Below are 230,686 nucleotides of genomic sequence, written 5' to 3' on the forward strand. Positions count from 1 at the left end.
CCCACCTTCAAACGATGGATAACACCATTGGCCCGCAACAAGGCGTTGGCGCCCAGCTCATTGGACAGGGTGCCGACCATCTCCATTTGCTCAAGGTCCAAGCTCTCCAGATACTGCCTGGCCCGGTTAGCGTCCTGCCCGTCACCTGCAAGGCTTGCCTGCCAACTACCAGCCCGCCCTCCCGGTACAACCTGAAAAGGGCTGCGCAACGTCATCGCGTCATACGTGAATAGACGAGGAGCCGTAACAGTCGGGGCAAGAGGAATGGTGTTGCCCGGGCGCGCCCGGGTGGCCTGCAAGTAGCTGTGAAGCTCTGCCGTACTCTGTGCGCTGTCGCACCCGGCCAACCCTGCCAGCAATCCAATACCCAATAGTCGAAAGCCAACACTCATGGGATCAATCCTTGATCGTGGGTGCGGTAGGTTCTGGCCAGCAACGTCATGCGTAATTGGCCGCCATCTGCGCCGTTGAGCGGCGCCAGTGAGAAATCATGCAGGGTGACAATACGCGGCAAACTCGCCAGGGCGCTGACGAAAAGCCCCAGGTCGTGATACCCCCCGGCAAGGGTCATCTGCAGTGGCAATTCGCTATAAAACGGCTGAAGGACTTCAGGCAACCACTGGATATGCTCAATCACCAGACCAGTGGCCATACCCAACCGCGAAACTTCATCAAGCAGACCGGGGACCTCTGCCTGAGCAGGCAGTTGCTTGAGCAGCGCGCTGAACGTGGCTTGCAGTTCGCGCATCTGCGCCTCCTCGGCATCCAGATTTGCAACCTGGGCGGCCCTGGACTCAAATCCGGTTTTCAGGGCGACTTGAGCATCCTGCTCCTGTTGCAGCCGGGCCACCTGCGGCTCAAGGAGCAGTGAGTACCCCAGCACCAGCACCAGGCCCAACCAGGCCGATGCCACGGCTATTTTGCGCCTTGGCGACCACGTCCCCGGGCTCCCGAAGTCCAGCTCCCGCAGGTCGACACTGCGCAAGCTCGCCAGCCAGTTTGCGGCCATCACAGCTGGCCGCCAGCAGGCGCATGCCGGGCTTCGCGCACTGTCATCTGAAACTGCCGTTCATGCCCTCCGTCGTGGGCAGAAGCAGCTTTGACTTCGTTCAGTTCAGGCGTTTCCAGCCAGTGTGAAGCATCCAGATTGCGCATCAGTTGCGAGACCAGATTGCCGGCCTGGGCAACGCCCGTGATCACGATGGTGCCTTCCGTCATTTTCACGTCGGTGAAATACACGCCATCCGGCAAGCTGCGCGCCAATTGCTCCAGAATGATCCCGCTGCTCGAACGGCTGCTCTGCAACATATCTATCGTTTGCATGCGCTCAAGCAATTGCTCCCGGCTCACTTTCAACTGGTCGATTTGCTCGGCACGACCATCCAGCTGAAACGTGGCACTTCTGATCAGGTCGTTGCGCTCCAGCTGACGCTCTACCAGGGTGTCGATAAATTGGTCAGCGGCAATCAGCCCGCAAGCTGCCACTGCAGACAGAACGGCCAGCGCAATCAAAAAACGTTTGCGCCGCTTTTCACGCAACAACGCGCGCCAGGGCAACAAATTGATTCTCGCCATTAATCACTCCCCCTCAAGGCCAGACCGCAGGCAGTCAACAGCATGGGTGCATCGCAAAGCAAGGTTTCAAGGTCGAGTGCGGGGTTAAGGTCCATGGCTGAAAAGGGATTGGCGACGCGCACTGACGTGCCGAGCCGGGCTTCAAACCTCTGGCTCAACCCCGGGGTCGTTGCTCCCGCGCCGGCCAATACGATCATCCTGACCGCCCCTGCTGCGCCGGCTTCGAAAAACTGCTCAAGCCCCTGGACGACGCTCTCCTCGAAGCCCTGCTCCCCTGCCGTCCCTTGCCCGAACAGCAGCTCGCGGGAGTAGATCACCTGACCCTGGTGCACAATGCTCAGCAAGGTCATATGACTCCCGAGATCGACCACGGCCACTGCCTCTTGCTGCGAAAGATCAGGGACCAATGCCTCAACCCCGCGCGCCAGAGCGTGGGCCTGCACCTCCACCACTCGCGGGATCAGGCCGGCACCGGTCAAGACCGAGCAATACCACTCAAGCGCCTCCTGGCGGCACGCCACCATTTGCACTGCAACCTGCCCGGCATGGTTCGATGAGTAGCCCTGAACCTCGAAATCCAGCGCCACGTCTTCAAGCGCATAAGGGACGTACTGCTCTGCTTCAAGCCGTACATGCAACTCAAGATCGGCTTCGCTCAGGCCCGTCTCCACCTCGAGGATTTTACTGATGAGCAGTTCATCGGGCATCGCTACCACGGCATCGCGTGCCATCACGCCCGCTTTGTCCAGCGCCTTGAGCAATACCCGTATGACACTTTCAGCCCCGGAGCAGGTCAGATCATTCATAAGCCCTGCCGGCAGCGGCTCGATGGCGTAAGCCTGCAGCCTGAACTCACGCTGCGAGCGGCTCAATTCGACGATTTTTATTGCTTGAGCAGTGATATCGACACCTGCACATCGATGGCGAGTTTTGCTGAATAATCCGGGCACCGTAGATTTCCCTAATGCTATCCGTGACTTACGGAGGGTAAAAAATGACTTCCGTTCAAAACCTGTTCTGACATGCGGCCCATGACGCCCATGTGCGAAAAATGCTTATAATGCCGGGCGTTTTTTTCCGTATCGTCGACCCGGCGCAACTGCGCACTACCCTGACGTGCAAACCATTTCTTAATCTGGAAATCCAAAAGCCTTGATTCGTCTGCTGAAGTTTTTCGGGTGGTCATTCGTTGCTGTGTTCTGCGGGCTATTGCTCGTGTTGAGTGGCGCGTTTCTCTATCTTAGTCCTGGCTTGCCGTCCGTAGAGTCGTTGAGAAGCATCCAGTTGCAGATTCCTTTGCGGGTCTACACCAGCGACGGCAAGTTGATCGCAGAGTTCGGCGAAATGCGCCGTTCACCGATCAAGTTCGCCGACATTCCCCCCGATTTCATTAATGCCCTGCTCTCTGCAGAAGATGACAATTTCGCCAATCATTACGGGGTCGACCCCAGTAGCCTGATGCGCGCAGCTACCCAGCTGGTAAAAAGCGGACACATACAATCAGGGGGTAGCACCATCACCATGCAGGTGGCGAAGAACTATTTCCTATCCAGTGAGCGGAGCTTTTCCCGCAAAACCAACGAAATCCTGTTGGCCCTGGAGATTGAGCGCGAGCTGACCAAGGACGAAATCCTTGAGCTGTATGTGAACAAGATCTACTTGGGCAACCGCGCTTACGGCATTGAGGCCGCCGCGCAGGTTTACTACGGCAAGTCGATCCGCGACCTCAGCCTGGCGCAGATGGCAATGATCGCTGGCCTGCCCAAGGCACCTTCGCGCTTTAACCCGCTGGCCAACGCAGTGCGCAGCAAAGAGCGTCGCGACTGGATCCTGGGCCGTATGTACAAGCTGGGCAAAATCGATCAGGCCAGCTATGAAACGGCCATCGCAGAGCCCGTCAACGCCAGCTACCACGTGCCCACTCCGGAAGTGAGCGCGCCTTATATCGCTGAAATGGCCCGCGCCGAAATGGTCGGGCGCTACGGCAGTGAGGCTTACACCGAAGGTTTCCGCGTCACCACCACGGTGCCAAGCAACCTCCAGGAACTGGCCAACACCGCCGTGCATGAAGGTCTGATTGCTTACGATCAGCGCCATGGCTATCGTGGCCCCGAGTCGCGCTTCCCGGGCAAGACCCTGGCCGTGTGGACTCAAGAACTCGCCAAGCAGCGCCCGATCAGCGGCCTCGAGCCCGCCATCGTGACCCAGGTGGAAAACGACGGCATCAACGTACTGACCCGCACCGGCGAGGCTCACGTTTCTTGGAACACCATGAAATGGGCGCGCAAGTTCCTTAACACCAACAGCATGGGCCCGATGCCCAAGCAGCCTTCCGATGTCGCACAGGTCGGTGATCTGATTCGCGTACAGCCGCAGACAGATGGCAGCTACAAGTTCAGCCAGGTGCCTACGGTGCAAGGTGCACTGGTATCGCTGGACCCGGACAACGGCGCCATTCGTTCGCTGGTAGGGGGCTTCGCATTCGAGCAGAGCAACTACAACCGTGCGATGCAGGCCAAACGCCAACCCGGCTCGAGCTTCAAGCCTTTCGTTTACAGCGCTGCGCTGGATAACGGCTACACGGCCGCCACCCTGGTGAACGACGCTCCGATCGTGTTTGTCGACGAGTATCTGGACAAGGTCTGGCGCCCGAAGAACGACACCAACACCTTCCTCGGCCCAATCCGTGTACGTGAAGCGCTCTACAAGTCGCGCAACCTGGTGTCGATCCGTCTGCTGCAAAGCCTGGGCGTGGACCGCACCATCGACTACATCAGCAAGTTCGGCTTCAACAAGGACGACCTGCCGCGCAACCTGTCGCTGGCCCTGGGTACTGCGACCCTGACCCCGATGGAGATTGCCACCGGCTGGAGCGTATTCGCCAACGGCGGTTACAAAATCACACCTTATTTGATCGACAAGATCGAAAGCCGCAACGGCGACACCCTGTTCGTGGCCAATCCGCCAAGCGTGCCTAAAAATGCCGCCAAGGACGTGCCACCCGAAGCCGCAGCACTGACTATCGACACCATCAACGCCGCGCCCGGCCTGCCTACCGTCGAGACGCAAGCGGTGGCCGAACGCATCGTCGATGGACGCACTGCTTATATCCTGACCAGCATGCTGCAGGACGTGATCAAGCTGGGTACCGGGCGCCGCGCACTGGCGCTGGGCCGTACCGATCTGGCAGGTAAAACCGGTACGACCAACGAATCCAAAGACGCGTGGTTCTCCGGCTACAACGCCGATTACGTGACCACCGTATGGACCGGCTTCGACCAACCCGAAAGCCTTGGCCGTCGCGAATATGGCGGCACAGTCGCCCTGCCGATCTGGATGACCTACATGGGCGGCGCCCTCAAAGGCAAACCTGCTCATACCCAGGCAGAGCCCGAAGGCATACTCAGCCTGCGCATCGACCCCCTGAGCGGCCGTATCGCCTCACCGGGTACGCCTGGCGCCTACTTCGAGCTGTTCAAAAGCGAAGACACGCCACCGACCAGCAGCGAACTGGGCAACAGCGTCGCCCCGGGCAGCCCGCTGCCGGCCGACGACGGCGCGCCAATCGATCTGTTCTAGTGCGCAGAGCGGCAAGCAGCTCTTGCCGCTCGAGGGTCTGTTCCCGTTTCATTGCGGCCGCGCCGATAGCCCATGTGGTGCAGGGCAAGGCGCGAGCAGCGTGGTTGGGTTGTTCCAGATAAGCTGCGAGCAACGACGCCCTGCGCCACATGGGCTATCGGCCCTTCAGGGCGCGTGTCAAATTTAGCCAGGCTGCGTTGCAGGGCTTGAGAAGGGAACAACCATTCTCGGCGCCCTGCGCCTTGCCTGGCTAAATTTGACCCAGCGACGCGGCTCGCAATGAAACGGGAACAGACCCTAGGCACCATACACATCGACTTCGCTCAGTTTTTTAGATCTCAGGCAGTACAAATGCTCGCGGGTCCGTTGGACCTTGGCAAGCTCGCGCATCAACTGGTTGATGGTCTGGGCAACCGGCTTGCCTGGTCGGGTCACGGCCTCGCGATACCGGGTGCGCAACTGCTGGCATATCTGCTCAAACGCCAGATCCACACACATCACCTCACGTTCGGTCACCCGCGAAGAGCTGGCCTCAAACGCCTCCCGATAGCGCCGCAGAACCTCCCGGCAACCTGAGATATACCGCACTTGCGGCGAGTGGCCGGCCGCCTCGAGCAATTGCCCGGGCTGCTCGATTGCGAGCCTGCACAGCGCATGCTGGGTAACGGTTTCGCACACCGGCTCCCACAGGATATGCGACTGCTCCCGCGGACCGGACTCCACCGGCATCAAGTAGTGCAGCGTGCCGTGATGCTGATAGGGCTCGCCTGTCAGACGGGTCATGCCCGCAACAAAAAGCGCCAGCCCGGCTGGCACATTAACGAAGGCCGGGGCCACCCCCAGGCCAAATTCAGAAGCCCTGACGTCCATCCAGCTGCCCGGCATGCTGGGCACCGGATCGTTGTGATCAACCACACGGTGATGCACCAGCGACCCGGCCGCCTTGATAAAGCCCGCATCCGCAGCGCGAGGGGCGCCATAGGTGTAAAGCACGATGTCGTGATTGAAACCCTGCCTGCAACGAAGCATTTGCGCGAGCAGCAAAGCGATTGCCCCGCCCGGACCATGGCCGCTTATCAGCAGTTTTTGCCCCGCGTAAAACTTGCCCAGATAGCCCGTTACAAAACCATAAACCTGCCTGGCAGCCCGGTAAAAGCCGCGATGCACTCTGCCCTCACCTTCCTCGAAAGGTACCTGCTGCATATCGCTTGGCTGCATGGCATCAAGCATTGTGCGGGTGCTGCGCACGGTGATCAGGGTGACTTCATGGTTATGGGTAACAAAGGCCTGGGTACCCAACCCGGCATCGTCGAAAAAATGAATATCACCCGGGTGCTCTTGGTCCAGGCCGCAGGGCACGACTTCCAGTCGCCGGGAGTACGCCACGTCTTTAACCAGCAGAACATCGCAGTGATCAGTTTTTTGAATGAAGGGACAATCGTTGAAGTCAGCCAGCAACGCCAGTTGGTACAGGTTGAGCGCGCAAAACTGCGGGGCTGTTGAAAAGGTGGGCTGCAAGGCCCTCAGAGGGCGAACCTCCAGCACCGTATGACGGCCAGCGGCCAGACCAACCCCAAACCCCATTGACCGCCCAGGCTCGATATCCGGCGGGTAATGGCTATCGACCCCTGAAGGCAAATGCCCCGCATGCTCGACCAGATGCCTGACCTCAACCTGGTAGTAGTCAATGTCGGCACCGGCGCAAGCCGGTTTGGTCCGAGTACGGGCGCCATCGTCATGCAGGCGGCGGGTTTGTTCGGCCCTGACCTGCAACTCAGTGATCTCCAGGGGCCGGTACTGCCTGTCCATTAATCGCGCATAGACCGCATCACTACGGTCATGTGGCTGCCTGAACATGACGACAACCGGCCCCGAAACATGACTGCCCGGCCTGCCGACCCCGGCAGCATCCAGATAACCGCCGCAGGTTCTCCCCTCCAGATCGACCATTTCATAGGCCAACCCTGCGTAGGGCTCGCCTGCGCCATGCTCGTCAATCAATTGAAAACTGGTCTGGCTACAGCGGTTATGGCGGGGAGGTTTGGACATCCGTGATTCCTGATAGACGCACAGGGCACACGTCTTAACGCAGTGCCCCTGGGAAAGGACAGACGCTAACGGAAAGTGTCAGGAGCAGATGTAGGACAAGTCCTATAATACTCGATGAATTATCTTGAGCCGATATAGAGCTATTTCGCCCCCTTGCCCAGAAACCAAAAAGCCCCGGCGCTTTTCAGCGCCGGGGCTCGGTATGACGCTAAACGGGTTTAGCCGTTAAACACGTCATCCACGCTTTTGAGCGGGTAGTTCTTCGGGTATGGCAGGGTTGCAACACCGGTCTCGATGGCAGCTTTGGCCACTGCATCGGAGATCAGGGTGATCAGGCGCACGTCCATTGGTTTCGGGATGATGTATTCACGACCGAATTCCAGCTTGATGCCGCCGTAAGCGTCGCACACTTCTTGTGGCACTGGCAGTTTGGCCAGTTCACGCAAGGCGTTGGCCGCTGCGATTTTCATCTCTTCGTTGATGCGCTTGGCGCGAACGTCCAGAGCACCGCGGAAGATGAACGGGAAGCCCAGTACGTTGTTGACCTGGTTCGGGTAGTCCGAACGGCCAGTGGCCATGATCACGTCGTTACGGGTGGCGTGAGCCAGTTCCGGGGAGATTTCCGGGTCCGGGTTGGAGCACGCGAACACGATCGGGTTAGGAGCCATGCGCAGCAGGTTCTCAGCGCTCAGCAGGTTCGGACCCGACAGGCCAACGAACACGTCTGCGCCTTCCATGGCGTCAGCCAGGGTGCGCTTCTCGGTTGCGTGGGCGAAGACCGCCTTGTACTGGTTCAGGTCGTCACGGCCGGAGTGGATAACACCGGTACGGTCGACCATGAAAATGTTTTCGATGGTTGCGCCCATGCTCACCAGCAATTTCATGCAGGAGATGGCTGCAGCACCGGCGCCCAGGCAAACGATCTTGGCATCGGCCAGGGTTTTGCCGGCGATTTCCAGGGCGTTGATCATGCCGGCCGCGGTCACGATAGCGGTGCCGTGCTGGTCATCGTGGAAAACAGGAATGTCGCACTGCTCGATCAGAGCACGTTCGATCTCAAAGCACTCAGGTGCCTTGATGTCTTCGAGGTTGATGCCGCCGAAGGTAATAGAGATGCGTTTTACGGTGTCGATGAAAGCCTGTGGGCTCTCGGAGTCAACTTCGATGTCGAAAACATCGATACCGGCAAAGCGCTTGAACAACACGCCTTTACCTTCCATTACAGGCTTGGAGGCCAATGGGCCGAGGTTACCCAGGCCCAGAATAGCGGTGCCATCGGAGATCACGGCTACCAGGTTGCCCTTGCCAGTGTATTTGTAGGCAAGTTCAGGGTCGCGGGCGATTTCGCGTACTGGTTCGGCTACACCCGGGCTGTAAGCCAGCGCTAGATCGCGGGCTGTAGCGGTAGGTTTGGTGAGCTCGACACTCAGTTTCCCTGGACGGGGCTGGGCATGGTATTCGAGAGCGGCGGTTTTCAAATCAGACATGTGGGCATTCCGCTTTTTTGCTGTTGGACAGACGAATCGCCGAGCATACGCGTGTCGCAAAGTCCCGACAAGACTGACCAGTCAGCAGTGTCAAGGGCTTTGCCTTACGACTTTGGGCCAAGAGCCGCGCCCCATAAGGGTTATAGTGTTCACAATTTACATTTAAAATTGTCTACACTTTTTAATGCGGCGCGACTTTTAGCATCCCCGGATGAGTCAAAGACAACATCCAGCGTGCCTGGCCTGCCTTCAACCCCCCTCGTTTTGAGCGGTCCAGCACCCAGCCTCTGGCCTCGACCTGCGCGCCGTGCAGATTTTCGAGGGCTTTTTGATCGAAGTTGGCCAGTTGATTGGGTGCAATGTGCAACACCAAACCACCCTGCAGATCGATCCAGAGGCCGCCGCGATTACGTTGTACCTGGCTGACCTTGCCGCCTATCAGGGCAAAGCCTGAACGGGTAATTTGCTGCGGCGCCAGCACAGGTGATTGCCGCCAAAGCCCCAGGCCGGCCACCCGGGCGTTGTGCTCGGCAGCTTGCTGACAGTCGAGCAGTTCGACATTCGGTGCTATCGCAACCTGATACCCCAGTCCGTCTGCCAGCAAGCGGGCTTCAAGATTGCTGCCATCGGCGCCAAACACATGGGCCAGGGTGCGGCCGTAACGGTCCTGTGGCTGCTTGCCCACAAGCAAGCCGACACGGCCATCACTGCGCGTCACCAGTTCTTGCAGGCGTTTGCGCGCCGCATCGGCAAAGGGCTCGGCGGACTGGCCTTTTTTGCCCGTCTCCGGCGCGTTGAGGCCGATCAGGCGCACGCTGCGTCCATCCTTGAGTCGTAGCGTGTCGCCATCGGACACACGCTCCACCCAAGCGTACGTCAGCGCACCCGGCGCACCCGGCGCAGGGCAAAGCGGCGCGGCCGACGCGCTTGCCAGCCAAATCGCAGGCATAAAAAAGGCGCCCGCAAGGGACGCCTTTTTCAATAACCTGACCAGACCAAAAAGGCTGCTCAAGGTCATCAGCCTTACTCGGCTGCTTTTTCTGCTTCTGCTTCTGCTGCTGGAGCTGCTGCTTTAGCGCCGAAAGCACCAAAACGAGTCTTGAAGCGATCAACACGACCGCCAATGTCCAGAGTCTTCTGCTTACCGGTGTAGAACGGGTGGCACTCGTTGCATACGTCAGTGCCCAGTGGCTTGCACAGGTTCGAACGAGTTTCGAACTTGTTGCCGCAGCTGCAAGTTACCAGGATTGTTTCGTACGCTGGATGGATATCGGCTTTCATGGGGTATTCCTCGGGCTAGCGTGCCGCCACTCAACACCATTGTTGAATACCGCACGTAAAATTAGGGCGCCGATAATACCAGACCTTTGCATTGACGCAAGCGGCCAAGCATGCTCCACCCTATTTCTTTCACTATTCATTGACCTGCCTTTTAGTCCCGGGCCACGTTGTCTGCTAGGCTCCGGGCCATCTTTGCCGTTCATCACTTGAGAGCCCCGCGTGCCCGACGCCATTTTGCGCCTTGCCCTGCCTTCCCCCCTGCGCCGCCTGTTCGATTACCGGGCGCCTGCTGGCGTGCTGCGCAGTCAGCTACAGCCTGGCATGCGCTTGCGGGTGCCGTTTGGCCGACGCGAAATGATCGGCATATTGGTAGAAGTGGTCGATCACAGCGAAGTGCCTGCCGACAAGCTCAAGCCGGGCATCGCGCTACTCGACGCCACCCCACCGCTGCCGCCTTCCTTATTCAAGCTGTGCCTGTGGACCTCGCAGTATTACCAGCACAGCCTGGGCGACACGCTGAGCTGGGCGCTGCCCGTCTTGCTGCGCCAGGGCGAACTGGCCGAAACCCGCCAGGAACGGTTCTGGCAGATTGCCCCCGGCGCCAGGCTGGACGACCCGCGCATCGCCCGCGCGCCTCGTCAGCGTGAAGCGCTGGCCACCCTCGCCCAGCACCCCCACGGTGTGGCGCATCAACTGTTAAGCAAATTGATGCTGAGCAAAGACAGCCTCGACCTGCTGCTGGCCAAAGAGCTGGTCACCGTCGAGATCCGCCGTCACGCACCGAGTGAGCGCCACGAGCATTGGCTGGCCCAACCCGAGTTGCCGCTCAACAGCGAGCAACGGGCCGCCTACGAAGCCATTCGCGCAGGCTTCGATCACTTCCATGCCTTTTTATTGGCAGGCGTGACGGGCAGCGGCAAGACCGAAGTGTATTTACAGCTGATCCGTGAAACCCTTCAAGCGGGCAAGCAGGCGCTGGTGCTGATCCCCGAGATCAACCTGGGCCCGCAAACCCTGGCCCGTTTCGAACAGCGCTTCAACGCCCGCATCGCCCTGGTGCATTCGGCGGTCAACGACCGCGAACGGCTCGAAAGCTGGCTGGCGGCCCGCGACGGCGAAGCCGACATTATTATTGGTACGCGCTCGGCGCTGTTCACCCCGATGAAAAACCCGGGGCTGATCATCATCGACGAAGAACACGACGGCTCCTATAAACAGCAGGAAGGTCTGCGCTATCACGCCCGTGATCTGGCGCTGGTGCGGGCACGGCAGGAAAACATCCCGATCGTGCTCGGCTCCGCGACACCGTCCCTCGAAAGCCTGCATAACGCCTACACCGGCCGCTACGGCTTGCTGCGCCTGAATGAGCGCGCCGGCGGAGCCAAACAACCGCGTTTCCTGCGCCTGGATGTTAAAAGCCGCCCCCTGGACAGCGGGATTTCCGGGCCGATGCAACAGGCCATCGGCCAGACCCTCGCTGCGGGCCAACAGGTTCTGGTATTTCTGAACCGTCGCGGCTTTGCGCCCACCCTGTTGTGCCACGACTGTGGCTGGATGTCCGAGTGCCAGCGCTGCGATGCGCGCATGACCGTCCATCAGCGTTCAGGCGAATTGCGCTGCCATCACTGCGGCTACGTCGAACGCGTACCGCGCAATTGCCCGCAATGCGGCAAAGTTGATTTACGCCCGGTCGGCGCCGGCACTGAGCGCGCCGAAGAGCGTTTGGGGATTTTGTTCCCTGACTACCCTGTGCTGCGGGTCGACCGCGACAGCACTTCACGCAAAGATGCGATGAACCAGCTGTTTGCCACGATTCAAAAGGGCCAGCCGTGCATTTTGATCGGCACGCAAATGCTCGCCAAAGGCCATCACTTCCCCCGGGTGACGCTGGTATCGATCCTGGACGCCGATGGCGGCCTGTTCTCCGGCGACTTCCGCGCCAGCGAGCGCATGGCCCAGCTGATCGTTCAGGTCGCTGGCCGCGCTGGCCGGGCCGAAGAACCGGGCAAGGTGATTATCCAGACCCATCTGGCCGACCATCCATTGCTGATTCAACTGACCGAGCAAGGTTACTTTGCCTTCGCCGAACAGGCCTTGAGCGAGCGCCGGGCTGCGGGGTTGCCGCCTTTCTCGCATCTGGCGCTGCTGCGCGCCGAGGCCCACAAACCCGGCCAGGCGGAAGGTTTTCTGGATGAGGCCTGCAGCGAGGCTGAGCGCCTGCTGGGCGAATTGAACCTGGGCGGCATCGAGCTGCTTGGCCCGGTGCCCGCGCCGATGGAACGCCGCGCGGGACGTTACCGCGCTCAGCTGCTGCTGCAAGCCAACGCCCGCGCGCCACTGCATCGATTGCTCAGCCAATGGTTGCTGGTCCTTGAACAAATGCCCAGCGGTCGCCAGGTACGTTGGTCGCTGGACGTTGACCCGGTAGACCTTTATTAAGGCACCAAATATCCCCTGTGGGAGCGGGCTTGCTCGCGATGCAGAAGACGCGCTGTCTCTGGAAGACCGCGATGATGCTATCGCGAGCAAGCCCGCTCCCACAGATTTGGAGAATATTAGGGAATAACCGTACACCACATATCCATAACCCGCCTGCTAAGGTTGGCAAGGCCCGCCCGGCAACGGATAATACCCAGTTTTTCCACCTGCGCACTGAAGCGCTACCGCGCTTGCGGTCGAAAGAGAAGACCATGAAAGACACCATTCGCCAGCTGATTCAACAAGCCCTAGCTCAACTCGTCACAGAAGGTGTGTTGCCTGAAGGCCTGACGCCAGCGATTCAGGTGGAAAACGCCCGTGACAAAACCCACGGCGACTTCGCCAGCAACATCGCCATGATGCTGGCCAAGCCTGCCGGCATGAAGCCACGGGATCTGGCTGAAAAGATCATCGCTGCCCTGCCGGCCGATGAGCAAATCAGCAAGACTGAAATCGCCGGCCCCGGCTTCCTGAACTTTTTCCAGAACACCAAGGCCCTGGCCTCGCGTCTGGACGCCGCACTGGCCGATCCAAAAATCGGCGTGCGCAAGGCCACCCCGGCCATGCGTACCGTGATCGACATGTCCGCGCCCAACCTGGCCAAAGAGATGCACGTAGGCCACTTGCGCTCCACCATCATTGGCGATGGCGTGGCCCGAGTGCTGGAGTTCCTGGGTGACGACGTGATTCGTCAAAACCACGTAGGCGACTGGGGTACCCAGTTCGGCATGCTGATGGCCTACCTGGAAGAAAACCCGATCACCAGCGACGAGCTGTCTGACCTCGAGAACTTCTACCGCGCGGCCAAAAAACGCTTTGACGAGTCACCGGAATTCGCCGATCGCGCCCGTAGCCTGGTGGTCAAGTTGCAAGCCGGCGACCCGGACTGCCTGGCGCTGTGGACCAAGTTCAAGGACATCTCGCTGTCGCACTGCCAGAAAATCTACGAACAGTTGAACGTCAAACTGACCATGGCCGACGTAATGGGTGAAAGCGCCTACAACGACGACCTGATCAATGTGGTTAACGACCTCAAGGCCAAAGGCATGCTGGTCGAGAGCAATGGCGCCCAGTGCGTATTCCTCGACGAGTTCAAAAATGCCGACGGCGAGCCGCTGCCGGTCATCATCGTTAAGGCCGACGGCGGCTATCTGTACGCCACCACCGACCTGGCAGCCATCCGCTATCGCAGCGGCGTGCTGAAAGCCGATCGCGCCCTTTACTTCGTCGACCAGCGCCAGGCCCTGCACTTCCAGCAAGTGTTTGCCGTGGCCCGCAAGGCCGGTTTCATCACCCATCCGATGGAAATGGAACACATGGGCTTCGGCACCATGAACGGCGCCGATGGCCGTCCATTCAAGACCCGTGATGGCGGTACGGTAAAACTGATCGACTTGCTCAACGAAGCCAAAGAGCGTGCCTACACGCTGGTTAAAGAGAAAAACCCGGAGCTGGCGGAAGACGAACTGCGTGCCATCGCCAAAGTCGTCGGGATTGGCGCCGTGAAATACGCGGACCTGTCCAAGCACCGCACCAGCGACTACAGCTTCAACTTCGACCTGATGCTGAACTTCGAAGGCAATACCGCACCGTACCTGCTGTATGCCTACACCCGTGTGGCGGGCGTGTTCCGCAAACTGGGCAAGGGCTTCGAAGAAGTGCAGGGCCAGATCGTGCTTGAGGCACCGCAAGAGCAAGAACTGGCGGCCAAGCTGGCGCAGTTCGGCGAAGTGCTGAACAACGTTGCTGAAAAAGGCACCCCGCACACCCTCTGCACCTACCTGTACGAAGTGGCCGGCCTGTTCTCCAGTTTCTACGAGAACTGCCCGATCCTGAACGCAGAAGACGAAGCTCAAAAACAAAGCCGCCTGCGCCTGGCTGCTCTGGCAGGCCGCACCCTCAAGCAAGGCCTGGAACTGCTGGGTCTGGAAACTCTGGAGCGCATGTAAGTTGGCTGCCAAGAAAAAGCCTGCACCCAAGCGCGGCGCCAGCCGGTATCAGGCGCCCGCTAAAAAGCCGATTCCGGGCTGGCTATGGATGGCCATTGGCTTGACCGTGGGCGCGTTCATCGTGTTCCTGATGAAGCTCGAACCTGGCCAGGGCGATGACGTCAAACGGGTCAAACAAGAGCAGCTCAAAGCCACGAAAGCGGCTGAAGCCAATAAAACAGCACCGAGCCCGACTCAGCCGGTCAAACCCAAGTACGACTTCTACACGTTGCTGCCCGAATCTGAAGTGATCGTGCCGCCAGAAGCCGTACCTGAAAAGACCCTGCCAACGCCGCAAACCGCGCCGCTGACGCCGGTGACGCCGGCCGAAGCTGCGAAAATCGACACCGTGCGCGCCCAGGCCGCCCTGAACGGCCTGACCCCTCCACCTGCGCCGCCGATTGTCAAAGCAGCGCCGGTGACCAAGTTCTTCCTGCAAGCGGGCTCGTTCCGCAAACAGGCGGATGCGGAAAAAGTGCGGGCGCAAATCATCCTGCTGGGCCAGACCGCTACGGTTGAAGCCGGTACGGTAAAAGACGAAACCTGGTACCGGGTGCTGGTCGGCCCGTTCAGCAATCGCGACCAATTGACCGTGGCCCAAAAGCAATTGGCGGGCGGCGGCTTCAATAACTTGTTGTTGCAACAGCGTCGCTGACACCAGCCGCTCCCACAGAGAAACCCAATCTCTGTGGGAGCGAGCCTGCTCGCGATGGAATCACCGCGACTCACCAATAAAGCCGCAGCGCCTGCATCGCGAGCAGGCTCGCTCCCACAACACCCTCGCCAAATTCTGCCTCCCCGTTCATCCCCATTCCCTCCTCGCTGTTGAAAAATCCGCTACAACCCCCATATGTATTTCCATCAGGCATTTTCGCCCCGCTGCGTGGAGACTCTCCCTTGACCACCATCGTTTCAGTACGCCGTCACGGCAAAGTCGTTATGGCTGGCGACGGCCAGGTTTCTCTTGGCAACACCGTGATGAAAGGCAACGCGAAAAAAGTCCGCCGTCTCTATCACGGCCAGGTAATCGCCGGTTTCGCCGGTGCTACCGCTGATGCATTTACCCTGTTCGAACGTTTTGAAGGCCAGCTTGAAAAGCATCAAGGCCATCTGGTTCGCGCCGCTGTCGAGTTGGCCAAAGAATGGCGTACCGACCGCTCGCTGAGCCGCCTGGAAGCCATGCTGGCAGTTGCCAACAAAGACGCATCCTTGATCATCACCGGTAACGGTGACGTGGTTGAGCCGGAGGACGGCTTGATCGCAATGGGTTCGGGCGGTGCATTTGCCCAGGCCGCGGCCCGTGCCCTGCTGATGAAAACCGATCTGTCGGCCCGCGAGATCGCAGAGACAGCACTCGGCATTGCTGGCGATATCTGCGTGTTCACCAACCACAACATCACTATTGAGGAGCAGGACCTCGCTGAATAAGACGCCTGTCGGGCCGGCCAGCCAGCCCGTTTGTGAACCTTACTTTAGCTAGAGGAACGCCAAATACCATGTCCATGACTCCCCGCGAAATTGTCCACGAACTCAATCGCCACATCATCGGCCAGGACGACGCCAAGCGCGCCGTTGCCATCGCACTGCGCAACCGCTGGCGCCGGATGCAACTGCCCGAAGAACTGCGCGTTGAAGTGACGCCTAAAAACATTCTGATGATCGGCCCAACGGGTGTCGGTAAAACCGAAATCGCCCGTCGTCTGGCCAAGCTGGCCAACGCTCCGTTCATCAAGGTTGAAGCCACCAAGTTCACCGAAGTCGGCTATGTAGGCCGCGACGTCGAATCGATCATTCGTGATCTGGCTGATGCAGCGATCAAACTGCTGCGCGAACAGGAAATCGTCAAGGTTCGCCACCGTGCCGAAGATGCCGCCGAAGAGCGCATCCTCGACGCACTGCTGCCACCTGCCCGCACGTTCGGCGAAGAAGCTGCCGTACCGCAGGACTCCAACACCCGCCAGCTTTTCCGCAAGCGTCTGCGTGAAGGTCAGCTGGACGACAAAGAGATCGAAATCGAAGTTGCCGACATTGCCGGCGTCGATATTTCCGCGCCGCCAGGCATGGAAGAAATGACCAACCAGCTGCAAAGCCTGTTTGCCAACATGGGCAAAGGCAAGCGCAAGAACCGCAAGCTGAAAGTCAAAGAAGCACTGAAAATGGTGCGTGACGAAGAAGCCGGCCGTCTGGTCAATGACGAAGAACTCAAGGCCAAGGCGCTTGAAGCTGTCGAGCAGCACGGCATTGTGTTTATCGACGAGATCGACAAGGTTGCCAAGCGCGGCAATGTCGGCGGCGCCGATGTGTCCCGCGAAGGTGTTCAGCGCGACCTGCTGCCACTGATCGAAGGTTGCACCGTCAATACCAAGCTGGGCATGGTCAAAACCGACCACATCCTGTTTATCGCTTCTGGCGCGTTCCACCTGAGCAAGCCGAGCGATCTGGTACCTGAGCTGCAAGGCCGCCTGCCGATCCGTGTCGAACTCAAGGCACTGACACCAGAAGACTTCGAGCGCATCCTCAGCGAGCCACACGCTTCGTTGACCGAGCAATATCGCGAATTGCTGAAAACCGAAGGCCTGAACATCGAGTTCCTGCCCGAAGGCATCAAGCGTCTGGCGGAAATCGCCTGGCAGGTAAACGAGAAAACCGAAAACATCGGTGCTCGTCGCTTGCATACACTGCTTGAGCGCTTGCTGGAAGAGGTGTCTTTCAGTGCCGGTGATATCGCCAGTGCACAAAACGACGAGCCTATACGCATCGACGCTGAATACGTGAACAGCCATCTGGGCGAACTGGCCGAGAACGAAGACCTCTCGCGCTACATCTTGTAAGCCCTCAGCACCTGTAGCCGCGGCCGAAGGCTGCGATAAGGCCACACGCCTTCAGTGATCCCGGGATCCTGCGCCAACTCAGTTGGCGATCGCAGCCTGCGGCAGCGGCTACACTGTTTGTGCAATGACCGAAGGTTAGGACCATGATCCCCAGCGCCATCAACCTGCACAAAGCTTCAAAAACCCTCACCCTGAAATACCCGTCTGGCGAAGAGCATCATCTGCCTGCCGAATTTCTGCGCGTGCACTCCCCTTCTGCCGAGGTTCAAGGCCACGGCAACCCGATACTGCAATTTGGCAAAATCAACGTGGGCCTGAGCAAAATCGAGCCCGCCGGCCAGTACGCGCTAAAACTGACCTTCGATGACGGACACGACAGCGGCCTGTTCACCTGGGAGTACCTCTATCAACTGGGGGTTCGCCAGGAAGAACTGTGGGCTGATTACCTGCAAGAACTGAAAAAAGCCGGCAAGTCTCGCGATCCGTCGGTATCGGTAGTCAAGTTGATGCTTTGATCCAATTGCACATGCCCCTGTAGCAGCCTCGTTCCTGCGGCAGCTACAGGGTTTTGTGTACCTGCAATCAAGCTGTCGTTGTGGGTGGCGTTGCTGGCGGCTCAACCGCAGGCGTTTTAGCAGCCGCTGCGGGCTTCTTGGCCGCTGGCTTTTTGGCGACGGTTTTGGCCGCTGCCGGTTTGGCTGCTGCGGCTTTGGCAGGTGCCGGCTTGCTGGCCGACGCAGGTGCCTTGACGGTGGGCTTGGCAGCCACTTTTGCCGCGGGTTTTGCAGCGGGTTTTGCAGCAGGTTTAGCCGCAGATTTCGCAACCGCCGGTTTTGCCGCAGCCTTTACCGCAGGTTTTGCCGCTACAGGTTTACTCGCAGCCGGGGCCTTGGTGGCCGTGACTTTGGCTGCTGCCGCGGTGAGCTTCTCTATATGTTTGGTCAGGGTCTCGACCTTGGCATGCAGCGCTTTGACTTCTTCACGGCTGGGCACACCCAAACGGGTGATTGCACTGTTAAGACGCTTATCGAAAGCCTCTTCAAACTCGCCCCATTTCTCCAAGGCCAAATCTTTAACATCTTCAACCCGGGAACGAGCGGATGACGTCGACGCCTTTACGCCCTCAGCCACTTTATGACCCGCATTCTTGGCCAGTTTTTCGGCTTTTTCGCCATCCTTGACCAAGCTGTCGAACAGCTTGCTGCCGTCTGCATCGATCTTCGAATACACCCCCAAACCTGCCAGCCAGATTTTGCGTGAATACTCTTCAACCTTCCCGGCCCATGAATGACTATCTTTTGCGGTCGTTTTTTTAACAGCCATCGTGTTCCCCTTAATGTTAAGTCGCGACGTCAGTGAGCAGGATCGTCGAATCATCAAGATGAACAAAGGTGCTCACCTGCATCAGGTTTAGACGCTAAACAGCCTTGTTTCAAGGTGAGCACCACGGTTTAGCGCCTTAGTAACCGAGCTTGATCGAGCCAGCCTGGATTTCAGACAAATCCATTTTAAGCAGTGCTTCGTCGATGTTAGGAAACTCGATATCTTTCACGATTCTGAGTGGCTTTAGCAGCGTGCCCGGGATCGGCTCCGAGTCGTCGAACTCTGCCTGCATTAACACCTTCATCTCAGCCTCTACAACATGGGCTTGAGCCAACGTTTCCTGCTCGCCAAACACATAGACAAAGAACTGGACCAGTCCGGGGCTGACCGTCGCAAAACCCATTCGTTGCGAACACGCTGTTTGCAATACATAGCGTTCGCCCTCTCCCCCAGCGACAACTTGATAATCGCGCGAAGAGGCAAAAGATTGTGCAACACGCCTGACTCTGTCTGCCATTACGGCCTCAGGCAGTGTTGTTTTATAAGAGATGGAACACACGTGATAATTCATATTTGGGCACCTTGTTGTTTAAGTTTGCAAAAACAACAATAGGTAGATCCCCCTATAAATCAAAAACAGCAAAAACCACTCAGCAAATAAAAAAATCTTCTATATCAACTACTAAAATATATTCGCTTATGCAAAGTTTAATATTACAGCGCGCTGTATAGAACATTCTCACACAAGAAATTCTTGTGCCTGCATAACTCGGCACACACCCGCCGCCATTCATCACGACGGGCTGGCGGTTGCGATCACGACAGCGCTTTGTCCAGCGACCGTTCGATTTCTGACTGGATCATGCCGCTCATCGCTGACATCAGCAGGCCCAGCTCCACATCGACCTTGACGGTTTTTTCGCTGATCTGGAGGGTGCCATTCACGCCGGAGCGTTTCAGTTTTACGGTGTCGCCGGCCCAGGTAGGGGTCAGGCCATACTGGCTGGCCAGTTTCTCGACCAGAGGCTGGGCTTTTTCGCGTGCGGCCTCAAGGCCCAGACTGTGGGTACGTTCAACGCTGATACGCGCCATGGCGTCACTCCTGATAAATAAAGCCGCCACTATACATTCACCCTCGCCAAGACAAAGCCGGCCACCGGGATTAGAATGGCCAGCATTCTCTTTTGGTGACAGCGATATGACTGATCAGCGCAAAGGCAGCGATGCCGAACCCACCACTCACTTCGGCTTCAAAAACGTACCCGAAAGCCAAAAGGCCGAAAAAGTCGCCGAGGTTTTCCACTCCGTAGCCGGTAAATATGACCTGATGAACGACGTTCTGTCGGGCGGCATGCACCGTCTGTGGAAGCGTTTCACCATCGAGCTGTCGGGCGTGCGCCCAGGCAACAAGGTGCTGGACATCGCCGGCGGTACAGGTGATCTGGCCCGCAAGTTTTCGCACCTGGTTGGCCCGACCGGCCAAGTGGTGCTGGCCGACATTAACGCCTCCATGCTCAAGGTCGGCCGTGACCGCCTGCTGGACAAGGGTGTGGCCGGCAATATCGAGTTCGTTCAGGCCGATGCTGAAAAGCTGCCGTTCCCGGACAACTACTTCGATTGCGTAACCATCGCTTTCGGCCTGCGCAACGTGACCCACAAGGAAGACGCCCTGCGTTCCATGCTGCGCGTGCTCAAACCGGGTGGCCGCCTGTTGGTGCTGGAGTTCTCCAAGCCGACCAACGCGTTGATGTCCAAGGTCTACGACGCTTACTCGTTCGCCTTCATGCCGATGGTGGGCAAGCTGATCCTCAACGACCCGGAAAGCTATCGCTACCTGGCCGAATCGATCCGCATGCACCCCAACCAGGAGACGCTGAAGTCGATGATGGTCGAGGCCGGCTTTGACCGCGTGACTTATCACAACATGACCTCCGGCATCGTCGCCCTGCATCGCGGCATCAAGCCCTGATGTTGCTGCGCGGCCTTCTCGCCAGCGTCGAAAACGGCATCAACCGCGTTTTGCGGCTGGACAGCACGGCCCTGGCGCGCTTGCGCCCCCTGACCGGCAAGTTGATTGCCGTCGAATGCGCAAGCCCCTCGCTGAACCTGTTTATCCTGCCCAGCGATGAAGGCCTGCTGCTGGCTACCCAGTGGGCAGCCGATCCCGACTGCACCCTGCGTGCGCCCGCCACAAGCCTGCTGCGCCTTGCGCTGAGCAAGGACAAAAGCGCCATCCTGCACGGCCCTGACGTCGAGCTCGAAGGCGACAGCGCGGTGCTGATGGAACTGGCGGCAGTGCTGCAAGACCTGGAGCTGGATTGGGAGTACGAACTCTCGAACTGGATCGGGCCGGTGGCCACGGCATTGATCGGTGGTCACCTGCGCAGCCGCGCCAACTGGTATCAGCAAGGGTTCGCCAGCCTCAATCAGAACCTTGCCGAATACCTGAGCGAAGAAGCCCGCACCTTGGTCGGCGAACGTGAAGCGCAAGCGCGCTTTGACGAACTCGACCAACTCAAACTCGACCTGGATCGCCTTGAGGCGCGCTTTGAGCGCCTTTCCCGATCCCACAATTCCAGCGATAACGCATGAAGCTGCTTGCCATACGCCGTTTGTTTCGTATCCAGCGCGTCGTCATTCGCTACCGACTGGATGACCTGCTGTTCGCCCTGCCTTTGCCGTGGTGGATGCTGTCACTGCGCTACGCACTGCCGTGGCGCTGGTTCCCGCGCAAAAAGCTGGAGCTGAGCCGGGGTGCAGCCCTGCGTCTGGCCTTACAGGATTTGGGCCCGATCTTTATCAAGTTCGGCCAGATTCTCTCGACTCGCCGCGATCTGCTGCCCGCCGACATCGCCGATGAGCTGATGCTGCTGCAAGACCGGGTGCCGCCGTTCGACCCGCAAGTGGCGGTCAAGCTGATTGAAGAGCAGCTTGGTGCCAAGATCAGCGAAGTCTTCAGCCGTTTCGACATCGAACCGCTGGCCTCGGCCTCGGTGGCCCAGGTGCATTCGGCCAAGCTCAAGACGGGCGAAGAGGTGGTGGTCAAGGTTGTGCGCCCCGGCCTCAAGCCGATCATCGGTTCTGACCTGGCCTGGCTGTACATCCTGGCCAAAACCGCCGAACGCCTGAGCGCCGACGCCCGCCTGTTGCACCCGGTGGACGTGGTCACGGACTACGAAAAAACCATTTACGACGAACTCGACCTGCTGCGCGAGGCGGCCAACGCCAGCCAGCTCAAGCGCAACTTCGAAGGCTCGCCGCTGATGTACGTCCCGCAGATCTACTGGGACTGGTGTCGCCCCAAAGTGCTGGTGATGGAGCGTATCTACGGGATTCAGGTCACCGACCTGCAAGCGCTTGCCGATCAGCGCACCGACATGAAGATGCTGGCCGAGCGCGGGGTCGAGATTTTCTTCACCCAAGTGTTCCGCGACAGCTTCTTCCACGCCGACATGCACCCCGGCAACATCTTTGTCAGCACCGTCAACCCGTGGGCCCCGCAATACATCGCCATCGACTGCGGTATCGTCGGCAGCCTGACCCCCGAGGACCAGGACTACCTGGCGCGCAACCTGTTCGCCTTCTTCAAGCGCGACTATCGCCGCGTGGCACAGTTGCACATTGATTCGGGCTGGGTACCGGCGCACACCAAACTCAACGAGTTTGAAGCGGCGATCCGTACCGTGTGCGAGCCGATCTTCGAAAAACCGCTCAAGGAGATTTCCTTTGGCCAGGTGCTGATGCGCCTGTTCCAGACGGCTCGACGCTTCAATATGGAAGTCCAGCCGCAGTTGGTGTTGCTGCAAAAAACCCTGCTCAATATCGAAGGCCTGGGGCGTCAGCTGTACCCCGACCTCGATCTGTGGAACACCGCCCAGCCGTTCCTGGAACGCTGGATGCGTGAGCGCGTCAGCCCCAAGACCTTGCTGCGCAACCTGCACAGCCAGGTCGAGCAGATCCCGCATCTGGCCGGAATGACCCGCGACCTGCTGGAGCGCATGTCGCAGCCCCATGCCAATAATCCGCCATTGATCGTGCGCGAATCCCGCGACGGCTGGTTCCTGCGTCTGATCGGTGCCGGGCATTTGGCCGCAGGTGCCTTGCTGGCCAGTATCGGGCCACTGCACACTGCGGGCTATTGGCCTGCCGGAATCATGCTGGCCGTAGGCTTGTATCTGATCGTGCGCCGATAGCCAGCCCCGGGCGAGGCTGGCAAACTGTGAATTCACCAGGCCTTGACCACAGGGTTGAGGCCGGTTGTCGGAGTCGAACATGAAAGACTGGCTGGACGAGATCAAATGGGACAGCGACGGCCTGGTGCCGGCGATTGCCCAGGACCACAAAACCGGGCGCGTGCTGATGATGGCCTGGATGAACCGCGAGGCGCTGAGCCTGACCGCGGCCGAAAACCGTGCCATTTACTGGTCACGTTCCCGTGGCAAGCTGTGGCGCAAGGGCGAAGAGTCCGGTCACGTGCAAAAGCTGCATGAAATGCGCCTGGACTGTGATGCCGATGTAATCATCCTGATGGTTGAGCAAATCGGTGACATCGCCTGCCATACCGGCCGCCAGAGCTGCTTCTACCGCGTATACGAAAATGCCGAGTGGAAGACCGTCGACCCGGTGCTCAAAGACCCCCACGCCATTTACCACGCAGGGCACTCCCATGACTGACACCTTGAGCCGCGTTGCCCAGGTGCTTGAAGCACGCAAAGGCGCAACGCCCGACAGCTCCTATGTCGCCAGCCTGTACCACAAGGGTCTGAACAAGATTCTGGAAAAAGTCGGCGAAGAGTCGATTGAAACCATCATCGCCGCCAAAGATGCCGCCATCAGCGGTGATTGCAGCGATGTGATCTACGAAACGGCCGACCTCTGGTTCCACAGCATGATCATGCTGGCCCAGCTGGGGCAGCATCCTCAGGCCGTACTGGATGAACTGGAACGTCGCATCGGCACCTCCGGCCACGTAGAAAAAGCCTCGCGGCCGTCCGCCTAAATCACTTTGCAAAGGAACACATCATGGGCATTTTTGACTGGAAACACTGGATCGTCATTCTGGTAGTCGTAGTCCTCGTCTTCGGCACCAAAAAACTCAAAAACCTGGGCACCGATGTCGGCGAATCGATCAAGGGCTTTCGCAAAGCCATGAACGACGACGAAAAACCTGCCGAGCCTGTGGTTCCTCCTGCACAGCCAACTGCCGCGCCGCAGCCACACACCACTTCGACCCTGAACGAGCCGCACACCATTGACGTGCAGGCGCAGAAAGTCGAAGAGCCGACCCGCAAAGACGTGTGAGCCAAAACTAATGTTCGGTATCAGCTTCAGTGAACTGCTGCTCGTTGGCCTGGTGGCCCTGCTGGTGCTCGGCCCCGAGCGGCTGCCGGGTGCAGCGCGCACGGCGGGCCTGTGGATCGGGCGCCTGAAACGCAGTTTCAATGCGATCAAACAGGAAGTTGAACGTGAAATCGGCGCCGACGAAATTCGTCGGCAGCTGCACAACGAACACATTCTGTCGATGGAAGAGGAAGCCAAGAAGATTCTGGCGCCCCTGCAGGACGCCGTGAAGCCCCTGACGCCGACCGAGCCCCCTGTGACCGCAGCAACTGTCGAGCCTGCGAGCCCCGCGCCCGTGAGCCTGAGCAAAACCGCGTCCGACCCTGCGCCTCAACCGGCAACGCCACACGACCCTACCCTGCCACCGCGAGCCCCTTAAGCGCATGAGCGATAAGCCTGAACACGACCAGCCAATGCCGCTGGTTTCGCACCTGACCGAGCTGCGCACCCGCCTGCTGCGCTGCATCGCGGCGATTTTCATCATCTTTGCCGGGTTGTTCGCCTTCACGCAGCAGATCTACACCCTGGTCTCCACGCCATTGCGTGAATACCTGCCGGTGGGCGCGACAATGATCGCCACTGACGTGGCCTCGCCGTTCCTCACGCCGCTCAAGCTGACCATGATGGTCTCGCTGTTTATTGCGATACCGGTGATCCTGCACCAGATCTGGGGCTTTATCGCACCCGGTCTGTACAAGCACGAAAAGCGCATCGCCGTACCGCTGCTGGTCTCCAGCATCTTCCTGTTTTATGCCGGCATGGCGTTCGCCTACTTCCTGGTGTTCCCGCTGGTGTTCAAGTTCTTCGCCGCCGCCACCCCCGAAGGCGTAGCGATGATGACCGACATCAGCAGCTACCTAGATTTCGTCATGACGCTGTTCTTTGCCTTTGGCGTGGCCTTTGAAATCCCGGTGGCCGTGGTGCTGCTGGTATGGATCGGCATCGTCGACGTCAAATACCTGCGCAGGATCCGCCCGTACGTAATCATCGGCTGCTTCGTGGTCGGCATGATCCTGACCCCGCCGGACATCTTCTCGCAAACCTTGCTGGCGATCCCGATGTGGATGCTGTTTGAAATCGGCATTCTGTTTGGCAGCCTGATCAGCAAGAACAAGCGCGGTGAAGACCCGGACGAACAACCGGCGGACAACGACGCCCAGCCGCCAGCGCCACAAGCGTGAACCTGCTGCTCCTCGAAGAGGCTGATTTCATTGCCGCCGACCGTGTGATCCTGCGCGATCGGCGCCTGACTCACATGCAGGAAGTTCACCGTGCCGCTGTCGGCGACAGCCTGCGCGTCGGGCGGATTGGCGGATTGATGGGCAGCGCCGAGCTGGTGCGCCTTGAAGCCAAGGAAGCCGAACTGGTTATCCACAGCCTCGACCTGCCGCCCCCGGCCAAACTGCCGCTGACCCTGTTGCTGGCCCTGCCACGCCCGAAAATGCTGCGCCGGGTGCTGCAAACCGTGGCCTCGATGGGCGTGCCCACAGTAGTTCTGGTCAACAGTTACCGGGTTGAAAAAAGCTTCTGGCAGACCCCGTTTCTGGAGCCCGAAGCGATTCGTGAGCAACTGATTCTTGGCCTTGAGCAATCACGCGACAGCGTCTTGCCCGAAATCATTATCGAAAAGCGCTTCAAGCCCTTCGTCGAAGACCGCCTGCCGGCACTGGTCGAAGGCACCCTGGGCCTGGTTGGCCATCCGGGTGATTACCCGGCCTGCCCGCGCGGGCTGGATGAGCCGGTCACACTGGCCATCGGCCCGGAAGGTGGCTGGATCCCTTACGAAATCGACTTGCTGGCCAAGGCCGGCCTGCAACCGGTACAACTGGGAGCACGCATCCTGCGGGTCGAAACCGCCGTTACCGCCCTGCTCGCCCGGTTGTTCTGACCTCCAGCTTGTGGGTGCGGGCTTGCTCGCGATGGCATCAACGGGGTAGCTCACACATACCGCGCAGTTTGCATCGCGAGCAAGCCCGCTCCCACAGGGGTAGCACCTGCGACGTTCGTCACACATCCAACCTCTGCCCTTCAGTTCTCCACCCGCGCGCCGATGCCCTTACAACCCGCAAAGACCTCCACGAGTCTCGGTCAGTAAAGGAGTATCACCATGTACCATCGGCTGGCCCAACTGCTCGGCAACATAAGCGTCAAACGTAAACTCAGCCTGGGCTTCGGTCTGGTACTGGTGTTGACCTTGTTGATTGCCGCTACCGGCTGGAATGGCCTGGTGTCCGTGATTGACCGGGGCGACAAGCTGGCCAACATCTCGAAAATTATCGGGCTGACCAAAGACCTGCGTATTGCACGCCTTGAATATGAGCGCCACCCCGGGGAAAGCACCCTTGCCGGCGTCACCCGCCAGCTGACCGAACTGGACAACGCGCTGGAGCTGTCCCGCGCACAGCTGGTATCTCCAGATGACCTTATTCTGGTCGAGCAGCAACTCAACGCCGTGACCGAGTACAAACGCGCCTTCGCCGACCTCATTCAGGGCTCACAACCCGCAGACCAGGCCATTGAGCGCATGCACCAGCAGGGCAATACCCTGATCGAACAGAGCCAGAAGCTTTCGGCACTGCAGGCGGCCAAACGCGACGCCGAAAGCCGCAAGGCCACAAGCCTGCTGATCGGTTGTGCACTGCTGGCCCTGGTGCTGGGGTTCATTGCCGCCTGGGTCATTACCCGCCAGATTGTTATCCCGCTGCAGCGCACACTAAGAACCGTTGAGCAGATCGCGTCCGGCGACCTGACCCATGACCACGTGACCAACCGCCGCGACGAACTGGGCCAGCTACAGCAAGCCATTCAACGCATGACCACAGGTCTGCGCGAGTTGATTGGCGGCATCAGCGACGGTGTGACGCAAATCGCCAGCGCGGCCGAAGAACTCTCGGCGGTAACAGAGCAGACCAGCGCCGGGGTCAACAGCCAGAAAGTCGAAACCGATCAGGTCGCCACCGCCATGCATGAAATGGCAGCAACAGTTCAGGAAGTGGCACGCAATGCCGAAGAAGCCAGTGAAGCTGCGGTTGCTGCCGACCAGCAGGCCCGCGAAGGCGACAAAGTGGTCGCGCAAGCCCTCGCCCAGATAGAGAAGCTCGCGATCGAGGTCGGTCACTCCACCGAGGCCATGGGCCATCTCAAGCGCGAGAGTGACAAGATCGGCAGCGTGCTGGACGTGATCAAGTCGGTCGCCCAGCAAACCAACCTGCTGGCCCTCAACGCCGCCATCGAGGCAGCACGGGCCGGTGAGGCCGGTCGCGGGTTTGCGGTGGTCGCGGACGAGGTGCGCAGCCTGGCGCAGCGCACGCAAAAATCCACCGAGGAGATCGAAGAACTGATTGAGGGCCTGCAAAGCGGTACCCAGCAAGTGTCCAGCAGCATGGACAGCAGCCGCGCCCTGACCGACAACAGCGTTGAGCTGACCCGTCGCGCAGGCGAGTCACTGGGCAATATCACCCGCACGGTGTCGACGATTCAGGGCATGAACCAGCAGATCGCGGCCGCGGCCGAGCAGCAAAGCGCTGTGGCCGATGAGATCAACCGCAGCGTGTTGAATGTGCGTGATGTGTCAGAGCAGACCGCTGCCGCGAGCGAAGAGACTGCAGCGTCCAGCGTTGAACTGGCGCGACTGGGTACGCATCTGCAGACATTGGTGGGGCGATTCAAGGTCTGACAGCCCCCACACCCTCTGCGGGAGCGGGCTTGCCCGCGATTGGATCGCTGCGGTTTTACAGTTACACCGCGTCGCCTGTATCGCGAGCAAGCTCGCTCCCACAAGAGCAGCAGAGGGCTGCTTTTAAAGCACCTGCCGCAAAAACGCCTGGGCGCGCAGGTCTTTGGGCGAATTGAAGAAGTCTTGCGGGTTGGAGTCTTCCAGCAACTTGCCATGGTCAAAGAACAACACGCGGTTGGCCACTTCGCGGGCAAAGCCCATTTCGTGGGTCACGCAGACCATGGTCATGCCTTCGCGGGCCAGGGTCTTCATGACATCCAGCACTTCGCCGACCATCTCCGGGTCCAGCGCCGAGGTGGGTTCGTCAAACAACATCACCTTGGGTTCCATCGCCAGCGCACGGGCAATCGCCACGCGCTGTTGCTGGCCGCCTGAAAGGCGTGACGGGAACTCATTGGCCTTCTGCCCGATACCGACCTTCTCCAACAGCGCACGGGCCTTGGCTTCGCGCTCGGCCTTGCCACGCTTGCGCACGACCTTCTGCGCCAGGCACAGATTTTCGAGCACGGTCATGTGCGGGAACAGGTTGAAATGCTGGAACACCATGCCGACTTCACGCCGGTAGGCATTGACATCGGTTTTGGGGTTGGCCAGGTCCAGACCGTCAATGCTGACGGAACCGGAGTCGAAGTCTTCCAGGCCATTGAGGCAGCGCAGAAAGGTCGACTTGCCAGAACCCGACGGACCGATCACCACCAGTACTTCGCCCTGGGCGACGGTGGTGCTGACGTTGTCTACCGCGCGAACAATGTGCCCGCGGGTGTCGAAGACTTTTACCAGTTCGCGAACTTCAATCACTTTGCGCGAGCCTCCGCTCAAGCCGGCTGGCGAAATGCGACAGCGGCAGGTTGATCAACAGGTACAGGCCCGCAACGCAGAACAGGATTTCGAACGGCGAAAACGAGGTGGTGATGACTTCACGGCCGCTTTTGAGCAGCTCGGTAATGGCGATCACCGATACCAGCGAGGTGTCTTTGACCAGGCTGATAAATTGCCCGGCAAGCGGCGGCAGCACACGCTTGAACGCTTGTGGCAACACGACGTAGCGCATCGACTGGCTGCTGTTGAGCCCCAGCGAGCGGGCGGCTTCGTTTTGCCCGCGGGCGATGGACTGCACACCCGAACGCACGATTTCAGCCACGTAAGCGCCGGTGAACAACGATAGCGCGGCAATACCGGCAAACTCGCGGGACAGATTGAGTACGGTGCCAATAAAGAAGTAGAAGATAAAAATCTGTACCAGCAGCGGCGTGCCGCGCACCAGTTCGACGTACAGCGTCGAGAGGTCGCGCAGGGTCGGGTTATTCGACAAACGGCACAGGCCGGTGGCCAGCCCGATGATCAAACCCAATACACCAGACACCAGCGACAACCAGACCGTGGTCCACAGGCCCCAGAGCAGCGGCCCTGCAGCCCAATGGCGGTTAACGCCAATCACGTCGCCTTCGGCCACATCGTCGCCCTCAGCCACTTGCAGGCTGTTGTCGGCAACGGTTACACGCTGTTCTTTGCCATCGTCGCCACGCAACACCACTTCGGCAGCATCGCCTTTGCGCACCAGTTCGATAACGGTCGAGGTTTCAGCGGCCCGCTGGGCTTCTTCGGCCTGATAGGCGAAGTACTGCGGCACCCGGTTCCAGCGCCACTCGTAGGACATCAATGAGGTGGCGTAATACAACGCACCCGCCAGACCGATGAGCACCAGCACGGTCAATACGTGCCAGGGCCACTGGGCTTTTTTTTGTTTGATCACTTTCAGGTTCCACGTTTTGTGTCGCTAGGGAGGCCATCATCGCAGGCAAGCCCGCTCCCGCAAACGGTGCGGGAGCGGGCTTGCCCGCGATTGATCAATCAGCCTTATTCCATGTCTTTGAGCCAGGCGGTGTCTTTGAACCACTTGTCATGGATGCGATCGTAGGTGCCGTCTTCGTGGATCTGGTGCAGGAAGTTGTTGATGTAGTTGATGCTGTCGTAGTCGCCTTTCTTCAGGCCGAAAGCCAGAGGCTCATAGGTGAATGGCTTGTCGAGGAACACCAGCTTGCCGTTACCGAACTTGTTAACCGCTACAACGTTGTACGGCGCGTCGTAGATGAAGGCATCAGCCTTGCCGTTAACCACGTCCAGAACACCTTCGGGCTCATTGTCGTAGCCGTGGTACTGGGCTTTGGAGATCAGCTTGCGAGCCACGATTTCACCCGTGGTACCGATCTTGGACGTCAGGCGGTATTGCGGGTCGTTGAGGTCTTTGTAGGATTTGATCTTGTCTTCAAGCTCTTTGCGAATGAGCAGGGTCTGGCCCACAACGATAAAGGGTTCGCTGAAGTTCAGGCGCAGGTTGCGCTCCTGGGTCAGGGTCATGCCGCTGCCGATCATGTCGAACTTGTTGGTCATCAGGGCCGGGATGATGCCGTCGTAACCGGTGGAAACCAGCTCCAGCTTGACGCCCATGGACTTGGCCATGGCTTTGAGCAGGTCAACTTCGAAACCAATGATCTGGCCGCGCTTGTTGGTCATTTCGAACGGCATGTAGGTCGGGTCCATGCCCACCTTCAAGGTGCCGCGCTTGACCGCGTCATCTATGGCGCCTGCATGGGCTGCGCTGACCGCCAGTAGTGCAGTGACACCGAACATCAGTTTCGACAGAAACTTCTTCATCATCAACTCCCCCTCACCTGCTCAATTAAGGTGTTGGCCTGCGGCAGGCTCGATTCAAAAAGCCAATAAAGCCGGGCACTCACCGATTCGGGGACGGATGCTAACTCACGCAAGGGGGATGAGACGAGTTCTGAGAGAGAAAAGGACGACAGGCAGGACTGAGGAAATCCTGTGGGAGCGGGCTTGCTCGCGATACGAGCAACGCGGTGTAACAGGGCTTGCGGGGTGATGCAATCGCGGGCAAGCCCGCTCCCACTAGGGGTAACGGGTTGCTCGCGAGGGATCAGGCAGCAGGTTGCAACGGCAACAACGGTGCGTGAGGGTCGCCAGTTACCGATTCACGCCAGGCGTTCAGCCAGCCTTCATGACCTTCGTTCCACACCAGTGCATGCAGGCGGGCAAGGGCCACAGGGTCGCTCAACAGCTCCATGCGCTCCTTGTTGGTCACGCCCTGCGGGCCAACCTTGAGGGCGTGGCGCACACGTTCGATACGCAGCCACTCAATCGGCTCGGCTTCACGGTGACGCGACGTCGCCAGGGCACAAGCCAGGGCGTTCTGTTGCGGATCAACCACCGCTCGCACAAAACCATCGTGCAGTGCGTGGTAGCGGTTCTCGTGGGTGTATTCGGCAGTGGCCGACAATTCACGCGGCGGCGCGTATTCCTCAGGAATCAGGAACAGGCTTTCGTCACGCGTCTTGAGGCCCAGCTTGACCCGGCTGGAGATCACCGAAACCGGGATCGACAGCATCAGCGAACCGACAATCGGCACCAGCCACCACAAGAAGCTCGGGTTCAACCACAACACCAGCCCGGCCCAGGCCGCACCCAGCAGGGTTTGCGGACCATGACGGCGTACGGCTTCACCCCACGGCGTGGAGTCGTCGTCACGCTGTGGCGAGTTCCAGGTCGCTTCCCAGCCCAGGAACGCGGCCAGAACAAAGCGGGTGTGGAAGATCATGCGTACCGGTGCCAGCAGCATCGAGAACAGCATTTCCAGCAACATCGACAGCGTAACCTTGAACCTGCCGCCGAATGCTTTGGCGCCCTTGGCCCAGATCAGGATGATGCTCAGCAGCTTGGGCAGGAACAACAGCACGATCGTGGTCGAGAACAGTGCCACGGCTTTATCAGGGTGCCATTGCGGCCACAGTGGATACAACTGGCGCGGTTCCATGAAGTACTGCGGCTCCATCAGCGTGTTGACCGCCAGCAAGGCCGTCGACAGCAACAGGAAGAAGAACCACAAAGGTGCTGACAGGTACGACATCACGCCCGTGAGGAACACCGCACGGTGAACCGGGTGCATGCCTTTAACCAGAAACAGGCGGAAGTTCATCAAGTTGCCGTGGCACCAGCGACGGTCACGCTTGAGTTCGTCCAGCAGGTTGGGCGGCAGTTCTTCGTAGCTGCCCGGCAAGTCGTAGGCAATCCATACGCCCCAACCGGCACGGCGCATCAGCGCGGCTTCAACGAAGTCGTGAGACAGGATCGCGCCCGCAAAAGCGCCTTTGCCCGGCAACGGCGCCAAGGCGCAGTGCTCGATAAACGGCTTCATGCGGATGATTGCGTTGTGACCCCAGTAGTGGGATTCACCCAGCTGCCAGAAGTGCAGACCGGCGGTGAACAGCGGCCCGTATACCCGCGTCGCAAATTGCTGCATGCGTGCATACAGCGTGTCCATGCCCGATGCACGCGGCGCAGTCTGGATGATGCCCGCATCTGGCGTGGCTTCCATCAGGCGCACCAGGCTGGTCAGGCATTCACCGCTCATGACGCTGTCCGCGTCCAAAACCACCATGTAGGTGTAATCGCCGCCCCAGCGACGGCAAAAGTCGTCGAGGTTGCCACTTTTACGTTTCACACGACGGCGGCGACGGCGATAGAAAATCCGCCCGAAGCCTTCTGTTTCGCGGCACACATCCAGCCAGGCCTGTTGCTCGGCGACGCAGATATCAGGGTCGTTACTGTCGCTGAGGACGAAGAAATCGAAGCGGTCCAGATCACCTGTGGCCGCCACCGACTCGTACGTTGCCCGCAAACCGGCAAATACGCGGGTCACGTCTTCGTTACAGATCGGCATTACCAGTGCAGTACGCGCCTGCTCCGGGATCGGCTCATTGCCGGCGCTGGCGCCGGAAATGCGGTATTTGTCGTGCCCGGTCAGCAGTTCCAGAAAGCCCATCAAGGCCGTCCAGAAACCCGCCGACACCCAGCAAAACAGAATCCCGAACAGGATCAGGATGCTGGTCTGCAAGGCATACGGCAGCACTTGCTGGGCCGTTTGCATCAACGGCTGGTGCAGCACTTCTTCAAGGTCGACGAACGCCCAGCCCTGGTACGGCATGATGCCTTTCATGTACCAGCCGGCCACGATGGTCTGGCCAAGCATCAACACCAGCAGGATGTAACGGCGGATAGAACCCACCGTGCGCCATCGCGCATGGGGCAATACGCGCTCATCGATCTTCGGTGCGGGCGGGTTGCTGCGCCCGGTCAGGCGCCGCCAGCCGCGAACCAGAATGTTGGTGCGCCATGGCTCTGGCACCACCTTGGTGCGGCGAATCGGCGGCGTAGCCTTGAGCATCACCCGGCCGCTGGCGTCGAGGGCGAGCATTTCTGCTTCCTCGAGTTCAGCGGCCGACGTCAGGTTAAGACGCGTACCCACCGAGGCCTGCGCGGCCTCGACAGGTTCTACGTCAGCCTGCGCCGACAAGCGCGCATGCAACTCGGCGAACGAGGTGCAGCTTGCCAGTTCGGCGCGCTGCTCATCGCTCAGAGGCAAATGCGCCAGGTACTCGCTGAGCGAGGCCGGTTGGGGCTGGGCATTACTCATCGGCTGGCAACTGGTAGCTCCAGGTCTCGGTCAGTACTTTTTCAGTCTTCACCGGCTCTGGAGTGGCTGGGGTAGCGTCGGCCGAAGGGGTCTTGGCGTCCTTGGCTGCTGCGTGTTCTTTCTTCTCTTGCGCCTTGGCCGCCGCTTTTTCAGCTTTGGTCACAGGCGCTGCCGGCTTGGCCGCAGGTGCTTGCTCGACGTCCTGGACCAGCGCTGCACGCATTTCCGTGGACTTGCTCGGATCCTTGATTTTCATCCGCAGGGTCAAGCGCCAGCCCTTGGTTTCAGGGTTGTAACGCACGTTGTTCTCAACCAGTTCGGCGTTGTCACCGACACTGACCTGGCTGCGTACAGCGGCATCTTCCGCCAGGCCCTTGAGCGACGGGCCTTCAAAATCAACCAGGTAAGCCACGCTGCCGTCTGGCTGGCGGATCAGGTTGGATTGCTTGACGTCACCGGTCGAACGCAGGGTTTGCTTGACCCAGGCGCTGTCACCCGGGTGCAGGGCTGCTTCGTCCAGGGTCCAGTGCATGCGGTAAGCGAAATCGAACGGTTTGAGAGGCTCAGGCAGAGTGTCCGGGCTCCAGAACGCAACGATGTTGTCGTTGGTTTCGTCAGCCGTCGGGATTTCTACCAGGTCAACGGAGCCTTTGCCCCAGTCGCCCTGCGGTTCGATCCAGGCGCTTGGGCGCTTGTCGTAGCGGTCATCGAGGTCTTCGTAGTGGCTGAAGTCACGGCCACGTTGCAGCAAACCAAAGCCACGCGGGTTTTCAACCGAGAAGTTGCTCACGGACAAGTGTTTCGGGTTGTTCAGCGGGCGCCAGATCCACTCGCCGTTGCCGGCATGAATGGCCAGACCCGACGAATCGTGCAGCTCGCGACGGTAGTTGAGCACTTTGGACGGCTGGTTGGCGCCGAACAGGAACATGCTGGTCAACGGAGCGATGCCCAGCTTGCCTACCTTGTCACGCAGGAACATTTGCGCTTTGACGTCCACCACCGTGTCTACGCCCGGGCGCAGGGTAAAGCGGTAAGCACCGGTAGCCCGTGGCGAGTCCAGCAAGGCGAAGATCACCAGGTGCTTGTCGTTGGGCTTGGGTTTTTCGATCCAGAATTCGGTGAAGCGCGGGAACTCTTCGCCCGACGGCAATGCGGTGTCGATCGCCATGCCACGGGCCGACAGGCCGTAGATCTGGCCTTTGCCCACAACGCGGAAGTAACTCGCGCCGAGCATGGTCATGATTTCGTCCTGCTTATCCCCCTTGTTGATCGGGTACAGCACGCGGAAACCCGCCCAACCGAGGTTTTCGGTCGCTTTAGGGTCAAACGTGACGTCGCCGAAATCGAAACGACTGGAGTCGTACTTGATTTCTTCGACGGTGGTGGCGGTCACTTCGTTGATTTTCACCGGCGTGTCGAAATGCATGCCCTGGTGATAGAAGGACAATTTGAACGGGGTTTTATCGCCCGCCCACTGCGCCTTTTCACGATTGAACTGAATTTTCTGGTAGTCCGCGAACTTCATGTCGCGGAACTCTTTTGGCAAATTGCTGCGTGGCGCTTGGTATTTCTGTTCGGCGAGGGTTTTAGCCTCAGCCGCCACGTCATCCAGACTGAATGCCCACAGTTGACCCGCACCGAACAAGCAAAAGAGCGCAGAGCCCGTCACCAGTGCGTTGCGTAACCGCTTGGCAGACATTTTTGGTGCATTTAATGGACTAACAATCACGAGCAAACCTCGCCGAATACAGATGATGAAACCAACCACCAGCGATCTAAATGCCAGGTTGGCGAGCACTGTTCCGACAATTGGTAGAGGTATTAATTCCCCTGCTGTGTCGGATTAGCCTCTGTGTAGCGCGGGATTATCTAGTAGCCCGCGTTACAACGCATCTACTGTCAGCAAGTATTTCTCGCTAAAACCCCCTGTTTTCGGACGAAAACACCGATTTTCAGGGTTTTAGATTTGTAACAGAAATGTCACAGGGCCATCATTGATCAAATGCACCTGCATATCGGCCCCAAAACGCCCTGACTCCACCGTCGGGTGAAGACGTTTTGCCTCGCTCAGCAGGTGAGTGAACAACTCCTCGGCCAACGCAGGGGGAGCTGCCGTGGAAAAACTCGGGCGCAGGCCATTTTTGGTGTCGGCCGCCAGGGTAAATTGCGAAACCAGCAACAAGCCGCCACCGATATCGGCCAGTGACAGGTTCATTTTGCCTTCGGCATCGCTGAACACCCGGTAGTTGAGCAACTTGTGCAATAACTTGGTGACGCTCGCCTCGGTATCGCCGGGCTCGACGGCGACAAGCACCAGCAAGCCCTGATCGATTGAACCGACAATCTCCCCTGCCACTTCTACCCGCGCACCCCTGACGCGCTGCAGCAGGCCCTTCATGCTTCGTCCGGCTGCAATTTGAGCAGCAGGCGGGCCATTTGCTCGGTGGCACGCACCAGGGCATCGGTGATTCCGGGCTCGGAGGCCACATGGCCAGCTTCGCGAATCACTTGCAGCTCGCTGCCGGGCCAGGCCTGATGCAGCTCCCAGGCGTTGTCCAGCGGGCAAATCATGTCGTAGCGACCATGGACGATCACGCACGGCAGGTGAGCGATCTTGTACATGTCGCGCAACAACTGGTTGGGCTCCAGGAACGCGTTGTTCATGAAGTAATGGCATTCGATACGGGCGATGGATAACGCCCGATGCGGTTCGCAGAAGCGTTCAACTACTTGCGGGTTGGGCCGCAGGGTCGCGGCACGTCCTTCCCAGGTCGACCAGGCCTTGGCCGCGTGCATTTGGGCAATCTGATCATTGCCTGTCAGACGCCTGTGGAAAGCCCCCATCAGATCGTGTCGTTCTTCCTGTGGGATTGGCGCCACGTATTCTTGCCAATAGTCCGGGAAGATCCGGCTGGCACCTTTCTGATAGAACCATTCGATTTCTTGAGGACGGGCCAGGAAGATCCCGCGCAGGATCAGGCCGTGTACCCGCTCCGGGTGGCTTTGTGCGTACGCCAGTGACAGGGTCGAACCCCACGAACCGCCGAACACCACCCACTTGTCGATGCCGAGGAACAGACGAATCCGTTCCATGTCAGCGACCAGATCCCACGTGGTGTTGCTGTCCAGGCTGGCATGTGGCGTCGAACGCCCACAACCGCGCTGATCGAAGGTGATGATCCGGTACAGGCCCGGATCAAAATAACAGCGACTGTTGGCGTCGCAGCCCGAACCCGGCCCGCCGTGGACAAACACCACGGGCAGGCCGTCTGGTGAACCGCTCTCGTCAACGTAAAGTACATGCGGCCCGTCAACCGCCAGTTCATGCCTGGCGTAGGGTTTGATCTGCGGGAACAAGGTCTGCATTACGCACTCCGAGGGGGGGCTGGAAAATGTTGCCGTCTGGCATCATAAACCCGATTGAGTGCAATGAGCATGTCCTTACACGCAACCCTTTAAGAGCCGGCTTGCCAGCTCCCAAAAGGTGGAGAACTCAGGAAAGCTCGGGAGCCACTTCAACCGCCCGACCTGCTGCCGGCTTTACCCACAGCAGGTAAGCCACCACCAGGAATGCAATCCAGACCCCGCCGACCATCAGCGCCGCTTGAGTCTCGGGGAAGTAACCCAGTACGCCGAAGATGAACACCATGAACGCAATGGCGGCCATCGGTGCATACGGCCAGAACGGCACCGGGAACTTGAGCTCGGCCACTTGCTCGCGGGTCATGGAGCGACGCATGGCAACCTGGGTCACCAGAATCATCAACCACACCCACACCGTGGCAAAGGTGGCAATCGAGGCGATCACCAGGAAGATGTTTTCCGGGATCAGGTAGTTAAGCACCACACCGCCCAACAACGTAGCGCCCATCACCAGGACGGTCATCCACGGCACGCCATGGCGGGAGATTTTGGCGAAGCCTTTAGGCGCCTGCCCTTGCTGTGCCAGACCGTACATCATGCGGCCTGCGCCGAAGATGTCGCTGTTGATGGCCGACACCGCCGCCGAGATCACCACGATGTTCAGAATGGTGGCCGCCGAGCTGATACCCAGGCTGTCAAAAATCTGCACGAACGGGCTGCCCTGGCTGCCGATCTGGGTCCACGGGTAAATAGCCATCAGCACAAACAGGGTCAGCACATAGAACAGCAGAATGCGCAACGGCACCGCGTTGATCGCTTTAGGGATAACGCGCTGCGGGTCTTTGGCTTCACCGGCAGTGATGCCGATGATTTCAATGCCGCCAAAGGCAAACATCACTACCGCAAACGAAGCGATCAAGCCGCCCACGCCATTAGGCATAAACCCGCCGAACGACCACAGGTTGCTGATGCCGGTAGCGACAGCGTCAGAGCTGCCAGAAGTACCGATGCCGAACAGCATGATGCCGAAACCGGCCAGAATCATGGCCACGATGGCGGCAACCTTAAGCAGCGACAGCCAGAACTCCATTTCACCGAAGACTTTGACGCTGCACAGGTTAAGCCCGCCTATCAGCAGCACGATGCCCAAAACCCAGATCCAGCGCGCCACTTCAGGGAACCAGAAGCCCATGTAGATACCGAAGGCGGTGACATCGGCCAGGCACACGATGATCATCTCGAAGGCATAGGTCCAGCCCAGGATAAAGCCCGACATCGGGCCCAGGTAGGTACTGGCGTAGTGGCCGAACGAGCCGGACACCGGGTTGTGCACGGCCATTTCGCCCAGTGCGCGCATCACCATGAACACCGCAGCGCCACCAATCAGGTACGCCAGCAACACAGCAGGCCCAGCCATTTGGATGGCAGCGGCTGAACCATAAAAAAGACCCGTTCCGATCGCTGAACCCAGCGCCATAAAACGGATGTGACGGGCCGATAGCCCGCGTTTCAAACCTTGAGTCTGGTTTTGCATTTCGCGTCCTTGATTATTATTGTCGGCGAAAACAGAGACGCAGAGAGCCCGGAAGGCTCTCTGCGTTTTTTTGGGGTTACAGGCTTGGCAGAACGTGAGCAGGCAGCAGATCGTTCAGGCAACGGGTTGCCAACAGCTTCATGGCAATTTCGATGTCCGGAGCGAAGAAGCGGTCTTTTTCATAGTGAGCGACCTTGCTACGCAGGGTCGTACGAGCGATTTCAAGCTTGGGTGAGGTTTTCAGGCCATCACGCAAATCCAGCCCCTGGCACGCGGCCAGCCACTCAATCGCCAATACGCCACGTACGTTTTCAGCCATTTCCCACAGACGCTTGCCAGCAGAAGGCGCCATCGACACGTGGTCTTCCTGGTTGGCCGAGGTTGGGATGCTGTCGACGCTGTGCGGGTGCGACAAAGCCTTGTTCTCGCTGGCGAGGGCCGCAGCCGTCACCTGAGCGATCATAAAGCCGGAGTTCACGCCGCCATTGGCCACCAGGAACGGCGGCAATTGCGACATGTGCTTGTCCATCATCAACGAAATGCGGCGTTCGCTCAGCGAGCCGATTTCGGCAATTGCCAAGGCCATGTTGTCTGCGGCCATCGCAACCGGCTCGGCGTGGAAGTTGCCGCCGGAGATCACGTCGCCCTGCTCGGCAAATACCAGCGGGTTATCCGATACCGCGTTGGCTTCAATGCCCAGCACTTCGGCGGCCTGACGGAACTGGGTCAGGCAGGCGCCCATCACTTGTGGCTGGCAACGCAGGGAGTACGGGTCTTGTACCTTGTCGCAGTTTTTGTGCGACTCGCTGACGGCACTGCTCGCGCCCAGCAGGTCGCGATAAATCGCGGCGGCATCGATCTGCCCGCGTTGACCGCGTGCTGCATGGATACGTGGATCAAACGGTGAGCGCGAACCCAGCACGGCTTCAACCGTCAGGCCGCCACACGCCATGGCAGCAGCGAACAGGTCTTCGCCTTCGAACAGACCGCGCAAGGCGTAGGCCGTCGACACCTGAGTACCGTTGAGCAGCGCCAGGCCTTCTTTCGCGGCCAGGGTCAGCGGTTCAAGACCGGCTTGTTTCAAGGCGCTTACGGCGTCCAGCCACTCGCCTTTGTAACGTGCCTTGCCTTCGCCCAGCAGCACCAGTGACATATGCGCCAACGGCGCCAGGTCGCCCGATGCGCCCACCGAACCTTTAAGCGGGATGTGCGGGTAAACCTCGGCATTGATCAGCGCGATCAATGCGTCGATAACCACACGCCGAATCCCGGAGAAACCGCGGCTCAGGCTGTTGACCTTAAGCACCATGATCAGGCGTACCAGATCATCGCTGATCGGCTCGCCGATACCGGCTGCGTGGGACAGCACCAGGGAACGCTGAAGGTTTTCCAGGTCTTCGCTGGCGATTTTGGTCGAAGCCAACAAACCGAAACCTGTGTTGATGCCGTAGGTGGTGCGATTTTCGGCAAGGATCTGCTCAACGCACGCCACACTGGCATCGATCTGCGCCGAGGCGCTCTCGTCCAGGCTGAGAGTTACCGGCTGCTGATAAATGTCACGCAGCTGGGCAAGGCTCAGTTGGCCGGGGATCAGGTTTAGCTCAAGCACGTTAATACTCCTTCACACGTGTAACCAAAATTATAGAAATCTGTAGCAACCTTGTGGGAGCCGGGCTTGCCCGCGATTGCATCACCTCGTACTGCCTGAAGCACCGAGGCGTCTGCATCGCGAGCAAGCCCGCTCCCACAGGATTCGTGCCCGTGGGTCAGCCGTTGATCATCGGCAGGTTCAGGCCCTGCTCGTTGGCGCAATCGATAGCGATGTCGTAACCGGCATCGGCATGGCGCATCACGCCGGTAGCCGGGTCGTTGTGCAGTACGCGGGCAATGCGCTCTGCCGCTTCGTCGGTACCGTCACACACAATCACCATGCCCGAGTGTTGCGAGAAGCCCATGCCAACGCCGCCGCCGTGGTGCAACGAGACCCAGGTCGCGCCGCTCGCGGTGTTGAGCAAGGCGTTGAGCAGTGGCCAGTCGGACACGGCGTCGGATCCGTCTTTCATCGATTCGGTTTCGCGGTTCGGGCTGGATACCGAACCGGAGTCCAGGTGGTCACGGCCGATCACGATCGGGGCTTTGAGCTCGCCGCTGCGCACCATTTCGTTGAACGCCAGGCCCAGCTTGGCGCGCTGGCCCAGACCCACCCAGCAAATACGGGCCGGCAAGCCCTGGAAGCTGATGCGCTCGCGAGCCATGTCCAGCCAGTTGTGCAGGTGGGCGTCGTCAGCGATCAGTTCTTTGACCTTGGCGTCGGTTTTGTAGATGTCTTCCGGATCGCCCGACAGCGCGACCCAACGGAATGGACCTACACCGCGGCAGAACAACGGGCGGATGTAAGCCGGAACGAAACCCGGGAAGTCGAATGCGTTTTCAACGCCAACTTCTTTGGCCATCTGACGAATGTTGTTGCCGTAGTCGAAAGTCGGAACGCCAGCCTTCTGGAACGCCAGCATGGCTTCAACGTGTTCGCCCATCGAGGCTTTGGCGGCTTTGACCACGGCCGCGGGATCGGTCACGGCACGGTCGCGGTACTGCTCCCAGGTCCAGCCTTTTGGCAGATAGCCATTCAGTGGGTCGTGGGCGCTGGTCTGGTCGGTAACCATGTCCGGGCGCACGCCACGACGAACCATTTCTGGCAGCAATTCAGCAGCGTTGCCACACAGGGCGATGGAAATTGCTTTGCCTTCGGCGGTGTATTTGGCGATACGGGCCAGCGCGTCATCCAGATCCACGGCTTGCTCGTCGACATAACGAGTGGCCAGGCGGAAATCGATACGGCTTTGCTGACACTCAATGTTCAGCGAGCAGGCACCGGCCAGGGTAGCGGCCAGCGGTTGTGCACCGCCCATGCCGCCCAAACCTGCAGTCAGTACCCATTTTCCGACCAGGCTACCGTTGTAATGCTGGCGACCGGCTTCAACGAAGGTTTCGTAGGTGCCCTGAACGATGCCCTGGCTGCCGATATAGATCCAGCTGCCGGCGGTCATCTGGCCGTACATGGCCAGGCCTTTGGCGTCGAGTTCGTTGAAGTGTTCCCACGTGGCCCAATGCGGAACCAGGTTGGAGTTGGCGATCAGTACCCGCGGCGCGTTGCTGTGGGTTTTGAACACGCCAACCGGCTTGCCCGATTGCACCAGCAGGGTTTCGTCATCGTTGAGGTTGGTCAGGCTTTCGACGATTTTGTCGTAGCACTCCCAGTTACGCGCTGCCCGGCCAATACCGCCATACACCACCAGCTCGGTAGGGTTCTCGGCCACTTGCGGGTCGAGGTTGTTCATCAGCATCCGCAGCGGGGCTTCTGTCATCCAGCTTTTAGCCGTGAGCTGGGTGCCACGGGCGGCGCGAATTTCACCATCACGGTGACGGGTGAACGAAGCAGGCGATTTAGGGGTAGTTGAAGTCACGGGTAACTCCTCAGCGATGGGCAGATGCGTCGGGTGTGAGAAGAGGATCGACGCACACTTATGTACTTGTACATACAAGCATATGCAAGTAAGCGGCCAAAGTCATATTTCAGCAGATGAAATTGTTTAAACGCCGCTACAGGCCCCGTAAATAAAGGCTTAAATCTACGCAGGTAGTCTCTTTGACAGATGAAGGGCAAAGCGCGGGAATGTTACTGGGAGGGGGTTTTGCGTCTTTTTGGGGCGTTCGGTAACAGGAAGGGGGCTGATCGCGTCACCCCGTGGCCGCTGCCCCCAGCGCCCACGGGGTGTATTGAGCCATTACTTTGCGTAACGCTGTTGCCCCCACTCAATAATCCGCGCCAGCAATTGCTTGAGCACCACTTGGGTCGGTGCCGCCAGGTCCTGGCGATAGTTGAACGGTTCGAACTCTTCCATATAGGTGCACTGCGCCAGCTCCAGTTGCACCGCATGGATGTTGTCGGCCGGGCTGCCGTAATGGCGGGTGATATGGCCGCCCTTGAAGCGCCCGTTCAGCACGTGGCTGTACGCCGGGTGCTCGGCGCAAATGGCTTCCAGATCGCGGGCAAGTGCCGGGTCGCAGCTGGCGCCATTGAACGTGCCCAGGTTGAAGTCCGGCAAACGCCCGTCAAACAGGTGCGGCACGCAAGAACGGATGGAGTGCGCATCGAACAGCAAGGCATAGCCAAACTCGTCCTTGAGGCGCTTGAGCTCCTGCTGCAAGGTCTGGTGGTAGGGTTTCCAGATCTGCTCCAGGTACGTCGCACGCTCTTGCGCCGAAGGCACTTGCCCTTCGCGGAACAGGGGCACGCCATCAAACAGCGTGGCCGGGAACAGCCCCGTGGTCGCGCCCACGTACATCGGTGCGTCGTCTTCGGGGCGATTGAGGTCAATCACGAAGCGCGAGTACTCGCCAGCCAGGGTGCTGGCACCCAGTTCAGCAGCAAAATCGTAAAGCTGCGGGATGTGCCAGTCGGTGTCCGGCAGGCTTTGTGCCTCGGGGATCAGGCCGGCCTTGACCGCCGGCGTCAGTTTCAAGCCTGCGTGGGGCATGCTGATCAGCAATGGCACACGGCCTTGTTTGAATGTCAGAACCTTATCCACAAACTTTTCTCCTAGGGTCTGTTGCCATTTCATTACGAGCCGCGTCGCTGGGTCAAATTTTGCCAGGCAAGGCGCAGGGCGCCGGAAATGGTTGTTCCCTTCCCAAGCCCTGCAACGCAGCCTGGCGAAATGTGACACGCGACCCGGAGGGACGATAGCTCACGTGACGCAGGGCGGCGTTGCTCGCAGCTTATTGGGAACAACCAAACTACGCTGCTCGCGCCTTACCCTGCGTCACGTGAACTATCGTCGCGGCCGCAATGAAACGGCAACAGACCCTAGCGCTACGTCAACGCCATTGCGCACGACGCGTTTATCCAGATCACCGCCCAGCCAATAGGCCAGGTCTGCCGGGCGATCAATATTCCAGGCCACGAAGTCGGCCACTTTGCCAGGTTCCAGCGAGCCATGGGTCTCACCCATGCCCAGCGCCGTGGCGGCATGCTGGGTAACACCGGCCAAGGCTTCTTCGGGGGTCATGCGGAACAGGGTACAGGCCATGTTCAGCATCAGGCGCAGCGACAGGCCCGGCGAAGTGCCCGGGTTGAGGTCGCTGGCGATGGCGATTTTCACCCCGTGCTTGCGCAGGGCCTCCATCGGCGGCAGCTGGGTTTCACGCAAAAAGTAAAACGCACCGGGCAACAGCACGGCCACGGTACCGGATCGGGCCATGGCGATGGCGTCTTCTTCGGTCATGAATTCCAGGTGGTCGGCCGACAACGCCTGATAACGCGCCGCCAGGCTTGAACCATGCAGGGAGGACAGCTGCTCGGCGTGCAGTTTGACCGGCAGGCCCAGTTGCTGCGCCACTTTGAATACGCGCTCAACCTGGGCCGGCGAGAAGGCCAGGTATTCGCAGAAGGCATCCACTGCGTCTACCAGCCCTTCGTCCGCCAGCGCGGGCAGCATCTCGTTGCAGATGTGGTCGATGTAGTCGTCGGCGCGATCCTTGTACTCCGGTGGCAAGGCGTGGGCCGCCAGGCAGGTGCTGCGCACCGTGACTGGCAACTCCTGGCCAAGGCGACGAATCACCCGCAGGATTTTGCGTTCGCTCTCAAGGCTCAGGCCATAGCCGGACTTGATCTCGACGCTGGTAACGCCATCGCGCAGCAAGCAGATCAAACGCTGACGGGCACTGGCGAACAATTCCTCTTCGCTGGCAGCACGGGTCGCACGCACAGTGCTGGCAATGCCGCCACCGGCGGCAGCGATTTCGGCATAGCTCACGCCCTGCAAGCGCTGCTCGAACTCACCGCTGCGATTACCGCCAAACACCGTGTGGGTGTGGCAATCGATCAGTCCCGGCGTAACCCACGCGCCTTCCAGGCCGTGGGTTTGGCCGTACTCGCCGGCAGGCAACTGCTGACGCGGGCCAATCCACTCAATGAAGCCGTCACGGGTAACAAGGGCGGCATCCTCGATAATCGAGTACGTGCCATTGGCCATGGTTGCGACATTGCAGTGCTGCCAAAGGGTTTTCATTCAGTCACTCCATCATTGATTCAAGCCAGATGCGGCAACAACTCACGTAACACGCGTTGATCCTTGAGGATCGCAGCGCTGCTGGCAATGTCCGGCGCCAGCCAGCGATCCTGATCATACGGGGCCACGCGCTCACGCAGCAGGTTCAAGGCTTTTTGGGTACCGCTGCCAAAACGCTGCGGTTTGAGAAACTCAAACGCCTGGGCCGCCAACAGGTATTCGATGGCCAGAATCTGCGTACAGTTTTCGAGTAATTGCAGCAGTTTGAGCGCCGAGTTGGTGCCCAGGCTCAGGTGATCTTCCTGCAGCCCTGAAGTCACGTAGTTATCCAGTACTGCCGGTTGGGCCAACTGGCGATTTTGCGCACAGAGGGACGCCGCGACGTATTGCACGATCATCATTCCCGAGTTGACCCCGGGCTGGCTGACCAGAAACGCGGGCAGACCGCTCACATGCGGGTTGATCAGACGATCCAGACGGCGTTCGGCGATCGAGCCGATCTCGGCCATCGCAATGGCCAGCATATCGGCAGCCAGGGCCACCGACTGACCATGGGGGTTGGCCTGGCTCACCACGCGATAGGCTTCAGGCGTGCCCAGGACCATCGGGTTGTCATTGACCGAATTGAGCTCGGTTTCGATTTGCAGCGCGCCATGGTGCAACTGGTCACGCGCGGCGCCATGTACCTGCGGGATCGAGCGCAAGCTCAGTGCATCCTGGGTACGCACCCCTTTGCTGCTGGCAATGACTTCGCTGTCTGCCAGCAAGTCCCGCAGGTTCGCACCCACACGCTGCATGCCGGAATGAGGCTTGAGTGCCAGGATTTCGGGGTCAAAAGCATCCAGCTGACCGCGCAACGCTTCAAAACTCATGGCCCCCGTCACGTCAGCCCACTGCAACAAATGCGTGGCATCGGCCAGGGCCAGGCAGCTCAGGCCGGTCATGCACGGCGTGCCGTTGACCAGGCACAAGCCATCCTTGGCACCCAGTACCACCGGGCTCAGGCCTTCGGCTGCCAGTGCCTGCTGCGCAGGGACAACCTGCCCGCGATAGCTGACGTCGCCAACGCCCAGAAGGGTGATGCCGATATGCGCCATGTGGGTCAAATAACCCACAGAGCCCTGGGAAGGCACTTGCGGAGTGATCTGGTGATTGAGCAAAGCCAGCAGCCCTTCAACCACTTGGCGGTGCAAACCCGACTTGCCCTGGCTGTACTGGATAACGGCTGCGCAAATGATGGCCCGGGTTTGCTCATTGCTGAGTACAGGACCCACGCCGCAGGCATGGCTGAGCAGGGTGTTGCGTGACAGCGCGCTCAGCTGCTCGTCCTGTAACGAGACGTTGCTCAACCCGCCCAGACCGGTATTGATGCCATACGCACGCTCACCACTGCGCACAATGCGCTGCACGATGGCCTGCGCATTGTCGATCCGGGCCCAGGCCTGATCCGACAACGTCAGCAGTGCACCATGCCGGGCGACAGCCACGACGTCCATCCAACCCATGCGGGTGTTGTCTATAACCACTGCTTCAATCTGCACGTTATTCACATTCGACCTCAATCTGTCTAAATCTAAACCGTCACAGCACGGCGCTGAACAAAGCGATCCACGTAATCGTCAGCCGGCGAGTGAAGAATGTCCTTGGGGGTGCCCACTTGAATCAACCGGCCATCCTTGAGGATCGCAATCCGGTTGCCGATGCGCACCGCTTCATCAAGGTCATGGGTAATGAAGACAATGGTTTTATGCAGGGTCTTTTGCAGTTCAAGCAGTTGATCCTGCATCTCGGCGCGGATCAGCGGATCCAGGGCGCTGAAGGCCTCATCCATCAGGATGATGTCGGTGTCGCTGGCCAGGGCCCGCGCCAGACCCACACGCTGGCGCATGCCGCCAGACAGCTGGTGCGGGTATTTGTTTTCGTACCCTTTGAGGCCCACGGTATTGATCCAGTGCATGGCACGCTCGGCGCACAAGGCTTTGCTTTCGCCACGCACTTTCAGACCGTAGGCCACGTTGTCGATCACGGTTCTGTGGGGCAAAAGACCGAAACTCTGGAACACCATGCTGATCTTGTGCCGGCGGAATTGGCGCAAGGCTTCCATGTCGTATTGCAGGATGTCTTCACCGTCTACCAGGATCGCTCCGCTGGTGGGGTCGATCAGGCGATTGAAGTGGCGTACCAGCGTCGATTTGCCCGACCCGGACAAACCCATGATGACGAAGATTTCACCGGTGCCGATACTCAATGACAAGTCATTGACCCCGACGACACAGCCGGTCTGGGACAAGACCTGATCCTTGGTTTTCTCTTGCTGGATCATGGCCAGCGCTTCCTTGGCACGGCTGCCAAAGATCTTGAACACGTTCTTTACTTCGATTTTAGGGGGCATGCTCATTTGCTCACCTCGTGCCGTGGGCGGCCATAGGCCTGGGTGATGCGGTCGATAACCACTGCCAGAATCACAATCGCCAGACCGGCCTCAAGCCCGCGACCGACGTTCAGCGTCTGGATACCCACCAGTACGTCCTCACCCAGACCCCGCGCACCAATCATCGAGGCGATCACCACCATCGACAGCGCCATCATGGTGGTTTGGTTGATCCCTGCCATGATGCTCGGCATCGCCAGCGGCAACTGCACACCAAACAGCTGTTGCCAGCGGTTGGCACCAAAGGCGTTGATGGCTTCCATCACTTCTGCGTTGACCTGCCGAATGCCCAGATCGGTCAAGCGAATCAGCGGTGGCGCAGAGTAGATAACCGTGGCGAAGATCGCCGGGACTTTGCCCAGGCCAAACAGCATCAACACCGGAATCAGGTACACGAAGCTGGGCATGGTTTGCATGATGTCCAGCATCGGCATCAACACGGCGCGCAAGCGATCGCTGCGGGCCGCGAGAATCCCCAGCGGGATGCCGATCAGCACCGAAATCACCGTGGCGACCATCATCAAGGCCAGCGTTTGCATCAGCTTGTCCCACAAGCCAACAGCCCCCACCAGAAACAACAAGCCGACGATAACTGCCGTGGTCACCAGCTTGCGGGTGGCGTGCCAGGTGACACCTGCAACGATGGCCAGCACCAGCCACCAGGGAGCCATGCGCAGCACGGTCTCAAGATTGACGATGGCCCACAGCATGGTGTCGGAAATATGCCGGAAAATATCGCCATAGTTGGTCACCAGCGCGTCGACCCAACTGTTGACCCAGTCGGCAATTGAGAATGTAAAACGGTCGGGAAACATAAGAACTCTCGATCAAATGAAAGGGACGTACGCGACAGGCAGAGCGTCCGTATTCAGAGTGCAGCCTCAATTTTCTTCGCGCCAGCTTCGTCTACCCATGCGTGCCAGACCTCTGGATGCTCCTTGAGGAACAACACGGCCAGTTGCGGCGACTTGATATTTTCATGGGTCATGCGGGCCAGGTTCTGATTGAGCAGATCGATCGGCAGGTTGACCTTTTCCAGGACGCTGATCAGCTCTGGCGCTTGCTCGTTGAAGACGCTCGACACGCCCACTTTGATCGTCAGGCTCTTGTCGACACCGGGCTTCTCTTCCAGTTTGACCAGATCAAGCTTGCCCATCAGCGGGGTCGGCGACCAGTAATAGAACAGAATCGGCTCGCCGCGCTTGTAGCTCGACAACACGGCGATATCCAGTGCCGGACCGGTACCCGGGCGGAAGTTGGTAAAGCTGTTTTCCAGCCCGTAGCTCTTGAGCATTTCGCTGTTTTCAAGCTCGCAGGTCCAGCCGGCCGGGCAGTTGTAGAAACGCCCCTTGGACGGTTCTTCCTGATCCTTGAACAATGCGGTGTACTGCGCCAGGTCGGCGATGGATTTGAGGTTCGGCGCCTTGGCTTCAATATTGCGGCTGGCATCGCCTTCAATCACGTAACGTGGCACATACCAGCCTTCAACGGCACCCACCACCGGAGCCCCGATGCCTACCACCTTGCCCGCTGCCTCAGCCTTGGACCACACTTTGCTGCGCCCCACCCACTCCTCGGCAAACACCTGAATATCGTTGCTGCCCAGCGCGTTCTCCATGGAAATGGAGTTGCCCGGCAAAGCATCAACCTTACAGTCGTAGCCCTTTGCCAGAACGAACTGCATCAGGTCTGTGAGCAACATCGCGCTTTCCCAGTTAAGCCCGGCGAATTTCACCGGCTTGCCTGACTCGCACCATGTGGCCGCCTGAGCAGTACCGGCACCAAGTAACAGGCTGATGGACAGTAAAGGGGTCAGCAGAGTCTTGTGGATGTTCATTGAGTGACGCTCCTAATCATTAAAAGGCTAAGGCTGGCTACGGCATACGGTTTCCAGGAGCTTTCAGCGGGTCCCTGCGCAGTGGGTCAATCAGCTCAGTAATGCTCCCTCTCGATGTGGCTAAAGGCGTGGCAAATCAGGGGGTGTACGTCAGTACTCGATGTACAGTCATGTACTTGTACATACAAGCATATGCAAGTAAGCGGCCAAGATGAGATTTCAGCGGGCGAAATTGTTCAAACGCCGCTGAAAGTCCCGAAAATAAGGACGATGAAGGAGGTAGGAATTGTCTTTAAATGATGAAAGATAAGACGAAGGGATGTTACTGAATCGGGGTTTTGCTTCTTTCTGGGGCGTTAAGTAACAAGCTGGGGCACTGCTTACTGTTCAAGGGTGGAAGCTGGCTGACCAGCTTCCACGGGCGCAACCTTTGCTTCAGACCGCACTCAACTCAATCACGCAGCAACGGCCTGTGACCGTGACTTCCAGCAACTCGCGATTGGCGCTCAGTTGCAGGCAATCGTAACGTCCCAAGTGTTCGTGGCAGGTTTTACCCAAGCCCACATGCACGTGTTCACCAGCGCTGAAAATCACCAGGGTGTGTGCCGAACTGAACAACCGCTGCGGGGTTGTCGCGTCCAGCCATTGCAGCCGGGCGGTGTAGCGTTGCGGGGCGTAGATCAGGTTGAAGTCGCGGATCGGCCCATCAATCAGGGTGCAGCTGACGGTGCTTTCGCCTTTAAACGCGAACGCATCGAACGGCAGCAAGGCCCGGGTACTCAGGCCGTCGACTTGCAGGTTCATGCCCGCGCCTTGCAGCACGCTGATAATCCGCTGATAGCCGTCGAAGCGCGAAAAACCGCCTGACTCGCCAATGTCGGCAATCGACAGGCGCCAGCCAAAGCCTTCCAGGCCCTCGCCAGCGTCGCGGGTAATTTCTTCGGTGCTGCCCCCGCCGTTTTTCCATGGCATGCGCGGGTAATCGGCGGCGCGTAAAACTCTCAGCTCATTCATTTACTGAAACGTCCTTCGAGGCGGTGACGGGAACCGGGGTGAATCAAACGAGCAGCGGTAACGGGCTGACGCCCCGACCAGGTGCGGCGGCGAATCAGAAGGCACGGCTCGCCGGGCTCGATTTGCAGCAACTTGCACTCTTTGGGGTCAGCCAGAATCGCTTCGACCACGTGCTCGCCTTCGGTCAGCGGAGCGACCTGAGACAAATAGGCGTAGGGCGTTTGCAGGGTGAAGTCTTGCTTGAGGTAGTCCGGCGCCACCTGGGCATTTACGAAACGGTCCTCAATTTGCACGGCAATTCCGTTCTCGTAGTGCACGATCAGTGAATGAAAGACTTTCTGCCCTTCACGCATGTCGAGCACGGCGGCGCGTTCGGAGCCGGCCATTTCTTCACCCAGACTGATCACTTTGCAGGTGTGCTTATGCCCACGCGCGGCGATTTCATCGGCGATGTTGTTGACTTGAAACAGCGCAGACTGGGTCTTGGGCTCAGCCACAAAGGTGCCGACGCCCTGCATGCGCACCAGTAAACCGTCGGCGGTCATTTCACGCAGCGCACGGTTGATGGTCATGCGGCTGAAGCCCAACTGGCTGACCAGTTCGCTTTCAGAAGGCACACGGTAATGCGGCGGCCAGTTCCCGCTCTGGATTTGCGCAGTGATCATCTGCTTTACACGGGCATATAGCGGGGCCGGACTGTCGCCCATGTGGGCGGCCAGCGGGGACACGACAGGCGGAGTCGACACAGGCAATCCTTGTTCATGAGTTAAGGGGCGTAGCTTGCCGGAGTTTACCGAGCAGGCAAACGTCTGTATATGTATATACAAATAACAAACCATGGGGTGCCTAACCGATGTCCGTCTTCTTTGCCGAGCGCGCGCTGTTACCTACAGGCTGGGCGACCAATGTCCGAATCGAGGTCGGCGCCGATGGCTGCCTGACCCGAATTCAAGCCAATGCCGACGCGCACGGCGCCGAACGCCTGAGCGGTCCCCTGCTGCCGGGCATGCCCAACCTGCACTCCCACGCGTTCCAGCGGGCCATGGCCGGTTTGGCCGAAGTGGCGGGCAACCCCAACGACAGCTTCTGGACCTGGCGCGACTTGATGTATCGGCTGGTCGGAAAAATCAGCCCGGAACAGCTCGGCATCATCGCCCGCCAGCTGTACATCGAAATGCTCAAGGCCGGTTACACCTCGGTGGCCGAATTCCATTACGTGCACCACGACCTGTCGGGCCAGCCCTATGCCAACCCGGCAGAGCTGGCGTTGCGCATCAGCGAGGCGGCCCGCTCGACCGGTATTGGCCTGACCCTGCTGCCAGTGCTGTACAGCCACGCAGGTTTTGGCGGCCAGACACCCAATGAAGGCCAGCGACGCTTTATCAACAGCACCGAGCAATACCTGAAATTGCAGCAACAGTTGCAGCCGCTGCTGGCTCAACAACCCGCACAAGCGCTGGGCTTGTGCTTCCACTCGTTGCGCGCCGTCACCCCCGAGCAAATCCACGAAGTCATGCAGCCCAGTGACAAGGCTTGCCCGGTGCATATCCATATCGCCGAGCAGCAAAAGGAAGTCGACGACTGCCTGAGCTGGAGCGGTAAACGTCCGATCCAGTGGCTGTATGACAACGTTGAGGTAGACCAGCGCTGGTGCCTGGTGCACGCGACCCACGCCAATGCAGACGAAGTGCGGCTTATGGCGCAAAGCCAGGCCGTGGCCGGGTTGTGCCTGACCACTGAAGCCAACCTGGGCGACGGTATCTTCCCGGCCGTGGACTATCTGGCCCAGGGCGGGCGCATGGGCATCGGTTCAGACAGCCATGTGTCACTGAGTGTGGTTGAGGAACTGCGCTGGCTGGAATACGGCCAGCGCTTGCGCGATCAGCGCCGCAACCGGATGTACCGCAGCGATCAGCCGATGGTCGGCCGCACGCTGTACGACGCAGCCCTCGCAGGCGGCGCACAGGCGATGGGGCAACCCGTGGCCGGACTGGCCGTGGGCCAGCGCGCCGACTGGCTGGTACTGGACGGCAACGACCCGTACCTGGCCACCGCCCGGGACGATGCCATTCTCAACCGGTGGTTGTTTGCCGGCGGCGACCGCCAGGTACGCGATGTGCTGGTCAATGGCCAGTGGGTAGTACGCGATGGTCATCACGCTGATGAGGAAGCCAGTTGCCGCGACTTCACCCGTGTGCTGCGCGAGTTGCTGGGGTAATTTTTAACCGCAGCCTGCGGCTGCAGGAAAACTTCATCAGTGGGAGCGAGCCTGCTCGCGAAGGCCGTTCGCGAGCAGGCTCGCTCCCACAGGGGGGCTTGATCGGGCGCAGAGTATCTACAAGGAAAGCAGATGTTTCGCCGCCCATTCCCGGACCTCGGCATAGGGGTAGTACTCCAATGCCGCAAAACCCGGAATGGCCCGCGCTTTCATCTTGGTGAACATCGGCACGCTGATCCCGCATAAAAATCGGGTCAGACGTTCTGCCGGGGGATAACTGCCCGTGTACTCCTGATGCCTGTGGATAAAAGCACCGCACAGTGCTTCAAAGTTTTTATCCACAAGCGGCGCCAGCGCGGGAGGCTCCGGCAAGTGAGCGACCTGCCCTGCACATACCGAACAATGCCCGCACTGCTGCGGGGCCTGCCCGTCGCCAAAGTACTGCGCCAGTCGATGGCTCAGGCAAGTGTCACTGGCAAACAACGCCAGCATCGCGTGAATGCGCACAATCTCGCCGCGCTCATGGGCCGTAAAGTAAGCATGCAGTTCCTGACTTAAAGCCCGGGCATCAAAATCGCTCACCAACAGGCTGTAGACCTCGGTCATCTGTTTGCTTTCCAGCTCGATCCAGCCCTTCTCCTGAAAGTAATCCAGCGCTTTGACCACACGATTGCGGTCAGCCTGATGCTGGCTGTACAACGCGTCGAAATTCACCGTGGCCCAGGTTCTGGCGCGCGTGGAGGTCTGAATGATGGCCGAGACAAACTGCTGCCGCTCGCCTTCGAACCTTGCCAGCAGCACCTCGGGCTCGATCAGGAACTTGAACCGGTATTCGGCAAAATAGGCGTAACGCGGGGCAATCAGGCCGCGCAGTTCCAGCTGAACCAACAAGGTCTTGAGCGGTAGCTGACGAATATTGCTCTGATCGGACAACGGCAGGAGCATGAACTCCCACTGCCCTTCAGGTATTGCCCCACGCAACTCATCCAGCACACAGCGAATACCCTGCAGCTCAGGCGTGTCGCCGTAGACAAAGTTTTCCAGCACGTTGAGGCTGTCGCGGTTGGCCAGCACCAAACACTCCGACGGCTGGCCATCACGCCCGGCCCGACCGATCTCCTGGCTGTAGTTTTCAATCGACTTGGGCAAGTCGAAATGCACCACATTGCGGATGTCACTTTTATCGATCCCCATCCCAAAGGCGATGGTGGCGACAATGCAGTTCAACTGGCCGCCCATGAACTGGCGCTGAATGCCCTCACGCTGCTCATGGGGCAAACCGGCGTGATAGGCGTTGGCGCTGATACCGTGCTGACTGAGATGCTGAGCGATCTGTTCGGCGGTCTTTTGCAGCGTGACGTAGACAATGCTCGGCTGGCCGATGCGCTCGCCCATCCACTGCACCAGACGCTGACGCTTGGCCGCACCGCTGACCGGCTCGACCCATAAATTGAGGTTGGCACGATAGAAACCGGTCGTGATGACGTCCGATTCGGCAATCGCGAATTTGGTCTGCATGTCCGCGATAACATTCGGCGTAGCCGTCGCCGTCAACAGCAAGGCTTGAGGGATATTGAACTGGCGCTGGTAGTCCGGGAGCTTCAAGTAGTCCGGGCGAAAGTTATGCCCCCACTCGGAAATACAGTGCGCCTCGTCTACCACCAGCAGCGAAATCGGTACCTGCTGCAAAAAATTACGGAAGCGCTCGTTCTTCAGGCGCTCGACCGAAATCATCAGAATCTTCAATTCGCCAGACCTGGCCCGGGCCATGACTGCGCTGGCGTCCTCACGGCTTTGCGCCGAATCAATGCTGGCAGCCGCAATCCCGTGGCGCTGCAAAAACGCCAACTGATCCTGCATCAGGGCCAGCAAGGGGGACACCACCAACGTCAGGTGAGGCAACAGCAAAGCCGGCAATTGGTAGCACAACGACTTGCCCGACCCCGTCGGAAAAATCGCCGCCGCCGACCGACCGGCCAATACAGCACTGATGGCTGCCTCCTGGCCTGCTCGAAATTGTGGATAACCGAAAACCTGTTCCAGGGTGTTGTGCATTACTGTCACTCCATTGACCGCTGCAAAGCGCAAAACTTTATCGCGAGAAATACAGCCGATCGAGAAAAGGTCGGAGGCAAATTGAGAAGGGATGATACAGGGTCGGGCTTGTAGTGGCTGTCGAGTACCCTGCCATCAGAAACAACGTTAAAGTTCAGGCCCAAAGAGCTGGACCTCCATGATGAAACTCGCCACCGATCTGCCTGACACCCACACCTTGCGCGAGCTGATGCAATTGCTGCATGAAGAAATCGGCCTGCCGGACCACAAGACCATCAGCCTGAAAACGTCGATCAATATCGACCTGGGTTGCAACGGCACGGATGCCCAGCATCTGATGGAAGCCCTTGAAGAACGTTTCGGCCTGGAGTTGGCGGACTATGATGCCTATCGCTACTTCCAGCCAGCAGGCAACGACCCGCACTTCAAGCGCAACGCCAAAGGCCGGGGCAGCAAGGTGCCGCTGACCATTGGCATGTTGTATGAGGCCATCAAGGCCGGCCATTGGGATACGCAAGCGCTGGAAGGTTAAATTTCAGGCACAAAAAAGCCGCCCTCTCAGGCGGCTTTTTTGTGGATCAACACACTGACCGAATGCTTACGCCTTCGGGCCAGCAGCCTTGATCGCGTCGCTGACGTCGAACTTCTTGAAGTTCTCTACGAACAGGCCGGCCAATGCCTTGGCAGCTTCGTCATAGGCAGCTTTATCAGCCCAGGTGTTGCGCGGGTTGAGCAGAACAGTGTCAACGCCCGGCACGCTCAATGGCACGTCGAGGTTGATGGTGTCCAGGTGCTCGGTTTCTGCGCCGATCAGAGCACCGCTCTGGATCGCTGCAATCACGCCACGAGTAGTCGGGATGTTGAAACGCTTGCCAACGCCGTAGCCACCGCCGGTCCAGCCGGTGTTAACCAGGTACACCTTGGAGCCGAAGCCGCGGATGCGCTTGATCAGCAGCTCTGCGTATTCGCCAGCAGGACGCGGGAAGAACGGTGCGCCGAAGCAGGTGGAGAAGGTCGACTTGATGCCGCTGCCCGAACCCATTTCAGTCGAGCCCACCAGAGCGGTGTAGCCAGACAGGAAGTGGTAGGCCGCTTGTTCTTCGCTGAGGATCGACACAGGTGGCAGCACGCCAGTCAGATCGCAGGTCAGGAAGATCACAGCGTTTGGCTCGCCGCCCAGGTTCAACGGTGCGCGTTTTTCGATCAGTTCACGCGGGTAAGCCGCACGGCTGTTCTGGGTCAGGCTGTCGTCTGCGTAATCCGGTTTTTTGGTAACCGGGTCCAGTACGACGTTTTCCAGTACTGCGCCATGTTGGATGGCTTTCCAGATTACCGGCTCGTTCTTCTCGGACAAGTCGATGCACTTGGCATAGCAACCGCCTTCGATGTTGAACACCACGCCCACGCCCCAGCCGTGTTCGTCGTCACCGATCAGGTAACGGCTTTCATCAGCCGACAGAGTGGTTTTACCGGTGCCGGACAGGCCGAAGAACAGGGTCACATCGCCCTCTTCGCCCATGTTGGCTGCACAGTGCATCGGCAGAACGTCAACTGCTGGCAGCAGAAAGTTCTGTACCGAGAACAGAGCTTTTTTCATCTCGCCGGCGTAACGCATGCCAGCGATCAGGACTTTTTTGGCTGCAAAGTTGATGATCACGCAACCGTCGGAGTTGGTGCCATCACGCTCTGGCTCGCACACGAAGTTCGGTGCGTTGATCACTTGCCACTCGTCTTTGCCCGCCGGGTTGTACTGTTCAGGGTTGATGAACAGGCAACGGCCAAACAGGTTGTGCCACGCAGTTTCGGTGGTCATTTTGACTGGCAGGTAGTGCGCCGGATCAGAACCTACATGTACGTGGGAAACGAAACGCTCACGCTCGCCCAGGTAAGCTGCAACGCGGTCCCACAAGGCGTCGAACTTGTCAGCCGGGAACTTGCGGTTGATCGGGCCCCAGGCAATGGCTGCCTGAGTGGACGGTTCTTCAACAATGAAGCGGTCAGCCGGCGAACGGCCTGTACGGTGGCCAGTTTTGACAACCAGTGCGCCATTGTCGGCAAGCTCGCCTTCACCACGGCTCAGGGCTTCTTTGACCAGATCGTCGATGCTCAGATCGGTGTACACGGCGTTATTAGCTTGCGTCATGAGGTTCCCCGTCGGCCATTGGCCGAGTGCGCCAAACGTTTTGTAGTAGAAAAGTTTGCACTACTACCGCGAAAAAAGTGGGCCGGATTATGCCAGAAAACCCCAAAAAGAGTAGGGCCCACCTGTCAGAACCGCGCAAGAACGGGCTTTGACAGGTGTTTTACCTAGGCTGAAACGTTTTAGTGATGAGTGTCAGAAGGGGATTCAACACCCGCACCAGCGAACAATTGATCGACATCCGCCGCATCGAACAGGTAGCGCTCGTTACAAAATTGGCAGTCAATTTCGATATGGCCGCCATGTTCGGTCACCAGCGTCAGCGCGTCTTCATGGCCCAGGCTGGTCAAGGCATTACCCGAACGCTCACGCGAGCAGCTGCATTTGAATTCAATGGCCTGGTTGTCAAACAAACGCACTGTTTCTTCGTGATACAGGCGATGCAGGATGGTTTCGTTGTCCAGGCCCAGCAGCTCTTCAGCCTTGAGCGTATCGCCCAGCATCAGCAACCGGTCCCAGCTGTCCACACGCTCGTCTTCATCCTTGACCACGTCGGCAGGCAATTGCTGCAAGAACATGCCGCGCGCGCGCTGGCCGTCAGCCACAAGCCAGAAACGGGTCGGCACTTGCTCGGACATGACGAAGTAGTTGGTGAAACAGTCAGCCAGTGTCTCGCCGTTCAGATCCACAATGCCCTGGTAGCGTTTGCCAACCGTAGGATCGATTGTAATGGCCAGTACGCCGTTAGGCAGCAGGTCCGCCAGAGTGGCATCCGCAGCAATCTTGTCGGCGTCAAAACGTGCCAGGCCGCGTATTTCACGGTCGCTGGTGCATTCGATCATCAGCAGCGGCACCGGGCCTTCGGAACGCGCCTGCAGGCTCAGCAAACCATCGATTTTCTGGTTGCCCACCAGCAACGCCGCCGCTGCCATCAGCTCGCCCAGCAACTGCTGAACCGGCTGCGGGTAGGCATGCTTGGCCAACACATCAGCGTAGCTGTGCTCCAGCGAAGCCAGCTCGCCGCGCGCATCGCTGGTGTCGAACATAAAGCGTTGTGTGGCATCTGTTTTGAGTAAGTCGGACATAAGAATAGAGTTCTGAATTGGTGACAAAATGTGTTCGAGTCTTTAAATATCGTACAAATCTAATGAGCTTATATGGCGTCATGATTCAACGATTACAAGCTATGTGCCCACAGACTCGACGTACGGTTTACGCGAATCAGCCTGATCACTCCCCGCCACTGGCGTCATGGAACTGATGCAGTTGGCGTCGTTGTTTCTTGGTTGGCTTGCCATCGGTGCTGATGCCCATGGCTCCGGACTTGCGCATGGCCGCCGCATTTTCGCGCTTGGCGATGCTTTGTTCGGTTTCGGCGTACAGCAACTGGGCTTGCGGGGCGCCACGGCGCACCACAGACAGCGCTTTAACTTCTACCGTACGCTCTTCAAGGCCCACACGAATTTGCAGCTCGTCGCCCAGACGCGGCTCTTTGCTCGGCTTACAACGCTCGCCACGGCAATGCACCTTGCCGCTTTCAATCGCGGCTTTCGCCAGTGCACGGGTTTTGTAAAAACGCGCGGCCCAGAGCCACTTGTCCAGGCGAACCTTGTCGTCCTCTTCGTGCTTTTGCGCCACTGGAATTCCTCTTCACTTAAATAGTCAGAACAGTACTACTACTAGCGATGAACAACTGAAGCAATTGGCCCGATAGAATGCCCGCCTGCCAAATAGCGTACACACAGATAACTGTCGCCATTTGCCGGATATTCTGCGTGAATGCCCACAGGTCTGTTGACGACGCGGCTCACAACGAAACGTCAACAGCCCCCAGTACGCTGTCACATCGGCTTCGCCGATTGCTTTACCTGCAGGGTTCCTCCTGCGGCCTGAATACGTTAATCGCTGGTTACTTATATTGAAGACTTTTGATCACTTGGCCGTTGTCGGTCTGCGCGAGTGGGTGGCGCTTCCCGATTTGGGAGTCGCGGGCCTGCGGGCGAAAATCGACACCGGCGCCAGTACTTCCAGCCTGCACGCCACCGAAATCGAGCCGTTTGAGCGCGATGGTGTCGAGTGGGTACGTTTCAATGCCCATCTGGGCACGTTGGTGCAACTGCGTCATCGTCGCTGTGAAGCCCCTTTGGTGGCAATTAAAACCATCAAAAGCTCCAACGGCCACACGCAGGTTCGTTATGTGATCCGCACCGGCCTGGCGCTGGGTGATCGGGTATGGCAGGTCGAGTTCACGCTTGCTTGCCGAAAATCGATGCGTTATCGCCTGTTGCTGGGTTCAAAAGCCCTGGTTCACGGCCAGCTGGTCGTCAATCCGGCACTAAAATATATACAAGACAAGCCGGTTTTTCCGGTCACTACTACCTCTGCCACAGGTGTTGCATGAAGATCGCTGTGCTGTCGCGTAACCCGCGTCTGTATTCCACTCGTCGTCTGGTTGAAGCCGGTACTGAGCGTGGCCATGAAATGGTAGTGATCGATACCCTGCGCGCCTATATGAACATTGCCAGTCATAAGCCGCAGATTCACTACCGCGGCAAGCCGCTCGAAGGTTTCGACGCCGTGATCCCGCGTATTGGAGCCTCGGTCACTTTCTACGGCTGTGCGGTGTTGCGCCAGTTCGAAATGATGGGGGTTTTCCCGCTCAACGAATCGGTGGCAATTGCCCGCTCACGGGACAAGCTGCGCTCGCTGCAGCTGTTGTCGCGACGGGGCCTGGGTTTGCCCGTAACGGGTTTTGCCCATTCGCCGGATGACATCCCCGACCTGATCGAGATGGTCAACGGTGCCCCGCTGGTGATCAAGGTGCTGGAAGGTACGCAAGGTATCGGCGTGGTGCTGTGTGAAACCGCCACCGCCGCCGAGTCGGTGATCGAGGCCTTTATGGGGCTCAAGCAAAACATCATGGTGCAGGAGTACATCAAGGAAGCCGGCGGGGCCGATATTCGCTGCTTCGTGGTCGGGGACAAGGTTATCGCGGCCATGAAGCGTCAGGCCAAACCGGGAGAGTTCCGCTCCAACCTGCATCGGGGCGGCAGCGCCAGCCTGATCAAGATCACCCCCGAAGAACGCATGACCGCCATTCGCGCGGCCAAAGTCATGGGGTTGAGCGTGGCGGGTGTCGATATCCTGCGCTCCAACCACGGCCCGCTGGTGCTGGAGGTCAACTCGTCACCAGGGCTGGAAGGCATTGAAACCACCACAGGCAAGGACGTGGCCGGGATCATCATTCAGCATCTGGAGAAAAACAGCAGCCCGCATATGACGCGGACCAAAGGCAAAGGCTAAAAACCTGTGTAGCCGCTGCCCGGCAGCGGCTACAGGGGTTTGCTACACCGCCCCTCTTGGTAGCATCAACCCCAGCGGCAGGCGTACACGGGCTTCCAGGCCGCCACCGCTGCGGTTACGCAACTCGACATTGCCGCCATGCATGGAGGCAATTCGCTTGACGATCGCAAGACCCAATCCCGTCCCTTTGCCGCCGCGGGCGCGGTCACCGCGTATGAACGGATTGAAGATGTCTTCAAGCTCCGAAGGGTCAATCCCTGCTCCCCTGTCCATCACACTCAGCACCACGTACGGCGCACTGACATCTCCAGACACGTAGGCCGCGACTTCCACGTCTTCACCCGCATGGTGCAAAGCATTGCCGATCAGGTTATTGAGCAGGCGCTTCATCGACACCCGACGCAACGCAAACGGCTGGATCGGCTGCAAGCGCAAGCGCACCTGCTCCCCGTTCTGGTTATAGGGCGCCACCACTTCGCGGATCAGATCACACAGATCAACTTCTTCGACCGGCTCATCGCGACCGTCACGAATAAAGGCCAGGAACTGATCGAGGATCGCGTCCATGTCTTCAATGTCACGCACCATATCGTCCGTAAGGTCGGTGTGGTTGCCCATGAGCTCCAGAGAGAGGCGCAACCGGGTCAGCGGTGTTCGCAGGTCATGGGACACGCCCGCGAGCATCAGCTCACGCTCACGGCCTGCCTGCTCCACGTCTTCAGCCATCTGATTGAACGCGCTGTATACCTCGGTCATCTCGCTGGGCGTGTCGCTGATCGGCAAGCGCACGCTGCGCCCCTGCCCCAGCTGGCGCGCCGCATACACCAGACGCTTGAGCGGCTGATTGAGCTGACTGACGAAAATCCACGCAGACGCGGTCGATAGCAACCCGATAGCCAGGAACCAGCCCAGTACGTTCCAGATTTTCTGCCCGCGAAGCGGGTGCGGATACAGTGGCACTTTCAGCCAGCCATCGCCCAGGCTCGGGGCACGCACCCAGAGCGCAGGGGAAGTATGCATGCGCAAGCGGACTTCAGTGTCAGGACCAAGTTCGGCCTGCATCTGGCGCTGATAAATTTCGCTGTAAGGCCAGTGTTGCTCACCCTCGGGCACACCGCCGCCCACTACGCGTACCAGGTCGACAGCGTCGATAATTTTATTGCGATTTTCTTCATCCACCGCCCAGTAAGCGCGCAGGGTCAGTGCCACACCGTGGCTGTATTGGCGGTCGACCAACACGTCCTCGTTCATTAGCAGATAGACCAGCGTCAGCGCCTTTGAAAACAGAACGACAATCAGGACAAGCCAGAGCGTGCGGGAGAAGAAACTTTGGGGAAACCAGAGAGGGGTTTTCATAGGTAGCCGCTTTAACACTTTGCAGGAGCGAGCCCTGAGGCCCGCACAAAAATGAATCGCGAGCCATTCAGGTACCGGAAGGCACCCGCATGGCTCGCTCCTACAAGTGATCTGTTACTTGGTGGCGTTACCATCTGGCACGAACACATAACCTACGCCCCAGACGGTCTGGATATAACGCGGCTTGGACGGGTCAGGCTCAATCATGCGGCGCAAACGCGAGATCTGGACGTCAATGGAACGCTCCAGAGCATCCCACTCGCGACCACGGGCCAGGTTCATCAGCTTGTCGCGGGTCAACGGCTCGCGCGCATGCATCACCAGGGCTTTAAGCACCGCAAACTCACCCGTGGTGAGCATGTGGACTTCATCGCCACGCTTCAGCTCGCGAGTCGCCAGGCTCAGTTCGTAATCACCGAACGTCACGCTTTCATCTTCACTGCCCGGCGCACCCGGTACCGGAGCCGACTGGCGGCGCAGCACGGCGCGTACTCGCGCCATCAACTCATCCGGGTTGAACGGCTTGGCCAGGTAGTCGTCAGCGCCCAGTTCCAGGCCCTTGATACGGCTCAGCTCATCGCCCTTGGCGGTGAGCATGATGATTGGTACCCGATTGCCCGCTGCACGCAAACGGCGGCAGGCGGACAAGCCGTCTTCGCCGGGCAGCATCAAGTCCAGTACCACCAGATTGAATACCTCACGAGCCAGCAAACGATCCATTTGCTCGACGTTCGGCACAGCGCGGGCCCGATAGCCCTTGCTGACGAAGAAACGTTCCAGCAGGCTGCTCAGCCCCGGGTCGTCATCAACGATAAGAATTTTTTCGCCTTCAGCCGTTTGTGCAATGCTGCTCATTAGATGCTCCTGTGATCTCGGCGCGCATTATGGCTTAGCTGCTGTCATACGCATGGTGTGCATTGTTAGCAGATTTTTCCTCTACAAACAGCAGACCAATCAATGAGGCCGCAGCCTGCAGTCCCCTGAATCCGGGAACGCTGGTTATAATGCGCCGCCTTTTGTGTCAGGCAACCTCGAATTTTCAATGATTGCGCCAGGATTTATTTTTTCAACGCCCGGCGTAATCAGCTGACTTCACGGGTCAACAGGCTGCCCTTTTGGCCCAGGTAGCGGCGCCCTCCAGGCCGCTCAACCAGCCTCGCAAGCCTTCAAGCCCGGGCATGCGAGCCTGCATCACAATTTGTCAGGTGGTTTTATGGACAGCATCAACAGCCGCATCGCCGAAGAACTCGGCGTGCGCCCGCAGCAGGTCGAAGCGGCCGTCGCTCTTCTGGATGAAGGCTCCACCGTACCCTTCATCTCTCGCTACCGTAAGGAAGTGACCGGCAGCCTGGATGACACCCAGTTACGTCATCTGGAAGAACGCCTGCGCTATCTGCGTGAACTCGACGAACGGCGCCTGAGCATCCTCGCCAGCATCGAAGAGCAAGGCAAGCTGACCCCGGAGCTGGCTCGCGACATCAAACTCGCCGAGACCAAAACCCGCCTCGAAGACTTGTACCTGCCGTACAAACAAAAGCGCCGCACCAAGGGTCAGATCGCCCTGGAAGCCGGCCTCGGCGAACTGGCTGACGGCCTGTTCAACGACCCGACACTCAATCCTGAAACCGAAGCTGCCCGTTTTGTCGACGCCGAAAAAGGCGTGGCCGACGTCAAGGCTGCCCTCGATGGCGCCAAGTACATCCTCATGGAGCGCTTCGCCGAAGACGCCAGCCTGCTGGATAAACTGCGCAGTTTCCTCAAGCAGGAAGCCATCCTCAGCGCCCGCGTAATTCCTGGCAAAGAAGAGGAAGGCTCGAAGTTTCGCGACTATTTCGAGCACGATGAACCGCTCAAGAGCATGCCGTCACACCGTGCGCTGGCGATTTTCCGTGGCCGCAACGAGGGCATTCTCAGCTCTTCGCTCAAGGTCGGTGAAGAATTGCCCGGCACCATGCACCCCGGCGAGATGATGATTGCCGAGCGTTTCGGCCTGCAAAACCAGAACCGCCCGGCCGACAAGTGGCTGAGCGAAGTGGTGCGCTGGACCTGGAAGGTCAAGCTCTATACCCACCTCGAAACCGACTTGCTGGGTGAGTTGCGCGACGGCGCCGAGACCGAAGCGATCAACGTATTCGCCCACAACCTGCATGACCTGCTGCTGGCTGCACCTGCCGGTCCGCGGGCCACACTGGGCCTGGACCCGGGCCTGCGTACCGGCTGCAAACTTGCCGTGGTTGATGCCACCGGCAAAATGCTGGAATACGCCACCGTTTACCCGCACGTGCCGCACAACAAGTGGGATCAGACCATCGCCGTCATGGCCGCCCTGTGCGCCAAGCACTCGGTCGAGCTGATTGCCATCGGTAACGGTACTGCCAGCCGCGAAAGCGACAAGCTGGTCGCCGACCTGATCAAGAAATACCCGGCGCTGAAAGTCACCAAGGTGATGGTGTCCGAAGCAGGTGCTTCGGTGTATTCGGCCTCGGAACTGGCCGCCAAGGAATTCCCGGATCTGGATGTATCGATCCGTGGCGCAGTATCGATCGCCCGCCGCCTGCAAGACCCGCTGGCCGAGCTGGTGAAAATCGACCCTAAATCCATCGGTGTCGGCCAGTACCAGCACGACGTGTCCCAGCTCAAGCTGGCACGCGGCCTGGACGCGGTGGTGGAAGACTGCGTAAACGCCGTGGGCGTGGACGTAAACACCGCGTCCGTAGCCCTGCTGGCCCGCATCTCGGGCCTCAATGCCACGCTGGCGCAAAACATCGTGAACCATCGCGATGAAAACGGCGCTTTCAAAACCCGTGCTGCACTGAAAAAAGTCAGCCGCCTGGGCGAAAAAACCTTTGAACAGGCCGCCGGCTTTTTGCGCGTCATGAATGGCGACAACCCGCTGGACAGCTCGGCGGTTCACCCCGAAGCCTACCCGCTGGTCAAGCGTATTGCGGCAGACACCGACCGCGACATTCGTTCGCTGATCGGCGACGCAAGCTTCCTCAAACGTCTTGACCCAAAGAAATTCACCGACGAAACCTTCGGCCTGCCGACCGTCACCGACATTCTGCAAGAGCTGGAAAAACCTGGCCGCGACCCGCGTCCCGAGTTCAAGACCGCCGAGTTCCAGGAAGGCGTTGAAGACCTCAAGGACTTGCAACTGGGCATGATTCTGGAAGGTGTTGTCACTAACGTGACCAACTTCGGTGCTTTCGTCGATATCGGCGTGCATCAGGACGGTCTGGTGCATATTTCGGCATTGTCCGAGAAGTTCATCAAGGACCCGCGTGAAGCGGTGAAAGCCGGAGACGTGGTCAAGGTCAAGGTCATGGAAATCGACATCCCGCGCAAACGCGTAGGCCTGTCGATGCGCATGAGCGATACCCCCGGCGAGAAAATCGACGGCGCTCGCGGTGCCCGTCCGGGCTCGGCACCGCGCCAGCAAAGCACTGCACCACGCAAGGAAAGCGTGGCCGCAGCGCCGAGCAATAATGCGATGGCCTCGCTGTTCGCCAACGCCAAACAGCTGAAGAAACGCTAATGGCGCTCCCGGACGGCCTGACCCAAAGCGCTTTCAGCGAGTTGATCGGTTGCCGCGTGCAGTCGGTGGAAGACGGCGTGGCGCACGTAGCGCTCAGCCTGGAACCCCAACTGCGCAACCGGGGTGGCAAGCTGCATGGTGGCGTGCTGTTCAGCCTGGTGGATATCAGCATGGGGCTGGCGTGCTCCAGCGCTCATGGTTTCGATCAACAGAGCGTGACCATCGAGTGCAAAATCAACTACATCCGGGCGGTGTCGGAGGGCGAGGTGCTGTGCATCGCCAAAGTCATCCACCCCGGGCGACGCACACTGGTCGTCGAAGCGGATGTATTCCAGGGCGACAAACTGGTCGCAAAAGCACAAGGCACCTTCGCTGTCCTGTAGCCGACACCGGGCATTTTGAGTTAATTTCGGCACGCTAATACGGTGCCGAAATGCGCTTGGAGCGCTCAAGGGCCAAAACAGGGACGGGGCCAAAGCGGTATCAACAAAAGCCAGGCGACCACGCCGGTTTCAACTTCACCCTTGTAGACCGTCCTGACCACCCCCATATTGGGGCGACTGACGCGTGAAGGAATCCAACTTGAGCCAACTTCTCAACCGCCGCCTGGCTCTGCTCAGCGAGCGCACTAACCTCACTCTGCTTGAGCAGTGCCTGCACGGCATCGAGCGCGAATGCCTGCGCGTCACGGCCGATGCTCGCCTGGCGCAGACTCCGCACCCCGAAGAACTGGGCTCGGCCCTCACCAACGATCAAATCACCACCGACTATTCCGAGTCGCTGCTGGAGTTCATCACCCCGGCCCTGCCCGACCCGGCAGAGACGCTGGCCAGCCTCGACAAGATTCACCGCTTTGCCTACAGCAAGCTCGGCAACGAGTTCCTGTGGAGCCCTTCGATGCCGTGTCCGCTGCCGGCCGAAGAAGACATCCCGATTGCCTACTACGGCACGTCCAACATCGGGCAGCTCAAGTACGTGTATCGCAAGGGCCTGGCCCTGCGTTACGGCAAGACCATGCAGTGCATCGCCGGTATCCACTACAACTTCTCACTGCCCGAGGCCCTGTGGCCTGTGCTGATGCAGGCTGAAGGCTTTGTCGGTACCGAACGCGACTATCAATCGAACGCCTACATCGCCCTGATTCGTAACTTCCGTCGTTACAGCTGGCTGCTGATGTACCTGTTCGGCGCTTCGCCCGCGCTGGATGCAGGTTTCCTGCGCGGCCGTTCGCACCAGTTGGAGCAACTGGACGCCGACACGCTCTACCTGCCGTACGCCACCAGCCTGCGCATGAGCGACCTGGGTTACCAGAGCAACGCCCAGGCCGGCCTGACGCCGTGCTACAACAACCTCGACAGCTACACCGACAGCCTGCGCAAGGCAGTGGCCACGCCTTACGCGCCCTATGTCGAAATCGGTACGCACAAAGATGGCGAATGGGTGCAACTGAACACCAACATTCTGCAAATCGAAAACGAGTACTACTCCAACATCCGCCCCAAGCGCGTGACCTACACCGGCGAACGGCCGATTCAGGCGCTGGTGTCCCGTGGCGTGCAGTACGTTGAAGTGCGCTTGCTCGACATCAACCCGTTCCTGCCAGTGGGCATCGACCTGCCGGAGGCCCGTTTCCTGGATGCCTTCCTGCTCTATTGCGCGCTGCAAGAGAGCCCGGAATTCGATAGCCCGGAATGCGGCAGCTGCACATCGAACTTCCTGAGCGTGGTCAAGGAAGGTCGCCGTCCGGGCCTGCAATTGCAGCGTGATGGCGCTGCAGTCGACATGAAAGAATGGGCGGCAGAGCTGCTGGAGCAGATCGCCCCGCTGGCGGCCCTGCTCGACCAGAGCCATGGCGGCGACAGCCACAGCAAAGCGCTCGACGACCAGTTGGCCAAAATCAGGGACGCTTCACTGACGCCGTCGGCCAAAGTGTTGGCCAGCATGGTTGAGCACAAGGAAAGTTTCGCCCAGTTCTCGATGCGTCAAAGCCAGGCCCATGCCGAGTTCTTCCGCAGCGAGCCCTTGAGCCCTGAAGACCAGGCTGCATTCGAAGAGAAAGCCCGCAAGTCACTGCTCGAGCAAGCCGAGACAGAGAAGATTGAAGAGGGCGATTTCGATTTATTCGTGGCCTCGTATCAGGCAAGTATTCTGGCGATCAGTAACTAAATAAACCCTCACCCTAGCCCTCTCCCGGAGGGCGAGGGGACTGATCGGTGGTGTTCGTGCGAGCGCGGGCGGTCAGTTCCTACGCCCACTGAGGCAATGGACGGCTTCCGCGTTTTGAAGCGAAGCGTACTGTGCACCGTCACTGAAAAAAACAGTGACCGGGCATGAGAATCCGATGAACAATATCGAACTGAACGCCATCGCAAGATGGCATTCATTGTGTACAGTCCAACGTGTTATGGCGGCTGTGCGCGGGAGGCCTTTGTGCCTGCCGGGGTTCCTATTGTCCCGATTCTCAGCCCGCGCACGGCTGCCACCATTTGCCTGAGAACAAAAAGTGGCAGCTCTTAGTCCCATAGGAGCGCACTCAATGACTGATCGTCCCCCAATCAAAACCCTCGGCCCCTGCGGCCAGGACAACCACGAGCTGTTCCGCGTTAACCCCGACATACCGTTGCGCCAGGCGCTGGAGCAGGTGTCGGCCTTGCTGTATTGCGCAAAAAAACTGGCGCTGGATGCCGCGCTGGACAAGAACTGTCAGCACCATGCCTGGGCTTCGCATTACTTGTGCGACATGGGCAAGGCGGTGATTGATGATGTGTGTTTGCGGGAGTTTTGACGGGGTTTGTTGAGCCCTGCTCGCGAAAGTCATCGCGAGCAGGCTCGCTCCCACAGTTGAATGGTTCCTCGTCAGCGGTTACAGCGTCTTCTCGAAGATCTTGGAGTTACGCTGATAGTTGTACAGCGACGCTCGCGCCGCAGGCAGACGCTCAACACCACTAGGTACAAACCCGCGCTCGCGGAACCAGTGCGCAGTGCGCGTAGTTAAGACGAACAGCGTTTTCAACCCCTGGGCCCGGGCACGGTTTTCGATGCGTTCCAGCAGCTCATCCCCACGACGACCATGACGGTACTCCGGGTTCACCGCCAGACACGCCAGCTCCCCCGCATCCGAATCTGCAATCTGGTACAGCGCCGCACAGGCGATGATCATGCCTTCGCGCTCAACCACACTGAACTGCTCGATCTCGCGCTCCAGCACTTCGCGCGAGCGTCGTACCAGAATGCCCTGCTCTTCCAGCGGGCTGATCAGGTCCAGCAAGCCGCCGACGTCTTCAATCGCCGCTTCGCGGATCAGTTCGAATTGCTCCTGGGCCACCAGCGTACCGCCACCATGACGGGTGAACAGCTCCGTCAGCAAAGCGCCATCTTCGGCATAGCTCACGATATGGCTACGAGCCACACCGCCACTACAGGCCTCGGCAGCAGCTTCCAGCAGTTCGGCCTGATAGTCGCTGCCCAGGCGCTTCATGTGCGCAGGTACTTGCTGTGGGCGCAGTTCGCGGACCAATCGCCCTTCTGCGTCGAGCAAGCCCGACTCGGCGCCGAACAGCAGCAGCTTGTCAGCAGCCAGATCGATAGCCGCACGGGTGGCGACGTCCTCACAGGCCAGGTTGAAAATCTCACCGGTCGGCGAGTAGCCCAAAGGCGACAACAGCACAATCGAGCGCTCATCGAGCAGACGGTTGATACCCTTGCGGTCGACCCGACGGACTTCGCCGGTGTGGTGGAAGTCCACGCCGTCGAGCACGCCAATCGGCCGTGCGGTGACCAGGTTGCCGCTTGCCACCCGCAGGCGCGAGCCCTGCATGGGTGAAGACGCCATGTCCATGGACAAGCGCGCCTCAATCGCAATGCGCAACTGCCCTACGGCGTCGATCACGCACTCCAGGGTAGATGCGTCGGTGACGCGCATGCCGTTGTGGTAATACGGCACCAGACCGCGGGACTCAAGGCGACTGTCGATTTGCGGACGCGAGCCGTGAACCAGCACCAGGCGTACCCCCAGGCTGTGCAACAGCACCAGGTCGTGGACGATATTGCCAAAATTGGGATGTGCCACACCGTCGCCGGGGAGCATGACGACGAATGTGCAATCGCGGTGGGCATTGATGTAAGGGGACGCGTGACGCAGCCAGTTAACGTAATCGTGCATAACCAAAGCCTGTAAAAAATAAGTCGCCTAAAAAGGGCTGAAACAGCAAGCGCACAACGGGCTGATGGTTATCGTCGAAACAGGGTTGGCAACACGCGTGATCTCCTTGTGTGTAATGCATGGGGGGGGCTTCACTATTTCAGGCAATAGTGTTCGATCAATTGAGTCAGTAGACGCACTGTCGGCTGCAAACGTGACATTTCCAGGTATTCCCCCGGCTGATGCGCACAGGCGATGTCTCCCGGGCCCAGCACCAGCGTTTCGCAGCCAAGTTGCTGAAGATAAGGCGCTTCTGTGCCAAACGCTACTGCTTGGGCACGATGCCCGGTGAGTCGCTCGGCAACCTGCACCAGCTCGGCATCGGCCGCTTGTTCAAATGGCGGTACACCGGCGGCAATGGGCGCGAAATCAATCTTCACCTGATGCCGCTCGGCCAAGGGCTGCAGCTTGCCGCGAATGATTGATCGCAGCTCGTTGGGATCCATGCCCGGCAGCGGTCGCAGATCAAACTCCAGTGAGCACTGGCCACAAATCCGGTTCGGGTTGTCGCCCCCATGAATACAGCCAAAGTTCAGGGTCGGCTGCGGCACGCTGAACTGCGGGTTGCGGTATTCGTTGAGCCACTGCTGGCGCAGGCCTTTAAGCTCGCTGATCGCGTCGTGCATGGCCTCCAGCGCGCTGTGGCCCAGGCTTGGGTCGGATGAATGGCCGCTGCGCCCCAGAATATCGATGCGCTCCATCATCACGCCTTTGTGCATGCGGATCGGCTTGAGCCCGGTGGGTTCGCCAATCACGGCAGCGCGGCCCAGCGGCCGCCCGGCTTCCACCAACGCGCGGGCACCTGCCATTGAGGTTTCTTCGTCGCACGTGGCCAAAATCAGCAGCGGCTGCTTGAACGGTTGATCGAGCAGTGGCCGGACAGCTTCGATGACCAGCGCGAAAAAACCCTTCATGTCGCAGCTGCCCAGGCCAACCCAGCGGTTATCGACCTCGGTGAGCTTGAGCGGGTCGGTCTGCCATAGCGCCTCGTCGTAGGGCACCGTGTCGCTGTGCCCCGCCAGCACCAGCCCTCCGGGGCCGCTGCCGAAGCTCGCGAGCAAGTTGAATTTGCCGGGGTTGACCTGCTGGATATCGCAGCTGAAACCCAGCTCGGCAAGCCAGGTGGCCAGCAAATCGATCACGCCGCGGTTGGTTTGATCCAAAGAAGGCTGGGTACAACTGACCGACGGTGTGGCGATCAAAGCCGCGAATTGCTCTTTCATGGAAGGTAAAGGCATGCGCTGACTTCCTGTTGGCTGGGCGAGGCCCATCATAGAGCCATCTGAACTGCAGAATAAACCCGCGCGACGCGCCAGGGCGGCTTGTCCTGTACACTGCACGGCCTTGGCAGCCACACTTTTTCCCGGCTGCGCAACCGTTCCTGGATTTTCCGGCCATGCAAAAAGAAACCGAAATTAAACTGCGCGTCAGCCGCGAAACCCTCGCCGCCTTGCGCGAGCACCCTTTGCTGAAAAAGCGCAACAAAAGTGGCTGGGAAAGCCGTGAGTTGTTGAACCAGTATTTCGACACGCCTGAGCGCGACCTGGCCAAGGCCAAGGTTGCCCTGCGCCTGCGCCGCGACGGCGAAGAAGTGATCCAGACCCTCAAGACCCGCGGTCAAAGCATTGCCGGGCTGTCGGTGCGTAACGAGTACGACTGGAACCTGCCGAAAGCCAAGCTCGACATCAAAAAACTCGACGGCGAATGCTGGCCTGAAGAGTTGGCCGAGCTGGACAAGAAAACCCTGAAACCGATCTTCACCACGGATTTCGTGCGCGAACGCGCTGAAATCTCCTGGGGTCGCGGCAAGGCCAAAGTCGTGATCGAAGCGGCGCTGGATCTGGGCCACGTCATCGCTGGCAAGCAGAAAGAAGAAATCTGCGAACTGGAACTCGAACTGCGCGAAGGCGAGCCGTCTGCCTTGCTGGAACTGGCCGCTGAACTGGCCGAGAAGCTGGCCCTGATGCCGTGTGACATCAGCAAGGCCGAGCGTGGCTATCGCCTGTTCGATGCCAACAGCTACGCCGTGAGCCTGCCTGCGCCGGTATTGACCCCTGAGACGCCACTGGATGATGCCTTTGCCGCATTGGCCTGGCATTTGTTGGGCAGCAGCCAGCGTCTGGCCGAGCAGTACCGTTTCAATGGCCACTGGCGTTTGCTGCAAGACTGGGTACAGCAGTTGATCGACTTGCGTGCTTTGGTCAGCAGCCTTGGCCAAGCCGCTCCACGCCCATCGACGCAATCCTTGCGTGCCTCTCTGGACGCCCTGCTTGAAGACTGGCGCCCGCTGGTGCAAATCGGTCAGGACGACGAAGACGTCCGTAAAGCCGCACCTGAGCAGTTCCTTGAAGAGCTGGAAGACCCGCGCTGGGGCCAGTTCTCGCTGAGCACTTCGCGCTGGTTGATGGATCGCAGCTGGACTGTTGATCGTGGCACCACCCGTGGCAATCGTCAGGGCGCTGCACAGCTGCACAGCTGGTTGCCGCGCTTGCTGTCGGATGAAGCCATTGCCCTGCGCTTGAACCGCTACCAGCAGCAACCCGAAGATCTGGCCGAGCAACTGCCGCGCATTGAGCGCATTCAGGCATGGTTGCGCCTGGCGCGTAACGTGCTGGAAATTCCGGAACTGGACCGTTTGTACGGGGAGATGAACAAGCTGCAGGAATTGGCCAACTTGCCAATCACTGACGACGCCGAGCACAACGACGAACTGCTCAACGCCCGCAAGCAGCAAGCAATCGCCGTGTACCAGAACCGCGCCTGGAAGACCCTGCTGCGCGCTTAAGCGTACAGCCAACGCCCCCTGGTGCTTGCCAGGGGGCGTTTTTTTATTTCGTGGCTTTGGGCATCTTCGCATCCGGCGTTCGCCAGATCAGGCGCGTGGTGTCATAGCCCTGTTGCTGAGCCTTGCTGAGCAGCTCCTCACGGGTTTGCTGATCGAGCTGCGGCTTGCGTGACAACAGCCACAAATAGCGGCGGTCGGGGTTACCCACCAACGCCGTGCTGTAGTCGTCCCCTAGGTACAACACCCAATAATCGCCCTTGGTCACACCCGGCAGCACTGCCGAGACCCAATTGTCGAACTCGACCCACAGCTTGTCGGTTTTACCCTCTATCTGCGGGGTCGCAGTGCCCTTGGCCTCTTCCCACTTGCCCTCTGCGGTCCGGCAGCGGTTCAGTACCGCCACGTCGCCGTCAGGCTTGAGGCGGTAATGGGCTTCGGATTGCGCACAGTTGCGCTGGAAGAACATCGGCAAGCGCGCCTGTTCGTACCATGTGCCCTGGTAGCGCTTGAGGTCGACATGCTCGACCGTTTTCGGTGCCAGCGAATCGATGCCGGAACTGGCGCATCCGGCCAAACACAGGGCGGCCCCAAGGCCGATTAAAAGACGTTTCATTGCAAACGCTCCTGATCCGTATTACTTCAGGCCCTGTCCGGAAAACATCAGCACTTTGTCGCCGGCATATTGCACGCTGATAAAGCTGTTCTTATCGCCCCACGTGCAACTCGACATCCCCAGCGCGCCCGAGCAATCGGTTGGGCTGCCCAGCAGTTTTTCAACCTCGGCCTTGGGCATCCCCGTCGACAGTTTCGAGAAGTTTTGCTGGTTGATCTTGCTGCAAGCCGCCAGCAACACACAGAACGACAACAACGCCAAAGTACGCAATTTCATGGAAAGCTCCTGCATGGGAAAGTCGGCATGACTGCCTGATGCAAGCTTAGAAGAGAAAAGCGCGGGGTGGTTCCCGCAGGGCGCAGGGATTTGTTTGGTGGGGGGATAAGTCAGGTAAAGACAGTTATCTGAAACAGCTGTGGGAGCGAGCTTGCTCGCGATGCATGCACCCCGGTTCAACTGATTGACCGTATCGATGCTATCGCGAGCAAGCCCGCTCCCACAGGAGGGGGCAGTGAGGCGTGCTTAGGCTTTGTGGTACGAGGTGACGCGCGCTACTTCTTCTTTCGAACCCAGGTACACGGCTACACGCTGGTGCAGGCCTTCTGGCTGGATGTCAAGAATGCGCTGGTGGCCGTCGGTGGATGCACCGCCAGCCTGCTCCACGAGGAACGACATCGGGTTGGCTTCGTACATCAGGCGCAGCTTGCCCGGCTTGGACGGCTCGCGGCTGTCACGTGGGTACATGAACAGACCACCACGGGTCAGGATGCGGTGTACATCAGCAACCATCGCTGCAACCCAACGCATGTTGTAGTTCTTTTTCAGCGGGCCTTCTTCGCCAGCCAGCAATTCACCCACGTAGCGTTGTACCGGAGCTTCCCAGTGACGCTGGTTGGACATGTTGATGGCGAACTCCTGAGTGGTTTCAGGAATGGTGATGTCTTCGTGGGTCAGTACGAAGCTGCCCATTTCACGATCCAGGGTGAAGCCCTTGACGCCGTCGCCCAGGGTCAGCACCAGCATGGTCTGAGGGCCGTAGATCGCATAACCGGCAGCTACCTGCTGGGTACCTGGCTGCATGAAGGCCTTTTCATTCAAAGGCTCGTTCTGGGTCAGGTACTCATTCGGGCAACGCAGCACCGAGAAGATCGTGCCGACCGGCGCGTTGATATCGATGTTCGACGAACCGTCCAGCGGGTCAAACACCAGCAGGTAGGCACCTTTCGGGTATTTGCCCGGGATCTGGTAGGCGTTGTCCATTTCTTCGGACGCCATACCGGCCAGGTGACCACCCCATTCGTTGGCTTCGAGCAGGATCTCGTTGGAAATTACATCCAGCTTCTTCTGCACTTCACCTTGCACGTTTTCGGTGCCCATGCTGCCCAGAACACCACCCAGGGCGCCTTTGGACACGGCGTGGCTGATCTCTTTGCAAGCACGCGCCACCACTTCGATGAGGAAACGCAAATCAGCAGGCGTGTTGTTGCTGCGGGTCTGCTCGATCAAATAGCGACTCAGGGTAACGCGGGACATGTAAGGCTCCGAACAAGGGGGAGGGGGCGAAAAACCCGCGCAGTTTAACGCGTGTTGCCGTGCAAATCTTCTAATCAGACTCAGAACCGGCCAAGCGGGTTCAGCTGAATCCTTAAATCAACTGCGCAGTGCCCGTGGGCGCGGGCTTGCTCGCGATTGCAGCAACACGGTTTTAACTTCAGACCACGTCGTCTGCATCGCGAGCAAGCCCGCGCCCACAGAGCTGATATGTCCTACAGCGCTTTCCAGATATCAGTGGCGTATTCGCGAATGGTCCGGTCTGACGAGAACCACCCCATGCGCGCAGTGTTGAGTACCGCCGCGCGCCACCAGGCGTCCTTGTCGTGCCACAAATGCTCGACCCGCATCTGCGCATCCCAATACGCATCGAAGTCGGCACAGACCAAAAACCGGTCGTATTCGATCAGTGAATCCACCATCCCGGTGTAACGCGCCGGGTCATCGTGGGAGAAAACCCCGCCGCGAATCGCCTGCAATACATCATTGAGCCGATCGGAAGCCGCCACATCCGGTGCGGCATGGAACTCGCCATTGCGCTTGCGCGCCTCAACCTGTTGCGAGCTGAGGCCGAAGATAAACATGTTGTCGGCGCCCACCCGCTCGCACATCTCGACGTTGGCCCCGTCCATCGTGCCGATGGTCAGGGCGCCGTTAAGGCCAAACTTCATGTTGCTGGTGCCGGACGCTTCGTAGCCGGCGGTGGATATCTGCTCGGACAAGTCCGCCGCCGGAATGATGCTTTCGGCCAGGCTGACGTTGTAGTTGGGGATAAACACCACTTTGAGCAGGCCACGAACGGTCGGGTCGTTGTTGATGGTACGGGCAATGTCATTGGCCAGTTTGATGATGAGCTTGGCCTGTTCATAACTGGCCGCCGACTTGCCGGCAAAAATCTTCACCCGCGGCACCCATGGGCTGCCCGGCTCGGCACGAATGGCCTGGTACAACGCCACGGTGTGCATCAGGTTGAGCAACTGGCGCTTGTACTCGTGAATCCGTTTGACCTGCACGTCGAACATGGCTTCAGGATTGACCACGATGCCCAGGCGCTCATAAATCAGCGCGGCCAGGGTGCATTTGCTTTGCAGGCGCTGCTCGGCGAAACGCATGCGAAAATCGGCGCGCTCGGCAAAAGGCTCCAGCTTGATCAGTTTGTGTTCAGTCTCATCAAGAATATCGGCCCCCAGCACATCCTCCAGCATTGCGGTCAGCGGCGGGTTGGCCTGGAACAGCCAGCGGCGGAAGGTAACGCCGTTGGTCTTGTTGTTGATCCGGTCCGGGTAAAGCTTGTGCAGCTCGGCAAACACGGTGCTGCGCATCAACTGCGTGTGCAACCCGGAAACCCCGTTCACGCTGTGGGAGCCCAAAAATGCCAGGTTACCCATGCGCACGTGGCGGCCGTGGTCCTCCTCAATCAGCGATACCGCACGCAGCACGTCAAAATCGTGAATACCCTTGGCTCGCAGCGCATCGATATGGTGCGAGTTGATCAGATAAATAATCTGCATATGGCGCGGCAACATGCGCTCCATCAAGCCAACGGGCCATGTTTCGAGCGCTTCGGGCAGCAGCGTGTGGTTGGTGTAAGACAGGGTAGCGACGGTGACTTGCCACGCGGTAGGCCACTCGATGCAGTGCTCGTCGACCAGGATGCGCATCAACTCCGCAACGGCAATCGAGGGGTGGGTGTCATTGAGCTGGATCGACACATGATCGGCCAGGTTCAGCAGCGTATCGTGGACATGCAGGTGACGGCGCAGCAGGTCCTGCAGCGAAGCCGACACAAAGAAGTACTCCTGACGCAGGCGCAATTCCTGCCCGGCTTCATTGCTGTCCGCCGGGTACAGCACCCGGGAGATGCTTTCAGCACGCACCACTTCGGCCACCGCACCCAGATGGTCACCCGCGTTGAAACGCCCCAGGTTCAGATCATGCAACGCCCTCGCCCGCCACAGGCGCAAGGTGTTGACACTGGCGCCGCGCCAACCCACGACGGGCGTGTCATAAGCAATGGCGCGTACTGTCTCGCCAGGCCACCAGACTTGCCGTATCAGGCCCTGTTCGTTCTGCTTGGTTTCAACCGAGCCACCAAACCCGACCGAATACAGCACTTCGGCACGCTCGAACTCCCAGGGGTTGCCGAAGTCCAGCCAGTTCTCGGTCTGCTCCTGTTGCCAGCCGTCGACAATGCTCTGGCGGAACAACCCGTGTTCATAGCGAATGCCGTAACCATGGGCCGCAATGCCCAGGGTCGACATGCTTTCCATGAAGCACGCCGCCAAACGCCCCAGCCCGCCGTTGCCAAGCGCCGCATCAGGCTCAAGCAGGCGGATGCGCTCCAGATCGACCCCAAGGCCGGTCAGTGCCTCACGCGCCACCTCCAGCAGCCCCAGGTTGCTCAGGCTGTCGTACAACAAGCGCCCGATCAGAAATTCCAGCGAGAGGTAGTACACCCGCTTCTGGTCCTTGCGATAAATCTGCCGTGTGCTGTCCATCCAGTGCTCGACCATATGGTCGCGGGCGGCCAGAGCAATAGCCTCAAACCAGTCATGGTCAAACGCGTGTTCCGGGTCCTTACCCACCGCGTAAGTCAGTTTGGCTACTACAGCGGCACGAAAAGCCGCCACCTGTGCGTCACGAACAAGCGGTTCCTGGGGCATCGATACAACCTCAATCGAGATGGGGCGATTTGAAGAACGAATGGTGTCAGCCTAGACGCTTGAACAGAAACAAAGTGCATTGATTCGGGCTCATTTGGGCGGTTTCTTGAAAAAACCTGACGAAATGAGCGCTGCCCCAAAACGAGGCGCATACGCAGCCAAATGCTTTAAAACATGGCCCTGATCGAAAAACCGGCAAATGGTTGTTCACACATTCACCAACACCGGTATGATCGCGCGCCCTGATGCACGCTGGAATACAAGTCTGATGAAGTCCAACCTGATCGCCGCCGCGGAAATCGACCGTCTCGATACCTGGGCCAAATACTCCGCGCCCATGTGCGGCTCCTGTGTTTCCAGCTGCTGCACGCTGCCGGTCGAGGTCAAGATCAAAGACCTGATCCGCATCGGCATTGTCGATGAGTTCGAGATGGGCGACCCGCCGAAGAACATCGCCAAGCGCCTGCAAAAAGAAGGGATCGTGGAGCGCTTCAACCAGAAGTCCGGCATCTTCACCCTGCAGCGCATGAGCAATAACGACTGCCTGTACCTGGATCGCAAGTCGCGCATGTGCACCATCTACGACATACGCCCGGACACCTGCCGCAACCACCCGCGAGTGGGCCCGCGCCCCGGTTATTGCGCATACGTACCCAAAGCCGTCGAGCGCAAGAACAGCAGCGAGAAGTTGATGGTGTTCTAAGACACCACCTGTAGATCCTCTGTTGTAGGTCAGGCCGTATTGTGGGAGCGAGCCTGCTCGCGAACGACCTTCGCGAGCAGGCTCGCTCCCACAGCTGCCGTTTTCCTGTAAATACTCTGTTGCCGGTCAAGCTTTCGACAGGTGTTTTTCATCAAAAACCCGGACACAAAAAAACGCCCCCGGCCGCAAGGCCGGGGGCGTTTTTTATTCAGCAGCTAAATCAATTACTTGCTGCTTTTTTTGCTAGCGCGGGTACGCTCGCTTTCGCCCAGGATCTTCTTACGAAGACGGATGGACTTAGGCGTTACTTCGCACAGTTCATCTTCTTGTACGAATTCCAGAGCTTGCTCCAGAGTGAAGCGGATAGGCGGAACCAAAGCGATGGTTTCGTCTTTACCCGAAGCACGCATGTTGTCGAGCTTCTTGCCTTTGGTTGGGTTAACGCCCAGATCGTTGTCGCGGCTGTTGATGCCGACGATTTGACCTTCGTACACGTCTTCACCGTGACCCAGGAACAGTTTGCCGCGAGCCTGCAGGGTTTCCAGCGAGTAAGTCAGAGCCTTACCGGTAGCAACCGAAACCAGAACGCCGTTCTGACGGCCGGACATGTCGCCCGACTTCATCACGTCGTAACGGTCGAAGATCGAGGTCAGGATGCCAGCGCCCGAAGTCAGAGTCAGGAACTCGTTACGGAAACCGATCAAGCCACGTGCCGGGATGTTGTACTCAAGGCGAACACGGCCTTTGCCATCCGGAACCATGTTGGTCAGATCGCCTTTACGGATACCGATCTGTTCCATGATTGCGCCCTGCGATTCTTCTGGCAGGTCGATGGTTACGTTTTCGTACGGTTCGTGCTTAACGCCGTCAACCATGCGGATGATCACTTCCGGACGACCAACACCCATTTCGAAGCCTTCGCGACGCATGGTTTCGATCAGTACCGACAAGTGCAGCTCACCACGGCCAGACACTTTGAACTTGTCAGCGGTGTCGCCTTCTTCAACGCGCAGAGCAACGTTGTACAGCAGTTCTTTGTCCAGACGCTCTTTGATGTTACGGCTGGTTACGAACTTGCCTTCACGGCCGCAGAACGGCGAGTCGTTAACCTGGAAGGTCATCGAAACGGTTGGTTCGTCAACGGTCAGCGGCTTCATCGCTTCAACATTCAGTGGGTCGCACAGAGTGTCGGAGATGAACAGCGAATCCATACCGCTGATGCAAACGATGTCGCCTGCCGAAGCTTCTTCAACGTCGATACGGTGCAGACCGTGGTGACCCATCAGCTTCAGGATACGACCGGTGCGGCGCTTGCCGTCGGCATCGATAGCCACAACCTGGGTGTTCGGCTTGACGCGACCGCGAGCAATACGGCCAACGCCGATGATGCCCAGGAAGCTGTTGTAGTCCAGTGCCGAGATTTGCATCTGGAACGGGCCGTCACGGTCAACTTGTGGAGCAGGAACGTGGTCAACAATCGCCTGGTACAGCGGGGTCATGTCTTCAGCCATGTCGGTGTGATCCAGACCGGCAATACCGTTCAGGGCCGAGGCGTAAACCACTTTGAAGTCCAGCTGTTCTTCGGTAGCACCCAGGTTGTCGAACAGGTCGAAGATCTGATCCAGAACCCAGTCCGGACGCGCGCCTGGACGGTCAACCTTGTTGATAACCACGATTGGACGCAGGCCGGCTTCGAAAGCCTTCTTGGTCACAAAGCGGGTTTGCGGCATAGGGCCGTCTTGAGCGTCAACCAGCAGCAGAACGGAGTCGACCATCGACATTACGCGTTCTACTTCGCCGCCGAAGTCGGCGTGGCCCGGGGTATCCACGATGTTGATGTGGTAGCCGTTCCAGTTGATGGCAGTGTTCTTCGCCAGAATGGTAATACCGCGCTCTTTCTCCTGGTCGTTGGAGTCCATCACGCGCTCGTCGTTGAGCTCGCCGCGCTCCAGAGTGCCGGATTGACGCAAGAGTTTGTCTACCAGGGTGGTTTTACCGTGGTCAACGTGAGCAATGATGGCGATGTTACGTAGATTTTCGATCACTTGTGTATCTCGATCAGAGGATTCGGTGTGCTGACTGAGTCCAGGCAGCGATTAACAGTAGAGTCCGTGCAAGCCGTTACAGCTTGACGGCGGCGTCGGGGGGCCGGTGACGCAGGCCACAGGCATACAGCCCCGGGCTCTTAGCTCGGTCGATAAACGCGCACATTGGCATGTCCCTCACTGAGCAAATGGTGAGCATGCAGGCGACTCATCACGCCTTTGTCGCAATACAACAGGTACTGACGGGTGTCATCCAGTTCCTTGAAGCGGCTGTTCAGTGCATAGAACGGCATCGCTTGTACTTCGATGCCAGCCAGTTCCAGCGGTTGATCTTCCTGAGCATCCGGGTGACGGATGTCTATCACGATCTGGCCCGCCAGCACTTCGCTGACTTCTTCGACTTGCAAGTCCTGGCCCAATTCATCGATCACCCGATCAATCGGCACCAGTTTGGCCCGCTCAAGCGCTCGCTCAAGCACGGCCATATCGAACTGTTGTTCTTCGTACTCCACGCGGTTGCGTTTGGCGTGGGTCTTGGGGTTGACCGAAATCACCCCGCAATATTCAGGCATGTGCTTGGCAAAATCGGCCGTACCGATTTCAACCGCCTGATCAATGATGTCCTGCTTGTGGCTCGCGATCAGCGGACGCAATACCAGCTTGTCAGTAGCCGAGTCGATCAGCGACAAGTTGGGCAGCGTCTGGCTCGAGACCTGGGAAATCGCTTCTCCGGTCACCAGCACTTCGATGTCGAGCCGTTCAGCGATACGGGTTGCAGCGCGCAACATCATACGCTTCAAAATGACGCCCATATGACTGTTATCGACTTTGCCGAGAATTTCGCCCAAAACTTCTTCGAACGGAACGCTGACAAACAGCACGCGCTGCGAGCTGCCGTACTTCTTCCATATATAGTGCGCGACTTCCATCACGCCCAGCTCGTGGGCACGCCCGCCGAGGTTGAAGAAGCAGAAATGGCTCATCAGGCCGCGTCGCATGATCTGGTAAGCCGCGACCGTGGAGTCGAAACCACCGGACATCAACACCAGGGTCTGTTCCAGCGAGCCCAGCGGGAAGCCGCCTATGCTGTTGTGCTGGCTGTGAATCACAAACAACCGTTGGTCGCGTATTTCGAAACGCACTTCAATTTCCGGCTTTTTCAGATCAATTCCAGCCGCCCCGCACTCACGACGCAGCTTGCTGCCGACGTATTTTTCGATTTCCATCGAGGTAAATGAGTGCTTGCCACCGCGCTTGCAACGCACGGAAAAGATCTTGCCCGCCAACGCATCACCGAAGTGCAATTTGCACTTCTCGGTCACGTCATCAAAGTCACCCAACGGGTACTCGTCAACCTGCAGAAAATGCGCGATGCCCGGCATGCAACTCAGGCGCTCGGTCATTTCCTTCAAGGCTTTGGGGTCACTTACGCGCGTTTGCAGCTCGATGTTGTCCCACACGCCCGTCACCACCACAGCAGGGTCCAGATCGCGGAGCACAGTGCGGATGTTTTTGGCCAATTGACGGACGAAACGCATCCGAACCGGACGGCTCTTGATAGTGATTTCTGGGAAGACTTTAACGATTAGTTTCATGAAAACAGCGCGCGAGCAGCCTGCCAAAAAAGGGGGGCGCGGATTATAGCGGAAATTGCTCAAGGTTTAACCAGTTATCGTACAAACGGTTTTCATCGCACCAAAATGGAACACAAACGCCAGATTTCGCTTCATTTGGGTGCGATAAATGCCGCCAGTCGGTAGTCTGCGCCTCTTAAATGCTTAAGATTGGCGCATTACACCCAAGTCAGGGCACTGGCATGCAATTTGCTCCCTTGTGAGGCAGGTTGCCTTGGCAGAGTATTCGCGCCGGCATCAACCACTTATTAAGGGCACGTAACCAACAGCCCTAAGCCACCCCGGAGGACACTATGTCGAAGTCGGTTCAACTCATCAAAGATCATGACGTCAAGTGGATTGATCTGCGCTTCACTGACACCAAAGGCACTCAGCACCACGTGACCATGCCGGCCCGTGATGCGCTGGATGAAAACTTCTTCATCGACGGCAAAATGTTCGACGGCTCCTCCATTGCCGGCTGGAAAGGCATCGAAGCATCCGACATGATCCTGCTGCCAGACGACAGCACTGCCGTTCTGGACCCGTTCACCGAGCAGCCTACGCTGATCCTGGTGTGCGACATCATCGAACCTTCGACCATGCAAGGCTATGACCGCGACCCGCGCGCCATCGCTACCCGTGCCGAGGAATACCTGAAGTCCACCGGTATCGGTGACACCGTTTTCGTCGGCCCTGAGCCTGAGTTCTTCATCTTCGACCAAGTGAAGTTCAAGTCCGATATCTCCGGTTCCATGTTCAAGATCTACTCCGAACAAGGTTCGTGGATGTCCGACCAGGACGTGGAAGGCGGCAACAAAGGCCACCGTCCAGGCGTCAAAGGCGGCTATTTCCCGGTTCCGCCGTTCGACCATGACCACGAAATCCGTACCTCCATGTGCAACGCCATGGAAGAGATGGGCCTGGTTATCGAAGTGCACCACCACGAAGTGGCAACTGCCGGCCAGAACGAAATCGGCGTGCAGTTCAACACCCTGGTGAAAAAGGCTGACGAAGTTCAGACCCTGAAGTACTGCGTACACAACGTGGCAGACGCCTACGGCCGTACCGCTACTTTCATGCCCAAGCCTCTGTACGGCGACAACGGCTCGGGTATGCACGTTCACATGTCCATCTCCAAAGATGGCAAGAACACCTTCGCAGGCGAAGGCTATGCCGGCCTGTCCGATACTGCCCTGTACTTCATCGGCGGCATCATCAAGCACGGTAAGGCGCTGAACGGCTTCACCAACCCGGCTACCAACTCCTACAAGCGTCTGGTACCAGGTTTCGAAGCCCCGGTAATGCTGGCCTACTCGGCTCGTAACCGCTCCGCATCGATCCGTATTCCTTACGTGTCCAGCCCTAAGGCTCGCCGTATCGAAGCACGCTTCCCGGACCCGGCAGCCAACCCGTACCTGTGCTTCGCAGCACTGATGATGGCTGGCCTGGACGGTATCCAGAACAAGATCCACCCTGGCGACGCAGCTGACAAAAACCTGTATGACCTGCCGCCTGAAGAGGCCAAAGAGATCCCACAAGTTTGCGGCAGCCTGAAGGAAGCCCTGGAAGAGCTGGACAAAGGTCGTGCGTTCCTGACCAAAGGCGGCGTTTTCAGCGACGACTTCATCGACGCTTACATCGCCCTGAAAAGCGAAGAAGAAATCCAGGTTCGTACCTTTGTACACCCACTGGAATACGAGCTGTACTACAGCTGCTAATCCAGAGTCACCCGCGCAAGCGGCGTGATTTAAAAAGGCCTCCTTCGGGAGGCCTTTTTTATGCGCGACGTCTTACCCCCCTCGGCAATTCCCGGCCAATTAATCTCCCCAACCCCACATCCCTCCTAAAGTGTGATCTGTAGCTTGAGCCGACTCATTAAACGGACGTTGCCATGACACTTTCAAATACCATCAAAGCCCCTCTCCTGCCGCTTGCCTGCCCCACATTGCCCGGATGCAGCAACAACCCTCCCGGCGTACGGGTCGAACAACTGCTCAAGGCCGACAAAACCTGGGATGGCGCAACTTACGCCCCATACCCGGCCGGCCAACCTGAATTAACCGTACTCAAAATCACCATCCCCGCCAAAACCGCACTCAACTGGCACAGCCACCCCATGCCCAATATCGTCTATGTAGTGTCGGGAGAGCTGCGGATCGAAACCCGGGACGGCAAGCACACCACCACCGTACAGGCAGGCCAGGTATTGCCCGAAGTGATCAACACCGTTCACCGCGGCGTAAGCACCGACAAACCCGTGGAGCTGATTGTGTTCTACGCAGGCAGCCCTGGCATGCCCCTCTCCCAGTAAGCACCTCGCGCACGCTTTTCTGAGCGACCTGCTACCCGAAAGCAGACCGCTCAGCTCATATTTGAGAACAACTGAAACCATTCACCTGATATGCACTATATTGGTGCATTGATACATGATCTGCGCATTAATCAGCCCAAATTGGGTCAAAAAGCCCCTGCCGCCGGGCCGCTGTGCTGTTCAAACGCGTTCCAAAGCCTTATTTCAGGCAATTAGCGCTTCTTTTCGGAGCCTTGGTTTGGTTTTTGCATTTTCCTTGCACCAGCGCCTCACCCGCGCACGCAATCCGGGATCGGCCCATGACCATCAGTGACGCCCTGCACCGACTGTTACTCGATAACCTGACCACCGCCACGCTTTTACTCAATGCGGATTTACGCCTTGAGTACATGAACCCGGCGGCGGAAATGCTGCTGGCAATCAGCGGTCAACGCAGTCATGGCCAATTCATCAGCGAGCTGTTCACCGAATCCACCGAAGCCCTGCACTCGTTGCGCCAGGCCGTCGAGCAGGCCCACCCGTTCACCAAGCGCGAAGCAATGCTGACCTCGCTGACGGGCCAGACCCTGACGGTGGATTACGCCGTGACGCCCATTTTGAGCAACAGCGGCACGATGCTGCTGCTTGAGGTGCACCCCCGCGACCGTTTGCTGCGCATCACCAAAGAAGAAGCCCAGCTGTCAAAACAGGAAACCAGCAAGATGCTGGTGCGCGGCCTGGCCCACGAAATCAAGAACCCGCTGGGCGGGATTCGCGGCGCGGCCCAGTTATTGGCCCGCCAGCTGCCCGACGAAAGCCTTCGCGACTACACCAATGTCATCATCGAAGAAGCCGACCGCCTGCGTAATCTGGTCGACCGCATGCTGGGCTCCAACAAACTCCCCTCGCTGGCCATGACCAATGTCCACGAAGTCCTCGAACGCGTATGCAACCTGGTGGAGGCCGAAACACAGGGCAGCATCACATTGGTGCGCGACTACGACCCAAGCCTGCCCGACCTGCTGATCGATCGCGAACAAATGATCCAGGCCGTACTCAATATCGTACGCAACGCGATGCAGGCCATCGGCAGCCAGAACGAGCTGCGCTTGGGCCGCATCAGCCTGCGCACCCGCGCCATGCGCCAGTTCACCATTGGTCATGTGCGCCATCGGCTGGTCACCAAAATCGAAATTATCGATAACGGCCCGGGCATCCCGGCCGAGCTGCAAGACACCCTGTTTTTCCCGATGGTCAGCGGCCGCCCTGACGGCACCGGGCTAGGCCTGGCCATTACGCAGAACATCATCAGTCAGCACCAAGGGTTGATCGAGTGTGAAAGCCACCCCGGCCACACCCTTTTCTCGATCTTCCTACCCCTGGAACAAGGAGCCGCATCGACATGAGCCGAAGTGAAACCGTGTGGATCGTCGACGACGACCGTTCTATCCGCTGGGTCCTGGAAAAAGCCTTGCAACAGGAAGGCATGACCACACAAAGTTTCGACAGCGCCGATGGGGTGATGAGCCGCCTGGCTCGCCAGCAGCCTGATGTAATCATTTCCGATATCCGCATGCCCGGCTCCAGTGGCCTGGACTTGCTGGCCAAGATTCGCGAACAGCACCCGCGCCTGCCCGTGATCATCATGACCGCCCACTCGGACCTGGACAGTGCGGTGGCCTCCTATCAAGGGGGGGCTTTCGAATACCTGCCCAAGCCATTTGACGTCGATGAAGCCGTGTCACTGGTCAAGCGCGCCAATCAGCACGCCCAGGAGCAACAAGGCCTGGCCGTAACCCCTACCCTGGCCAGAACCCCGGAAATCATCGGCGAAGCGCCGGCGATGCAAGAGGTGTTTCGCGCCATTGGCCGCCTGAGCCACTCCAACATCACGGTGCTGATCAACGGCGAGTCGGGCACGGGCAAAGAGCTGGTAGCCCACGCCCTGCACCGCCACAGCCCACGAGCTGCATCTCCGTTTATCGCACTGAACATGGCCGCGATCCCCAAGGACTTGATGGAGTCCGAGTTGTTCGGCCACGAAAAGGGCGCCTTTACCGGCGCGGCGAACCTGCGCCGGGGCCGCTTTGAGCAGGCAGATGGCGGGACCCTGTTCCTGGACGAAATCGGCGACATGCCCGCCGACACCCAAACCCGTCTGTTGCGTGTCCTGGCCGATGGAGAGTTCTACCGTGTTGGCGGGCATACGCCGGTCAAAGTCGACGTGCGCATCATCGCGGCCACCCACCAGAACCTCGAAACCCTGGTCCAGGCCGGCAAGTTTCGCGAAGACCTGTTCCACCGCCTGAACGTGATCCGCATTCACATCCCGCGCCTGTCGGACCGTCGTGAAGACATCCCGACCCTGACGCGGCACTTCCTAAGCAGCGCTGCGCAAGAGCTGTCGGTGGAGCCCAAGCTGCTGAAGGCCGAAACCGAGCAGTACCTGAAAAACCTGCCGTGGCCGGGCAACGTGCGCCAGCTTGAAAACACCTGCCGCTGGATCACGGTTATGGCTTCGGGCCGTGAAGTGCATATCACCGACTTGCCGCCCGAACTGCTGAACCTGCAGCAGGACGCGTCCCCGGTTACCAACTGGGAACAAGCCTTGCGCCAATGGGCCGACCAGGCCCTGGGCCGTGGCCAGTCCAACTTGCTGGACAGTGCGGTGCCCACCTTTGAGCGGATCATGATCGAGACTGCGCTCAAGCACACCGCTGGCCGGCGCCGTGACGCCGCCGTGCTGCTGGGCTGGGGCCGCAACACCTTGACCCGCAAGATCAAGGAACTGGGCATGAAGATCGATGGCGACGAGGATGACAGCGACGAGGCTTAAAGCAGATCAAAGCCCCCTCTCCCTTCGAGAGAGGGGGCTTTCAGGCAAGATCGCACCACCCTCAAGCAACGCGCACCATTAACGTGCACCGCTCTAAATCAATGGTTACAGCCACTCCACCCGAGAAACCAGCCACACCAAACGCCAAAGCCCCGAATCCCGGGGCTTTGGCGTTTGTATCAAGCATTTTTTACAAAAAATAGAAAACTGGCACGCGCCCTGCAATACCTACAACACGCAACAACGCTTTAGGGGACCTTGATACAGGCAGGTCAAGACTCCCCACTTTTACACCCGCAGCCTTGATGTCTTTTGCATCAGCGCGCACACCGCTTTTGGGGAACCCGGTACAGGCAGGCTGGAATTCCCTCTTTTATTACTCCCGCAGGTTCACCTGCAATCGCCAGCGCCCATCCTGCGGCGCACCGGCCCAGTCGCCCTGCAGGGCACGGGCCGCCACCAGCGTCAGCAGCAAACCACCGTCAGTCGCACGTACCCGCCAGTTCACATTCTTGCCGTTGAGCTTTAACTGGCCGCTCTGCGCCTTGCCCTTGGCATCAAACAGCAAGCCCAGCGTGCCGTCGACCAACTCGCCATGCAGCTTGGGTTCATCGTTGAACCACACCACCAGGCCATCCTCCAGCACATCCACCTGTTGCAGCTCAATCGGCTCTGGCGCCGTCAAACGCCCGATCATCATCCCCACCATCACACCGACTATCGCCAAAGAACCTAAAACCCGTGGCCATAGTTTCGGTCGCGGGTCCTCTTCAGGCGTAGAATGCTGCCCATCTTTAAGTTCGGAGCCGTGCATGTTTCACGTCATCCTTTTTCAACCAGAAATTCCGCCGAATACCGGCAACATTATCAGGCTGTGCGCCAACAGCGGCTGCCACCTGCATTTGATCGAGCCTATCGGTTTTGAGCTGGACGACAAGCGCCTGCGCCGCGCAGGGCTCGATTACCACGAGTACGCACCGCTCAAGCGCCATGCCGACCTGGCCAGTTGCCTTGAGAGCCTGGGCCACCCCCGGCTCTTCGCCTTCACCACCAAAGGCTCGCGGCCGTTTCACGACGCGCAATTTGCCGAAGGTGATGCATTTATCTTCGGCCCTGAAAGCCGTGGCCTGCCGCCGGAGGTGCTCGACGCTCTGGACGGCGACCATCGCCTGCGCCTGCCAATGCGCGAAGGCTGCCGCAGCCTGAACCTGTCCAACACCGTCGCCGTGGCGGTATACGAAGCCTGGCGGCAACTGGGTTTCAAGTAAACACACACCCTGTGGGAGCGGGCTTGCCCGCGATGAAAGCTACGCGGTGTACCTGTTGCACCGCAGCGATTCAATCGCGAGCAAGCCCGCTCCCACACACAAAAAAAGCGCCCTCAGGCGCTTTTTTTATGCAGCAACGACTGTTTATTGAACAGTCGGGGGGCCTTCTTCCTGCATGCGCTGCAATTCTTGCGCGTACAGGGCATCGAAGTTCACCGGAGCCAGCATCAACGCAGGGAACGAGCCACGGGTAACCAGGCTGTCCAGGGTTTCACGGGCATACGGGAACAGGATGTTCGGGCAGAACGCGCCCAGGGTGTGGTTCATCGACGCTGGATCAAGGTTTTTGATCAGGAAGATGCCAGCCTGTTGAACTTCAGCAATAAACGCCACTTCATCACCGTTTTTCACGGTAACCGACAGGGTCAGAACCACTTCGTGGAAGTCGCCTTCCAGCGGCTTTTGACGGGTGTTCAGGTCCAGGCCAACGCTCGGTTCCCACTGCTGGCGGAAGATCGCCGGGCTTTTTGGGGCCTCGAACGACAGGTCACGCACGTAGATGCGTTGCAGGGAGAATTGTGGAGCGGTGTCTTCATCGCTAACAGCAGCGGTGTTCTGTTGGTCAGTCATCACAGATCCTTGTTGATCTTGGGGCTTATAGAGAATGAGAGTCAGACGTTCAGCAGCGCATCCAATTTACCTGCGCGTTCCAAAGCAAACAGGTCATCGCACCCGCCAACATGGGTTTCGCCAATCCAGATTTGCGGGACCGACGTACGACCTGCCTTTTGAGCCATCTCGGCCCGTACCTGAGGCTTGCCGTCGACCTTGATTTCGTCAAAGGCAACCCCCTTCTTCTCAAGCAGAGCCTTGGCCCGCATGCAGTAAGGGCAGTAGTCGCTGGAGTAAACGATGACCTTGGACATACTTACTTCACCACTGGCAGGTTGTCTGCGCGCCAGCTGGAGATGCCGCCAGACAGCTTCGCCGCATTGTAACCGGCCTTGAGCAGTTCACGGGCGTGGGAGCCCGAATGCTGGCCCTGAGCGTCAACCAGAATAATGGTTTTGCCCTTGTGCTTGTCCAGCTCGGCAATGCGCGCCATCAGCTTGTCTTGCGGGATGTTCAGTGCACCCACGATGTGGCCGGCAGCAAAGTCCTTGGCCGGGCGAATATCAATCACCACACCTTCGTCGCGGTTGACCAGGCCGGTCAGTTCGCCCGTGCTGATGCTGCGACCGCCACGGCTTATTTCGTGGGTGATCAACAACGCCAGCAGGATGACAAACGCGCCTACAAGCAGGTAGTGAGAAGTCGCAAATGCAATCAGGTGCTCAACCATCAGAAGGTTCCAGGGTCGTAAAATGTGGGCCAGTATACACAGCCACCTTGGTCGGCCAAACCCCGCCCGGCGGTGACGCCACATGAACTTCGCTTTAAACTGCGCGTCCTCATTAAACCAGCCGCGAGTGGGATCTATGACTACCACGCCTAAACCTTTGGTCCTGATCATCCTGGATGGCTTCGGTCACAGTGAAAGCCACGAATACAACGCCGTCTACTCGGCCAAGAAACCGGTGCTAGATCGTCTTTGCGCGAGCATGCCAAACGGCCTGATCTCAGGCTCGGGCATGGACGTCGGTCTGCCTGACGGCCAGATGGGCAACTCCGAGGTCGGCCACATGAACCTTGGCGCCGGCCGCGTGGTGTATCAGGATTTCACCCGCGTCACCAAGTCGATCCGCGATGGCGAGTTCTTCGAGAACCCGACCATTTGTGCCGCTGTCGACAAGGCGGTGAGTGCAGGCAAGGCCGTGCATATCCTGGGCCTGCTGTCTGACGGCGGTGTTCACAGCCACCAGGACCACCTGATCGCGATGGCCGAACTGGCATTCAAACGCGGCGCGGAAAAAATCTACCTGCACGCCTTCCTGGATGGCCGCGATACACCGCCGAAAAGCGCTGCATCCTCCATTGAGCTGCTGGACGAAGCGTTCAAGGACCTCGGCAAGGGCCGTATCGCCAGCCTGATTGGCCGGTACTTCGCCATGGACCGCGACAACCGCTGGGACCGTGTGGAGCAAGCCTATAACCTGATCGTCGACGGCAAGGGCCAGTTCAACGCCGCCACCGCCCAGGAGGGTCTGGACGCCGCTTACGCCCGCGGTGAAAGCGACGAGTTCGTCAAAGCCACCACCCTCGGCGAGCCGGTCAAGGTTGAAGACGGCGACGCCGTGGTGTTTATGAACTTCCGTGCCGACCGTGCCCGCGAGCTGACCCGCGTGTTCGTTGAAGACGACTTCAACGCGTTCGAACGCGCCCGCCAGCCAAAACTGGCCGGTTTTGTGATGCTGACCCAATACGCGGCCAGCATCCCGGCTCCTAGCGCATTTGCACCAGGCAGCCTGGAAAACGTGCTCGGTGACTACCTCGCCAAAAACGGCAAAACCCAGCTGCGCATCGCCGAGACCGAAAAATACGCTCACGTGACCTTCTTCTTCTCGGGCGGACGCGAAGAACCGTTCCCGGGTGAAGAGCGCATCCTGGTGCCCTCGCCGAAGGTCGCCACCTACGACCTGCAGCCTGAAATGAGCGCCCCCGAAGTCACCGACCACATCGTCGATGCCATCGAAAACCAGCGTTACGACGTGATTGTCGTCAACTACGCCAACGGCGACATGGTCGGCCACAGCGGCGTGTTCGACGCTGCCGTCAAAGCGGTTGAATGCCTGGACGCTTGCGTGGGCCGTATTGTTCAAGCGCTGGATAAAGTCGGCGGCGAAGCCCTGATCACGGCCGACCACGGCAACGTTGAGCAGATGTCCGACGACACCACAGGTCAAGCCCATACCGCCCACACCTGCGAGCCCGTGCCGTTCATCTATGTGGGCAAGCGCCCGCTCAAGGTCCGCGAAGGCGGTGTGCTGGCCGATGTGGCGCCGACCATGCTCAAGCTGCTGGGGCTGCCACAGCCTGAAGAAATGACCGGCAAATCGATCCTGGTCGACGCTTAAAACAACGCAATGCCTGTGGGAGCGGGCTTGCTCGCGATACAGGCGACGTGGTGCATCAGGCAGTGCGTGGTGATGCTATCGCGAGCAAGCCCGCTCCCACAGGATCAACGGCTACAATTTCACCTTCATCCATTTCTTATAGGTAACGATGGCGGGCATACTAGGCCGTCCCGTTCCCCAGGTGTCGCCCGCCCCATGCTTCGCGCCCTTATAGCCCTGACCCTCGCATGCCTGCTCCAACCGGCGTTTGCCGACGAGCGCGCGCAAACCCAACAGCAGCTGGAGGCTACGCGCCAGGATATCGGCGAGCTGAAAAAGCTCCTCGGCAAGCTCCAGGAAGAAAAATCCGGCGTGCAGAAAGACCTGCGCGGTACCGAAACCGAAATCGGCAAACTGGAGAAGCAGGTAGAAACCCTGCAACAAGAACTAAAAAAGAGTGAAGGCGAGCTGCTGCGCCTAGATAGCGAGAAAAAAGATCTCCACAGCGCAAAACTTGAACAGCAACGCCTGATCGCCATTCAGGCCCGTGCCGCCTATCAGGGCGGACGTCAGGAATACCTGAAGATGCTGCTCAACCAGCAAAACCCCGAGAAGTTCGCCCGAACTCTCACCTATTATGATTACCTGAGCCAGGCCCGCCTGGCGCAGCTCAAGGGTTTCAATGAAACCCTGCGCCAACTGGCCAATGTCGAAGCAGACATCAACCTGCAACAGGCTCAGCTGCTGACACAAAAAAGCAGCCTGGACACCCAGCGCGCCGAACTCGACAAGGTACGTGCGCAGCGCCAGCAAGTTCTGGCCAAACTCAATACCGACGTAAAGGATCGCGATCAAAAGCTGCAAGCTCGCGAGCAGGATCAGGCTGATCTGGCCAAAGTCCTCAAGACCATTGAAGAAACCCTGGCCCGCCAGGCCCGCGAAGCCGAACAGGCGCGCCAAAAAGCTCTGATCGCGCAGCAGGAAGCCGAGAAAAAACGCCAGCGCGAGGCTGAAGCGGTCGCCACCGACGCCCCCCGCAAAGCGGTCAAGTCAACACCGGGCGCACTGGTCTCCAGTGCGGGCGCTTCCTACGGCGGCGTTTTTTCTCAGGCCCGGGGAAAACTTCCATGGCCGGTTGATGGTCGATTGCTTGCGCGCTTCGGTGAAACCCGTGGCGATGATTCGCGCACCAAGTGGGACGGCGTGATGATCAGCGCCGCCGCCGGTAGCCAGGTACACGCTGTTCACGGTGGCCGCGTGGTGTTTGCCGACTGGTTGCGCGGCGCAGGCCAACTTGTGATCCTGGATCACGGTAATGGTTACTTAAGCTTGTATGGCCACAACCAGACGTTGCTCAAGTCTGCCGGAGACATCGTTAAAGCCGGCGAGGTGATTTCCACCGTAGGCAACAGCGGTGGCCAAGCCACGCCAGCACTGTATTTCGCTATTCGTCAGCAGGGCCGCCCGAGCGACCCTGCACAATGGTGTCGCACTCAGGGATGAGTCCATCACCTTTAATACGTAGGAGTTCGCTCAACATGCCGCACTTGCCCCGCCTCAACTCGCTGGCCCTGACGATCGCCCTGGTGATCGGCTCGCCGATGGCATTTGCTGCCGAGCCGGCCATTGCGCCGGCAGGTGCTGCTTCCAGTGCAAAAGCCCCGCTGCCACTGGAAGAGTTGCGCACATTTGCCGAGGTCATGGACCGGATCAAGGCCGCGTATGTTGAACCCGTGGACGACAAAACCCTGCTGGAGAATGCCATCAAAGGCATGCTCAGCAACCTCGACCCGCACTCCGCCTATCTGGGCCCCGAAGATTTCGCCGAGCTGCAAGAAAGCACCAGCGGCGAGTTTGGCGGGCTGGGCATCGAAGTCGGCGCCGAAGACGGCAATATCAAGATCGTCTCACCGATCGACGACACCCCTGCCAGCAAGGCCGGGATCCAGGCGGGCGACTTTATCGTCAAGATCAACGGGCAGCCCACCCGCGGCCTGAGCATGACCGAAGCCGTGGACAAAATGCGCGGCAAGATCGGCCAGAAAATCACCCTGACCCTGGTACGCAACGGCGGTGCTCCGTTTGACGTGACCCTGACCCGCGCCAATATCCAGGTCAAAAGCGTCAAGGCCCAGCTGCTTGAAGACGGCTACGGCTACATCCGCATTACCCAGTTCCAGGTCAAGACCGGCGAAGAAGTGGCCGCCGCCCTGTCCAAGCTGCGCAGAGAAAACGGCAACAAAAGGCTCAAGGGCATCATCCTCGACCTGCGTAACAACCCGGGTGGCGTGCTGCAATCGGCCGTTGAAGTGGTCGATCACTTCATCACCAAAGGCCTGATCGTCTACACCAAGGGCCGCATCGCCAACTCCGAACTGCGCTTCTCGGCCACAGGCAAGGACCTGAGCGAAAACGTCCCGCTGGTGGTACTGATCAACGGCGGCAGCGCTTCGGCCTCGGAAATCGTCGCCGGTGCCTTGCAGGATCAAAAACGCGGCGTCGTGATGGGCACCACCAGCTTCGGCAAGGGCTCGGTGCAAACCGTGCTGCCACTGAACAATGACCGCGCGCTGAAAATCACCACTGCGCTGTACTTCACACCGAACGGGCGCTCGATTCAGGCCCAGGGCATCGTGCCGGACATCGAAGTCAACCGCGCCAAGATCACCCGCGAGCAAGACACCGAGTACTACAAAGAGGCCGACCTGCAAGGTCACCTTGGCAATGGCAACGGCGGTGCCGACAAACCGACCGGTTCCAACCCTAAAGCCAAACCGATGCCTCAGGACGATGACTTCCAGCTGAGCCAGGCTCTGAGCCTGCTCAAAGGCTTGAGCATTACGCGCGGTAACTGAGGTGCGCTTTACTCTGGCCTTGGCCCTGCTCTGCTGCCTGACCGGTGTCGCCCATGCGACACCGGTCAGCCACCCGGCTACTGCGCACAAGGCTTACCTGAGCCTGATCATCGATGACCTTGGGCAAAACCTGCCCCGGGACCGCCGCGTGCTGGCCTTGCCCGGGCCGGTCACTGCCGCCGTGATGCCCGACACCCCTCACGCCGCCGAGTTTGCCCGCGAAGCCCACAAGGCCGGCAAAATCGTCATTTTGCACATGCCAATGGACCCGGCCACCGGCCCCTTTGCCTGGCACCCGGAACTGCCCGTCGACGAACTTGAAAAACGCCTCAACGCCGCGTTCAAGGCCGTGCCCTACACCAGTGGCATCAACAACCACATGGGCAGCCGCATGACCTCACAGCCACAAGCAATGGCCTGGCTGATGGGCACCTTGCAGCAGCGCCACAAATTCTTTGTCGACAGTCGCACCAGCGCACAGACCGTTGCTGCAGCCCAGGCGCAAAAAATCGGGCTGGCCAGCGTCTCTCGGGATGTGTTCCTCGATGATGTGCGCACCGAACAAGCTATCGCCACGCAACTCGAAACCGCCATCAAGCTGGCCCACAAGCAAGGCTCGGCGGTGATGATCGGCCACCCTTATCCGCAAACCCTCGCCGTGCTTGAACGTGAATTACCCAAGCTCAAGGCGCAGGGGATCGAATGGATCGATATCAAACAAATGATCGGCGTGCGCGGTAACAAGGCCATGGCCGGGCACGGGAAGGATGGGGTTTATCGCTAGCCCATACGGGCTCCGCTCTTGTGGGAGCGGGCCTGCTCGCGATGCAGTCGGCGCGGTCTGTCTGGCAAACCACGGTGATGCCTTCGCGAGCAGGCTCGCTCCCACAGGTTTTGCGCCACCCACAAAACTCACAACGCGGTATTTGCGCAGCTACGCGGTGATGCTATCGCGAGCAAGCTCGCCCCCACATCCGCAGATTGTGGTTAGAGATATCTTGCTCTGATCTTGTCCACCACGCCTTCAGCCCGCAGCTCGTCCAGCGCCTTCTGCAACTTGTTCACCACCTCATCCGGCACTTCTTTATTCAACGCCAAATACAACTCGGCCTGATTAAAGCGCAACACCGTCTTGAACCCGGAAATCCCCACCTGGCGTGCTAAAAATTGCCCCGCAGGATCGCCTGTGGCCCAGAGGTCGATTTGCCCCGCCAGCAGCTTTCTGGCGTTGTCCTGATCGCGCAACACAATCACCGGCGCCAGCCCCTGTTTTTCGAGGGCCAGGGCAATCGCATCGCCCTTATAAGCGCCTATGCGGTATGAACGGGCTTGCTCAAGGGATGTCAGGACAATCGGGCTATTGGCCCGCGCAAGGAGCACCCAGTCATCCGGACCAATCGGGCCAACCCACTTGAACAGCTTTTCACGCTCGGGCACACGGGCAGTCACAAACACGCCGTATCCGGGATTTTCGAGGGCAAGGTGATAGATACGCTCCCAAGGGAAGCGCAAGGTCATGCTGTAAGAGATACCGGCACGTTTAAAGGTTTCACGCAGAATATCGACGGCGATACCTTCAATGTTCTCGTTTTGCGCAAAGTTTTTGCCGTTTTTCGCCATGTTGTACGGCGGGAAATTTTCAGTCAGCAATACCATCGAGGGGTGAGAGGCATCGGCCGCAAAAGCGGCACTCGCCAGCCACATCGTGGAACCGGCGAGAACAGGCAAAAAGCGTTTAAACATGACAGGCGACCTAAATCCATGGCGTGCTCAAGAGTGCCGTGGGCACGCCATGCTGTCCAGTAGCCTTTGGGTTTAGCGGACCACGATTCCACGCTCTGCCATGTACGCCTTGGCCTCTGGCACGGAGTACTCGCCAAAGTGGAAAATGCTCGCAGCCAGTACCGCACTGGCGTGACCTTCCAGAATGCCGTCGGCCAGATGCTGCAGGTTGCCGACGCCGCCCGAGGCGATCACCGGAATGCCCAGCGCATCGCTGATGGCACGGGTCACACCCAGGTCAAAGCCGTTTTTCATGCCGTCCTGATCCATGCTGGTCAGCAAAATTTCGCCGGCCCCCAGGCCTTCCATCTTCATGGCCCACTCGACAGCATCGAGCCCGGTAGGCTTGCGCCCGCCGTGGGTGAAGATCTCCCAGCGCGGAGTCTCGCCCGGCAGTGAGACCTTTTTTGCATCAATCGCTACCACGATGCACTGCGAACCAAAATGCTGCGCCGCTTCACCCACAAACTCCGGGTTGAACACCGCTGCCGTATTGATCGACACCTTGTCCGCGCCGGCATTGAGCAGGTTGCGAATGTCCTGGATGCAACGCACCCCGCCGCCCACGGTCAGCGGGATAAACACCTGGCTGGCCATGCGCTCGACGGTATGCAACGTAGTGTCGCGGCCATCGACGCTGGCGGTGATGTCGAGAAACGTAATCTCGTCAGCACCCTGCTCGTCGTAACGACGGGCGATTTCTACCGGGTCGCCAGCATCGCGAATGTTCTCGAACTTGACGCCCTTTACAACCCGGCCGTTATCCACGTCCAGGCAAGGGATGATGCGTTTGGCCAGCGCCATGGGTTTCTCCTCAGGCCTTGTAGCTGTCGCAGAAGGCTTGCGCCTCGGCTACATCCAGCGTGCCCTCATAGATTGCACGGCCGGTGATGGCGCCCACGATGCCCGGAGCCCTGGCGTCCATCAGGGCCTTGATGTCACCCAGGTTGTGGATGCCGCCCGAAGCGATCACCGGAATGCTGGTCGCAGCGGCCAGCGCGGCGGTGTAGCTCACGTTGCAGCCCTGCATCATGCCGTCTTTGGCGATGTCGGTATAAACGATGGCCGACACGCCGTCCGCTTCAAAGCGCTTGGCCAGGTCGATGACCTGTACGGTGCTGACTTCAGCCCAGCCATCGGTGGCCACGAAGCCGTCTTTGGCGTCCATGCCGACAATGATCTTGCCAGGAAAAGCACGGCACGCCTCGGCCACGAACTCAGGGTTTTTCACCGCTTTGGTGCCTAGAATCACGTAGCTCACGCCCGCCTTGACGTAGTGCTCGATGGTTTCCAGCGAGCGAATCCCGCCGCCGATCTGGATCGGCAGATGCGGATAGCGTCTGGCGATGGCCGTCACTACTTCACCGTTGACCGGCTGGCCTTCGAAGGCGCCGTTCAGGTCAACCAGGTGCAGACGGCGGCAACCGCCCTCTACCCATTTGGCGGCCATGGCCACCGGGTCATCGGAGAACACCGTGGAGTCTTCCATACGGCCCTGGCGCAGACGTACACAGGCACCGTCTTTAAGATCGATAGCGGGGATAATCAGCATCTGGCAAACCTTCAAATTCGGGAGTCAGCGACTCGGAAATCAGTTCTTTTCAAGCGCCCACACATCACTTTCGATGCTTTCGAACCTCTCTTTGAGGTGCGCCTGCACATCGAAAATCGCGCGATTGTAGTAATGCGGCGCGATTTCGCGGGTGAACAGCTCAAGGATCTCGGCCGCTTCAAACGAACCGAGGTCCAGTTCGAAGCGGTCTTGCATAAAGCGTTTGATCTTGCTGTTGGCTTCGTTCTCTTGCTCGGGGGTGAGCGTGAGAATCGGCGGCTTCTTGCGAGGCGCCATTACCAGCGACCGTCCCAGGCCACGAAGTTTTCCAGCAGCTGCAAGCCGTGGGTATGGCTTTTTTCGGGGTGGAACTGCACTGCGAAGCGCGACCCTTCGGCCAGCGCGGCCGCGAAGTCGACACCGTAATGCCCGCCCCCCACTACCTGGCGAGGATTGCCCGCCGCAATGTAGTAGCTGTGTACAAAGTAGAAGCGCGCCAGGTCCGGGATACCGTGCCACAGCGGGTGATCCACCTTTTGCTGCACCTGGTTCCAGCCCATGTGCGGCACCTTGAGGTGCTCGCCGTCTTCGTGCAGATCCTTGCCGAAAAACTTCACCTGGCCCGGGAACAGGCCGATGCAATCAACGCCGCCGTTCTCTTCACTGTGGTCGAGCAACGCTTGCATCCCGACGCAGATACCGAGAAACGGACGATCCTGACTGACTTCGCGTACCAGCGAATCAAAACCCAGGCGACGGATCTCCGCCATGCAGTCGCGAATCGCACCCACACCCGGGAACACCACGCGATCAGCTTCGCGAATCACGTCGGCGTCGCTGGTAATCAGCACCCGACCGGCGCCAACGTGCTCCAGCGCCTTGGCCACCGAGTGCAAGTTACCCATGCCGTAATCGATAACCGCCACTGTCTGCATCAGAGCACGCCCTTGGTCGATGGCATTTGCCCGGCCATGCGCTCATCAAGCGCGACAGCCATACGCAACGCGCGGCCGAAGGCCTTGAACACGGTTTCGATCTGGTGGTGGGTGTTGGTGCCGCGCAAGTTGTCGATGTGCAGGCTGACGTTGGCGTGGTTCACGAAGCCCTGGAAGAACTCCTGAAACAGGTCGACATCGAAGCCGCCCACAGTGGCGCGGGTGTATGGCACGTGCATTTGCAGGCCTGGACGGCCCGAAAAGTCGATGACCACACGCGACAGCGCTTCATCCAGCGGGACGTAGGCGTGACCGTAGCGGGTCATGCCTTTTTTATCACCAACCGCCTGGCTGAAGGCCTTGCCGAGGGTAATGCCGACATCCTCGACGGTATGGTGGTCGTCGATATGCAGGTCGCCTTTGCACTCGATGTCCAGGTCGATCAGCCCATGTCGGGCGATCTGGTCGAGCATGTGCTCAAGAAAAGGAACACCGATATCAAATCGGGCCTTACCGGTACCATCCAAGTTGATCGAGGCTTTAATCTGGGTTTCCAGAGTATCGCGCTCGACTGACGCCTTACGTTCGGCCATCACCAGCTCCGCAAAATCATTGGGCGAAAAAGGTGGCCATTATAGGCACGGGTCTGGCAAACAGAAACATTTTGGGGTGAGAGGCTGACGTAATGCGCGCTGACTCACAGCCCGCGCTGCCTGAATCGCGAGCAAGCCCGCTCCCACACAACCGTAATCAGTCTGTGGGAGCGGGCTTGCTCGCGATGGCGTCAGCGCAGATTCAACACATCAATCAGTTAAACAACACCGCCGTCTTCTGCACCGTCACCCACACACCCCACAGCAGCGGAATACCCACCGCCAGCCAGGCGGCAATGACCAAAGGCTGGCTACCCGGAGCGGCTTTCCACTCCAGCGAAGTGCTGGCATCCGCCCCCTTGTCATGGCCCAGCGCCTGTTCGGCCGCCAGTTCAGCGTCGGTCATGAAGTATTTGTCGGCCACCGGACGCACCAGCAAATTGCAGACAAAACCCAGTACCAACAGGCCTGCGAGGATATACAGCGTGATGTCATACGCCGCCGCACGCTCAACGCCGATGCTCAGCTGATACTCGCGCAAGTAGTTGACCAGTACCGGCCCCAGCACACCCGCCGCCGCCCATGCTGTCAGCAGGCGGCCGTGAATCGCGCCTACCATCTGTGTACCGAACAGGTCCGCCAGATACGCCGGCACCGTGGCAAAGCCGCCGCCGTACATCGACAGGATGATGCAAAACGCAGCCACAAACAGCGACACGTTACCCAGATGGCCGAGGTTTGGAATCATCGCGTACAACGCAAAACCCAGGGCAAAGAACACAAAGTAGGTGTTTTTACGGCCCAGATAATCCGAGAACGACGCCCAGAAAAACCGCCCGCCAATGTTGAACAGGCTCAGCAAACCGGTGAAGCCGGCAGCAATGGCCGCGATTTGCGCCAGTTGCGCAGCATCCAGCTGGCTGAATGTCAGGTCATTGCCCAGCAATTTTCCTGCGAACACTTCCTGCAACAACGGCGAAGCCATGCCCAGAATGCCGATACCGGCCGATACGTTCAGGCACAACACCAGCCACACCAGTGCGAACTGCGGCGTTTTCCAGGCCACGCTCACATGTACATGGCGCTGAGTAATCATCGCGTTGGCCGCTTTTTTCGCCGGCGCCGTCCAGCCTTCAGGCTTCCAGCCGGTCGGTGGCACACGGTACGACAATGCGCCGCCGATCATGAACACGAAGTAAATCGCCGCCATCGCCACAAAGCTCTGCCACACGCCCACACCGTCCGGCCCGGCAAAATGGTTCATCAGCGCCGCAGCCAGTGGTGCACCCACCATTGCCCCGCCGCCAAAACCCATGATCGCCATGCCCGTGGCCATGCCGCGCTTGTCCGGGAACCACTTGATCAGCGTCGACACCGGCGAGATATAACCCAGACCCAGCCCGATACCGCCAATCACCCCCGAACCCAGCCACATCAGCCAGATTTGATGGGTATAAATGCCTAGCGCCGAGATCAGCAGGCCACCGCACCAGCACAGCGCCGACACCACACCGGCCTTGCGCGGCCCGGCATGTTCAAGCCAGCCACCCCACACGGCTGCCGAGCAGCCCAGGAAGATGAAAAACAAGGTGTAGATCCAGCCGAGCATCGAAATCGGCCAGTCGCATTGCGACGAAAACACCTGGGCCATAAAGCTCATGTCCGGCGCGCAAGCCACGGGGGCTGTGACGCCCAGGGCCTTGGACAGCGGCAGCCAGAACACCGAAAAGCCATAGGCCATGCCAATGCACAGGTGAATGGCCAGGGCGGCTGGCGGAACCAGCCAGCGGTTGAAGCCGGGTTTGGCGATGATGCGTTCCTTGGACAGGAACGCAGGCTGTGAGGCAGGGCTGCCCGCAGCGATGCTGATACTCATTGGTGTTTCCCCCAGGTAATGAAGTAATTCTCCAGATGCGCTCAACCCCCCGACTTTGGCACCTTGCGGCACACAGTCGTTTTTGTCGGAGCAAGTTCGTGGCGCGACAATGCGCCGCAGAAGACCTGAAAAACAGTCGCAGATTACCATTGGGGAGTAGGTAAAAGCCTAAGCTGATGTGGTCTTTGAGCAGCAAACTGATCCGGCACTATCCGCCCCCAGTCAGCCAGCGCGTGGGGCTATACTCTGCGGCTAAATTTAAAACTCCCTTTCACTCAGACTTACAAGGACTCGCCCATGAAAGCGTTCGGCAAAATCCTGGGTCTGGTGCTTCTCGGATTGTTGCTGATCATCGTGGCCCTGGGCTTTGCCCTGAGCCATCTGTTCGATCCCAACGACTATAAAGACGAGATCCGCCAGATAGCCCGTGACAAAGCCCACATTGAGTTGACCCTCAATGGCGACATCGGCTGGAGCCTCTTCCCCTGGCTCGGCCTGGAGCTGCACGACGCCAGCGTCGCAACCCTCGCCGCGCCGACCCAGCCTTTCGCCGACCTGCAAATGCTCGGTCTGTCCGTACGCGTACTGCCGCTGCTGCGCAAAGAAGTGCAAATGAGCGATGTCCGTGTCGAAGGCCTGAACCTGCGCCTGACCCGCGACAAGAACGGTCACGGTAACTGGGAAGACATCGGCAAGCCGGCCACGGTGGACGCGAGCACCGCCACCAGCACCAGCACCAGCACCGATCCCGTGCCGACTGCCAAGCCGGACAACGCCAGCCAGCCGCTCAAGCTCGATATCGACAGCCTGACCGTGAACAACGCGCGGGTTGAGTACAACGACGAGCAAAGTGGCAAGCAATTCAGCGCCGAGAGCATCCAGCTGAGCACCGGCCCTGTACACGAAGCCACCAGCATCCCGGTCAAGTTAACGGCCTTTTTGGGCACCAACCAGCCCGTAATGCGGGTCAAGACCGAAGTCGACGGCAAGCTGCGATTTGACCGTGTGCTCAAGCGCTACCAGCTCGAAGACATGAAAGTCACGGGCGAAGCATCGGGCGAACCGCTGCAAGGCAAAACCATGACCTTCGCTGCGCAAGGGCAAATCCTGGTTGATCTGGCTGCCAACGTTGCCGAATGGAGCAGTTTGAAAATCTCCGCCAACCAGCTGCGGGCCCTGGGTGAACTCAAGGCCAACAACCTCAACGACAACCCACAAATCAGCGGCGGCCTGTCGATTGCCCAGCTAGACCTGGCCAGGTTCCTCGACAGCATCGGCCACCCGCTGCCAGCGATGGCACCGGACAGCCTGAGCAAAGTAGAGCTGGTCAGTCGCCTGTCGGGTACCCCCACCAGCGTGACCTTTGACGACCTCAACCTTAAAGTCGATGCCAGCACCTTTACCGGGCGCATTGCTATTGAGGACTTCGCCAAGCAAGCCGTGCGTATCCAGCTTAAAGGCGACACGTTCGATGCTGATCGCTACCTGCCGCCAAAATCGGCCGAAGCCAACAGCGCCAGCGTTGCCCGCAAGGCCGAAGTACAGGGCACCGAAGCCAACGCACTGGCTGCATCGGGCGATACGCCGCTGCCGGACGCACCGACCAAAAGCGGCTGGAGCACAGCCAAAATCATTCCAGTGACTCGCCTCAAGACGCTGGACCTGACTGCCGACATCAGCTTTGGCCAACTGACCCTCAGCCAGCTGCCGATCCAGAATGCTGCGCTCAAGGCCAACAGCAAGGCAGGCCTGCTGACCCTCGAAAACCTGAGCGGCGACCTCTACAAAGGCAACTTTGCGGCCAACGGCAGCCTGGACGTGCAACCCATGTTCCCGGTGGTCAAATTGCAAACCCGCATCACGAACGTCCCGGTCGAAAAAATCCTGCAAAGCCAGGGTCAAAAACCTCCGGTAACCGGCCTGCTGACCCTCAACAGCAACGTCACGGGCAGCGGCAATAGCCAAAGCGCGCTGATTTCCAGCCTCAACGGCACCGCCAGCTTTGCGCTCACCAACGGCGTACTGCTCAATGCCAACCTGGAACAGCAGCTGTGCAAGGGCATCTCCACCCTCAATCGCAAAACCCTGAGCGGCGCCCCGCTGGCCAAAGACACTCCGTTCAAGGAGCTCAAGGGCAGCCTGGTGTTTCGCAACGGCGTGGCCAGCAATCCGGACATGATCGTGCGCATGCCTGGCCTGAGCGTAAAAGGTGATGGCGACATCGACCTGCGTGTACTGGGCATGGACTACCGTATCGGCATCGTCGTCGAAGGCGACACCCGTGCCATGCCGGACCCGGCGTGTCAGGTCGGCAAGAACTTTGTCGGCGTCGAACTGCCGTTGCGCTGCCGTGGCCCGCTTGAACTGGGTGCCAAGGCCTGCCGTCTGGACAAGGAAGGGCTGGGCAAAGTTGCCGCCAAGGTGGCGGGCAACAAGCTCACTGACAAGCTTGAAGAAAAACTCGGAGACAAGGTCAGCCCGGAACTCAAAAACGCCCTCAAGGGGCTGTTCAACCGATGAGAGACGAGCAATTTTCAGCGGCGGTCCTCAACTGGTATGACCGCCACGGCCGCCATGACCTGCCCTGGCAACAGGGCATCACCCCGTACCGGGTGTGGGTTTCAGAAATCATGCTGCAGCAAACCCAGGTCAGCACCGTGCTGAACTACTTCGACCGCTTCATGGCATCCCTGCCAACGGTCCAGGCCCTGGCCGCAGCACCGGAAGACGAAGTGCTGCACCTGTGGACAGGTCTGGGCTACTACACCCGTGCACGCAATTTGCAGAAGACCGCGAAAATCGTCGTTGCCGAACATGGCGGCGAATTTCCGCGCAATGTAGAACAACTGGTCGAGCTGCCCGGCATCGGTTTATCCACCGCAGGTGCGATTGCCAGCCTGAGCATGGGCCTGCGTGCACCCATCCTGGACGGCAACGTCAAACGGGTACTGGCACGCTATACCGCGCAAGAGGGCTACCCCGGCGAACCCAAGGTCGCCAAAGAACTGTGGGCCACCGCAGAGCGCTTCACCCCCCACGACCGCGTCAACGCCTACACCCAGGCGATGATGGACATGGGCGCCACGCTCTGCACCCGCAGCAAACCCAGTTGCCTGCTATGCCCGCTCGAAAGCGGCTGTGAAGCGCACCTGCTCGGCCTTGAGACGCGCTACCCGATCCCCAAGCCGCGCAAGACCATCCCGCAAAGGCGCACGCTGATGCCAATGCTGGCCAATGCCGACGGTGCGATCCTGCTTTACCGCCGTCCGTCGACCGGTTTGTGGGGCGGACTGTGGAGCCTGCCCGAACTCGATGACCTCAAAGACATCGAGCACCTGGCGCTGCAACACTCGCTGGCCCTGGGCGCGCAGCACGAACTGAGCGGCCTGACCCACACCTTTAGCCACTTCCAACTGGCCATCGAACCCTGGCTGATCCACGTCAAGGAGTCCGGCCATCACGTGGCCGAGGCCGACTGGCTCTGGTATAACCTCGCCACCCCGCCGCGCCTGGGCCTTGCTGCCCCGGTCAAGAAGCTGCTCAAACGCGCAGCCGACCTATTGAACGCTGGAGAGTCCTCATGACCCGCACCATCATCTGCCGCAAGTACAAAGAAGAATTGCCCGCCCTTGAACGCGCTCCGTTTCCGGGTGCCAAAGGTCAGGATATTTTTGATCATGTTTCGGCCAAAGCCTGGGCTGACTGGCAAAAACACCAGACCTTGCTGATCAACGAGAAGCGTTTGAACATGATGAACGCCGAAGATCGAAAATATTTGCAGGGCGAAATGGATAAATTCTTCAGCGGCGAAGAATACGCACAAGCTGAAGGCTACGTTCCGCCAACCGAATAAATCCCGGTTTTAAAGGCTTTGGTCCGTAAGCGACGGTAATAATTAAATATTTTTCAAAAAAGTGTTTGACGGGTAATCGAAAAAGGCTTCTAATGCGCCCCGTTGCCCAGATAGCTCAGTCGGTAGAGCAGGGGATTGAAAATCCCCGTGTCGGCGGTTCGATTCCGTCTCTGGGCACCACATTCAGCTTTGATGTGGTGTACACATCACCTCAAAGCAAAGAAAAACCCGCCTAGTGCGGGTTTTTTTTTGGCCGTGATTTATACCCGGCGACGCCACCTCTCTTGGCGATTGCAAAGAGATGGGGTTCAATCCTCTCCTCAGCCTGCAAAGGACACACGTTCATGGCAACGCCAAAGAAACAGCAGAAGCACGCGCAACGGGCCAAAGACAAAGCCAGACAGAACCGCGTCGGCAAACCGGCCAAAGCGTCGGCCGGTGCACTGATCGACAACCCGTTCGATGACGTGAAGATCGACCTGAGCACGTTCAACTTCCAGGACATCCTCGACAACGGCTTTGACCCGGCCGATTACGACGATCTGTTCCAGGCCATGAAAGTCGCCGAAGCCGTCAACCTGCAAACCCTGTGCACGGTGTTCCTGCAATATCCGGTACTGGAGCTGGTGATCTCGGAAGAGGAAGAAGAGCCTGCTACCGACTTCCTGATGGGCCTGCTGATCGAATACCGCATCGCCATCCATGGCGACGATGAAGACAGCGCCGTGGCCTGGATCGAGACCCCGGCCTTCCAGAAAGCCTACGTCGAAGCTTCGCGCCTGCTGATGGAGCGCAACGCCCGGAGCACGCACTGACAGCACAGGTGCTCGACCCTGTCAGCCGGGCGTTCACCGAGCCCGCTGCTGACGGTTACCTGCTGGGCGGTTTTGAATGGCGCCAACGCACGCCGGACACCACCCGCGCCGTGGTCATCATCAACGCCGCCACCTCGGTGCGCTGCCAGTACTACTCCCGTTTTGCCCAATACCTGTTCAGCCATGGCCTGGACGTGATGCTGTTCGACTATCGCGGCATCGGCGCCTCACGGGCCGGCTCGCTGCGCAGTTTGGAGGCCACATGGTCGGATTGGGGCGCGCTGGACTTTGAAGCGCTCCTCAAGCGCGCACAGCGCGAATACCCCGGCCAGCCGGTCGACGTGGTCGGCCACAGCTTCGGTGGCTGTGCCGCAGGGCTGGCGGCCTCTGGCGCGGCCATTCGCCACCTGGTGACCGTGGGCGCGCAATTTGCCCACTGGCGCGACTACGCGCCTGAACAGCGCTGGCAGATGCTTGCAAAATGGCACGGGGTCATGCCCCTGCTCACACGCCTGTGCGGTTACTTTCCGGGCAAACGCCTGGGCTGGCTCGAAGACACCCCCGCAGGCGTGGTCAAGGACTGGGGGGCTTCCAGTACGCGCTACGAGAAGCTCCCCAGCGCACGCCACCTTGCGGCCCCGCCCTTTTCATCCGTGACCGCCAAAATCCTCGCTATCAGCCTTAGCGATGATCCTTTCGGCACCGTGGCCGCCATCGAGCGCCTGCTAAGCCACTTCAACACCAGCGCGCGTACGCATCTACGGATAAAACCTGAAGAAATTGGCGAAACATCGATCGGCCATTTCGCTTTTTTCCATAGTCGCTTTCAAACCACCTTGTGGCCGATTGCTTTGCAATGGTTGCTAGCAGGGGAATTGGCGGCGGATGTGCCGGGGCAGACAGTCTCTTTCAAAGCGCCCTGAGGGGAGTTTGATTCTGTTGCCAAGTCATCGCGTGAGCGCTAGAGTCCGCAACGTCGCGGTCAATCCCGTGGCCGGGCTTGGAAACCCGAATCGTAAACGGTGCCACAGCGCCAAAGTCAGTTTTTCAGGCGTTTTTTTATGCCTGAAAGATAACTTTATGGCGGCTGTGCGCGGGAGGCTTCGTGCCTGCCGGGTTCCGTTTACCCCGGTTTTCCAACCTGCGTACAGCTGCCACCCACTCGCTTGGAAACGAACGTGGCAGCTCCAACTCGTAAACGGAGCGTCAATCATGCCTCACCTCACAACTCCCCTCGCCGTCCACGAAACCGGCCCCGCCCAGCACAACCATCTGCTGTTCAGTGTCACGCCCAACATCCCCGCTACAAACGCCCTGCACAGCGCCTCGGAACTCTTGTCGGCCGTCGCCTGCACACTGGACGCCGCCGCAACCGGCACCACCTGCATCGACGCCCACCAAGCCTTCCTGCTATGCCACGCCCTGCGCGCGGCCAAAGCCACGGTTGACGCCCTGAACCAAAACCTCGAACCCACTGGCTGAGCACACAACAGCATGCTGACGACGCGGTAGACCTAGCGATGCCGCGTACCTAAACAGATCAGCAAGCGCCCTACAGTCACCAGAGCCCAGCCACACCTCCAGGGCTGATCCGTTCACTTATCACATCGTCGCTTTTAAGATAATGTCTTCCTGAAAAAACCATGAAAGCCTTTATTTACTAATACTTCAGCTATGTTTTTTATAAATAACAAAAAACTCTCACGCCCAGGTTTGAACACCATGCACTTGAGCTGCTGAATCCAGCATTTGAGTCGAGCTTGGTCGATGTGCTGAGCGCACTGGAGCATCTGCGTCGGCTAAAGATCGCAGGCGATACGCCCGCACCTGTATTTCTCCAACTCAAAGCCATTTTTCACATGCTTGAGAGCTTGGGGTCGGCGCGCATCGAGCATGGGCACCTCACCATAAACGGGTAGTTTTCATCATGCCATCCAAGACACTTCCCACGATAAAACCACCAGCAAATACAAAATGGCAGTGACATTCTCATTGGCCCCTCTGGCCAATGCGCGGCACTCACCATGACCCCATCGCTCCCTGCACCTTCCGATTCCGACCTGGCGCCCTTGCTGGGCTCCTTGAGTGAACTGATCCGTACCGCCCGACAAAAAACCCTGCGCGCGGTCGACACACTGCAAGTGCAAACCTGCTGGAACATGGGCCGGCACATCATCGAATACGAGCAGGCCGGCGCCGCACGAGCCGCCTACGGCAAACAGCTATTGCCGACACTGGCCAAAGCCCTGACGGCTGAATTCGGGAAAGGGTTTGATGAGCGCAACCTGCGGCACATGCGTAGTTTTTATCAGGCATTCCCAATTTGGAACGCAGTGCGTACCGAATTGAGCTGGACCCATTACCGCACTCTGCTACGGGTCGAAAGCAACAGCGCACGCCAGTGGTACATGGACGAAGCCGCTACGCTGAACTGGTCAACCCGGGCACTGGAACGGCAAATCGGCACGCTGTATTACGAGCGTTTACTGGTCAGCCAAGACCGCCCGGCCATCAAACAAGAAGCCGCAACCAACCTCGCCTCCCTGAACAAGAGCCCACGGGAATTCGTACGCGATCCGGTGTTGCTGGAGTTTTTGGGCATGCCGACCGCCGCCGGGCTTTTCGAGACAGGGCTGGAACAGGCGTTGATTGATCATCTGCACGGGTTCCTGCTGGAGCTGGGCAAAGGCTTCGCCTTCGTCGCCCGACAGCAGCGCATCAGCACCGAAAGCAAAGATTTTTACGTCGACCTCGTGTTCTACAACTACCTGCTCAAGTGCTTTGTCATTTTCGATCTGAAACGAGGTGAGCTGACCCACCAGGACATCGGCCAGATGGACATGTATGTGCGTCTGTACGACGACCTCAAGCGCGGCCCCGAAGACAACCCCACTGTGGGCATCATTCTGTGCGCACAAAAAGATGCCTCGGTGGTGCGTTACTCAGTGCTCAATGGCAATGAGCAGCTGTTTGCCAGCAAATACACGCTCATTTTGCCCACCGAGGACGAGTTACGGGCCGAACTCGACCGCGAGCAAGCGCTGGTCGAGGCTTGCACAGGCTAAGCCTGCCGCCGGGCACGTCAGCGGACAGTACAGCCCTCAGGCTTGTACACCCGCGCACGCGACGGCGGGTTATTCGCCAGTTTGTTCACCGGCCGACGCGGGCGCGCCAGCAGTTCTCCGCCGCAGTTAGGGCAAAGCCCTCCCAGCTTCTGCTCCACGCACGTCGCGCAAAAGGTGCACTCAAACGAGCAGATCCGGGCCTGAGAGGTGTCTGGTGGCAGGTCGCAATCACAACATTCACAGTTGGGGCGTAATTCGAGCATGGGCACCTCATTGGCAACAGGAAAACTTTCCTTCATTGCATTTAAGCCGCTTCCCACAAAAAACCAACCGCTAATTTACTGACTGCGATGCTGCGGCCTTGGGAGAGCTCAAAATCCCACGACCAATTTGAATGCGCACAAACGCCATCGCCGACAAGCTGGCCCCCACAGTGCAGGAACCGGCTTGCCGGCGATGGCGTCAAAGCGATTGGGCAGAAAAAACGCCAGGTGATCATTAGCTGAATGCGTTGATAAACCAGGTGATCATCGGGATGGCCACAATGTCGATCAGCACGGCGCCGCACAGCGGCACGATGATGAAGGCTTTGTACGAGAACACTTTGTAATGGTCACAAATGGCGCCCATGTTGGCCACGGCATTGGGCGTCGCGCCCAGCCCGTGACCCATGAAGCCCGCGCACAAGACTGCCGCGTCGTAGTTGCGGCCAAACAGGCGGAACAGGACGAACACGCACAGCAAAATCATGATCACTACCTGCACCACCAGAATCACCAGCAGCGGCAAGCCGAGCTTCTCCAGCTCCCAAAACTTCAGACTCATCATTGCCATGGTCAGGAACATGCCCAGGCATACATCGCCGATAGTGCTGACGGCATGGTCGGGCATCTCGATAACCTGAGCACGGTCATTGAGGTTGCGCAGGATGATCGCGACGAACATGGCGCCCACATAGCTCGGCAATACGATACCCAGATGCTGTTGCAAGCTGGAGCCCAGCCAGAACCCCAGAACCATGATCACCACAATGCAGGTCAACAAGCGCAACAAGGTGGCGGCATCCAGCGCGGACGGCGGGGTGTGGACCACTTCTTCGAACGCCTTGAGGTTGCCAACGGCTTCGGCCTTGACCACGAGTTTGTTGCGCTCGATCAACCAGCGCGCCAGCGGGCTACCCAGCAAGCCGCCTGCCACCATGCCAAAGGTTGCAGCTGCCAGCGCTGCAGTGGTCGCACCGACCGCACCGAGGTTTTCAGCAATCGGCCCGAAAGCTGCCGCCGCACCAAAACCGCCTTCCAGTGACACCGCGCCGGCCATGATCCCCAGCAACGGGTCGATGCCCAGCAGCTTGGCGACACTGACACCCACCACGTTTTGCACCAGCGCCAGGCCCCAGCACGCACCCAGGTAGATAAACAGCAATTTGCCGCCCTTGCGCAGCAAACCCAGGCTACCGCCCAGACCGACAGTGGTGAAAAACGCCACCATCAGTGGGGTTTGCAGGCTGGTGTCGAGGGTCAGGTTGAGCAGTTGCTGATCACGTAACAGCCAGATCACCAAGGCAAAACCAAAACCACCAATCACCGGTGCAGGAACACACAGTTGACGCAGCCAGTAGCTACGTTTTTTCAGTTGGGCACCCAGGCCCAGCAGGAGCAGCGCGAGAGCGAGGGTGCTCAGCGCATCCAGTTCGAATGTCAGCATGGCGAATTTCTCTTTTTCTTATGATTCAACAAGCGGTTTCAGGGATTTACGGAAAAACTCAATCAATCAGGCTGGCGAGCAGACGCGCGCCAATGCGGGCGGTTCGGTTGTCGATATCCAGGCCGGGGTTGAGCTCGGCGATGTCGGCCATGCGCAATTTGCCGCTGGCCTTGGCATGGCGTATCAGGTGCTCGACGATCTGCATGTCCACGCCATGGGCAGACGGCGCACTGACACCGGGCGCCTGGCTGGCGGGCAGGACATCAAGGCAGATGGTCATGTAGAGGTGATCGACGTCTTGCAAAAACTCATCGATCAGCGCTTCGCAGGCGGGTATGTCCCAGCTGTTCATTTGCCGGTCGAGGCGGTAACGCACATTCAGTCGCTGCGCCTGCTCAAACAGCGCCTGGGTGTTGTTCAGCTGGCTGACACCCAGGCAGCAATAGGTGAACGGCATCTGTGCACGCTGGCAGTACTCGGCTATCTGGCGAAAAGGGGTGCCCGAACTGCTTTGTTCGCCCTGGCGCAGATCAAAGTGGGCATCAAAGTTGAGAACACCGATCCGCGTATGCGGGGTGGCCTTGCGCAAGTGATCGGCCAGGCCGCTAAAGCTGGCAAAGGCGATTTCATGGCCGCCACCCAACCCCAACGGCAAATGCCCCTGGTCGAGCAGATAGCTGACGTGGTGAGCGTAAATCTGCTGCGCGCCTTCGAGGTTGCTGTCGGTGCAGCTCACATCGCCCGCGTCATACAGCGGCGCACGGCCGTGCCACGCCAGGTTGGCCAGCGCCTTGCGCAGTGCTGACGGCCCAAGGCGGGCGCCGGTGCGTCCTTGATTACGTTTGACCCCTTCATCACAGGCCAGTCCAATCAGTGCTGCGCCAGCAGACTGACCCTCGCAGAAGGGCTTGACCCATTGATGCCAGCGCAGCGCACCCTGCCCTTCGCCAGCGTCGATACGACCTGTCCACAGGGGCATGTCAGAAACAGCAGTCATGCTTGAAACTCCAGTCAAATTCAGTCGAGCCGGGCGCTCAGGCGCAGGGCCACGTCCTGGGTCCAGCGGATCAGGCGTTCACTGCGGGTGTGCGCCCGGGAGGCAGGAGCCATGAGGCTGATGGCGCCTTGCAGGCGATTGCGGCTGTCGAGCAACGGCGCGCTGATACCCCAAATGCCGTCGTCGATTTCACTCACACTCACGGCATAACCGGCAGCGCGGATCTCGGCAAAACTGCGTTGGTACGTGGCGACTTCCTCGCTTTCGACGCCTTGCGCCAAAAGAGCCGACAGGCTTTGCGCCTCATCCATATAGGCCAACAGCACTCTCGCAGACGCACCGACCAATAGCGGCTGGGCCAGCCCTTTTTGGTAGCAGCAACGCAGCGGTTGCGGGCTGTCGACCAGCTCGATGCAAATCGCCTGACCATTGCTGGGCACCATCAACGCCACGCTTTCCTGGCTTTGCTCGGCCAGGCGCTTGAGTTCCGGCTTGGCGAGGGTCACCAGCACGGCTTCGCGGTCGAATTTCTTGGCCAGTTGCAAACAGGTTGGCCCCGGCAAATAGCGACCCTGACCGTTCTCTTCGGCAAGCCCCCAGCGCAGCAGGGTCTTGAGATGGCGATAGGTGCTGCTGAGCGGCTGTGCCAGTTGCTCGGACAGTTCTTTGGCGGAGATCGCCTCGCCGGATTGCCCCAGGGTGACGAGGATTTGCAGCAAGCGATCAGTGGGCGTGTTGTAGTTCATATCGGCCTCATGCTCTTGCGGGCATGGTGCACCGAGTTTCCCATTAGCTGAAACTCGATTCCCACTGAGTGGGAAAAAATACGCAGATAACGATCAGCGGTCACTTGTTCGCGTTCTTTGCCCCACAAAAAAGGCCGCCATCCCTGAGGATGGCGGCCTTGATTGTGGACTCAACAGTGAAAGCCTTCCTGGCCTCAGTTGAGTACCGTTGCCCCCAACTTCTCAATACGTCGACGGCGAGCCACAAGCAGGCCAGCCGACACCACCAGAATGCTCAGCAAACCGGTGGTCATGATTTCAACGCGGTGCGCTTCCTGGAACAGCATGAGCGTCAAAATGGCCACGATGAATACGATCACCGCCCAGGTCAGGCCCGGGAACAGCCACATTTTGAACGAGATTTCCTCACCCAGCGCCGTACGTTTTTGACGCATGCGCAGTTGCGATATGGCAATCACCAGGTACACCAGCAACGCAATGGCGCCAGAGCTGGCCAGCAGGAATTCGAACACCGCAGCCGGGGCCACGTAGTTGGCAAATACAGCCACAAAGGCTGCGCCGGTGGACATCATCACTGCCCAGTAAGGCGTGCCCGCTGCGTTGGTGCGCTTGGCCGCAGCCGGTGCGTCACCGCGCTTGCTCAACGAGTACAGCATCCGCGAGGAGGTGTAGAGCGCCGAGTTCAGGCAGCTGGTTACCGCGATCAATACCACGATATCCACGATCAGCTTGGCATTCGGGATGCCCATGCGATCAAGTACGGTCTGGTAGGAGCCGAACTGGGCCAGGCCCGGATCGTTCCACGGCACCAGGGCCACAACGATGAAGATCGATACCAGGTAGAACAAGCCAATCCGCCAGATCACCGAGTTGGTGGCCTTGGTGATCTGTTTGCTTGGGTCTTTGGACTCCGCCGCCGCGATGGTGACGATTTCAGTACCCATAAACGAGAACATGGTGGTCAGCATGGCGGCCAGTACGGCGCCCATGCCGTTCGGCATAAAGCCGATGGTGTCGACCAGATGCGAGACGCCGCTGACCTGGCTGGTAGGCAGCAAGCCGAAAATCGCCAGCATGCCCAGGATAATGAAGCCAATGATCGCCAGTACCTTGACCAGCGCAAACCAGAACTCGAACTCGCCGTAGTTCTTGACGCTGAACAGGTTGGTGGCCGTCAGCAACAGGGTGATGACCAGGGTGAACACCCAGATCGCCGTGCCGGGGAACCAGGCATGCAGGATGGTGCCGGCCGCGACAGCTTCCAGCGGGATAACCAGCACCCAGAACCACCAGTACAGCCAGCCAATGGTAAAACCGGCCCAATGCCCGATGGCACGGTCGGCGTAGGTGGAGAACGAACCGGTGTCTGGGGATGCGACGGCCATTTCGGCCAGCATGCGCATCACCAACACCACCAGCGTACCGGCTGCCGCGTAAGCCAGCAGTACCGCAGGACCCGCTTGGGCAATCGCGTGTCCGGAGCCGACAAACAAGCCGGCACCGATGACCCCGGCAATCGACAGCATGGTCACGTGCCGTGGCTTGAGCCCTTGTTCCAGGCCGTTAGAGGATTGCGTATTGCTCATTGGGACTACCTTTCATTGAAGCCATTCCGAGCACCCGCGTTGACTTTCGTAAAAAGTAACCAACGGGGCGTTTAGAATCTTTGACGCAATAACTGAGCCAGAATGTGACAAAGGCACGGTTTGCGCGGGCTGCAACGATTTGCAACAGACATTGCAACCCATTGAGCGCAATGGCTTTTTGCCAATTCGTTACCGTAACACTCAGTTACACGGCCCACGACGCACCAATAATACCCAAAACTGCCCATATGGCCCAAAAGCGGTGCGCATCTTTGACCTTTAGTAGGTTCGCGCTTCCAACACCGGGCCAAAACTGGCACCATCGCGACCTTTTTTACGCGACACCTGTCTGGCCAAACGGCGAAACAAGGGGTCGGTTGTTGTCGGCGCGACAGTCTGCTGTAGCGATGCGACACATGACCACCCCCTCGCTTTTTTGTGCCGTCAGGGCGGTTGGTTGCCACTGCGACCCTATGCTAGCTTGGCCATCGCCAGGAAGGCCGCCCAACAGCAGGGTCGCACCCGAACACAATGAGGAACGCACATGGCTTTGGCCACGCCCGCGCTTGAAATCCGCAACTTGCACAAACGCTACGGCGAGCTTGAGGTACTTAAAGGTATCTCGCTGACCGCACGCGACGGCGACGTGATCTCGATCCTGGGTTCTTCCGGTTCCGGCAAGTCCACCCTGTTGCGCTGCATCAACCTGCTGGAAAACCCCCACGAAGGCCAGATCGTGGTCGCCGGGGAAGAGCTCAAACTCAAGAAAGCCAAAAATGGCGAACTGGTCGCGGCCGATGGCAAGCAGATCAATCGCATGCGCAGTGAACTGGGTTTTGTGTTTCAAAACTTTAACCTGTGGCCGCACATGACCATCCTCGACAACATTATCGAGGCACCACGTCGGGTACTGGGGCAAAGCAAGGCCGAGGCGATCGAAGTGGCCGAAGCATTGCTGGCCAAGGTTGGCATTGCCGAAAAGCGCCATGCCTACCCGTCCGAGTTGTCTGGCGGTCAGCAACAGCGTGCAGCGATTGCCCGCACCCTGGCCATGCAACCCAAAGTCATTCTGTTCGACGAGCCGACATCGGCACTTGACCCGGAAATGGTTCAAGAAGTACTTAGTGTGATCCGCGCACTCGCCGAAGAAGGTCGCACTATGCTGCTGGTCACCCATGAGATGGGCTTTGCCCGTCAGGTGTCCACCGAAGTAGTGTTTTTGCACCAAGGCCTGATCGAAGAGCAAGGGTCGCCAGAACAGGTGTTCGACAACCCGGTTTCGGCGCGTTGTAAACAATTCATGTCCAGCAACCGCTAACGGAGCAATACGAATGCAGAACTATAAAAAGCTTCTCCTGGCCGCTGCCGCCACACTGGTTTTCAGCGCCAATGCCTTGGCTGTGGATAAGTACAAAGTGGGGATTGAAGGTGCTTACCCACCGTTCAATAACAAAAACGCCAGTGGTGAAGTCGTCGGCTTCGACCCGGACATCGCCATGGCCCTGTGCGCCAAGATGAAGGCCGAGTGCGAGATCGTGACCTCCGACTGGGACGGCATCATCCCGGCGCTTAACGCCAAAAAGTACGATTTCATTGTGTCGTCGCTGTCGATCACTGACGAGCGCAAGCAAGCGGTCGATTTCACCGACCCGTACTATTCCAACAAGCAGCAGTTCATTGCTCCGAAAAAAGTCGATTTCAAAACCGACCTCGCTTCGCTCAAGGGCAAGGCCCTGGGCACCCAGCGTTCAACCCAGGCCGCTACCTGGCTGGATGACAACCTGGGCACAGACGCGACCATCTCCTTGTATGACACCCAGGAAAACGCCTACCTCGACTTGACTTCGGGCCGTGTTGACGCGCTGCTGGCTGACAAGTACGCCAACTACGACTGGCTCAAAAGCCCGGCGGGCCAGGCTTACGAGTTCAAGGGTGAACCGGTCAACGAGGACGACAAGGTCGGCATCGCTCTGCGTAAAGGCGACAACGAACTGCGCGCCAAGCTGAACCTGGCCCTCAAGGAAATCGTTGAAGACGGCACCTACAAGAAGATCAACGACAAGTACTTCCCGTTCAGCATCTACTGACCTGCCTGACCGGTGCGCCTGCGGGCGCGCCGGTCCCTAGCAAAGCCTGCCTACCCCATGACTATCGATCTATACGGATTCGGCCCGGCGCTTGCCGCTGGCGCGCTGATGACCGTCAAACTGGCACTCACTGCGCTGTGTCTGGGCCTGGTGCTCGGATTGCTCGGTGCCTTGGCCAAAACATCCCCCTACAAACCGCTTAGATGGTTGGGCGGCGCCTATTCGACCCTGGTTCGCGGCGTTCCCGAACTGCTCTGGGTGTTGCTGATTTACTTCGGCAGCGTGAATCTGGTGCGCGCCATCGGCGAATACATCGGCATGCCCGAACTCACCCTCAGCGCATTCGCCGCGGGTGTGATCGCTTTGGGCCTGTGCTTTGGTGCTTATGCCACTGAGGTTTTTCGTGGCGCCATCCTGGCCATCCCCAAAGGTCACCGCGAAGCGGGCATGGCGCTGGGTTTGTCCAAGCCACGGATCTTCACCCGGCTGATCCTGCCGCAAATGTGGCGTATTGCACTGCCCGGCCTGGGCAACCTGTTCATGATCCTGATGAAAGACACCGCACTGGTGTCAGTCATCGGCCTGGAAGAAATCATGCGTCAGGCGCAAAACGCTGTGACCTTCGCCAAACACCCGTTCACCTTCTACATGGTGGCTGCCGTGATGTACCTGGGCCTGACCGTACTGGCCATGGGCACCATGCACGTGCTTGAAAAACGCGCAGCGCGCGGCTTCGTGAGGAGGACGTAATGGAGTGGGAAGTAATCCTCAAGTGGCTGCCCAAGCTGATGCAGGGCGCGACCCTTACCCTGGAGCTGACCGCCATTTCGGTCATCGCCGGTCTGATCGTGGCCATCCCGCTGGGCATCGCCCGCTCATCCAAACTTTGGTATGTGCGCTCGCTGCCTTATGCCTACATCTTTTTCTTCCGTGGTACGCCGCTGCTGATCCAGCTGTTTCTGGTCTATTACGGCCTGGCCCAGTTCGATGTGGTGCGTGAAAGCGCGTTGTGGCCTTACCTGCGCAGCCCGTTCTGGTGCGCGATCATCACCATGACCCTGCACACCGCCGCCTACATCGCCGAGATCCTGCGTGGCGCGATACAGGCCATACCACCGGGTGAAATCGAAGCGGCGCGGGCCCTGGGCATGTCGCGCTTCAAAACCCTGGTGCACATCGTCATGCCCCGCGCCACGCGCATCGGCCTCCCGGCGTACAGCAACGAAGTGATCCTGATGCTCAAGGCCAGCTCGCTGGCGAGTACCGTGACCCTGCTGGAACTGACCGGCATGACCCGCACCATCATTGCTCGCAACTACCTGACGGTGGACATGTTCCTGACCGCAGGCGCGATTTATCTGGTGATGTCGTTCGTGCTGATCCAGGGGTTCAAGCTGCTGGAGCGCTGGTTGCGCGTCGATGCCTGCCAAGGCCGTTGACCATGGGGGCGAGCCGCTGCTCGCCCGCTTTGAAGCGCTGGACAGGTTTTTGCGTGACCACCAGCACTTGTGGCGCCCACGGCCTTTCACTCACCTGAACATGCCGTGGGAAGCGCAACACCCCGAACTGGCGCAGTGGTTGCGCCAGCGTTCGCTGCAAGATGCCGAAGCCAGCCACAACCATCCCCAACACCTGCCCGCCCCCGCGCCGTTCCCTGAACTGGCGGCGACTTCCCTCGCCCTGAGCACGGTTGAACGGCTGCCGACACAGGCCCTTGCGCCTGCGAACCCGCGCTTGAAAGTGGACGTACCAGGGCGCAAATGGCAACAGATTGAAGCCTTCGCCCAAAGCCTCAACTTCAGGCACCCCCCCACCCACTGGCTGGACTGGTGTGCGGGCAAAGGCCACCTGGGGCGTCGACTGTCGGGCCACGAGCAGCAACTCACGTGCCTGGAATATGACCCGGCATTGATCGCATCCGGGCAGCAATTGAGCCTGCGCAATAACGTGCCCGCCCGTCATATTCAGCAAGATGTGCTCGCCCCCGAAGCCGCCTTGCAGCTCACCCCCCGGATGACACCCGTGGCGCTACACGCCTGCGGCGATTTGCACGTGCGCCTGCTGCAACTGGCAAGCGCGGCGGGCTGTGGACAACTTGCCGTGTCGCCCTGCTGCTACAACCGCATCAGCACGCCGCACTATCAGCCGTTATCCACAGCGGCCAAGGCATCCCCCTTGCAGTTGTCGCTGGAAGACCTGAGCTTGCCCATGAGCGAAACCGTGACCGCCGGCAACCGTGTACGGCGCCAGCGCGACGAATCCATGGCACGCCGTTTGGGTTTCGATGTGTGGCAACGCCAGCGCCGTCAGTGCGATGAGTACTTATCCACACCCTCGCTGCCCGGAACCTGGCTGAACAAGCCATTTGCCGAGTACTGCGCGGATCTGGCAACGCTGAAGAACTTATCCACAAGCGGCGACGAAGACTGGCCCGCGCTTGAGGCCGCAGGCTGGGAACGGCTGGCGCAAGTGCGCAATCTGGAACTGGTGCGAGGTCTGTTCCGTCGTCCGCTGGAGGTGTGGCTGGTGCTGGATCGCGCGCTGTACCTGAAGGAAAACGGCTACGAAGTGCAGGTCGGCGAGTTTTGCGACAGCCAGCTGACACCTCGTAATTTGATGGTGCTTGCGCAGCGCTGTGGATAACTTGAGCTCAAGCGCGTTAGTAATAGGCAATGCTCGCAAAGGCGCTTAGCCTGTACAGACGATTGATCGAGGTGTGCGATGCGTTTGTTACTGGTTGAAGACGAAGCCCAGACAGCAGAAATACTGGCCAACAGCCTGATGGCGTCAGGTTTTACCGTGGATGTTGCACTCAATGGCCTGGACGGTCGCTACTTTATTGAGCAGCAAGAATACGACCTGATCATCCTGGATGTGATGTTGCCGGGGCTCAACGGCTGGCAACTGCTGCAACTGATTCGCCAGCGCGGCGCTACCCCGGTGTTGTTCCTGACCGCCAAGGACGCCATCGAAGATCGCCTGCGCGGCCTTGAACTGGGTGCCGACGATTACCTGCTCAAACCTTTTGCCCTTCCTGAGCTGCTGAACCGCGTGCGCACCCTGCTGCGCCGTGGCCCCGCACCTGAGGCCGAGTGGTACAGCATCGCCGACCTGGAGATCGACGTACTCAATCGCCGTGTCAGCCGCAGCAATCAGCGCATCAGCCTGACCGACCAGGAGTTCGACCTGTTGCAATTACTGGCCAGTCGCCAGGGCGAAGTGTTGTCACGCAGCCTGATCGCCGCACACGTATGGGGTGCAGGTGTCGACAGTGACATGGTCGAGCTGACAGTGCGCCGCCTGCGCGCCAAGATCGACGAACCCTACGTGCCAAAACTTATCCACACCGTGCGTGGCGTCGGATATCAGCTCGACACGCTGGACGAATAAGGTGACGCAAGCCGTTTTAGTGCAATTATTCGCGGTAAACCGCGCTTGCCAGCGAGTCCCCGAGCATTTTTTCAACGAGCGCCACCCCGGCCCGCCTGAGCTGCTGCAGTATTCGTGAAAATAGTCAGTTATCAGGGGTTTACAACTAAAAACATCCGGGTATACTCGTCGCCCATAACGCCGGTATAGCTCAGTTGGTAGAGCAACTGACTTGTAATCAGTAGGTCCCGAGTTCGACTCTTGGTGCCGGCACCATACAAAGTTCCAGAGAAGGCTTTCAAAATCTCTGGAACCCCCGAAAAACCCGCCTTCTGGCGGGTTTTTTCGTTTTGGGGTTCCATCGGTTTCCGTCAGAAACTGGTGGATTCCAACCGTTTTAAGGGTAGAGTTTGGGATACAGGTCACTTCGATAAAAGGGAGTACCCTTATGTCGCGCACCACAGCTCCGCTCTCCGACGCAGCTTGCCGCTTGGCAAAACCTACAGACCGCGCCTACAAGCTTTTCGACGGCGATGGCCTCTACCTCCTAGTCCAACCCAATGGCCGCAAAGGCTGGCGGCTCCGTTACGTCAAACATGACGGACGGGAAGGACTGACCTCGTTCGGCAACTACCCCGTCATTGGCCTTGCCGATGCTCGCCGCAAGCGCTTGGACGTCAAGCGAATGCTGGCGGATGGTATTGATCCCATAGAGACCAAGCACCAAGCCAAGGCGGAAGCCGTGATCAAAGGCAGAACCTTTGAAAGCGTTGCCCTGGACTGGCACACGGAAATGTCGGCCAAGTGGGCACCAGGCCACTCCAAGACTGTGATGAGCCGCCTCAAAACCCACGTATTCCCACTGATTGGCGCACGCGCCATTGTTGATCTCGATACCCATGACCTCATGCAGCCCTTGGAAGCGATCAAGAAGCGCGGAACGATCGACGTTGCTTTAAGGGTACAAAACTACCTGCAGAGCATCATGCGCGAGGCAAAGCGCCTCCGGCTTATCACCATAAACCCTGCTTACGACCTCGAAGGCTCGATCAAAGCCCCGCGGGTGGTACATCGCCCCGCTCTACCCTTATCGCGACTGCCGGAACTGCAGGAGCGGATCGACACTCGGCCAGCGTTGGAGGGAGTACCCTTTTCCACAAGGGGCACGAAGATGGCAGGGGATATCCATTTAGTACCCTTATCGCCGCAAGCCGTGGAGCTACTCGAAAAAACCCATGCACTCACAGGTAAATTCGCATTGGTCTTCGCAGGTGATGCCAAACCCTGGAAACCCATGTCCGAAAATACCGTGAACAACGCGCTACGGACGATGGGATACGACACCAAAACCGATATCTGCGGACATGGGTTTCGTTCGATGGCCTGCAGCGCACTGATCGAGTCAGGACTGTGGTCGGAGACAGCTATTGAACGGCAGATGAGCCACAAGGAGCGCAACAACGTCCGCGCCGCTTACATCCACAAGGCTGAGTTCATCGAGGAACGCAGGCTGATCATGAACTGGTGGAGCCGGTATCTGGAGGCCAACCGGCAAGAGCATGTCACTCCACACGAATTCGCCAACCAGATTGGGGTTAACGTTACTCGGATGAAGGCGAAGTCTGGCACTGGCGCAGAAAGGAAGAATTGACATGGATATCTCAACCGCACAAAGCATCAAGCTCGCCATCGTGTCGGCAACCGGGCTGTCAAAAGACGCGCTGCATATCTATGTGGGCATGGTGGTCTATTTAACGTTGATCGTCGGCACCCGACGATTCAGGCCATACATTGGCTGGCTGGTTGTTTTCATCATTGCGTGTGCTGGCGAGTGGGTAGATCGGCGAGACGATATTGGAAGCTTCGGATACTGGCGTTGGCAGGCAAGCGCTCACGACATTCTCAACACGTTGTTTTGGCCGACGGTGCTGACACTGCTTTGGCTTTCAAAGTGCCGCCGTAAAGCAAGCGTACATCCGTAAGACTCTCGCAATCTGCTCTGCCACGCGGGTCCATCCAAACAGGGCTGCAAAGCCGCCCTGTTTGGATGGACCTCACTTAAAAAATCCAAAGCCCACGCAACTGTCTGTGGAAAACCACTGATTTCCACCGGTGGATAATTTCATCCACAGCCGCAGAACTCCCGAAAATTGGAGTCTTGACCCGAATTATCCACAGGCGTAGAAAAGATCGGGCAAAGCGCTGTCGTTGACAGCACCCAGGTAGCCAGAACCTTTAAGGCTACGCCACACCGTGGTGGTTCTCCCAAAGTGCGATTAGCGTCCGGCGGCTCGCACGGTCACAGCGATGTGATGGATGCCTACTTTTACCAGTGTGCCCACTGCGGCAACTCATCCCCTTTCATAGCTGCCCTGCAGCAACCTATCCGCTTGGCCATTTCCTTGCGCCAACCTGCGCCCGTCTCTTTCTTCCGGAAAGAGACGGGCGCTCCTACCGCTGCTGCAGCCCAACTCGTACAAGGCTTTGCGGCATTTCCCCTCGCGACAATCGGCGTGACAAACACCGAAGTCACCAGCAACAGCGATGCAGATGATGGTGCCGCAGCCCACGGAATGGACTGCACCTGACTGACAGTCAGGCATGCCCCGGTCATCGCATCACTGCCTTCACCTGACTCAGGATCTCGCGGCGTTGGATTCGTCAGCCGATGCAGCCACCACCCGCCCACTTCCTCGGAAGTGTTCAGGAGGCCAGATCATGAGATGCCCTTGCCGGTCGTAAGGAGCCGCCAGTCCCGCGTTAGAGGACACCCCCACAGGTCGCAGGGGCCTTGATCCCTGATAACACTCAGCATTCTTGGCGGGATGACGTGGGGATTTTAAATCTTAGATTTTGGGAAAGCGATGTGAATGAAAGAGGAGATATCTAGGATAACGCATTAGGGTAAGACAAAGAGGGTTAGCGCGGAATCTAAATATTTCCCAATATAATTCAAAATTAAGTATTAAAATCCAGACCAAATAAAAAGCCCAAGGCATTTATATGCGATGGGCTTTCGGTAAAAAGCTAAAAGCTAGACGGAGTAAAAACTTTCGACCACTCCGGAGCGGTAAGCGCCTTCAACTTTACGATCTAGCCTGAAACCTGAATTTTTCAGAACAGGGTACAACTCAGTCTCTCTTTCTTGAGAGACAGATATCGAAACATTTCGTTTGCACAGGAACGAAAGAGACCTATTCATAAGCTCGTGTCCAATGCTCAAGCCACGGTATGCTGGCATAACATAAAAAGTACAAATTTTATGTTCAAAATCACTGAACTTCAACAACGACAATCCAGCGATATTATTGCCATCGTACGCAACCAGTATATCCCTAGACCCATTTAAAAATTCTGGCTTAAACTTGAAGTAAAGCCATTCTTTAAACCCAGGATAAAGATGGGAAATCGCTGAGAGATGGTTTGCAATGAACATGAAGTCAACGCTCATTGCGCTAAGATAATCATAGCGTATGACCGGCCTCACAGTAGTTGCAATCATTTTCCTCTCCCTACACTTCAAATAGCGTTATGACAAGCATTTTAGCATTTCCACTGTTTTTTGCAAGAACTTTATATATCTCAACTTATTTCTTAGAATGTACATCATGCAAGTAAACAGCCTTATCAATTACCGCGCTGCCTACATCTCCAACGAAATTAAATAGCACATTTCCCATAGCCCCAGACACCGCACCTATCACAAGTGCAAAGAACAAAAACAAAAACAAGTTTTTGTATGTAACCGTAATCTTGCTAAACTTCGCAAACGCAGTGAACTTCTCAATGGGCGCTTGTAGTTTTTCACTTGAGTCTTTGTCAATCTTACCGGACTCTTTCCAGTGATAAATAAGCATTTGCTTTGGAGCCATTTTGTCTTTAGGCTGCAAGCTTAAATACTCATTCCACAGCTCTTTCTCCAAAAGCCTACATCTGTGAAAATTTGCGTGAGCCTGCTTATACTCCGAGTCAACTTCACGTATCAGGAAAAAATGAATATTCTTGATTCCCGCACCAATCAAGTTCTTAGATTGCACAATACCAGGCAGATCTCGAACCTCATTCAGTCTAAAGTCCACGATCTCGGTTGACTCCAGACGACTCAATATGAAGCTATCACTATGCTTGTAGCTTTGAGACAAAACCTTAGTCTCTTGCGCACCAAGCTTTATTCGAAAACGGATATATCCAGGTAATATTTTACCCTTTTCATCCCCCTGCTCGGGCAACTGGGGATCTGTTTTCTTTGTTACGCTGAGTAGTTTCAGCGGAAACAACAGCGTGGACCCTTCATCCGTATCTACTATTCTTACCCCTCCATTTTCAGGGCTACAAGATATCTGAGTAAACACTCTAAGGATGTCTTCTTTTTTGCTTTCGAACTCAATATCAACTGATGTATTGGAACTATTGGATGTAGACTTATGCCTAGCGTTAAATATTGTTTGGATGAGATCTGTACGCGAACATACCAACTCACCTAGACTAGGATGATAATTATCATTAGTAATCTTGAACGGGAAGTAAACGTTAATATTCCCGTCCACATTACTAGGATCATGTAACCCGGAAAACTTTACACCAATATCTAGGTAACTAAGCTCGCTATCAGTATTCTGATGCAACAACCAGTAATTGACATGCAGGTCAATTTCATGGTCCTCAGTGTTGATTCCTTCGAGCCAAAACGCTAAGCTTTTAGCCATAAAACTTTCCTTAGAACCTAATACATCATGCCAGAAATCATAATTAGCATTAAGCCACAGTATAGCTCAATGATTTTTAGTGGCGCTAAAACTGTCGAGCTACGAAAAAAAATCGGGGTACTTTTCAAGCCAGGCAGGAGAATATACATCTATTCAAGCTCTCCAGTAAAGATGCTCGCAGGCGAAGCAACAATCGCCAGCATTCAGCTTAGCTCGCCGTCAGCAATAGAGCAGATAGCGTTTGAAAAAGCCTGCATCTCTAAAGAAAATTTCGACAGCTATTTCTTCAACAGCAACGAAGCTTTCGCTATTCACTTAGACAACGTTATCGAGTATAACAGCAAGGTACCACTAGATAGCCTTCGAGCGGCGGGAATTACCCCCCCTCAGTCATACTGCTATGTCGCACAAGACATAATCTTCGACCTAATCAAGCGAGACTTTTAAATGCATATCGCATTATTTGGGGTAGCCGGATCAGGAAAATCCACACTAACTAAAGAGCTGGTTTCGACCAACCCAGAATACGTCGGACTATCAGCATCGACATTACTGAAACAAATAGGGCGCCCTATTGAAATCTCTAAAATCGGAAGCGATTCCTTATCAATCAATCAACGACAGTTAATTACAGCCTACACCTCATTAAAAAAGATCAACAAGAATACCATCGTCGAATTCCATGCTGTGATCGAGACCGAAAATACAGAATTCTGGGTGCCGATTGAGGCTTTAAGGCAACTCAAGCCGGATTTAATTTTCTTTATTAACGCAAGCCCTGCCGACGTTCTTTATAGACGAATGCATGACAAATCAAAATCTCGAAAAATAATTTCTGAAGTCGAGATTTTAAATCTTCAAACTATGGCCTTACTTCATCTTACCAAAGCATATAGTAGCGACAGGCTTAACGTTGTTAGCAACTCAGATGCGTTCAAATTGATTAGCAAAGCCATCAACAAAGGCAAACAATAAAAACAGCTCTGTTTAAAATTCGACTTGAGTAAAAATCTTTAGCCCAAAACATCGCTGACACAAGGAACTTAAACAGTGGACTAACTAAATAGTCTTTTCCTTACAAAGCGATGACAAACCTCAAGCTCACCTATTAGGATAATCTAAGAGGTAGCGAACGCTACACTCAGAAAAAATCACTTACTTATCATATGATTAAATATGAACTCGACTCCTGGTGCCGCACCATACGCAATACCGAAAGAGGCTCACCGTAAGGTGGGCCTTTTTTGTTTCCGGGGTTTGAAAGGGCCGAAGAGCTCCTCAACAGCGCCCTCGCTCAGCTCGCGCAAAGCGGCTGTCGCCAGAAAACCCGAGCGGGTCAGCCCCAAGTAACTCCCCAGGCGGGACTTCAAGCCTGTCGGCTATCGACTGCCAGCGAAAACCTCCTTGCATAAAAATGCCATCATCACAATAATGAGATCGATTACCATTTACACCATGGTGGCACTATCATGTCGGCGCTCGATCATTCAGTGGTTCATCGGTTGTACCGTGAACACAACAGTTGGCTAAAAGGCTGGTTGCGAGTCCGGCTGGGCAATGCTGCCGATGCTTCTGACCTGGCTCAGGACACGTTCCTGAGGGTCATGACCGCCCGCCATGACACTCCAATCCGCGAGCCGCGAGGTTATCTCAGTGCCATTGCACGCGCGCTTTTGATCGACAAAGTCCGTCGCCGCACCATCGAGCAGGCGTATTTACAGGCTTTGGCCCTGAGACCTGAACCCGTGGATATTTCGCCGGAGATACGTCTGTCGATCATCGAAACGCTGATTTCGATCGACTGCATGCTCGATGAACTCGGCACCAGGACTCGGGAGATTTTCCTGGCGGTGCAGCTTGAAGGGCTGAGCTACGTGGCCGCGGCTGAACGTTTCGGTGTGTCGGTCACTACGGTCAAAAATCATTTGATTCGCGCCATGACCCGCTGCCTGTTGCTGGTCGAAAATTGATGCCCTCCTCCCCGGACTTCAAGACACTTGAAGCCGCCGCCACCTGGTACGTGCAGCTCAATGACGGAACTGTCAGCGAGCCACGGACACGGGCCTGGCAGGCCTGGCTCAAGGCCTGCCCACAGCACGCGGCGGCCTGGGCCCGCGTCGAAAAATTTCAACGCCAATGGGCAACGATCCCGCCAAAAGCGGCCCTGCGCAGCCTTGATGCTGCGAAAGCTCAACGCCGTGATGTGCTGAAAATTCTGGCCATGCTGCTGGCCGTTGGCAGCGGTACCTGGCTGGCGGCCGAGCAAGTTCCGTATCGCTCGATGCTCGCCGGGGAACGTACCGGCATCCGTGAGCGGCGCTCGCTGCACCTGGACGATGGCTCACAACTGGAACTCAACGCCGGCACTGCGCTGGATATTCACTTCGACTCAAAACAGCGGCTGATCCGCCTGCACCGTGGCGAAATTCTTGTGCAGACCGCCCGGGACCCCGCCCAGCGCCCGTTCATCGTGCACACCGAGGATGGCAGCGTACGCGCACTCGGCACCCGCTTCAGCGTGCGTCAGTTACCTGAGCACACGCGGGTCGGCGTGCTGCAATCGGCTGTTGAAATACGGCCCTTCGGGTACATCGACCAGCCCATGCGCCTGGAAGCCGGGCAACAAGTCACTTTCGATCGCGATAACGTCGATGACATTCAGCCGCTACCTTCGGGTTCAACCGCCTGGGTACAGGGGATGTTGAGCGTGGACGACTGGCGGCTGGGCGACTTTATCGAGGAGTTGGGGCGCTATCGCCCAGGGGTGCTGCGCTGTGCAACATCGGTTCGGAACCTGAGTATTTCTGGGGCATTTCGTCTCGATGACACCGAGACAGTGCTGGAGAACCTGAGCAAAACCTTGCCGGTGAAGGTTCGTTACCTGACCCGGTACTGGGCCAGCATCGAACCGGCATAAGTTCAGGCTCAAATGGTTTGAACTTTAACCTTGCTGATTTCGATTCTCATCCGTCAATGACATAAGCCGCGACTACAGCGCGTTTGTGCCATGACCACGCAAGGATCACCGAATGCCCCCGCTCCCCCTCAATGCCACCACAAAAATAACCCGCGCTGTTCGCCTGGCAGTATTTGGCGCGTCCCTCGCCAGCCTGTCCGGTCTGGCACTGATGCCCACTCAGGCAGCTGCGCAAAGCCAGACGGTTTATCAGATCGGCGCAGGCCCGCTGGGCAAGGCCCTGACTCAATTCGGTGTGCAAGCGGGGGTCACGATTTCGTTCGACACTGAACAGGCTCGCCACCTCAGCACCGGCGGGCTTGAAGGCTCATACAGCATCGAGGAAGGCCTGGACCGCTTGCTCGCCAACAGCGGGTTGCAGGCTCAGCGTCAGAGCAACGGAGGCTATGTTCTGGTCGCCAGCAACACCGGCGACATGCTGGAACTGGGGGCCACCCAGGTCATCACCAACCAGTTGGGCACAGTGACCGAGGGCACCGGCTCCTACACGCCGGGCGCCATTGCCACGGCCACCCGCCTGGTGCTGACACCCCGGGAGACGCCGCAATCGATCAGCGTAATCACCCGTCAGCACATGGATGACTTCGCGCTCGACAATGTCGACGACGTGATGCGCCATACACCGGGCATCACCGTGTCGGCCTACGACACTGACCGGACCAACTACTACTCCCGCGGTTTCTCGATCAACAACTTCCAGTACGACGGCATTCCCTCTGCCGTGCGCAACGTTGCCTATTCGGCGGGCAACACCCTGAGCGACATGGCGATCTATGACCGCATCGAGGTGCTCAAGGGCGCCTCCGGCCTGCTCAGCGGGGCAGGTTCCCTGGGGGGCACCATCAACCTGGTGCGCAAAAAACCCACCCACGACTTTCACGGCCATATCACCACGGGTGCAGGCTCGTGGGACAACTACCGCACTGAAGTGGACCTCAGCGGGCCATTGACCGAAACCGGCAATGTGCGTGGTCGCGCGGTCGCGGCCTATCAGGACAGGCAGTCGTATATCGACCGCTACTCCAACCAGAGTTCGGTGTTCTACGGCATCCTCGAAGTCGACCTGACGCCAGACACCTTGCTGACCGTGGGCGCCGACTATCAGGACAACAAACCCCAGGGTTCTACCTGGTCGGGCAGTTTTCCGCTGTACAACTACGCGGGCGAGATCAACAGCGCCAAACGCTCGTTCAGCAACGCCACCGACTGGAGCAGTTGGCAGCAATACACCCGCACCGTGTTCGCGACCCTGGAACAGGACCTGGGCAGTGGCTGGGTGGGCAAGCTGCAACTGGACCACAAGATCAATGGCTACGATGCCCAATTGGGGGCCATCCAGTTCAACCAGCCTGCGGCGGATGGCACTGCCAAGATCAACGCACAACGCTACAAGGGCGAAACCACCAGTGATGCGGCCGACCTCTATGTCAGCGGCCCCTACGATTTTCTGGGCCGTGAACATGAGCTGGTGCTGGGCGGTTCGATCAGTACCGCGAACTGGAAAGGCAAAGGCTATTGGGACGTAACCTTCGGCACGCCGAACATCGTCGACTACTTCAACTGGAACGGGCACCTGGCCAAACCCGACTGGGGCAATGCATCGCAAATCAGCGATGACACAGTGCGTCAGACCGGCATGTACGCGACCACACGCCTGAATGTCACCGATGACTTGAAAGTCTTTCTGGGCGGCCGGGTAGTCAACTACACCCTCACCGGCACTACCAATACTTACCGCGAGTCGGGGCGCTTGATTCCCTACGCGGGCGTCACCTATGACCTGAACGACTACCTTACGGCGTACGCCAGCTACACCGATGTGTTCATGCCTCAGGAGTTCTACAACCTTGACCGCAACAGCAAGATGCTTGATCCGGACGAGGGTGAAAACTATGAGATCGGCCTCAAGAGCGAGTTTTTCGATGGCCGTCTGAACGCCAGTCTGGCGTACTTTGAAGTCAAGGAAAGCAATCGCCCCATCCCCGACGATGCGTGGAACAACCTGTCGCCCACCCCGCCCAACTACGCTTTCAAGGGCACTTCAGCGAAAACCAAGGGCTACGAGCTGGAAATATCCGGTGAGCTGAGCCCGGGCTGGAGCCTGCAGGGCGGATACACCCACAAGGTGGTCCGTGATGACACCGGCAAAAAGATCTCGACCTTTGAGCCTGAAGACCAGCTGAGTTTCTACACCATCTACAAACTCAAGGGGGATTTGAACAAAGTCTCCGTGGGCGGTGGCGCACGCTGGCAGAGCACTGCCTGGCAAGAGATGTACAACAGCCCCAAGGACAGGTACGAAGACTTCTCGCAAAAACCCTACTGGGTGGTGGACCTGATGACCCGCTACCAATTCACTGAAAACCTGTCGACCACGCTTAACGTCAACAACGTCTTCGACAAGTACTACTTCACCAACATCGGGTTCTATAACTCCGCGATTTATGGCGAACCCCGCAACTTTATGCTGACCACCCGCTGGGATTTCTGAGCCTTTTAACTTCAACTGCAGGAACGATCCTGCTCGCGAAGGGCTGTAAAACTTCGCGAGCAGGCTCGCTCCCACACAGGCTCAGCCCTCCGACAGATGACCCCACATCATCTGTCCCGTGAAAAACCATCCTTTGTCAGCCCCGCAGCCGTGCCCTCTAATTGCCGAAAGCAAAGTGACGCCGATCACTTATTTCAACAATAAAAGCGCTTCCCGGAGCTACCCTCATGCACAGCGGTCCCACTCTATTGCTGGTGTTGTTTTGCGCCATAGCCCTGATTGTTTTTCTTATCGTCAAAGTTCGCGTCCATGCCTTTTTGGCACTGACCGCTGCAAGCTTTGTGGTGGGGATCGGGTCAGGCATGCCATTGGTGAAAATTGCTTCTTCGTATGAAGCCGGTGTCGGAGGAACCCTGGGGTTTCTGGCAACGATCATTGGCCTGGGCGGGATTCTGGGCAAGATGCTGGAAGAGTCAGGTGGCGCAGAGCGCATTGCCCAGACGCTGTTGAGCGCGCTGGGTAAAGAGCGCGCCTCGTGGGCCATGATGCTGGTCGGCTTTATCGCCGGCATTCCGGTGTTTTTCGAGGTGGGTTTCGTTCTGCTGATTCCGCTGATTTATGTGGTCGCCAAAGAAACCAAAATCAATCTGCTGTATCTGGGCGTGCCCCTGGCCGTGTCGCTGATGGCGGTCCACTGCATGTTGCCGCCGCACCCAGCCGCGATGGCGATCACCGGGATGCTGGGCGCCGATGTCGGCAAGGTGATTGTGTACGGGCTGATCGTCGCACTGCCGACCGCCATCATTGCCGGGCCGCTGTGGGTCAAGCTGGTATGCAAACCCCAAGCGCCAGAAGCTCAGGAAGCCTTTCTGAACGAGCATTGTGATGACAGCAAAACCCGGGACTTGCCAGGCCTTGGGGTGACACTGTTCACCATCCTGTTGCCGCTGATCCTGATGGTCGGCAAAAGCTTCACCGCGGGCCTGCCCCATGACTCCATGGCCTTCAGCGTTGTTTCGTTCCTGGGCACGCCGCTGATCGCACTGTCGATTGCCGTGGTGTTCGCTTACTGGGCACTGGGTTTGCGTCGCGGTTTATCCATGCCGGATTTGCTCGCTTACACTCAAAAAAGCTTTCCTCCACTGGCCAGCATCCTGCTGATTATCGGTGCCGGCGGGGCATTCAACGGCATTCTGGTCGACAGTGGCGTGGGTAGCGCGCTATCCGCCTCTTTGACGCAATTGAATATGAACCCCATCGTTCTGGCGTGGCTGGTGGCCGGCCTGATGCACTTCGCCGTCGGCTCGGCAACGGTCGCGATGATCAGCGCCGCAGGCATGGTCTTGCCTATGCTGGGAGCTCATCCAGCCGTGAGCAAAGAAATCATCTGTATCGCCATCGGCGCCGGCGCCATGGGCTGGACCCACGTCACGGACTCGGCCTTCTGGGTGGTCAAGGAATACCTGGGCGTCTCACTGACCGACGCCTTGAAAACATTCACCACCGCCACCGTACTGGCTTCTACAGTCGCACTGGGGCTGACCCTGCTGCTGGCGAATTTTGTTTGATCCAACCCGTATTTTCAGCCTTATCGTTTAAAGGGACCCCGTCATGATTTTGGGCAGAACACTTGAAAGCTGGTACACCAGCTACCCGCTGATTCGCGATCTGGTCGCGCTGCAAGAAACCACTTGGTTCAACCCGGGCGTGGCGCCGGTCGCGCAAGCCATTGGCGATGTAGGGCTGACTGCCGTAGATGTCGCCGATGCCAGCGCCCGACTGGCGCGGTTTGCTTCTTACCTGCGCCGTGCGTTCCCTGAAACCGAGTGCAGCGCCGGCATTATCGAGTCCGACATTGTGCCCGTGGCGCATCTGCAGCCACTGCTCGGCGAACGTTACGGGCAAACCCTGAACGGCGCGCTGTGGCTCAAGCGCGACAGCCATCTGCCCATTTCGGGTTCGATCAAGGCCCGCGGCGGCATTTATGAAGTGCTCAAGCATGCCGAGGACCTGGCTCTGGCCGGTGGCCTGCTGACCCTCGACGATGACTACGCACTGCTGCACAGCGACAAGGCGCGGGCCTTTTTCGGCCAGTACAAAATAGCCGTCGGTTCCACCGGCAATCTGGGCATGTCGATCGGCATCATGGGCGCCGCGCTGGGCTTTGAAGTGACCGTGCATATGTCGGCAGATGCACGGCAATGGAAGAAAGACAAACTGCGCTCCCACGGCGTGACGGTGATCGAGTACGCCAGCGATTACAGCGTGGCCGTGGCTCAGGGTCGCCAGCAAGCAGAGTCCGACCCGGCCTGCCATTTCGTGGACGATGAAAACTCGGTCAACCTGTTCCTCGGTTACGCAGTGGCCGGCGAGCGTTTGAAGCAGCAATTGGCAGCGGCGCAGATCACCGTGGATGCGCAGCACCCCCTGTTCGTGTACCTGCCCTGCGGTGTGGGTGGCGCCCCCGGTGGCGTGGCATTTGGCCTGAAGCTGGCCTTTGGCGACGCGGTGCACTGCATCTTCGCCGAACCCACCCACTCGCCGTGCATGATGCTCGGTGTCTATACCGGGCTGCACGACGAAGTCAGCGTGCAGGATTTCGGTATTGATAACGTCACTGCCGCAGACGGTTTGGCTGTAGGCCGCGCTTCCGGTTTTGTCGGCAAGGCCATGCAGCGCTTGCTGGACGGTTTCTACACCGTCAGCGACGAAGAAATGTACAGCTTGCTGGCACTGATGGAAAGCAGTGAAGGTCTGCGCCTTGAGCCTTCCGCGCTGGCTGGCGTGCCCGGCATTGCCAGGGTCCTGGCCGACCAGCAAGGCTACCTGGCCCGTACAGGTCTGGACCAACAGGCCATGGCCAACGCCACCCATCTGGTTTGGGCAACCGGCGGCAATATGGTGCCTGCCGACGAGATGGACGCTTATCTGACCAAGGGCCGTGAGTTGCTGGGCTGATTCAAGCACAAAGCGGATGTGGCAAGATGCACGCATTGCCACATCCCGCCACACGCCGTAATGCTATGACCCCCACAGTGGGAGCGAGCCTGCTCGCGAAGGTTTCAACGCGTCGCGAGCAGTATTACGCCAGAAGTCAGCCTTTGGCTTGAGGAAAAAAACCGTGCTTAATCTTCCTCCCCGTATCAGCTCCCGGCTCAACAGTAGCCAGTTCGCCAACCTTCACACTTTTTTGGTAGCCGCCCGACATCTGAGCTTCGCCCGTGCGGCGCAGGAACTGTGCCTGACGGCCAGCGCCGTGAGCCACCGCATCAGCCGGCTGGAAGCTGCGCTGAACATGAAGCTGTTCCAGCGCCTGACCCGGCAAGTCAGCCTGACTGACGAAGGCGAGCGAATCTTCGAAATCCTCCAGGGTGCGATGGGCGAATTGTCCGAGGCGCTTGAGCAGTCATCCCAGGCAGAAATCGCCGGTTCCATTGCACTCTATGCCAGGCCTTCGGTCGCCCAGTGCTGGCTGGTGCCCCGGTTGGCCGACTTTATGGAACGCTACCCACTGGTCTCACTGGACCTGCGAGTGGGCAATGACAATGTCGACTTTCGCACCCGCAAAATCGACCTGGCCTTGTACTACGCCAATGGCGAATTCCCCGGGCTGACGAGCCATCGATTGATGCGCGAGCAAATGGCGCCGGTGTGCAGCCCTGAATATGCACAACGCCATCGCCTGAATGAAAACCCGGAAAACGTGCGCCATTGCACCACCCTGCACGACTCCCTGGCCTGGGATCATGCCGCCTATGACGCCGAGTGGACCCTGTGGGCCGAGCAGCACAACCTGCTGGCGGCACTGCCCAAACACACCTTGACCTTCGACCGCTCGGACCTCTGCGTGACGGCCGCCATGAACCACGCCGGAATCGCCATCGGGCGTCAGCAATTGGTGCAAAAGCGTGTTGATCGCGGCGAGCTGATTTTGCCTTTTGGCGGTTTCAGCCGTTGCGGCCACTACGACTATTACCTGGTTCACTCACCGCTAAGCGTTGTGCCCAAGCGCTTGCAAGTGTTTATGAACTGGTTGCACGAGTGTGCGCAGCAGGAGAAGACGCTTGAGTAGAAGTGGCTAAACAAAGCCGTTCGATTGAACGCTGCACCTGCAAAAACGCCCCGAACCAGTCGGCAATGTTGTTCACTTAAGCGATCTCTAACTCTGTGGGCGCGGCGGTGCGACGGTTCGACTTGCTCGCGATGGTCGTAAACGATGACGCGTATTTACTGAGTAAATGCGTCGCTCTGAAGACCATCGCGAGCAAGCTCGCTCCCACAATTGAGTAGCGTTGCTCTATAAATGAACAGCATTGCGAACCAGTCGGGGCGTTTTTTGTTCAGATGTCCGGCCTGGCTGGCAGGCCGGTGGCATCAGAAGATGCTGATCGGGTAATCAACAAATACACGTACTTCGTTACCGCCGACGTTGTATTCGCTGGCGTTGTTGGAAACGCGCAACCACGAACCGCGCAGACGCACGCTCAAGTCTTTGACCGGGCCGCTTTGTACGACGTACTTGGCCTGGTTGAAGATTTCGCGCTCGGTACCACGACCACGGCCTGAACCGTCGTCAATGTTGGTGCCACGCACGTAAGCGATGTTGTAGGTCAGACCCGGAATGCCAACGGCGCCGAAGTCGAAGCCATAACCCAACTGCCACGAACGTTCGTCCTTGGCGTTGAAGTCGGACCAGTAGGAGTTGGCCAGCAAGATGGTGTTGCCGCCATCGCCCACGCCGTTTGCGTTGCGGTAGCCGCCATACGGGTAGCCGATTTCGCCGGTGCTGCTCTGGTAAGCCAGGACGAGCGAGTGCGCGCCAAAGGCGTAGGTGGTTGCCAGGCTCCAGATCTTGTTGTCCTGGCCGTCAACCTCAAGTACGTCACGGGCGTACTCTTTATTAACGTGAGTGCGGTAGCCGTTGAAGTCAAACGTCAGGGACTGTTTGTCTTGCAGCGGGATCGCGTAGGTCACGCCCAGGTATTGCTTGCGCAGCTCGTCTTCCATCTCGGAGCCGTACAACGATGCCGACAGGCTTTCGTTGAACTTGTAGCTGCCGCCAAACACGTTGATGTTTTTCAGATCGCCGCTGTCACGGCCATCGGCACTTTTACGCGACTCGGCGGTGAAACGACCGACGTTCAGCTCCAGACCGTTGATCTCCTTGGAGGTCAACAGAGTGCCGGTGAAGCTTTCTGGCATCAGACGCGAATTGTCGTACATCAGTACCGGCAGAGCAGGCATTTGATCGCCGTACTTGAGCACGGTGTTGGACACGCGAACCTTCACCGCAGCACCGGCCTTGGAGATGTCGTCAGCCGCTTTGCCGTCTGCATCCTGCTTGAAGAAGTCGATACCGCCCGCGCCGCTTTTACCGCGCCCGCCGTCCAGACGCAGTGCGTAAATGCCGAAAGCATCCACACCCACGCCCACGGTGCCCTGGGTGAAGCCGGAGCTGAAAGTACCCAGGAAGCCTTGGCCCCATTCAGCTTTATCCTGCTTGCCATTTTTGTAGTCACGGCTGATGTAGGCGTTGCGCGCCAATACATTGAGGTGACTGTCTTCTACAAAACCTTTTGCGTCAGCTTGATCGTTAGCCATGGCCTGGGTAGCACTGAGTACGCCCAAAGCGAGCAGACCTATCCGTTTGTTCAACATATTATTTTCCTTATTTCTGAATAGAGGCGCGCTGTGGGTATCAAGCTGAAACATTGAGTGGTGGTTGCTTCACATAAACAAAAAAAACCTGCACGACAGTTCAGTGCAGGACTTTTAGAAAGTTGGTGTAAGGCTTATCGCCACAGGCGTTGGCGGGAATCCTAGCTGCCGTGATGGCGAAGTGTCAATTTCGTGAAAAATTTGTTAATTGAGCAATTTATTTTTCATTCAGGGAGAAGTGTCAAAAAATGTTACTGGCAACCATCCAGGCCACAGGCTGGAGCTGAACCGTTTGAGTCTTGCCCGGGCAAGGCATCAAGCTGACGCAACCAGTCACCAAAGGCTTGCGGCTTGCCCAGGTATGGCCCCAGGTCAATCACTTGGTACTGACCGGACTGCTCTAAAACCAGGGTCGGAAAGCCCTGCCCACCGACCCGTGACAACAACTGGCGGCTGGCCTTGAAATGCGCCTGAGTCACCTCGCCACTTGCCGCCTCGCAAGCATCCCGAAACCCGTCGGCCGCCAGGCCCATTTCAGCCGCCACGGCCATCAGCACGTCATCATCGGCAATCCGCCGCCCTTCGACGTAGTGCGCCGTTTGCAAACGGCCCAACAGCTCCAGCCCGCGTCCGGCCAACTGTTCAGCGGCCAGCACTGCACTGGTCGGCGGCGCCGAATCAAACACCGCCGTGGTGTCGCGCAGCAAACCTTCAAAATAGGCCTCGCCAAACGGCTGCCCGGTGTATTGCGCGATCCGCATATCGTGGGGCATCACATAGTCACGCAGTTGCGCCGACACAGGGCGACGTTGCGCACCAGTCATCATCCCGCCGCCATGGGCCACCACCGGCAAAATGCCGCGTGCTACGTCAATCAGCGGCTTGGCGCCGTAGCACCAGCCGCACAGGGGGTCGTAGATGTAATGCAGGACAGGTCCAGTGGTCATGGTTCGCTCCGAATGATCAAAAAAACAGAGCGCCAGCCTAGCCTTCTGCCTGGAAGGGAAAAACGCCGGTATGGCTTCTAGTCTGTTTCGGGAACCGGGCGAATCAGGCGCGGCAAGGCCTGCAGGGCAGCGAAACATATAGATACAAAATAACGGGCTACATGAATAGCAATGATTAACATTTAGTAACATCAACCATTACCATTCGCACCCTAAAAAATATAACCCTATTCCACCGCCCGGACACTCCTCAACCATGCTTTCCCCCCGCCGTTTAACACCCCTGAATCTGGGGTTTTGTGCCTTGCTGTACGCCGGATTTGGCAACGCTGCCACCACGCTCCCCGAACTGTCGATCAGCGCCAGCGAGGCCGAGGCCGATGACCCGCGTGTGAAAGATGTAACCACCGCCACTCGCACTTCGACGCCTGCGCGTTATGTGCCCCAAGCAATCGACTCGGTGAAGACCGCCAACCTGCTGGATTACGGGATCAACAGCATCGGCGAAGCCTTAAGCGGCATCCCCAACGTCAGCAGCACTGCCGACACCCGTTTTGACAGCCTGCGCATCCGCGGTTTTGACGCCAGCAACGACTTTTATCTGGACGGTATTCGCGACGACAGCCAATACGTGCGCGACCTGCACAACATCGAACGCATTGAAGTGCTCAAAGGCCCGGCGGCGGTGCTTTACGGCCGTGGCAGCCAGGGCGGGATCATCAACCGCGTCAGCAAAATGCCGCAGTTTGGTCGCCAATCGAGCATTCAGGCCCAGGGGGGCAGCGAGGATTTGCGCAGCCTGTACGCCGACCTGAGTACTGACCCGAGCGACACCATCAGCCTGCGCCTGAACATGGGCAATGAAGACAAAAACAGCTTTCGAGATAACGTCAGCGGTAACCGCCAACTGTTCGCGCCGTCGATGAGCTGGCAAATCACCCCGGATCTGAACTGGCTGGTGCAGTACGAATACAGCCGCTACAACCGTACCCCTGATCGCGGTATCCCGAGCATCAACGGGCGCCCGGCCGACGTCAGTCGCGGCACGTCGTACGGCGGGAAAAACGATTACATCAATGACAAAACCCAGAACCTGCGCTCACGCCTGAGTTATGAGTTGAGCGAAAACTGGCAACTGCGTCATACCCTCGGCGTGTTCAAACTCGACAGTGAGTTCGAAAACACCTACCTGACCGGCTACGACCCAAAAATCAACAAGGTCAACCGCCAGAGCTGGCAGCAGGACATGACCACCCGCAACATTTTCAACAACATCGAGATTGAAGGCGGCTTTGACACTTTTGGCCTTGAGCACCGCCTGCTGACCGGTCTGGAAATCGGCAGTCAGCGTCGCGACCCGAAGCTCTACAAAGCCGCGAGCGTACCCGCGGTTGATCTGTACAACCCGGACCGCACCCTGCGCCCGGCCGGAGCGATGCCGATCTTCAGCGACAGCCATACCGAAGTCGAAAGCCAGGGCCTGTATGTTCAGGACCAGATTCGCTTCAACGATCAATGGCAGGTACTGGCCGGTGTGCGTTATGACCGCTTTGATATCGAGTCCACCAACTACCTGAAAAAAACCGACCGTACTGAAGACCGCCAAAGCCACAGCACCAGCCCGCGTCTGGGCGTGGTCTGGACCCCGCTGGAGAACCACTCGTTTTACGCGTCCTGGACCAAAACGTTCTCGCCGGTGGGCGGCGGCCTGATCGGCATCACGCCGGGTGCCGCAGGCAATACCAACGACCTGAGCCCGGAGCTGACCAAGCAGAAAGAAATCGGCGTAAAAAGCGACTGGCTGGATGACCGCCTGAGCACCACGCTGGCGGTGTACGAGCTCGAACTTTATAACCGTCGCACCAAAGACCCGGATGACCCGACGATCACCCTGCTTTCCGGCCTGCAACGCTCACGCGGTATTGAGCTGACGGCCAGCGGCAAGCTGGGTGGCAACTGGTACATGCGCGGTGGCATTGGCTTGCAGGACGCAACGGTGGTCAAGGACAACAACGGCCTCGAAGGTAAACGCATCAATGGCGTGGCCAAGCACAATGGCAGCCTGTACCTGACCTGGAAACCGGAAATGGGCTGGTACGCCGAAACGGGCCTGACCCTGGTGGGGCAGCGTTATGCCGACAACCAGAACACCGTGACATTGGCGGGTTACGGGCGTTGGGATGCGCTGGCGGGGTACCGTGAAAAAGACTGGGATGTCAGCGGTGCTCTGACCAACCTGACAGACCGCTATTACTACGCCTCGGCGACCAGTGCCTCCCAGATCATGCCGGGCGAGCCGCGCAGTTTGGTGATGACGGGGACGTACAAGTTTTAAACCCGCTACATAAACCCTCGTAGCAGCTGCCGTAGGAACGAGGCTGCGTCCGGCTGCGAAGCAGTCGTAAAACCATACAAGCCGGTCATTCCGATATACCGCGACTACCGGGTTTACGAGGACTGCGTCCTCGGACGCAGCCTCGTTCCTTCGGCAGCTGCTACGCAGGCCGCGGGGTTATGCCTTGTGCGGCGCAGGCTGTTGCTGGGTCAGGCAGTGAATGTTGCCACCACCCAGCAGCAATTCACGGCCCGGCACCATCACCACTTCGTGTTGCGGGAAAAGGTTTTGCAGGATGCCTTTGGCCTGCGCATCCATCGGGTCGTCAAAGCTCGGCGCGATAATGCCGCCGTTGACGATCAGGAAGTTCACGTAGGAGCCGGCCAGGCGCTCTGAGGGGTTACGGTCCTGGCTACCCGCCACTTTGTCGACGCCGTCGCATTCTTCCTGGGTCGCGTACATCGGCCCCGGAATCGGCATTTTGTGCACAACAAAAGGCCGGCCCTTGGCGTCGGTACTGGTTGCCAATACGTTCATCGCCGCATGACAGCGCGCATAGTTAGGATCGCGTTCATCGTCAGTCCAGGCCAACAGCACTTCACCCGGGCGCACGTAGCAGCAGAAGTTATCCACATGGCCGTCGGTTTCATCGTTGAACAGGCCATCGGGCAGCCAGATGATCTTGTCCACAGCCAGTTGCGCACGCAGCACGCCCTCGATCTCTTCGCGGGACAGGTGCGGGTTACGGTTGCGGTTCATCAGGCACTCGGCCGTGGTGATCAACGTGCCTTCGCCGTCGACGTGGATCGAGCCGCCTTCAAGCACAAAACCTTCGGTGTAGTAACGCGGGCTTCGCTCGATTTCCAGCACCTTGCTGGCGACTTGCTGATCGCGGTTCCACGGGTAGTACAAACCACCGTCAAAGCCGCCCCATGCATTGAAATCCCAGTTCACGCCGCGCACTTCACCGCTGTCATTGATGACAAAGGTCGGCCCGCTGTCACGAACCCAGGCGTCGTCGCTGGACATCTCGACCACACGGATATTCGGCACATCCAGTTGCGCCCGGGCATTTTCGTATTGAGCAGCCGAGACACCGACCGTCACCGGCTCAAAGCGTGCAATAGCCTTGGCCACCGCGGCATGCGCCGCCTGGGCAGGCTTGCCGCCCAGACGCCAGTTGTCCGGACGCTCGGGCCAGATCATCCAGGTCTGGGTCTGCGGAGCCCATTCAGCCGGCATGTAAAAGCCGTCAGCGCGTGGCGAACTGTGCAAAGTGGTCATCTGGACTCCTGGAAAGCATCGGGTTTTTGATTCGTATAGATAGAAGACAGTGAACGCAGGTCTGTGTCACGTCAACGATGAGTGCCTTTATAGCCGATAAATATCTGCAATTAAATTAAATTCAAGAATCAAATACTGATAAAAACCACATAACACGGATATAAATCTGCCTTTATAGCTGCATCAGTATTTTCCTGACCACCCACACTTGCACCGCCCCGCACATCCCCACAAGCTATGCGCCAGTCGATTAAAGCCCTCCAGGGAACAAGGAATATCTCAATGCGCATTTTAGTCACCGGCGGTGCCGGTTTTATTGGTTCAGCGCTGATCCGTCACCTGATCAAAAATACCGGGCATGAAGTCCTCAACCTCGACAAGTTGACCTACGCCGGTAACCTTGAATCGCTGCAAAGCATCGCCACCGATACCCGCTACGAGTTCGTCCAGGCCGATATCGTCGACCAGGCCGCCGTCAGCACCGTTATTGCGCGCTTCCAGCCCCAGGCCATCATGCACCTGGCAGCCGAATCCCACGTAGACCGCTCCATCGACGGCCCGTCGGATTTTATCCAGACCAACATCGTGGGCACCTATAGCCTGCTTGAAGCCGCCCGCGCTTACTGGCTGACCCTGCCTGAGCCGGAAAAAAGCGCGTTCCGCTTCCACCATATTTCGACCGATGAAGTGTATGGCGACCTGCACGGCGTCGACGACCTGTTCACCGAAACCACGCCTTATGCACCAAGCTCGCCATACTCGGCCAGCAAGGCCGCGTCCGACCACCTGGTACGCGCCTGGAACCGCACTTACGGTTTGCCGGTGTTGCTGACCAACTGCTCGAACAACTACGGCCCCTTCCACTTCCCGGAAAAACTGATCCCGCTGGTGATTCTCAACGCCCTGGCCGGTAAGCCACTGCCGGTGTACGGCAATGGCCTGCAAGTGCGTGACTGGCTGTTCGTCGAAGATCATGCCCGTGCCCTGCTTAAAGTCGTGACCGAAGGCGTGGTCGGTGAGACTTACAACATCGGCGGGCACAACGAACAAACCAACATCGATGTGGTACGCAGCATCTGCGCACTGCTTGAAGAACTCGCGCCAGCACACCCGGCGGGCGTCGCCCGATTTGCCGACCTGATTACCTTCGTCAAGGACCGCCCGGGCCACGACCAGCGCTACGCCATCGACGCCAGCAAAATCGAGCGCGAGCTGGGCTGGGTGCCCGAAGAAACATTCGAAACCGGCCTGCGCAAAACCGTGCAGTGGTACCTGGACAACCTGCAATGGTGCCACCGCGTTCAAGACGGCAGCTATCAAGGCGAGCGTCTGGGCTCCACAGATGCCAGGGACCTGATTGCATGACCCGGCCGACAGCACCGTTGAAAATACTTATCAGCGGCAAAACCGGCCAAGTGGCGATCGAGCTGCAAAAGCACCTTGCCGGTCTGGGCGAGCTGATTGTGCTTGGCCGTGACCAGCTGGACCTGAGCCAGCCCGAGAATATCCGGGCCCGGGTGCGGGCGCACAAGCCCGACCTGATCATCAATGCCGCAGCCCACACTGCCGTGGACCAGGCCGAAAACGAGCCCGGGCTGGCCTTTGCGATCAATGCCACCTCACCCGGCGTGCTGGCTGAAGAAGCCGCAGCTCTGGGCATCCCGCTGATCCACTACTCCACCGACTACGTATTCGATGGCAGCAAGCCGGCACCCTATACCGAAGACGACGCACCCAACCCACTGGGCGTCTACGGCAAAAGCAAGCTGGCCGGCGAACAGGCCATCGCGGCGACGGGTGCCCGTCACCTGATCCTGCGCACCAGCTGGGTGTACTCGACCCATGGCAAAAACTTCCTGCTGACCATGCAGCGCTTGCTTCAGGAGCGCCCGGAACTGCGCGTGGTTGCAGACCAGATCGGCGCGCCGACCTGGGCCGGCACCATTGCCCGCAGCACCCGCGCCTTGATCGAACGCTGGCAAGCCGGCGAAGCCGGGGCCTGGGGCACATACCACCTGACCGCCCAAGGCGAAACCTCATGGTTTGGCTTTACCCAGGCCATTGCCGAACACCTGAGTGCCCAAGGCAAGTCGTGCGCAACGCTCGAACCCATCCCTGCCAGCGCCTACCCGACGCCCGCAGCGCGACCACAGAACTCGCGCCTTGATTGCAGCCGTCTTGCCCGCGAGTGGAACGTCACCCAGCCCGACTGGCAAACCGCATTGCGCGACTGCCTGGCCGAGCAGCCACACTAACGCCAACACCCCTTGTGGGAGCGGGCTTGCTCGCGAAGGCATCACCGCGGCCTGCTTCAAAGACCGCGGCGTTTGCATCGCGAGCAAGCCCGCTCCCACGGGGTTCGTTGGGTATACTGCGACGTACTCTTGCGGCGCAGCTCCCACCGATGATCACGACCCCCTCAGTTCCTCGCAGACCCCGCTGGCGCAGCCTGGCCTTATTGGCGTTGTGCCTGGCGCCTTTGTTGTGGCCGCTGCAACACCTGGCCGAGAGCTATTACCGCAGCGAACTGGCCGGTCAAAACCGCCAGACCCTCGACCTGTACGTCGCCAACCTGCTGGGTACGCTGCATCGTTATGAAGTATTGCCGCAGATTCTTGGCGAGCTGCCAGACCTGCGCGACGTACTGGCCAACCCCGAAGATACCCGGGCCCAAGCCAAGGCCAACCAGTTGCTCGATAGCATCAGCTCCCAGACCGGCGCGGTGGTCATGTACCTGCTCGATACCCATGGCGATACCCTGGCCACGTCGAACTGGGATAAAAGCGACAGTTTTATCGGGCGCAACTTCGCCTTTCGCCCGTATTTCAGCGAGGCGATGGAAGGCAAACTGGGGCGTTTTTTCGGGCTGGGCACCACCTCCGGCAAGCGCGGCTATTACTTCGCCGCACCGATACTCGAGGGCGATAAAAAACTCGGCGTACTGGTGGTCAAGGTCGATCTGGACCATACCGAGCAGTTGTGGGGCAACACACCCGAGCAACTGCTGGCGACCGACAACAACGGCGTGGTCATCCTCACCTCACGGCCGGAGTGGCGCTTCAGAGCGACCCGCCAGCTGTCGGAGGAAGAGCGCCAGGCCATTTTCGCCATCTTGCCCTACCCGACCCGCGACCCGCAGCCGCTGGACCTCGACCTGAATGCCTGGCTGGTGCAAACGCAAAAAATCGACGAGACCGGCTGGAGCGTCAACATTCTTGCCCCGCGCACGCTGATCGACCGTTCGGTGCGCACAGTGCTGGCCATCGGTGGCGCCACCTTGCTGGTGGTCATGCTGTTGATAGGCTTAATGATGCAACGCCGGCGCCACTACCTGGACCGGATTGCGTTTGAGGCCAAGGCCCGCCGTGAACTGGAAATGCGTGTGGCAGAACGCACCAGCGACCTGGAGGGGCTCAACCGGCTGCTGCGTGAAGAGGTGCTGGAGCGCGAGCATGCGCAACAGGAACTGGTTCGCGCCCAGGACGATCTGGTGCAAGCCGGCAAACTGTCGGCGCTGGGCACCATGTCGGCCAGCATCAGCCATGAACTCAACCAGCCGCTCGCGGCCATCCGCACTTACGCCGAAAACGCTGAAGTGTTGCTCGATCACCAGCGCATCGAAGACGCACGCGGCAATCTCAAGCTGATCAACGAACTGACCGGGCGCATGTCCTCGATCATCGCCCACCTGCGCGCGTTCGCCCGGCGCGATCGCCATGCACCGGAAAGCGTTGCCCTGCAACCGGCGCTGGACGATGCGCTGGCATTGCTGGCCAAGCGTCGACGCAGCATGGAAGTCGAATTGATCCGCGACTTGCCCGCCGCCACGCTGTGGGTCGAAGCCGGTGAAACCCGCTTGCGTCAGGTGCTGGGCAACCTGCTGGCCAACGCCCTCGATGCCCTGACGGAAAAAGGCCCGCCCAGACGCTTGTGGCTAAGTGCCCAATCCACGGCAGAAGGCGTCACTGTTTACATTCGCGACAATGGCCCGGGCTTTTGCATGGAAGCTTTGGGCCGTGCCGGAGAGCCGTTCTACACCACCAAAACCCGCACCCAGGGGTTGGGGTTGGGGCTGGCCATTTGCGACACGCTGATCCGTGCGTTTGGCGGCGAATTGTTGTTCGCCAACCACAAGGAAGGCGGTGCCTTAATTACCTTGCGCCTGCGCGCCGGCGCGCCAGGTGTCAGTTTGCAAGCCAGTGAGGACTCAAGGTCATGAGCCAACCCGTCGATTCAAGCGTGCAGGTCATCCTGATCGATGATGACCCGCACCTGCGCCAGGCCCTTTACCAGACGCTGGATCTGGCGGGGCTCAACGTATTGCCGCTGGCCGAAGCCAACGGTCTTGCCGGGCGCATCGGGCGTGACTGGCCGGGCGTGGTGGTCAGTGACATTCGCATGCCGGGCATGGACGGTCTTGAGCTGCTGGCCCAACTCCATGGCCAGGACCCGGAGCTGCCGGTGCTGCTGATCACCGGCCACGGCGATGTGCCGCTGGCGGTGCAAGCCATGCGCGCAGGCGCCTATGACTTTCTCGAAAAACCCTTTGCCAGCGACGCGCTGCTCGACAGCGTGCGCCGTGCCCTGGCCTTGCGCGCCCTGGTGCTGGATAACCGCAGCCTGCGCATGGCCCTGAGCGATCGCCAGCTGTTGAGCACGCGGCTGGTGGGCGTTTCGCCAGCCATGCTGCGGTTGCGCGAGCAAATCGGCGCGTTGGCAGCAACCAAGGCCGATGTACTGATTCTTGGCGAGACGGGCTCAGGCAAAGAAGTGGTCGCACGGGCGCTGCATGACCTGTCGTCCCGACGTAATGGCCCGTTTGTAGCCATCAACGCCGGCGCCCTGGCGGAGTCGGTCGTGGAAAGCGAGCTGTTCGGCCATGAGCCGGGGGCGTTTACCGGTGCGCAAAAGCGCCGCATCGGCAAGTTTGAATTTGCCAATGGCGGCACCTTGTTCCTCGATGAAATCGAAAGCATGAGCCTGGATGTACAGGTCAAGTTGCTGCGTTTGCTGCAAGAGCGTGTGGTCGAGCGGCTGGGCGGCAATCAACTGATCCCGCTGGATATCCGGGTGATCGCCGCCACCAAGGAGGACCTGCGCCAGGCGGCCGATCAGGGGCGCTTCCGCGCCGACTTGTATTACCGTCTGAACGTAGCCCCGCTGCGCATCGCCCCCTTGCGCGAGCGGGGCGAAGACGTCCTGATGCTGTTTGACTATTTTGCCGGTGAAGCCAGCGTACGCCACGACCTGACGCCCAACGTGCTGCAACCGGCGCAACGGGTATTGTTACTGCGTCATGGCTGGCCGGGTAACGTGCGCGAGCTGCAAAACGTCGCCGAGCGTTTCGCCCTGGGCCTGGAACTGGCCCTGGACGATAACGCCACCGACACCGCGCATGCCTCAGGCATCGAGTCGTCCGGGGGCTTGAGCGAGCAGGTCGAACACTTCGAAAAAAGCCTGATTGCCGCCGAGCTTGAGCGCTCCCACAGCTCGATGCGCAGCCTGGCCGAAGCGCTGGGCGTACCGCGCAAAACCTTGCACGACAAACTGCGCAAGTACGGGCTGAACTTCGAGAGTGGCAGCCACCCTCATACTGACGAACTTGATTGAAAAGGCCATTACATGAACCGCGACAGTCGTTATCTGGAATCCGTCCTGCATCACGACATTCCGCTCACCCGTGAAATGGGCCTCAAGGTGCTAAGCTGGCAAGGCCGGCAACTGCGCTTGCAGTTGCCGCTTGAGCCCAATATCAACCACAAGAGCACCATGTTTGGCGGCAGCCTGTACTGCGCAGCGGTGCTGGCGGGTTGGGGCTGGCTGCACCTGCGCCTGCGCGAAGCCGGGATTGGAGACGGACACATCGTGATTCAGGAAGGCCACATCAGCTACCCGCTGCCGGTGACCCAGGATGCCATCGTGCTGTGTGATGCGCCTGATGATGTGGCCTGGAACAAATTCTTGGCCATGTACAAACGCCACGGCCGCGCACGGCTGACGCTGGACACGCGGGTGATCAATGCCGAAGGCGCAGATGACGCGGTGCGGTTTAGCGGGCAGTACGTGTTGCATCGCTGATTGAATTTATGTGGGAGCGGGCTTGCTCGCGATGGCATCGATGCGGTTTAACTGAAAGACCGCAGCGTCCGCATCGCGAGCAAGCCCGCTCCCACAAATGAGGATCAGTGTTGTGCCAGATCCAGCAATTTCTCACGCCACGGCGCCTTGGCCGGCAACGCCAGAAACGATGCATTGAGCAGCAACTCGCGGGCCGGGTAGCTGAACGGTTTACCATCCAGTTGCAGCACTACGCCGCCAGCACCTTCAAGCACCCCCTGCGCAGCAGCAGTGTCCCACTGCGAAGTCGGCGCCAGCCGCGGGTAACAGTCGGCAGCGCCCTCGGCCAGCAGGCAGAATTTCAACGAACTGCCCACGCTGGTCAGTTGCAACTCACCCAAATGCTCACTCAGCCCGGCCAGCAAACGCTCTTGCTCGGGGCTGGAATGGCGACGGCTGGCGACCACGGTCAATGCTTCGCCCTCAGGCGGTGTGTTGCGCACGCTGATGGGCACAACTTCACCGGCATCCGCCCGCCATGCGCCCAGGCCCGCGCCGCCGTAGTAACAACGACCGCTGGTGGGCATGGAAACCACGCCAAACACCACGCGGCCTTGCTCGATCAGGGCAATGTTGACGGTGAATTCTTCACTGCCCGAGATAAATTCCTTGGTGCCATCCAGCGGGTCGACCAGCCACCAGCGCGTCCACCCGGCACGTACGCTTTGCGCGATATTGGCGTCTTCTTCCGACAGCACCGGGATGCCAGGATCCAGCGCCGTCAGGCCATCCAGCAACACGTGGTGCGCCGCCAGATCAGCAGCCGTTACCGGCGAATCATCAGCCTTGGCGATGACTTCAGTATCCGCACGCCAGAACGGCAAAATGGCGTCGCCCGCCGCATGGGCCAGGGTGATGACGCCCTCAAGCAACGGGTGGGGATAAGCACTCACGGCTGGAACACTCCGCGCTGGGTCAACAGGTCGCGGGCCAGGTACAGCGCAGCCAAAGCGCGGCCTTCGCTGAATTGCGGGTTGAGCACCAGGCCCGACAGCTCACGCAGGTTGACCTTGTCTACGCGCATCGGCTCAGGTTCGTCGCCTTCCAGACGCTCTTCGTAGAGGTCGGTGGCCAATACCACCTGAATTTTCTGGCTCATGTAGCCAGGGGACAGCGACAGCTCGGTCAAATGCTCAAGCTGACGGGCGCCGTAGCCGGCCTCTTCTTTCAACTCCCGCTCAGCGGCCGCCAGTACATCCTCACCCGGCTCGATCAGGCCTTTGGGCAAAGACACTTCATATTCATCGGTACCGCCGCAATATTCTTCGACCAAGATCGCGTGTTCGGCATCGATCATGGCCACAATCATGACCGCGCCATAGCCATTACCACGCCCCACCAACCGTTCGTAAGTACGCTCAACGCCATTGGAAAAGCGCAGCTGCACTTCTTCGACCCGAAACAATCGGCTACTGGCAACAATTTCACGGGCAAGTACGGTGGGTTTTTGGCGCATAGCGGCTCCTCAATATGAACGGGGTACTATACCCCGGCTTTTCCGATTGTCTGTGTCGGAAATTTTCCACTGTAGGAGAAGTTTTGCATGACCGTTTTACCTTGGCGCGACATCGATACCGTGCTGCTCGACATGGACGGCACGCTGCTCGACCTGCACTACGACAATCACTTCTGGCTGGAACACCTGCCCCAGCGCTATGCCGAGCTGCATGACATCAGCCGGGCAATGGCCGATCTGGAACTGACGCCGCTGTTCGAGCGCAATGCCGGCCAGCTCAAATGGTATTGCCTGGATTTCTGGAGCCGCGAACTGAAGATCCCGGTGCGCGAGCTCAAGCTTGAAACCGCTCATCTGATTGCCTTGCGCCCCGATGCCGATACTTTCCTGGCTGCAATCAAGCAGGCGGGCAAGCGGGTGATCATGATCACCAACGCCCACCGTGACTCCTTGTCGCTGAAACTGGAACGCATCGAACTGGCGCCTTACTTCGAGCGCCTGATCAGCTCCCACGACTACGGTTTCCCCAAGGAAAGCCCGGCCTTTTGGGATGCCCTGCAAGCCGATATCGGCTTTGACCCGAGCCGCAGCCTGTTTATCGACGACACTTTGCCGATCCTGCGCAGTGCCCGGGATTTTGGCGTAGCCCACTTGTTGGCGGTCAAACAGCCCGACAGCAAAAAAGGCCCGAAAGACACCGAGGAATTCACCGCGCTGGGGGATTATCGCGAGTTGCTGGAAGGGTTGTGACCACACACCCCATGTGGGAGCGAGCCTGCTCGCGAAGGGCGTTCGCGAGCAGGCTCGCTCCCACAGGGTAAAACCGGCTTACTCAGGAATGCGCAGGGTCTGGCCTGGGTAGATTTTGTTCGGGTCCTTGAGCATCGGTTTGTTGGCTTCGAAAATCTTGTTGTACTGGTTGGCGTTGCCGTACACCTGCAGCGAAATCGCGCTCAGGGTGTCGCCCTTTTTCACCACCACGAAGCGCGAAGCCACAACGGTCGGACCGGTGACGGTGATCTGGTCTTCAACACTGGCTACGCCTGCGATGTTGCCCGCTGCCAGGATGATTTTTTCTTTCTCTTCCTGCGTGGCCACTTCGCCACTGACCGTCACTTTGTCACCGTCGACGGTGGCCGTGATATTTGGATTGCCCAAGCCCACTTCCTGCACGTGCTTCTTGAGTTCCTCACCGGCATTGGCGTTGCCGGGTGTCAGCAGATTGATCAGTTTTTCACCTGCTTCTTTCACAAAACTGAAAATGCTCATAAATCACGCTCCTAGGGTTGGAAGATCCAGACCCATGAGCGTAGACCATCATTGACGCGAGCAAGCGCGCTAGAATCGCCCACTCAATTGCGCCGGGAGCGACGATGGACATCAAACAGCTGAAATTCCTCATTGCCCTCGATGAAACCCGGCATTTCGGCCAGGCTGCCGCTCGCTGCCATATCACCCAGCCCACCTTGTCCATGCGCTTGCGCAGCCTCGAACAAGAGCTCGACCTGCAACTGGTCAATCGCGGTCAGCGTTTCGAAAGCTTCACCGCCCCCGGCGAGCGCGTACTGGCCTGGGCCCGCACCGTGCTGGCCGCCTGCGATGGCCTGCAAGCCGAAGCGGCCGCCTGCCGCGGGAACCTGATCGGCACCTTGCGCCTGGGGCTCGTTCCGCTGTCGAGCTTTGATCCGCTGCCTTTATTGCAGCGTTTGCACCAGGAGCATCCCGAGTTGCGCTTCGAGTTATCGGCGCTCAGCTCCGAGCAAATCCTTGAACAGCTGGCCAGTAATCGGCTGGACGTGGGCGTGTCCTACCTTGAGCGCCTCGATCAGGAACGCTTTGATTCCCTAGCCCTCGGCGAAACCCGTATGGGCCTGCTGTATGACCAGCGGTATTTCAGCTTTGGCGATCAGCCTTTGAGTTGGGAAGCACTGATTGCGTTGCCGTTGGGCCTGCTCAGCAGCGGCATGCACTTTCGCCAGTCCATCGATCACAACTTCCACAGTCGCGGCCTCACCCCGCAACCGCTGCTGCAAACAGATGCCGTTCATCAACTGTTACAAGCTGTCCACGGCGGGCTGTGCTGCGCAGTGATGCCCCTTGAGGGCGGGCTGGAAGCATTGACCGATCACCTGCGCCTGCACCCCATTGAAGACGCACGCACCTTGGCCCGGTTGGGCTTGATCATGCGTCGTGAAGCACCGCGCTCAGCCTTGGCCGAAGCCTGCTTCGCGCTCTATCAGAAATCACCAGACCCTTCTTGATCGACGCCATCTATCAATAGATCAGCACTAGCGATTAGACGCGACAGAGTGTCGCGCCTAGGCTTAGGGCTGGATTGATAGTCGGTACTGCCTTATGAACGCCAAGCGCCCCCTGTGCGCGGCGCCCGCCTCTGCTACGCCCGCGCCTGCCGCCAGCCAGAATTACGACTACGTCACCCTGGACTACAGCGTCGGGGCGCAAACAGCCTTGGCCGAAGAAGTCGCGCTGGCGATTGCCTACAACGGCATCAGCCAGGCCGTGATGCTGGTCACGCCCACTGATCTTGAAGATTTCATCGTCGGGTTCAGCCTGGGCAGCGGCATCATCCAGGACGCCAGTGAAATCTACGACCTCAAGCTCACGGGCGCAGGTTCGGCCCACTACGCACAAGTCGAAATCGCCAGCCGGGCGTTCTGGAACCTCAAGCAGCAACGCCGCCAGCTGGCCGGCACCAGCGGCTGCGGTTTATGCGGCGTAGAAGCGGTCGAACAAGCCCTGCCGGACCTCAAGGTGCTGCCCGGCGCGCCATTGCCGCCGGCCCCGTGGCTTGACGGTTTGCGCCAGCGCATCAGTGATTTTCAGCCATTGGGCCAGCACTGTGGCGCAGTACACGCGGCGGTGTACATGGACGGCCAGGGCCAGTTGCTGATGGGCCGTGAAGACATTGGCCGGCATAACGCCCTTGATAAGTTGATCGGTGCGCTGGTACGCCAAAACATCGATCTGACCGGCGGCGCGGCGATTGTCACCAGCCGATGCAGCCTTGAGCTGATTCAAAAAGTGTTGCGCGCCGGCATCCAGACCCTGATCAGCCTGTCCTCGCCCACGGGCCTGGCGCTGCAATGGGCCCGCCGCCACAACCTCAACCTTATTCATCTGCCACAAAAAAGCGCACCCCGGGTGTACAGCCCCGCGCAGGAGAGCCAACCGTGAGCACACATCATCAAGCCGACAAAACCCCGACTCCCCGCTATAAGCCCTACAAGGGCCCGGCCGGTGGCTGGGGCGCGCTGATCAGTGTGGCGCAGGCCTGGTTGACCAGTGACAACGCGCTGAAAAACCTGCGCATGATGCTCAAGACCAACCAGCACGGCGGCTTCGACTGCCCGGGTTGCGCCTGGGGCGACTCGCCGGAAAGCGGCCTGGTCAAATTTTGCGAAAACGGCGCCAAGGCAGTGAACTGGGAAGCAACCAAGCGCCGGGTAGATGCCGCGTTTTTCGCCAAACACAGCGTCAGCGCGCTGCTGGAGCAAAGCGATTACTGGCTCGAGTATCAGGGCCGCCTGACCGAGCCGATGAGCTACAACCCTGAGACCGACCGCTATACCCCCATCAGCTGGGATGCCGCGTTCGCCTTGATCGCCAGGCATTTGCTCAACCTGTCCAGCCCCAACGAAGCCGAGTTCTACACCTCGGGTCGGGCCAGCAACGAGGCGGCGTATTTGTATCAACTGTTTGTGCGCTCCTTCGGCACCAACAACTTCCCGGACTGCTCGAACATGTGCCACGAGGCCAGTGGCGTGGCGCTGGCGCAAAGCATCGGGGTGGGCAAAGGCACGGTGACTTTCGATGACTTCGAGCACGCCGATGCGATTTTCGTACTGGGGCAAAACCCCGGCACCAATCACCCGCGCATGCTTGAACCCCTGCGCGAAGCGGTAAAACGCGGCGCCCAGGTGGTGTGCGTCAACCCGCTCAAAGAACGCGGTCTCGAACGCTTCCAGCACCCGCAGCACCCACTGGAAATGCTCACCAACGGTGACCGCCCGACCAACACCGCCTACTTGCGTCCGGCGCTGGGCGGCGACATGGCGCTGTTGCGCGGCATGGCCAAGTTCCTGTTGCAGTGGGAGCGCGATGCCCAGGCCGCCGGCGAGCCGCCAGTGTTCGACCACGCCTTTTTGAATGAGCACACCGCAGGCATTCTGGACTACATCTCCAGCCTCGATGACACCTCCTGGGATCACCTCGTGGAGCAGTCGGGCCTGACCCTGGAGGACATCGAGCGCGCCGCACGCATGTACCTCAAGGGCAAGAACGTCATCATGTGCTGGGCCATGGGCATCACCCAGCACCGGCACTCGGTGCAGACCATCCAGGAAATCGCCAACCTGATGCTGCTGCGCGGCAACATCGGCCGCCCCGGCGCCGGTCTGTGCCCGGTACGCGGCCACAGTAACGTGCAGGGCGACCGCACGATGGGAATCAACGAGCGCCCGCCGGTGGCCTTTCTTGACGCCCTGGAGCGCCGCTTCCAGTTCAAGGTGCCGCGTGATAACGGGCACAACGTGGTTGAAGCCATCCACGCCATGCTTGAGGGCCGCGCCAAGGTGTTTATCGGGCTGGGCGGCAACTTCGCCCAGGCCACTCCGGACAGCCCGCGCACCGCACAAGCGCTGCGCAATTGCGACCTGACCGTACAGATCAGCACCAAGCTCAACCGCAGCCACCTGATGCACGGCATGGAAGCACTGATTTTGCCGTGCCTGGGCCGTACCGACATCGACCTCCAGGCCGAAGGCCCGCAAGCGGTCACGGTGGAAGACTCCTTCAGCATGGTCCACGACTCCAATGGCCAGTTGCAGCCGCTGTCGAACCAGATGCGCTCCGAGCCCTCGATCATTGCCGGTATCGCCGCCGCCACACTGGGCACGCATCCGATTGACTGGAACTGGGCGGTGGCCGACTACCGGCGCATTCGCGAACTGATCGCCGACACCATTCCCGGCTTCAAGGACTTCAACACCCGGCTACAGCATCCGGGCGGCTTCTATCTTGGCAACTCGGCCGGTGCACGGCAGTGGAACACGCCATCCCAGCGCGCCAACTTCCGGCCCAACGCACTGCCGCGTGACCTGGTGGATGCCCGCACCCGGGCCACCGGCCAACTGCCCGACCTGATCATGCAGTCGATGCGCTCCCACGATCAGTACAACACCACCATTTATGGCCTTGATGACCGCTACCGCGGGGTCAAGGGCCAGCGCGACGTGCTGTTCGTCAACGAAGCCGACATCATCCGCCTGGGCTTCAAGCCGGGGCAGAAAGTCGACATCGTTTCGATCTGGAATGACAGCCACGAGCGCCGGGTCAAAAACTTCACCCTGCTGGCGTTCGACATACCGGCTGGGCAAGCGGCGGCTTACTACCCTGAGGTCAACCCGCTCGTGCCGCTGGAAAGCACCGGCGATGGCAGTCACACACCTACCTCCAAGTTCGTCGCCATTTGCCTGGAGGCAGCCAGCCCGTCGAAGCTGATTGTGGCCAAGGCTGGCTGATCCAAAAAACAGGCACAAAAAAGGCCGTTTCCCTTCAGAAACGGCCTCACCGAACTAGTTAACAGACCGTCGAAAAACCAATAAGTTCCCCAGCTAAAACAACAACTTATAGAATTGTGTACAACTCGTGTTACTCGTCGGATTTCGATTGTCACCACCCTCCTTCAGCCTCAGGATCGCGCCGTCATCTCCTTGAGGCTCATCTATGAAGCTCACCTCGATTCTCTTGTTGTCCCTTGGCCTGGTCAGTGGCGTTGCCTCGGCCGGTGGCACCACCGAAGCCGGTGTAGGCGGCGCATTAGGTGGGGTTCTTGGCGCCGTTGTTGGCCAACAGCTCGGCGGCTCGACCGGTTCTGCAATTGGCGCAGGTGTTGGTGGCGCGGCAGGTAGTGCCGTGGGTGCCGACAAACGCAGCCGTGGCGAAGCGGCCATTGGCGGCGCACTGGGCGCTGCAGGCGGCAACGTGCTGGGCCGCAGTGTCGGCGGCGGCACTGGCGCTCTGGTCGGCTCAGCAGCCGGCGGTGGTGCTGGCGGTGCGCTGGGTAACTACATGGGCAATAAAAGCGATAGCGACGATCGCCGTTATCGTGACCGCGATAACCGTCGCTACTACCGCGACGACCACCGTGGCCGTGGTCACGCGTACGGCCATCGCAAGAACAAGCATCGTCACGACGACTGATGTGTACAACGGGAGCCGCAAGGCTCCCGTTTTTTTTGGGCTTACCCCTGCCCTCGTCAAATTGTTTCAATGCATTACGCCCGCCTGTTCAGGCGCCCATCATGCAATCTGCATGCACCGGCAAAACCAAAAGTTTCCAAGTCATTGAAAGTTATGGATATGCCAACAGGCACACTGTTGGCATATCCCCTGCAATCTCCTGAATGAACGCTGCACTTCCTACCATTCAGGAGCACAACAACAATGATCGGGACAACTGAGCACTATCCCGCTGCCCTGCAAGACTCCTCCGGCCACTCAGGTGTTTCCTGGGCCGCCATCTTTGCAGGCGCCGCCACCGCTGCCGCGCTATCCCTGCTGCTGCTCATGCTGGGCGCAGGCCTTGGCTTTTCCGCCGTCTCGCCCTGGGCCAATGAAGGTATGGGCGCCAAGGGCCTGGGCATTACGGCCATCATCTGGCTGGCCGTCACCCAGATCATTGCTTCAGGCATGGGCGGTTACCTGGCCGGTCGCCTGCGGGTCAAGTGGTCCAACATGCATGGCGATGAAGTCTACTTTCGCGACACCGCACATGGCTTTCTGGCCTGGGCCGTGGCTACGCTGGTAACCGCTACCCTGATTGCCGGCTCGGTCAGCAGCGTGATTGGCAGCGGCGTTCAAGCCGGTGCTAGCGTCGCTTCAGGTGCCACATCAGCGATCAGCAGTGCAGCCGGCAGCGCCGCCTCCAGCAATGCTGCCAAAGGTTCGGACTACTTTATCGACACCCTGTTTCGCGATGATCGCGGTGCGGGTGTCAGTGAAGACGCCGCCCACGGCACCGTTGCCCGTATCTTCGCCCACAGCCTGGTCAATGACGGCCAACTGAGCAGCGAAGACCGTACTTACCTGGCCCAAATCATCGCCCAGCGCACCAACCTCAGCCAGCCTGAAGCCGAGCAACGGGTCGATCAGGTATACGCCAAGGCCCATCAGGCAGTTGAAGACGCCAAGGTAAAAGCCAAGGAAGCCGCTGACACCGCAGCCAAAGTCGCCGCCTGGTCCACCCTGTGGATGTTTATCACGCTGCTGATCGGGGCATTTTTTGCCAGCCTGTGCGCCACCTTTGGCGGGCGTCGCCGCGATGCCGTGACGTATCTGACACCCACCACCACAACCCCGCTGGTTTAACTCGGGCTACTTGCTGACTGGAGAATAAAATGCGCTCACTACTGCTGTTTTTCCTCGGTATTCCAATTCCGATCATCATCCTGATTGCGTTGTTTGTTCACTGATAACAGTGCCCAAACCCAAGCGACGGCCTTCCTTGCGAAGGCCGTTTTGCTTGCGGCGACTCAAACCGGCAAGCAGGTGGTGGACTTGATCTCTGACAACGCCACGATGGAGTTCACTTCCTGGATGCCCGGCACCATGGACAGTTTTTCGAAGAAAAAACGCTCATAGGCTTCGATATCGGCAGTCACGATACGCAGCAAAAAGTCCACCGAACCCATCAGCACATAACACTCCAGCACCTCGGGAAAACCGCGAATCGCATCGGTGAATTCGGTGAAGTTGGAGCGTCCGTGGGCATTGAGTTTGATCTCGGCAAAAATTTGCGTGTTGAGACCGATTTTCTTGCGATCCAGCAAGGTCACCTGCCCGCGGATAATTCCCTCATCCTTCATCCGCTGGATACGTCGCCAGCAGGGTGATTGCGACAACCCCACTTTTTCAGCGATCTGTGCACTGGACAACGAAGCGTCCTCTTGCAGCAGCGCCAAAATGCGTCGATCGTAAGCGTCCAGTTCGCCATGCATAAAAACACCTTTAAATTGATAATTAACGACTTGAACAAGTCTATTTATCGCAAATTCAAAACATCTTAGATAAAAAATTTCTCCAGCGACGTGTAAATATTTCTCCAGCCTGAACAGGAGCTATTGCATGCCGCATCTGGAAATCGTCAACCACTCACCACGCCCCGACGTCTGGGCCAGCAATGCAGCCCCCTGCCCGGTGATCTACCGTATCCAGGCGGACGCCGATGCCGATGTGCTGTGCCGGGTGCTAAACCTGTTTGCCCTGCAGCAACTGATCCCGCAACAGGTGGACGTAGTGCGCGATCAGGACACATTAAGCATTGAAATCCGGAGCCATGAGCAGAGCTGGCATCGTGCCCAGGTCATCGGTGAAAAATTGCGCAACCTGATCAGCGTCTTCGAAATGGAGCTGCATCCGGTACAAGCCGCCAGACCGCCGATTTTGCACATTTCTGGGTAATAGTTCGCAACCATTGGGCGCAAAGGGGGTGGAAGTAACGCGACTAGGCTTTGAAGTTCACGGCCAGACAAGGACCTGTCTGGCCCGATGCTGAAAGGAGCTTTTATGCGCATCACCTCACCCCACGACCAGTGGCTGGATCTCGAACAGCTGTTACCCGCCCTGCTTGCTCAAAACCGGATCCGGCAAAGCTGCGCCGAACAGGCATTGATCGCCGGCCGAGCAGCCCCCAACGCCACCTTGCACCCACTGGTGTTTCTGGCCCAGCAGCACCTCGAAGACCCCAGCCAGGCCGGCAGGACGCTCGATATCGAGACGCTCACGGCCTGGCTCGCCAGCCACTGCGGGCAACCTTATCTGCGCCTGGACCCGCTCAAGATTGACGCCGTTACGGCTACAGGGCTGATGTCTTTTGCCTTTGCCCAGCGCCATGGAATCCTCGCGGTGGCCGCCAATGACACGGCCATCACCATCGCCAGCAGCCAGCCCTGGGTGAGCAGCTGGGAAGCCGATCTGCGTCAGGCACTCAAACGCCCCATCCTGCGGGTCATTGCCAACCCCCTGGAGATCCAGCGCTTGAGCGCAGAGTTCTTCCAGCTGGCCAAATCGGTCACCGGGGCCGTACTCAACGATCAAAAAAGCAGCCCCCAGGCCAACCTCGAACAACTGCTCACCCTGGGCACAGGCACCCGCGAGCCGGACGCCAACGACGCGCACATTGTGAATATTGTCGACTGGCTGTTTCAGTGCGCCTTTGAGCAACGGGCCAGCGATATCCACATTGAGCCCCGGCGTGAGCAAGGTGCCATGCGCTTTCGTATCGACGGGGTGTTGCACGACGTTTACCAGTTCCCGGCGCAAGTCACGATGGCCGTTGTCAGCCGCCTGAAAAGCCTGGGACGGATGAATGTCGCCGAAAAACGCAAACCTCAGGACGGCCGGATAAAAACCCGAACCCCGGGGGGTGCTGAAGTGGAACTCAGGCTCGCCACCTTGCCCACCGCCTTTGGCGAAAAAATGGTCATGCGTATCTTCGACCCGCAGGTCCTGCTGAAAAATTTCGACCAGCTGGGGTTCACCCCCGAAGATCTGCAGCACTGGCAACAAATGACCACCCGACCCAACGGCATTATTTTGCTCACCGGCCCTACCGGCTCGGGCAAGACCAGCACCCTGTATGCAACGCTCAAGCAACTGGCCACCCCGCAAATCAATCTGTGCACCCTTGAAGATCCAATCGAAATGATTGAGCCGGCCTTCAATCAAATGCAGGTTCAACCCAACATCGACCTGACCTTCGCCAACGGGGTGCGGGCCCTGCTGCGCCAGGACCCGGACATCATCATGCTCGGTGAAATACGCGACCTGGAAACGGCCGAAGTGGCAATTCAGGCGGCGCTGACCGGGCATCTGGTGCTCTCGACCCTCCACACCAATGACGCACCCAGCGCCATCAGCCGCCTGCAAGAACTCGGGGTTGCCCCCTACCTGATAAAAGCCACATTGCTGGGAGTGATGGCCCAACGGCTGGTCAGAACCCTGTGCCCTGACTGCAGGGCCGAGCAGCCACTGGACCAGCGTGACTGGCCGGGTTTCGCCCCGATCTGGCCCGGCTCACTGCCCGTGTGTACCTGGCGGGCCACGGGGTGTGAACAATGTCGCGGCACCGGCTACAGCGGTCGGGTCGGGATCTACGAAATCATGTCGATGAGCGAGGAACTCAAGTCACTGATTGGCCCTGATACCGACTTGAATGCCATTCGTCACCAGGCGTGTGCGCAAGGAATGCTCAGCCTGAGGCTGGCCGCCGCCCGTAAAGTCGCCACCGGCGAGACATCAATAGAGGAAGCAATGCGAGTTACCCCCGCGTAGTTGAATTGTTTTGACTAAAATCTAAACAGTTGCGCAATTTTCTTGATCGCTACACTCCGTGTTCGTTTAGCTCTTACACCTCAAAAACAAGGAATGGTCATGCAAGTGGGTACTGTGGTCCTGTTATTTGTCGCCTTGGCTATCGCCGTGCTCTTTATGGGCTTCAAGGTGGTTCCGCAAGGATACCAATGGACGGTGGAGCGTTTCGGGCGTTACACCAACACCCTTAAACCGGGCCTGAACATCATCATTCCAGTGATGGACCGCATCGGGCGCAAAATCAACGTGATGGAAAGCGTGCTGGATATCCCGCCACAAGAAGTGATCACTGCCGACAATGCCACCGTTCAAATCGATGCCGTGTGTTTCTTCCAGGTGGTCAACACGGCTCAGGCTGCGTATGAGGTCAACAACCTCGAACACGCCATTCGCAACCTGCTGCAAACCAACATCCGTACCGTGCTGGGCTCGATGGAGCTGGATGCCATGCTCAGCCAGCGTGACGGGATCAATGAAAAACTGCTGCGCACGGTAGATGAAGCGACGGCTCCCTGGGGCATCAAGATCACCCGTATCGAGATCAAGGACATCAGCCCGCCAGCCGACCTGATGGCCGCCATGTCCGGGCAGATGAAAGCCGAACGTATCAAGCGCGCGCAGATTCTTGAAGCCGAAGGCCTGCGAGCTGCGGCGATCCTGACCGCCGAAGGCAAAAAGCAGGCGCAGATCCTCGAGGCCGAAGGTGGTCGCCAGGCGGCGTTCCTGGAATCCGAAGCCCGCGAACGCCAGGCCGAAGCCGAAGCCCGGGCGACGCAAGTGGTGTCCGAAGCCATAGCCTCAGGCAACGTGCAGGCGATCAATTACTTTGTTGCACAAAAATACATCGATGCACTGGGCAAGCTGGCGTCTGCCAACAACAGCAAAGTCATCCTCATGCCGCTGGAAGCCAGCCAGGTTATAGGCGCAGTGGGCGGCATCGGCGAAATCGTCAAAGCCACCTTTGATACCAAAAAGGTCTGAGGCATGTGGGAGTTCATGCAACATCTGAACTACTGGGACTGGCTGGCACTGGGCACGGTGCTGTTGATTCTGGAAGTATTCGGCGCCGGTGGTTATCTGCTGTGGGCAGGTATAGCCGGGATCATTGTCGGGGTGTTGACCTTCCTGATCCCCGAGCTGTCCTGGACACTGCAACTGCCGCTGTTCGGTGTACTGGCGATCCTCACGGCGCTGTACTGGTGGCGGCGCCAGCGCGGTACTGTCGATAGTGGCGATCAACCCAACCTGAATCGTCGCGGCCATGAGCTGATCGGCCGTACGTTTGTCGTTCAACAGGCGATCGTGGAGGGACGGGGCAAAATCAAGGTAGGCGACAGCGTATGGATGGCGGTAGGCCCTGACGCCCCCGTAGGAACACCCGTTCGGGTTACAGCGCAAAACGGAGCAGTGCTGAGCGTAGAAATTGTGCCGTAACGTTACGGAACTCCGGAGCGCCATTTGCAATCCAAACGGGTAGAAAACTTATTCGGAGTCACCATCATGCGTCTCAAATATGCTGTAGCCGCTATTGCATTGCTGTCCCTTCCTGTTGGCTCTGCAATGGCCGACAGCTTCTGGCGTAATGTGCTTTCCTCCGGTGCAACCACCGGCTCCACCTACCTGACCTTCAAAAAAGACCGCAAAGTGATCGCAGCTCAAGATGACGCGGGCAGCTTTGTGGCCAGCAATGGTTCGATACGTGGCCCGTACCTCGAATCTGCCATGCAGCAAGTGCGCGCAGATAACCCGAACCTGAAGGTCAGCGACATGGATCTGGCCAACGCTATTCTGGTTAAAAACGCCACCGCCGAGTAAAAGCCTCCCCCTGTAGCCACAGCCTTCGGCAGCGGCTACAGGGGGCGCGCGTCCTTGTTTGATTCAGCCGCCATACAGAATTTTCACCAGATGTGAGCGATCCTCCGGGTATGATCTTGAGCGCTATGCTATTGCTCTTTGGTCTCCCAAATTCATTCACATCGGACGTCACGCCTCTATGAGCTCGCTGCCTTTCCTGCCGTTTTCCAAACCCACCATTGATGAAGCCACCATTGCTGCCGTCGGTGACGTATTGCGCTCGGGCTGGATCACCAGCGGGCCAAAGGTTCAGGCTTTCGAAGCACAATTGTCCGAGTTCTTTGGCGGCCGCCCGGTGCGCACCTTCAACTCCGGCACCTGCACCATGGAAATCGCTCTGCGCATCGCCGGTATCGGTGCCGGCGATGAAGTCATCACCACGCCTATCTCGTGGGTGGCCACCGCCAACGTGATTATCGAAGTCGGCGCTACGCCAGTCTTTGCCGATATCGACCCCGTGACACGCAACATCGACCTGGCCAAACTCGAAGCCGCCATCACCCCTCGCACCAAGGCAATCATTCCCGTGTACCTGTCGGGCTTGCCGGTGGACATGGACGCGCTCTACGCGCTGGCCAAAAAACACAATCTGCGCGTGGTTGAAGACGCCGCCCAGGCACTGGGCTCCAGCTGGCAAGGTGAGCGCATTGGCGCACGCGGTGATTTTGTCTCGTTCAGTTTTCAGGCCAACAAAAACATCACCTCATCCGAGGGCGGTTGCCTGGTACTGAACAATGAAGACGAAGCGCGACTGGCCGAAAAATATCGCCTGCAGGGCGTAACCCGCACCGGTTTTGACGGGCTGGATGTCGACGTGCTGGGCGGCAAGTTCAATATGACCGACATCGCGGCTGCGATTGGTCTGGGCCAGTTTGCCCATATCGAAACCATCACCGCCCATCGCCGGGAATTGGCCAAACATTATTTCGAATGCTTCGGGCCAGAGTTTGAAGCCGAGTACGGTGCACAACTGCCGGTGGCAGACTTCAACAACACCAACTGGCACTTGTTCCAGCTTGTGCTGCCTGAACGCAAGGACGGCCAGCCTGCACGTGCGACCTTTATGAAAGAGATGCAGGCTCTGGGCGTCGGCGTGGGTTACCACTATCCGCCGATTCACTTGCTGAGTTTGTATCGTGCACTGGGCTTTAAAGAAGGGATGTTCCCGGTTGCCGAGCGTGTCGGGCGTTTGATCGTGTCGTTGCCGATGTTTACAGCAATGACCAAGGCGGATGTAGAGCGTTCGGTTGCAGCGGTGAAGGCGGTTCTGAAAGACGCTTAAATACAACTCGGGACACATGTGGGAGCGGGCTTGCTGGCGATGTATACGACGCGGTCTGTCAGATAAACCGCAGTGATACCATCGCGAGCAAGCCCGCTCCCACAAAAGCCATTGCCAAACCGTTGAGTTACTCCCCGATTGCGGCTTTGTAGCCCGCAGCGTCCAGCAGTTTTTCCAGCTCTGCGGTGTTGGCTGGCTTGAGCTTGAAAATCCAGCTGGTGTACGGATCGCTGTTCAGCGATTCAGGGCTATCCGCCAGTGCTTCGTTGACGGCAATCACTTCACCCGATACCGGCGAGTAGATGTCAGAAGCCGCTTTTACCGACTCCACAACGCCCGCGGTATCGCCTGCAGCGAACACTTTGCCGACTTCGGCCAGCTCAACAAACACCACGTCCCCCAAGGCTTCCTGAGCGTGGTCGCTGATGCCCACGGTAACCGTGCCATCCGCTTCCAGACGGGCCCACTCGTGACTTTCAGCAAAGCGCAACTCAGCAGGGATCAGGCTCATATTCAGTGTCCTCAAGAAGAAATGTCAGCGGCTCGCACAAGGAGCAAGCCCGCCAGTAAACGTTAGATCAAGGCTTTGCCAAGACGAACAAAAGTCGGTTTGACTACGCGAACCGGGTACCACTTGCCACGAATTTCGACCTCGGCACGGTCGGCCGTTGCTATCGGAACTCGCGCCAAGGCGATCGATTTGCTTAGCGTAGGAGAGAAGCTACCACTGGTGATCTCCCCTTCGCCAACATTGGCGATGCGAACCACTTGGTGAGCGCGCAAAACGCCTCGTTCTTCAAGCACCAAACCCACCAGTTTGAGCTGCACGCCGCCAGCCTTTTCGGCCTCCAGCGCTTCGCGCCCCACGAACTTGCGAGAAGCAGGCTCCCAGGCGATGGTCCAGGCCATATTGGCGCAAAGAGGTGAAACAGACAGGTGGATATCCTGCCCGTACAAGTTCATGCCGGCTTCAAGGCGCAAGGTATCGCGAGCGCCCAAGCCAATCGGTGAAATACCGGCACCTACCAGGTCGTTGAAAAAGGCCGGTGCCTGATCCGCCGGGAGCAGAATTTCCAGGCCATCTTCACCGGTATAGCCGGTGCGGGCGATAAACCAGTCGCCATTGCTCTGCCCTTCAAAAGGCTTGAGCTGCTGGATCAACTGGCCACGCGCCTGACTCACAAGTTCAGCCACCTTATGCCGCGCCTGTGGCCCCTGAATGGCCAGCAAGGCCAGCTCCGGACGTTCCTGCAGTTGCACGTCATAGCCCTGGCGCTGAACGGCCATCCAGGCCAGGTCCTGATCACGGGTGGCGGCGTTAACGATAAGCCGATAACCCGTAGGCATCAGGTAGACGATCATGTCGTCAACCACACCGCCCTGCTCGTTGAGCATGGCGCTGTACAAGGCACGGCCGGGTGTATTCAGACGCTCAACATCATTAGCCAGCAAGTACTGGAGCCATTCCTTGGCCTGAACCCCGGTGATGTCGATCACGGTCATATGCGAAACATCAAAAACCCCACAGTCGCGACGCACCTCGTGGTGCTCCTCGACTTGTGAGCCGTAATGCAAAGGCATATCCCAACCGCCAAAATCGACCATCTTCGCGCCAAGGGCGAGATGCAGGTCATACAGAGGCGTACGCTGTCCCATGGGTTTCTCCTTCCGGGCTTGGCGAAGGTGCGGACAGGCTGCGGAGCATTTCAAGCCTAAAAAGAGGCTTTCTTACATCACGCAAAAACCTGGCCTGTATAGACAGACCGCACCGAATGCCGCGCATTGTAGCTGCATGAAGGAGGACTGACACCTAACCGATTCGATGGGCCGAGCGTCGAATCAGCCCGATGACCGGTAACAGTCCGACCAGCACCAGAGTCAGGGCGGGCAACGAAGCCCGCGCCCATTCGCCTTCGCTGGTCATCTCGAAGATCCGCACGGCCAGCGTATCCCAGCCAAACGGGCGCATCAGCAAGGTGGCGGGCATTTCCTTGAGCACATCGACAAAGACCAGCAACGCAGCGCTCAAGGTACCCGGCAGCAATAACGGCAGATACACTTTGAAAAACAGTCGTGGGCCACTGACCCCCAAACTGCGAGCGGCTTCGGGCAAGGAAGGACGAATGCGCGCCAGGCTGTTCTCCAGCGGGCCATAAGCCACGGCGATAAACCGCACCAGATACGCCAGCAGCAAGGCCGACAGGCTGCCCAGCAGCAGCGGCTTGCCCGCCCCCCCCAACCAGCCCGACACAGGGATCACCAGCTCGCGATCCAGATAGCTGAATGCCAACATGATCGACACTGCCAACACCGAACCCGGCAAGGCATAGCCCAGATTCGCCAGGCTGACGCCGGCGCGAATGGTCGGGGTGGGGGCCTGACGCCGGGCAAATGCCAGCACCAACGCCACGCTCACGGTAATCAGCGCCGCCATGCCCCCCAGATACAGGGTATGCAGGATCAGACCGGCGTAACGCTCATCCAGGTCAAACCGCCCGCGCTGCCAGAACCACACCACCAGTTGCAGCATCGGAATCAAGAAAGCACAAGCGAATACCAGCAAGCACCAACCACTGGCCAGCCACGCTTTGGGACCACGCAAGTGATACAAGGCGCTGACCCGGGGGCGCTCGTTACTGGCGCGACTGGCTCCCCGGGCCCGGCGCTCGCCGTAGAGCACCACCATGACCACCAGCAACAGCAAACTGGCCAGTTGCGCCGCCGTCGACAAGCTAAAAAAACCGTACCAGGTTTTGTAGATCGCAGTGGTGAACGTATCGAAGTTGAACACCGACACGGCGCCGAAATCGGCCAGGGTCTCCATCAACGCCAGCGCCACGCCCGCACCAATCGCCGGGCGCGCCATGGGTAACGCCACCCGCCAGAACGCCTGCCACGGGCTTTGGCCCAACACTCTGGCGGCCTCCATCAGACCTTTGCCCTGGGCCAGAAACGCCGTGCGCGCCAGCAGGTAGACGTAGGGGTAGAACACCAGAATCAGCACGATGATCACGCCACCGGTGGAGCGCACCCGTGGCAACCTCAAACCCGTGCCAAACCATTCACGCAGCAGGGTTTGCACCGGCCCGGCGAAATCCAGCAGACCGACAAAAACAAACGCCAGTACATAGGCAGGAATCGCAAACGGCAGCATCAGCGCCCAATCCAGCCAACGCCTGCCGGGGAACTCACACAGGCTGGTCAGCCACGCCAGGCTCACACCGAGCAGCGTGACCCCAACACCCACCCCGACGATCAGCGTCAAGGTATTGCCCAGCAGGCGCGGCATTTGCGTGTCCCACAGGTGGCTCCAGATCTGGCCATCAATGCTTTGCCAGGACAACAGCAAAACGCTCAGCGGCAACAGCACCAGAGCAGCAATGACAAAGACCAGCGGATACCAGCGGCGTTGGGCAGGATGGGCCACAAAAAACTCTCGGAAGGTGGGTGGGACGACGTGAAAACGAATGTGGGAGCGGGCTTGCTCGCGATGCAAACACCGCAGTTTCAAATGAAACCCCGGCGATGCTATCGCGAGCAAGCCCGCTCCCACAGGTATTACTTCAGACTCTTATCAGTTCCAGCCAGCGCGATCCATCATGCGGATGGCTTCGGCCTGGCGCTTGCCTGCCACTTCGACCGGCAAGGCATCGGCCTTGAACTTGCCCCAGCTGGCCACTTCGGCCGAAGGTGCAACGCTCGGGTTGGCCGGGAACTCCTGGTTAACACCTGCAAAAATCGCCTGGGCTTCAGGAGTAGTCATCCACTCCACCAGTGCCTTGGCCGCTTCGGGATGCGGGGCGTACTTGGTCAGGCCAATGCCCGACAAGTTGACGTGAACCCCACGGTCAGCCTGGTTGGGCCAGAACAACTTCACCGCCAGATCAGGCTTTTGCTTGTGCAGACGGCCGTAGTAGTAGGTGTTGACGATCCCGACGTCGCACTGCCCGGCATTGATCGCTTCAAGCACCGCGATGTCATCCGAGAAGACGTCGGTGGACAGGTTGTTCACCCAGCCCTTGAGGACTTCTTCGGTTTTTTCCGGGCCGTTCACTTCGATCATGGTAGCGGTCAGCGACTGGTTATAAACCTTCTTGGCGGTGCGCAGGCACAGGCGGCCTTCCCAGTTTTTGTCAGCCAGGGCTTCGTAAGTCGACAGTTCTTCAGGTTTAACCCGGTCAGTCGAATACGCGATGGTCCGTGCGCGAAGGCTCAGGCCAGTCCACTCATGGGAGGAAGAACGGTATTGCGGCGGGATATTTTTGTCGATCACCGCGGAGGTGAACGGCTGCAGGATGCCCATTTGCTCGGCTTGCCAGAGGTTGCCGGCGTCCACGGTCAGCAACAGGTCGGCAGTGGCGTTTTGGCCCTCAGCCTTGATGCGCTGCATCAGCGGCGCTTCCTTGTCGGTGATGAACTTGACCTTGACCCCGGTTTTGGCGGTGTAGGCGTCAAATACCGGCTTGATCAGCTCATCGATACGCGAGGAGTAAACCACCACTTCATCGGCCGCAGAAACGCTGCTCGCAAAAACGGTTAGGGCCAGGGCAGTCAGTAGACGCTTGGGTGCCAACATGAGGGGCGGTCTCTCTTAATGCGAATCGGGCGTAAATGGTAGTGAATCACATTTAACAGCTCAACCTAACTCGCCCTCGAGGAGTTACCAGATGTTACCGAAGATCTGTAGCCGCTGCCGAAGGCTGCGATAAGGGCCGAAGGACCTTCAAGAAACGCGGACGCTTCGCAGCCCATCGCAGCCTCGTACCTCGGCAGCAGCTACACAGATTTTTCAGGGCTTGGCCAGCGGCGGCAAGTCGCCGCTCAGGCCAAGCGCCTGGCGCACGAACATGGCTTTCGCTTCGGGCATTTTGTTGACCCATTTCAAACCGGTGTTGCGCAGCAAGCGGGCGGTCAGCGAATCGGCCTGGAACAGGCGCTCAAACCCTTCCATCGCCGCCATCAAGGCCAGGTTGTGCGGCATGCGCCGACGCTCGTAGCGGCTGAGCACAAGCACGTCCGCCAGGCGTTCGCCACGTTCTGCGGCATGCAGCAGCACATCCGCCAGCACCGCTGCATCCAGAAAGCCCAGGTTCACGCCCTGCCCGGCCAGCGGGTGGATGGTGTGCGCCGCATCACCGATCAACGCCAGGCCCTCAGCCACGTAACGCTTGGCATGACGCTGGCGCAGCGGCACGCAAACCCGCGGATCGGCGCTCATCACGCTGCCCAGACGGCCTTCAAAGGCCAGTTCCAGCTCGCGGCAGAAGGCTGCGTCGTCCAATGCCATCAGGTGTTCGGCTTGCTCGGGGGTGGTCGACCACACAATCGAGCACCAGTCCTGCTGGCCATCGCGCTCCAGTGGCAAGAATGCCAGCGGGCCGTGATCGGTAAAACGCTGCCAGGCGGTCCGCTGATGCGGCTCTGAGCAGCGAACGCTGGTGACAATGGCATGATGCAAGTAATCCCACTCGCGGGTCTCACAGCCGGTCAGGCGGCGTACCGCCGAATTGGCGCCATCGGCGGCAATCACCAGAGGCGCACGCAAGGTGCGGCCATCGGCAAGGGTCAGCAGCCAGTCGTCGCCAGAGCGGCGCATCTGTTCCAGCCGCGCATTGGCCAGCAGTTCGATGTTGCTGTCCTGCAAACATTCAAGCAGGGCGTCCTGCACCACGCGGTTTTCGACGATATGGCCCAGCACTTCGGCATGCACGCTGGCCGCCGAGAAATGGATCTGCCCCGTGCCGCTGCCATCCCATACGTGCATGTGCGAATACGGGCTGACGCGACGCCGGGTGATGCCATCCCAGGCGCCAAGACGCTGCAAAATGCGTTGGCTGGCGGCCGACAGGGCGCTGACCCGGGGCTCGAACGGCGCCTCGGCGGTAAAGGGTTCGACGCCCAGCGGGCTGCCATCGAGCAGCAGGATGTTCAGCCCGCTGTCTTTGAGCGCCAGCGCCAGCGCACTTCCGACCATTCCGGCCCCAACAATCAGCAGATCTGCGCGCATTTCCATGCTTTAAGCCTGTCTCGCTAGCGGCGTACGCCGCACCTGAAAAAATGGATCGACACGGAGCGCAAGCCCCCCGGTCGTCATCAACTGTCTGCGCGGGTGCCCAGGCCCATGGCCTGGCGGGCAAACCAGCGCTTGGCCGGTGGCAATAGATCAAGGCCGAGCAAGCCGAGGTTTCGCGCAAAGGACACCAGCGGCTGCTCACTGCCAAAGACCCGCGTCACCTGGTCCGAGAAGCCGATCGTCAGTTGCTGGTCGAGTTTTTGAGCCTGTTGATAACTCAGCAGCGTAGCGAAATCACCGGGCTTTTTATCACTGCCCAGCAAGGCATCGGCCAAGGCCTGGGCATCGCGCAGGGACAGGTTGAAGCCCTGACCGGCAATCGGGTGCAGGCTGTGGGCAGCGTTGCCCAACACCGTCAGGTGCGGACGTACCTGCTCCTCGGCTTCTACCAGCGTCAACGGGTACAGATGCCGCGCGCCCACTTGTTTGAGCGTGCCCAGACGATACCCGAACACACCCTGCAACTCGCTGAGAAAGCTGCGCTCGTCCAACGCCGCCAGACGCTGAGCGTCCATGCCCAGACGAGTCCACACCAGCGCGCAGCGGTTGTCCGGCAACGGCAGCAAGGCCATAGGCCCTTCTTCGGTGAAACGTTCGAACGCCATCCCGCCATGGGGCCGGCTCGGGGTGATGTTGGCAATCAGCGCGCTCTGGTTATACGGTTGCTGGCGCACATGGATGCCCAACTGCTCGCGCAAGCCCGACCGACCGCCATCGGCCAATACCGCGAGGTCGCACTCCAGGCTGGTCTCATCGTTGAGGGTCAGGCGGTAGCCATCGTCCAGCGGCTGCATGTGGATAACTTCGGCCGGACAACGCCAGCTGATCACGTCCGGGTCCAGACTTTTCCACAGGCACTGGCCCAGCCAGGCGTTTTCGACCACATAACCCAGCGCCGGAACGCCTTCTTCGCTGGCCGACAAACGCGCCGTCGAAAAACGCCCGCGATCGGACACGTGAATGTCCTTGATCGGTTCACCGCGCTCGGCAATGGCTGACCACAGGCCCAAACGCTCATAAATTTGTCGCGCGCCATAGCTCAGCGCCGAAGAACGGGCGTCGTAGCTGGGCTGATAGCTATTGCCGGGCGCAAACGGCTCGATCAATACGATCTTCCAGCCACGAGCCTTGGCCCCGGCCTGCAACGCCAGCGCCAGGCTCGCGCCCACCAGGCCGCCACCGATAATGGCCAGATTGACGCGGCTCATGCCGCGCTCGATCGCGCAGCAGCCATCAAGGCTTCTATATCGGCAACGGCTTTTGGCACGTCGGCGCTCAGAATTTCACAGCCATTTTTAGTGACCACAACGTCGTCCTCGATCCGCACACCTATGCCGCGCCATTTTTTGGCGACATTCAGGTTGTTCGGGCTGATATAGATGCCCGGCTCGACGGTCAGGGTCATGCCGACTTCCAGCACGCGCCATTCACCGCCAACCTTGTATTCGCCCACGTCATGCACATCGAGCCCCAGCCAGTGGCCAGCGCGGTGCATGTAAAACGCCTTGTAGGCCTCGCTGGCAATCAGCTCCTGAACATCGCCCTGCAGCAAACCAAGCTCCACCAGGCCTGCGGTAATCACCTGAACCGTAGTTTCGTGAGCCTGGTTCCAGTGTTTGTCGGGTGCGATCTGGGTGAAGGCCGCTTCCTGCGCCGCCAACACCAGTTCGTAAATGGCCTTTTGCTCTGGCGAGAACCTGCCATTGACCGGGAACGTACGGCTGATGTCGCTGGCGTAGCAGTCGATCTCGCAGCCGGCATCAATCAACACCAGGTCGCCGTCCTTGAGCAGGGCGTCGTTCTCCTGGTAATGCAGGATGCAGCTGTTATCGCCCGAGGCGACGATCGAGCCATAAGCCGGCATTTTTGCCCCGCTCTTACGGAATTCGTAATCCAGTTCAGCCTCAAGGCTGTACTCATGCAAACCGGCGCGGCTGGCCTGCATGGCACGCACATGGGCGCGAGCCGAAATTTGTGCCGCGTGACGCATGACCTTGAGTTCTGCTGCCGATTTATACAGACGCATGTCATGCAGCAGATGATCCAGAGCAACGAATTCGTCAGGCGGCTGGGCGCCGAGGCTCGCCTTGGAGCGGATCGCGTTGATCCACTCCATCAGCTTGCGGTCGAATTCAGGGTTGCTGCCCATCGCCGAATACACACGGTCACGGCCTTCAATCAGCCCCGGCAGGATGTCGTCGATGTCGGTAATGGGGAACGCATCGTCGGCACCGAAGTCGCTGATCGCGCCTTCTTGCCCGGCACGCAAGCCATCCCACAGCTCGCGTTCAACGTTGCGCTCGCGGCAAAACAGTACGTATTCGCCGTGCACCCGGCCAGGGATCAGAACGATCACGGCCTGGGGCTCGGGAAAGCCGCTCAGGTACTGGAAATTGCTGTCTTGACGGTAAACATGTTCGACATCGCGATTACGAATCGCCACCGCGGCGGCGGGGAGGATCGCAATGCTGTTGGGCTCCATCTGCGCCATGAGTGCCTTGCGGCGACGTGCGTATTCCGATTTCGGGATATGAATCATGGGCAGACGGGTTCCCTCTTGACGATCAATCAGTGTAGCGAAGGCTTGGCGGCAGCTGGTTCTGCGGGCTTCTTGGTTTCAGTGAACAGCAACAACGGCGCGACGCGCAGGTATTCCATCACTTCCATGTAGTCGCTTTCGCCGTCTTCGGACTCTTCCAGGGCATCTTGCACCTGGGCAATTGCTGCCAGGTCTTGCAGGACTTCCTTGCCTTCAGTGCTCAAGGCATTGTCGCGATAATTCAGGCCGAAACCGGAGAGGAAACCCTGGCACCATTGACCCAATGCTATTGCCCGCTCGGTCAGCGGCGCGTCATCGGTTGGCAACAACAGCACGACTGTCATGTCGTCGCCGGTCAGTTCGCCTTTAACCATCTCTTGCAAACCGATCAGGGCATTGCGTACGTTGTCTTGAATTTCGCCTTCAAGCAGATCGGCGGCGTCAGCCAACCAGCCGTCGTTGTCGAAACCGGCGCCAGCAGCGCTGCGACCCAGCAACAGGCCGTGCAGTTCTGCAGGCGAAACATTATGGCCGCTGGTGGTCAGCAGGGTGGCGAAGGCTTGATACGGGGAATTCTGGATAGGCATGGTCAGCTAGGCGCCAAGCGGCGCAATGTCTAGAATGGAGGGCTTGTATCCTAGCATCGGCAGCCGTGCCAGACCATCGAGGCGTCAACTCGTTTGACGGTAACCATCCATCAGAAAAAAACAGTAGGACACAATGGAAGACACCGACCTGCATGCACTGATGGCCAGACTCGAATTGCTGATTAGCCGAGTCGAGCAACTAAAACGTCAAAACGGACTCTTAATTGCTCAGGAAAAAACTTGGCGCGAGGAACGCGCGCACCTCATTGAAAAAAACGAAATCGCCCGACACAAGATCGAATCGATGATTTCGCGGCTCAAAGCCCTGGAGCAAGACTCATGAGTTCAAGCAGTAGCGTTACCGTGCACATCCTCGATAAAGAGTATTCGATCATGTGCCCCCAGGAAGAACGCGCCAACCTGGTGAGTGCCGCCCGATATCTGGATGGCAAGATGCGTGAAATCCGCAGCAGCGGCAAAGTCATTGGCGCCGACCGCATCGCCGTGATGGCCGCGCTGAATATCACCCATGACCTGCTGCACAGGCAGGAGGTCACCGAAGTACAGACCAACAGCACCACCCGTGAACAGGTGCGCGACCTGCTGGAGCGCGTTGATCTGGTGCTGGCCACTGATCCGGCCGAACGTCAAAGCTGATTCAAAACGTTACTTTGGGGTATACTCGCGTCACTCCCTGGAGTATTCGCCAGTTAGCGATGTCCCTGAGCCGATTCGCACTACCCTGGAGCTTGCACGTTGGGCCGGTGTGCATGTCCGCTAGACGGAAAGCCTTAAGGTCTACTGCAACTTCCACCTTGAACTTTCGGGTTCAAGGGCCAAGCCGACAGCGGTACGTCGGGGAGCCTGATTTCCTAGCGCAATGCCAGCCACCTGCTGGCATTGGCTTATACGAGCCACCATCCGGTGAACTCGCCTTTGAACAGCACGCCATATGAACGAACCTGCGACGCCTACCCGCCCGCAACTTCGCCGAATGCTGCGCAAAGCCCGCCGCGACCTGTCGCCGTGCGAGCAACGCCAGGCCGCCCGTGGCCTGTACCGGCAACTGGCGCAACACCCGCTGTTTCGCCGTGCCAAACACATCTCGCTGTACCTGCCCACCGACGGTGAAATCGATCCGCGCCTGCTGCTGCGCGAAGCCCAGCGCCGGGGCAAGATCACCTACCTGCCGGTCCTCAGCGCCTGGCCAAGAACCAAGATGGTCTTTCAGCGGGTTGCCCCCGGCGAAAAGCTGATCCCCAACCGTTTTCGCATTCTCGAACCGCGTATCAACCGCGCACGCCAACGCAAGGTCTGGGCACTCGACCTGGTGTTGTTGCCGTTGGTGGGGTTTGATGCGATGGGGGGACGCCTGGGCATGGGTGGCGGCTTTTATGACCGCAGCCTGGCGTATCAGGCCAGACGCCAAAGCTGGCGCAAGCCGACGCTATTGGGGCTGGCCCACGAATGTCAGAAAGTTGAATGCCTGGCGCAGGCCAGTTGGGATGTACCGTTACAAGGCACGGTCTCGGACAGGCAGTGGTACGTCGCCCACTGAACACCAAGGCATCACGGTTGAAGCGATGCCTTCGAAGGAAACTTTAGCGTTTGAAAGGCTGGACTTGCTGTTGCGCCAGTTCAACCGGCGCGTCGGTCGAGTTGGACCACAGACTTTGCGCATAACCCGTTGTGACCACGCCCAAACCGAACAAAATAACCAACATCCACAGTAAATCCGGTTTGCGTTTCATCGATTGCCCTCCTTCAGGCAAATCAACACGATGACAGCAACGGTTTTTGTTATAGGCCGTGCAGCAGCGTCAAGCTTAAAAGCCCGGCATTCTGCGGCAACGCGAACAGACACGCAAACGTTGACGTCAACCGACTGTCGGTTTAACAAAATGTTGCAAGACAATGTTACCGAACAGTTTGTAAGAGGAAGTATAGATGGCCTTTTGGTTAATGAAATCGGAGCCAGACGAGTTCTCGATCAAGGACTTGCAGAAGCTTGGCGAAGCACGCTGGGACGGCGTGCGTAATTACCAGGCGCGCAACTTCATGCGGGCCATGGCGGTAGGTGACGCATTCTTTTTTTACCACTCCAGTTGCCCCGAGCCGGGCATTGCCGGGATTGGCCGAATCGTTCAGGCCGCCTACCCGGACCCCACCGCCCTCGACCCCGAAAGCCATTACTTCGACCCCAAGGCCAGCGCCGAGAAAAACCCGTGGAGCGCACTGCAAGTGGCCCATGAGCAAACCTTCCCCAAGGTGATCAAACTCGACTATCTGAAACAGCAGGCCGCCCTGGCTGAAATGGCGCTGGTACAAAAAGGCAGCCGCCTTTCAGTAATGCCCGTTACCCCGGAACAGTGGGCGGTGGTGATGGGGCTGCTTTAACCGGCCGCCAAAATCTGTGACAGGCAGCATCCCGTTTTTGCGTCTAGGCTCTGCTCTTCCTTTGACTGGCATCAAGTGGCTCCGGCCTTGAAACCATCAAACTAGAGCGCTCTGTGACACAGGATGCAGGCATGTCCAAGAATCATCGCATTTCCCATTACTTCGTTATCCCTTTGGCCATCCTGCTGGTTGCAGCAGGTGGTTTCGGTTACTGGAAATCCCTGCACGACCGGCTCCCTGAAGGCATCAGCATGGGCAACGGACGGCTCGAGTCCACCGAAGTACAGATCGCGGCAAAAACCCCGGGCCGTCTGGCAGAAGTGCTGGTCGACGAGGGTGATCGTGTGACCCAGGGCCAACTGCTGGCCCGCATGGACACCCGCACCCTGGAAGCCAGCCGTACGCAAGCCGAAGCCGAAGTGCTGCGCGCCCGCCAGACCCTGGCCGCCAACGAAGCCAACGTGCAATTGCGCCAAAGCGAAAAACTGCTGGCCAGCCAGGAACTCAAGCGCTTCCGCCAACTGTCAGAGCGCGGATTCGCCAGCGGCCAACAACTCGACCAGCAACAGGCGCGATTCGACACCAGTAACGCCGCAGTGGTCGCAGCACAGGCCCAGGTTGCCGCCGCCAAAGCCGCGATCGGTTCATCCCAGGCCCAGGTTGCACAACTGACCAGCGAAATCGATGACAGCAGCCTGCGCGCACCGATCAACGGCGTGATCCAGCTGCGCCTGGCCGAACCCGGCGAAGTGCTGGGCGCAGGCGGACGGGTATTCATGATGATCGACCCGAGCGACCAGTACATGAATCTGTACTTGCCCGCTTCGGTGGTCGGCAAGCTGACCGTCGGTGCTGACGCCCGCATCGTGCTAGACGCCCTGCCCGACCGGGCGCTGCCGGCCAAAATCGCTTTCGTCGCCGCCAAATCGCAATTCACCCCCAAGGAAGTCGAAACCCGCGACGAACGGCAAAAACTGGTGTTCCGCGTCAAGCTGCGCCTGACCGACCCCGGCGCCGTGCCTCAGGCAAAACCGGGTATGCCGGGGGCAGGTTATGTACGAACCGCCGACGTACCTTGGCCGGCTAATCTGCAATGAGCGACCTGGCGATCAATGCCAGTGGCATCAGCCACCAGTACGGCAAACAGCAGGCACTGAACGACATTGCTTTCAGCCTGCCCAAAGGCACGCGCTGTGGGCTGATCGGCCCGGACGGTGCGGGCAAATCAAGCCTGCTGGGGCTGATTGCCGGGGTTAAAAAACTTCAGCAAGGCAGTCTTGAAGTGCTGGGCGGCCCAATTGACGATCGCCGCCACCGCAACACGCTGTACCCGCTGATTGCGTTCATGCCCCAGGGCCTGGGCGGCAATCTTTACCCCGAATTGTCGATCAGCGAGAACATCCGCTTTTTTGGCACCCTGTTCGGCCTGTCAAAAGAAGACTGCGAACAACGCATGGCCGAGTTGCTCAAGGCCACTGACCTGGAACGCTTTGCCGAGCGCCCGGCGGGCAAGCTGTCAGGCGGGATGAAGCAAAAGCTGGGGCTGTGCTGCGCGCTGATTCACGAGCCGGACTTGCTGATCCTCGACGAACCCACCACTGGGGTTGATCCGCTGTCGCGGCGGCGCTTCTGGGAGCTGGTGGATGACGTGCGCAGGCAGCGCCCGCAACTGACGTTGCTGGTGGCCACGGCCTACATGGAAGAAGCCGAGCAGTTCGAACACTGCCTGATGCTCGACCGCGGCAAGTTGATCGCCGCCGGTTTAAGCCAGGAGCTGGCGGCCGTCACCGGCACCGGCAAACTCGACGAAGCCTTCACCCACTATCAGGGCGACAGCGGCCACAACAGCGAGCCGCTGGTAATCCCGCCTCGCACCGGCGACAACAGCGATATCGCCATTGAAGCCCACGACCTGACTCTTAAATTCGGCGAATTTACCGCGGTCAACAAGGTCAGTTTCGCCATTGGGCGAGGCGAAATTTTCGGCTTTCTGGGCTCCAACGGTTGCGGCAAAACCACCACCATGAAAGTCCTGACCGGGCTGATGCCGGCCACCGAAGGCAGCGCCAAACTGCTCGGCAACCCGGTCAATGCAAAAGACCTGGCCACCCGCAAACGTGTGGGTTTCATGTCGCAAAGCTTCTCGCTGTACGGCGAATTGAGCGTGCGGCAAAACCTGGTGCTGCATGCGCAATTATTCGACCTGCCCAAGGACGAAAGCCAGGCCCGCATCGAAGAACTGATCGCGCGTTTTGATCTGGGCGAGGTGGCTACTCAGCAATCCGGCGAATTGCCGCTGGGGCTGCGCCAGCGCTTGTCACTGGCGGTGGCCGTGCTGCATCGCCCCGAAGTGCTGATCCTCGACGAACCGACTTCTGGCGTCGACCCGGCGGCCCGCGATGACTTCTGGCGCTTGCTGATCGAACTGTCGCGCGAGCAGGGGGTGACCATCTTTTTGTCCACCCACTTTATGAACGAAGCCCAGCGCTGCGACCGTATTTCGTTGATGCACGCGGGCAAGGTTCTGGCCTGCGACACCCCCGATGCACTGCAGCGCCAGTTCCAGGGCGACACCCTGGAAGCGGCGTTCGTCACTTGCCTGGAACAGGCACAAAACGATCAGGGCGCCAGCCCCGCCCCCGAAGCGGCGCCCGTCGCCACGCCTGCTGTCAATGCTCCGCCGCCGGTCAGCAAAAAAGGGTTCAGCCTGACCCGGCTGATCGCCGTTGCCAGCCGTGAATCCAAAGAGTTGTTGCGTGACAAGGTGCGCATGGCGTTCGCCTTGCTGGGGGCAGTCTTCATGATGGTGATTTTCGGCTACGGCATTTCGCTGGACGTCGAGAACCTCGCCTTCGCCGTCTACGACCAGGACCAGAGCCCGCAAAGCCGCGCCTACCTGGAAGCCTTCCGCAGCTCGCGCTACTTCGAAGAGCACGCGCCCATCCGCAGCTCCGATGAGTTGCACAAACGCCTGCAACGTTCCGAAATCAAGATAGCTCTGGAGATCCCGCCCGGGTTTGGCCGCGACCTGTACGCCGGGCGCCAGCCCACGGTTGCCGCCTGGCTGGATGGCGGCATGCCGTTCCGTGCCGAAACCAGCCGCAACTATGTCGAAGCGGTGCACACCGCCAACCTTGAGCAACTGGCCGCACACAGCAGCCCGGCGCAAAACAAACAAGGGATGGCCAAGCTCGAAACCCGCTTTCGCTACAACCAGGACGTGATCAGCGTAAACGCCATCGGCCCCGGCGTGATGGCGCTGATTCTCGCGTTTATCCCGGCCATGCTTACCGCGCTGGGCATCGTGCGCGAAAAAGAACTGGGTTCGATTACCAACTTCTACGCCACGCCCCTGACCCGGCTCGAATTCCTGCTCGGCAAGCAGGCCCCGTATCTGGCCGTGAGTCTGGTCAATCTGGCGTTGCTGGTGGCAATGAACCGCTGGCTGTTCGGCGTTCCGTTCAAAGGCAGCGGCGTCGCGCTGGCGCTGGGCGGGCTGTTGTATGTGCTGGCAACCACCAGCATGGGCTTGCTGATTTCCGCCTTCACCCGCACCCAGATCGCAGCGATCCTGGGCACCATGATCATCACCAGTTTGCCGACCATTCAGTTCTCCGGGCTGATCGTGCCGCGCTCCTCCCTTGATGGCTCAGCAGCACTGATGGGCATGCTGTTCCCGGCCGGGCACTTTCTCGACATTGCCGTGGGCACCTTCACCAAAGCTCTGGATCTGCGGCAGTTGTGGCCGCAATGCCTGGCGCTGCTGGGGTTCTTTGTCGCGTTTACCGGGCTGAGCCTGGTCATGCTCAAGAAGCAGGAGGTTTGATGCACAAGCTCTCGCACATCCTGCGCCTTGGCTTTAAGGAACTGACCAGCCTGCGCCACGACAGCGTGCTGCTGCTGTTTTTGTTCTATGCCTTCACCGTGGCCATTTATATGCCCGCTGCCGGCTCGATTATCGGTGTGCACAACGCCAGCGTGGCCATCGTCGATGAAGACCACAGTGCCTTGTCGCGCAAACTGGGCGAGTCGCTGCTGCCCCCTGAGTTCAAAGCCCCGCAAGCCCTGCCCTATAGCCAGCTGGACCAGTCAATGGACAGCGGCCAATACACCTTTGTGATCAACGTGCCGGTCAACTTTCAAGCCGACTTGCTGGCCGGTCGTGAGCCAAGCGTGCAGGTCAACGTTGATGCCACGGCCATGAGTCAGGCATTCATGGGCGCGGGGTATATCGGGCGGATATTCCAGCGCGAACTGCTTGAATACACCGGCCAGGGCGAAGCCGCCGCGAAAACCCCGGTGCTGCTCAGCAGTCGGGCACTGTTCAACCCCAACCTGGAAGGCGGGTGGTTTCTGGCCGTGATCCAGATCGTCAACAACATCACCATTCTGGCCATCGTGCTGACGGGCACCGCCCTGCTGCGCGAGCGCGAGCACGGCACCCTCGACCATTTGCTGGTGCTGCCCCTGACCGCGCTGGAAATCATGCTGGCAAAAATCTGGAGCAATATGCTGGTGGTGGTGCTGTGCACCTGGATATCGCTGGAAGTGGTGGTCAAGTGGGCACTGGGCGTGCCGCTGGCGGGGTCGCTGACCCTGTTCTTGCTGGTGACTGCGCTATACCTGTTTGCCAGCACCGCACTGGGGATCTTCCTCGCGACACTGGCCCGCTCAACGCCGCAATTTGGCTTGCTGGCGATCCCGGTAATCATCCCGATGCTGTTGCTCTCGGGCGGCAGCACGCCGCTGGACAGCATGCCCCAGTGGCTGCAATGGGTGATGCAGTGCTCGCCTTCGACCCACTTCGTGAGCCTGAGCGCGGCGATACTGTTCCGTGATGCGGGCGTGAATGTGGTGTGGCCGGACTTGCTGGCACTGGCCGGCATCGGGCTGGTGTTCTTTGCGATTGCGCTGGCGCGGTTTCGAAAGAGCCTGGCGTCATAGAACTACCTGTGGGAGCTGGCCTGCCTGCGATGGCATCAACGCAGTTTTCCTGGCTGACCGCGCCGCCTGCATCGCGAGCAAGCCCGTTCCCACAAATCCCGCATCAGGGCTGTTGCGCCTTACTGAACAATCAAATTGTTGAACAGCAAATCGTCCACCATCGGTTTACCCGTCTCGTCGGTCATCACCTGCTGGATCTGCTTCAGGGCTTCCTGGCGCAGCTTCTCCTTGGCCTCGACGCTGCCCAGGGTTTCGCTGGTCTGCTGGGTAAACAAACCCACCAGTTGGTTGCGAATCAGCGGGTCATTGGATTTAACCGCCTTGGCCGCCTCATTGCCCGTCACGCGCAAGGAAATATCGGCCTTGTACACTTTAAGCCTCGAACTGCCGTCCAGGCCGTAGTTGCCCACAAACGGCGGGCTCAGGGTGATATAGCTGACCTTGTCGCCGCCCTCTTGCGCCTCTTCGGCCACAGCTGCCAGCGGCAAGGACAGGGCCAGCATCAACATGATCCACGCTTTCACAATTCGCTCCTTTGTACGGTTTGGAGGCAAGCATACGGGGGCTGCTTGCGAGACTCTTCAGGGTTATCGGCCAGCACTTGAAAACCCGTAGGCTTGCGCACCTTACTCGTGGGGTACTGCGCTCGTCATCAATAGCGTCCTGACGCTTTCGGGCAGCATATCTACAAATTTGCGGCTGGTTTTTCGCTGGCAGGTTTTAGTCACTTTATCGATGTCACGTGAAAGCTCGTACAAACCGGTGGCTAACTGATCGCGGGAGTACCGCCCGCCCTCAAATCCTTCAATCATTCGGTAGCGGGTCAGTTTGAAAAACGTCAGCTCCGCCAGCGGTATGTCGACCCCGCGACGAATGTAATGCTTAACTTCCCGGTTGAACTGAAGGCAAGTTGCCCGGGTGATATCGGGCACCGGCCTGAGCGGCAGGTCCTTTGCTCGCGCTTCAAGCGCCAGACACATCACGACAAACCACACTGACCACTTCATCGCCTTCCCCCGGAGTTGCACCAAACCGCGCCCACATGGATGCAGAGGGGAAATACTATTTGTGTGTTTATGGATTTTTCAGGTCAAAGGCTCCGATCCAGTCGTGGGACGGATCCGATTAAACGGACAGCAGCATCTAACGCTAGGGCTTGAACGAACCGCAACGCTTGAGCCGCGCCTCCAGGTTTCGATCGGGCATGGCGTGTGTGCGCAGGGCGCTGACGGTCTGCTCGACATAATCGCGAGTGGTACCGTAGCGACCGCTGGCATTGGCCAGTACCTGGCTCAACACGCCATCTGGCAGGTTGCCCGCATAGCTGGGCAAATGGCGTTCCAGTACAAACCCCAAGGCCTGCACCTGACTGCCATCTTCCAGCCGGCAGGTCAGCCAGTGCGGTCGGTACGAGGGCACCGGCATTTCGCGCAGCCACAAGGCGTAGAGCGACGCATCAAGGTTGTCCTCGGGCAGGCGATAGGCAAAACCGCTGCACGAGCCGCCCCGGTCCAGACCAAACACCAACCCCGGCCACTGCGGCGTGCCGCGATGCTCGTGGGACCACAGATACAACCCGCGGTGATAGCCATGCACCCGGCCACGCACGCGCTCGACCGCCGAGCACTCGGGGCGCCAGATCAGTGAGCCATAGGCAAAGAGCCATACTGGCCCGCCTTGATGGCGCGCCATGGTGGTTTGCAAAGATTGCTGGAGTTGTTCGGGAGTCAACGCGGCCCCGAGATCGAGTCGCGGAGGGTAGGCCAGATTCAGGCCGGCAGATTCACGGGTAGTCATCGCAGAAGGCATTGGGTCCTACAGGCATTACACGTGGCAAACAAAAATATCGGCCTGAATCTTATAGCACTAAAAATCAAATGCCCCCTTCAGCAAGACGTATGGCTCGGCAACTTCCAAAAAATGTTCGTTTCGTTCAGGGAATCTTCAAATATTCCCTCTATAGTTGCCCGCCACAGGCGCATACCCACTGAGGTCGTGAAATGAAAAACATTGGGATCTGCTACCTGTTGATATTGGCGTATGCCAGTTCAGCATTGGCACAAGATGACACGCAACAAAAAGACGATGGCTTCTGGTACCTGCAAACCAGCGTCTATACCCGGCACTTCTCCCCGGATTCGGAACACAACAACAATCAGGATTTGATCGGTCTTGAGTACAACGATGGCTCAGGCTGGCTTGCCGGAGGCGCGACCTTTCGCAACTCGTTCAGACAGCGCTCGTACTACGCCTACGCGGGCAAACGCTTTGATAGCGATACGTACCCCGTGTATTTGAAGCTGACTGCGGGTTTGCTCGAAGGCTATCACGGCGAATATCAGGACAAGATCCCGCTTAATCGCTTCGGCGTAGCGCCAGTGATTATTCCTTCGGTGGGCGCTCATTACGGCCCGGTGGCTGCCGAGCTGGTGTTGCTCGGCTTCAATGCGGCAATGATCACAACAGGGCTGCGTTTCTAGCCCTGACTCAAGGCCTCGGGCAATAGGCAAACACATCGGCACGCATCTGGTGTGCGTCCATGCCCGCAGCCACCAGCGCATCAAGTGTGCCGTAGATCATCGCAGGCGAGCCGCTGGCATATACATGCACATTGGCCAGATCGCTGATGTCTTCGCACACGGCCTCATGCAACATGCCGCACCGCCCTTCCCAGCCACACAAGTCACTCACTACCTTGTGCAGGAACAGGTTGGGGATTTTCTCCCATTCGGCCCATTCTTCCAGGGTGTAGAAGTCTTCAGGACGACGCACGCCCCAGTACAGATGTACCGGGTGGGCGAAGCCTTTTGCGCGGCAATGTTCGATCAGGCTATGCATCTGCGCCATGCCGGTGCCCGCGGCGATCAATACCAGCGGCCCGTCCGGCAATTCGGACAAGTGTGTGTCACCGAACGGCAGCTCAAGGCGAACCATCCTGTTGCGTTGCAGTTGTTCGATCAGGCTCCGGGCGCTGTCTTCGCGTACCAGCACATGCAGCTCAAGGTCGCGCCCCGAGTGCGGTGCGCTGGCGAGTGAAAACGCCGATTTGTCGCCGTTTTCACGCTCCAGCATCACATACTGCCCGGCGTGATAACGCGGCGGCTTGCCGGCCGGCGCACGCAAGCGCACCCGCCATACATCGCCGCCCATATCGACACATTCGATCAACTGACACGCCAGGCTTCGCACCGGTAACTCTCCCAACGCAAGCACGCCATCCCACAACACCACACAGTCTTCAAGCGGCGCCGCCAGGCACGTGTAAAACTCGCCGTGATCGCGCACGTCACCCGCCTGCTCCACCTGGCCTTCAACCAGCAAGGCCGCACACACGTGGCAATTACCATTGCGGCAGCTCTGCGGGCATTCATAGCCCAGGCGTTGCGCCGCATCCAGAATTCGCTCGCCAGGCAAGGTTTCCAGCACCGCACCTGAAGGCTGCAAGGTTACACGCATCAATCTATTCCTAATTGATTCCAGATGTCATCGATCCGGCGGGTGACCGCCTCATCCTTGACGATAACCCGACCCCATTCGCGAGTGGTCTCACCCGGCCATTTGTTGGTTGCATCAAGGCCCATCTTCGAGCCAAGACCGGAAACCGGCGAGGCAAAATCAAGGTAATCGATTGGCGTGTTGTCGATCATCACCGTGTCGCGCTTGGGGTCCATGCGGGTGGTAATGGCCCAGATCACGTCGTTCCAGTCGCGGGCGTTGATGTCGTCGTCGGTGACGATAACGAATTTGGTGTACATGAACTGGCGCAAAAACGACCACACACCGAGCATTACGCGCTTGGCGTGCCCCGGGTACTGCTTCTTGATGGTCACAATGGCCATGCGGTACGAGCAGCCTTCGGGCGGCAGGTAGAAGTCGGTGATTTCCGGGAACTGCTTTTGCAGGATCGGCACAAACACTTCGTTGAGCGCTACGCCCAGGATCGCCGGCTCATCAGGTGGACGGCCAGTGTAGGTGCTGTGGTAGATCGGCTTGACCCGATGGGTGATGCGCTCGACGGTGAACACCGGGAAGCTGTCGACTTCGTTGTAGTAACCGGTGTGGTCGCCGTACGGGCCTTCGGGGGCCATCTCGCCAGGGTGAATCACACCCTCGAGGATGATTTCTGCGGTGGCAGGCACTTGAAGGTCGTTGCCACGGCACTTCACCAGTTCGGTGCGATTACCACGCAGCAAGCCCGCAAAGGCGTACTCGGACAAGCTGTCCGGCACGGGGGTCACGGCGCCTAGAATGGTCGCAGGGTCTGCCCCGAGAGCCACGGATACCGGGAATGGCTGGCCGGGGTGTTTTTCGCACCAGTCGCGGTAGTCCAGCGCACCGCCACGGTGGCTCAGCCAGCGCATGATGACCTTGTTGCGGCCAATTACCTGCTGGCGATAAATCCCAAGGTTCTGACGTTCCTTGTTCGGACCTTTGGTCACGGTCAGCCCCCAGGTGATCAGGGGCGCCACGTCGCCGGGCCAGCAGTGCTGGACCGGCAACATGGCGAGGTCGACATCATCACCTTCAATGACCACTTCCTGGCACACCGCGTCTTTGACGACTTTCGGGGCCATGGCAATGATCTTGCGGAAGATCGGCAACTTGGACCACGCGTCTTTCAGACCTTTAGGCGGCTCAGGCTCTTTGAGGAACGCCAGCAACTTGCCGATTTCGCGCAACTCACTGACCGACTCGGCGCCCATGCCCATGGCCACACGCTCAGGTGTGCCGAACAGGTTACCGAGCACCGGGATCGTGTGGCCCGTCGGGTTTTCGAACAGTAACGCAGGGCCTTTGGCGCGCAGCGTGCGGTCGCAGATTTCGGTCATCTCCAGTACTGGAGAAACGGGAATCTGGATGCGTTTCAATTCTCCGCGCTGCTCTAGCTGCTGCACGAAATCCCGAAGATCCTTGAATTTCATTGACGGTGGCACCCCTAAAATAGGCGTACATCCTACCTGCTATGCCGAGCGCTGGCAGCTTATCGCTGCTCAGCGGGCCGCATTCGCCTGATTCGGGGCGGGCGGCACTTGAGCCGACAGGGCTTCAAACAGGGGCGTCAGCACGGGCAGGAGCAACTTCGCGCCAACTTCCGACAAGTGATTATCATCGGTATATAACGAAAAACCGTCCTGTTCAGCTCGACACAACCCGGTGTCATCACACAGCTGCGGCGTCGGATCCAGCACCTTCACCCAGGGATCAGCCGCCGCGAGACTGGAAAACAGTTGGCTGGTAAACACCTTTTGCCTCAGGTGATCCTCAACCGGCATTCCGATAGCCGCCGTTGACTGGTGCAACATGGCCAAACGACTGAGCCGATAAGGCGGGTTGAACGGCTGCAAGGGCGCCTCTTTCATCAGCCAGACGCGATACCCGGCCTTGCGTAACTGCCCGACCCTGGCCCGCAGACCATCGGCCAGCCGTTGCTCGGCCACCGCTCGATCGTAGCGGCCATTGGCATCGTGCAAGGCATGGCCATGATCGCCTGAAGCATCGCCATACAAGTAAAGGCTCCAGCGAGCCACCAACATGACGTCCTGCACCGGTTCAGTGGCCAAGGTGCGCTCCACGCGCCGGTTGTAGTCGGCGCATCGCGCACCATGCTCCAGCCCCTCCAGTGGCAGGCAGCCGGCCGAACTGGCCAGCATCACATTGACGCCATATCGCTGTGCACGGTCTTGTAGTGCCGGGATCAATGCGGTGGCGTGGCTATCCCCCCAAACCAGTAAGCGGGCAGGCGCCCCGGTCGGTCGACCATAACGGCAAAAAGGAGTGTCGGCCGGGCTTTTATCATCGGTGATACACGCCATCAGCTCAGGCCTCCACTCACTGGCCCGGGCATATTGCAGTGCCTGGTCTGACAGACGCGACGGTAAACCATCAGTCCAGCGCAGTGCCTGCCCCGCCAGGCCCAATACCAGAATGCCAAGGCCAGCAGCTGTAAGGATCTGACGACGGCCTGCCAATAATCGACGCTCGCGAAAGGGGGTTTCAACAAAGCGCCAGGATAAATAACCCAGGATCAACGTCAGAACAATCAGAGCGGCGGTCTGTCCGGGGCCAAATGCATCCACGCTCGCATAGCTGCCAAAGACAAAGACCGGCCAGTGCCATAAATACCAGGAATAGGAAATCAGGCCCAACCCCACCATCGTGCGAGTGCTTAACACACGCCCCACCCAAGTGCCGTGCTGCGCATTGGCCCAAATCAGCGAAACGACACCCACAACGGGCAACAGTGCTGCAGCACCAGGGAAAGGCGTGCTTTTGTCATACGCAAAAACCGCGACAAGGATCAGCCCCAGACCAACAAGGCTGATTAGTTGGGCTGCCGAGGGCGTCAGACGTATCTTGCTCATTGGGGCAACTGCCAGCATTGCCCCCGCCAGCAGCTCCCAGGCCCGCATCGGTAAAAGGAAAAAGGCTTTTTCCGGATGCGCAGCTACGGCCCACACACTCAGCCCGAACGACATCACTAACACCGCGAACAAGGCCATACGCCAGTGCTTGAAACGACTGGAAAGCAGCGTCAGTACCAATGGAAAGACAATGTAGAACTGTTCTTCAACAGACAATGACCAAGTGTGCAGCAGCGGTTTTAAATCGCTGGCTACATCGAAGTAGCCCTCCTGGCGCATAAACAGGAGGTTTGAGACGAACATCACCTGATAACGCACTGAGCGTCCCAGCTCTTCGTAGTCCTTGGGTGCCATCAGGAACCAGCCTGCGGCCAGCACTATGGCCATCAGCACAAACAGCGCCGGCAAGATCCGGCGCGCACGCCGCGCCCAGAACTCAACAAAACTGAAGCGCCCGGTTTCGCGTTGGCGCCAGATGATTGAAGTAATCAAATATCCGGAAATGACGAAAAACACATCAACGCCAACAAACCCGCCGGTGAAACCCGGAACCCCAAAATGAAACAAAACAACAGCAATGACCGCGACGGCGCGCAACCCATCGATGTCTCTGCGATACACAAGAGAAGTCATAACCGTTCAAGCCTGCCAATTCATTGTTGTTATTGACCAAACTTAACCTGAATCCTCCCTTTCATTACAAAAAAAATGGCGCCCCTGGGGGCGCCATTATTGAAGCTCGAAAAAACGTATTACTTACGTTTCATCGACAAGAAGAACTCATCGTTAGTCTTAGTCTGCTTCAGTTTGTCGATCAAAAACTCGATAGCCGCTACTTCGTCCATCGGGTGCAACAGCTTGCGCAGAATCCACATGCGTTGCAGCTCGTCGTCTGCGGTCAGCAACTCTTCGCGGCGTGTGCCGGAGCGGTTGATGTTGATCGCAGGGAAGACGCGCTTTTCAGCGATCTTGCGGTCCAGAGGCAGTTCCATGTTGCCGGTGCCTTTGAACTCTTCGTAGATCACTTCATCCATCTTCGAGCCGGTTTCAACCAGCGCGGTAGCGATGATGGTCAGCGAGCCGCCTTCTTCGATGTTTCGCGCAGCACCGAAGAAACGCTTTGGCTTCTCAAGGGCGTGAGCATCGACACCACCAGTCAATACCTTGCCGGAGCTCGGGATCACGGTGTTGTAGGCACGGGCCAGACGGGTGATGGAGTCGAGCAGGATCACCACGTCTTTTTTGTGTTCGACCAGGCGCTTGGCCTTCTCGATCACCATTTCAGCAACCTGCACGTGGCGGGTTGGTGGCTCGTCGAAGGTGGAGGCAACCACTTCGCCGCGCACGGTACGCTGCATTTCGGTTACTTCTTCCGGGCGCTCGTCGATCAGCAGAACGATCAAGTGCACTTCAGGGTTGTTACGCGAAATGTTCGACGCGATGTTCTGCAACATGATGGTCTTGCCCGCTTTTGGCGGAGCAACGATCAGACCGCGCTGACCTTTACCGATCGGAGCACAGAGGTCGATGACACGACCGGTCAGATCTTCGGTGGAACCGTTACCGATTTCCATCTTCATGCGAATGGTCGGGAACAGCGGGGTCAAGTTCTCGAAGAGAATCTTGTTTTTCGCGTTCTCTGGACGATCGTAGTTGATCGTGTCGACTTTCAGCAGTGCGAAGTACCGCTCGCCTTCTTTAGGCGGACGGATTTTACCGACGATGGTATCGCCAGTGCGCAAGTTGAAGCGTCGAATCTGGCTAGGCGAGACGTAGATATCGTCCGGGCCGGCCAGGTAGGAAGCGTCAGCGGAACGCAGGAAGCCGAAGCCGTCCTGGAGAATCTCCAGCACGCCATCACCGGAGATTTCCTCGCCGCTTTTCGCGTGCTTTTTGAGCAGGGAGAAAATCACGTCCTGCTTGCGCGAACGGGCCATATTTTCTATGCCCATCTGTTCGGCCAATTCGAGCAGTTCGGTAATCGGCTTTTGCTTGAGTTCAGTCAGGTTCATATAGGAATGACGTAATCATTTATGGAGGGGGGAAATTAAGCTTTTGGCTTAATGAGGCCGCGCCGCAGTGAAGGCGACAGGATCGCGTACTAATTCGATAAGGAGTGCGTCGGCGACGGCTTGCAGGGGGCAGTGGAGAAACCAGTGCGGGGCCGAATGTACCACTTGAGTTTCATAGCGTCTAGTCCTTGAGCCATGAAAAAGCCCCGCATTTAGCGGGGCTTTTATCGACGCTTAGATATTGGCGTCGAGGAATGCAGCCAACTGCGACTTCGACAGCGCACCGACTTTGGTGGCTTCGACGTTGCCGTTCTTGAACAGCATCAGCGTAGGAATACCACGAACGCCGTGTTTGGCCGGGGTTTCCTGGTTTTCATCAATGTTCAGCTTGGCAACAGTCAGCTTGCCTTTGTAAGTCTCTGCGATCTCGTCCAGAACCGGCGCGATCATTTTGCAAGGGCCACACCATTCAGCCCAGTAGTCGACCAGTACAGCGCCTTCAGCCTTGAGAACATCGGCCTCAAAGCTAGCGTCGGTGACGTGTTTAATAAGATCGCTGCTCATGGAAGTCTCCGTGGTTGTAAGCAAAAACGTAGCACATCATAGCCGTCATCACCGCGTTCAGGAAGCTGAGGGATGATTGACTCTCACTATAGTGGTGCATGAGTGCGGATATCGCTCCGCTCTTTTATGTAAACCCCTCGGCATAACCCGCTCAATTACGGTGCGCCAATAACAACTCCCGCGCACCATTGAAGTTCATTCGACCAGCCGCATGCACCCGCCCCTAACCTGCGCCCTCGCAAAACCGCTGTTGGCATGGCCTGTGCTCTGTTCAAGCCCAGACATCACCGCCCGCCCGTTTTCGGAGAGTTGCCATGACCCCGCGTTACAGCGCCCTGATTTGCACCTTGTTTGCCAGCCTGATGCTGAGCCACGCACCGGCTAACGCCAATGACCTCGATGACGTGATGGCGCGCGGCACGCTCAAGGTCGCGGTGCCCCAGGACTTCCCGCCCTTCGGCTCGGTCGGCCCGGACATGAAGCCACGCGGGCTGGATATCGACACCGCCAGGCTGCTGGCCGACCAGCTCAAGGTCAAGCTTGAGCTGACGCCGGTCAACAGCACCAACCGCGTGCCTTATCTGACCACCGGTAAAGTCGACGTAGTGATTTCCAGCCTCGGCAAAAACCCGGACCGCGAAAAGGTCATCGATTTTTCCAGCGCTTACGCGCCGTTCTACCTGGGTGTGTTTGGCCCGCCGGACGCCCGGATCAAGACGCTGGACGACCTCAAGGGCAAAACCGTCAGCGTCACCCGCGGCGCTATCGAAGACATCGAGCTGACCAGCGTGGCCCCGGCCGGCGTCACCATCAAACGCTTCGAAGACAACAATTCAACCATCGCCGCATACCTGGCAGGCCAGGTGGATTTGATCGCCAGCGGCAACGTGGTGATGGTCACCATCAGCGAGCGCAACCCCAAGCGCATTCCGGCGATAAAGCTCAAGCTCAAGGACTCGCCCGTCTACGTGGGCGTCAACAAGGGCCAGCCCGAGTTGCTGGCCAAGGTGAATCAGATTCTTGCCACAGCCAAAGCTGACGGCAGCCTGGAGAAAAACGCGCTGCTGTGGCTCAAAGAGCCGCTGCCAGCCGACCTCTGATTGCTTGCGGCGAGACTACCCATGGCTTATCAGTTCGACTTTTTACCGGTGCTGCAAAACAGCGACCTGTTATTACGCGGCGCCCTGTTCACCCTGGAACTGACGGCCATCGGCACGCTGTTCGGGGTCGGCCTGGGGATTGTCGGCGCCGTGGTCCGGGCGTGGAATATCCGGCCTTTTGCCGCGCTGTTCGGGCTGTATGTCGAGTTGATTCGCAACACACCGTTTCTGGTGCAGTTGTTCTTTATCTTCTTCGGCCTGCCGGGCCTGGGCCTGCACATCAGCGAATGGCAGGCCGCCGTGCTGGCGATGGTGATCAACCTGGGGGCCTATTCCACGGAAATTATCCGTTCCGGGATTCAGGCCGTCCCCAAAGGTCAGCTGGAAGCAGCGGCGGCACTGGCCATGAGCCGGTTCGAAGCGTTCCGTTATGTGGTGCTGCAACCGGCGCTCGCCAAGGTCTGGCCGGCGCTGAGTAGCCAGATCATCATCGTGATGCTCGGCTCCGCTGTGTGTTCGCAAATTGCCACTGAAGAACTGAGCTTCTTCGCCAACTTTATACAGTCGCGCAACTTCCGGGCTTTTGAAACCTATGCCCTGACCACACTGATCTACCTGTGCATGGCCTTGCTGATTCGCCAGTTGCTGAACTGGATCGGCCGCCGTTACCTGACCCGGAGCCGCTGATGGATTTCACTTTCTGGGACATCGTGCGCAACTTGCTGATGGGTTTGCAGTGGACCGCAGCCCTGTCGATCGTCGCATTTATCGGCGGCGGTCTGATCGGCTTGCTGGTGATGCTGATGCGCATTTCAAAAAGCCGCTTCGCCCGCATTCTGGCGCGCGGCTATATCGAGCTGTTCCAGGGCACGCCGCTGTTGATGCAGCTGTTTTTGATCTTCTTCGGCGTCGCCCTGCTGGGTATCGACATCTCGCCGTGGATGGCAGCGGCGCTGGCCCTGACGCTGTTCACCAGCGCCTACCTGGCCGAGATCTGGCGCGGGTGCGTCGAGTCGATTGCCCACGGCCAATGGGAAGCCTCGGCCAGCCTGGCCCTCAGCCCTCTGGAACAGTTGCGCTACGTGATCATCCCGCAGGCGCTGCGGGTGGCCATCGCGCCGACCGTGGGCTTTTCCGTGCAGGTAATTAAAGGCACCGCCGTAACCTCCATCATCGGTTTCACCGAACTGACCAAGACCGGCAGCATGCTGGCCAACGCGACCTTTGAGCCTTTCATGGTCTACGGCCTGGTGGCACTCGGTTACTTCCTCTTGTGCTACCCCTTGTCGCTCAGTGCGCGCTATCTGGAAAGGAGACTGCATGCCTCTGCTTAGAGTTACCGCCCTGCATAAATACTACGGCGACCACCACGTACTTAAAGGCATCGACCTGACCGTCGAACAGGGCCAGGTGGTCGCAATCATCGGTCGCAGCGGGTCGGGCAAAAGCACTTTGCTCAGGACTCTGAACGGGCTGGAGTCCATCAACGACGGAGTGATTGAAGTCGATGACGAATATCTGGACGCTGCCCGGGCCGACTTGCGCAGCCTGCGCCAGAAGGTCGGCATGGTGTTTCAGCAGTTCAATCTGTTCCCGCACCTGAGCGTGGGCGAAAACGTGATGCTCGCCCCGCAAGTGGTGCAAAAAGTCCCCAAGGCCAAGGCTGCCGAACTGGCGCGCCAGATGCTGGAGCGGGTGGGTCTGGGCGACAAGTTCGATGCATTCCCCGAGCGCCTGTCCGGCGGGCAACAGCAACGGGTGGCGATTGCCCGGGCGCTGGCCATGTCCCCCAAAGTGCTGCTGTGCGATGAGATCACCTCGGCGCTCGACCCGGAACTGGTTAACGAAGTCCTGAGTGTGGTGCGCCAACTGGCCCGCGAAGGCATGACGCTGATCATGGTCACCCACGAAATGCGCTTCGCCAGGGAGGTCGGCGACAAACTGGTGTTCATGCACCAGGGCAAGGTGCATGAAGTGGGCGATCCGAAGGTGCTGTTCGCCAACCCGCAAACCCCGGAGCTGGCGAATTTTATCGGGACGGTGGAGGTGAATGGTTAAGCGCATCACCCCTGCGGGGGCGGGCGGGCTCGCGATACAGGCGACACGGTGAGCCAGATGCACCGTGTTGATGCCATCGCGAGCAAGTCCGCTCCCACAGAAAAACCGACCTGACACGGCACTTAAATCGCACACAAAAAAACGAATTGTCCCGGAACAACTAACATCATTGCTTTCGTGTTCCATATCAATGCATCTGACATCGCGCGTTGGCGCGAGCGTTTGATCGTGGCACGATGGCCGGGTTATCGACCGAGATCCCTCAACCATGCCCCAATCCCAAGCCAAGAATCCGTCCCTGATCGCCGCCATCGATCTGGGTTCTAACAGCTTTCACATGGTGGTGGCCAAGGCCCAGAATGGCGAAATCCGCATTCTCGAACGCCTTGGTGAAAAGGTGCAGTTAGCTGCCGGCATCGACGAAGATCGCAAACTCAACGAAGAATCCATGCAGCGCGGGCTCGATTGCCTCAAGCGTTTTGCCCAGCTGATCAACGGCATGCCGTTGGGCGCTGTGCGTATTGTGGGGACTAACGCATTGCGTGAGGCGCGCAACCGCAACGAATTTATCGTGCGCGCCGAAGAGATCCTGGGCCACACCGTCGAAGTCATTTCCGGTCGTGAAGAAGCGCGCCTCATCTATCTGGGCGTGTCCCACACCCTGGCCGACACCCCGGGCAAACGCCTGGTCGCCGACATTGGCGGCGGCAGTACCGAGTTCATCATCGGCCAGCGCTTTGAACCGCTGCTGCGCGAAAGCCTGCAGATGGGCTGCGTCAGCTACACCCAGCGTTATTTCCGCGACGGCAAGATCACTCCGGCCCGCTATGCCCAGGCTTACACGGCCGCGCGCCTCGAAATCATGAGCATTGAGCACGCCCTGCACCGTTTGGCCTGGGATGAAGCCATCGGCTCCTCAGGCACCATTCGGGCCATTGGCCTGGCCCTCAAGGCCGGCGGTCATGGCAACGGCGAGGTAAACGCCGAAGGCCTGTCCTGGCTCAAGCGCAAGCTGTTCAAGCTGGGCGAAGCGGACAAGATCGACTTTGAAGGCATCAAGCCTGACCGTCGCACCATCTTCCCTGCCGGCCTGGCGATTCTTGAAGCGGTGTTCGACGCTCTTGAACTCCAGCGCATGGATCACTGTGACGGCGCGCTGCGTGAAGGCGTGCTGTACGACCTGCTGGGCCGCCATCACCATGAGGACGTGCGTGAGCGCACTCTCGGCTCGCTGATGGAGCGTTACCACGTCGACCGCGAGCAAGCGAACCGGGTGGAACGCAAAGCCCTGCGCGCCTTTGACCAGGTGGCCAAGTCATGGGACCTGAAAGACGGTGTCTGGCGTGAACTGTTGGGCTGGGCGGCCAAGGTGCATGAAGTGGGCCTGGACATTGCCCACTATCACTACCACAAGCACGGTGCCTACTTGATCGAGCACTCCGACCTGGCCGGTTTTTCACGCGAAGACCAGCAAATGCTCGCGCTGCTGGTGCGCGGTCATCGTCGAAACATTCCAAAAGACAAATTCGCCGACTTTGGCGAGGACGGCATCAAGCTGATTCGCCTGTGCGTGCTGTTGCGCTTTGCGATCCTGTTCTACCACATCCGTGGCAACCAGGAAGCGTCGCAGGTGAAGCTGCGCGCCGAGGGCGACCACCTGGAAGTGATCTTTCCGGATGGCTGGCTTGAACAAAACCCGCTGACCCAGGCTGACTTCGAACAAGAAGCGCAATGGCTGACCCGGGTCGGGATTGTGTTGACGGTTTCGTAAAAAACCAGAAAAACCTGTGGGAGCGGGCTTGCTCGCGATTCAGACGGCGCGGTGTCTCAGGGAAACCGCGTCGATCCAATCGCGAGCAAGCCCGCTCCCACATTTGTTTATGGCTTACACCGAAGGCCCGGTGCTGACTGCCAGTACCGGCAGGCTCAAACGCTCAAGCAGCGTGGCTTGCGCGCTGCGCGGGTTCTGGTTGCCGGTTGGCGTGTTACGAATGTAACGCCCGTCCGACTGCAGGCTCCAGCTGTGAGTGTTGTCGGTCAGGTAGCACTCCAGTTCTTTCTTGACCCGCAAAATCAGCTTTTTACCCTCTACCGGGAAGCACGTCTCGACACGTTTATCGAGGTTGCGCTCCATCCAGTCGGCACTCGACAGGAACATCTGCTCTTCGCCGCCGTTGAGGAAGTAGAACACCCGCGTGTGCTCCAGGAAGCGACCGATGATCGAGCGCACATGAATGTTGTGCGAGACCCCGGGAATACCCGGTCGCAGGCAGCACATCCCGCGCACCACCAGATCAATCCGCACGCCGGACTGGCTGGCCTTGTACAGCGCACGAATGATTTTCGGGTCGGTCAGCGAGTTGAACTTGGCAATGATGTGCGCCGGCTTGCCCTCAAGGGCGAACTGGGTCTCGCGGGCAATCATGTCGAGCATGCCCTTCTTCAAGGTAAACGGCGCATGCAGCAGTTTTTTCATGCGCAGCGTCTTGCCCATGCCGATCAACTGGCTGAACAACTTGCCCACGTCTTCACACAACGCGTCGTCCGAGGTCAGCAGGCTGTAGTCGGTATAGAGCTTGGCGTTACCCGCGTGATAGTTGCCGGTACCCAAGTGCGCGTAACGCACGATCTCCCCCGCCTCACGGCGCAGGATCAGCATCATCTTGGCGTGGGTCTTGAAGCCCACCACGCCATAAATGACCACCGCACCGGCGGCTTGCAGACGGCTGGCCAGTTGCAGGTTGGATTCTTCGTCAAAACGCGCACGCAGCTCGATCACCACCGTGACTTCTTTACCGTTACGCGCCGCATCGACCAGCGCATCCACGATTTCCGAGTTTGCGCCGCTGCGATACAGGGTTTGGCGCACAGCCAGTACATGGGGATCCTTGGCCGCCTGGCGCAGCAAATCAACCACCGGCGTAAAGGATTCAAACGGGTGCAGCAGCAAGATGTCCTGCTTGCTGACCACGCTGAAAATGTTCTCGCTGTTCTGCAGCAGCTTGGGGATCGCCGGGGTGAACGGCGTGTATTGCAGCTCCGGATGGCTGTCGAGCCCCGTGATGCTGAACAGCCGCGTCAGGTTTACCGGGCCATTGACCTGATACAGCTCGGTTTCGTGCAGGCTGAACTGCTTGAGCAGGTAGTCGGACAGATGCTTGGGGCACGTGTCGGCCACTTCCAGGCGTACGGCATCGCCGTAGCGACGTGAGAACAACTCGCCACGCAGGGCGCGGGCCAGGTCTTCTACATCTTCGGTATCGACTGCCAGGTCGGCGTTACGGGTCAGACGGAACTGGTAGCAACCCTTGACCTTCATGCCTTGAAACAGGTCATCGGCGTGAGCGTGAATCATCGACGACAGGAAGACGTAGTTGTCCCCTGCACCGCCCACTTCTTCGGGCAACTTGATCACGCGCGGCAACAGGCGCGGTGCCGGGATAATCGCAAGGCCCGAATCACGGCCAAAGGCATCGATACCTTCAAGCTCGACGATAAAGTTCAGGCTCTTGTTCACCAGCAACGGGAACGGGTGCGTCGGGTCCAGCCCGATAGGGGTAATGATCGGCGCAATTTCGTCGCGGAAGAACTTGCGCACCCACGCTTTGATTTTGGTGTTCCAGTGGCGGCGACGAATGAAACGCACCTGATGCTTTTCAAGCTCTGGCAACAGAATGTCGTTGAGGATCGCGTATTGGCGATCAACATGGCCGTGGACCAGCTCACTGATGCGGGCCAGCGCCTGATGCGGCTGCAAGCCGTCGGCACCTGCCTGTTCACGGGCGAAGGTGATTTGCTTCTTCAGGCCCGCCACCCGGATTTCAAAGAACTCATCCAGGTTGCTGGAGAAAATCAGCAGAAACTTCAAGCGCTCAAGCAGCGGATAGGACTCGTCCAGCGCTTGTTCCAGCACGCGAATGTTGAACTGCAACTGCGACAGCTCGCGATGGATATACAGACTGCTGTCATCAAGGCCAGGAATGGCAATCGCCGGATGCACCGCCGCGGGCGTCTCGGCCGCAGCAGGCGCATGGCCTTGCGGTACAGGCGGAGTTTCAGGGACCGGCTCAGCAATCGGCTGAGCTTCAGTGGCAACGATTTCTGCAAGTCCTTCGGTATTCATTGAATGTTCCTGTAAGAGCGGGTTTGACTCTTAAGCGGCACTGCCAGTCAAGTTGCCAGAATGCCATCAACGCCTGTGGGTTTAAACCGCTCGCAGGCGCTTTATGCAAGCTAGAGCCTGGTTAGAGGGCAATATTTCGATTTTGTTTCCAGGGGTACTGGCACTGTGGGAGCGGGCTTGTTCGCGATTCAGGCGACACGGTGTTTCAGATTGACCGCGTCAACCTAATCGAGAGCAAGCCCGCTCCCACCGTTTTTGAGCAATAAACACCTGCGCGCATGGTTATAACGCCTATCGATGAACACTAGATGACAACGCCAATGATGTAGGTCAAATAGACGTCAATTGTAGGAATTGTTAACGCGAAGACACATTTCGATACTTTCACGAACGTCCCTTAAGGCGTAGGCTGCGCGTTCATTTCGCCAGCATCCAGACAATGCTCCAACAATTTCTTCAAGAATTCGGTTACTTCGCCCTGTTTCTGGGGACGTTCTTTGAAGGTGAGACCATCCTGGTTCTCGCAGGCTTCTTGGCGTTCCGCGGATACATGGACCTGAAACTGGTCATGATCGTGGCGTTCCTCGGCAGTTATGCCGGCGACCAGCTGTGGTACTTCCTGGGGCGCAAGCACGGCCGCAAACTGTTGGCGCGCAAACCGCGCTGGCAACTCATGGGCGACAAGGCGCTGGAGCATATCCGCAAGCACCCGGACATCTGGGTCTTGAGTTTCCGCTTCGTCTACGGCCTTCGTACCGTCATGCCTGTAGCCATTGGCCTGTCGGGCTACCCGCCGGGCCGCTACTTGCTGCTCAACGGCATCGGTGCTGCCATCTGGGCCATCGCGCTGGCAACCGCCGCTTACCACTTTGGCGCCGTGCTCGAAGGCTTGCTGGGCAACGTCAAGAAGTATGAGCTGTGGGTACTGGGTGCCTTGTTGCTGATCGGTCTGTGCCTGTGGGCCCGTCGCCGCTTCAAGAACGCGCGACAGGCCAGGCAGACCGCTCTCGAAGAAAAGAGCAAAGCCTGCGCCGACGTCAGCAACCCGCCAGCTGAGTGATGCGGTTTCTGCACACGTACAGGCCCATCACGCTCAACACCGTGTAACTGAACAGGCCGACCCAGCCCAATCCGCTGGCCGGCCACAGCCCCACCCAAGGGGCCAGCCATACCAGTGGCACATTCAGCGCCAGGCGCAGCCACTCAAGCCTCAACGCCCAGGGCCGGTTTTCCAGGCCCGCCCCCAATACAAACAACCCGAACGCCATGTAGCCCCATCCCAGCGTCAGTGCCTGGGCCGGCAGCATCTCGCCCAGATTCAGCAGATAACTGCCCAGCGCCACATACACCGTGAATTGCCCCGCGATATACAGCTGTTGGCGTAACGGCATTGGCACTTCGAATTTCTCGAACTGGCTCAACTGCGGTTTACTCATCGGGTACCTGGCCGCCACATCCGCCGGGCGCCAGCCCGTGGGCATAAACCAGATCCGCAGCTTGTCCTGCCAACGTTCAGCGCGTCGCGCATCGGCCAGTAACTGGCCATAGAACTGCCAATTGGCCCATAGCGGGTTCCAGCTCTGCAGAGGTGTGGTTACCCCGAAAATAACCGGTTCGGCGTCGTCCTCCTCCTGAAACGTGCCAAACAACCGATCCCAGAAAATGAACACCCCGCCGTAATTGCGATCCATATAGAGAGCATTTTGCGCATGGTGGGCCCGGTGATTGGAAGGCGACACAAAGAACCACTCGAACCAGCCCAGCTTGGGTACATGCCGGGTATGGACCCAGAACTGATAGAGCAGGTTAAGCGTCGCCACAGTGACAAACACCAGCAACGGCACGCCCAGCACCGCCATCGGCAGGTAAAAGATCCAGCCAAATACGAACCCGGTACTGGTTTGCCGAAGGGCCGTAGACAAGTTGTAGTCTTCACTCTGGTGATGCACCGAATGCGCGGCCCACAGCACGTTGCGCTCATGCCCGAGGCGGTGGTGCCAGTAGTAGCAAAAGTCATAGAACACAAAAGCAAACAACCAGACCCACAGGCTGTCTTCGGGCAAATCAATGAGCGCCAGATATTTGAGCGCCAGCGCATAGGTGATCAAACCCACGCCTTTGGTCAGCAAGCCGGTGGTGGTCGACAGTACACCGGCGCTCAGGCTGCTGATGGTGTCTGCCAGGCGATAGGTGCGCATCCCGCGCCAGCGGTCGGCCAGAAGCTCCACAGCAATCAGCACAAAGAAAAACGGTACTGCATACAGAATCAGCTTCATGGCACACCCCGAGCGACGATCCATCAAGCGTAGGCCGACTTCGCACGAAACCCTATGGCATCAAGCGCCAAATCAGGCGACATTAACGCCATGAACAAGGAGACCGACATGACCACCAAAAAAGTTGCCGTCATTCTTTCTGGCTGTGGCGTCTATGACGGCGCAGAGATCCACGAAAGCGTGATCACCCTGCTGCGCCTCGACCAGCGCGGCGCCAAAGTGCAATGTTTTGCGCCCGACATTACCCAACTGCACGTCATCAACCACCTGACCGGCGAGCAGATGCCCGAAACGCGCAACGTACTGGTGGAATCCGCGCGTATTGCCCGGGGTGACATCAAGGATATTCGTGAAGCCAGGGTCGAGGACTTTGACGCTCTGATCGTGCCGGGCGGGTTTGGCGCAGCCAAGAACCTCTCCAGCTTCGCCACTGAAGGCGCCGCGTGCTCGGTTCAGGTGGATGTCCTGAACCTGGCCGAGGCCTTTGCGCAAGCGTGCAAGCCCATTGGCCTGATGTGCATCTCCCCCGCCATCGCCGCCAAGATTTATGGCCCGGGGGTGATCTGCACCATCGGCAACGACGCCGATACCGCCGCGGCCGTGATCAAAATGGGGGGCACCCACGAAGACTGTGAAGTGTCGGAGATTGTCGAAGACAAGGCCCGCAAACTGGTGAGCACCCCGGCCTACATGCTCGCGCAGTCCATCAGCGAAGCGGCATCCGGGATCAATAAAATGGTTGACCGCGTGCTGGAGTTGACCCAAAAGGCCTGATCAGCCTCGCGACAGCCGGGTCAGGATACGGTCCAGCGAGTTGGCGAACGCCTGTTTTTCGCGTTCGCCATACGCGCCCTGCCCGCCGCCCATCTGGCCTTGCTCACGCAGGTCGGTAAACAGATTGCGCACCGCCAGGCGCTCACCCATGTTCTGCGGGTCAAACTCCTTGCCCCGAGGGTCCAGCGCCGCCACACCCTTCTTCACCAGCCGGTCGGCCAGCGGCACATCGCTGCAAATCACCAGTTCACCGGGCACCGCGTGCTCCACCAGGTAATCATCTGCCGCATCCGGGCCACTGGGCACCACGATCAACTTGACCAGCGCGTACGCTGGCTTGATCTGACTCTGCCCCGCCACCAGCACCACCTCGAACTGACGTTTGAGGGCGAACTTGATGACTTGATCCTTGGCGGCCTTGGGGCAAGCGTCGGCGTCGATCCAGACACGCATGGGAGTAACTCCTGAAAAAATGGGCTAAGGCTATCACCTGCAAGCCAAGCAGAACGGAGTACTGGCTCAACCCTTGATCTTGTAGCCTCCACCTTCAGCGCCTTCATGCAAAGCAGACTGAATACGCTCATATAATGCATTGGCTTCAAACGTCGTAATGGAACGTGAACAGTCCCGCAGTACAACCCGCAACAAAATGTTTTCTTGCCCAGGCAAAAGCCCAAGCCGTTCTATTGCCTGTGCGGGCAACTCATCCACAGCCCAGCGCCCTTTGACTTGCATTTCTTCAATCCAGGCCGAGCGATCACCCGCAGCCAGCAACATCTTTTCGGTCAGAACCTCTTCACTCAAGCCCGGCGTCACTGCAAGGGAGATATCACGCGTGATGCAAGGTAACCGCGAAACGGCCTGCCAAGGTTGCAAATCATGCATTTGGGCCTGAACACGATCATCAGGGTCGCGTAACAAGCGAATATCGGGTATGCCCTTGCGTAACATGGTCAGGCGGTCCAAGCCCATGCCCAATGCCAAACCACCATGCTTGGCAGGATCAATACCTAGTCGTTGCAAAAGCGAGGGTGCAATACACCCACACTCAAGCACTTCGACCGGTTGCTCCTGCGAGATCAGGTTCACCTCGATTCCGCCTTCGGTGTAGTGGTGCGGACTGTCACTGTATACCCACGCCATGTTGGGTACGGAACACTCAAGGATGTCACCCACCAGTTTCAGCAAATGCATGCGTGTTGAAAGTACTGGATCACCGAGTAGCCAAATATCCATCTGATGCGGCTCAGCACAGTGCCATCTGTCGCGGCTATCGCGCCTGAATGTAATACCGGGAGCTGCCAACAGGATGATCTCCCCTGCTTTGCGGTCCTGTGCGACACGCTGCAAAGCCCGTGGGATTTGACTGGTTGTTTGAGTACGCAAGAGCAAATGCTCATCCACCCAGCGCGTATGCTCACTGCCTAATGTGACTTCCGCAGGGTCATAGCCAAGCAACCCATAGTTCTCTTGGGCAGAAACAATTCGCGGGCCTCTAAGAATCTGGCCAGCAGGCCAACCCCGCATCACCAACCCCTCAAGTACCTCACTTAACAAAAGCCCGATGGCATGCGCTGGGTTGTCCAACTCTGTGAGATCGCAAAGTTCAAGAGCATCTCTAACCGAGCGTGCGCAAAGATATTTTTTTGACGAAAACATAACGATTCCTCGCCTGGATCACGGCAAATACCAATGAGTATTAAATAGAGAGCAAAATCTAGATCAAATACGCTTTAACTCACAACGAAAAATCAACAAAACCCTAAAGGCAGGTCAAATATCAGACAATACCTACATACAATGCCTACACTAATTTCCGAACTGACTAAAGAATGAACACAGCATAGAAAATCAATATAAAAATACAATAAATATCACTTCAGCCTGCCGGCCATTAGCCCTAACATACCAACTTCCTGAAGCGCTCAGGCATCAAACATACACTTCATACCATACGCAGCGAGGACAAATAATGACTAACTTGACTCTATCGAAACCAAAATTAAACCGAACCACATCCGACCCGGATAACTTCGGATGGGCTCCACTTGCCTGGGCTTACCAGCCAGATTGAGTGAGCAATATATGCACGTGAGCGCCAAGACAAAGAAAGAATATTAATTGGCGCCCACTTTCCCTTGGAGGGTATGCCTGTGCCTGCCAACAACTTTCCTTTCAACTTAAAAAACTCGTGGATCGTCTCCGACAATAATATTTTCCTTCAAAGGTGTACTGCTCAAGGCTTCAATACACAATCGCTTAATGAAATAGAGTATCTCCCAGCACAAAGTCTCGTCTTTGCCTTTTGCAATGAAGCCGCTAGACGCACCTTCGAAATTGCGAAGCAGACCCCTGCCAAAAGAAGTGTTTTTTGTGCGGTCTACGTTTTCGAAGCATCCGTTAAGAGTGCACTCTATGGGCTGGACCTTATCCTGAAGAGTGACTTTGACGATGCACTCCAAAAACAGCGGCTTGTCTTGACGCAACTTGATACCTGTAGGCAGTTCAATTTGGATGGGTGCAATTCTCAGGCTCGCGTCACTATTTCAGAGCAAGCCACCCCGTACGCCATGATAGAAGAAGATATAAGCAATGATTTTATACACTCAATAGCTGAGTTCTTTGAAGTGCACTATGCCCACATGAATATACATGCACCTTGCCCATTCCAGTTCACTGGACACCTGACAATCTCTGGTATTCTTACCGTACTTAGAAAGCCCCCCACAACAACAGATATAGCACTAAAGATAGCCCTGGAAAAACTCACCCATGATGTTGCACAACACACCGCACTGTTGGCGGTAGAAAACAATATCCTCATCTCATTCCGTGTCAACGATACAGAACACAAAGAATTATTGAACTGTGCGGCAGGTGCTCGGGGATTAAAGCTAACAGAATTTGCAGTCGGGGTGAATAAAGCTATAGCACCGTTTATTGATTATCGTATCAACGCTCAAATGAACGAAGGCATTAGCGGAGTGCATGTTGCATTAGGCGATGGTTCGACGGGTTACCACATCGACTTTCTAAGCCCTGGTGTGGCGTTCAATCCCTTACCAAGGTGAACAAACACACCTGCATTAGCGCAACAAATATACGGATTAAACTAGTCGTGAGGGATAGTTTTAACCGCTGGCAAGCCACACGGGGAGTATGCGGCTTACCAGAAATGCTTCAATGCTTACGAAGCCTGCACCCGGCGTTTTTCCGCCAGTTTGCTGCGGCTGTACAGCACGACAATCGCCAAAATGGCGACTGCCTGCGCACTCAGCGAGTACGCATCGGCGTGGATGCCCAGCCAGTCGAAGTCGAAGAACGCCACCGGCCGCGTACCGAAAATACCGGCTTCCTGCAGCGCTTTCACACCATGCCCGGCGAATACCACCGACAGCGCACACAACAGTGCCGCGTTGATGCCGAAGAACAGCGCCAATGGCAACTTGGCCGAGCCACGCAGGATGATCCACGCCAACCCCATCAGCAGCACCAGCGCCGTGGCGCCACCCGCCAGCACGGCGTTGTGCCCGGCCGGGCCCGCTTGCAGCCACAGGGTTTCGTAGAACAGGATCACTTCGAACAACTCGCGGTACACCGAGAAAAACGCCAGGATCGCAAAACCAAAACGCCCGCCGCCGCCGACCAGGCTGCTTTTGATGTAGTCCTGCCACGCAGCAGCATGGCGGCGGTCGTGCATCCACACGCCCAACCACAGCACCATGACGCTGGCGAACAATGCCGTGCAACCTTCAAGCAGCTCGCGCTGAGCGCCGCTGACGTCGATTACATAGGCGGCCAGCCCCCAGGTCGCGAGCCCTGCAACCAAGGCCAGCCCCCAGCCAATGTTGACGCTGCGCACCGCCGACTGCTGGCCGGTGTTGCGCAAAAAGGCGAGGATCGCGGCCAGGACCAGAATCGCTTCCAGACCTTCGCGCAGCAAAATCAGCAAACCCGAGACATAGCTCAAGGTCCAGCTCAAACCATCGCTGCCCAGCAGCCCGGCTGACTCTTTGAGCAAGGCTTTGGCGGTGCCCAGCCGCTGCTCGACTTGCTCGATCGGCAAGCCGTCCTGCAACGATTGTCGATAAGCCATCAGGGCTTTTTCGGTGTTTTTACGCACATTGGCGTCGACGTTATCCAGGGAGCTTTCGACCAGCTCAAAGCCTTCCAGATAAGCTGCTACCGACAGGTCGTAGGCCTGCTCACGATCGCCGGCGCGGTAGGCCGCGAGGCTCTTGTCCAGAGTGGCGCTGGTGTAGTCGAGCAACTGCGCCGGGCCGCGTTTGACCTGTGGCGGTTGCGCCCGCTGGGCACGGAAGGTCGCGGTCGCCTCGGGGCCTTCGGCCGCCAGCACTTCATTCGGGGTTTGACGGGCCAGGTCCGCCAGGTTGTAGGTTTTGTCCGCCTTGGCCGCCGCCGGATCGGCGCTCAAGCCTGCGATATAGGTGGCCAGGTCCCAGCGCTGACGCTCGTCCAGTTGATCGGCAAACGAAGGCATGTCAGTGCCTTCGACACCCAGGCCCAAGGTGTTGTAGATCGCGTAGAGGCTCAGACGGTCCAGACGCTGCACATCGCGCAGGTTAGCCGGAGGCGGCGTCATGCCGACACTGGCAGGGCCATCACCGGCGCCGGTTTCACCGTGGCATACCGAGCAGTGCTGGGCGTACAACGGCGCACCGCGGGTCGGGTCGGGGGTAATCACAGGCGCCTGGCTGACCTCGTAGGCCACAGCCAGCCGGGCCCCCAGCTGCCGCGCTTCACGGGCCACGGCGGCGCCTTCTTCGCGTTGTTCGATGGCGGCTTGCAAGGCATTCACGCCTTGGGTCAGCTCGGCACGTTCAGGGCGCTCTGGCAGGCCTGCGATCAAGCCCTTGAGTACGGTCAGAAACTCCAGTTGCTCGCGGTACTCGGTTTCATCGATGACCTTGCCGTCTTCAACAGTAGGCGGGTAGTCCGCGCCGATGTAGTCGATCAGATGCAGCGCTTGTGAGGCGCCTTCCGGGGAGTTGGCAGACACAGCAAGGCTGCACAACGCGAGCACTGGCAACATCAACCAGGCAAAAAAACGCGAGCGGGCGGTCATTAATAAATCCGGATGGAAATGAGAAGTAACACATTGTTCACTTCCAATGACCGCGACTCAAGATTTTTAGGTGGTAGCGCGGTGCAATGTCGCCAGAAAACCCGCAGCGCCCAAAAACAGGCCGGCAAAGGTGCGGTTCATGCGCCGCTGTTGTTTGGGGGTGCGCAGCAAACGCAAGACCCTGGACGCCAACCCGGTATAACCGGCCATGACAATCAGGTCGACGCAGATCATGGTGACGCCCAGCGTCAGGTATTGGGATACCAGCGGCGCATTGGGGTCTACAAACTGGGGCAGCACGGCGAGCATGAAAACCAGCGCCTTGGGGTTGCTGACGTTGACCAGGAAACCACGAAATACCAGCGCCAGCGGCTTGCCTATGGGGCGCACGGCAGCGTCATCGCTGAGGTCTGCTGGCAGGGCACGCCATTGTTTGACGGCGAGGTAGATCAGGTAGGCCACGCCGAACCATTTGATGGCATAGAAAGCGGTGGACGAGGCGGCGAGCACTGCGCCGACACCGGCGGCGACAATCGCGATTTGCAGCGCCAGGCCCAGTTGCAGGCCGAGGGCGTTCCAGTAACCGCGCCAGAAGCCGTATTGCAGCCCGCATGACATCGAGGCAATCGCGCCCGCGCCGGGGGACAGGCTGATAACCCAACAGGCAGCAAAGAAGGCCAACCACGTTTCCAACGACATCGCACACCTCGGACAAATGCTGTAACAAGTCCTTTAAGCTAATGCGCTGGCTGAAAATTGACTACTGATTTCTGTGGCCGCGGCCCAAGGCTGCGATCAGGGCCACCGGGCCTTCAATCGCAACCCGTCGCAACCTTGGGCCGCGGTTACAAGAGATGGCGGGGGGTTACATGTCACTTTCGCGCCAACGGCGTACCGAGCGCTGGAAGAACAGGCTGTTGGGGACTTGCACCATGCTGCTGCCGCTGCCAGCTTCTGCGGGCTCGATCAGGGTGGTGTAAAGCAGATTGATGGCCACGACCCGGCCTTTGACGCCCGGCTTGTCGAGGGTGTCGAGCAGCTCCACCACGTCGCCGATGCGAAACGGGCCCACCGTGAAGATCAGTACCGCGCAAAGCAGGTTGGAGAGCACGCTCCACATGGCGAAGAAGGCAATCGCCGCCACCGCCACAAATCCCGAGAGCGCTGTCCACAACACGGTGGCCGAGACGCCAAGGCGTTCCAGCACGACAATCACTGCGCTGCCCATGATGAACCAGCGCAAACCGCCCCGCAGCGGCATCATCAGCTGCGGCGGAAAAGGATAACGCTCGCCCAGACGCGTGAGGAAACGCGCCACAACGCGCTGCGAGAAATAGCCGGCCAGCAGAATCAGCAGAATCTGCAAACCGATCCACAGGGGTGCGATCAGTTCCGCCGGCAAGGGCAAGTGCAAGGCTTCCATCAGGACAGGGCTTCCAGTTCCGCCTGCATGGACTCAAGCAGCTCCAAGGATTCCATCCAGCGCTCCTCCAGCTGGCCTTCCAGCACTTTGAGCTTGGCCTGTTCAGCCAGCAAATCACGCAGCTCGTCTTTGCGGGCGGCCTCGTAAACCGCACTGTCGCCCAGGCTGGTTTCGATTTTGGCCAGTTTTTCGTTGACCTTGCCCAGCTCGCTTTCGAGTTTGTCGGCTTCACGCTTGTGCGGTGCCAGTTGCTGGCGCAACGCAGCAGCAGCCTGACGCTGAGCCTTTTTATCGGTCTTGTCAGGGTTGACCGGCGTGTTGCTCGCCGGCGCGTTGCGCAAACGGTAGTCCGCCAGCCAGCGCGCATAGTCTTCGAGGTCACCATCGAATTCCTGCACCTTGCCGTCGGCCACCAGCAGAAATTCATCCGTGGTGCTTTTGAGCAAATGCCGATCGTGAGACACCACCAGGACCGCACCGCTGAACTCTTGCAGCGCCATGGTCAGTGCCAGACGCATTTCGAGATCGAGGTGGTTGGTCGGTTCGTCGAGCAGCAGCAGGTTTGGCCGGCCCCAGGCGATCAGCGCCAACGCCAGGCGGGCTTTTTCGCCACCGGAGAAATTCAGTACCGGCTCGTCGATGCGTGCACCGCGGAAGTCGAAACCACCGAGGAAGTCACGCAGGGTTTGCTCACGCTCAGCCGGTGCCAGACGCTGCATGTGCAGCAACGGGCTGGCTTTGGAGTCCAGCGAGTCGAGTTGGTGCTGGGCAAAGTAGCCCACCACCAGATTTTCGCCACGGGCCAAGCGGCCCGACAGCGGCTCAAGCTCGCCTGCAAGGTTCTTGATAAGGGTCGATTTACCTGCGCCGTTGGGCCCGAGCAAGCCGATACGGGCCCCCGGAACCAGCTGCAGCTTGACCTTCTCCAGGATGGTTTTGTCGCCATAGCCCAGGCGTGCATCGGACAAATCGAGCAGCGGGCTGGAGAGCTTGACCGCCTCGCGAAATACGAAGTCGAACGGCGAATCCACATGGGCCGCGCTCAGTTCTTCCATGCGCTCCAGGGCCTTGATCCGGCTCTGGGCCTGACGTGCCTTGGTGGCCTGGGCCTTGAAGCGGGCGATGTAGCTTTCCATGTGCGCACGTTGCGCCTGCTGCTTCTCGTAGGCTTGTTGCTGCTGGGCCAGACGCTCGGCACGGGCACGCTCGAACGCGCTGTAACCACCGCGGTAGAGGGTGATTTTGCGCTGGTCTACGTGGGCGATATTGTCGACCACTGCGTCGAGGAAATCCCTGTCGTGGGAAATCAGCAGCAAGGTGCCGGGGTAGTTCTTGAGAAAGTCTTCCAGCCACAGGATGGCGTCGAGATCCAGGTGGTTGGTCGGTTCATCGAGCAACAACAGGTCCGATGGACACATCAAGGCCTGCGCCAGGTTAAGGCGCATCCGCCAGCCACCGGAGAAGTCGGCAACCGGACGGTCCATTTGTTCGTTGGTGAATCCCAGCCCGGCGAGCATTTTGCGAGCCCGCGCATCGGCGGTATAACCGTCGGCGCTATCCAGCTCAGAGTGCAGGCGCGCCTGAGCGGCGCCATCCTCGTCAGCCTCGGCCCTGGCCAGGTCAGCTTGCACTTGGCGCAAGCGCAGGTCGCCATCGAGCACGTAGTCGATCGCGATGCGGTCGAGGGTGTCGATTTCCTGCCGCATATGGGCAATCCGCCAGTCGGCCGGGAGCAGACAATCCCCGGAATCAGGCGTCAACTCACCCAGCAACAAGGCGAACAAGGTGGATTTACCGGCGCCATTGGCGCCGACCAGACCGGCTTTGTGGCCGGCGTGCAGGATCAGCTCGGCGTCTTCTAGCAGACGTTGCGGGCCACGCTGTAAAGTCAGGTTCAGAAGTCGGATCATAATGGCGGCGGAGTCTACCAGCTTCCCTCTCAACTGGCGCGAATTGCACTATGCAGACTGACCTGTGGAATTACTGTTTGAACCTCTATGCCCGCCCCGGAGTGGAGCAGGCATGCCTGCACTTGCAAGGCCAGGGCCTGGATGTGTGCCTGCTGCTGTGCGCAGCCTGGCTGGAAGAGCGGGCTGTGGCCTGTGACGAATCTCGTCTTGGGCAATTGAACGCCTGTGCCGGGCCCTGGCAACGCGAGGTCGTGCAACCGTTGCGGCAGCTGCGCACGGACTGGCGCAAAGCGGCCGCGCACGATGATGCGCTGGCAGCGCTGCGCGCGCAGATCAAGTCATTGGAACTGGAAGCAGAGAGGACGTTACTGCGGCGCCTGGAGTCAGTGACCCTGGGCTGGCCGACAGCTCAACCGCAAGACACGTGCGATTGGCTGCAGAGGGTGGCGAGCGATGCCGGCCACCCTGATTGCGACGCGCTGCACCCGCTGCGCGTCGCAATCAACCATGCTTAGGAAGCGCTGCCAGGGGTGGTAGCCGAGTTTGTTGCGGTAAGCGCAGGGGCAGCAGACGGTGTGGCCGCTGAAGGCGTAACAACTGGCTTGGCGGGCGCCGCAGCAGCAGGCTTGGCAACGGCTGGTTTGGCCGCCACTGGCTTTTTAACGGCAGGTTTTGCAGCCGGCTTGGCTGCCGCCCTGACCGCAGGTTTCGCTGCGACAGGCTTGGCTGCCGGTTTGGCAGATGCCGTTTTAGCTGCAGGCTTGGCTGCAGCTTTTACCGCAGGTTTAGCCGGCGCCTTGGCCGCGGCCGGTTTGGCTGCTGCGGGCCTGGCGGCAGGTTTTGCGGCTGCTGTTTTGGCCGCTACGGGCTTGGCGGCCGGTTTGGCTGTTGCGGTTTTCGCCGCTGCAGGTTTTGCCGTGCGGGCTGCTGCCGGTTTTGGCGCAGCGACTTTGGCGGCGGGCTTGGCGGAAGCGGCTGCCGGTGCCTTGACGGGGGCCTTGGCAGCTGTTTTGGCCGCAGGTTTTTTTGCGCTTGCCGCAGGCTTGGTGTCACGGGATGACAACGCCTTGCCCACTGCTTCTTTGACCCGGCCAATACCTTGGGCCAGCTTCAGGCTTTCTTGAGCGTCGCGCTTGAGTTGCAGGATATAAGTGCGCGTTTCAGTCTGACGGTCTTTGAGTGAGTCGAGCAGTTGCTCAAGCTCTTTGACGACAGCCTTGGCTTTGGTCTGAGCCTTGGATTTGCCGGCGTTAGCGGCATCCTGCAATTTGGCGCGAGCCTTGTGCAGTTTTTCCTGGGCTTTGCCACGCTGCTTTTCAAGTTTGGCGAGCAGTTTCTCAGCATCAGCCAACGCTTGGGAGCAAGCGTTTTCCAAATGCTCAAGCAGGCTGCCTGAGAGTTGCTGGAGCAAGTGCAACGGCGTATTTACGGGCTTCTTATTGGCCGACATGGTTTACCTCCTGGCTGAAGTGAGTGCGGCTCATACTAGACCTCTGCAACTACCGCCGCTAGGTCATGTTGACACTAAGGATAGCTGCCGGTTGCATGTCGTCTAAAAACTTGTGCTGGATCAATCTTTAACCGCCAAACCCTATAAATTCCGCGGGCGCTCCAACGTCTTTCAAACCCCGAATTTAATCATCGGCGCACGCCCGGGCGCTGGCATAATCCCCCGCACCTCAGGCCGGAGAGCTCCCATGCCGCGTTACCTCTTTTTGTCCTTGTTGTGCCTGGCGCCCTGGGCCCATGCTGCCCCGCCCCCAAGCCCCGATACCGCCCACGACCTTGCTTACAGCCTGGGTGCCAGCCTGGGTGAGCGCTTGCGCGAAGAGGTTCCACAGTTACAGATCAAGGCATTGCTCGAGGGTCTGAGCACGGCCTATCAAGGCAAGCCGCTGGCACTGAGTGATGAGCGCATCGAGCAGATTCTGACCGAGCATCAGGCCCGGGCGGACAACGCGCAAAACCCGTCCCGCAGTGACGTGGCACTTGGCGCCGAACGAGATTTTTTGCTCAAAGAAAAACAGCAGCCCCGGGCGCGAGAACTGGACAACGGCATCATCCTCACCGAGCTCAAGCCCGGCACGGGGGCAAAGCCCGGCGCACAGGATTGGGTATACGTGAACTATGTGGGCCGCCTGCCTGACGGTACGGTCTTCGACCAAAGCACCCAGCCGCAATGGTTACGCCTGGACAGCGTGATCGCGGGCTGGCGCAGTGCACTGGTGCAGATGCCAGTCGGGGCGAAGTGGCGGCTGGCGCTCCCTTCCAGCCAGGCTTACGGGGCAGAGGGCGCGGGGGATTTGATTGCGCCCTACACACCGCTGGTATTTGAAGTCGAGCTGCTGTCTGTCAAAAAATGACCTGCCCGGAACGAAAAAAGGTACGCCGTGGCGTACCTTTTTTTGACTCGACTACAGGTTAAGCCTGAGCAGCTTCTTTCTGTTTGTGCGCACTGTGCAGCACTTCGATCAAGCAGTCTTCAAGCTCAAAGCGCTCGTCAAGCAGAGCCCCCAGGATCTTGATTTCTTCTGCGAGCTTGTCACAGTCAGGGCGATGGGCTTTACCGTCGCAATGATCATTGAAGGCCAGAGCGGCTTCAGTAATCACGCTGATTCTCGGGTAGATGGTCTCTGCCAATGCTAACCCGCGCTCATCGTTGAAGGCTTTGGCCTCCTGATTGAGCTGCTCGTAAATTTCGAAATGACCTGCAGAAACGTAGTCGACCAGGATCTGGCAAAACTCTTTTTGCGGTCCACGCTTGGGGTTATTTTGCTGCTCAATCAAAGCAGCATAAGCCTTCACAAGTTTACGGCGCTCATGCAACCAGCGATCAACCAGCTGGTGGACGCCGTTGAAACGTTCCTGAGCACTCTCGCATCTTTCGAGCATGATGATCTCTCTTCCCTTGTGGGCCCATGCCACCCGACTTTAGCCGGGCCTATGAGAACCAAAACCTGCGCGGCTGCACCGGCATTGGGCGGCATAACTCCAGTAATACGTGCGGGCCAGATTATGCCCGCGCGGCAACTGCTTCAAGGTACGCACGAGAGAAAGTTCATACAAGCGTTTAATCCCGACTGCTACACCGCGTCGCAGCCAGGGGGTAATTTATCGCCATGGACTGTGCGAAAAATCTGGAAGATGCTCAACACAAGCAGGCCGATAAAGGCCAGCAAGCTGAGTTCGGGAGCGCTCAAGTCAAACACGCTCCAGTGAATATGCGTGCAGTCTTCGCCGCCCTGATAAATCATTGAAAAGAGCTCAGCAGGCGTCAGATCGTGCCAGGTACACGTCAGATCTGGCTGGCAAAACATCAGTTGTTCAGGCGGCAGCAGTTGCAGTTTCATCTGTCGCAAGGCGCTCGCCGCCCCCCCAAGCGCCAACAACGTGGATGCAATTGAATAGCACCGCAGACCTAAACGCTGCGGGCCATGCACATAAGCCACCAGATTGACGAGACAGAAACCCAGCAAGAAAAAGCGCTGCACCAGGCATAAGGAACAAGGCTTGAGCCCGGACCCGTACTGAAGGTAAAGAGCGCCGCCCATCACCAGGGTGCCTGCAAGAAAGGCTAAAAAGAAAACGAAACGTGAGCCTGCCAAGAACATGGCTTTTCCGTAACAAAAGAGACAGCTGGTTACGGTAGATGAAAGCCATTGGCCCTTTCAAGGTGCCCCTAAGCGGATAAATCTTGAAGGAATCAGGGAATTACCGACAGAAGACTGAAGCATTGAGCCCTAATCACGTAGGACACAGTGACCCGCACCCAATAAAACGGCTGACTGAAACAACCAGACGTATGTAGGGACACACGCCCGGCTGCCCGCTCAGGCCGCTTAAAGGCTCGTGGCTGTCGCCGGCAAAGGCAGGGCCAGCAAGCGCTCATCCAGCAGATTCAAACCTTCCTGAAACAGTTGATTGCTACGTTCCGTATCGCCCAGTTGAGCCAGCAGTCGCGCCAGCTCTGCACAGGTTTCAGGGTTGCGCTCAACCTTCAGGCTGCTTTCAAAATAGTCCCGGGCTTTGCCCCACAAACTGTTCTGCAGGCACAGACGCCCCAGGGTCAACAGCAAGCTCGCGTCACCGGAGTGGGCTTTGAGCCAGCCCTCAGCCGTCTGCAACTGCTTCACCGGATCGCTGCCGCGCAGCAAGCCATAGAGCCGCACGAGGTGGCTGTCGTAGTTGCGCTTGAGCGCTCCACGCAGGACCTCTTCGGCTTCGGCTTGCGCGCCCAACTGACGCAATTGCTCGGCGTAGGCCAGAACCAGCGCAGGCTCCTGACGCTGGGCCGAGGTGAGCTGTTGCCAGGCACGCTGAAGTGATTGCAACCCCGCCTCGCCCTCTGCTTCGCGATGCGCAGCTAGGGTCAGATTTTGACCCCAGGCCCGATGTTCCAGTTCTGCGAGCTCCTTGGCCGGTAATACCTTGTCTTTGCGCAACTCGGGCAGCAAGCGAATCAGAGCCGTCCAGTCGCCCCGCTGCTGGTGCAAGCGCTGCAACTGGCGCAGTACTTGAACGTTATGCGGATGGCGCTCGTGCATGGCTTGCAAGGTCACCAGCGCCCCATCAGTGTCGGCGCGGTCAACCTGCAACTGGGCATGGCTCAGGGCAATGGCCAGTTCGGCTTGGGGCTGACGCTCCAGCGCACGCTCAAGCAGGTTGTCGCTTTCTTCGTAACGCCCTTGCTCGTTGGCCGCACGTGCAGCCCCCAGATAGAAGAGCAACGGCTGAGGCTCGGCTTCGGCAGCACGGGCCAAATGTTTTTGGGCGCTGGCCCAGCGGCCCTCAGCGAGGTCCATCTGGCCTTGCTCGATGGCAAGCTGCACCCGACGGCTGCGATTGCGGCGCGACCATGGATTCACCAGCCCGGTAGAGGCCGTAACCAGCTCCACCAGCAGCTTGATCCCCCAGAGAAGCAACCACAGAACCGCCAGCAGCGCGAGGGTTGCCCATACGCTGGATTCATAGCGGAAGTTTTTATAGGCCACCAGCACGTAGCCCGCATCTTCAGCGATTGCCAGGCCGATGCAGGCCGCAGCTGCAATCAACAAAAACACAATCACATAGAAACGCTTCATGGAAGAGCCTCCTGGGCAGGGCTGGCCGCCGCTTTGCCCGGCTCGTCGGCACGGACATGCCGACGCTCAAGGTAAGCCTGTACCGCGCTCAGAGTAGCCGCGAGATCCGGCGTTTTGACCGTGACCGGTTGCTTACTCAGCTCAACCACTTGCTCGAGGATTTTTTTACTCTGCGGGTTATCCGCGTTGAAGTTGCCCTTGAGCACTTCTTGCGCCTGCGCCAAGGCCTGGATGTAAACCGGCTCCTGGCCATTGAGGGCCGCCCATTGTGCTTGCTCCAGCGCCAGGCTCAAGGCCAGGCGAACTTGAGTCAGGCTTTGGCCTGCCAGCAGTGGGCGCACATTTTTGTCTGCATTGAAGTCAATGCGGATGTAGTGCGAGATCTCGTCCCACCACTGCGACCAGCGGCTCGCGCCATCGCCGTCTGCCGTCAGGCTCGACAATGAATCGCCTTGATTCTGATAGGCAGGGGCCAGGGCATTGAGTTGTGCGACCTGATCACGCAAAGCCGCCAATTGCAGGAACAGGCCGGTGCGATCCGGCTGCTCAACGCTGCGCAGTGCCGTCAGGCTTTTAGCCAGCTGCTCGCGTGCGGCGAAAGCGCCCGGGTCGTTTTGCTCACGCAAAATGGCATCGGCACCCTGCACCAGCGCCTGGGCGCTGGTGATGTCCTGCAGCGCCGACAAGCGCAAGGTCGCCAAACGCAGCAAGTGCTCGGCCTCGGCCAAACGCCAGTCTTTACGGCTTTCGCCCAGTACGGTTTCGAGGCGCTGGTTCAGACGCTGCTGATCGCCTTGCAGTTGCACGACCAACTGGCGCTGATTATCCAGTTCGCTGGCAGAGGGCAATTGATTGAGGCGAGCCAGCAGTTGTTGCTCGCCCTGCTTGATCGACAGCGTTTGCGCGGCCAGGGCTGGCACGTCGCTTAACTGCTGTTCGGTGGTGGTTTGCAGAGTGCGCATCTGCCACACACTCCAGCCACCGACAGCGACACCGGCAGCGCCCAGCAACAGGGCGACTACGGCCAGGCCATTGCCACGACCCTGCGGCGCAGGGTCAGGCTTTTTAGCCGGCGCTTCTGGCGCGGGCTGTACGTGTTCTTTGGACAAGACTGTTTCGCTCACGAATCCATCCTTTGCATTAAAAAGCAGGTGCGGGATGCTCCCGCAGCGCCGCCAGCAAGGCCGTGGCGCTCGCGCCACGACAATCCACAACGTTTTGTGCCCCGGCGCTTCGTGCTATCTCAGCAACCCGAGGGCTTGGAACAAACAACGGTAAACGGGCCAACTGGGGCCAGGCATCGCCTGCCAATTGGCGTAAATGTTCAAAACCCTGCCCACTGCTGACCACCAGAGCGTTCAGGCGTTCCGCTTGCACACGCTGAGGCAGGATCGCCGCCGGGTACGAGGGCAGCTCGCGACGATAGAGTTCAAGGTAGTCTACCTGCGCCCCCATACCGCGAAGGCGTGAGGCCAGCATCTCCCGACCACCCTCGCCACGCAAGATCAGGACCTTGGGCTCAGCCCCCTGAATCGCCTGTTCAAACACCGGCATTGCCAACAAGGCCTCGCTGTCATCCCCGCATTGAGGGTAGCTAACATCAAGACCGTAGTCGGCGAGAATCTGCGCCGTGGCGGCCCCGACACTGAACCACTTCTGGGCAGGCATTTGCGGCCAGTATTGGCTGACCAGAGCCAAAGCCAGGCGTGCCGCGGGCTTGCTGACCACAATCACGGCGCAATATCGCTCAAGATGGGCGATCGGCTCCCGCTGTGCGTCAGTCAACACCAACGGCTGGATCGCCAGTAGCGGCAAGCTGCTGCTGAAAATCCCGGCCCCGGACAGCTCGTTCGCAAGCGCCGCCGACTCTTCAGCGGGCCGGGTCAACAACAGGCGCCAGCGTGTCACTCGTGTCCTGCCTCACCATAAACGGCTTGCAAGATAGCGCCAGCGCCTTGAGCCAGCAGGTCTTCGGCAACCTGCACGCCCAGCGCGGCAGCCGCACTTTGTGGTCCGCGAGCCTGGGCACTCAGCAACAGGCCACCACTGGGTTCCCCCACCAGGCCGCGCAACCAGATTTGCTCGCCTTCCAGTACGGCATAGCAGGCAATCGGGACCTGGCAGCCACCGTTCAGATGTTTGTTCAAGGCCCGCTCGGCGGTGACGCGCACGGCAGTATCCGCATGGTGCAACGGCGCCAGCAGGGCATGAATTTCGGTGTCTACGCTGCGGCATTCGATGCCCACGGCACCTTGGCCGCCCGCCGGCAAGCTGTCTTCGATGCTGATCGCCGAGGTGATGCGGTCTTCAAAACCGAGACGGATCAGGCCCGCCGCAGCCAGGATAATGGCGTCGTACTCACCGGCATCGAGCTTGGCCAGGCGAGTGTTGACGTTGCCACGCAGAAAACGGATCTCCAGATCCGGGCGGCGAGTCAGTAGCTGGGCCTGGCGGCGCAGGCTTGACGTGCCGACAATGCTGCCCCGGGGCAGATCGTCGAGGCTGGCAAAGGTATTGGAGACAAAAGCATCGCGCGGATCTTCGCGCTCGCAAATGCAGAACAGACCCAGGCCTTCAGGGAAGTCCATCGGTACGTCTTTCATGGAGTGCACAGCGATGTCGGCTTCGTTTTCGAGCAGAGCGGTTTCCAGCTCCTTGACGAACAGACCCTTGCCGCCGATTTTCGACAGTGGCGAGTCCAGCAGCTTGTCGCCACGGCTGACCATGGGCACCAGCGTCACCACAAGACCTGGGTGAGCCTGTTCCAAACGGGCTTTGACGTATTCGGCCTGCCACAGAGCCAGGGCGCTTTTACGGGTAGCGATGCGGATTTCGCGAGAGGACATGGATCAATCCGTACTGAAAAGATACGGCTGATAATAACAGCTCAGCCAAAGCAGCTTTGACTTGTATCAGAAAGTCCTCGGCCTCCCTGGCCCAAAACGGCGCGCCTGCGCCTTTTACAGCTGCTGCATCATCTTGCGCACACCCGCCACATGCCGGCGACTCACGATCAATGCATCACCGTTAAGCCCCCGAAGGAACAGCTGGAAATGCCCCAGCGGCGTGCGTTGCAGACGCTCGATCCGATCACGTGCCACCAACGCATTTCGGTGAATACGCACAAAGCGGTCACCGAACTCGTCTTCAAGGGCCTTGAGGGGTTCATCGAGCAAGACTTCGCCGCCCGCGTGACGCAAGGTCACGTATTTATGGTCAGCAATGAAGTAAATCACCTGGTCGATGGGGATCAGCTCAATGCCTTTGCGGGTTCTGGCACTGATATGGCTGCGCGGGCCACTGCCCGTTTGCGCAGCCGGGCGGGTGAGCGCGGCCAGCTGGATGCGGTTGGGCCGGTGGGCCTCTTTCAAGGCGGCGCTCAGATCCCCGGCACTGACAGGTTTGAGCACATAGCTGACGCCGCTTTCTTGCAAGGCCTGTACGGAAAACTCGTCAGGCGCCACGCAAAACACTACCGACGGAGGTAGCTCGCGTTCGCATAATTTGGCCGCAACCTGCAACCCGTCGAGGCCCGGCAAGCGGATATCGAGCAAAACGACATCCGGCTTCAAGCTTTCGATCAGGGTTAATGCCTCTTCGCCATTCGTGGCGCCAGGCTCCAGTAACGTATAGCCCCCAAGCGTGCTGAGCAAATGGCTCAAATGCTCGCGGGCCAGGGTTTCGTCATCAACGATCAGGACATTCATATAGCGCTGTATTCCTGCGTGAGTCTCGCACAAGGATAGCGTAGACAAGTGAAGTGACGACTGTCACGGCGATCCACGCTAAGACTAGCGCGGAGGCCAAAAAGTGCCGCAAGCCGCACAGCAAAATTCACCTGTATCCGTTTCTCGATTTAATACCGGATACGTCTGGCAATCTACAAAGACCTGCTATGACTGATCCATACGACCAACTGTAGACGGTTGCCAAGACGAAAGTATTCAAACGATACATTTCGTTTCGGAAATTTGTTTATACCGCACTTCACACTAAAACCTGCCGAGCTGCGTCAACGCCATGATTGGCAACCCTGTTATGATCCGCGGTAACTTTTTGTGTAACTCCCCCTCAGCCGATTACGAGCGAATCCATGAGCACCGACAAGACCAATCAGTCCTGGGGCGGCCGCTTCAGTGAACCCGTCGACGCCTTCGTTGCGCGTTTCACCGCCTCCGTCACTTTCGACCAGCGCCTTTATCGTCACGACATCATGGGCTCCGTGGCTCACGCCACCATGCTGGCCAAGGTCGGCGTGCTGACCGATGCCGAACGCGACAGCATCATCGAAGGCCTGAAATCCATCCAGAGCGAAATCGAAGCCGGCACGTTTGACTGGCGCATCGATCTGGAAGACGTGCACATGAACATCGAGGCGCGTCTGACTGACCGCATCGGCGTGACCGGCAAAAAGCTGCACACCGGGCGCAGCCGTAATGACCAGGTGGCCACCGATATCCGCCTGTGGCTGCGTGACGAAATTGACGTAATCCTGGCCGAAATCACCCGCCTGCAAAAAGGCCTGCTGGAGCAAGCCGAGCGCGAAGCCGAGACCATCATGCCCGGCTTTACGCACCTGCAAACCGCCCAGCCAGTGACTTTCGGTCACCACATGCTGGCCTGGTTCGAAATGCTCAGCCGCGACTACGAGCGCCTCGTAGACTGCCGCAAGCGCACCAACCGCATGCCGTTGGGCAGCGCAGCACTGGCTGGCACCACCTACCCGATCGACCGCGAATTCACGGCTCAATTGCTGGGTTTTGACGCCGTGGGCGGCAACTCGCTGGACAACGTGTCTGATCGCGATTTCGCCATCGAATTCTGCGCAGCCGCCAGCATTGCGATGATGCACTTGTCGCGCTTCTCCGAAGAGCTGGTGCTGTGGACCAGTGCGCAATTCCAGTTCATCGACTTGCCGGACCGCTTCTGCACCGGCAGCTCGATCATGCCGCAAAAGAAAAACCCCGACGTGCCAGAGCTGGTACGTGGCAAAAGTGGCCGTGTGTTCGGCGCACTGATGGGCCTGCTGACCCTGATGAAAGGCCAGCCACTGGCTTACAACAAGGACAACCAGGAAGACAAAGAGCCGTTGTTCGATGCCGCCGACACGCTGCGCGATTCGTTGCGCGCATTTGCCGACATGATCCCGGCGATCAAGCCCAAGCACGCGATCATGCGTGAAGCGGCACTGCGCGGTTTCTCGACCGCCACCGACCTGGCGGACTACCTGGTACGCCGTGGCCTGCCGTTCCGTGATTGCCACGAAATCGTCGGCCATGCCGTGAAATACGGCGTAGAGACGGGCAAGGACCTGGCTGAGATGAGCCTCGAAGAACTGCGCCAGTTCAGCGATCAGATCGAAGAAGATGTGTTTGCCGTGCTGACGCTGGAAGGTTCGGTCAATGCCCGTGATCACATCGGCGGCACCGCGCCGGCACAGGTGAAAGCGGCAGTGGTTCGCGGCAAGGCGTTGCTGGCCAGCCGTTAAGCCCCGCGAGCACCATCAAAAACGGGCACCCAAGGGTGCCCGTTTTTTATCCAGCGCCAGTGCGCCGGTTATTTCTTGCTGCTGATCCAGGCCAGAAACTGCGGCATGGCCGCTTCCTTGTCGGCGGCAATTTTCTGCACATGCGGGTTTTGCTCCAGCCGCTCCAGCAGCGCTCTGGCATCCGGCATGTCAGCCAGCAGGTCCAGACCGAATAGCTTGTGCCCTACGGCACAAGCCAGGTTGACGCTGAAGACGAAGTAAATATCCGCAACGCTCAGCGTTTCGCCTGCCACATAGGGTGCGAACTTGCCGTGGCGACCCAACGAGGCCATGCCTTCCAGCAACTCGGTACGGGCTTTGGCCTTGATCGCGTCCGGCACAGGCATGCCGAAAAATGCTTCGGCGTAGCAAGCTCGGGCAGGCAATTCGATATACAGCTCGATTTCTTTGGCCAGCGCCAGCACTTGCGCGCGCTCGAACGGATCAACCGGCAGCAGTTTCGGGCCTGGCTGGGTCTGTTCGATGTATTCCAGGATCACGCTGGTTTCGTTGATAAAGCCTTGATCAACGCCCAGAACCGGGACTTTGCCGCGCGGGCTGACGGCTAGCGCCTCAGGGGTTTGGCCGGCAAAAAACGGCACCTCGTCAAAAGGTACACCCTTCTCCAGCAGCGCCAGTTTGACCATGTTGTAGTAGTTGCTGACTGCAAATCCATAAAGCTTGAGCATTACAAAGCCTCCAGGCCGTGTTGGGGTTGGCTGTGCCTGTTATAGAGCTTCACGACTGAGCTGGCCAGCAGCATCACCCGGCTGAATACAGTTAGACTGCCTGCCTTTACTTAAGGAGCCTGCCATGAGCGAGCCAGTTGATATCGATAACGAAGAAGAAGAGTTCGCCGAGTCCACGCTGATTCAGGCCATTGAAAACCAGATCGAAAGCGACAACCCGCCTGCTGCCAAAGCCACGTTCAACAAGCTGACCCTGGTGGGCTACGAGCGCGACGACATCCTGCAGATGATGGCCCACGTACTGGCCGTGGAAATTGACGCGATCCTCGAAGAAGACCGCGCATTTAACACCGAGTGGTACGAAGCAGCCCTGCGCGCGCTGCCGACCCTGCCGCCCGAGAAAAACTGAGCCGCGGCTCAGGCGCGAATCACGGGGGCCCGCTGCCAGTCCAGCTCCTTGGCAGGCATCGGACGCCCGAACCAGTAGCCCTGACCCAGGTTGCAGTTGAAGTCGAGCAGGAACTGCGCCTGCTCGACCTGCTCTATCCCTTCGGCATGTACCTGCAGGCCCATGCTTTGAGCGAGCGCGATGACCGCCCGCACAATCGCCACATCGTCATTGTCCTCGGGCAAGCCCGCCACAAATCCCTGATCGATTTTCAGCTTCTGCACGGGCATTTGCTTAAGCCGCAACAGCGATGAAAACCCGGTTCCAAAGTCATCAATGGCCAGGCGCAAGCCCAGCGCCCGCAGGCGGTGCATTTGCTCCAGTGCGACTTGCGAGTTGTCCATCACGGCGCTTTCGGTGACTTCAAGCTCCAGTAATGCCGGGTTAAGCCCCGTGTCTGCCAGCACCGTTGAAACCAGCCGGTACAACTCAGGACGAGCAAACAGTCGGCTGGAAATATTCACCGCCACGAACGACAACTCCACGCCAGAGGCTTGCCACTGACACATCTGCCAACAGGCTTGCTCCAGCACCCAGGCATCGATTTCAGCAATAAGACCGGTACGTTCGGCGATCGGGATAAATTCCCCCGGAGACACCAGCCCCCGCAGCGGATGCTGCCAGCGCACCAGCGCTTCAACACCAATCAGGCGACTGGTTTGCAGGTCGTGTACCGGCTGGTAATACACCCGCAACTCTTGCTGCTCCAGGGCACGGCGCAAATCGCTGGCCACCTCGATCCGGTACTGAGCATGGGCGGTCAGCTCTTCGGTGTACAACGCGTAACCTTCCCGCCCGGCACTTTTGGCCTTGAACAGGGCCGAGTCAGCATTGCGCAGCAATTGTTCGGCATTCAATGCATCACTGGGGAACACGCTGATACCGATACTGGCACTGATAAACAACTGATGCTTGTCGACATTGAATGCGCCTTTCATGACATCCAGTACCTGCTGCGCCAGGGCAGCGGCCTGGCTCACTTGCGCGCAGCTCTCGACCAGCACGCCAAACTCATCCCCTCCAAGCCTGGCCACCGTAAAGCCCTTGCCAAACACACGGTACAAACGATCGGCGACCGCCTTGAGCAGCAGGTCCCCCACGTTATGACCAAGGCTGTCATTGATGATTTTGAAATGATCGAGGTCTATCAGCAGTAACGCGCAGCCGCACTGCTGGCGTTGCGAATAAGCCAGCGCCTGCTCGGTGCGGTCAGTAAACAACAAGCGATTGGGCAGGTCGGTCAGCGGGTCGTGGTGAACCAGCCGCGCCAGTTCGGTCTGGGAGTTTTTGATCGCGGAGATATCTGAGAAAACCGCGACATAGTGACTGACCTGGCCGCTGTCATCGGCGATCGCGCGCACGGTCTGCCACTGCGGGTAAACCTCACCGCTTTTACGCCGGTTCCAGATCTCGCCGTGCCAATCGCCGCTTTGCTGTAACGACTTGAACATCGCCTCATAAAAAGCCGGCCCGTGCCGCCCTGACTTGAACATGTTCGGCCGGCGGCCCAGCACCTCTTCGACCGGGTAACCGGTGATTTCAACCAGGGCGCGATTCACATGCACGATCACGCCGCGGCTGTCGCTGACCAGCACACCTTCGCGGGTGCAATCAAAAACTACAGCGGCCTGACGCAAGCGCTCTTGATCCTGACGCTGACGCTTCAGTCCCGCACCCGCGCCCAAAAAACCGAGCAGACGGCCACGGGCGAAAAAAATTATTACGGCGCTGAAAAGGGCAAATACATAGCCATTTACACGCTGCCAATGCGCTAACTGCGCTGAATCATCGAAATAACTGCTCAATAAATGATCAGTCACTTGCAGCCAGAAAACCGATAACAACCCGTACAACAAGGCCGCACGCAAGGCATCGCGAGAGGAAACAGACATAAGAAAGTTAAAACACCTACAAAAAAATGGGAATTATAGTGTAAGAAACATCCAGGCACTCTTATCTGAAAGGCCGACTGGTTTTATCTGGCTGCATGGTGATAATGCATGTTGCAGTTTTTTTCATCTTCCCGAGGGCCAAACAGCCTATGTGGTACAACGGTTTTCTCGACTTGTCAGCCTGGCAACTGGTGGCAGTCACTCTGTTGATGACCCACGTGACCATTATCGGTGTCACGGTTTATCTACACCGCTACTCAGCCCACCGCTCCCTGGAGCTCAACGGTGGCCTGAAACACTTTTTCCGTTTCTGGCTGTGGCTGACCACGGCGCAGAACACCCGTGAGTGGACAGCCATCCACCGCAAACACCACGCCAAGTGCGAAACCGTCGATGACCCTCATAGCCCGGTGATCAAAGGGTTATCGACCGTTCTGCGAAAAGGTGCAGAGCTGTATCGCGAAGAAGCGCAGAACCCTGAGACATTGCGTATCTACGGTAAAAATTGCCCCGAAGACTGGATCGAGCGCAATCTTTATTCGCGTTACAAAATGCTGGGTGTCAGCCTGATGCTGGTCATCGACTTGCTGCTTTTCGGGGCCATCGGCCTGACAATCTGGGCCATCCAGATGATGTGGATTCCAGTATGGGCGGCAGGTGTCGTCAACGGTCTGGGCCACGCGGTGGGTTATCGCAATTTTGAGTGCCGCGACGCCGCGACCAATCTGGTGCCGTGGGGCATCATCATTGGCGGTGAAGAGCTGCACAACAACCACCACACCTACCCCAATTCGGCCAAGATGTCGGTCAAGAAGTGGGAGTTCGATTTGGGTTGGGCCTGGATCAAAGTCTTCAGCTTTTTACGTCTGGCCAAGGTTCAGCGCGTTGCGCCTATCGCCCACCGGGTGGAAGGCAAAGGCAATCTGGACATGGACACCGCGATGGCGATCCTCAACAACCGTTTCCAGATCATGGCCCAGTACCGCAAGCTGGTCATCGCGCCGCTGGTTCAGCAGGAGCTGTCCAAGGTCGATCACTCGGTGCGCCACCAGTTCCGCCGGGCCAAGCGCCTGCTTTCCCGTGAAACCAGCCTGCTGGAAGAGCGCCATCACCAGCGTATCGAAACGATGCTGGAGCACAGCCACTCGCTGAAAGTGATTTACGAAAAACGCCTGGCCCTGCAACAGATCTGGGTCAAGACCAGCACCAATGGTCACGACATGCTGGCCGCGATCAAAGAATGGGTACATGAAGCAGAAGCCAGCGGGATTCAGTCGCTGCGCGAGTTTGCCCATCAGCTGAAAACCTACTCGCTGCGTCCTGCGGCCGTTTAGGAATAACCCTCACCCTGGCCGCCCTCTCCTTCGAGGGGGCCAGGGTGAGGGGCTTCAGACGCTGTCATACCGTCTTGAGCAACCGCGACAACTCTGACACCCCGACCCTCAACAACCGTGCCGTTTTGCTGCTGGCCAGCGCGTCTACGCCTTCTTCAGGTGCCAGGCCGGCCGCTTGTGCCGCCAGGTTCATGACCAGCGACTCCCGCGAATACACCCCGCCGCCCAAGTGGTAAATCGCCGCGATCAACTCACGCAACTCCAAAGGCAAGCGCCAGCGAGTGCGTAACGCCGAGCCGTAGGCGGCGCCAAATTCGACCAGTGACGCATCAATGGCCCGGGTATCCAGCTCACCACCGGCCTGCTGCCACTCCTGCAAGCAACGCAACACGGCCAGATCACCCAGTCGGTGCAGCAACCCGGCGCAATAACAGCGCTCTTGATCCAGATTCAGCATGCCCGCCAACGTGTGGCCATAGTCCGCCGCACGCAGCGACAACGCCCAGTAACGTTCGGCGCAATCTGCCAGGCAAGGATCGCTCAGCTGCGCACTGCGCTTGAGTGTCAGCCCAAGCACCAGATTCATGCCTTGGGCCGGCCCCAAGCGCTGCAACGCCTGTGCAAGGGTCTGGGCCGGGCTGACGCCGTGTTGGGCCGCGCTGTTGGCCGCAGCAATCAGTACTGCCGTGATTTGCGGATCGGTACGCACGGCCTGCTCAAACAGTGCGAGGTCAAGCCCGTCAGGGCCGAGGCTGCCTTTGAGCGCCGATTGCGCATCCACCAATAGCGGCGCGCCATCTGAAGATGCACGGTGCTGCTCCAGAAAACGCGCAAGGGTCGTACCGGGCGCCAGTGCCGGTACATCACACGACACCTCTTGCCCTGCATCGAGCAACAGCACTTTGAGGCGTTTAGTCAGGCCTTCAATGTCCAGCGGAGTCGTCAGGTAAGCCGTCGGCGCCAAAGGCAAGGCTTCGCGCACACTGGCGCTGTCACTGCGCTCGCTGAGCAGAATAAATGGCAGCGCCGGAACGGCACGGCGCTGGCGCACCGTGCGCAACAGGTCCAGGCCACCTATGCCGGGCAAGTCCCGGTCGGCAATCACCAGGCCATAAGGTTTTTTACCCAGCAGCGCGAACGCCTGCTGGCCGTCGCCACAGACATCCAGCTGAGCGTCGCAACGTACAGTCAGCACGACTTGCTTGAGCAAGTCCCGAGTCCAGGGATCAGCCTCGGCAATCAATACATTCGGTACCGCTTTTAAATCTACAACCGTCATCCAGTGTGCTCCCCGCGCAATGCCTGCACCTTAGTCAAAGGCCGTACGCGGATACAGGAAAAAACACTCAAACAAATGCATCAGGCACAAAAAAACCGCCGAAGCGGTTTTTTCGCATATCAGCTCACACCCTCAAGGGCGTGGCTCAAGCCAGTTCAGCGAAGCACTCTTCGATGATGGCCAGGCCTTTGTCCAGTTGCTCGTCCGGCGAGGTCAACGGAACCAGCACGCGCAGTACGTTGCCGTAAGTGCCGCACGACAACAGGATCAAACCTTTATCACGTGCCTTGGCAACCACTTGGGCTACTGCAGCGGCGTTAGGTTTGTGCGAGTCGCCGCCTTCGAACAGCTCGACCGCAATCATCGCGCCCAGGGCACGTACGTCACCGATAACCGGGTACTTGGCCTGGATGGCCTTGAGGCCAGTGACCAGACGCTCGCCCACTTGCTTGCAGCGATCCAGCAAGTGCTCTTCTTCAAACACCTCAAGCACTGCCAGCGCAGCCGCACAAGCAATCGGGCTGCCGGCATAGGTGCCACCCAGGCCGCCTGGAGCAATGGCGTCCATGTACTCGGCCTTGCCGCACACACCGGCCAGCGGAAAGCCGCCAGCGATGGATTTAGCGAAGGTGGTCAGGTCGGCAGTCACGCCCATCTGTTCCATGGCAAAGAAAGTACCGGTACGGCCTGCGCCGGTCTGTACTTCGTCCGCGATCAGCAAGATGCCGTGCTTGTCACACAGTTCGCGCAGGCGGGCCATAAAGGCCTTCGGCGCCACGTAGAAACCGCCCTCGCCCTGTACCGGCTCGATGATGATTGCCGCAATGTCTTTAGGCTCGGCGTCGTTCTTGAAGATGCGCTCAATGCTGGCGATGGAATCGTCAGCCGTGATGCCATGCAGTTCGCACGGGAACAGGGCGCGGAAGATGCCGCCTGGCATCAGGCCCATGCCTGCCGAGTACGGAACGACTTTACCGGTCAGCCCCAGGGTCATCATGGTGCGACCATGGTAGGCGCCGGTGAAAGCGATCACGCCAGCACGGCCGGTGGCCGCTCGGGCGATTTTCACGGCGTTTTCAACGGCTTCGGAACCGGTGGTGACCAGCAGGGTTTTCTTATCGAAATTGCCTGGCACCTTGGCGTTGATCTTTTCGCACAGCTCAACGTAAGGCTCGTAAGCCAGAACCTGAAAGCAGGTGTGGGTCAGCTTGGTCAGTTGCTCTTGCACGGCGGCAATGATTTTCGGGTGCAGGTGACCGGTGTTCAGTACCGCGATACCGCCCGCGAAGTCGATAAATTCACGACCTTCCACGTCGGTTACGGTGGCGTTCTTCGCCGATTCGGCAAAGATCGGGTGAATCTGGCCAACACCGCGCGGGACAGCAGCTTCACGGCGTTTCATCAGGGATGCGTTGGTCTTGTTGCTCATGGTGTTCCTCATTCGCCGCTCATCAAGCGGCGTGGTTCAAGGCTGACGCGCCGGGAAGACAACAGGCCAGCATGCGATGATCGACTGGCATGGCGCTCCCGGCCACAAAAATTAACAGTTTGAAACGCAGGTGGAGCATCGCTCTCGTGCCCCCTCTGCTTGAACCACCCGCCGGGTTTAGATGCCCAGGCAGAGATATTTGATTTCCAGGTAGTCTTCAATGCCGTACTTGGAGCCTTCACGGCCCAGGCCCGAAGCCTTGATGCCACCAAACGGCGCAACTTCGTTGGAGATCAGGCCGGTGTTGACGCCCACCATGCCGTATTCCAGAGCTTCAGCCACGCGGAATACACGGCTCAGGTCACGGGCATAGAAGTACGACGCCAGGCCGAACTCGGTGTCGTTGGCCATTGCGATCACTTCAGCTTCGTCTTTGAAGCGGAACAGCGGCGCCAGCGGGCCGAAGGTTTCTTCCTTCGCCACAGCAGCGTTTTTCGGTACGTTTACCAGAATGGTCGGCTCGAAGAAGCTGCCTTCCAGGCTGTTGCCGCCGGTAAGCAGGGTCGCGCCTTTGCTCACTGCGTCAGCGATGTGCTCCTTGACCTTGGCTACGGCCTTGTCGTCGATCAGGGGGCCTGTGGTGGTGCCTTCGTCCAGACCGTTACCGATCTTCAGCTTGGCCACGGCCACCTTCAGTTTTTCGGCAAACGCGTCGTACACCGAATCCTGAATGTACAGGCGGTTGGCACAGACGCAGGTCTGGCCGTTGTTGCGGAATTTGGAAATGATCGCGCCTTCGACGGCCTTATCGAGGTCCGCGTCGTCGAACACGATGAACGGAGCATTGCCGCCCAGTTCCAGCGACACTTTCTTGATGTCTTTGGCGCATTCGGCCATCAGCTGACGACCAATTTCGGTCGAGCCGGTGAAGGACAGTTTACGCACGATCGGGTTGCTGGTGAGCTCGCCGCCGATATCGCCAGCGCTGCCGGTCACAACGCTCAGAACGCCTTTAGGGATGCCGGCACGGTGCGCCAGCTCAACCAGGGCCAGGGCCGAGAACGGGGTTTGCGAAGCGGGCTTGATCACCATGGTGCAGCCAGCAGCCAGTGCCGGGCCCGCTTTACGGGTGATCATGGCGGCCGGGAAGTTCCACGGGGTGATTGCAGCGGTCACGCCGATCGGTTGCTTGATCACGATCAGGCGCTTGTCTGGCTGGTGGCCCGGGATCACGTCGCCATAAATGCGCTTGGCTTCTTCAGCGAACCACTCGATGAACGAGGCCGCGTAAACGATTTCGCCCTTGGCTTCGGCCAGCGGCTTGCCTTGTTCGAGGGTCATCAGGCGGCCGAGGTCGTCCTGGTTTTCGATCAACAGCTCAAACCAGCGACGCAGCTTGTTGGCACGCTCTTTGGCAGTCAGGGCACGCCAGGCCGGCAATGCATTGTCCGCGGCCTCAATGGCGCGACGGGTTTCAGCGGCGCCCATTTTTGGCACCGTGCCAATGATTTCACCGGTAGCAGGGTTGTTGACCTTGATCGTCTGACCACCGTCCGCATCGACCCAAGCACCATCGATATAGGCTTGTTGGCGGAACAATTGTGCGTCTTTGAGCTGCATGTTGGCTTTCCTTAACAGCACCGCGCAGGCGCGGAGCGAATTATTGATAGTAGAAAGGCGCCATGGAAGGCTGCCGTCAGGAAGTCATTCACTGCCAAAGTATCTAGAAAACGCACAAAGAGTTAGCCGTGCGGTTTAGCACTCAGACAAGAGCGTTTGAAATCTCAAACGAATCCTAGGGTCAAAGGGGGTAAAGGACAATAGCCTGTTCGAAAAAAAGAACAAGACGCTATGTTTTACCACTTTCTCACCCGGCCCCCATTAATAGCCCATAACGCGCCGGGAAACACCTGACGAATCAGCAGCATGGACGGGCGACACTCAGATGAGTATTATGGCGCCCGCGTCGCACCAGTAGCTCAGCTGGATAGAGTACTGCCCTCCGAAGGCAGTGGTCGTGGGTTCGAATCCCGCCTGGTGCACCATCTTCTTTCCCTTGTATGACAAGGGGATAGCGCTCCTGACAGAAACCTGTCCTAGTCCTGAAAGTCGTTTTTGCCACAAATTTGCCACACTTAAAGTGGCAGGAATGGTCGAAATGGCAACAATCAGGAATCGCGGCGAGTATCAGTGGGAAGCGCAAATTCGCCGTAAGGGCTATCCAGCCCAGCGCAAAACCTTCGAAACCAAATCCGATGCCCAAGCCTGGGCACGCATGATCGAAAGCGAAATCGACCGGGGCATCTTTGTCTCTCGGGTCGAGGCCGAACGCACCGCCTTTCATCAACTCATCGATCGCTACATCTCCGAGATTGCTCCGAAGCACAAAGGCGCGTATTCGGAAATCAAACGCCTGGAAGCCCTTAAGCGTCATCCGTTAGCGACACGTATCGTTGCCACCCTCACCTCTTCAGATTTTGCACGCTACCGTGACGAGCGGCTGAAGATCCGCAAGGGCAATACGGTGAAGCGTGAACTCGCATTGTTTCAGTGCGTGATTGAGGTCGCTCGCCGTGAGTGGGGAATTCATCTGGCAGAGAATCCAGTCAGGATGGTCAGCCGCCCTAGCTACAACGACGAACGCTCGCGACGGCTTGACCCAATTGAAGAGCAATACATGCTCGGCGCGTTAGAGCTTCGTGAGCGACGTGCTGATGGGACCTACGCCGATGCATCACACAATCCATGGATACGGCCCATCGTCCAACTGGCGATTGAGACAGCGATGCGCCGTGGCGAGATTTTCGAGCTGCGCTGGAAGCATGTGAACCTGGATCGTAGAACCGCGCACCTACCAGCGACGAAGAACGGACTACCCAGAACCGTCCCGCTTTCCCCGAGGGCCATCCAGCTTCTGAAGGACTTGCCGCGCTCACTCTGCGGTCGAGTCTTCCCCACAACTGCCGATGCACTCAAGAAGGCCTTTGTACGAGGTCTGGAGCGTGCGAGGTTGAAATACTTGGCAGATTGCGAGGTGGCGCAGGTAACGCCACAGGAAGACTTCCTAATCAATCTACGCTTTCACGACCTGCGGCATGAGGCGACCTGTCGGCTTGCGACCAAGCTGCCGAATCTGATCGAGCTAGCCAGCGTGACGGGACATAGGGAGGTGAACATGCTGAAGCGTTACTACAACATCACCGCCGAGGAGCTCGCAGCAAAGCTAGCTTGATCGAACCACACCCGTCGGTGGTTAACTCCACAGACGGGCCATCATTTGCACTCGACTTGGCCAATCGTTTGCATCGGACTTGACCAGTACAGTTGAGGACCTCGGTCGGTAGAAGTAGAACCCAATGGTGTCATTGGCCAACGGCAGAAATCGGTCAAAAGAAGAAGACGTTCAGGCGGGACTTTAAGTAGAAGCAACTCATGTTTATGAGATTGGGATGTTTTATGATGCATCAGAAAATCTTGGAAACAGCCCAATGAAAGGCAAGCTAAATCAAGGGTAAGTCAGCATGTACAATAAGATATATGAGAACATAAAGAGCAGCTGTGGCTATGTTACTGTGGTCCTAGACGGCGAAACAATAAGTCAGGGAACATGCTTTGCCTATACGCACGATGGAGAGGTAATCACTGCGGCACATGTTGTAACTGGGCGAATGCCAATACGTTTAGAAGACTACACGGATCCAAATGCGAAAATTTTCGTAAAATTTCCAGGTCGCCCAGTGATAGAGTATTTCGTGCACTTTTGTTCCGTGGGCATTAATGTCGATGCATTTTCTGAGACCATACAGCTCGACATTGCAGCCCTTGCTCCTAAAGAGAAGCAATCTGGCGTCTTTAACTATCTCCCAACCAGCCTCACGCCTCCCCAATTGGGTGAAAAGGTTTTTCTATCCGGCTTTTCCGACGACCTATCGCTGCCATTTAACCTAAATAGAATAGCCAACAAAGACTTTCCGGGAATGCAGGAGTTTCTTAGTGCGATGCAATCCGGATACATTGCTGACATGATGGGCCCCATGACAAAATGCGCCATCGTCGGAAACCATGTACGAATTCATGCAAGTAACTCAGAACAGAATATTTCTGCCGATTTTAGTTTGTTCTATATGGATAATGGAGTTAATAGTGGCGCGAGTGGTGGGCCAATAGTCAATGAGGCTGGAGAGGCTATAGGGGTTATTTCCCAGCGCGCGGTAACAAGTGCGAGCCAGTCGTCGGATACCAGTTTAAAGGTGCCTGCGGGAGCGACGATTGGCTTGTCCCTAGAGCCAATGGAAACAGTTCGTCAGATTAAACTGCGACAAGCTTTAACTAAAAAGTGACAACTTTTGATCGGTTGCCGCCTTTCGCCACAGGCAGCTACCGGCCAGAAGTGGTCACTCAGCTTCTTTGCGAAACAAGGGCAGCTCAGTCTACTGTAGAGTTGAAAAAAACTGTACGCAGCGAACCTGGAGTGTCTCTAGGGAAGCTAGGGCAACTCAACTCTCAGGCTATGTGTTTATCGGCTACAACCTCCAACGACAGAAGCTACCATTACAGTAGCTTCTGCCAGCGACAAGCTATTTTTTTGAAGACTTACTAGGTTTCAAGTCAGGATTATTACCTGGCGTGTCTTTATTGTCACGACGACGCTTGTCTACTTCACCGGTTGTTTTAGCAATAGGTTTCGGTCCTGGTTTAAGCGCCATAAGATCCCCTTCATATTGAAGTTAATGTTGGTTGTTGCAGAATGGTGTTATTGCCATTGGCAGGCGCTTTCAAGATGCGTGAGATAGTTAATTTTAGCCATGTAAGAAATGTAACTATATATTACAGTATCTAATAATTATTTACTGGCAGCCAAGTTGTTGGTTTGCATCCATTGGTGCGGCGTTGCAAGTGCAACAGCACTTCCAGAGTAATTGCTAGCTCTGGCGCTCTTCTACCCATTTTCCATTTCATGAGGCATATAGCAGCAGGCGCAGGCGGTGGTCAGTTCCAGGGCGGTTAGTCCGTGGCACTGGTAGGTCAGCGACCTCTGGCCCGGTCGTTGTGGTGGCCACCCAAGATTGAGTGCTCGCTTCTGGCCCTTAACCGATAGCCACGAAGGACTGCTTTGGGTCGATTTCTGCCGGTCATCGCTACAAATCAAGTTGTACAAACTGGATGCATATGACCAGCTGCCGGATGCGAAAAGGTGATCAAGTAAAGGGCAATTACGTAGGTCTGAACGGTCGTTTTCCAAAGCAGGCTACGGCCCCGCTCCCGCCCTCACAAGCCATCTGTTAAAAAGAGGTCCTAGCTGTTGACCGCTCAACTGGGGAAATCTATGTCAAACAGATCAATCGAGCGATACCTCTATGCCAGTAGATTACGAAACCATCCAAAAAATACAGAAGCTTGGCGACGACGTCCTGATCGGCGTGCCTGAAGTTGCTGCATTGACGGGATTCAGCGTGCTTACGGTCCGTCAGCGTAAGTTGCCAGGGCTTGAGCCTGTACCAGGTCTATCAAGGCTGCGATGGAGGCTAGGTGACTTAAGAGCGTGGATGCGCACCGGCAATACCGAAAGCCCTCCTCGCCCCGCCATGACAAATGCTTCACCGACACCAAAACCCACAGGGAGGCCAACCAAGAAAGCGCAGGTGGAGGCCCGACAATGATCGTCCCTTACGTGATACCCGTACGTTTGCACCAGGAGCCGTAAGCATGGGTAGACAACGAACCATCAGGGATCAGAATTTTTGGCGCTCCCCGCGCCTGCTGAATTGCACCACTGAAGATAAAGTGGCGTTGCTGCACCTTCTAACTGCTCCTGACAGCAATATCACGGGCGTATACCCACTTGTGCCCCGCATTGCAGGTGCTGAGATTGGCTGGACGGCAGAGCAATGGTTACAGGTCATTCATCGACTACAAGATGAAGGCTTGGCTAGATATGATCACGCCAAATACGTCGTTTGGGTACGTATCTGGTGGGATCACCACACCGCTACTCAGGTGACCGGGCCAAAGCTGAGAGCGAGAGCGCTCGAAGAAATCCGCCGCATTCCTAGCGAGTGGCTTGACGATTTCTTGCGCGACTTTAAAGAAAGACTGACGGTTGATCAGCAACGCTGGATCAATGAGTCCCTCCGTCCGCGCTCAAACCCAGGTTTGGAAGAGATATCGATACCCCACGTATGCGGTATCGATACCGTATCGGACGAAGTTCGGCTTAACACTAAACCTCAACCTAAACTATTAACTGAAACCCAAACGTCGCATCTTGCTTCCAATAAGCTGGATATGTCCGGAATCCCCACAGAACATCAGACGGATGTTCACAGAGCGCTTGTGAAGGCGAAAACCACGGGAAAGCTTCGAAATGGAGCTCAGCTTGTCGTCACTGCTATGGCAGAAAGGTATCGATCTGCATCAGCTAAACCGCAGGACGCCATGGCCCTAACCATGTATCTGGCTGAACATTTGAATAGACCCGATTCACTGTGAGCAGCAGGTATGGGGTCATGGCAGAAGTCAGTCCAATTCGAAAGGAAGAATGCTATGGCGGGTCGAAGCCGTGCAGCCATTGATCGAATAACCGTACAAGCCCGGATATGGGGATGGGATATGTCGTGGTCCTTTTGCATGGCCACGCATGCCGATACCAGGCGAATAGGTGACCATTAATCAGAGCATGCTTCCATGAAGCTGCACGGCTCTATCCGATACCCCGAAGCATTCAAATATCCAGCATTGGAATGCTACCTATACGTTGACCCGCTACTCTTAGACGGAAAGGCAGCACCTCACTGCATCGGCTCAATGCAGGCGTCTGGCAAGAGACTGGTTGCGTATGTAGCTATTCACAACGAGCGATTCAACAGTCTAGTGGTCGCTGCAAATCGTCTCGTTGCCCTGGAGATCAATGCAGAGCCGTTGAGGTACCGAAAGGCAAGGATCATGGGTATCCACCTCAGCACAGAGCTGGAGCCGGATTGGTAATGGCATTAGCTTAATCGCGACAGCTATCCTAAATGTAAGTCATGGCGCGATGAAGCGACTTGATGGCTTGCTACCAAGCTGCTGAATTTGATCGAGCTTGCCAGTATCACCGGGCATGGCGAGGTAAGCATGTTGAAGCGCTGGTGGCCAGCTGGCCAGAGGCTAATCAGTTATATCTAATCCCAGAGAGCGTACGAGCTCCCTGACTTCATCGTATCTTCGAATAGAGGTGACTGCTTTTATCTCTAGCTCCAAGTCCTTGAGTGCGAGGTTTTTATAAAAGCGCGTGACCATTTCTTCTCTACGTATTTCAGTCGCTGAAACAAGGCGCTTACGCTCGTTCAAAAGCTCGCGCGCACTGATTTGAGCAACCTCGCAGAGCTGGGCTTTCGATATCAAATCGCAGCACGTCCACGTGCTAACCCACTTCTGTTCCAGCGCCCAGAAGACCAGCCGTTGAAACGTCCACCATGTCATCCGGGCATGCCCGCTGATGTACCGCCGCAACGTCCTAGCCTCGACAGCAAGCTCTAATTTCGATATGGCCTCTTCAAGCTGAATTTTCGGCAACCGTGATTTCCGCAAAATGCCAGTGAACAAATAGCTCACTAAATTTAGGGGCACTCGCACAGCAAAATTTTTCCGCCCGCTTGCAAAATGGGCATGGAGCTCCCGAGCCACAAGCTCGAATGCCTCATACTCTTCAATACCCAGGGTCTCTGCTTCTGTTTTTTGCATGCGGCCATTCTTAAGCTAACAGCAGCGTCTGTCAAAAGCGTGTCCTAGATCGCGGGATGCCTCCCAGATAACACTCGATGCAGTCCACAGCAGCCGAGTGACAGTCACGATGAGCATCGATTACGAAAGCTTTCAAAAAATTCAGAAACTCGCACATGACGTACTGATTATGATAACGGCCAGCAGGAGGTCTCAAAGATGATCCAACCATCAGATGCTCATCGACTGGAAATCGCTCAGGACGTCTTGGGCTGCTTAATAGCGCTCCGTTCCGAGTCGATATTCTACGAGCGGAAGAAAGCTCAGCCGAATGTTGAAATTATCAGCCTGTGGAAGGCCGAGCGAAACAGCCTCTTCGATCTGGCACGCAGTTTGAACTGCAAAGATCGGGATACCATCGAAAATGTCATCGCAACCTATGGCCCCTCTGCCAGAGCTCTGTTTGATTCAGGAAAGTAGTCTTAGCACCTGGCCCTGCGCTCCCGCTTTACGTGAGGTGCGTATCAGTTAGCACGCTCCGCTTTGACTGCCGTGCGTTAAGCCATCCGAGATGCCTCCTTCAATCTAAATCGGACGGCGTGGAGCCTCCGATAGATTTTGACTCGGGAATGAGCTCAGGTATCAGCTTAAGCTCACCCGCATAGACCATGAGGGTTCCGCACCTGGTAAACGGCTTACCCCCGTTCATCGCTTCTACGGGTTTCCGTCGCAATACTAGCGACCACATTTTCTTCATCAGACTTTCACTCATAGCGTTTACTCCAGATGTAGATGACGCGCCCAAATTCGCTTACCGCAGTGCCTCCTTCAGCATCACCAAACCTACCTTCCGCTGTGCTGCCGAATATTTTCTCTTGTTACCCGAGCGATGCAGGAACAGTCACCAACGACGAGTACGCGCACTTCAAAATACTGACACCAGCGCAACCAACGCCCTGCTTAGCCCAGCGTCGTAATGCGATGTTTTTTGAAAGTTACCGCGCTCACTTCGAAAAATATCCTAATGATCCATTCTGTTACGCAGATCTCATCTGAATCTCGTGTTTTTCGAGTCCTTGGACGATCCCCCCCGCGCCTTCTCCAAAGATGCTTTTATTCATCGAAGGCTAAGAAATTCAACACCAACGTACAGACAACTCCCTGTCACCAACATCGTCTACAAAGGTTGCAACCATTTGAGGGATTAGCACTGGGACAGGGTAGGGTTTGTGCTACCGCCATGAATGGCGTGCGCACAACCGGCAACGCTTCAGTCGTTTCACTCCTTTGCTTTGCCTACCGTCCCTGCTCAGGGCAAGCCCCGAGACCCCAGTGCGGCAAATTGCCGGAGAATTTTGGTACAGCCGGCTGCTGATGATGGCTCACAACTCGGTAGAGATGCCCCACAGCGCAAGAACCTCATGCTCCGCCAGCCCCTGCCCCCGCTGCGCCAATCCGAGGGGCGAAATGAGCGCCTCATGCTCGACGATTTGCTGTTCAAGCAACCGCCCTAAAAGCAGCCGCTCTCCCTGCGCTTCGAGTGCGCGAAGCTGCTCCGGAGAGTTAAACGCCCAGCGGTCAAGAATCTGCCAGCCGCATGCATGATATGAAGTGGATCGGCGGACAGACTCGATGGTCGTAGCCGCCAGGACGCCGGACGCGATTCTCAATGGCATTTGGTCAATGAGCATGTGCAGGCTCCCTTTTTTGTAGGCAGTTGATCATTCGCGTGTTCTGCGCAATAGAAGAGGATCTGAAACCACCTTTGCGTCTTAGCTCTCGAATGTGAGCGAGCGAAAACCCGAGAGCGGATAGGACAGCAACATCGTCAGAAGCCAGCGCTTGATTGGCCCGCCGCATGATGGCGTTAGCTAGCTTCAGTTGAGAGATATCTACCTGCCAAACACTGCCTGCATTTACGTCGGTCATCGAGCTACTCCGAATGGGTAAGTGAAGGATCTATCAGCCGGTTAAGTGCTGAAGATTGCATACAGCCGCGCCTCCGTATTGGCCACGTCGGCCGTTTTAAGCGCGAGGCTGAACGTCGGAATAGCCAAATCGCTGGTCAACAACTCCAATCGATGGTTGCTCTTGCCGGCTGGAAGGATGCGCCAGGACCGAATCTCATCCAAACGGAAGAGATGACCTTCCTGACCTACGGGGTAGGCCAGCAACCTTTTCG

General features: G+C 58.5%; 212 protein-coding genes, 3 tRNA genes, 1 other RNA gene and 2 pseudogenes (2 of these 218 running past the window's edge). 107 read left to right on the forward strand and 111 right to left on the reverse strand.

From position 1 onward, the window contains the following. The 4 genes in view from ACZRMS_RS01135 to pilM are tightly spaced (each overlapping or abutting the next) and all read right to left on the reverse strand, a layout consistent with a single transcriptional unit that may run on beyond the window. Window positions 1-392, reverse strand: the 5' portion of a protein-coding gene (locus tag ACZRMS_RS01135) for a pilus assembly protein PilP (RefSeq protein WP_463993757.1). Its footprint begins 136 nt before the window's first position; 392 of the gene's 528 nt are visible here — the first part of the coding sequence; the start codon lies at window positions 390-392; the stop codon falls past the left edge of the window. Next, on the reverse strand, window positions 389-1,009 hold the full coding sequence (locus ACZRMS_RS01140) for a type IV pilus inner membrane component PilO (protein WP_463993940.1): 621 nt from the start codon (window positions 1,007-1,009) through the stop codon (window positions 389-391). The genes ACZRMS_RS01135 and ACZRMS_RS01140 overlap by 4 nt, the downstream gene beginning before the upstream one ends. After that, complete coding sequence (locus ACZRMS_RS01145) at window positions 1,009-1,575, reverse strand: PilN domain-containing protein (RefSeq protein WP_463993758.1); 567 nt, start codon at window positions 1,573-1,575, stop codon at window positions 1,009-1,011. The genes ACZRMS_RS01140 and ACZRMS_RS01145 overlap by 1 nt, the downstream gene beginning before the upstream one ends. Then, window positions 1,575-2,525, reverse strand: a complete 951-nt coding sequence (gene pilM / locus ACZRMS_RS01150) for a type IV pilus biogenesis protein PilM (protein ID WP_463993759.1) — start codon at window positions 2,523-2,525, stop codon at window positions 1,575-1,577. Before pilM ends, ACZRMS_RS01145 begins: the two co-directional genes overlap by 1 nt. Window positions 2,526-2,730: 205 nt before the next feature. On the opposite strand from pilM, the gene ACZRMS_RS01155 reads away from it, so the two are divergent. After that, on the forward strand, window positions 2,731-5,154 hold the full coding sequence (locus tag ACZRMS_RS01155; protein WP_463993941.1) for a penicillin-binding protein 1A: 2,424 nt from the start codon (window positions 2,731-2,733) through the stop codon (window positions 5,152-5,154). A gap of 297 nt (window positions 5,155-5,451) precedes the next feature. Here ACZRMS_RS01155 and ACZRMS_RS01160 read toward each other — a convergent pair whose 3' ends face one another. The 4 genes from ACZRMS_RS01160 to rpmE all read right to left on the reverse strand — a co-directional run bounded on the left by ACZRMS_RS01160 (window position 5,452) and on the right by rpmE (window position 9,971). Continuing rightward, a complete protein-coding gene (locus ACZRMS_RS01160) occupies window positions 5,452-7,203 on the reverse strand; it encodes a lipase family protein (RefSeq protein WP_463993760.1) in 1,752 nt (583 codons plus the stop codon). 218 nt (window positions 7,204-7,421) lie between these two features. Further along, window positions 7,422-8,690: a malic enzyme-like NAD(P)-binding protein gene (locus ACZRMS_RS01165; RefSeq protein WP_463993761.1), complete on the reverse strand. Its 1,269-nt coding sequence runs from the start codon at window positions 8,688-8,690 to the stop codon at window positions 7,422-7,424. Between the two features lie 181 nt (window positions 8,691-8,871). Beyond that, a complete protein-coding gene (locus ACZRMS_RS01170; RefSeq protein ID WP_463993762.1) occupies window positions 8,872-9,708 on the reverse strand; it encodes a thermonuclease family protein in 837 nt (278 codons plus the stop codon). Window positions 9,709-9,713: 5 nt separating this feature from the next. Beyond that, window positions 9,714-9,971 (reverse strand): 50S ribosomal protein L31, encoded by a 258-nt coding sequence (gene rpmE, locus ACZRMS_RS01175; RefSeq protein ID WP_463933238.1) that lies wholly within the window; start codon window positions 9,969-9,971, stop codon window positions 9,714-9,716. Between the two features lie 219 nt (window positions 9,972-10,190). Between rpmE and ACZRMS_RS01180 the strand changes: the two genes are divergently transcribed. The 6 genes from ACZRMS_RS01180 to ACZRMS_RS01205 all read left to right on the forward strand — a co-directional run bounded on the left by ACZRMS_RS01180 (window position 10,191) and on the right by ACZRMS_RS01205 (window position 17,783). Then, the gene (locus tag ACZRMS_RS01180; RefSeq protein WP_463993763.1) at window positions 10,191-12,410 is read left to right on the forward strand and encodes a primosomal protein N'; all 2,220 of its coding nucleotides are present in this window, start codon (window positions 10,191-10,193) and stop codon (window positions 12,408-12,410) included. 251 nt (window positions 12,411-12,661) lie between these two features. Beyond that, window positions 12,662-14,398, forward strand: coding sequence for an arginine--tRNA ligase (argS, locus tag ACZRMS_RS01185; RefSeq protein ID WP_463993764.1), 1,737 nt, complete (start codon window positions 12,662-12,664; stop codon window positions 14,396-14,398). Between the two features lies 1 nt (window position 14,399). Next, the gene (locus tag ACZRMS_RS01190) at window positions 14,400-15,092 is read left to right on the forward strand and encodes an SPOR domain-containing protein (protein WP_463993765.1); all 693 of its coding nucleotides are present in this window, start codon (window positions 14,400-14,402) and stop codon (window positions 15,090-15,092) included. 242 nt (window positions 15,093-15,334) lie between these two features. After that, entirely contained in the window at window positions 15,335-15,865 is a 531-nt protein-coding gene (gene hslV, locus ACZRMS_RS01195; protein WP_003438754.1) for an ATP-dependent protease subunit HslV, read from the forward strand. Window positions 15,866-15,933: 68 nt separating this feature from the next. After that, window positions 15,934-17,268 carry an ATP-dependent protease ATPase subunit HslU gene (gene hslU / locus ACZRMS_RS01200; protein WP_463993766.1) on the forward strand — a complete coding sequence of 445 codons (1,335 nt, stop codon included), beginning with the start codon at window positions 15,934-15,936 and terminating at the stop codon, window positions 17,266-17,268. Window positions 17,269-17,411: 143 nt separating this feature from the next. Further along, window positions 17,412-17,783, forward strand: a complete 372-nt coding sequence (locus ACZRMS_RS01205) for a gamma-butyrobetaine hydroxylase family protein (RefSeq protein WP_463993767.1) — start codon at window positions 17,412-17,414, stop codon at window positions 17,781-17,783. A 67-nt stretch (window positions 17,784-17,850) separates the two neighbouring features. Here ACZRMS_RS01205 and ACZRMS_RS01210 read toward each other — a convergent pair whose 3' ends face one another. The 3 genes from ACZRMS_RS01210 to ACZRMS_RS01220 all read right to left on the reverse strand — a co-directional run bounded on the left by ACZRMS_RS01210 (window position 17,851) and on the right by ACZRMS_RS01220 (window position 19,683). Continuing rightward, window positions 17,851-18,591, reverse strand: a complete 741-nt coding sequence (locus ACZRMS_RS01210) for a phasin family protein (RefSeq protein ID WP_463993942.1) — start codon at window positions 18,589-18,591, stop codon at window positions 17,851-17,853. 136 nt (window positions 18,592-18,727) lie between these two features. Continuing rightward, entirely contained in the window at window positions 18,728-19,162 is a 435-nt protein-coding gene (locus ACZRMS_RS01215) for a hypothetical protein (protein ID WP_463993768.1), read from the reverse strand. A 245-nt stretch (window positions 19,163-19,407) separates the two neighbouring features. Further along, window positions 19,408-19,683 (reverse strand): polyhydroxyalkanoic acid system family protein, encoded by a 276-nt coding sequence (locus ACZRMS_RS01220; protein ID WP_463993769.1) that lies wholly within the window; start codon window positions 19,681-19,683, stop codon window positions 19,408-19,410. Window positions 19,684-19,789: 106 nt separating this feature from the next. Here ACZRMS_RS01220 and ubiE point away from each other — a divergent pair, with 106 nt between their 5' ends. The 10 genes from ubiE (at window position 19,790) to ACZRMS_RS01270 (ending at window position 27,607) form a co-directional block, all read left to right on the forward strand. Beyond that, window positions 19,790-20,560, forward strand: coding sequence for a bifunctional demethylmenaquinone methyltransferase/2-methoxy-6-polyprenyl-1,4-benzoquinol methylase UbiE (gene ubiE / locus ACZRMS_RS01225; protein WP_019825250.1), 771 nt, complete (start codon window positions 19,790-19,792; stop codon window positions 20,558-20,560). After that, window positions 20,560-21,183 carry a ubiquinone biosynthesis accessory factor UbiJ gene (locus tag ACZRMS_RS01230; RefSeq protein WP_463993770.1) on the forward strand — a complete coding sequence of 208 codons (624 nt, stop codon included), beginning with the start codon at window positions 20,560-20,562 and terminating at the stop codon, window positions 21,181-21,183. Before ubiE ends, ACZRMS_RS01230 begins: the two co-directional genes overlap by 1 nt. Then, a complete protein-coding gene (gene ubiB / locus ACZRMS_RS01235; RefSeq protein WP_463993771.1) occupies window positions 21,180-22,784 on the forward strand; it encodes a ubiquinone biosynthesis regulatory protein kinase UbiB in 1,605 nt (534 codons plus the stop codon). The genes ACZRMS_RS01230 and ubiB overlap by 4 nt, the downstream gene beginning before the upstream one ends. 79 nt (window positions 22,785-22,863) lie before the next feature. Further along, entirely contained in the window at window positions 22,864-23,265 is a 402-nt protein-coding gene (gene hisI, locus ACZRMS_RS01240) for a phosphoribosyl-AMP cyclohydrolase (protein WP_048360454.1), read from the forward strand. After that, window positions 23,258-23,590: a phosphoribosyl-ATP diphosphatase gene (locus tag ACZRMS_RS01245; protein ID WP_016783168.1), complete on the forward strand. Its 333-nt coding sequence runs from the start codon at window positions 23,258-23,260 to the stop codon at window positions 23,588-23,590. The genes hisI and ACZRMS_RS01245 overlap by 8 nt, the downstream gene beginning before the upstream one ends. A gap of 23 nt (window positions 23,591-23,613) precedes the next feature. After that, complete coding sequence (locus tag ACZRMS_RS01250; protein WP_019825245.1) at window positions 23,614-23,892, forward strand: twin-arginine translocase TatA/TatE family subunit; 279 nt, start codon at window positions 23,614-23,616, stop codon at window positions 23,890-23,892. 10 nt (window positions 23,893-23,902) lie between these two features. After that, on the forward strand, window positions 23,903-24,310 hold the full coding sequence (gene tatB / locus ACZRMS_RS01255; RefSeq protein WP_463993772.1) for a Sec-independent protein translocase protein TatB: 408 nt from the start codon (window positions 23,903-23,905) through the stop codon (window positions 24,308-24,310). Window positions 24,311-24,314: 4 nt separating this feature from the next. Further along, on the forward strand, window positions 24,315-25,112 hold the full coding sequence (gene tatC, locus ACZRMS_RS01260; RefSeq protein WP_463993773.1) for a twin-arginine translocase subunit TatC: 798 nt from the start codon (window positions 24,315-24,317) through the stop codon (window positions 25,110-25,112). After that, window positions 25,109-25,819 (forward strand): 16S rRNA (uracil(1498)-N(3))-methyltransferase, encoded by a 711-nt coding sequence (locus ACZRMS_RS01265; RefSeq protein WP_463993774.1) that lies wholly within the window; start codon window positions 25,109-25,111, stop codon window positions 25,817-25,819. The genes tatC and ACZRMS_RS01265 overlap by 4 nt, the downstream gene beginning before the upstream one ends. A 219-nt stretch (window positions 25,820-26,038) precedes the next feature. Continuing rightward, window positions 26,039-27,607 carry a methyl-accepting chemotaxis protein gene (locus ACZRMS_RS01270; RefSeq protein ID WP_463993775.1) on the forward strand — a complete coding sequence of 523 codons (1,569 nt, stop codon included), beginning with the start codon at window positions 26,039-26,041 and terminating at the stop codon, window positions 27,605-27,607. A 123-nt stretch (window positions 27,608-27,730) separates the two neighbouring features. Here the strand turns inward: ACZRMS_RS01270 and ACZRMS_RS01275 are convergent, their stop codons facing one another. From ACZRMS_RS01275 to hutC, 18 genes are all read right to left on the reverse strand, one after another. Beyond that, on the reverse strand, window positions 27,731-28,465 hold the full coding sequence (locus ACZRMS_RS01275; RefSeq protein ID WP_048360459.1) for an amino acid ABC transporter ATP-binding protein: 735 nt from the start codon (window positions 28,463-28,465) through the stop codon (window positions 27,731-27,733). Next, entirely contained in the window at window positions 28,458-29,417 is a 960-nt protein-coding gene (locus ACZRMS_RS01280) for an amino acid ABC transporter permease (RefSeq protein WP_463993943.1), read from the reverse strand. Before ACZRMS_RS01280 ends, ACZRMS_RS01275 begins: the two co-directional genes overlap by 8 nt. Before the next feature lie 107 nt (window positions 29,418-29,524). Further along, window positions 29,525-30,322 (reverse strand): transporter substrate-binding domain-containing protein, encoded by a 798-nt coding sequence (locus ACZRMS_RS01285; protein WP_048360461.1) that lies wholly within the window; start codon window positions 30,320-30,322, stop codon window positions 29,525-29,527. Window positions 30,323-30,605: 283 nt separating this feature from the next. Next, the gene (gene mdoH / locus ACZRMS_RS01290) at window positions 30,606-33,158 is read right to left on the reverse strand and encodes a glucans biosynthesis glucosyltransferase MdoH (RefSeq protein WP_463993776.1); all 2,553 of its coding nucleotides are present in this window, start codon (window positions 33,156-33,158) and stop codon (window positions 30,606-30,608) included. Continuing rightward, complete coding sequence (locus ACZRMS_RS01295) at window positions 33,151-34,887, reverse strand: glucan biosynthesis protein G (protein ID WP_463993777.1); 1,737 nt, start codon at window positions 34,885-34,887, stop codon at window positions 33,151-33,153. The genes mdoH and ACZRMS_RS01295 overlap by 8 nt, the downstream gene beginning before the upstream one ends. A 231-nt stretch (window positions 34,888-35,118) precedes the next feature. Next, the gene (gene dtd, locus ACZRMS_RS01300; protein ID WP_463993778.1) at window positions 35,119-35,556 is read right to left on the reverse strand and encodes a D-aminoacyl-tRNA deacylase; all 438 of its coding nucleotides are present in this window, start codon (window positions 35,554-35,556) and stop codon (window positions 35,119-35,121) included. Continuing rightward, a complete protein-coding gene (pip, locus tag ACZRMS_RS01305; protein ID WP_463993779.1) occupies window positions 35,553-36,524 on the reverse strand; it encodes a prolyl aminopeptidase in 972 nt (323 codons plus the stop codon). The genes dtd and pip overlap by 4 nt, the downstream gene beginning before the upstream one ends. Window positions 36,525-36,651: 127 nt before the next feature. Then, window positions 36,652-38,055 (reverse strand): amino acid permease, encoded by a 1,404-nt coding sequence (locus ACZRMS_RS01310; protein ID WP_463993780.1) that lies wholly within the window; start codon window positions 38,053-38,055, stop codon window positions 36,652-36,654. A gap of 76 nt (window positions 38,056-38,131) precedes the next feature. Beyond that, on the reverse strand, window positions 38,132-39,664 hold the full coding sequence (gene hutH, locus ACZRMS_RS01315) for a histidine ammonia-lyase (protein ID WP_463993781.1): 1,533 nt from the start codon (window positions 39,662-39,664) through the stop codon (window positions 38,132-38,134). Between the two features lie 157 nt (window positions 39,665-39,821). Then, window positions 39,822-41,519, reverse strand: coding sequence for a urocanate hydratase (hutU, locus tag ACZRMS_RS01320; RefSeq protein WP_048360467.1), 1,698 nt, complete (start codon window positions 41,517-41,519; stop codon window positions 39,822-39,824). 321 nt (window positions 41,520-41,840) lie between these two features. Next, a complete protein-coding gene (hutG, locus tag ACZRMS_RS01325; RefSeq protein ID WP_463993782.1) occupies window positions 41,841-42,644 on the reverse strand; it encodes an N-formylglutamate deformylase in 804 nt (267 codons plus the stop codon). Window positions 42,645-42,887: 243 nt separating this feature from the next. Further along, the gene (gene hutI, locus ACZRMS_RS01330; protein WP_463993783.1) at window positions 42,888-44,126 is read right to left on the reverse strand and encodes an imidazolonepropionase; all 1,239 of its coding nucleotides are present in this window, start codon (window positions 44,124-44,126) and stop codon (window positions 42,888-42,890) included. A gap of 20 nt (window positions 44,127-44,146) precedes the next feature. Further along, window positions 44,147-45,667: a histidine ammonia-lyase gene (gene hutH, locus ACZRMS_RS01335; RefSeq protein WP_463993944.1), complete on the reverse strand. Its 1,521-nt coding sequence runs from the start codon at window positions 45,665-45,667 to the stop codon at window positions 44,147-44,149. Window positions 45,668-45,699: 32 nt separating this feature from the next. Further along, a complete protein-coding gene (locus ACZRMS_RS01340; RefSeq protein WP_053069561.1) occupies window positions 45,700-46,524 on the reverse strand; it encodes a quaternary amine ABC transporter ATP-binding protein in 825 nt (274 codons plus the stop codon). Then, the gene (locus ACZRMS_RS01345; RefSeq protein WP_048360470.1) at window positions 46,521-47,372 is read right to left on the reverse strand and encodes an ABC transporter permease; all 852 of its coding nucleotides are present in this window, start codon (window positions 47,370-47,372) and stop codon (window positions 46,521-46,523) included. The genes ACZRMS_RS01340 and ACZRMS_RS01345 overlap by 4 nt, the downstream gene beginning before the upstream one ends. Before the next feature lie 53 nt (window positions 47,373-47,425). Further along, the gene (locus tag ACZRMS_RS01350) at window positions 47,426-48,394 is read right to left on the reverse strand and encodes an ABC transporter substrate-binding protein (RefSeq protein WP_463993784.1); all 969 of its coding nucleotides are present in this window, start codon (window positions 48,392-48,394) and stop codon (window positions 47,426-47,428) included. A 435-nt stretch (window positions 48,395-48,829) separates the two neighbouring features. Beyond that, on the reverse strand, window positions 48,830-49,408 hold the full coding sequence (locus ACZRMS_RS01355) for a HutD/Ves family protein (protein WP_463993785.1): 579 nt from the start codon (window positions 49,406-49,408) through the stop codon (window positions 48,830-48,832). Beyond that, window positions 49,405-50,115, reverse strand: coding sequence for a histidine utilization repressor (gene hutC, locus ACZRMS_RS01360; RefSeq protein WP_193790191.1), 711 nt, complete (start codon window positions 50,113-50,115; stop codon window positions 49,405-49,407). The genes ACZRMS_RS01355 and hutC overlap by 4 nt, the downstream gene beginning before the upstream one ends. A 146-nt stretch (window positions 50,116-50,261) precedes the next feature. Here hutC and ACZRMS_RS01365 point away from each other — a divergent pair, with 146 nt between their 5' ends. Further along, complete coding sequence (locus ACZRMS_RS01365; RefSeq protein ID WP_463993786.1) at window positions 50,262-51,626, forward strand: formimidoylglutamate deiminase; 1,365 nt, start codon at window positions 50,262-50,264, stop codon at window positions 51,624-51,626. Between the two features lie 117 nt (window positions 51,627-51,743). On the opposite strand, the gene ACZRMS_RS01370 is transcribed toward ACZRMS_RS01365, so the two are convergent. Then, entirely contained in the window at window positions 51,744-53,681 is a 1,938-nt protein-coding gene (locus ACZRMS_RS01370; RefSeq protein WP_463993787.1) for a RecQ family ATP-dependent DNA helicase, read from the reverse strand. Between the two features lie 181 nt (window positions 53,682-53,862). Between ACZRMS_RS01370 and ACZRMS_RS01375 the strand changes: the two genes are divergently transcribed. Then, complete coding sequence (locus ACZRMS_RS01375) at window positions 53,863-54,213, forward strand: DUF1493 family protein (RefSeq protein WP_463993945.1); 351 nt, start codon at window positions 53,863-53,865, stop codon at window positions 54,211-54,213. Between the two features lie 66 nt (window positions 54,214-54,279). Here the strand turns inward: ACZRMS_RS01375 and ACZRMS_RS01380 are convergent, their stop codons facing one another. The 3 genes from ACZRMS_RS01380 to ACZRMS_RS01390 form a co-directional block, all read right to left on the reverse strand. After that, the gene (locus tag ACZRMS_RS01380) at window positions 54,280-55,824 is read right to left on the reverse strand and encodes a phosphoenolpyruvate carboxykinase (RefSeq protein ID WP_463993788.1); all 1,545 of its coding nucleotides are present in this window, start codon (window positions 55,822-55,824) and stop codon (window positions 54,280-54,282) included. A gap of 179 nt (window positions 55,825-56,003) precedes the next feature. After that, complete coding sequence (hslO, locus tag ACZRMS_RS01385) at window positions 56,004-56,906, reverse strand: Hsp33 family molecular chaperone HslO (RefSeq protein ID WP_463993789.1); 903 nt, start codon at window positions 56,904-56,906, stop codon at window positions 56,004-56,006. Between the two features lie 145 nt (window positions 56,907-57,051). Beyond that, window positions 57,052-57,459: an RNA-binding S4 domain-containing protein gene (locus ACZRMS_RS01390; protein WP_463993790.1), complete on the reverse strand. Its 408-nt coding sequence runs from the start codon at window positions 57,457-57,459 to the stop codon at window positions 57,052-57,054. 280 nt (window positions 57,460-57,739) lie between these two features. Here ACZRMS_RS01390 and rimB point away from each other — a divergent pair, with 280 nt between their 5' ends. Next, a complete protein-coding gene (gene rimB / locus ACZRMS_RS01395; RefSeq protein WP_048360480.1) occupies window positions 57,740-58,222 on the forward strand; it encodes a retropepsin-like aspartic endopeptidase RimB in 483 nt (160 codons plus the stop codon). Continuing rightward, complete coding sequence (gene rimK, locus ACZRMS_RS01400; RefSeq protein ID WP_016783140.1) at window positions 58,219-59,124, forward strand: 30S ribosomal protein S6--L-glutamate ligase; 906 nt, start codon at window positions 58,219-58,221, stop codon at window positions 59,122-59,124. Before rimB ends, rimK begins: the two co-directional genes overlap by 4 nt. A gap of 42 nt (window positions 59,125-59,166) precedes the next feature. On the opposite strand, the gene ACZRMS_RS01405 is transcribed toward rimK, so the two are convergent. Further along, the gene (locus tag ACZRMS_RS01405; protein WP_463993791.1) at window positions 59,167-60,480 is read right to left on the reverse strand and encodes an ATP-binding protein; all 1,314 of its coding nucleotides are present in this window, start codon (window positions 60,478-60,480) and stop codon (window positions 59,167-59,169) included. 114 nt (window positions 60,481-60,594) lie between these two features. Beyond that, window positions 60,595-61,335, reverse strand: a complete 741-nt coding sequence (gene ompR / locus ACZRMS_RS01410; protein WP_019821773.1) for an osmolarity response regulator transcription factor OmpR — start codon at window positions 61,333-61,335, stop codon at window positions 60,595-60,597. A gap of 358 nt (window positions 61,336-61,693) precedes the next feature. On the opposite strand from ompR, the gene ACZRMS_RS01415 reads away from it, so the two are divergent. The 4 genes from ACZRMS_RS01415 to ACZRMS_RS01430 all read left to right on the forward strand — a co-directional run bounded on the left by ACZRMS_RS01415 (window position 61,694) and on the right by ACZRMS_RS01430 (window position 66,800). Next, window positions 61,694-64,015 (forward strand): Tex family protein, encoded by a 2,322-nt coding sequence (locus tag ACZRMS_RS01415; protein WP_463993792.1) that lies wholly within the window; start codon window positions 61,694-61,696, stop codon window positions 64,013-64,015. After that, window positions 64,015-64,398, forward strand: coding sequence for a PaaI family thioesterase (locus ACZRMS_RS01420; RefSeq protein ID WP_463993793.1), 384 nt, complete (start codon window positions 64,015-64,017; stop codon window positions 64,396-64,398). Before ACZRMS_RS01415 ends, ACZRMS_RS01420 begins: the two co-directional genes overlap by 1 nt. Window positions 64,399-64,597: 199 nt before the next feature. Beyond that, window positions 64,598-66,181: a glutamate--cysteine ligase gene (gshA, locus tag ACZRMS_RS01425; protein WP_463993794.1), complete on the forward strand. Its 1,584-nt coding sequence runs from the start codon at window positions 64,598-64,600 to the stop codon at window positions 66,179-66,181. 370 nt (window positions 66,182-66,551) lie between these two features. Beyond that, complete coding sequence (locus ACZRMS_RS01430; RefSeq protein WP_463993795.1) at window positions 66,552-66,800, forward strand: DUF3077 domain-containing protein; 249 nt, start codon at window positions 66,552-66,554, stop codon at window positions 66,798-66,800. Window positions 66,801-66,878: 78 nt separating this feature from the next. On the opposite strand, the gene argA is transcribed toward ACZRMS_RS01430, so the two are convergent. Together argA and argE are read right to left on the reverse strand one after the other, a co-directional pair. Then, window positions 66,879-68,177, reverse strand: coding sequence for an amino-acid N-acetyltransferase (gene argA / locus ACZRMS_RS01435; protein ID WP_019821782.1), 1,299 nt, complete (start codon window positions 68,175-68,177; stop codon window positions 66,879-66,881). Window positions 68,178-68,311: 134 nt separating this feature from the next. Continuing rightward, a complete protein-coding gene (gene argE / locus ACZRMS_RS01440; RefSeq protein ID WP_463993796.1) occupies window positions 68,312-69,454 on the reverse strand; it encodes an acetylornithine deacetylase in 1,143 nt (380 codons plus the stop codon). Window positions 69,455-69,612: 158 nt separating this feature from the next. Here argE and ACZRMS_RS01445 point away from each other — a divergent pair, with 158 nt between their 5' ends. After that, the gene (locus ACZRMS_RS01445) at window positions 69,613-71,001 is read left to right on the forward strand and encodes a CYTH domain-containing protein (RefSeq protein WP_463993797.1); all 1,389 of its coding nucleotides are present in this window, start codon (window positions 69,613-69,615) and stop codon (window positions 70,999-71,001) included. A 43-nt stretch (window positions 71,002-71,044) separates the two neighbouring features. On the opposite strand, the gene ACZRMS_RS01450 is transcribed toward ACZRMS_RS01445, so the two are convergent. The 4 genes from ACZRMS_RS01450 to ACZRMS_RS01465 all read right to left on the reverse strand — a co-directional run bounded on the left by ACZRMS_RS01450 (window position 71,045) and on the right by ACZRMS_RS01465 (window position 75,828). Continuing rightward, window positions 71,045-71,614 carry a lipocalin family protein gene (locus ACZRMS_RS01450; protein WP_463993798.1) on the reverse strand — a complete coding sequence of 190 codons (570 nt, stop codon included), beginning with the start codon at window positions 71,612-71,614 and terminating at the stop codon, window positions 71,045-71,047. A gap of 21 nt (window positions 71,615-71,635) precedes the next feature. Then, a complete protein-coding gene (locus ACZRMS_RS01455; protein ID WP_463993799.1) occupies window positions 71,636-71,890 on the reverse strand; it encodes a hypothetical protein in 255 nt (84 codons plus the stop codon). Window positions 71,891-72,136: 246 nt separating this feature from the next. After that, entirely contained in the window at window positions 72,137-73,147 is a 1,011-nt protein-coding gene (locus ACZRMS_RS01460; protein WP_463993800.1) for a class 1 fructose-bisphosphatase, read from the reverse strand. Between the two features lie 233 nt (window positions 73,148-73,380). Then, on the reverse strand, window positions 73,381-75,828 hold the full coding sequence (locus ACZRMS_RS01465) for a glycogen/starch/alpha-glucan phosphorylase (RefSeq protein WP_463993801.1): 2,448 nt from the start codon (window positions 75,826-75,828) through the stop codon (window positions 73,381-73,383). 265 nt (window positions 75,829-76,093) lie between these two features. Here ACZRMS_RS01465 and ACZRMS_RS01470 point away from each other — a divergent pair, with 265 nt between their 5' ends. Continuing rightward, entirely contained in the window at window positions 76,094-76,531 is a 438-nt protein-coding gene (locus ACZRMS_RS01470) for a YkgJ family cysteine cluster protein (RefSeq protein ID WP_463993946.1), read from the forward strand. A gap of 224 nt (window positions 76,532-76,755) precedes the next feature. Here the strand turns inward: ACZRMS_RS01470 and typA are convergent, their stop codons facing one another. Continuing rightward, window positions 76,756-78,576: a translational GTPase TypA gene (typA, locus tag ACZRMS_RS01475; protein ID WP_048360493.1), complete on the reverse strand. Its 1,821-nt coding sequence runs from the start codon at window positions 78,574-78,576 to the stop codon at window positions 76,756-76,758. A gap of 140 nt (window positions 78,577-78,716) precedes the next feature. Further along, window positions 78,717-80,171, reverse strand: a complete 1,455-nt coding sequence (thiI, locus tag ACZRMS_RS01480; protein ID WP_463993802.1) for a tRNA uracil 4-sulfurtransferase ThiI — start codon at window positions 80,169-80,171, stop codon at window positions 78,717-78,719. Between the two features lie 332 nt (window positions 80,172-80,503). Here thiI and glnA point away from each other — a divergent pair, with 332 nt between their 5' ends. The 4 genes from glnA (at window position 80,504) to ntrC (ending at window position 85,318) form a co-directional block, all read left to right on the forward strand. Continuing rightward, window positions 80,504-81,910, forward strand: coding sequence for a glutamate--ammonia ligase (gene glnA / locus ACZRMS_RS01485; RefSeq protein WP_261740134.1), 1,407 nt, complete (start codon window positions 80,504-80,506; stop codon window positions 81,908-81,910). 173 nt (window positions 81,911-82,083) lie between these two features. Further along, window positions 82,084-82,503 carry a cupin domain-containing protein gene (locus ACZRMS_RS01490; RefSeq protein ID WP_463993803.1) on the forward strand — a complete coding sequence of 140 codons (420 nt, stop codon included), beginning with the start codon at window positions 82,084-82,086 and terminating at the stop codon, window positions 82,501-82,503. A 299-nt stretch (window positions 82,504-82,802) separates the two neighbouring features. Further along, window positions 82,803-83,888, forward strand: a complete 1,086-nt coding sequence (gene glnL / locus ACZRMS_RS01495) for a nitrogen regulation protein NR(II) (protein WP_463993804.1) — start codon at window positions 82,803-82,805, stop codon at window positions 83,886-83,888. Further along, window positions 83,885-85,318, forward strand: coding sequence for a nitrogen regulation protein NR(I) (ntrC, locus tag ACZRMS_RS01500; protein WP_463993805.1), 1,434 nt, complete (start codon window positions 83,885-83,887; stop codon window positions 85,316-85,318). The genes glnL and ntrC overlap by 4 nt, the downstream gene beginning before the upstream one ends. A 376-nt stretch (window positions 85,319-85,694) precedes the next feature. Here the strand turns inward: ntrC and ACZRMS_RS01505 are convergent, their stop codons facing one another. Beyond that, the gene (locus tag ACZRMS_RS01505) at window positions 85,695-86,132 is read right to left on the reverse strand and encodes a hypothetical protein (protein WP_463993806.1); all 438 of its coding nucleotides are present in this window, start codon (window positions 86,130-86,132) and stop codon (window positions 85,695-85,697) included. Here ACZRMS_RS01505 and ACZRMS_RS01510 point away from each other — a divergent pair. Further along, a complete protein-coding gene (locus tag ACZRMS_RS01510) occupies window positions 86,131-86,586 on the forward strand; it encodes a tRNA (cytidine(34)-2'-O)-methyltransferase (RefSeq protein ID WP_048360499.1) in 456 nt (151 codons plus the stop codon). The genes ACZRMS_RS01505 and ACZRMS_RS01510 overlap by 2 nt on opposite strands. Window positions 86,587-86,730: 144 nt before the next feature. On the opposite strand, the gene secB is transcribed toward ACZRMS_RS01510, so the two are convergent. Genes secB through ACZRMS_RS01525 form a run of 3 tightly spaced genes read right to left on the reverse strand, consistent with a single transcriptional unit; the run spans window position 86,731 to window position 87,928 of the window. Further along, entirely contained in the window at window positions 86,731-87,216 is a 486-nt protein-coding gene (secB, locus tag ACZRMS_RS01515) for a protein-export chaperone SecB (protein ID WP_463993807.1), read from the reverse strand. A gap of 41 nt (window positions 87,217-87,257) precedes the next feature. Beyond that, window positions 87,258-87,512: a glutaredoxin 3 gene (gene grxC, locus ACZRMS_RS01520; RefSeq protein WP_463993808.1), complete on the reverse strand. Its 255-nt coding sequence runs from the start codon at window positions 87,510-87,512 to the stop codon at window positions 87,258-87,260. A gap of 2 nt (window positions 87,513-87,514) precedes the next feature. Continuing rightward, window positions 87,515-87,928 (reverse strand): rhodanese-like domain-containing protein, encoded by a 414-nt coding sequence (locus ACZRMS_RS01525; RefSeq protein ID WP_463993809.1) that lies wholly within the window; start codon window positions 87,926-87,928, stop codon window positions 87,515-87,517. A 136-nt stretch (window positions 87,929-88,064) separates the two neighbouring features. Here ACZRMS_RS01525 and gpmI point away from each other — a divergent pair, with 136 nt between their 5' ends. The 4 genes from gpmI to ACZRMS_RS01545 all read left to right on the forward strand — a co-directional run bounded on the left by gpmI (window position 88,065) and on the right by ACZRMS_RS01545 (window position 93,218). Beyond that, window positions 88,065-89,600 carry a 2,3-bisphosphoglycerate-independent phosphoglycerate mutase gene (gene gpmI, locus ACZRMS_RS01530; RefSeq protein ID WP_463993810.1) on the forward strand — a complete coding sequence of 512 codons (1,536 nt, stop codon included), beginning with the start codon at window positions 88,065-88,067 and terminating at the stop codon, window positions 89,598-89,600. Window positions 89,601-89,795: 195 nt separating this feature from the next. Continuing rightward, window positions 89,796-91,082, forward strand: a complete 1,287-nt coding sequence (locus tag ACZRMS_RS01535; RefSeq protein WP_463993811.1) for a murein hydrolase activator EnvC family protein — start codon at window positions 89,796-89,798, stop codon at window positions 91,080-91,082. 35 nt (window positions 91,083-91,117) lie between these two features. Then, a complete protein-coding gene (locus ACZRMS_RS01540) occupies window positions 91,118-92,434 on the forward strand; it encodes a S41 family peptidase (protein WP_463993812.1) in 1,317 nt (438 codons plus the stop codon). Window position 92,435: 1 nt separating this feature from the next. Next, window positions 92,436-93,218 carry a divergent polysaccharide deacetylase family protein gene (locus tag ACZRMS_RS01545; protein WP_463993813.1) on the forward strand — a complete coding sequence of 261 codons (783 nt, stop codon included), beginning with the start codon at window positions 92,436-92,438 and terminating at the stop codon, window positions 93,216-93,218. Window positions 93,219-93,421: 203 nt separating this feature from the next. Here the strand turns inward: ACZRMS_RS01545 and ACZRMS_RS01550 are convergent, their stop codons facing one another. The 7 genes from ACZRMS_RS01550 to ACZRMS_RS01580 form a co-directional block, all read right to left on the reverse strand. Then, complete coding sequence (locus ACZRMS_RS01550; RefSeq protein WP_463993814.1) at window positions 93,422-94,177, reverse strand: substrate-binding periplasmic protein; 756 nt, start codon at window positions 94,175-94,177, stop codon at window positions 93,422-93,424. A 72-nt stretch (window positions 94,178-94,249) separates the two neighbouring features. Beyond that, entirely contained in the window at window positions 94,250-95,020 is a 771-nt protein-coding gene (hisF, locus tag ACZRMS_RS01555; RefSeq protein ID WP_463993815.1) for an imidazole glycerol phosphate synthase subunit HisF, read from the reverse strand. Between the two features lie 10 nt (window positions 95,021-95,030). After that, the gene (gene hisA / locus ACZRMS_RS01560) at window positions 95,031-95,768 is read right to left on the reverse strand and encodes a 1-(5-phosphoribosyl)-5-[(5-phosphoribosylamino)methylideneamino]imidazole-4-carboxamide isomerase (protein WP_463993816.1); all 738 of its coding nucleotides are present in this window, start codon (window positions 95,766-95,768) and stop codon (window positions 95,031-95,033) included. A gap of 39 nt (window positions 95,769-95,807) precedes the next feature. Further along, on the reverse strand, window positions 95,808-96,065 hold the full coding sequence (locus tag ACZRMS_RS01565) for a DUF2164 domain-containing protein (protein WP_322235989.1): 258 nt from the start codon (window positions 96,063-96,065) through the stop codon (window positions 95,808-95,810). Next, window positions 96,065-96,703, reverse strand: a complete 639-nt coding sequence (gene hisH / locus ACZRMS_RS01570; protein WP_463993817.1) for an imidazole glycerol phosphate synthase subunit HisH — start codon at window positions 96,701-96,703, stop codon at window positions 96,065-96,067. The genes ACZRMS_RS01565 and hisH overlap by 1 nt, the downstream gene beginning before the upstream one ends. Next, entirely contained in the window at window positions 96,703-97,296 is a 594-nt protein-coding gene (gene hisB, locus ACZRMS_RS01575) for an imidazoleglycerol-phosphate dehydratase HisB (protein WP_003438561.1), read from the reverse strand. Before hisB ends, hisH begins: the two co-directional genes overlap by 1 nt. Before the next feature lie 214 nt (window positions 97,297-97,510). Further along, entirely contained in the window at window positions 97,511-99,172 is a 1,662-nt protein-coding gene (locus ACZRMS_RS01580) for an OFA family MFS transporter (protein WP_463993818.1), read from the reverse strand. Window positions 99,173-99,469: 297 nt separating this feature from the next. Here ACZRMS_RS01580 and ACZRMS_RS01585 point away from each other — a divergent pair, with 297 nt between their 5' ends. The 9 genes and pseudogenes from ACZRMS_RS01585 to ACZRMS_RS01625 all read left to right on the forward strand — a co-directional run bounded on the left by ACZRMS_RS01585 (window position 99,470) and on the right by ACZRMS_RS01625 (window position 106,905). After that, a complete protein-coding gene (locus tag ACZRMS_RS01585) occupies window positions 99,470-101,692 on the forward strand; it encodes an AsmA family protein (protein WP_463993819.1) in 2,223 nt (740 codons plus the stop codon). Then, window positions 101,689-102,756, forward strand: coding sequence for an A/G-specific adenine glycosylase (gene mutY / locus ACZRMS_RS01590; protein WP_463993820.1), 1,068 nt, complete (start codon window positions 101,689-101,691; stop codon window positions 102,754-102,756). The genes ACZRMS_RS01585 and mutY overlap by 4 nt, the downstream gene beginning before the upstream one ends. After that, a complete protein-coding gene (locus tag ACZRMS_RS01595) occupies window positions 102,753-103,025 on the forward strand; it encodes an oxidative damage protection protein (RefSeq protein WP_003438557.1) in 273 nt (90 codons plus the stop codon). The genes mutY and ACZRMS_RS01595 overlap by 4 nt, the downstream gene beginning before the upstream one ends. 104 nt (window positions 103,026-103,129) lie before the next feature. After that, window positions 103,130-103,205 (forward strand) — tRNA-Phe (locus ACZRMS_RS01600). 164 nt (window positions 103,206-103,369) lie between these two features. Beyond that, window positions 103,370-103,840: a hypothetical protein gene (locus tag ACZRMS_RS01605; RefSeq protein WP_463993821.1), complete on the forward strand. Its 471-nt coding sequence runs from the start codon at window positions 103,370-103,372 to the stop codon at window positions 103,838-103,840. A gap of 59 nt (window positions 103,841-103,899) precedes the next feature. Continuing rightward, window positions 103,900-104,763 (forward strand): alpha/beta hydrolase family protein, encoded by an 864-nt coding sequence (locus ACZRMS_RS01610; RefSeq protein ID WP_463993947.1) that lies wholly within the window; start codon window positions 103,900-103,902, stop codon window positions 104,761-104,763. A 289-nt stretch (window positions 104,764-105,052) separates the two neighbouring features. Further along, complete coding sequence (locus tag ACZRMS_RS01615) at window positions 105,053-105,322, forward strand: DUF3077 domain-containing protein (protein ID WP_463993822.1); 270 nt, start codon at window positions 105,053-105,055, stop codon at window positions 105,320-105,322. Window positions 105,323-105,573: 251 nt separating this feature from the next. Next, window positions 105,574-105,750, forward strand: a pseudogene (locus ACZRMS_RS01620) (Fic family protein); the annotation flags it as partial. A gap of 114 nt (window positions 105,751-105,864) precedes the next feature. Then, on the forward strand, window positions 105,865-106,905 hold the full coding sequence (locus tag ACZRMS_RS01625; protein ID WP_463993823.1) for a PDDEXK nuclease domain-containing protein: 1,041 nt from the start codon (window positions 105,865-105,867) through the stop codon (window positions 106,903-106,905). A gap of 17 nt (window positions 106,906-106,922) precedes the next feature. Here the strand turns inward: ACZRMS_RS01625 and ACZRMS_RS01630 are convergent, their stop codons facing one another. The 5 genes from ACZRMS_RS01630 to gabP form a co-directional block, all read right to left on the reverse strand. Beyond that, window positions 106,923-107,168 (reverse strand): DUF1272 domain-containing protein, encoded by a 246-nt coding sequence (locus ACZRMS_RS01630; RefSeq protein WP_463993824.1) that lies wholly within the window; start codon window positions 107,166-107,168, stop codon window positions 106,923-106,925. A 235-nt stretch (window positions 107,169-107,403) separates the two neighbouring features. After that, window positions 107,404-108,612: a sodium/glutamate symporter gene (gene gltS, locus ACZRMS_RS01635; RefSeq protein ID WP_463993825.1), complete on the reverse strand. Its 1,209-nt coding sequence runs from the start codon at window positions 108,610-108,612 to the stop codon at window positions 107,404-107,406. A gap of 58 nt (window positions 108,613-108,670) precedes the next feature. Next, window positions 108,671-109,609: a formimidoylglutamase gene (gene hutG / locus ACZRMS_RS01640; protein WP_463993826.1), complete on the reverse strand. Its 939-nt coding sequence runs from the start codon at window positions 109,607-109,609 to the stop codon at window positions 108,671-108,673. 20 nt (window positions 109,610-109,629) lie between these two features. Then, complete coding sequence (locus ACZRMS_RS01645) at window positions 109,630-110,355, reverse strand: IclR family transcriptional regulator (protein ID WP_463993827.1); 726 nt, start codon at window positions 110,353-110,355, stop codon at window positions 109,630-109,632. A gap of 194 nt (window positions 110,356-110,549) precedes the next feature. After that, window positions 110,550-111,941, reverse strand: coding sequence for a GABA permease (gene gabP / locus ACZRMS_RS01650; protein WP_463993828.1), 1,392 nt, complete (start codon window positions 111,939-111,941; stop codon window positions 110,550-110,552). 544 nt (window positions 111,942-112,485) lie between these two features. Here gabP and ACZRMS_RS01655 point away from each other — a divergent pair. The 9 genes from ACZRMS_RS01655 to ACZRMS_RS01695 all read left to right on the forward strand — a co-directional run bounded on the left by ACZRMS_RS01655 (window position 112,486) and on the right by ACZRMS_RS01695 (window position 119,379). Beyond that, complete coding sequence (locus ACZRMS_RS01655; RefSeq protein WP_048360519.1) at window positions 112,486-113,259, forward strand: ABC transporter ATP-binding protein; 774 nt, start codon at window positions 112,486-112,488, stop codon at window positions 113,257-113,259. Between the two features lie 13 nt (window positions 113,260-113,272). Continuing rightward, window positions 113,273-114,028, forward strand: a complete 756-nt coding sequence (locus ACZRMS_RS01660) for an ABC transporter substrate-binding protein (RefSeq protein WP_463993829.1) — start codon at window positions 113,273-113,275, stop codon at window positions 114,026-114,028. A gap of 57 nt (window positions 114,029-114,085) precedes the next feature. Continuing rightward, window positions 114,086-114,778 (forward strand): ABC transporter permease, encoded by a 693-nt coding sequence (locus ACZRMS_RS01665; RefSeq protein WP_463993830.1) that lies wholly within the window; start codon window positions 114,086-114,088, stop codon window positions 114,776-114,778. Next, window positions 114,778-115,467 (forward strand): ABC transporter permease, encoded by a 690-nt coding sequence (locus ACZRMS_RS01670; RefSeq protein ID WP_048360521.1) that lies wholly within the window; start codon window positions 114,778-114,780, stop codon window positions 115,465-115,467. The genes ACZRMS_RS01665 and ACZRMS_RS01670 overlap by 1 nt, the downstream gene beginning before the upstream one ends. Continuing rightward, the gene (locus ACZRMS_RS01675; RefSeq protein WP_463993831.1) at window positions 115,448-116,671 is read left to right on the forward strand and encodes a methyltransferase; all 1,224 of its coding nucleotides are present in this window, start codon (window positions 115,448-115,450) and stop codon (window positions 116,669-116,671) included. The genes ACZRMS_RS01670 and ACZRMS_RS01675 overlap by 20 nt, the downstream gene beginning before the upstream one ends. Before the next feature lie 78 nt (window positions 116,672-116,749). Next, on the forward strand, window positions 116,750-117,418 hold the full coding sequence (locus ACZRMS_RS01680) for a heavy metal response regulator transcription factor (RefSeq protein WP_463993832.1): 669 nt from the start codon (window positions 116,750-116,752) through the stop codon (window positions 117,416-117,418). 179 nt (window positions 117,419-117,597) lie between these two features. Further along, a tRNA-Thr gene (locus ACZRMS_RS01685) sits at window positions 117,598-117,673 on the forward strand. Window positions 117,674-117,845: 172 nt separating this feature from the next. Continuing rightward, the gene (locus ACZRMS_RS01690) at window positions 117,846-119,048 is read left to right on the forward strand and encodes a tyrosine-type recombinase/integrase (protein WP_463993833.1); all 1,203 of its coding nucleotides are present in this window, start codon (window positions 117,846-117,848) and stop codon (window positions 119,046-119,048) included. Between the two features lies 1 nt (window position 119,049). Continuing rightward, window positions 119,050-119,379, forward strand: a complete 330-nt coding sequence (locus ACZRMS_RS01695; protein ID WP_463993834.1) for a hypothetical protein — start codon at window positions 119,050-119,052, stop codon at window positions 119,377-119,379. Window positions 119,380-120,431: 1,052 nt separating this feature from the next. Here the strand turns inward: ACZRMS_RS01695 and ACZRMS_RS01700 are convergent. Then, window positions 120,432-120,899 carry a GNAT family N-acetyltransferase gene (locus tag ACZRMS_RS01700; RefSeq protein ID WP_463993835.1) on the reverse strand — a complete coding sequence of 156 codons (468 nt, stop codon included), beginning with the start codon at window positions 120,897-120,899 and terminating at the stop codon, window positions 120,432-120,434. Window positions 120,900-120,984: 85 nt separating this feature from the next. Continuing rightward, complete coding sequence (locus ACZRMS_RS01705) at window positions 120,985-122,103, reverse strand: hypothetical protein (protein WP_368984898.1); 1,119 nt, start codon at window positions 122,101-122,103, stop codon at window positions 120,985-120,987. Window positions 122,104-122,130: 27 nt separating this feature from the next. Here ACZRMS_RS01705 and ACZRMS_RS01710 point away from each other — a divergent pair, with 27 nt between their 5' ends. The 8 genes from ACZRMS_RS01710 (at window position 122,131) to dsdC (ending at window position 131,643) form a co-directional block, all read left to right on the forward strand. Beyond that, window positions 122,131-122,550 carry an ASCH domain-containing protein gene (locus tag ACZRMS_RS01710; RefSeq protein ID WP_463993836.1) on the forward strand — a complete coding sequence of 140 codons (420 nt, stop codon included), beginning with the start codon at window positions 122,131-122,133 and terminating at the stop codon, window positions 122,548-122,550. Next, entirely contained in the window at window positions 122,551-123,078 is a 528-nt protein-coding gene (locus tag ACZRMS_RS01715; RefSeq protein ID WP_122556542.1) for an ATP-binding protein, read from the forward strand. A gap of 494 nt (window positions 123,079-123,572) precedes the next feature. Next, window positions 123,573-124,073 (forward strand): sigma-70 family RNA polymerase sigma factor, encoded by a 501-nt coding sequence (locus ACZRMS_RS01720; protein ID WP_463993837.1) that lies wholly within the window; start codon window positions 123,573-123,575, stop codon window positions 124,071-124,073. Then, on the forward strand, window positions 124,073-125,020 hold the full coding sequence (locus ACZRMS_RS01725; RefSeq protein WP_463993838.1) for a FecR domain-containing protein: 948 nt from the start codon (window positions 124,073-124,075) through the stop codon (window positions 125,018-125,020). Before ACZRMS_RS01720 ends, ACZRMS_RS01725 begins: the two co-directional genes overlap by 1 nt. A 112-nt stretch (window positions 125,021-125,132) precedes the next feature. Then, window positions 125,133-127,571, forward strand: coding sequence for a TonB-dependent siderophore receptor (locus ACZRMS_RS01730; protein ID WP_463993839.1), 2,439 nt, complete (start codon window positions 125,133-125,135; stop codon window positions 127,569-127,571). Window positions 127,572-127,798: 227 nt separating this feature from the next. Beyond that, a complete protein-coding gene (locus ACZRMS_RS01735) occupies window positions 127,799-129,139 on the forward strand; it encodes a GntT/GntP/DsdX family permease (protein WP_463993840.1) in 1,341 nt (446 codons plus the stop codon). Window positions 129,140-129,182: 43 nt separating this feature from the next. After that, on the forward strand, window positions 129,183-130,529 hold the full coding sequence (gene dsdA, locus ACZRMS_RS01740) for a D-serine ammonia-lyase (protein ID WP_463993841.1): 1,347 nt from the start codon (window positions 129,183-129,185) through the stop codon (window positions 130,527-130,529). Between the two features lie 163 nt (window positions 130,530-130,692). Next, window positions 130,693-131,643, forward strand: coding sequence for a DNA-binding transcriptional regulator DsdC (dsdC, locus tag ACZRMS_RS01745; protein ID WP_463993842.1), 951 nt, complete (start codon window positions 130,693-130,695; stop codon window positions 131,641-131,643). Between the two features lie 302 nt (window positions 131,644-131,945). On the opposite strand, the gene ACZRMS_RS01750 is transcribed toward dsdC, so the two are convergent. Further along, a complete protein-coding gene (locus ACZRMS_RS01750; protein WP_463993843.1) occupies window positions 131,946-133,229 on the reverse strand; it encodes an OprD family porin in 1,284 nt (427 codons plus the stop codon). 251 nt (window positions 133,230-133,480) lie between these two features. After that, the gene (locus ACZRMS_RS01755; RefSeq protein WP_463993844.1) at window positions 133,481-134,176 is read right to left on the reverse strand and encodes a DsbA family protein; all 696 of its coding nucleotides are present in this window, start codon (window positions 134,174-134,176) and stop codon (window positions 133,481-133,483) included. A 256-nt stretch (window positions 134,177-134,432) separates the two neighbouring features. Here ACZRMS_RS01755 and ACZRMS_RS01760 point away from each other — a divergent pair, with 256 nt between their 5' ends. After that, on the forward strand, window positions 134,433-136,511 hold the full coding sequence (locus ACZRMS_RS01760) for a TonB-dependent receptor (protein WP_463993845.1): 2,079 nt from the start codon (window positions 134,433-134,435) through the stop codon (window positions 136,509-136,511). Between the two features lie 177 nt (window positions 136,512-136,688). Here ACZRMS_RS01760 and aguA read toward each other — a convergent pair whose 3' ends face one another. Next, entirely contained in the window at window positions 136,689-137,795 is a 1,107-nt protein-coding gene (gene aguA / locus ACZRMS_RS01765; RefSeq protein WP_463993846.1) for an agmatine deiminase, read from the reverse strand. A gap of 282 nt (window positions 137,796-138,077) precedes the next feature. Between aguA and rfbB the strand changes: the two genes are divergently transcribed. The 5 genes from rfbB (at window position 138,078) to ACZRMS_RS01790 (ending at window position 143,873) form a co-directional block, all read left to right on the forward strand. Then, window positions 138,078-139,160 (forward strand): dTDP-glucose 4,6-dehydratase, encoded by a 1,083-nt coding sequence (rfbB, locus tag ACZRMS_RS01770; protein WP_463993847.1) that lies wholly within the window; start codon window positions 138,078-138,080, stop codon window positions 139,158-139,160. Window positions 139,161-139,177: 17 nt separating this feature from the next. Continuing rightward, the gene (gene rfbD, locus ACZRMS_RS01775) at window positions 139,178-140,050 is read left to right on the forward strand and encodes a dTDP-4-dehydrorhamnose reductase (RefSeq protein ID WP_463993948.1); all 873 of its coding nucleotides are present in this window, start codon (window positions 139,178-139,180) and stop codon (window positions 140,048-140,050) included. A 149-nt stretch (window positions 140,051-140,199) separates the two neighbouring features. Continuing rightward, window positions 140,200-142,014 carry a sensor histidine kinase gene (locus ACZRMS_RS01780; protein ID WP_463993848.1) on the forward strand — a complete coding sequence of 605 codons (1,815 nt, stop codon included), beginning with the start codon at window positions 140,200-140,202 and terminating at the stop codon, window positions 142,012-142,014. After that, on the forward strand, window positions 142,011-143,405 hold the full coding sequence (locus ACZRMS_RS01785; protein ID WP_463993849.1) for a sigma-54-dependent transcriptional regulator: 1,395 nt from the start codon (window positions 142,011-142,013) through the stop codon (window positions 143,403-143,405). The genes ACZRMS_RS01780 and ACZRMS_RS01785 overlap by 4 nt, the downstream gene beginning before the upstream one ends. A gap of 12 nt (window positions 143,406-143,417) precedes the next feature. Beyond that, complete coding sequence (locus ACZRMS_RS01790) at window positions 143,418-143,873, forward strand: thioesterase domain-containing protein (RefSeq protein ID WP_463993850.1); 456 nt, start codon at window positions 143,418-143,420, stop codon at window positions 143,871-143,873. Window positions 143,874-143,977: 104 nt separating this feature from the next. On the opposite strand, the gene cysQ is transcribed toward ACZRMS_RS01790, so the two are convergent. After that, a complete protein-coding gene (gene cysQ / locus ACZRMS_RS01795) occupies window positions 143,978-144,805 on the reverse strand; it encodes a 3'(2'),5'-bisphosphate nucleotidase CysQ (RefSeq protein WP_463993851.1) in 828 nt (275 codons plus the stop codon). Continuing rightward, window positions 144,802-145,368 (reverse strand): ADP compounds hydrolase NudE, encoded by a 567-nt coding sequence (gene nudE, locus ACZRMS_RS01800; RefSeq protein WP_463993852.1) that lies wholly within the window; start codon window positions 145,366-145,368, stop codon window positions 144,802-144,804. Before nudE ends, cysQ begins: the two co-directional genes overlap by 4 nt. Before the next feature lie 87 nt (window positions 145,369-145,455). Here nudE and yrfG point away from each other — a divergent pair, with 87 nt between their 5' ends. Beyond that, entirely contained in the window at window positions 145,456-146,118 is a 663-nt protein-coding gene (yrfG, locus tag ACZRMS_RS01805) for a GMP/IMP nucleotidase (protein WP_463993853.1), read from the forward strand. A gap of 78 nt (window positions 146,119-146,196) precedes the next feature. Here yrfG and lysM read toward each other — a convergent pair whose 3' ends face one another. Next, window positions 146,197-146,637, reverse strand: a complete 441-nt coding sequence (gene lysM / locus ACZRMS_RS01810) for a peptidoglycan-binding protein LysM (protein WP_048360544.1) — start codon at window positions 146,635-146,637, stop codon at window positions 146,197-146,199. Window positions 146,638-146,741: 104 nt separating this feature from the next. On the opposite strand from lysM, the gene ACZRMS_RS01815 reads away from it, so the two are divergent. From ACZRMS_RS01815 to ACZRMS_RS01835, 5 genes are all read left to right on the forward strand, one after another. Next, a complete protein-coding gene (locus ACZRMS_RS01815; protein ID WP_463993854.1) occupies window positions 146,742-147,629 on the forward strand; it encodes a LysR family transcriptional regulator in 888 nt (295 codons plus the stop codon). Window positions 147,630-147,723: 94 nt separating this feature from the next. Beyond that, window positions 147,724-148,563: a formate dehydrogenase accessory sulfurtransferase FdhD gene (gene fdhD / locus ACZRMS_RS01820; protein WP_463993855.1), complete on the forward strand. Its 840-nt coding sequence runs from the start codon at window positions 147,724-147,726 to the stop codon at window positions 148,561-148,563. Further along, on the forward strand, window positions 148,560-150,908 hold the full coding sequence (locus ACZRMS_RS01825; RefSeq protein WP_463993856.1) for an FdhF/YdeP family oxidoreductase: 2,349 nt from the start codon (window positions 148,560-148,562) through the stop codon (window positions 150,906-150,908). Before fdhD ends, ACZRMS_RS01825 begins: the two co-directional genes overlap by 4 nt. Window positions 150,909-151,113: 205 nt before the next feature. After that, window positions 151,114-151,590: a glycine zipper domain-containing protein gene (locus ACZRMS_RS01830; protein ID WP_463993857.1), complete on the forward strand. Its 477-nt coding sequence runs from the start codon at window positions 151,114-151,116 to the stop codon at window positions 151,588-151,590. Window positions 151,591-151,833: 243 nt separating this feature from the next. Next, window positions 151,834-152,757 carry a hypothetical protein gene (locus ACZRMS_RS01835; protein WP_463993858.1) on the forward strand — a complete coding sequence of 308 codons (924 nt, stop codon included), beginning with the start codon at window positions 151,834-151,836 and terminating at the stop codon, window positions 152,755-152,757. Window positions 152,758-152,921: 164 nt separating this feature from the next. Here ACZRMS_RS01835 and ACZRMS_RS01840 read toward each other — a convergent pair whose 3' ends face one another. Beyond that, window positions 152,922-153,386: an Lrp/AsnC family transcriptional regulator gene (locus tag ACZRMS_RS01840; RefSeq protein ID WP_463947957.1), complete on the reverse strand. Its 465-nt coding sequence runs from the start codon at window positions 153,384-153,386 to the stop codon at window positions 152,922-152,924. A gap of 127 nt (window positions 153,387-153,513) precedes the next feature. Between ACZRMS_RS01840 and ACZRMS_RS01845 the strand changes: the two genes are divergently transcribed. From ACZRMS_RS01845 to ACZRMS_RS01870, 6 genes are all read left to right on the forward strand, one after another. Further along, the gene (locus tag ACZRMS_RS01845) at window positions 153,514-153,849 is read left to right on the forward strand and encodes a hypothetical protein (RefSeq protein WP_463993859.1); all 336 of its coding nucleotides are present in this window, start codon (window positions 153,514-153,516) and stop codon (window positions 153,847-153,849) included. 105 nt (window positions 153,850-153,954) lie between these two features. Then, on the forward strand, window positions 153,955-155,721 hold the full coding sequence (gene tfpB, locus ACZRMS_RS01850; protein WP_463993860.1) for a type IV pilus assembly ATPase TfpB: 1,767 nt from the start codon (window positions 153,955-153,957) through the stop codon (window positions 155,719-155,721). Window positions 155,722-155,820: 99 nt separating this feature from the next. Continuing rightward, window positions 155,821-156,741 (forward strand): SPFH domain-containing protein, encoded by a 921-nt coding sequence (locus ACZRMS_RS01855; protein ID WP_463993861.1) that lies wholly within the window; start codon window positions 155,821-155,823, stop codon window positions 156,739-156,741. Between the two features lie 3 nt (window positions 156,742-156,744). Next, window positions 156,745-157,194: an NfeD family protein gene (locus ACZRMS_RS01860; protein WP_463993862.1), complete on the forward strand. Its 450-nt coding sequence runs from the start codon at window positions 156,745-156,747 to the stop codon at window positions 157,192-157,194. Between the two features lie 66 nt (window positions 157,195-157,260). After that, a complete protein-coding gene (locus ACZRMS_RS01865; RefSeq protein ID WP_095000725.1) occupies window positions 157,261-157,575 on the forward strand; it encodes a DUF2388 domain-containing protein in 315 nt (104 codons plus the stop codon). A gap of 178 nt (window positions 157,576-157,753) precedes the next feature. Next, the gene (locus tag ACZRMS_RS01870) at window positions 157,754-158,896 is read left to right on the forward strand and encodes a DegT/DnrJ/EryC1/StrS family aminotransferase (RefSeq protein WP_463993863.1); all 1,143 of its coding nucleotides are present in this window, start codon (window positions 157,754-157,756) and stop codon (window positions 158,894-158,896) included. Between the two features lie 127 nt (window positions 158,897-159,023). Here the strand turns inward: ACZRMS_RS01870 and gcvH are convergent, their stop codons facing one another. The 8 genes from gcvH to ACZRMS_RS01910 all read right to left on the reverse strand — a co-directional run bounded on the left by gcvH (window position 159,024) and on the right by ACZRMS_RS01910 (window position 168,095). Beyond that, window positions 159,024-159,407: a glycine cleavage system protein GcvH gene (gene gcvH / locus ACZRMS_RS01875; RefSeq protein ID WP_463993864.1), complete on the reverse strand. Its 384-nt coding sequence runs from the start codon at window positions 159,405-159,407 to the stop codon at window positions 159,024-159,026. 62 nt (window positions 159,408-159,469) lie between these two features. Beyond that, window positions 159,470-160,552: a glycine cleavage system aminomethyltransferase GcvT gene (gene gcvT / locus ACZRMS_RS01880; protein WP_463993865.1), complete on the reverse strand. Its 1,083-nt coding sequence runs from the start codon at window positions 160,550-160,552 to the stop codon at window positions 159,470-159,472. A gap of 154 nt (window positions 160,553-160,706) precedes the next feature. After that, on the reverse strand, window positions 160,707-162,323 hold the full coding sequence (locus tag ACZRMS_RS01885; RefSeq protein ID WP_463993866.1) for an ABC transporter permease: 1,617 nt from the start codon (window positions 162,321-162,323) through the stop codon (window positions 160,707-160,709). A 147-nt stretch (window positions 162,324-162,470) separates the two neighbouring features. Continuing rightward, window positions 162,471-163,472, reverse strand: coding sequence for an extracellular solute-binding protein (locus ACZRMS_RS01890; RefSeq protein ID WP_048360557.1), 1,002 nt, complete (start codon window positions 163,470-163,472; stop codon window positions 162,471-162,473). A gap of 213 nt (window positions 163,473-163,685) precedes the next feature. Next, window positions 163,686-164,903 (reverse strand): 2-octaprenyl-3-methyl-6-methoxy-1,4-benzoquinol hydroxylase, encoded by a 1,218-nt coding sequence (locus ACZRMS_RS01895; protein WP_463993949.1) that lies wholly within the window; start codon window positions 164,901-164,903, stop codon window positions 163,686-163,688. An 86-nt stretch (window positions 164,904-164,989) separates the two neighbouring features. Continuing rightward, window positions 164,990-166,177, reverse strand: a complete 1,188-nt coding sequence (gene ubiH, locus ACZRMS_RS01900; RefSeq protein ID WP_463993867.1) for a 2-octaprenyl-6-methoxyphenyl hydroxylase — start codon at window positions 166,175-166,177, stop codon at window positions 164,990-164,992. After that, window positions 166,174-167,508: a Xaa-Pro aminopeptidase gene (pepP, locus tag ACZRMS_RS01905; protein ID WP_463993868.1), complete on the reverse strand. Its 1,335-nt coding sequence runs from the start codon at window positions 167,506-167,508 to the stop codon at window positions 166,174-166,176. The genes ubiH and pepP overlap by 4 nt, the downstream gene beginning before the upstream one ends. Window positions 167,509-167,537: 29 nt before the next feature. After that, window positions 167,538-168,095 (reverse strand): YecA/YgfB family protein, encoded by a 558-nt coding sequence (locus ACZRMS_RS01910; protein ID WP_463993869.1) that lies wholly within the window; start codon window positions 168,093-168,095, stop codon window positions 167,538-167,540. Window positions 168,096-168,228: 133 nt separating this feature from the next. Here ACZRMS_RS01910 and ACZRMS_RS01915 point away from each other — a divergent pair, with 133 nt between their 5' ends. The 4 genes from ACZRMS_RS01915 to ACZRMS_RS01930 all read left to right on the forward strand — a co-directional run bounded on the left by ACZRMS_RS01915 (window position 168,229) and on the right by ACZRMS_RS01930 (window position 169,653). Continuing rightward, on the forward strand, window positions 168,229-168,438 hold the full coding sequence (locus tag ACZRMS_RS01915; protein WP_463993870.1) for a TIGR02449 family protein: 210 nt from the start codon (window positions 168,229-168,231) through the stop codon (window positions 168,436-168,438). Beyond that, entirely contained in the window at window positions 168,435-168,752 is a 318-nt protein-coding gene (locus ACZRMS_RS01920) for a cell division protein ZapA (RefSeq protein ID WP_463947966.1), read from the forward strand. The genes ACZRMS_RS01915 and ACZRMS_RS01920 overlap by 4 nt, the downstream gene beginning before the upstream one ends. Before the next feature lie 31 nt (window positions 168,753-168,783). Further along, a non-coding RNA gene (ssrS, locus tag ACZRMS_RS01925) (6S RNA) lies at window positions 168,784-168,961 on the forward strand. An 86-nt stretch (window positions 168,962-169,047) separates the two neighbouring features. After that, entirely contained in the window at window positions 169,048-169,653 is a 606-nt protein-coding gene (locus ACZRMS_RS01930) for a 5-formyltetrahydrofolate cyclo-ligase (RefSeq protein ID WP_463993871.1), read from the forward strand. A gap of 43 nt (window positions 169,654-169,696) precedes the next feature. Here ACZRMS_RS01930 and ACZRMS_RS01935 read toward each other — a convergent pair whose 3' ends face one another. Then, a complete protein-coding gene (locus tag ACZRMS_RS01935) occupies window positions 169,697-169,846 on the reverse strand; it encodes a hypothetical protein (RefSeq protein WP_463993872.1) in 150 nt (49 codons plus the stop codon). 196 nt (window positions 169,847-170,042) lie between these two features. On the opposite strand from ACZRMS_RS01935, the gene ACZRMS_RS01940 reads away from it, so the two are divergent. From ACZRMS_RS01940 to ACZRMS_RS01955, 4 genes are all read left to right on the forward strand, one after another. After that, complete coding sequence (locus tag ACZRMS_RS01940) at window positions 170,043-170,492, forward strand: EVE domain-containing protein (protein ID WP_463993873.1); 450 nt, start codon at window positions 170,043-170,045, stop codon at window positions 170,490-170,492. A 131-nt stretch (window positions 170,493-170,623) separates the two neighbouring features. Next, complete coding sequence (locus ACZRMS_RS01945; RefSeq protein WP_463993874.1) at window positions 170,624-171,589, forward strand: HlyD family secretion protein; 966 nt, start codon at window positions 170,624-170,626, stop codon at window positions 171,587-171,589. Then, on the forward strand, window positions 171,586-174,318 hold the full coding sequence (gene rbbA / locus ACZRMS_RS01950) for a ribosome-associated ATPase/putative transporter RbbA (RefSeq protein WP_463993875.1): 2,733 nt from the start codon (window positions 171,586-171,588) through the stop codon (window positions 174,316-174,318). The genes ACZRMS_RS01945 and rbbA overlap by 4 nt, the downstream gene beginning before the upstream one ends. Continuing rightward, window positions 174,318-175,436 (forward strand): ABC transporter permease, encoded by a 1,119-nt coding sequence (locus tag ACZRMS_RS01955; protein ID WP_463993876.1) that lies wholly within the window; start codon window positions 174,318-174,320, stop codon window positions 175,434-175,436. The genes rbbA and ACZRMS_RS01955 overlap by 1 nt, the downstream gene beginning before the upstream one ends. A gap of 119 nt (window positions 175,437-175,555) precedes the next feature. Here ACZRMS_RS01955 and ACZRMS_RS01960 read toward each other — a convergent pair whose 3' ends face one another. The 3 genes from ACZRMS_RS01960 to ACZRMS_RS01970 form a co-directional block, all read right to left on the reverse strand. Next, complete coding sequence (locus ACZRMS_RS01960) at window positions 175,556-175,960, reverse strand: flagellar basal body-associated protein FliL (protein ID WP_463993877.1); 405 nt, start codon at window positions 175,958-175,960, stop codon at window positions 175,556-175,558. Between the two features lie 102 nt (window positions 175,961-176,062). Beyond that, window positions 176,063-176,443, reverse strand: a complete 381-nt coding sequence (locus tag ACZRMS_RS01965; RefSeq protein ID WP_463993878.1) for a hypothetical protein — start codon at window positions 176,441-176,443, stop codon at window positions 176,063-176,065. Window positions 176,444-176,585: 142 nt separating this feature from the next. Continuing rightward, window positions 176,586-177,233, reverse strand: coding sequence for a gamma-glutamylcyclotransferase (locus tag ACZRMS_RS01970; protein WP_463993879.1), 648 nt, complete (start codon window positions 177,231-177,233; stop codon window positions 176,586-176,588). 203 nt (window positions 177,234-177,436) lie between these two features. Between ACZRMS_RS01970 and ACZRMS_RS01975 the strand changes: the two genes are divergently transcribed. After that, the gene (locus ACZRMS_RS01975) at window positions 177,437-177,916 is read left to right on the forward strand and encodes a sn-glycerol-3-phosphate transporter (RefSeq protein ID WP_463993880.1); all 480 of its coding nucleotides are present in this window, start codon (window positions 177,437-177,439) and stop codon (window positions 177,914-177,916) included. Window positions 177,917-177,923: 7 nt separating this feature from the next. Here ACZRMS_RS01975 and ACZRMS_RS01980 read toward each other — a convergent pair whose 3' ends face one another. The 5 genes from ACZRMS_RS01980 to trxA form a co-directional block, all read right to left on the reverse strand. Continuing rightward, entirely contained in the window at window positions 177,924-178,892 is a 969-nt protein-coding gene (locus ACZRMS_RS01980; RefSeq protein ID WP_463993881.1) for a CDP-6-deoxy-delta-3,4-glucoseen reductase, read from the reverse strand. Beyond that, entirely contained in the window at window positions 178,892-180,358 is a 1,467-nt protein-coding gene (ubiD, locus tag ACZRMS_RS01985; protein ID WP_463993882.1) for a 4-hydroxy-3-polyprenylbenzoate decarboxylase, read from the reverse strand. The genes ACZRMS_RS01980 and ubiD overlap by 1 nt, the downstream gene beginning before the upstream one ends. Before the next feature lie 69 nt (window positions 180,359-180,427). Continuing rightward, window positions 180,428-182,431: an acyltransferase family protein gene (locus tag ACZRMS_RS01990; RefSeq protein WP_463993883.1), complete on the reverse strand. Its 2,004-nt coding sequence runs from the start codon at window positions 182,429-182,431 to the stop codon at window positions 180,428-180,430. Window positions 182,432-182,550: 119 nt separating this feature from the next. Next, window positions 182,551-183,810 (reverse strand): transcription termination factor Rho, encoded by a 1,260-nt coding sequence (gene rho, locus ACZRMS_RS01995; RefSeq protein WP_048360574.1) that lies wholly within the window; start codon window positions 183,808-183,810, stop codon window positions 182,551-182,553. Between the two features lie 234 nt (window positions 183,811-184,044). After that, the gene (trxA, locus tag ACZRMS_RS02000) at window positions 184,045-184,374 is read right to left on the reverse strand and encodes a thioredoxin TrxA (RefSeq protein WP_016783018.1); all 330 of its coding nucleotides are present in this window, start codon (window positions 184,372-184,374) and stop codon (window positions 184,045-184,047) included. Window positions 184,375-184,688: 314 nt separating this feature from the next. On the opposite strand from trxA, the gene ACZRMS_RS02005 reads away from it, so the two are divergent. The 5 genes from ACZRMS_RS02005 (at window position 184,689) to ppx (ending at window position 189,303) form a co-directional block, all read left to right on the forward strand. Further along, entirely contained in the window at window positions 184,689-185,474 is a 786-nt protein-coding gene (locus ACZRMS_RS02005) for a transporter substrate-binding domain-containing protein (RefSeq protein WP_463993884.1), read from the forward strand. Between the two features lie 21 nt (window positions 185,475-185,495). Next, window positions 185,496-186,161 (forward strand): amino acid ABC transporter permease, encoded by a 666-nt coding sequence (locus tag ACZRMS_RS02010; protein WP_463993885.1) that lies wholly within the window; start codon window positions 185,496-185,498, stop codon window positions 186,159-186,161. Continuing rightward, window positions 186,158-186,808: an amino acid ABC transporter permease gene (locus ACZRMS_RS02015; RefSeq protein ID WP_463993950.1), complete on the forward strand. Its 651-nt coding sequence runs from the start codon at window positions 186,158-186,160 to the stop codon at window positions 186,806-186,808. The genes ACZRMS_RS02010 and ACZRMS_RS02015 overlap by 4 nt, the downstream gene beginning before the upstream one ends. Next, window positions 186,795-187,532, forward strand: coding sequence for an amino acid ABC transporter ATP-binding protein (locus ACZRMS_RS02020; RefSeq protein WP_463993886.1), 738 nt, complete (start codon window positions 186,795-186,797; stop codon window positions 187,530-187,532). Before ACZRMS_RS02015 ends, ACZRMS_RS02020 begins: the two co-directional genes overlap by 14 nt. A 268-nt stretch (window positions 187,533-187,800) precedes the next feature. Continuing rightward, window positions 187,801-189,303 (forward strand): exopolyphosphatase, encoded by a 1,503-nt coding sequence (ppx, locus tag ACZRMS_RS02025; RefSeq protein WP_463993887.1) that lies wholly within the window; start codon window positions 187,801-187,803, stop codon window positions 189,301-189,303. 114 nt (window positions 189,304-189,417) lie between these two features. On the opposite strand, the gene ppk1 is transcribed toward ppx, so the two are convergent. After that, complete coding sequence (gene ppk1, locus ACZRMS_RS02030) at window positions 189,418-191,655, reverse strand: polyphosphate kinase 1 (RefSeq protein WP_463993888.1); 2,238 nt, start codon at window positions 191,653-191,655, stop codon at window positions 189,418-189,420. Between the two features lie 439 nt (window positions 191,656-192,094). On the opposite strand from ppk1, the gene ACZRMS_RS02035 reads away from it, so the two are divergent. Next, a complete protein-coding gene (locus tag ACZRMS_RS02035; RefSeq protein ID WP_463993889.1) occupies window positions 192,095-192,715 on the forward strand; it encodes a DedA family protein in 621 nt (206 codons plus the stop codon). Here the strand turns inward: ACZRMS_RS02035 and ACZRMS_RS02040 are convergent. Continuing rightward, on the reverse strand, window positions 192,693-193,931 hold the full coding sequence (locus ACZRMS_RS02040; protein ID WP_463993890.1) for a sterol desaturase family protein: 1,239 nt from the start codon (window positions 193,929-193,931) through the stop codon (window positions 192,693-192,695). The genes ACZRMS_RS02035 and ACZRMS_RS02040 overlap by 23 nt on opposite strands. A gap of 108 nt (window positions 193,932-194,039) precedes the next feature. Between ACZRMS_RS02040 and elbB the strand changes: the two genes are divergently transcribed. Further along, complete coding sequence (gene elbB, locus ACZRMS_RS02045) at window positions 194,040-194,705, forward strand: isoprenoid biosynthesis glyoxalase ElbB (RefSeq protein WP_463993891.1); 666 nt, start codon at window positions 194,040-194,042, stop codon at window positions 194,703-194,705. On the opposite strand, the gene ACZRMS_RS02050 is transcribed toward elbB, so the two are convergent. Together ACZRMS_RS02050 and srmL are read right to left on the reverse strand one after the other, a co-directional pair. Beyond that, window positions 194,706-195,158 carry a YaiI/YqxD family protein gene (locus tag ACZRMS_RS02050; RefSeq protein WP_463993892.1) on the reverse strand — a complete coding sequence of 151 codons (453 nt, stop codon included), beginning with the start codon at window positions 195,156-195,158 and terminating at the stop codon, window positions 194,706-194,708. 66 nt (window positions 195,159-195,224) lie between these two features. Further along, window positions 195,225-196,364, reverse strand: coding sequence for a PheS-related mystery ligase SrmL (gene srmL / locus ACZRMS_RS02055; protein ID WP_463993893.1), 1,140 nt, complete (start codon window positions 196,362-196,364; stop codon window positions 195,225-195,227). A 494-nt stretch (window positions 196,365-196,858) separates the two neighbouring features. Here srmL and ACZRMS_RS02060 point away from each other — a divergent pair, with 494 nt between their 5' ends. Next, window positions 196,859-197,776 (forward strand): hypothetical protein, encoded by a 918-nt coding sequence (locus ACZRMS_RS02060; protein ID WP_463993894.1) that lies wholly within the window; start codon window positions 196,859-196,861, stop codon window positions 197,774-197,776. A gap of 116 nt (window positions 197,777-197,892) precedes the next feature. Here the strand turns inward: ACZRMS_RS02060 and ACZRMS_RS02065 are convergent, their stop codons facing one another. The 4 genes from ACZRMS_RS02065 to abc-f all read right to left on the reverse strand — a co-directional run bounded on the left by ACZRMS_RS02065 (window position 197,893) and on the right by abc-f (window position 203,124). Further along, a complete protein-coding gene (locus ACZRMS_RS02065) occupies window positions 197,893-199,791 on the reverse strand; it encodes an FTR1 family protein (RefSeq protein ID WP_463993895.1) in 1,899 nt (632 codons plus the stop codon). A 66-nt stretch (window positions 199,792-199,857) separates the two neighbouring features. After that, window positions 199,858-200,490 carry a LysE family transporter gene (locus ACZRMS_RS02070; protein WP_463993896.1) on the reverse strand — a complete coding sequence of 211 codons (633 nt, stop codon included), beginning with the start codon at window positions 200,488-200,490 and terminating at the stop codon, window positions 199,858-199,860. Window positions 200,491-200,656: 166 nt separating this feature from the next. Then, entirely contained in the window at window positions 200,657-201,214 is a 558-nt protein-coding gene (locus ACZRMS_RS02075; protein ID WP_463993897.1) for a mechanosensitive ion channel domain-containing protein, read from the reverse strand. After that, window positions 201,214-203,124 carry a ribosomal protection-like ABC-F family protein gene (gene abc-f / locus ACZRMS_RS02080; RefSeq protein ID WP_463993898.1) on the reverse strand — a complete coding sequence of 637 codons (1,911 nt, stop codon included), beginning with the start codon at window positions 203,122-203,124 and terminating at the stop codon, window positions 201,214-201,216. Before abc-f ends, ACZRMS_RS02075 begins: the two co-directional genes overlap by 1 nt. Window positions 203,125-203,174: 50 nt before the next feature. On the opposite strand from abc-f, the gene ACZRMS_RS02085 reads away from it, so the two are divergent. Continuing rightward, window positions 203,175-203,639: a TIGR02444 family protein gene (locus ACZRMS_RS02085; protein WP_463993899.1), complete on the forward strand. Its 465-nt coding sequence runs from the start codon at window positions 203,175-203,177 to the stop codon at window positions 203,637-203,639. Here the strand turns inward: ACZRMS_RS02085 and ACZRMS_RS02090 are convergent. Beyond that, complete coding sequence (locus tag ACZRMS_RS02090) at window positions 203,636-204,574, reverse strand: AlgP family protein (protein ID WP_463993900.1); 939 nt, start codon at window positions 204,572-204,574, stop codon at window positions 203,636-203,638. The two genes, ACZRMS_RS02085 and ACZRMS_RS02090, sit on opposite strands and share 4 nt — an antisense overlap. Window positions 204,575-204,821: 247 nt before the next feature. On the opposite strand from ACZRMS_RS02090, the gene ACZRMS_RS02095 reads away from it, so the two are divergent. Further along, window positions 204,822-205,487, forward strand: a complete 666-nt coding sequence (locus tag ACZRMS_RS02095) for an FKBP-type peptidyl-prolyl cis-trans isomerase (protein ID WP_463993901.1) — start codon at window positions 204,822-204,824, stop codon at window positions 205,485-205,487. Between the two features lie 58 nt (window positions 205,488-205,545). Here ACZRMS_RS02095 and rsd read toward each other — a convergent pair whose 3' ends face one another. The 8 genes and pseudogenes from rsd to ACZRMS_RS02135 form a co-directional block, all read right to left on the reverse strand. Beyond that, window positions 205,546-206,016, reverse strand: coding sequence for a sigma D regulator (gene rsd, locus ACZRMS_RS02100; RefSeq protein WP_463993951.1), 471 nt, complete (start codon window positions 206,014-206,016; stop codon window positions 205,546-205,548). A 191-nt stretch (window positions 206,017-206,207) separates the two neighbouring features. Continuing rightward, window positions 206,208-206,735 (reverse strand): disulfide bond formation protein B, encoded by a 528-nt coding sequence (locus ACZRMS_RS02105; protein ID WP_463993902.1) that lies wholly within the window; start codon window positions 206,733-206,735, stop codon window positions 206,208-206,210. A 228-nt stretch (window positions 206,736-206,963) separates the two neighbouring features. Continuing rightward, window positions 206,964-208,205 (reverse strand): heme biosynthesis HemY N-terminal domain-containing protein, encoded by a 1,242-nt coding sequence (locus ACZRMS_RS02110; protein WP_463993903.1) that lies wholly within the window; start codon window positions 208,203-208,205, stop codon window positions 206,964-206,966. Next, entirely contained in the window at window positions 208,202-209,329 is a 1,128-nt protein-coding gene (locus ACZRMS_RS02115; RefSeq protein ID WP_463993904.1) for a uroporphyrinogen-III C-methyltransferase, read from the reverse strand. Before ACZRMS_RS02115 ends, ACZRMS_RS02110 begins: the two co-directional genes overlap by 4 nt. A gap of 16 nt (window positions 209,330-209,345) precedes the next feature. Next, entirely contained in the window at window positions 209,346-210,113 is a 768-nt protein-coding gene (locus ACZRMS_RS02120) for a uroporphyrinogen-III synthase (protein WP_463993905.1), read from the reverse strand. After that, a complete protein-coding gene (hemC, locus tag ACZRMS_RS02125; RefSeq protein WP_463993906.1) occupies window positions 210,110-211,051 on the reverse strand; it encodes a hydroxymethylbilane synthase in 942 nt (313 codons plus the stop codon). The genes ACZRMS_RS02120 and hemC overlap by 4 nt, the downstream gene beginning before the upstream one ends. Before the next feature lie 114 nt (window positions 211,052-211,165). Continuing rightward, on the reverse strand, window positions 211,166-211,912 hold the full coding sequence (locus tag ACZRMS_RS02130) for a LytR/AlgR family response regulator transcription factor (RefSeq protein ID WP_463993907.1): 747 nt from the start codon (window positions 211,910-211,912) through the stop codon (window positions 211,166-211,168). Continuing rightward, window positions 211,909-212,040 (reverse strand): annotated as a pseudogene (locus tag ACZRMS_RS02135) (sensor histidine kinase); the annotation flags it as partial. The gene ACZRMS_RS02130 and the pseudogene ACZRMS_RS02135, both read right to left, overlap by 4 nt. 258 nt (window positions 212,041-212,298) lie before the next feature. Between ACZRMS_RS02135 and argH the strand changes: the two are divergent. Continuing rightward, window positions 212,299-213,693, forward strand: coding sequence for an argininosuccinate lyase (gene argH / locus ACZRMS_RS02140; protein WP_463993908.1), 1,395 nt, complete (start codon window positions 212,299-212,301; stop codon window positions 213,691-213,693). 68 nt (window positions 213,694-213,761) lie between these two features. Here argH and ACZRMS_RS02145 read toward each other — a convergent pair whose 3' ends face one another. Continuing rightward, a complete protein-coding gene (locus ACZRMS_RS02145; RefSeq protein WP_463993909.1) occupies window positions 213,762-214,421 on the reverse strand; it encodes a glutathione S-transferase family protein in 660 nt (219 codons plus the stop codon). A 124-nt stretch (window positions 214,422-214,545) separates the two neighbouring features. Here ACZRMS_RS02145 and ACZRMS_RS02150 point away from each other — a divergent pair, with 124 nt between their 5' ends. Beyond that, a complete protein-coding gene (locus ACZRMS_RS02150; RefSeq protein ID WP_048360602.1) occupies window positions 214,546-214,830 on the forward strand; it encodes a hypothetical protein in 285 nt (94 codons plus the stop codon). Window positions 214,831-214,838: 8 nt separating this feature from the next. Here ACZRMS_RS02150 and dibA read toward each other — a convergent pair whose 3' ends face one another. Continuing rightward, window positions 214,839-216,761 (reverse strand): phosphodiesterase DibA, encoded by a 1,923-nt coding sequence (gene dibA / locus ACZRMS_RS02155; RefSeq protein ID WP_463993910.1) that lies wholly within the window; start codon window positions 216,759-216,761, stop codon window positions 214,839-214,841. 149 nt (window positions 216,762-216,910) lie between these two features. Here dibA and desA point away from each other — a divergent pair, with 149 nt between their 5' ends. After that, a complete protein-coding gene (gene desA, locus ACZRMS_RS02160) occupies window positions 216,911-218,095 on the forward strand; it encodes a delta-9 fatty acid desaturase DesA (RefSeq protein WP_048360652.1) in 1,185 nt (394 codons plus the stop codon). Window positions 218,096-218,159: 64 nt separating this feature from the next. Here desA and ACZRMS_RS02165 read toward each other — a convergent pair whose 3' ends face one another. The 3 genes from ACZRMS_RS02165 to gabD form a co-directional block, all read right to left on the reverse strand. Further along, window positions 218,160-219,374, reverse strand: coding sequence for an HDOD domain-containing protein (locus ACZRMS_RS02165; protein ID WP_463993911.1), 1,215 nt, complete (start codon window positions 219,372-219,374; stop codon window positions 218,160-218,162). 145 nt (window positions 219,375-219,519) lie between these two features. Further along, window positions 219,520-220,803 (reverse strand): 4-aminobutyrate--2-oxoglutarate transaminase, encoded by a 1,284-nt coding sequence (gene gabT / locus ACZRMS_RS02170; protein WP_463993912.1) that lies wholly within the window; start codon window positions 220,801-220,803, stop codon window positions 219,520-219,522. Between the two features lie 177 nt (window positions 220,804-220,980). Next, window positions 220,981-222,423, reverse strand: coding sequence for an NADP-dependent succinate-semialdehyde dehydrogenase (gene gabD, locus ACZRMS_RS02175; protein WP_463993913.1), 1,443 nt, complete (start codon window positions 222,421-222,423; stop codon window positions 220,981-220,983). 348 nt (window positions 222,424-222,771) lie between these two features. Here gabD and ACZRMS_RS02180 point away from each other — a divergent pair. The 3 genes from ACZRMS_RS02180 to ACZRMS_RS02190 all read left to right on the forward strand — a co-directional run bounded on the left by ACZRMS_RS02180 (window position 222,772) and on the right by ACZRMS_RS02190 (window position 225,143). Further along, window positions 222,772-222,848 (forward strand) — tRNA-Arg (locus ACZRMS_RS02180). Beyond that, entirely contained in the window at window positions 222,821-224,035 is a 1,215-nt protein-coding gene (locus ACZRMS_RS02185) for a site-specific integrase (RefSeq protein ID WP_463993914.1), read from the forward strand. The genes ACZRMS_RS02180 and ACZRMS_RS02185 overlap by 28 nt, the downstream gene beginning before the upstream one ends. A 289-nt stretch (window positions 224,036-224,324) precedes the next feature. After that, window positions 224,325-225,143, forward strand: a complete 819-nt coding sequence (locus ACZRMS_RS02190; protein ID WP_463993915.1) for a S1 family peptidase — start codon at window positions 224,325-224,327, stop codon at window positions 225,141-225,143. Between the two features lie 237 nt (window positions 225,144-225,380). On the opposite strand, the gene ACZRMS_RS02195 is transcribed toward ACZRMS_RS02190, so the two are convergent. Further along, entirely contained in the window at window positions 225,381-225,509 is a 129-nt protein-coding gene (locus tag ACZRMS_RS02195; protein ID WP_272880781.1) for a hypothetical protein, read from the reverse strand. Window positions 225,510-226,509: 1,000 nt separating this feature from the next. Here ACZRMS_RS02195 and ACZRMS_RS02200 point away from each other — a divergent pair. Continuing rightward, a complete protein-coding gene (locus ACZRMS_RS02200; RefSeq protein ID WP_463993916.1) occupies window positions 226,510-227,292 on the forward strand; it encodes a hypothetical protein in 783 nt (260 codons plus the stop codon). Between the two features lie 657 nt (window positions 227,293-227,949). Here the strand turns inward: ACZRMS_RS02200 and ACZRMS_RS02205 are convergent. Beyond that, window positions 227,950-228,525: a hypothetical protein gene (locus ACZRMS_RS02205; protein ID WP_463854058.1), complete on the reverse strand. Its 576-nt coding sequence runs from the start codon at window positions 228,523-228,525 to the stop codon at window positions 227,950-227,952. Window positions 228,526-228,723: 198 nt separating this feature from the next. On the opposite strand from ACZRMS_RS02205, the gene ACZRMS_RS02210 reads away from it, so the two are divergent. Next, complete coding sequence (locus ACZRMS_RS02210; RefSeq protein WP_463854059.1) at window positions 228,724-228,984, forward strand: hypothetical protein; 261 nt, start codon at window positions 228,724-228,726, stop codon at window positions 228,982-228,984. A 902-nt stretch (window positions 228,985-229,886) separates the two neighbouring features. Here the strand turns inward: ACZRMS_RS02210 and ACZRMS_RS02215 are convergent. Both ACZRMS_RS02215 and ACZRMS_RS02220 read right to left on the reverse strand, forming a co-directional pair. Next, window positions 229,887-230,195 carry a hypothetical protein gene (locus ACZRMS_RS02215; protein ID WP_463854060.1) on the reverse strand — a complete coding sequence of 103 codons (309 nt, stop codon included), beginning with the start codon at window positions 230,193-230,195 and terminating at the stop codon, window positions 229,887-229,889. A 279-nt stretch (window positions 230,196-230,474) separates the two neighbouring features. Next, window positions 230,475-230,686, reverse strand: partial view of a hypothetical protein gene (locus ACZRMS_RS02220; RefSeq protein WP_463993917.1) — the 3' end only. It continues 328 nt past the right edge of the window; only the last 212 of its 540 coding nucleotides appear in the window; the start codon falls outside the window, past its right edge; its stop codon occupies window positions 230,475-230,477.

The organism is Pseudomonas sp. B424 (assembly GCF_055408345.1).

Coding starts and splice junctions, on each gene's coding strand:
- ACZRMS_RS01140 (WP_463993940.1), bottom strand. CDS start 1,009: ATGGCCGCAAACTGGCTGGCGAGCTTGCGCAGTGTCGACCTGCGGGAG.
- ACZRMS_RS01145 (WP_463993758.1), bottom strand. CDS start 1,575: ATGGCGAGAATCAATTTGTTGCCCTGGCGCGCGTTGTTGCGTGAAAAG.
- ACZRMS_RS01160 (WP_463993760.1), bottom strand. CDS start 7,203: ATGTCCAAACCTCCCCGCCATAACCGCTGTAGCCAGACCAGTTTTCAA.
- ACZRMS_RS01165 (WP_463993761.1), bottom strand. CDS start 8,690: ATGTCTGATTTGAAAACCGCCGCTCTCGAATACCATGCCCAGCCCCGT.
- ACZRMS_RS01170 (WP_463993762.1), bottom strand. CDS start 9,708: ATGACCTTGAGCAGCCTTTTTGGTCTGGTCAGGTTATTGAAAAAGGCG.
- rpmE (WP_463933238.1), bottom strand. CDS start 9,971: ATGAAAGCCGATATCCATCCAGCGTACGAAACAATCCTGGTAACTTGC.
- argS (WP_463993764.1), top strand. CDS start 12,662: ATGAAAGACACCATTCGCCAGCTGATTCAACAAGCCCTAGCTCAACTC.
- hslU (WP_463993766.1), top strand. CDS start 15,934: ATGTCCATGACTCCCCGCGAAATTGTCCACGAACTCAATCGCCACATC.
- ACZRMS_RS01205 (WP_463993767.1), top strand. CDS start 17,412: ATGATCCCCAGCGCCATCAACCTGCACAAAGCTTCAAAAACCCTCACC.
- ACZRMS_RS01210 (WP_463993942.1), bottom strand. CDS start 18,591: ATGGCTGTTAAAAAAACGACCGCAAAAGATAGTCATTCATGGGCCGGG.
- ACZRMS_RS01215 (WP_463993768.1), bottom strand. CDS start 19,162: ATGAATTATCACGTGTGTTCCATCTCTTATAAAACAACACTGCCTGAG.
- ACZRMS_RS01220 (WP_463993769.1), bottom strand. CDS start 19,683: ATGGCGCGTATCAGCGTTGAACGTACCCACAGTCTGGGCCTTGAGGCC.
- ubiE (WP_019825250.1), top strand. CDS start 19,790: ATGACTGATCAGCGCAAAGGCAGCGATGCCGAACCCACCACTCACTTC.
- ACZRMS_RS01230 (WP_463993770.1), top strand. CDS start 20,560: ATGTTGCTGCGCGGCCTTCTCGCCAGCGTCGAAAACGGCATCAACCGC.
- ubiB (WP_463993771.1), top strand. CDS start 21,180: ATGAAGCTGCTTGCCATACGCCGTTTGTTTCGTATCCAGCGCGTCGTC.
- hisI (WP_048360454.1), top strand. CDS start 22,864: ATGAAAGACTGGCTGGACGAGATCAAATGGGACAGCGACGGCCTGGTG.
- ACZRMS_RS01245 (WP_016783168.1), top strand. CDS start 23,258: ATGACTGACACCTTGAGCCGCGTTGCCCAGGTGCTTGAAGCACGCAAA.
- ACZRMS_RS01250 (WP_019825245.1), top strand. CDS start 23,614: ATGGGCATTTTTGACTGGAAACACTGGATCGTCATTCTGGTAGTCGTA.
- tatB (WP_463993772.1), top strand. CDS start 23,903: ATGTTCGGTATCAGCTTCAGTGAACTGCTGCTCGTTGGCCTGGTGGCC.
- tatC (WP_463993773.1), top strand. CDS start 24,315: ATGAGCGATAAGCCTGAACACGACCAGCCAATGCCGCTGGTTTCGCAC.
- ACZRMS_RS01270 (WP_463993775.1), top strand. CDS start 26,039: ATGTACCATCGGCTGGCCCAACTGCTCGGCAACATAAGCGTCAAACGT.
- ACZRMS_RS01285 (WP_048360461.1), bottom strand. CDS start 30,322: ATGAAGAAGTTTCTGTCGAAACTGATGTTCGGTGTCACTGCACTACTG.
- mdoH (WP_463993776.1), bottom strand. CDS start 33,158: ATGAGTAATGCCCAGCCCCAACCGGCCTCGCTCAGCGAGTACCTGGCG.
- dtd (WP_463993778.1), bottom strand. CDS start 35,556: ATGAAGGGCCTGCTGCAGCGCGTCAGGGGTGCGCGGGTAGAAGTGGCA.
- pip (WP_463993779.1), bottom strand. CDS start 36,524: ATGCAGACCTTGTTCCCGCAGATCAAACCCTACGCCAGGCATGAACTG.
- ACZRMS_RS01310 (WP_463993780.1), bottom strand. CDS start 38,055: ATGCAAAACCAGACTCAAGGTTTGAAACGCGGGCTATCGGCCCGTCAC.
- hutI (WP_463993783.1), bottom strand. CDS start 44,126: ATGAAAACCCTTTGGCAGCACTGCAATGTCGCAACCATGGCCAATGGC.
- ACZRMS_RS01340 (WP_053069561.1), bottom strand. CDS start 46,524: ATGAGCATGCCCCCTAAAATCGAAGTAAAGAACGTGTTCAAGATCTTT.
- ACZRMS_RS01345 (WP_048360470.1), bottom strand. CDS start 47,372: ATGTTTCCCGACCGTTTTACATTCTCAATTGCCGACTGGGTCAACAGT.
- ACZRMS_RS01350 (WP_463993784.1), bottom strand. CDS start 48,394: ATGAACATCCACAAGACTCTGCTGACCCCTTTACTGTCCATCAGCCTG.
- ACZRMS_RS01355 (WP_463993785.1), bottom strand. CDS start 49,408: ATGAATGAGCTGAGAGTTTTACGCGCCGCCGATTACCCGCGCATGCCA.
- hutC (WP_193790191.1), bottom strand. CDS start 50,115: ATGGGCGACAGTCCGGCCCCGCTATATGCCCGTGTAAAGCAGATGATC.
- ACZRMS_RS01365 (WP_463993786.1), top strand. CDS start 50,262: ATGTCCGTCTTCTTTGCCGAGCGCGCGCTGTTACCTACAGGCTGGGCG.
- ACZRMS_RS01370 (WP_463993787.1), bottom strand. CDS start 53,681: ATGCACAACACCCTGGAACAGGTTTTCGGTTATCCACAATTTCGAGCA.
- ACZRMS_RS01375 (WP_463993945.1), top strand. CDS start 53,863: ATGAAACTCGCCACCGATCTGCCTGACACCCACACCTTGCGCGAGCTG.
- ACZRMS_RS01380 (WP_463993788.1), bottom strand. CDS start 55,824: ATGACGCAAGCTAATAACGCCGTGTACACCGATCTGAGCATCGACGAT.
- hslO (WP_463993789.1), bottom strand. CDS start 56,906: ATGTCCGACTTACTCAAAACAGATGCCACACAACGCTTTATGTTCGAC.
- rimK (WP_016783140.1), top strand. CDS start 58,219: ATGAAGATCGCTGTGCTGTCGCGTAACCCGCGTCTGTATTCCACTCGT.
- ACZRMS_RS01405 (WP_463993791.1), bottom strand. CDS start 60,480: ATGAAAACCCCTCTCTGGTTTCCCCAAAGTTTCTTCTCCCGCACGCTC.
- ompR (WP_019821773.1), bottom strand. CDS start 61,335: ATGAGCAGCATTGCACAAACGGCTGAAGGCGAAAAAATTCTTATCGTT.
- ACZRMS_RS01415 (WP_463993792.1), top strand. CDS start 61,694: ATGGACAGCATCAACAGCCGCATCGCCGAAGAACTCGGCGTGCGCCCG.
- ACZRMS_RS01420 (WP_463993793.1), top strand. CDS start 64,015: ATGGCGCTCCCGGACGGCCTGACCCAAAGCGCTTTCAGCGAGTTGATC.
- ACZRMS_RS01430 (WP_463993795.1), top strand. CDS start 66,552: ATGACTGATCGTCCCCCAATCAAAACCCTCGGCCCCTGCGGCCAGGAC.
- argA (WP_019821782.1), bottom strand. CDS start 68,177: ATGCACGATTACGTTAACTGGCTGCGTCACGCGTCCCCTTACATCAAT.
- argE (WP_463993796.1), bottom strand. CDS start 69,454: ATGCCTTTACCTTCCATGAAAGAGCAATTCGCGGCTTTGATCGCCACA.
- ACZRMS_RS01445 (WP_463993797.1), top strand. CDS start 69,613: ATGCAAAAAGAAACCGAAATTAAACTGCGCGTCAGCCGCGAAACCCTC.
- ACZRMS_RS01450 (WP_463993798.1), bottom strand. CDS start 71,614: ATGAAACGTCTTTTAATCGGCCTTGGGGCCGCCCTGTGTTTGGCCGGA.
- ACZRMS_RS01455 (WP_463993799.1), bottom strand. CDS start 71,890: ATGAAATTGCGTACTTTGGCGTTGTTGTCGTTCTGTGTGTTGCTGGCG.
- ACZRMS_RS01460 (WP_463993800.1), bottom strand. CDS start 73,147: ATGTCCCGCGTTACCCTGAGTCGCTATTTGATCGAGCAGACCCGCAGC.
- ACZRMS_RS01465 (WP_463993801.1), bottom strand. CDS start 75,828: ATGCCCCAGGAACCGCTTGTTCGTGACGCACAGGTGGCGGCTTTTCGT.
- thiI (WP_463993802.1), bottom strand. CDS start 80,171: ATGAAACTAATCGTTAAAGTCTTCCCAGAAATCACTATCAAGAGCCGT.
- glnA (WP_261740134.1), top strand. CDS start 80,504: ATGTCGAAGTCGGTTCAACTCATCAAAGATCATGACGTCAAGTGGATT.
- ACZRMS_RS01490 (WP_463993803.1), top strand. CDS start 82,084: ATGACACTTTCAAATACCATCAAAGCCCCTCTCCTGCCGCTTGCCTGC.
- glnL (WP_463993804.1), top strand. CDS start 82,803: ATGACCATCAGTGACGCCCTGCACCGACTGTTACTCGATAACCTGACC.
- ntrC (WP_463993805.1), top strand. CDS start 83,885: ATGAGCCGAAGTGAAACCGTGTGGATCGTCGACGACGACCGTTCTATC.
- ACZRMS_RS01510 (WP_048360499.1), top strand. CDS start 86,131: ATGTTTCACGTCATCCTTTTTCAACCAGAAATTCCGCCGAATACCGGC.
- ACZRMS_RS01505 (WP_463993806.1), bottom strand. CDS start 86,132: ATGCACGGCTCCGAACTTAAAGATGGGCAGCATTCTACGCCTGAAGAG.
- secB (WP_463993807.1), bottom strand. CDS start 87,216: ATGACTGACCAACAGAACACCGCTGCTGTTAGCGATGAAGACACCGCT.
- grxC (WP_463993808.1), bottom strand. CDS start 87,512: ATGTCCAAGGTCATCGTTTACTCCAGCGACTACTGCCCTTACTGCATG.
- ACZRMS_RS01525 (WP_463993809.1), bottom strand. CDS start 87,928: ATGGTTGAGCACCTGATTGCATTTGCGACTTCTCACTACCTGCTTGTA.
- gpmI (WP_463993810.1), top strand. CDS start 88,065: ATGACTACCACGCCTAAACCTTTGGTCCTGATCATCCTGGATGGCTTC.
- ACZRMS_RS01535 (WP_463993811.1), top strand. CDS start 89,796: ATGCTTCGCGCCCTTATAGCCCTGACCCTCGCATGCCTGCTCCAACCG.
- ACZRMS_RS01540 (WP_463993812.1), top strand. CDS start 91,118: ATGCCGCACTTGCCCCGCCTCAACTCGCTGGCCCTGACGATCGCCCTG.
- ACZRMS_RS01550 (WP_463993814.1), bottom strand. CDS start 94,177: ATGTTTAAACGCTTTTTGCCTGTTCTCGCCGGTTCCACGATGTGGCTG.
- hisF (WP_463993815.1), bottom strand. CDS start 95,020: ATGGCGCTGGCCAAACGCATCATCCCTTGCCTGGACGTGGATAACGGC.
- hisA (WP_463993816.1), bottom strand. CDS start 95,768: ATGCTGATTATCCCCGCTATCGATCTTAAAGACGGTGCCTGTGTACGT.
- ACZRMS_RS01565 (WP_322235989.1), bottom strand. CDS start 96,065: ATGGCGCCTCGCAAGAAGCCGCCGATTCTCACGCTCACCCCCGAGCAA.
- hisH (WP_463993817.1), bottom strand. CDS start 96,703: ATGCAGACAGTGGCGGTTATCGATTACGGCATGGGTAACTTGCACTCG.
- hisB (WP_003438561.1), bottom strand. CDS start 97,296: ATGGCCGAACGTAAGGCGTCAGTCGAGCGCGATACTCTGGAAACCCAG.
- ACZRMS_RS01580 (WP_463993818.1), bottom strand. CDS start 99,172: ATGAGTATCAGCATCGCTGCGGGCAGCCCTGCCTCACAGCCTGCGTTC.
- ACZRMS_RS01585 (WP_463993819.1), top strand. CDS start 99,470: ATGAAAGCGTTCGGCAAAATCCTGGGTCTGGTGCTTCTCGGATTGTTG.
- mutY (WP_463993820.1), top strand. CDS start 101,689: ATGAGAGACGAGCAATTTTCAGCGGCGGTCCTCAACTGGTATGACCGC.
- ACZRMS_RS01595 (WP_003438557.1), top strand. CDS start 102,753: ATGACCCGCACCATCATCTGCCGCAAGTACAAAGAAGAATTGCCCGCC.
- ACZRMS_RS01605 (WP_463993821.1), top strand. CDS start 103,370: ATGGCAACGCCAAAGAAACAGCAGAAGCACGCGCAACGGGCCAAAGAC.
- ACZRMS_RS01615 (WP_463993822.1), top strand. CDS start 105,053: ATGCCTCACCTCACAACTCCCCTCGCCGTCCACGAAACCGGCCCCGCC.
- ACZRMS_RS01625 (WP_463993823.1), top strand. CDS start 105,865: ATGACCCCATCGCTCCCTGCACCTTCCGATTCCGACCTGGCGCCCTTG.
- ACZRMS_RS01630 (WP_463993824.1), bottom strand. CDS start 107,168: ATGCTCGAATTACGCCCCAACTGTGAATGTTGTGATTGCGACCTGCCA.
- gltS (WP_463993825.1), bottom strand. CDS start 108,612: ATGCTGACATTCGAACTGGATGCGCTGAGCACCCTCGCTCTCGCGCTG.
- hutG (WP_463993826.1), bottom strand. CDS start 109,609: ATGACTGCTGTTTCTGACATGCCCCTGTGGACAGGTCGTATCGACGCT.
- ACZRMS_RS01645 (WP_463993827.1), bottom strand. CDS start 110,355: ATGAACTACAACACGCCCACTGATCGCTTGCTGCAAATCCTCGTCACC.
- gabP (WP_463993828.1), bottom strand. CDS start 111,941: ATGAGCAATACGCAATCCTCTAACGGCCTGGAACAAGGGCTCAAGCCA.
- ACZRMS_RS01655 (WP_048360519.1), top strand. CDS start 112,486: ATGGCTTTGGCCACGCCCGCGCTTGAAATCCGCAACTTGCACAAACGC.
- ACZRMS_RS01660 (WP_463993829.1), top strand. CDS start 113,273: ATGCAGAACTATAAAAAGCTTCTCCTGGCCGCTGCCGCCACACTGGTT.
- ACZRMS_RS01665 (WP_463993830.1), top strand. CDS start 114,086: ATGACTATCGATCTATACGGATTCGGCCCGGCGCTTGCCGCTGGCGCG.
- ACZRMS_RS01670 (WP_048360521.1), top strand. CDS start 114,778: ATGGAGTGGGAAGTAATCCTCAAGTGGCTGCCCAAGCTGATGCAGGGC.
- ACZRMS_RS01675 (WP_463993831.1), top strand. CDS start 115,448: ATGCCTGCCAAGGCCGTTGACCATGGGGGCGAGCCGCTGCTCGCCCGC.
- ACZRMS_RS01680 (WP_463993832.1), top strand. CDS start 116,750: ATGCGTTTGTTACTGGTTGAAGACGAAGCCCAGACAGCAGAAATACTG.
- ACZRMS_RS01690 (WP_463993833.1), top strand. CDS start 117,846: ATGTCGCGCACCACAGCTCCGCTCTCCGACGCAGCTTGCCGCTTGGCA.
- ACZRMS_RS01695 (WP_463993834.1), top strand. CDS start 119,050: ATGGATATCTCAACCGCACAAAGCATCAAGCTCGCCATCGTGTCGGCA.
- ACZRMS_RS01700 (WP_463993835.1), bottom strand. CDS start 120,899: ATGATTGCAACTACTGTGAGGCCGGTCATACGCTATGATTATCTTAGC.
- ACZRMS_RS01705 (WP_368984898.1), bottom strand. CDS start 122,103: ATGGCTAAAAGCTTAGCGTTTTGGCTCGAAGGAATCAACACTGAGGAC.
- ACZRMS_RS01710 (WP_463993836.1), top strand. CDS start 122,131: ATGCCAGAAATCATAATTAGCATTAAGCCACAGTATAGCTCAATGATT.
- ACZRMS_RS01715 (WP_122556542.1), top strand. CDS start 122,551: ATGCATATCGCATTATTTGGGGTAGCCGGATCAGGAAAATCCACACTA.
- ACZRMS_RS01720 (WP_463993837.1), top strand. CDS start 123,573: ATGTCGGCGCTCGATCATTCAGTGGTTCATCGGTTGTACCGTGAACAC.
- ACZRMS_RS01725 (WP_463993838.1), top strand. CDS start 124,073: ATGCCCTCCTCCCCGGACTTCAAGACACTTGAAGCCGCCGCCACCTGG.
- ACZRMS_RS01730 (WP_463993839.1), top strand. CDS start 125,133: ATGCCCCCGCTCCCCCTCAATGCCACCACAAAAATAACCCGCGCTGTT.
- ACZRMS_RS01735 (WP_463993840.1), top strand. CDS start 127,799: ATGCACAGCGGTCCCACTCTATTGCTGGTGTTGTTTTGCGCCATAGCC.
- dsdA (WP_463993841.1), top strand. CDS start 129,183: ATGATTTTGGGCAGAACACTTGAAAGCTGGTACACCAGCTACCCGCTG.
- ACZRMS_RS01750 (WP_463993843.1), bottom strand. CDS start 133,229: ATGTTGAACAAACGGATAGGTCTGCTCGCTTTGGGCGTACTCAGTGCT.
- ACZRMS_RS01755 (WP_463993844.1), bottom strand. CDS start 134,176: ATGACCACTGGACCTGTCCTGCATTACATCTACGACCCCCTGTGCGGC.
- ACZRMS_RS01760 (WP_463993845.1), top strand. CDS start 134,433: ATGCTTTCCCCCCGCCGTTTAACACCCCTGAATCTGGGGTTTTGTGCC.
- aguA (WP_463993846.1), bottom strand. CDS start 137,795: ATGACCACTTTGCACAGTTCGCCACGCGCTGACGGCTTTTACATGCCG.
- rfbB (WP_463993847.1), top strand. CDS start 138,078: ATGCGCATTTTAGTCACCGGCGGTGCCGGTTTTATTGGTTCAGCGCTG.
- ACZRMS_RS01780 (WP_463993848.1), top strand. CDS start 140,200: ATGATCACGACCCCCTCAGTTCCTCGCAGACCCCGCTGGCGCAGCCTG.
- ACZRMS_RS01785 (WP_463993849.1), top strand. CDS start 142,011: ATGAGCCAACCCGTCGATTCAAGCGTGCAGGTCATCCTGATCGATGAT.
- ACZRMS_RS01790 (WP_463993850.1), top strand. CDS start 143,418: ATGAACCGCGACAGTCGTTATCTGGAATCCGTCCTGCATCACGACATT.
- nudE (WP_463993852.1), bottom strand. CDS start 145,368: ATGCGCCAAAAACCCACCGTACTTGCCCGTGAAATTGTTGCCAGTAGC.
- yrfG (WP_463993853.1), top strand. CDS start 145,456: ATGACCGTTTTACCTTGGCGCGACATCGATACCGTGCTGCTCGACATG.
- lysM (WP_048360544.1), bottom strand. CDS start 146,637: ATGAGCATTTTCAGTTTTGTGAAAGAAGCAGGTGAAAAACTGATCAAT.
- ACZRMS_RS01815 (WP_463993854.1), top strand. CDS start 146,742: ATGGACATCAAACAGCTGAAATTCCTCATTGCCCTCGATGAAACCCGG.
- fdhD (WP_463993855.1), top strand. CDS start 147,724: ATGAACGCCAAGCGCCCCCTGTGCGCGGCGCCCGCCTCTGCTACGCCC.
- ACZRMS_RS01830 (WP_463993857.1), top strand. CDS start 151,114: ATGAAGCTCACCTCGATTCTCTTGTTGTCCCTTGGCCTGGTCAGTGGC.
- ACZRMS_RS01835 (WP_463993858.1), top strand. CDS start 151,834: ATGATCGGGACAACTGAGCACTATCCCGCTGCCCTGCAAGACTCCTCC.
- ACZRMS_RS01840 (WP_463947957.1), bottom strand. CDS start 153,386: ATGCATGGCGAACTGGACGCTTACGATCGACGCATTTTGGCGCTGCTG.
- ACZRMS_RS01845 (WP_463993859.1), top strand. CDS start 153,514: ATGCCGCATCTGGAAATCGTCAACCACTCACCACGCCCCGACGTCTGG.
- tfpB (WP_463993860.1), top strand. CDS start 153,955: ATGCGCATCACCTCACCCCACGACCAGTGGCTGGATCTCGAACAGCTG.
- ACZRMS_RS01855 (WP_463993861.1), top strand. CDS start 155,821: ATGCAAGTGGGTACTGTGGTCCTGTTATTTGTCGCCTTGGCTATCGCC.
- ACZRMS_RS01860 (WP_463993862.1), top strand. CDS start 156,745: ATGTGGGAGTTCATGCAACATCTGAACTACTGGGACTGGCTGGCACTG.
- ACZRMS_RS01865 (WP_095000725.1), top strand. CDS start 157,261: ATGCGTCTCAAATATGCTGTAGCCGCTATTGCATTGCTGTCCCTTCCT.
- ACZRMS_RS01870 (WP_463993863.1), top strand. CDS start 157,754: ATGAGCTCGCTGCCTTTCCTGCCGTTTTCCAAACCCACCATTGATGAA.
- gcvH (WP_463993864.1), bottom strand. CDS start 159,407: ATGAGCCTGATCCCTGCTGAGTTGCGCTTTGCTGAAAGTCACGAGTGG.
- gcvT (WP_463993865.1), bottom strand. CDS start 160,552: ATGGGACAGCGTACGCCTCTGTATGACCTGCATCTCGCCCTTGGCGCG.
- ACZRMS_RS01890 (WP_048360557.1), bottom strand. CDS start 163,472: ATGTTGGCACCCAAGCGTCTACTGACTGCCCTGGCCCTAACCGTTTTT.
- ACZRMS_RS01895 (WP_463993949.1), bottom strand. CDS start 164,903: ATGCGCGCAGATCTGCTGATTGTTGGGGCCGGAATGGTCGGAAGTGCG.
- ubiH (WP_463993867.1), bottom strand. CDS start 166,177: ATGAGCCGCGTCAATCTGGCCATTATCGGTGGCGGCCTGGTGGGCGCG.
- pepP (WP_463993868.1), bottom strand. CDS start 167,508: ATGATTCATATCCCGAAATCGGAATACGCACGTCGCCGCAAGGCACTC.
- ACZRMS_RS01910 (WP_463993869.1), bottom strand. CDS start 168,095: ATGCCTATCCAGAATTCCCCGTATCAAGCCTTCGCCACCCTGCTGACC.
- ACZRMS_RS01915 (WP_463993870.1), top strand. CDS start 168,229: ATGGAAGACACCGACCTGCATGCACTGATGGCCAGACTCGAATTGCTG.
- ACZRMS_RS01920 (WP_463947966.1), top strand. CDS start 168,435: ATGAGTTCAAGCAGTAGCGTTACCGTGCACATCCTCGATAAAGAGTAT.
- ACZRMS_RS01930 (WP_463993871.1), top strand. CDS start 169,048: ATGAACGAACCTGCGACGCCTACCCGCCCGCAACTTCGCCGAATGCTG.
- ACZRMS_RS01935 (WP_463993872.1), bottom strand. CDS start 169,846: ATGAAACGCAAACCGGATTTACTGTGGATGTTGGTTATTTTGTTCGGT.
- ACZRMS_RS01940 (WP_463993873.1), top strand. CDS start 170,043: ATGGCCTTTTGGTTAATGAAATCGGAGCCAGACGAGTTCTCGATCAAG.
- ACZRMS_RS01945 (WP_463993874.1), top strand. CDS start 170,624: ATGTCCAAGAATCATCGCATTTCCCATTACTTCGTTATCCCTTTGGCC.
- rbbA (WP_463993875.1), top strand. CDS start 171,586: ATGAGCGACCTGGCGATCAATGCCAGTGGCATCAGCCACCAGTACGGC.
- ACZRMS_RS01955 (WP_463993876.1), top strand. CDS start 174,318: ATGCACAAGCTCTCGCACATCCTGCGCCTTGGCTTTAAGGAACTGACC.
- ACZRMS_RS01965 (WP_463993878.1), bottom strand. CDS start 176,443: ATGAAGTGGTCAGTGTGGTTTGTCGTGATGTGTCTGGCGCTTGAAGCG.
- ACZRMS_RS01970 (WP_463993879.1), bottom strand. CDS start 177,233: ATGACTACCCGTGAATCTGCCGGCCTGAATCTGGCCTACCCTCCGCGA.
- ACZRMS_RS01975 (WP_463993880.1), top strand. CDS start 177,437: ATGAAAAACATTGGGATCTGCTACCTGTTGATATTGGCGTATGCCAGT.
- ACZRMS_RS01980 (WP_463993881.1), bottom strand. CDS start 178,892: ATGCGTGTAACCTTGCAGCCTTCAGGTGCGGTGCTGGAAACCTTGCCT.
- ubiD (WP_463993882.1), bottom strand. CDS start 180,358: ATGAAATTCAAGGATCTTCGGGATTTCGTGCAGCAGCTAGAGCAGCGC.
- ACZRMS_RS01990 (WP_463993883.1), bottom strand. CDS start 182,431: ATGACTTCTCTTGTGTATCGCAGAGACATCGATGGGTTGCGCGCCGTC.
- rho (WP_048360574.1), bottom strand. CDS start 183,810: ATGAACCTGACTGAACTCAAGCAAAAGCCGATTACCGAACTGCTCGAA.
- trxA (WP_016783018.1), bottom strand. CDS start 184,374: ATGAGCAGCGATCTTATTAAACACGTCACCGACGCTAGCTTTGAGGCC.
- ACZRMS_RS02005 (WP_463993884.1), top strand. CDS start 184,689: ATGACCCCGCGTTACAGCGCCCTGATTTGCACCTTGTTTGCCAGCCTG.
- ACZRMS_RS02010 (WP_463993885.1), top strand. CDS start 185,496: ATGGCTTATCAGTTCGACTTTTTACCGGTGCTGCAAAACAGCGACCTG.
- ACZRMS_RS02020 (WP_463993886.1), top strand. CDS start 186,795: ATGCCTCTGCTTAGAGTTACCGCCCTGCATAAATACTACGGCGACCAC.
- ppx (WP_463993887.1), top strand. CDS start 187,801: ATGCCCCAATCCCAAGCCAAGAATCCGTCCCTGATCGCCGCCATCGAT.
- ppk1 (WP_463993888.1), bottom strand. CDS start 191,655: ATGAATACCGAAGGACTTGCAGAAATCGTTGCCACTGAAGCTCAGCCG.
- ACZRMS_RS02035 (WP_463993889.1), top strand. CDS start 192,095: ATGCTCCAACAATTTCTTCAAGAATTCGGTTACTTCGCCCTGTTTCTG.
- ACZRMS_RS02040 (WP_463993890.1), bottom strand. CDS start 193,931: ATGAAGCTGATTCTGTATGCAGTACCGTTTTTCTTTGTGCTGATTGCT.
- elbB (WP_463993891.1), top strand. CDS start 194,040: ATGACCACCAAAAAAGTTGCCGTCATTCTTTCTGGCTGTGGCGTCTAT.
- ACZRMS_RS02050 (WP_463993892.1), bottom strand. CDS start 195,158: ATGCGTGTCTGGATCGACGCCGACGCTTGCCCCAAGGCCGCCAAGGAT.
- srmL (WP_463993893.1), bottom strand. CDS start 196,364: ATGTTTTCGTCAAAAAAATATCTTTGCGCACGCTCGGTTAGAGATGCT.
- ACZRMS_RS02065 (WP_463993895.1), bottom strand. CDS start 199,791: ATGACCGCCCGCTCGCGTTTTTTTGCCTGGTTGATGTTGCCAGTGCTC.
- ACZRMS_RS02070 (WP_463993896.1), bottom strand. CDS start 200,490: ATGTCGTTGGAAACGTGGTTGGCCTTCTTTGCTGCCTGTTGGGTTATC.
- ACZRMS_RS02075 (WP_463993897.1), bottom strand. CDS start 201,214: ATGGAAGCCTTGCACTTGCCCTTGCCGGCGGAACTGATCGCACCCCTG.
- abc-f (WP_463993898.1), bottom strand. CDS start 203,124: ATGATCCGACTTCTGAACCTGACTTTACAGCGTGGCCCGCAACGTCTG.
- ACZRMS_RS02085 (WP_463993899.1), top strand. CDS start 203,175: ATGCAGACTGACCTGTGGAATTACTGTTTGAACCTCTATGCCCGCCCC.
- ACZRMS_RS02090 (WP_463993900.1), bottom strand. CDS start 204,574: ATGTCGGCCAATAAGAAGCCCGTAAATACGCCGTTGCACTTGCTCCAG.
- ACZRMS_RS02095 (WP_463993901.1), top strand. CDS start 204,822: ATGCCGCGTTACCTCTTTTTGTCCTTGTTGTGCCTGGCGCCCTGGGCC.
- rsd (WP_463993951.1), bottom strand. CDS start 206,016: ATGCTCGAAAGATGCGAGAGTGCTCAGGAACGTTTCAACGGCGTCCAC.
- ACZRMS_RS02105 (WP_463993902.1), bottom strand. CDS start 206,735: ATGTTCTTGGCAGGCTCACGTTTCGTTTTCTTTTTAGCCTTTCTTGCA.
- ACZRMS_RS02110 (WP_463993903.1), bottom strand. CDS start 208,205: ATGAAGCGTTTCTATGTGATTGTGTTTTTGTTGATTGCAGCTGCGGCC.
- hemC (WP_463993906.1), bottom strand. CDS start 211,051: ATGTCCTCTCGCGAAATCCGCATCGCTACCCGTAAAAGCGCCCTGGCT.
- ACZRMS_RS02130 (WP_463993907.1), bottom strand. CDS start 211,912: ATGAATGTCCTGATCGTTGATGACGAAACCCTGGCCCGCGAGCATTTG.
- argH (WP_463993908.1), top strand. CDS start 212,299: ATGAGCACCGACAAGACCAATCAGTCCTGGGGCGGCCGCTTCAGTGAA.
- ACZRMS_RS02145 (WP_463993909.1), bottom strand. CDS start 214,421: ATGCTCAAGCTTTATGGATTTGCAGTCAGCAACTACTACAACATGGTC.
- ACZRMS_RS02150 (WP_048360602.1), top strand. CDS start 214,546: ATGAGCGAGCCAGTTGATATCGATAACGAAGAAGAAGAGTTCGCCGAG.
- dibA (WP_463993910.1), bottom strand. CDS start 216,761: ATGTCTGTTTCCTCTCGCGATGCCTTGCGTGCGGCCTTGTTGTACGGG.
- desA (WP_048360652.1), top strand. CDS start 216,911: ATGTGGTACAACGGTTTTCTCGACTTGTCAGCCTGGCAACTGGTGGCA.
- ACZRMS_RS02165 (WP_463993911.1), bottom strand. CDS start 219,374: ATGACGGTTGTAGATTTAAAAGCGGTACCGAATGTATTGATTGCCGAG.
- gabT (WP_463993912.1), bottom strand. CDS start 220,803: ATGAGCAACAAGACCAACGCATCCCTGATGAAACGCCGTGAAGCTGCT.
- gabD (WP_463993913.1), bottom strand. CDS start 222,423: ATGCAGCTCAAAGACGCACAATTGTTCCGCCAACAAGCCTATATCGAT.
- ACZRMS_RS02190 (WP_463993915.1), top strand. CDS start 224,325: ATGTACAATAAGATATATGAGAACATAAAGAGCAGCTGTGGCTATGTT.
- ACZRMS_RS02195 (WP_272880781.1), bottom strand. CDS start 225,509: ATGGCGCTTAAACCAGGACCGAAACCTATTGCTAAAACAACCGGTGAA.
- ACZRMS_RS02200 (WP_463993916.1), top strand. CDS start 226,510: ATGGGTAGACAACGAACCATCAGGGATCAGAATTTTTGGCGCTCCCCG.
- ACZRMS_RS02205 (WP_463854058.1), bottom strand. CDS start 228,525: ATGCAAAAAACAGAAGCAGAGACCCTGGGTATTGAAGAGTATGAGGCA.
- ACZRMS_RS02210 (WP_463854059.1), top strand. CDS start 228,724: ATGATCCAACCATCAGATGCTCATCGACTGGAAATCGCTCAGGACGTC.
- ACZRMS_RS02215 (WP_463854060.1), bottom strand. CDS start 230,195: ATGCTCATTGACCAAATGCCATTGAGAATCGCGTCCGGCGTCCTGGCG.